The sequence below is a fragment of the Mitsuaria sp. MSU3D genome, assembly GCF_056867975.1.
Genome location: NZ_CP200314.1, coordinates 3,746,880 through 3,972,056, shown reverse-complemented (window position 1 = coordinate 3,972,056; position 225,177 = coordinate 3,746,880). Strand labels below are relative to the sequence as shown.

The following is a 225,177-nucleotide window of genomic DNA, read 5'->3' as shown; positions in this document are numbered from 1 at the left end:
GCGCGGGCGTGGCCGTGATGTCGCGCAGCGCGGCGGAACGCGGGAAGACGGACGGCGTCAGGATCGCCCGCCTCGACGAGCCGTGGGCGCGCCGCACGCTGATGCTCTGTCATTCGGGGCAGGCGTTGGAGCAGCCGGGGGTGATCGCGTTGGTGACGGCGTTGATGACTGCGCCTGACGCTTCGCAATGCTAGGTCAATTGCTGTCGATCAGAGCGTTCCGTCTGTTCGGAAGGCTGAGTCATTCAGGTCCACGAACTTCGGCTATTGGCAGTTCATGGTGCATGTCCGAAGCTTTGTCCTGAGTTCATTGACGACAGAAAGGAAGCACCATGGCGTTGATCGCATACCCGGTGCACTTGGCACCGGATCCGGACGGTGGCTTCGTGGTGACCTGCCGCGATCTGCCGGCGCTGATCACTCAAGGAGAGAACCTCGAGCATGCCTTAGGAGAAGCAAGCGACGCCATGGACGAAGTCTTTGCGTTTTACCTGTCAGAGGGGATTGCTTTACCGTTACCAACACGAGCGCGACAGCATGAACACCTTGCGTCGCCACCTGCAGAAACGGTGGCCAAGGCACGATTGCATGCGGCGTGCTCGGGCGTCGGCTCGTGATCGGGCTGGAGGATGTGGCCCTGCGGGACGGCCGCTAGCCCTTCCGTGCAATTGACGGATGGGTATGCGCTCCGGAAATATCCGCAGTTCACCGATTCAATTTCATGAATCGCCGTTCAGCCTCTAGATTGGGAACAAGCCACTCTTCCCGAAAGGACTTCCCATGGCTCTGAAAGACCTGCTTCCCGGCAAGCTGGGATTCGGCACCGCCCCGCTGGGCAACATGTTCCGCGACATCCCCGAGGCCGAAGCCCGCGCCACCGTCGACGCCGCCTGGAACGACGGCATCCGCTACTTCGACAACGCACCGTTCTACGGCGCCGGCCTCGCCGAGATCCGCATGGGCGACGCGCTGGCCGAGCGCCCGCGCGACGAGTACGTCATCAGCACCAAGGTCGGCCGCCTCATCCTCGACGAGGTCGAGGACGTCAGCGCCCGCGACAACGGCGAGAAGGGCGACGTCTTCAAGTACGGCCGCCCCAACAGGATCGTCAACGACTACTCCCAGGACGCGACGCTGCGCTCGATCGAGGACAGCCTCAAGCGCCTGAAGACCGACCGCATCGAGATCGTCTGGGTGCACGACGTCGCGCAGGACTTCTATGGCGACGAGTGGCTGGGCGTGTTCGAAGGCGCGCGCAAGGGCGCCTTCAAGGCGCTCGACCGGCTGCGCGACGAGGGCGTGATCAAGGCCTGGGGGCTGGGCGTCAACCGCGTCGAGCCGATCGAACTGGTCATGGCGCTCGACGGCGCGCGCCCCGACGGCTTCCTGCTCGCCGGCCGCTACACGCTGCTCGATCACGATCGCGCGTTGCAGCGCGTGATGCCGGAAGTCACCGCCCAGGGGCTGGGCATCGTCGTCGGCGGGCCGTACAGCTCGGGCGCGCTGGTCGGCGGTCCCAACTTCGAATACGCGCCAGCGACGCCGGCCATCCTCGACAAGGTCGCCCGCATCAAGGCGATCGCCGACCGTCACGGCATCAGCATGAAGGCGGCCGGGTTGCAGTTCTCGCTCGCGAATCCGGCCGTCGCCGCCGTCATCCCAGGGGCGAGCCAGCCGAGCCGCCTCGCCGAGGATCGCGCCGCGCTGAATGAGAAAGTGCCGGCCGACTTCTGGCGCGAACTGCGTCAGGCCAGGCTGGTGCATCCGGAAGCACCGCTGCCCGGCGGCGCATAAGAAACGCGGGGCATAGCACCCGTCACGGAGCGCGCACCGGGCAGCGAGGAGCAAGGAGCAAGGATCAGAGAGCAGGCGGGCGGGCAGGCAGGCGTCCGGCTTGCCGGGACGTTATCGTTCCAGCCTTCCGCCACGCCGCGCGTCTCCTTGCTCATGCCCATGCCCTTGCCGACCGATTCCCGTCTCCCGCCGCTCTTCGTCGTGTTCAACCGCGCCTCGGGCCGTGGCAACCGGGATGAAGTCGGCCCCGCCGTGGAAGCCGCCTGCCGCGCGGCCGGGCGCGAGGTGCACCTGCTGCCCATCGAGGCGCCCGGCAAGCTGGCTGAGACGGCGCGCGAAGCCGTGCGCCGTGCCCGCGAAGTCGACGGCGTCGTCGTCGCTGCCGGCGGTGATGGCACGATCAACGGCGTCGTCCAGGAAGTCCTCGGCAGCGGTTGCACCTTCGGCGTGCTGCCGCGCGGCACCTTCAACTACTTCGCCCGGACGCACGGGATCCCTGCCGACCTCGACGGCGCGCTGCGCGTGCTGCTCGAAGAGCAGGCTGCACCGGTGCAGGTGGGCCTGCTCAATGAGCGGGTCTTCAACGTGAACGCGAGCCTCGGGCTCTATTCGCAGTCGCTCGAGGACCGCGAGGTCTGGAAGCAGCAATTCGGCCGCAGCCGCCTGATCGCGGCCGGCGCGGTGCTGGCGACGATCCTGCGCGGCCATCGCAGCCTCGGCCTGACCATCGAGCTGCACGGGCAGCCCAGGCACGTGCGCACGCCGACGGTCTTTGTCGGCAACAACGCGCTCCAGATGGAGCAGGTCGGCCTGCCTGAAGCCCAGGCCATCGATCGCGGCGAACTGGCCGGCGTGATGCTCAAGCCCGTCGGACGCTGGGGCCTGCTGAAGCTGCTCGTGCGCGGCGCGATGGGAAAACTCGCCGAGGCGGACCAGATCGTCAACTTCCCCTTCAATCGCCTCACCGTCCGCAGCCGGCGCTTCGGCGCGCGCCGCGTGAAGGTCGCCACCGACGGCGAAGTGCTGTGGATGCGCCTGCCGGTGTGCTTCGAGGTGTCCCCGCATCCGCTGATGTTGATCCGCCCGGAGGGGCTGTCGGAAGAGCGGCGGCAAGCGCAGGCCGCCTTCGCTTCCGATGCCGCTTCCTCGCACGCCTCCGCCCCCGCCCCAACGTCAGCTCCCACGTCAACGCCGGTCTCCACGGAGCCGAGGGCATGACCGTCGTGCTGCAGATGTCCGATCCGCACTTCGGCACCGAGCGGCCGATGGCGGTGGGCGCGCTGGAGCGTCTCTGCGGCGAGCTGAAGCCCGACCTGCTGCTGATCACCGGCGACATCACGCAGCGCGCGCGCCCGATCGAGTTCTCGCGCGCGAAGGCCTTCGTCGAGAAACTGGGCGTGCCGGCGCGGCTGGTCATCCCGGGGAATCACGACATCCCGCTCTATGCGGTGACCACGCGGCTGCTGCATCCCTATCGGCGCTATGAGCGCGCGTTCGGGCCCGCCGAGGACGGCGAGTTCGAGAGCGACGACCTGCTCGTCATCGCGCTCAACACGACGCGCCGCTACCGCCACAAGAACGGCGAGGTGTCCGATCCGCAGATCGAGCGCACGGCGCAGCGGCTGGCGCGCGCCAGGCCCGGCCAGGTGCGGCTCGTGGCCGTGCATCAGCCGGTCGCGGTGACCAAGACGGCCGACCTCTCCAACCTGCTGCGCGGCCATGCGAAGGCGGTGCGGCGCTGGTCGGAGGCAGGGGTGGACGCCGTGGTCGGCGGCCACATCCACTTGCCCTATGTGCTGCCGTTGCATGAGCGCCGGACGGACCTGCCGCACCCGGTCTGGGCGGTGCAGGCGGGCACGGCGCTGAGCATCCGCGTGCGCGGCGGGATTCCGAATTCCGTGAACGTGATCCGGGCCGGTCCGGGGCGCGCGGCCGTCGTCGAACGGTGGGACGTCGACGAGACCGCCGGCCTCTTTCAGCGTGTGAGCTCGACGGCGCTGGCCTGACGCCCGACGCGTCTGCGGCGCGCCCAGCGCGCGAGTTCGATGCTGACGATGGAGACGGTCAGCCAGGCGGCGCCGGAAGCGAAGCCGGCCAGCACGTCGCTCGGGAAGTGCACGCGCAGGAAGATGCGGCTGGCGCCGACCGAGAACGCCAGCCCCGCCGCCGCGATCCAGGCCGCCACATGCCAGCGCCGCGGCAGCAGGCGCACGGCGAGGTAGGCGAGCATCCCCATCGCGATCACCGTGCCGGAGCTGTGGCCGCTGGGGAAGCTGAATCCCTCCTCGGTCAGCCAGCGGGTCGGATGCACGGGACGGGCGCGTTCGAAGATGTGCTTCAGCGTCGGATTGAGCGCGGCGTTGCCCAGCATCGCCAGCGCCCAGCCGAGCGCCAGCCCGCGGCGTCGCAGGAGCAGCAGCAGCACGGCCATCGCGATGCCGAGCGTGATCAGCGTCTCCCGGTTGCCGACGAACGTGATCAGGTAGAACGCCCGCAGCGCGAGATCGGGCACGTGATCGATCATCGCGACGATGAAGGCCTCGTCGAGCTGACCGAGCGTCTGCTCGGTGTGGAGCTCTTCCGCGATCTCGGCGAACAGCATCGCGCCGCCGACGATGAACGCGAAGCCCGCCGCGAAGCGCAGCAGCAGCGCGGCCGGGGAGAGCGGTTCAGGCGTCGCGGCCTGCCCACCGCGGTCCGGCAGCAGCGCGCGCGCGGCGAGCCAGGTCGTGCCGGTGACCAGCACCAGCAGCGCGCCGTAGATCGCCAGCGCATGGGCGCCGGCGAAGCCGGCGGCGTCGAGGAGAGAGACGTGGGACATGCGTCGATTGTTAGCTCAACATCCACGGATATTTCTGCATCGACCTTCGATACAGCCATTCGAAAAGATCGACGGCCACGGACACGTCGTTGCGCTCGTACACGCCGAGCATCGCCACCACGTAGTCGCTCGCCTCGACGCCGCCGAAGCTCAGCGGCGCGCAGTGCCCCGCCAACAGCGGCATGTTGGCCGATAACCGACCCGTGCGCTTGTTGCCGTCCGCGAACGCCTGCAGGTAGGCGACGTGGATCCAGAGGAAGAACGCGGCTTCGACCGGATTGAGGATCGCTGCTGCCTTGATGGCGATCTGTTGAAGCAGTTCTTCGAGGAGCGCGGGGATCCGTCCCGGCTGATAGCCGGTTCCGCTCACATGGACATGGATGTCGCGCACCCGCCCGCATCGTTCGGGCGGTATCAGACCTTCCATCAGTTGGCCTTGCAAACCGAGGAGCAGGTTGACACTCACCCGGTGCGGGTGGGTCTCGAAGACCATCAACTCCAGTGCCCGTTTGTGATTCACGACGATCCGGGCTTCTTCGCTTCGTTTCGCAGCATCGGTCTGCAGCGATTCTTCCAGGTGAAGGAGGCAGCCGGTCTCGGCAAGCGTGAATCGGCAGCCTTCCAGCTTCGATGACGACCAGCAGAACTCCGTCAGGAATTCGGTCATGAGGGTCAGTGCGCCGTCGAAGTGATGGGGCCCGTTGTCCCATCGCGCGGTGCGATGCAGTTCATCGGCGAGGCTGGGAGGCAGCAGCGAATGGACGTTCGGCGCATACGAGTCCAGGAACTCGCGCCGGTACGGCACCTTGTCCCGGAACTCGACGGGGATGTCCATGAAGTCGAACATCTGGCGGGACCGTTCGGACCAGGTCGGCGGTTTGGGCCGCGGGGCGAAATAGGTCGAATCCGGTTCCGCTACCGCAGGGGACGGCAGTTCAAGCACCTCAGGCATGTATCGCATCACTCACCTTGTTCTCTCAACAACAAGGCATCGATGCTGCTCGGCGACGGGCTTGACCCCGGTCAAAACGCCGCGGGCGGGCTCAGCGGCGTGGCGGGATTTGACGGATCACGACTCGCGTCCTCCCTCAAATCTGCAGGTCCGGCTGTCGCCCGACACCCGATGTGCGGCTTCCACGCGACAAAGAAAAAAGCCGGACCTCGCGGCCCGGCTCTTCCTTGCAGGAGGGACGCTGGTCAGGCGTCCTGAAGAACTCGGCTCAGTACATCATCCAGCCGTTGCGGGCGACGCGGCGCAGCGAGAAGGCCAGGTCCGGGCGCTCGGCCGACTGCTCGGCGGCGGCTTGCAGGACGGCTTCGCGGGGGCGCAGCTCGACGGCGGCGTGGACGAATTCGACGACGGCGTGGCCGGCGCGCAGGGCCAGGCTCACCAGACGCTCGCCGGCCACATTGGCGGTGCGAGCCCGGGCTGCGTCGGCAGCCATCACTTGGACATTCAGCGTGGCGGTGGTCATGGCGGTTCCCTTCTGAGGTGATGTTGGGTGGCGCTTGCTTGGCGGGTGGCCGTGCGCCATGGACGAGATATTGCGGTTTTCACGTACGGCACGCCAATTGCGCTTGGGAATCGCGTCATCACCGCCGGAAATGACCCGTGACGGAATTAGCATCCGACGCATGAGCACCCCCCGCCCCGTCAACTTCCGGACGCTGGACCTGAACCTGCTGCGCGTCTTCGACGTGGTGATGGAAGAACGCCACGTCACCCGCGCCGCGCATCGGCTGTCCATCACCCAGCCGGCGGTCAGCAATGCGCTGCGGCGCCTGCGCGAGGCCACGCACGAGGAACTCTTCATCCCCAGCTCCACTGGCGTCGAGCCGACGCCCCATGCCCAGTCGCTCTGGCCGGTGGTCCGCCGCGCGCTGGCCGCGCTGCAGCAGGCGCTGGAGCCGCAGGTCTTCGACCCGCGCGCCGCCGGCAACACGGTCAGCTTCACGCTGGCGATGGCGGACGCGACCGCGGCGCTGGTCGTGCCGCAACTGAGCCGGCGCTTCCTGGAGGAGGGCATCCACGTCGGCCTGCGCGTGGTGCCGCTGACCACCCGCGACCCGCGCGAGCTGCTGGAGCAGGGCTGGGCCGATCTGGCGATCGGCTTCTTCCCCGACCTGACCGAGCAGTTGATGATCGAGGACGACAGCACCGCCTTCCGGCGCGAGGCGCTCTACGCGAGCCGCTACGTCTGCGTCATGCGCGCCGACCATCCGCTGGCCGAGCACGGCGCGTTGACGCTGGATGCCTACTGCGCCGCGCAGCACCTGCGCGTGAGCTTCGCGGGCCGCGCGCATGGCTTCGTCGACGACGCGCTGGCGACGATCGGCCGCAAGCGGCGGGTGGCGATGACGGTCAACAGCTTCTTCACCGGCACGATGGCCGTGCAGCAGTCCGACCTGATCACGGTGCTGCCGGACAGCTTCGTCCCGGCCACCGGCTTCGCCGGCCAGCTCGCCTGCCGGAACCTGCCCTTCGCGCTGCGCGGCATCGACATCAGCCAGGTCTGGCACATCCGCGCCGAGCCCGATCCGGCGCAACGCTGGCTGCGGCAGATGATCGGGGATATCTCGGACGTCATCGCCGCCGGGGCGCGGGCGTTGCCGCAAGCCGCGGCGGCGGCCTGAAGACCGCCCGAAGCCGCGGTCCGGCTTCACCGCCGTCCGGGCCCCGGTTCTTCCTGTGGACCCTTGCAGCTTTTGTCTCCTTCCGCCGGGCGGACGGCGCGCCTACATTGCGCGTCTCTCCAGATGAGAGTCGTTCTCATCGACGGAGCTCGAAGTTTCCGGTCCGACCCCGTCCCCGGGGTCCCTCGTCCGTTCTGACGCCTGAGAAAGAGACAACACGATGCGCCGATCTGCCAAGTCCTTGCGTTCCAAGCTCCGCCCGATCGGCGCCACGGCGGCCATGGTGGTGTCTGCCATCGCGCTGGTGCCAGGTGTTGCGCAGGCCAACGTACCCGCCGGTGGTGAGCTGACGCTCTACACGACGCGCGAGGTCGCGCTCGTCCAGCCGCTGCTGTCCGCGTTCACCGCGAAGACGGGCACCAAGGTCAACACGGTGTTCGTGAAGGACGGGCTGCTGGAGCGCGTCAAGGCCGAGGGCGCCCGCTCGCCGGCCGACCTGCTGATGACGGTCGACGTCGGCAACCTGATCGACCTCGTCGAAGGCGGCGTGACGCAGCCGCTGAAGTCGCCCGAGATCGAGTCGGCCGTGCCGGCCAACCTCCGCGCGGCCGACGGCCAGTGGACCGCGCTGTCGCTGCGGGCCCGCGTGCTCTACGCGGATCCGTCCCTGAAGACCGGCGCGATCCGCTACGAGGACCTGGCCGATCCGAAGTGGAAGGGCAAGGTCTGCACGCGTTCGGGCCAGCACCCGTACAACACGGCCCTGGTCGCCGCCATGATCGCCCACGACGGCGAGGCGAAGACCGAGCAGTGGCTGCGCGGCCTGAAGGCCAACCTCGGTCGCAAGCCCACCGGCGGCGATCGCGACGTCGCACGCGACATCCTCGGCGGCATCTGCGACGTGGGGCTGGCCAACTCGTACTACGTCGGCCAGATGAAGTCGGCCAAGCCCGGCAGCGAAGCGCGCAAGTGGGGCGACGGCATCCAGGTGCTGAAGCCCGTCTTCGCGAAGGGCGCGGGCACGCACGTCAACATCAGCGGCGCCGCGGTGGCGAAACACGCGCCGAACAAGGCGGCCGCGCAGGCGCTGATGGAGTTCCTCGTGTCGGAGCCGGCGCAGCAGCTCTACGCGCAGACCAACTACGAGTACCCGGTGCGTGCCGGCGTCACGCTGGATCCGCTGATCCAGTCGGCGATCGGCCCGGTGAAGGCCGACGCGCTGCCGCTGACGGAGATCGCGCGCCACCGCAAGCAGGCCAGCCTGCTGGTCGACAAGGTTGCCTTCGACCAGTGACGGCGTGAGGCGTCTCTTCGGCCGGCCGCGCGCGGTCGACCCGTTGTGGCAGGCGACGGCCTCGGTCATCGCGCTCGTCGTGCTGGCGCCGCTGGGCGCGCTGGCGTGGACGGCGCTGGGCGCCGGGGCCGCGCATTGGACCCACCTGTTCGAGCACGTGCTGCCGCGCGCCGCCGCGCAGACGGTAACGCTGCTGATCGGCGTCGGCCTGCTGACGGCGATCGTCGGCACCGGCTGCGCGTGGCTGGTGACGCGTGTCGACTTCCCCGGCCGCGCGGTGCTGCGCTGGGCGCTGCTGCTGCCGCTGACGGTGCCGACCTACATCGCGGCCTACAGCTACGTCGACCTGCTGCATCCGATCGGACCGCTCCAAGGCGCCGTGCGGGCGCTGCTCGGGTTCGAGTCGCCGCGCCAGTTCCGCCTGCCCGATGCCCGCTCGATGGGCGGCGCGGTGCTGGTCCTGTCCGCCGTGCTCTATCCCTACGTCTACCTGAGCATGCGCGCGATGTTCTCGACGCAGCCCGCGCGCTTGATGGAGGCGGCGCGGCTGCTCGGCGAAGGGCCGTGGGGCGCGTTCCTGCGCGTCGCGCTGCCGATGGCGCGCCCGGCGCTCGCGGTGGGCGTCGGCCTGGTGCTGCTGGAAGTGCTGAACGACGTCGGCGCGTCCGAGTTCCTCGGCGTGACCACGCTGACCACGACGATCTACACGATCTGGGTGACGCGCTCCGACCTGGGCGCGGCCGCGCAGATCGCCTGCGCGATGCTGGCAATGGTGGCGTTGCTGGTCTGGCTGGAGCGGCAGGGACGCCGCCGTCAGCGCGCAGGCAGCGTGCGCGCGATGCGACCCGCCGCGCGGCGTCGGCTGCGCGGCGCCTCGGCGTGGCTGGCGACCGCGGCCGCGGCCTTGCCCGTGCTGATCGGCTTCGTGCTGCCGGCGGGGCATCTGGCGGTGCTGGCCTGGAAGCGGGCGGCGGAGGGGCACGGACTGTCCCCGGAGGTCCTGTCCGGCGCGATGCATTCGGCGGGGTTGGCGTTGAGCGTGACGGTGATCGCCGTGGCGGCGGGTCTGATCGTCGCCTGGGCGTCCCGGTCGACGGGCGGCGCCGGACGTCCGCGCGCGTGGTGGCTGGGCAGTGCCGCGCTCGGCTATGCGGTGCCCGGCACGGTGCTGGCGATCGGCCTGCTGCCGCCGGCCTTGGCCGTCGACGGCTGGATCGCCGATCTGCTGGGCCTGCCCGGCCTGCCGTTGATGAGCGTCGGCGCGGTGCTCATCGTGGCCGGCGCGATCCGCTTCCTGGCCTTGCCGATCGGCGGTGTCGAGGCGGGGCTGGCGCGCCTGCCGGCGCCGCTGGAGCAGGCCGCCCGCAGCCTCGGCGAAACGCCGCTCGGCACGCTGCGCCGCGTCCATCTGCCGCTGCTGCGGCCGGCGCTCATGGCGAGTGCGCTGCTGGTCTTCATCGACGTGATGAAGGAACTTCCCGCGTCGCTGCTGCTGCGGCCCGCTAACGTCGAGACACTGCCGACGCTGCTCTTCGCCGAGGCCGCGCGCGGCAGCTACGAGCACGGCGCGCTCGCCGCATTGCTGATCGTCGCTGTCGGCCTGCCGGCGGTGCTGCTGCTGAGCCGGGAAACCGCGGGGCGGACGCCTCCTGCGCCGCCCGTGCCGGACGCCAGGTCCGACGCGGAGACACCCGCCGCGTACGTGGCGATGAAGGGCACGACATGAAGGCATCGACATGAGCACGCTCACCCTTGAGAACCTCCACCTGCGCTACCCGGGCGCCGAATCCGCCGTCCTGAACGGGCTGTCGCTGACGCTGCCGCTGGGCGGCATCGCCTGCCTGCTCGGGCCGTCGGGTTGCGGCAAGAGCACGGCGCTGCGCGCGATCGCCGGCTTCGAGCCGCTGAGCGCGGGGCGCGTGCTGCTCGACGGCCGGGAACTGTCCGGCCCCGGTGCCCACGTCGAGCCGGAACATCGCGGCGTCGGCCTGCTGTTCCAGGAGATCGCCCTGTTCCCGCATCTGAATGCGGCGGCCAACGTCGGCTTCGGCCTGCGTCGCCGGGCTGCCGCCGAGCGCGACCGCCGCGTGCGCGAGCTGCTGTCGCTGGTGGGCCTCGACGACCTGGGCTCGCGCATGCCGCACGAGCTTTCCGGAGGCCAGCAGCAGCGGGTCGCGCTCGCACGGGCGCTGGCGCCTTCACCGCGACTGCTGCTGCTCGATGAGCCGTTCTCCAACCTCGACGCCGCGACGCGCGACCGGCTCGTCGTCGAAGTGCGCGACATCCTGCGCTCGGCGGGCCAGACCGCGTTGATGGTCACGCACGATGCCGATGAAGCCGAGGCGATGGCGGACTGGATCGGCGTGATGGCGGACGGGCGACTCGTCGAATGGCGACCGACTCGGGTAGCCGCCTAGCGCATTGCAGTCATTGAAAGTTCCGCAGGGAGGCGGAGCATGGCGGGCTTCTTCAAGACGGAGCCTGTATGCGACGCGGAATTGCTGGTTGCCATGAATATTCCATTGCCGGCGGCGAGGTGTGCCAGGCCTTTGTGCCGACGCCGCTGCCGCCGCGCCCCTCCCTGATCCTGGACACCGACCTGGAGATGCGTCTGGACCGCGCGAACCAGGCGTTGGGGCGACTGGATGGCCTGTCGCTGCTCATGCCGGATCCCTCCATCCTGCTGTACAGCTACATCCGCAAGGAAGCCGTCCTGTCGTCGCGGATCGAGGGCACGCAATCCTCGCTGGCGGATCTGCTGTTGTACGAGGCGGATGGCGCGCCCGGCGTGCCCGTGGACGATGTGCAGGAGGTGTCCTGCTACGTGTCGGCCCTGGAGCATGGGGTCGACCAGCTGCGCCGCGGGCTGCCGATCTGCACGCGACTGATGAACGAGATGCATCGGCGCCTGATGACACAGGGACGGGGCATGGGGAAGGCCCCGGGGGAGATCCGTCGCACGCAGAACTGGATCGGCGGGTCATCGGCGACGGACGCCAGCTTTGTGCCGCCCCCGCCGCATCGACTCGCCCAGTGCCTGGCCGATCTGGAGCGCTTCATCAATGACCAGCCGGAGCGCCATCCGGCGCTCAAGAAGGCGGCCTTGACGCACCTCCAGTTCGAGACCATCCACCCCTATCTGGACGGCAACGGCCGGCTCGGCCGATTGCTGATTCCACTGATGCTAATTGCCGACGGGGTCCTGCGCGAGCCCGTGCTGTTCCTGTCGCTCTACTTCAAGGCGCATCGGAGCGACTACTACGAGCTGCTGCAGCAGGTGCGCGAGCACGGCGATTGGGAAGAGTGGCTGTGGTTCTTCGCCGGCGGCGTGCAGGTCGCGTCGGCGCAGGCGGTGGAGCTGGCCCTGGCGATCACGCGGATGTACACGGCGGACGGCGTGCGCATCCGGCGTGAGGCCAGCCGCAACGAGGACGCCCTGCGCGTGCATCACGCGCTCTTCTGCCGGCCGGTGGCGCGCCGCGGCGACATCACCGCATTCAACGGCCTGGACGCGGCGTCCATCGACCGCGGTGTGGCGGTGCTGGTGGATCTCGGCCTGATCCATCGGGTATGCGGAACGGCCGGGGAGCCGATCTTCGTGTACACCGCCTATCTCGACCTGCTGAACCACGAAGAGACATGAGCTTCCTCCTCCGCCCCGCCGTTCCGTCCGACATCGCCGCCTGCATCGACCTGCGCGGCCGCACGCGCGAGAACGCCGTGCCGGCCGCCCGCCTGGCCGAGCTCGGCATCACGGAAGCGTCCTGGTCCGGCCAGGTCCGCGATGGCGCGCTGCCGGGCTTCGTTGCGGAGACGGGCGGCGTGATGGCCGGCTACTGCTTCGGCGATGCCGCCAGCGGCGAGATCGTCGTCCTCGCGCTGCTGCCCGAGCATGAGGGTCACGGCCTCGGCAGGGCGCTGCTGGACCGCACCGTCGCCCATCTGCGCGGGCTGGGGCATCAGCGCCTGTTCCTCGGCTGCTCGGCCAACCCGGCGCATCGCTCGCACGGCTTCTACCGCCGGCTCGGCTGGCGGCCCACCGGCGAGCGCGATGGCTACGGCGATGAAGTGCTGGAACTCCTGCCCCCGTGAACAGGGCGGATTCCCCTTGGTTTCTTTGATGCCGTCTTGATTCCGTTCGGGCTACGCTAGCGTCAAGCAAGAACATCGAGACAAGCCATGCTCATCAACTGTGTCGCCTACCGCGACGGCCGCCGGCTGGCCGATATCCAGCCTGAAGCGATCAGCGACTACCTCAAGCTGCCCGACTGTTTCGTCTGGGTCGCTCTGCGCGACGCGTCGACCGAAGAGGTCCTCGCGATGAAGGAGGAGTTCGACCTGCACGAGCTCGCGGTCGAGGATGCGCTGCACGGCCAGCAGCGGCCCAAGGTCGAGGAGTACGGCGACACGCTGTTCGCCGTGATGCAGACGGTGCAGTTCACGCCGACGGACGAGCTGTGCACGGGCGAGGTGTCGATCTTCGTCGGCAACAACTTCGTGCTGTCGATCCGCAACCGTGTCGCGCAGAGCCTGCTGGGCGTGCGCGCCCGCGCGGAGAGGGAGCCGCACATGCTCAAGCGCGGCCCCGGCTTCGTGATGTACGCGATCATGGATGCGGTCGTGGACCGCTACTTCCCGGTCATCGAGGCGCTGGAGACGGAACTCGAAGCGATCGAGTCGCAGATCTTCGAGCCCGGCGTCACGCGCGAGAACATCCGCCGGGTGTACGAGCTCAAGCAGCGCGTCACCGTCGTCAAGCACGCGGTCTCACCGCTGCTGGATGCCGTCGGCAAGCTGGTGCGCGGCCGCGTGCCGCCGGTCTGCGAGGACACCCGCGAGTACTTCCGCGATGTCTACGACCACCTGGAGCGCATGCAGTCGGCGCTCGACTCGCTGCGCGATACCGCGACGACGGTCATCCAGGTCCACCTGTCGATGGCTGCCATCGAGGACTCGGAGACCACCAAGCGCCTCGCGGCCTGGGCCGGCATCTTCGCGGCGGCCACGGCGTTCGCGGGCATCTGGGGGATGAACTTCGAGGTCATGCCGGAGCTCAAGTGGCGCTTCGGGTATCCCGTGGCGCTCGGTGTCATCACCGCGACCTGCGGCGTCCTCTTCTGGAGATTCCGAAAGGCCGGCTGGTTGTAGCGCGCGGTGTCCCGATTCTAAAATTCTGCCCGAATGAACACTCGCCACAATTTATTGAAGCTTCACAGCTAGTGCGAAATTCATTCCGTAGCTGGTGGCAGAGGAGTCGACTTCGTGTGCGAATATGGTTGTGAAGAGGACAAAGCCTGGACCGGCTCATCGCCAAGAGGACATGGTTGCGGACCTCTCTCAACACTCGCGATCACAGAGAATCGATGATAGGGAGGGGAATGAGCTTCAAGGTATTCTTCGCGGGCGACCGCGAATACGCGTTCAAACATGCGCCGGCGATGTCGATAGTGCTGTGGCCACACGAGGACCAATCAAGGGACCTCGGTTACTGCATTCAGGCCGGCATGCTCGTTCGGACACATGCGGCGCCTTTGGAAAGCCAAAGTCCTGTCGCCTTCATCGCCGAAAAATTCAAAGACTGCTCTGAAGCGATGGAGTTCGTCTTGAAGGGGCGACAGTTCGCGGAAGTGCGCATGGGACAGCTCATCGCAGACCGGGAGGACATGGACTCTAGGTCTGAGGAGCCACGCTGGTTTGCTACGCTTCAAGGAGGTGTCGACGAGTATCGGGAGCTAGTGAGGGGGCTCGGTGCAGAGAATGCCATTGAGGCACTCAAGGTCGCTCGCGACATAGTAGCCTTGAACATTGGCGAGCCGCCGGCCGAGCTTAAACAAGCTGTCGTTTCCGAGGCGTTTCGACTTGCCGTCCTCCGGTCGAACGAGCGCTACTTCGCTTATCGCAGAGGGGCAACGGTCCTGCTTGGCAACGAGGCAGAAAGCCTTCAGATGTCTGAAGCGTCCGCAACGGTTCGTTTCCACTTGGCGGGCTTCAAAGGGCGACACGAAGTCGGATTGCGCTTTCAGAGGTCGGACCTCTTCGACCGCCGAATCAATGTGCTGATTGGTGAGAACGGAGTTGGAAAATCGCAGACGCTCGCCCACATCGTTAGGAGCCTAGCCAAGCTCAAAAACAGTGGATACGTCGTGTCGACGGAACCATTTAGCAGAGTCGTCGCGTTTAGCGCAGTTCCTGCGAAGTCGTCGCTTCCAAACAAGCTGAAGAGCCAACGCGTTCTAAGGTATCGACATTTCTCGCTCTCGCCAAGGACTGAACGTCGTAGGGGCGACAACCCGCTTGCCGCTGCACTTGTCGATTTGGCTCGAGACGAGACCCGCGTCGGTGGTCAAAGTCGCGTTCAAATTTTCAAGAATGCTCTTGGTTCGTGGCTTCCGCTTTCGCGCATCTGCTTGCGGGTGAAAGAGGGCCGGCCCCATAACAACTGGCATTACGCGGGGGCAGATGGTCATCACTACCTTCCCTTGGCTCGCCTGCTAGAACCGATTGGTGACGGAGCAGTTCACCTCCTGGCGGACGTCGATCTCACGCGCGGGCCAGAATTCTTCGCGCCGCGGCGAACAGAGGACGGCGAATTCGAGGCGGAGCCCGACGATGAGTCCGGGCCAACTGGCGCCGCGTTTCAGCGTAGGACTTCAGATAGATCGAACTTGCCGGAACGACGGGGAATGCAACCGCTCAGCAGCGGTCAGGAGCTCTTCTTTCGGTTTGCGCTGAACCTGAGCACTTTCATTGAAGCTGGCACGCTCGTGCTACTTGATGAACCAGAGAACCATCTCCACCCTACATTCATAACTCGTCTGATGGCTTTGCTTCGTCATGTCCTCAGATCGACCGGCTCTTTCGCCGTCATCGCCACGCACTCCCCTTTTGTTGTCCGCGAAGTCACTCGGATGGACGTCTCAATCATGAGCCGTTCGGAGGATGGCTCACCGCTCGTGAGGCATCCTCGGCTGCAAACGCTCGGTGCAAGTGTGGTGGCCGTTTCCGGCTATGTCTTTGGCGATGAGACAGTGCCGACGCTAGCGCGCCTAACCGTTGAAGCGATGGTCAGCGTCCGCCAGGGAACTGACCCCAACAGCGAAGAGGGCCTGAAACTGTTGAGTCGGGAACTCAGTAACGAAGCGGTTGCGTACATCCGCGCTGAGCTTCTGCGTTCAGAGCGCGAAGGCGGAAGCAAAGCGTGAGGCGAATCAACCCACTGCAGGTAGATGACCTTGCAATTCTGGCGCAGTTGGCCCAGAGACCAGCGCTAAGTTCCCATCCTCTACTTGCTGCGCACCAGGCCGCTGTGGAGGGCGCATACACGGCGCATGCGCTCGCCGCTGGCTCGATTCCTGCCGTCCATCCGGTTCTACCAGTCGAGTTGCAGGAATCGATGCGGAAGCACTACGAGCACCAAGTGCAGTCACTTGAATTCATCGAGGAGATTCGACACCACCTATCGGCTGGCGTTTGCCCGACCTGTGGCTCGCAGTCAGCTTCGACGACTGACCATGTGCTGCCGAAGGCGGCCTGGCCTGTTTACTCGTTCTTCTCAAAGAACCTTGTCCCGGCCTGCGACCAATGCAATCGGAAAAAGAGCGACAAGTTCTTCGGTGACGCTGAGGGCGCACGACCGATTCATCCCTATTACGATGACTTCCTCCTCGGTCGGGTGGCGGTGGCGAAGTTGAGCCCGCCGTATGCGAACCCGCTCGTCGACATCGTCGCGGTTTCGGGCCTCCCGGCGCAGGTCGCGACGGTCGTCGACTGGCATCTAGCGGAGGTCGTCCGCAAGACAAGCGTCGCTGCGACGTTGCTTGAGCGTTGGTTGAACATTTGCCGGTCGCCAGAGCTTTCGTATGTAGGGCTGGCCTACGGCGCTTCGATGGAAGAAGCGGTTGAGAAGGAGCTGCAGGCTTGCGATGTTAGGCACCAGACTCCGAATAACTGGGAGTCGATGTTGCAGGCTGGAATCCATGGTGACCCGGATGCCATTGCGTATCTGAAGCGGTGCCACGCGGTGCCGAAGCCAAATCCGGCCTGACGTCGGATGACGAGGCGACTTTCGAATTGGCCGGTTCCCGGCATGCAACGGAAAGATGGGAGAAGCTAATGAACGACTTTGTGGAAAGAGTTCGATGGCTGCTAGAGGATGTTGTGACACTCCCCTCAGCCCAGGGGGAGCCTCCTGCGTTCACCGATCGGACCAGAAGCAAGCAGGCCGCACTCTTCTCCGGTTATGAACTTCAGAGGGTGCAGATTGACCTGTCCCACAGTGAGCCTGGTGCCGGGGACCCTCGATTGTTGTTGTACTGGGCCATCGCAAGAGCGTCAGGGACAGTGATGCCACTGGTCGGCAGGAAGCGTGAGGACCTCGTCACCTCAGATTTTCTGCACGCGCTGGAGCGTGAGCTGAATGTCGCGAATGAGATCTTCTCTACGCAGCTACACGTTTCCCACGATACGGTGTTCGCGAATGTCGGCGACGACGGTGTTGGTGAAGATGTCACTGGGGCCGATGTGCTTTTCGTCTTCAAGGGCGGAGCGTTGGTTCCCGGCAGAGGAGTTCGACTTGTCTGGGTCCAATTCAAGCACTCAACTCTCAAAGAAAGGAGATGGCAACTTGACGTGTTCCGTCCCCTCAATGAGACAAAGGTGCGTCAGTTCACAGCGTTGAATCAGATGAATGACGGAACAGGCAAGGCGGTGTCCATCTATGCCCTTGCCCATGGCGCGAGAAATTACTACGCAGCGGTACCGGCGGCTGACGTCTACGGTGTAGATGCGTCCGACAAGAGGACAAGTCGTTTTGACCTTGGAGAAGGCGGAGGTGTCCGCCTCCAGGAGTTGCTGACTGGACTTGTCAGCTCGACGGAGGCCCCGCCATTCAGGTCGGCGAAGGAGGTGGTTGACTATCTTCGGCCACGCTTGGAGAAGCAGACCTACCTGAGGCTCGAAGTCGTAGGTGTCTCCAACGGCCCAAGTGCTGAACTCGACGCGATGAAGCAGCTTGTGGCCGATATCAGTGAACTTGCGCGCGACAAATTGGATGAGGCGGTGGAGTCTGCGCGCAGCAAAGGGATTCCAGAGGCTCAAGATTGTGCAAACGGGGCATCCAATGCTCAGGCGAGTGAGCCTCAAAGTGATGAGAAGCTGCCCCGAGGCCCTCGACTCTAAAAGCAACCGTTGGCGGTTTGAATACTCAGAAGTTAAGACATTCCAGGCAGGTCTCATGCACATCGGATATGAAGAAGATACAGGGCATGTCTACGAGGGAGCTGGTCGTCCTGAATACGCGGTCGTCCCAGCGCCCTTGCTGACGCAGGCGAAGCTATTTGAGGGCAGCGAACAAGCACAGGAGTTGCCTCGTGGGCTTTCGATAGACGCGCTCCGTTGGCTATTCCGGGAGGACTCCTTCGACCCAGTCACGCGCGTGAGGCGCGGAAGACTCTATGAGCCGTTCCCGGGCGGTCAGCCGGCAGACTGCTTGACGCAAGGACATCCAGCCAACGTGGTTCGGCACAACCTTCAGACCATCTCGCTGAACAAGCGGCTGCACCATCATTGGCCGTGCCAGACCTTACTGGGCAAGCCGCGTGCGGGTCAGGGCATGACGCTGGCACTCGGACAGGACCGTGCTTGGTCCATCTGGCGCATTGTTCAGGTCGAACGGGTCGTGGGCGAAGATGTTGTCGTGACCCTCAAAGCGTTGTCTTCTTTCGGCGTCCTACCCGATGCTCGGTTGGAGGAACTGCCGGAAGAGCATCAGCAGCCAATTCAACGAGCGCTAGAGCGCGTTTTGGACTCGGCGTTCCGTGAGACAGCCATCTCGGTTATCGACCAGTGTCGAAATGCGCTTGTGGTGTTGCTTGGTCGCTGGATGGCGAGCCAGGGTTCCGATGCGAAGGTTGTTGAGCACGACCTAGGAAGGCTGGTGCGCCTCATTCGCGAAGCTCCGCATGAGAGGCATGCGGTAGCCGGTGTGGCCGAGACGGTAGCCAAACTACATCCTCGCGGTAAGGCCAATGAGCAGGAGCCGAGAAACTTGCGTCTCGTTCAAGAGGAAGATGCTGAGCTAGCTGTGCACGCCGTTGGCTTCGTGATGCGTGAGCTTGGCTTAGCTCGATGAGGTGTCGCCTTCAAGGAAGCGCCGAACCGCTAGCCTATGCCCCAGCGTCTGAGCGGCATCGGACGCCCATTTGGGAACGCTGGGATAGCAAAAATCCCGAGTGCTACCAGAGTCGGCAGCATGGAAGCTTTACGGATAGAGCGGCTCAGCAGGAGTGAGGCTCCCTAAGGATGGGGAGCCACGCACTCAGTGCATAGCGATCAGATCAACTCAGCGATCGCCTTGCCCATCTCCGTGGTGTTGGCCGTGCCACCCAGGTCGCCCGTTCGCGGGCCCGACGCGAGCGTCTGCTCGATCGCCTTCAGGATCGCGTCGTGCGCGGCCTGCTCGCCGAGGAACTGCAGCATCAGCGCGCCCGACCAGATCATCGCGACCGGGTTGGCGATGTTCTTGCCGTAGATGTCCGGCGCCGAGCCGTGCACCGGCTCGAACAGCGACGGGAAGTTGCGCTCCGGGTTCAGGTTGGCCGACGGCGCCAGGCCGATCGTGCCGGTCGTCGCGGGACCCAGGTCCGACAGGATGTCGCCGAACAGGTTGGACGCGACCACCACGTCGAAGCGGCCCGGCTGCAGCACGAAGCGCGCGCTCAGGATGTCGATGTGCTGCTTGTCCACGGTGACCGACGGATACCCGGCGCCGACCGCGTCCGCGCGGCCGTCCCACCACGGCATCGAGATCGCGATCCCGTTGCTCTTGGTCGCGACCGTCAGGTGCTTGCGCTCGCGGCTCTGCGCCAGATCGAACGCGTACTTCAGCACCCGGTCCGCGCCGAAGCGCGAATAGACCGACTCCTGGATCACGATCTCGCGGTCGGTGCCCGCGTACATGATGCCGCCGAGGTTGGTGTACTCGCCCTCGGTGTTCTCGCGAACCACGAAGTAGTCGATCTCGCCGGGCTTGCGGTTGGCCAGCGGGCAGGGCACGCCTTCGAAGAGCCGCACCGGGCGCAGGTTGATGTACTGGTCGAACTCGCGGCGGAACTTCAGCAGCGAGCCCCACAGCGACACGTGGTCCGGCACCGTCGCCGGCCAGCCCACCGCGCCGAAGAAGATCGCGTCCTGGCCTTCCAGCTGCGCCTTCCAGTCGTCCGGCATCATCTGGCCGGTCTCGCCGTAGTAGTCGCAGCTGGCCCACTCGATGTGGGTGAACTCGAACTGGATGCCGAAGCGCTTCGCGGCGGCTTCCAGCACGCGCAGCCCCTCGGGCATCACTTCCTTGCCGATGCCGTCGCCGGGGATGACGGCGATCTTGTACGTCTTGCTCATGGTCGTGCTTTCAACGGGTTCAGTAAGGCGAGCCGGTCGGGGCCGGCAGCGGCGGGGCCAGGTCGAAGTCTGCCGCAAGGCGCCGCGTGGCCTGTGCGAGCAGCGTGACGTCGATGCCGACGGCGACGAAGCTCGCGCCGAGCGACAGATAGTGGCGGGCGAGCGTCGCGTCGCCCGTCAGCGTGCCGGCGGCCTTGCCGCTGGCGACGATGGTGCGGATCGCGCCGTCGATCGCCGCCTGCACCTCCGGATGCGACGGCTGGCCGCGATGGCCCATCGAGGCCGCGAGGTCCGCCGGCCCGATGAACACGCCGTCGACGCCGTCCACGGCGCAGATCGCCTCGAGGTTGCTCAGCGCCGTGGCGGTCTCGGCCTGGACGAGCACGCAGGCCTCGCCATCGGCTTCGTCCAGGTACTGACGCCGCAGGCCCCAGCGCGACGCGCGCGCCACGGCGGCGCCGACGCCGCGCACGCCCAGCGGCGGATAACGCGTGGCCGCGACCACCGCCGCGGCCTGCTCCGCCGTGTCGATCATCGGCACCAGCAGCGTCTGCACGCCGATGTCGAGCAGCTGCTTGATGCCGTCCTTGTCCCCGTTGACCGCGCGCACGACCGGGTGGGCCGGGTAGGGCGCCACCGCCTGCAGCTGCTGCAGCGTGCTGGTCAGCTCGTTGGGCGCGTGCTCGCCGTCGATCAGCAGCCATTGGAAACCGGCGGTCGCGCAGACCTCCGCGCTGTAGGCCTGCGCCATCGACAGCCACAGGCCGACCTGCGGCCGGCGCTCGGCCAGGCCCTGCTTGAAGGTGTTGGAGAAGTTCATGGAAGCCTTCATGGATGGCGTCGCGGAAGACGTCGTGGATGCTGCATGCCTGGATGCCGCGTCGAGGGGCTCGGCGATGTTTTCGTCGATGTCCTCGTTGACGTCCTCGTCGAGGCGCTCACGACAGCCCGCCCTGGCAAACGTACTTGATGTGGAGGTAGTCGTCGAGCCCGTGCGTGGAACCCTCGCGGCCGTAGCCGGATTCCTTGACGCCGCCGAAGGGCGCGGACTCGGCCGCGATCGCGCCTTCGTTGAGGCCGACGATGCCGCTCTCCAGCGCGTCCGCGACGCGCCAGGCGCGGGCGATGTCGCGGGTGTAGAAGTAGGCCGCCAGGCCGAAGGGCGTGTCGTTCGCCGCGGCGACGACCTCGTCCTCGGTCTCGAAGCGGAACACCGGCACAACGGGCCCGAAGGTCTCCTCGTGCCAGAGCAGCATCTCCGTCGTCGCGCCGGTCAACACGGTCGGAGCGAAGTAGTTGGGGCCGGTCGCGACCGCGTTGCGCACGCGCTCGCCACCGGTGATGACCAGGGCGCCGTGCGCGACGGCGTCGTCGACGTGGCGCTCGATCTTCTCCAGCGCGCGGGCGTTGATCATTGGACCGATCTGCGAGTCGGCGCGGCTGGCCGGCCCGACCTTCAACGCGGCGACACGCGCCGCGAGTTTCTCGACGAACAGGTCGTGGATGCCCGCCTGCGCGAACACGCGGTTCGGGCACACGCAGGTCTGGCCGCCGTTGCGGAACTTGGCCGCCATCAGCCCTTCGACGGCCGCGTCGACATCGGCATCGTCGAAGACGATGAACGGCGCGTTGCCGCCCAGCTCCAGCGACAGCTTCTTCAGCGTCGACGCCGATTCGCGCGCCAGGTGCTTGCCGACGGGCGTCGAGCCGGTGAAGGTGATCTTGCGGACGCGCGCATCGGCCAGCCAGACGTCGACGACCTCCGGCGTGCGCTCACGCGACGCGCACACGATGTTGAGCACGCCCGGCGGCAGGCCGGCCTCCACCGCCAGTGCCACCAGCGCCAGCGAGGTCAGCGGCGTGTCCTCGGCCGGCTTGGCGACGACGGTGCAGCCGGCGGCCAGCGCCGGCGCGATCTTGCGCGCGATCATCGCGGCCGGGAAGTTCCACGGCGTGATCGCCGCGACGACGCCGACCGGCTCGCGCAGCGCGAGCATCCGACGACCTTGGACCGGCGCGGGGATGACCTCGCCGTTGGCACGCGTCGCTTCTTCGGCGAACCACTCGACGTAGCTCGCCGCGTAGGCGACCTCGGCGCGGCCTTCCGCCAGCGGCTTGCCCTGCTCCTGCGAGATCAGCGCGCCGAGCCGGTCCTGGTCGCGCAGGATCAGGTCGTTCCAGCGCTTGAGGATCGCCGCGCGCTGTTTGGCCGGCACCATGCGCCAGCCGTCGAAGGCCGCGTGTGCGGCGTCGACCGCGGCGCGCGCGTCGTCGGCGCGACTGTCGGGCACCTCGGTGATGAGGCTGTCATCGGCGGGATCGACGACCGGAAAGCGGTCGCCGGCGGCCGCGTCGCACCAGTGACCGGCGATGTGGTTCTTCGTCTGCATGGAGGACCTCGGATTCAGGAAATTCAGCTCACGATGCCCAGATGCCAAGGCACGAACTCGTGGTCGCCGAGGCCGAGCAGCTCGCTCTTGGTCGGCTCGCCCGAGGCCGAACGCAGGATGTGTTCGAAGATCCGCTGCCCCATCTGCTCGATGGTCAGCGCGCCGTCGATGACGAGGCCGCAGTTGATGTCCATGTCCTCTTCGAGGCGCGTGTACATCGGCGTGTTGCTGGCCAGCTTGATCGTCGGTGCCGGCTTGGAGCCGAACATCGAGCCGCGCCCCGTGGTGAAGCAGATCAGGTTGGCGCCGCTGGCGATCTGGCCGGTGACGGCGACCGGGTCGTAGCCCGGCGAGTCCATGAACACGAAGCCCGACTGCTCGATGGGCTCGGCGTATTCGTAGACCTGCTGCAGCGGCGTCGTGCCGCCCTTCATCGCGGAGCCCAGCGACTTCTCGAAGATGTTGGCGAGCCCGCCGGCCTGGTTGCCGGGGCCGACCACGCCGTTGAACTGGCCGTTCTGGCCGCGGGTGTACGCCTCCCACCAGGCCAGCCGGTCCAGCAGCTTCTGGCCGACCTCCGGGCTGACCGCGCGACGGGTGAGCATGTACTCGACGCCGTGGATCTCCGGCGTCTCCGACAGGATGGCGGTGCCGCCGTGGCGCACGAGGATGTCCATCGCCGCGCCCAGCGCCGGATTCGCGCCGATGCCCGAGAAACCGTCCGAGCCGCCGCATTCCAGGCCGATCTTCAAGTGGGCGGCGCTCACCGGCTGCCGCGTCACGCGGTTGGCGATCGGCAGCATGGCCTCGACGGCGCGGATGCCGGCCTCGATCGTGGCGCGCGTGCCGCCGGTGTCCTGCATCACCAGCGTCTTCAGCGTCTCGCCGGGCACCAGGTGTTGCGACTCCATCAGGCCGGCGACCTGGTTGCGCTCGCAACCGAGGCCGACGATCAGCGCACCGCCCAGGTTGGGGTGCTTGGCGTAGCCGGCGATCGTGCGGCGCAGCAGGTCGAAATGGGGACTGGGCGAGGACATGCCGCAGCCGGTGGTCTGCGCGAAGGCGACCACGCCGTCGACGTTCGGATAGTCCTTCAGCCGCTCCGGCGTGAAGTGCTCGGCGATGCGGTTGATGGCGGTCGACGAGCAGTTCACCGAGGCCAGGATGCCGATGAAGTTGCGCGTCGCCACGCGGCCGTCGGCGCGCACGATGCCCATGAAGCTCGCGCGCTCGGATTCGGGCAGGTAGTCGACGGGCTTCACGTCGGCGCCGAAGGCCGGATCGCGGTCGAACTCGACCAGCGCGATGTTGTGGGCGTGGACGTAGTCGCCGGCCTCGATGTCGCGCGCGGCGACGCCGATGACGGCGTTGTACTTGCGGATCGGCTCGCCCGCGGCGATGCGCCGCGCCGCGATCTTGTGGCCGGCGGGCACCTGCGCCTTCAGGCGAAGTCCGAATTCCGGCAGGTCCTGCCCCAGCGTCAGCACCTGGCGCGCGATCAGGACGTTGTCGTCGCGATGCAGGCGCAGCAGCGGCGAGGACGTCGCCATCGCGGCCGACGCGGCGGCCACCGCGTCGGAGGTGGTCGCGCCGGCCGAGCTCACGGCGCCCGGGGCCGTCCCCGTCGCGATTGCCGTTGCGCTTCCCGTCGCGGTTCCCGTCGCAGTGCCCGTGGCGGTGCCGATGGCGGTCATGGTCAGCCCTTCGCCAGCAGCTCGCGCAGCTTCAGGCGCTCGATCAGCTGCGTGTCCTTGCGGTAGGTGGCCTGGATGTACTTCTCGTACTCCGGCTGGTCGAGGTACATCACCGGCGAGTCGATGCGATCGCAGGTGGCGATGAAGTCCGCGTCCGCCGTGGCCTTGCGGAAGGCGTCGCGCAGCTTGGCGACGATCGCCGGGTCCATGCCCTTGGGCGCGCCGATGCCGTTGGGCGCATCGACGACCAGGTCATAGCCCGCTTCCTTCAGCGTCGGCACGTCGGCGAAGTCCTTGGTGCGCGTCGCGCCCCAGGTGACCAGCAGCCGCAGCTTGCCGGACTTGACGTGCGGTGCCCACGAGGTGGAGTCGGCCACCGCGTCCACCTGACCGCCGAGCAGATCCTGCAGCGCCGGCGCGCCGCCCTTGTACGGGATGTGATTCAGCTGGATGCCGGCGAGGAGATTGAACTCCTCCATGCCGACGTGCGTCGCCCCGCCGATGCCGGCGCTGCCGTAGGTGATCAGGCCGGGCTTGGCCTTCGCGGCGGCGACGAATTCCGCCAGCGTCTTCCACGGCGAATCCGCGCGCACGACCAGGCCGAAGGTCTGGCCGTTGACGCGGGCGAGGTAGGTGAAGTCCTTGAGCGGGTCCAGCTGCACGGTGCGCAGCTGCGCGAATCGGGTCACCGAGATCGGCACCTGGCCGATCGTGTAGCCATCGGGCTTGGACGTCGACAGCACCTTGGTGCCGAGCATGCCGGAGGCACCGGCGCGGTTCTCGATGATGATGGTCTGGCCCAGGACCTTGCCCGCGGCCATGCACAGCGAGCGCATCGTCACGTCGGCGGTGCCGCCGGCGGGCCAGGGGCAGATGAAGGTGATGGCGCGCTCGGACGGATAGGCGGCGGCCTGAGCGAGGCGCGGCAGCCCGAGGGCGCTGGCGCCGAGGCCGGCGGCGCCGGCGAGCAGGACGCGGCGGCGGTCCATGCGGATGGTCATGTCTTGTCTCCTGGCTCGGGGTCGATGCGGGCATCGATCGATGTCGTGGGCGGGGGCCTCGTCGGGCCATTGGGCAATGGTCGCGAGGTCTCTGTGCGATGCATTGTGGGCATCCGCTCCATGCAACTCAATTGAGGAACTGGACTGCCTTCATGTCATGAACGGCATGAAGGTCCGTCAAGCTCCTAAGATCGGCCCATGAGCCAGATCGACCGCGTCCTCCGTTCCAACCTGAAGCTGCGCCACCTGCAGATGCTGGTGGCGCTCGACCAGTTCCGCCATCTTGGCCGCGCGTCGGAGTTCCTCTCGCAGACGCAGCCGGCGGTGTCCAAGTCGCTGGCCGAGGTCGAACGCATGTTCGGGCTGGACCTGTTCACGCGCTCCACGCGCGGCACCGAACCCACGCCCTTCGGCGCGGCGGTGGTGCGTTTCGCGCGCTCGGTGCTGTCGGACTTCTCGCGCACCCGCGACGAGATCGCCGCCGTGGCCAGCGGCGCGGCGGGCCGCGTCAGCGTCGGCGCCATGGTGGTGGCGACGCCCGGGCTGGTGGCCGGCGCGGTCGAGCGGCTCAAGCGCCATTCGTCGCTGACGACGGTGCACATCGAGGAGGGCGACCTGACGCGCCTGCTGCCGCGGCTGCGCGTGGGCGAGCTCGACGTGATCGTCGCGCGGCTGGAGCCGGGCTACGCGTCGCCGGACCTGGCGACCGAGCCGCTGGTCGAGGAGGCGATGCGCATCGTCGTGCGGCCGGATCACCCGCTGGCGACGGCGCGCAAGCCCAGGCAGCCGCCGTGGCCCGAGCTCGCCCGCATGCCGTGGGTGATGCCGCCGCCGTGGGCCTCGTCGCGGATCAAGCTGAACCAGATGTTCTATTCACAGCAGCTGGACCCGCCGAGCGACATCGTCGAGAGCGCATCCTTCCTGGTCACGCTGACCTTCCTGCGTCAGCGCGGCGCGGCGGCCTTCGTGGCGGACAACGTCGCGCGCTACCTGGCCCGGGAAGGGCTGGCGAAGGCCTTGCCGATCGACGTGCCGATCGAACTGCCGCCGGTCGGCCTGCTGACGATGCGCGCCCGCCGGCAGTCGCCGGCCGCGGAGCAGTTCATGGCCTGCTGCCGCGAGGTGGCCGCCGCTCACCCGCCTGAGCGCCAACCTCAGCGCCAACCCAAGGCGGCATCGCGGAAGCTGTCCAGGGCGAGCTCGTAGTTCATCTCCCCGAGCAGGCCGACCAGCCGGTCGCGGTCCGCGTTCCACGCATCGACGACATGGCGCCAGGCGGGCGCGAGCGAGCGGGGCTCGGCTTCGTCCGGCGGGATCTCCGCGTCGATCGAGGCCGGCGGCAGATCCGACGGCAGCATCAGGCGCGACGGCACGGCGGGCCGGTCCGCATCCTCGTCGTACTGCGTGTCCGCGTCGCTGGCGTCCGTGCCGGGATCGATGCGCCATCGGCCGTCGTCCTGCACGGTGATGCGCGGGCGCAGCCACGGCTCATGGGCGCGCGGGTTCAGCAGGTGGCAGGTGCGATGGCGCGCATCGACGACCAGCAGGCTCAGCACCGAGCCCCGGCCGTTGGCGAGCTCCTCGACGTAGTCGGGGTGCTCCATCGGGCCGTCGACGTCGACGACGAAGTAGCGGTCGTCGATCCACTCGCCCGATCCGTTGACCGAGCAGCCGAAGGTCAGCTCCTGCGGATAGGGCAGCAGCCGGCCGTCGAGCCAGAGCGCGGCGCCGTAGGGCATCTCGAAGACGCGTCCGGCGTCGGGGTACTCGGGCAGGCGCCCGTCCTCCCACCAGACGACGGCCCGGTGCAGGCGGCCCGGTGCGTCGGCGATGCGGAAGCCGGCGGTCCGCCATTCGGGCCACGAACTCCACACGCGCGCCTCGATGCGCTCGTCGAGTCCCATCGCGCGCAGGTCGCGGGTGCTGGCGTGCTGCAACAGATGCTGTGCGAAGTGCCGCCACATGGCGGGGCCCAGCGCGCGGGCGATGGGCTCGGCGTCGCGCAGCCAGTCCAGCAGCAGCGGCACGATGGGCGCCTGCCGGGACCACAGCGCATGCGCGGCGATGGACCGCGCCCAGCGGCGCTCGAGCGCCCGCTCGCCCGGCACCTCGGGCGTCGGGGGCGGTGTGGCGGGATCGGGGATCTCGTCGGACAGGGACCGTCCGACGGGCGTGGCGGGCATCCCGACCGAGGAGGGAGGGATGGGCGAAGGCGGAAGGTGGTACAGCGGCATCAGAGGGGGTGCACCGGGGTGAGGGAGGCGGTGGCGCTCGACCGGGGGCAGATGGGAGTCCTGGGGGAGGGGGCGCCCGTCACCGTCGTCGGGGACGTTCGAGGAAAGCGGTGTGGGGCCGGGTCTTGCCCGGCGGCGCGCGGCATCGGAAAAAGCTGCCGTGCGGGCGCCTGTCCCCTCCACGGGGGATGACAGTGCCGGCACCGCGCACCATCCTGACGCCCTGGGAGGCAGATGCGATGACCGATCCAGGGCCGAACCCGCAGGACGTACGCCAGGAGACCGAGGCGCACGAGGCGCGCGAGGCGCACGATGGTCGCGGGGAGGCGGACGCGACGGCGGCGCGGGGCGCGCGCGTGGCGGTCGTCGCCGTGCACGGGGTCGCGGATCAGGCGCCCGGTGCCACGGTGCATCAGCTGGCGGCGCTCCTGACGGTGCGGCCTCCCCGGGACGTGCACTACCGTGACGGGACCTGCGACTGCCTGCTGCTGCAGGTCCCGGTCCTCGAGGGCTGCGTGCCGGCGGCTCACGACCCCGACGCCCGGCCGACCGCGATGAAGGCCTTGCGGCAGTCGCTGAGATCGGACTTTCAGCGGACCGGATGGATGGATGCCTCGGCCCGCGGCGTCGCGGAGGACCGGGTGAAGGCGCGGGACTACCAGTCGACCGTCCGGTCCGCGCACACGGCCAAGGGGGCGACGTCCCAGGCGCCGGGGGATCCGCTGAAGGGCGAGCCGGACCAGGGCATCGCCTTCACCGACTACCTGCTCTTCAAGGCGCAGCGCGGCAAGGCGGAAACCGAGTACGTCGAGGGCCACCGGATCCGCCTCACCCGCGAGGATGCGCGGGCGCGGACCACCCAGCAGGTGGACCTCCACGAGATGTACTGGGCCGACCTGTCGCGCTTGTCGAGCGCGCTGCCGACCATCCTGACGGAGCTGTTCACCATCCTGTTCCGGCTGTCCAAGCTCGCGCGCGACACGATCGACCAGGCGCGCCACGCGGCCGATGCCGCCGGAGCGCCCGCGGGGATCCGGCAGCGCTGGGCCCGGCTGTCCTGGCTGCAGACGGCGCTGGACTGGTCCTTCGCCCACCTGCTGTCCAACCTGTTCCTGCAGACGCTGCTGCTGGGGACCTTCATCGTGGTGATGTCGGCGCTGAACGGCGACCCCCGGGGCGGGATCGCGGAGAGTGTGCGGACCATGCTCGCCGTCGGGCTGCCGGCCCTGAGCTACTGGTGGCTGGTCTATCGCCATGTTCGCTCGGCGGTCGGGCGCGCGGTGCTGCTCCTGCTGGCGGTGGCCGCCGGGGTCGCGTTCAAGCTCTTCGCCGCGCCCTGGGTGCTGGGCATCGTGGTGCTGGCCGCGCTCGCGCTGCTGTGCGATGCCGGCCTGAAGCTCGCGGACCGGCGCTTCGTGTCGACGCGTCAGGTCGGCCTGGTCTTCCTGGCGCTGAGCCTGGGCACCATCGCGGTGGTGATGCTCTGGTTCTCCCCGCGGCAGGACCTCTGGACCTGGTGGACCGCCGCGGCGCTGCGCGCCTTCGAGCTGATGCTGATGGGCACCTACCTCTGGTGGATCATCGCCGCCGCGCTGCTGGTGCCGTGGACGTGGTACGGCGTCCGGCAGGCCGGGCTCGGCGACGCGGCGCGGGCCAGCGTGGCGACGGCGCGGCTGGGGCTGTTCGTGTCCGTGACCTCGTTCACCGCGGTGGGCATGGTGATCTGGGCCGCCGGCCACCAGGTCCTGGAGCGTGCGGGCGGCAAGTGGGGCTACCGGCCCTGGCTGTTCGACCTCCAGTTCGAGGTGAGCGCCGACGCCTGGGGCTTCCAGCACCGGGCCGCGGAGATGTACCGCGCGCTGCCGGCGGAGAGCTTCCTGACGCTGCGCTACGTCTACAGCACGGCGACCTTCTTCCTCGTGGCCATGCTGCTGCTGGCGCTGGTGGCCTACGTGCTGGTGTCGCTGCTGCCCAGCGTGCTGGCCGAGCTGCAGCGCGGCGTGGGGACGGCGGGCCACCTGGGCCGCTGGTTGACCGGCGGGTATGAGCGGCTGGAGGACTTCGTCGCGCTGCTCGCGATCGCGAGCGCGCTGGTCGCCACCTACATCGGCGGCGTCTACCTGCTGGACCTGCTCCGCCTGGTGTCCCCCTTCACGGCGGCGGACCTGAAGCAGGCCATCGCCGGCACCGGCTTCGGCTCCCAGCTGCTGCTGGCGCCCTTCGTGATCGGCTCGGTGTCGGCGATCGGCGCGTTGACGCTGTTCGGACGCGCCTTGTCCAAGTACGCGCCGTGGCTGCGGGCGCCGCTGGACGCGATGCTGGACGTCGACAACTATCTGCGCGAGTTCCCGCGCAAGGCCATTCCCCGCGCCCGCATCTTCGCGCGCTACGTGGCGCTGCTGGAGCATCTGAAGCGGGACGGCGCCACGCGCGTCGTGATCGTGTCGCACAGCCAGGGCACGGTCATCACCGCGGACCTGCTGCGATACCTCACCTACCGCGCGATGCGCGATCCCGGCAGCCGGGCCGGTCAGCTGGGGCAGTGGCTGCAGGACATCGAGGTCCACCTCTTCACCGCCGGCAGCCCGTTGCGCCAGTTGTACGCGGCGCGTTTCCCCGACCTCTACCACTGGGTCCGCACCGGGCCCTTGCTGGATCAACTGGGCGTGGACAAGTGGACCAACGCCTTCGCCGCCGGGGATTACGTCGGGCGCTGGATCTGGGCGCCGTCGTCACCCGAGGCGCCGCATCAATCCGCGTTCTATGCGCCGGGCGCGGCGGCGCTGGATGTGCCGCCGCGCAAGGACCTCTGCGTCGGCGCCGGCGCGCACACGCACTACTTCGATGCCGACAGCGAACTGGTCGCGCAATGCGTGGATGAGTTGATCCGGTCCTGAGTCTGCATCAGCAGGCGGCTCAACGCCGCCGGCGCCACCACAGCCACGTGCCGGTGACGCCCATGCCGAACAGCACCAGTCCGAGTGCGCCGGTGATCACGCGGTTGGCGAGGCCGAAGAGCTCGCCCGCATGCAGCGGGTAGATCCACGCGGTGGAGCGCACGGCGAGGTCGAGGTCCTCCAGGCGCTGCTGGCTGAGCACGCGACCATCCACCGGATGAGCCCAGATCGACGACAGCCCGTTCGGATGCGGATCGCCCGCCAGCTTGAAGCGCAAGCGCACCGGCCGCGTGTCCGCGGCGCCCAGCTGGATGAAGCCGAGCTGCGCGCCGGGCCAGTGCTTCCGCGCCTCGGCGACGACGAGGTCCAGCGGAACGCGCTCCCCGTGCGCCTTGTCGATCTTGGGCGGCTTCGGCGCGGTCTCGCCGACCAGCGTGTTGAGCCAGCCGCCGATGGGCCGGTAGGCCATCCATGCGCCGCTCGCGACGGCCACCGCGATCAGCAGGCCCAGCACCGCGCCGGCGAAGCGGTGCAGGTCGAACAGGCTGCGCGTCGTGCCCTTGTCCAGCTTCAGCTTGAACGCGTGCTTCCACTGCGCCGCGTTCATCGGCCACCACAAGATCAGCCCGGTGATCAGCAGCAGGAGATACGCCAATGCGGTGAAGGCGAGCGTCGCCTTGCCGGTGTCGCCGAGCAGCAGCTCGCTGTGCAGCTCGAAGACGAAGTTGGCGACACCTTCCGTCTCGCCGCGTCGACCGAGTTCGACGATGCTGACCGGGTCCAGGTACACGGTGCCCGCCCAGCTCGGCGAGCGGACCGCGACGCGCAGCGACTCGCCGTCCTCGCGCGGAGGACGGATCGTCATCGTCGCCTTGGGGCCGAATTCATCGGCCACGCGGCGTCGCAGCGTCTCGAACGGCGTACTCGATGCGACGACGGCCGTCGCCGCGTCGTGGGCGGGCGCGCGGAAGAGCCCCGGATGCATGGCCTCGTCCAGCGGGCGCAGCACCGTCATCAGCGAACCGAGCAGCGCCGCCGCGGCGAGCAGCATCCCCAGCGTCAGCCCCATCCAGCGGTGCAGCCACATCCAGACGCGGCGCGCGGTCATCAGAGCCATGGTTGGTTGCTCCCGCGGTTCTGCGATCGGGCGATCAGAAGTCGACCTTGGCGGTCAGGCGCACCGTGCGCGGCGCGCCGACGCCCAGCAGGTTGTTGCCGGCCGTGCTCCAGTAATCCTTGTCGGTCAGGTTGTCGACGTTGGCCTGCAGGTTCACCGCCTTGTCCATGACGCGGAGCTGGTAGCGCGCGCCGATCGACAGCGTCTCGTACGCACCGACCCAGCCCTGGTTGAGGTTGTTCACGGCGCGCTTGCCGAAGTGGTACACGCCGGCGTTCAGCGACAGGCCCGGCACCATCGGCACGCGGTATTCGCCGAACAGGCTCAGCGTGTTCTTCGGCGTGTTCTCCGGCGACTGGCCGAGCTCGCCCGCGTTGCTGGTGCCGACGCGGGTGATCTCGGCATCGAGCAGCAGTGCGGAGGCCACGATCGCGAAGTCGCGCCCGATCTCGCCGCTGGCGGAGAACTCCAGGCCGCGATAACGCGCCTCGCCGCCGACCTGGAAGACGCGGTTGATCGTCGTCGTCAGCGCGCGGTCCGTCTGGAACACCGCCGTCTGCAGCAGCACCTCGCCCACGCGCGCCTTCACGCCCAGCTCGCGCTGCTTGCTCACGGCCGGCGCCAGCACCTGGCCGGCGTTGTCGGCGGTCAGCGGCGCGGTACCGGTCTCCTCCAGGCCGCGCAGCAGGCTGCCGTAGACGCTCAGATTCTTCATCGGCTTCCACATCACCGAGAAGTTGGGCGTGACCTTGTCGGCGCGATAGACGCTGACCGGCGCGGTGGGACTGGTCGCCTCGCTGCGGTAGATCGTCTTGCGCAGGCCGGCCAGGAACTGCCACTGCTCGCCGACGGAGATGCGGTCGAAGGCGTACAGCCCGCGGTCGTTGATCTCGGACGGGAAGCCGGCCTGGCGCAGCGTGGGGGTCAGTTGCGCGATGTCGACCGGCGCGTACAGGTTCTGCGGCGCGGTCGCCGTGCCGCTCATCCAGCCGGCGGACTCGCGCCGGTTGTAGGTCGCGCCGAAGGTCAGCTCGTGGCCGATGCCGACCGTGTCGAAGCGGCCGATGGCCTCGACGCGGTGGTTCGTGTTGGTGTACTTCTGGCCCTTCAGCACGTTGACGCTGGCCGTGCCGGCGCCGGTCTGCGGGTTGTAGTTGATGAAGGTCGTGTTGTTGCGGTCGCGTTCGGTCTGGGCGCGGCCGGTCTCGATGCTCAGCACCCAGTCGTCGCTCAGCGCGAAGTCGCCGCGCAGCAGCACGTTGTCGGCCTGCGCGTCGTAGCGGGCCCATTCGGGCGCGAGGTTGGTCTTGTTGTCCGGCACGCGCGGCAGCGTGATCACGCCGTTCACCGCGGCGGGCAGCTGGATGGCGGCCTGCTCGCTGGTGTTCTTGCGGTAGTGCTCGACGTCGAGCTTGAAGTTGGCCCAGGACGTCGCGCGCCAGTCCGCGGCCAGGGTCAGCACGTCGCGATCGCCTTTGTAGCGGTCGATGCCGGTCTCTTCCTTGCTGGTCGCGGCGTTGACGCGGATGCCCACGCTGTCGTCCTCGCCGAAGCGCTGGCCGATGTCCATGTGGACCTTCGCGCCGCCGTGGTCGTTGACGGTGGTCGTGATCGACGTCACCGGTGTCGGGCCGGCGCGCTTGGTCACGAAGTTGACGATACCCGACGGCGGCACCATGCCGTAGTACATCGACGAGGCGCCCTTCAGCACCTCGACCTGCTCCTTGTTCTCGAGCGGGATGTCGATCAGGTTGACGACGGGCAGGTTGCCGTTGAGGCGGTAGTTGCTGCGGTTCTCGACAATGATCCCGCGGATGGACAGGTTGTCGTAGGTGGAGCCGCTGACCTGCGAGCGGGTCACGCCGGCGGTGTTCTTCAGCGCGTCGAACAGGCCCTGAGCGGCCTGCGCGTCCAGCAGGTCGCGCGACATGACGTTGTTGGTCAGCGGCACGTCCAGCGGATCCTGGTCGCGGAAGGCGCCGACGCGCACGGTGGTCGGTGCGAAGGTCTTCTTGCGCACGCCGGTGACGACGACCTCGTCCAGCAGCTTCTTCGCCGTGCCGTCGCCGGGGCTCGGGGATGCGGCCTCCACGGCCGATGCATCGGCTGGCGCGGCCTGCGCGTGGACCGCGAGCGGCGTCAGCAGCGCCATCACGGAGAGAGAGATGAGGGACAGGCGCGGCGCGGAGGCTTGGAGGGACATGGAGTGGGGACCGGGGGCGGGAACTGGGAAGCCGACATTCAGCGTAACGCGACACGTTATCAAATGCGAATGGTTCGCAACATTGTGGTTGGGGCTGAGGGTGCGCAGGCCGCGCGATCTGCCCCCGTTCGCAGGAGAAAGCCGGAAAACCGTGGCGTCGTCGCCACCCTTTTGGAGGTAAAGGGGGGACGGGGCGCCACGGGCGCGACGCAGGAACAGGTCCGATTGCTGCCAGACGGCGGCAGCAGCGCGGCCTAGCATCCGTCGTCTGTCCCACCGAGGAAGCCGCCATGAGCACCGTGTCGACCCCCGACGAACCCACCTCCGAGACCCAGGCCGCGAAGGCCGCCGCGCTGCGTGCCTTGCACGAAAGACCTGACCCCTTCGTGATCGCGAACGCGTGGGACATCGCCTCGGCGCGCATGTTGGAAGCGGCGGGCTTCGCCGCGCTGGCGACGTCGAGCGCCGCGGCGGCCGAGGCCGTCGGACGCCGCGACGGCCAACTCACGCGCGAGGAGACGCTCGCGCACATCCGGCTGCTCGCGGGCGCCACGCCCTTGCCGCTGAGCGCCGACCTGGGCAACGGCTTCGGACATCGCCCCGAGGATTGCGTGCTGACGATCCGCCTCGCCGCGGAGGCGGGCGCGGTCGGCGGTTCCATCGAGGATTCGTCCAGCGAGGGCGGGGCGCCTATCCTCGACTTCGATCTCGCCGTCGAGCGGGTGGCCGCCGCGGTCGAGGCGGCGCGCGCGTTGCCGTTCCGCTTCCTGGTCACGGCACGCTCGGAAAACTTCCTCCACGGCATCAACGACCTCGACGACACGATCCGCCGCCTGCAGGCTTTCGAACGTGCCGGCGCCGACGTGCTGTTCGCGCCGCTGCTGCCGGACCTCGACGCGGTGCGCCGGGTCTGCGCGTCGGTGACGAAGCCGGTCAACTTCATGGCCGGCATCCCGGGGCGATCGTTCACGGTGCGCGAGCTCGGCGAGGCCGGCGTGAAGCGCGTGAGCCTGGCGATGTCGCTCTTCCGGCATGCGATGAAGGCGGCGCGACTGGCCGCGGAGGAGATCCGGGATCACGGCAGCTTCGGCTATCTCGATCAGCGTTGAAGCCCCTGAGGGCTGCACGCGGGGAGAGAGGGAACGACACTTGCTCGCTTCGGCGCGCCGTTCCGTCGCCACTGGAGTTCCCCGTGATGAAGATGTTGTCCGCCGCCGCGCTCGCGGCATTCGCCCTCTGCACACTCAGCGCGCAGGCGCAGAGCGCCCCGCCCACGAAGACCGCGCCGTCGGCGCAGGACGCGCCCGCCTATGGCGCTCGCCTGGAGGGCTTCGACTACCCGCATCCGCAGCAGCGCTTCAAGCTGACCTCGCAGCGGCAGGCGCTGGAGATGGTCTACATGGACGTCGCCCCGACCGGCCAGCCCAACGGCCGGACCGCGGTGTTGCTGCACGGCAAGAACTTCTGCGGCGCGACCTGGGAGCAGACGATCACCGTGCTCACCGGCGCGGGCTATCGCGTCATCGTGCCGGACCAGATCGGTTTCTGCGCATCGAGCAAACCCGCCGGCTACCAGTTCAGCTTCAACCAATTGGCGGCCAACACGCAGGCGCTGCTGCAGTCGCTGGGCATCGCGAAGGCGACGGTGATCGGGCACTCGATGGGCGGGATGCTCGCGATGCGCTTCGCGCTCGCGTACCCGACGCAGGTCGAGCAACTGGTCGTCGTGAACCCGCTGGGTCTCGAGGACTGGCAAGCCGCGGGCGTGCCATACGCGACCATCGATCAGCTCTACGCGCAGGAGTTGAGGACGACCGCCGAGACCATCAAGGCCTACCAGTTGCGCTTCTATTACAACGGCCAGTGGAAACCGGAGTACGACCGCTGGGTGCGCATGTCCGCCGGCCAGTACGCGGGGCCGGGGCGCGAGCAGGTCGCGTGGAACCAGGCGCAGACGTCGGAGATGATCTTCACGCAGCCGGTGGTGCAGGAACTGCCGCGGCTGCAGGTGCGCACGCTGCTGATGATCGGCGGCAAGGACCGCACCGCGCCCGGCGCGGTCCGCGCGCCCAAGGAGATCGCGGAGAAGCTCGGCGACTACGCGACGCTCGGCCGCTCGACGGCGAAGATGATTCCGGGCGCGTCGCTGATCGAGTTTCCCGCGCTCGGGCACTCGCCGCAGGTCGAGTCGCCGAAGGAGTTCCATGAGGCGCTGCTGAAGGGGTTGAGCGCGCGGTGAGCGTGTTGATCAAGGTCAACACACTGGGCGGCTCTTGCTTTCAGCCGACCGCCAGATTGCTCGGCACCGTCTTCAACGCCGGCGCATGCGCCTTCTTCCGGAACAGCTGCGCGGGCCGGTGGCTCCCGCCGCTGGTGAACGCGCCGGGGATCTCCTCGATCACGTCGAGCTCCTCGATGCGGCGGCGGAAGCCGCGCTTGTCGAGCTCGGCACCCAGCACCTGCTCGTAGGTGCGCTGCAGCTCGCCGAGCGTGAACTCGGCCGGCATCAGGTGCACCGGCAGCGATGAGTACAGCGTCTTCGACCGCACGCGCTCGACCGCCGTGCGCAGGATCTGCGCGTGGTCGAAGGGCAGGGAACGCAGGCTGTCGACGGCGGCCCAGCGGAAGCGTTCGTCGGCGCTGGGGGCGGCGTCAACCGTTGCCCGTGTGTCGACATCCACCGGCACGACCGCGTAGTAGCTCACCGACAGCGACCACCCGCGCGAGTCGCGATGCATGCCCGAGAAGGTCCGGAGCTGCTCCAGATACGGAGACACGAGACCGGCTTTCTCGCGCAGGATGCGTGCCGCCGCATCATCGGCGTCCTGGTCCGTGTCCGTGTGCACCCAGCCGCCAGGCAGCGTCCAGGCGCCCAGCGCCGGCGCCTTGTCGCGCTGCGCGAGACCCGCATGCAGCGCACCGTCGCGCAGCGTCAGCAGGACGATGTCGACGGTGACGATGGGGCGTTCGAAGTCCACGGCGTTCTTCTTCTTAGTGCGGAAAAGCACGAATTATGGGCGGCAACGATTCAAGACGTCAAACCGCCGCCTTGCACGCATCCTGGAATCAATCGCACAGCACGCTACACCTCGTTGCACCGTGGGACGTTTCACGCCCATTCACTTAGTGCAAACAAGCACGAAGTGAGATATGCTGGCGCCACGACATGACAAAGACGGAATCGGAACTCTCATGACCCAGCGCCTCCAGCAACCCCTGCAACTGCTGATCGTCGACCCGCAGAACGACTTCTGCGACATCCCCGGCGCGACGCTGCCGGTGACCGGCGCCGACGCGGACATGAAGCGCCTGGCCGCGCTGGTGGACCAGGCCGGCGGCGCGATCGCGGATATCGTCGTGACGCTGGACTCGCACCCGGTCTATGCGATCGAGCGGCCGGCGTTCTGGCAACAACCCGGCGCCAATGGCACTGACGGCGCCGACGGCCCGGCCGGTGCGCCGCAGCCGGTCGCACCGTTCACGCAGATCAAGGCCGAGGACGTCCGCGCCGGCCGCTTTGCCCCGCGCGATCCCGCGTTGCGCGATCAGGTGCTGGCCTACCTCGATGCCCTCGAGGCCAGCCCGAAGAAGTACATCCTGATGGTCTGGCCGACGCACTGCGTCGTCGGCACCTGGGGCCACAACGTGCATGGCGAGCTCGCCGCCGCGCTGGGCCGATGGGAGGCCGCGCGGCTGCGCACCGTGGAGAAGGTCCTCAAGGGCCAGAACCCGATGACTGAGCAGTACAGCGCCGTGCGCGCCGAAGTGCCGATCGCCTCGGACCCACGCACGCAGACGAACCGCGCGCTGGTCGACCGCATCGTCGACTTCCCCGGCCTGACCTTCATCGCCGGGGAGGCCAGCAGCCACTGTGTCGCGGCGACGGCGGAAGACCTCTTCGCCGAGATGAGCGCCGAACGGCTTGCGCGCATCGTGCTGATCGAAGATGCGATGAGCCCCGTCGGCGGTTTCGAGGCCGGCGCGACGGCCTTCGTCGACCGCGCCCGCGCGATTGGCGTGCGGACGATGACTGCGGCACAGGCGCTCGGCCTGTTGTCGGCCTGATCGGAGCGATGTCATGAACGACGCCCCTGTCATCCGCTCGCTGCTGGAGACCGACCTCTACAAGTTCACGATGTGGCAGACGCTGCTGCACGCCTTCCCCGCCAACGACGCCGAGTACCGCTTCGTCTGCCGCAACACGCCGGTCTTCCCGCTGAGCGAGCTCAGCGATGCGGTGAACCGCGAGCTGGACCACCTCTGCACGCTGAGCTTCAGCGATGAGGAACTCGCATACCTCGGCGGCCTGCGCTTCATGAAGTCGGATTTCATCGACTTCCTGCGGATCTTCCGCTTCCAGCGTCGCTTCATCGACGCGCGACCGGGCGAGGGCGCCGAGGCGGGCCAGTTGGTGATCGTCGCCAAGGGACCGCAGGTCCACGTGATGGCGTTCGAGATCTTCGTGCTGGCCATCGTGAACGAGCTGTACTTCCGCCGCCTCTGCGCCGGGCGAGAGCAGGAGGTGCTGGCCGAAGGCCGCGCCCGGCTCGCGGCGAAGACGGTCCGCCTGCGCGACTACGCGGCGGCCGTGCCGGGCACGCTGGGCGACGACGCCTATCCCTTCGAGTTCTTCGACTTCGGCCTGCGCCGCCGCTTCTCCGGCGACTGGCACGACGAGGTGGTCTCGACGCTGAAGCGCGAAATCCCGTCGGTCTTCAAGGGCACGTCCAACGTCGAGCTGGCGCGTCGCCACGGTCTGATTCCCATCGGCACGATGGCGCATGAATACCTGCAGACCTACCAGGCGGTGGGCGTGCAGCTGAGGCTGTCGCAGAAGGCGGCGTTGGAAGGCTGGGTGCAGGAGTTCCGCGGCGACCTCGGCATCGCGTTGACCGACGTGATCGGCATGGACGCGTTCCTCGCCGACTTCGACCTGTACTTCGCGAAGCTCTTCGACGGCCTGCGGCATGACAGCGGCGATCCGGTCGTGTGGGGCGAGAAGGCGCTGGCGCATTACGCGAAGCTGCGCATCGATGCGCGCACCAAGCGGCTGGTCTTCAGCGACGGCCTGAACTGCGACGAGGCCTTCCGCCTGCACACGCACTTCGCGCGGCGCGTGCCGGTGGGCTTCGGCATCGGCACGCATCTGAGCAACGACCTCGGACCGAAGCCGCTGAACATCGTCATGAAGCTGGTCCGCTGCAACGGCCAGTCGGTTGCCAAGCTCTCGGACGCGCCCGGCAAGACGCTGTGCGACGACCAGACCTTCCTCGATTACCTGCGGCAGGTGTTCAAGGTGAAGCAGGTCGGATGACCGCAGTCCGCACCCCCACCCTCTCCCGCAAACGGGAGAGGGAGCAAGAGGAAGCTGCCGCACTGCCACCGCCGCTGGCCCTCACCCCCACCCTCTCCCGCAAACGGGAGAGGGAGTCCGACCGGCGCCCTGCTTACCCCCTCTCCCGCTTGCGGGAGAGGGCAGGGGTGAGGGCCAGCGGCGGATGAAGTACTGAAACCCTCAAGGAGCGAAGTCATGCTCAAGATCACCCTGGCCCAGATCAACCCGACGATCGGCGACCTCGACGGCAACCTCGCGCTGCACCTGGATGCGGCCCGGCAGGCGCGCCACGACGGCGCGGACCTGGTCGTCTTTCCCGAACTCTCGCTGACCGGCTACTACCCCGCCGACCTGCTCGACGACGAGGACTTCCGCCAGCGCCTCGACCGCGCGATGACCGCGCTGCTGGCGGCGACGCGCGAGGTCGGCTCGCTGCACTGGGTCGTCGGCGCGCCGACGCGCAATCCCGGCGCGGGCAAGGCCTTTCGCAACTCGCTGCTGGTGATCCGCGACGGCGAGGTGCTGCTCGAGTGCCACAAGCAGCTGCTGCCGACCTACAACGTCTTCGACGAACGCCGCCACTTCGAGCCGGGCCCGGACGTCGCGCGCGTGCTGCGGATCGGCGGCACGCAGGTCGGCTTCATGATCTGCGAGGACGGTTGGAACGACGATGGCAAGGACTATGCCGTCAACCCTTTCCAGCGTCTGGCCGATGCGGCGCCGGACCTGATCGTCTCGATCAACGCGAGCCCGAGCAACGTCGGCAAGCGCGAGCAGCGCCACGCGGTGTTCCGCGCCGCCTGCTGGCGGCATCGCCTGCCGCTGGTCTTCGTGAACCAGGTGGGCGGTCATGATCAGCTGGTCTACGACGGCGCGTCCTTCGCGATCGAACCGGAACCGGGCGTGGTCTTCGAGGCCGAGCGCTTCGAATCGCACATCGTCACGCTGCGCTTCGAGACGGACCGCGGTCTCTTCTCCTCGCGCGATGGCGGTGCGCTGCCACCAGCCAGCGCCGGGCTCGACACGATGGCGTTCTACCGCAGGCAGATCGTGCTCGGCCTGCGCGACTACGCGCGGCGCTGCGGCTTCGATCGCGTCGTCGTCGGTTCATCCGGCGGCATCGACTCGGCGCTGACGCTGGCGCTCGCGGTGGAGGCGCTCGGCGCGGACAAGGTCGCGGCGATCACGATGCCGTCGAGGTTCTCGTCGTCGGGCAGTGTCGACGACTCGAAGGCCTTGTGCGACGCGCTCGGCATCCCGCTGGACGTCTGCCCGATCGAGGACATCGTCCGGCAGGTCGGCGACACCATGGCGGGCAGCACGCTGGGACTTCGGCCCTCTGGACTCGCGCTGGAGAACCTGCAGGCGCGCGTGCGCGGCATGCTGCTGATGACCGTGTCCAACGCGCAGGGCCATCTGCTGCTGACGACCGGCAACAAGAGCGAGATCGCGGTCGGCTACTGCACGCTCTACGGCGACACCAACGGCGGGCTGGGGCTGATCGGCGATCTCTACAAGACGGAGGTCTTCGCGCTGAGCCGGCACCTCAACGAGACGGCCGGCCGGGAGATCATCCCGGCGGCGATCCTCGACAAGCCGCCCAGCGCCGAGCTGGCGCCGGACCAGCGCGACACCGACAGCCTGCCGCCCTACGAGGTGCTGGACGAGGTGCTGAAGGTGTTGATCGAAGGCGAGCGGCTGGCCGAGGACGAACGGACCGCCGCGGAGGCCGCGGTCGCCGCGCTGCGCGGCAGCGACGAAGGTCAGGCGCTGATCGCCCGGATCAAGGGCATGATCGCCCGCAACGAATACAAGCGCCGTCAGGCGCCGCCGATCGTGCGGCTGCGCGCGCGGGCCTTCGGCAGCGGCCGGCAATTGCCGATCGCGGCGAAGCACTATTGAGCACTGGAAGGACTTTCATGACCCGCAAGACCGTCGCTGTCGTCGTCGGCCGCTGGCAGCTGGTGCACCTCGGGCAGGAGGCGCTGTTCCAGGCGGCCTTCGGCCTCGCGGACGAGGTGATCGCGGTGCTGGGTTCCTCGTACAAGGCGCGCGATCCGCGCAACCCTTTCGTCCATGAGGAACGCCGGCAGATGCTGCTGGCCAACTTGGCGCCGGAACAGCAGCAGCGGCTGCACGTGCTGCCGGTGCGCGACTACTTCGACGACCAGCGCTGGAACGCCGCCGTGATGATGGGCGTGCGCGCCATCGCCGGAGAGGACGCGGACATCGTGCTGGTCGGCCACCAGAAGGACCACACGAGTTACTACCTCAACAACTTCCCGCGCTGGCGGCAGCAGCTGGTGGAGCGGCTCGCCGACGTCGACGCGACGGCGATGCGCCAGGTCTTCTTCGAGGCCGACGATCCCGACGCCGCGCTGACGGTGATGACGCCTTACGTCAGCGCGCCGGTGCGGGCGTGGCTGCAGGCCTGGAGCCGCCTGCCGGAGTACCGCAGGCGCAAGGCCGAGCATGCGGCCATCGCCAGCTATCGGAAGAAGTACACGGCGGTCGCCTACATGACCGGCGACGCGGTGGTGACGGTCGGCGACCACGTGCTGCTGGTGCGGCGCAAGGGGCCGTTCGGCGAGGACCTCTGGGCGGTGCCCGGCGGCCACCTCGACCGCGGCGAGAAGCTGGTCGCCTGCGCGATCCGCGAGCTGATCGAGGAGACGCGCTTCCCGCTGCTGCCGGCTTCGATCCTGGCGGCGCTGCACGGCGTCGAGACCTTCGAGGATCCGCTGCGCAGCGCGCGGGGCCGCCTGATCACGATGGCGCACCACTTCAAGTTCGGCGAGATGGGCACGCTGCCCGAAGTCGTCGGCAGCGACGACGTCAAGGAAGCGCGCTGGTTCCACCGCGACGAGCTGGCCGCGATGGAATCGCAGCTGTTCGAGGACCACTTCGTGATACTCGACCACTTCCTCAACATCATCGTCGGCTACAGCGGCAGGCCGACGTAGTTCTCGGCGAGCGCTCGCTGCGCGGCTTCGGATCCGAGTACGTAGTCCAACTCTGCGGCCTGCAATTTCGCCTGGAAGGCGGGCTCCTGGTCGAAGTTGTGCATCAGGCTGGTCAGCCACCAGGAGAAGCGCTCGGCCTTCCACACGCGGGCGAGGCAACGCGCGGAGTAGTGATCCAGGCCGGCATCGCTGCGCTCGCGGTAGTGCTCGATCAGCGCCTGCGACAGGTAGCGCACGTCGGACGCCGCGAGGTTGAGCCCCTTCGCGCCGGTCGGCGGCACGATGTGCGCCGCGTCGCCCGCGAGGAACATCCGGCCGAAGCGCATCGGCTCCGCCACGAAGCTGCGCAGCGGCGCGATGCTCTTCTCCAGCGAGGGGCCGGTGACCAGCGACTCCGCCGCTTCGGGATCGAGCCGGCCGCGCAGTTCGTCCCAGAAGCGGGCGTCGCTCCAATCCTCGACGCGCTCCGTGAGCGGCACCTGCAGGTAGTAGCGGCTGCGCGTCGCCGAGCGCATGCTGCACAGGCTGAAGCCGCGCGCGTGGCGGCTGTAGATCAGTTCCGCCGACACCGGCCGCGTGTCGCTCAGCAGGCCGAGCCAGCCGAAGGGGTAGACCTTCTCGTAGAGCTGGATCGCGCCCGTCGGGACACTCGCGCGGCAGACGCCATGGAAGCCGTCGCAGCCGGCGATGAAGTCGGCGGTGATCTCGACCGGCTCGCCGTGGATCGAGCAGAACGCGCGCGGTGTCGATGAGTCGAAACCTTCGATGCGGACCTCAGCGGCCTCGTACAGCGTGGTCAGACCCGCTTCGGCACGCGCTTCCATGAGATCGCGGGTGACCTCGGTCTGCCCGTAGACCAGCACGGTCCGTCCGCCGGTGAGCGCGCGCAGGTCGATGCGATGGCGCACGCCGTCGACGGCCAGCTCGAAACCGTCATGCACCAGCCCCTGCGCATGCATCCGCGCGCCGACGCCGGCCTCGTCCATCAGGTCGGCGGTGCCTTGTTCGAGCACCCCGGCGCGGATCCGCGACAGCACATGGTCGCCGCGCTGTCGTTCGACGATGACGGTGTCGATGCCGGCCCGGTGCAGCAACTGACCGAGCAATAGCCCGGAGGGCCCGGCGCCGACGATGAGCACCTGCGTGCGTAAGGTCTTCATGGGATCGAGGCGCTGAGCCGAAAGCCTTCTTGCGAGGCATTGCGGCGAGGCCGTGGTGTTGTCTCCGATGAGTCGGAGCCTACGGGGCGACCGTAGGACGGTGAATGGACGAGTCCGACCTCGGCTTGCACAATCCGAACCATGGTCATCGACAGAAAGCCGCGCCGGACTCCCCGTCGACAGGGGGCGACGCCCGTGTATTCCCTCTACGGCGAGGAAGGACGATCGTCGGCGCTGGACGGGTTGCACCTGGAATCGATCGCCGATCGCAGCCGCTTGCACAATTGGGAAATCCAGCCGCATCGCCATGGTGCGCTGGTGCAGCTGCTGCTGGTCGAACGCGGCCGCGTGACCGTCCGCATGGACGAGGAGGAACGCGTGCTGCGCGCGCCGGCGCTGGTGTGGGTGCCGGCGCTGGCCGTGCACGGCTTCCGCTTCGCGCCGGAGACGGAAGGGCTGGTGGTCACGCTGGACCAGAGCCGCCTGCGGGACCTGCTCGACCACCTGCCCGAACTGCTGGACAGCCTGTCCGAGCCGCGACTGGTCGCGCTTGATCGCGGCGCGACCGTGACGCGCGCGTTGTTCGCGGTCGGTCACGGTCTGCGCGAGGACTACGCTGGCGCCGGCGCCTGGCGCGGTCCGTCGCTGGACCATGCGGTCGCGCTGCTGGCAATCCAGGCGGCGCGCTTCGACGTTGCAGAAGGGATGCACCACGCAGCCGGTGAAGGACGCGCGTTGCAGCACCTGACCCGCTACCGCGACCAGGTCGAGCGCCACTACCGCCGTCAGCCCGCGGTGGCGGAACTGGCCGAACCGCTGGGCATCACGCCCACGCAGCTGAACCGGCTGTGCCGCCGGCACCTGCAGTGCTCGGCGCTCGCGGTGCTGCACCAGCGCGTGCTGCTCGAAGCCAAGCGCGAGCTCGGCTACACGAACCTGATGGTCCGGCAGATCGCCGATGGACTCGGCTTCGCCGACGCGGCCTACTTCACGCGCTTCTTCCTGCGGCACACGGGGCGCTCGCCCAGTGCGTGGCGGGAAGAGGTCGGCGGACGCTGACCGACCTCAAAGACCCAGTTCAGTCAGCCCGGGATGGTCGTCCGGACGCCGTCCCTGGGGCCAGAAGAACTTCCGGTCCTCGGCCTTGATCGGCTGGTCGTTGATGCTCGCGTGGCGATGCGTCATCAGGCCTTGCGCGTCGAACTCCCAGTTCTCATTGCCATGGCTGCGGAACCAGTTGCCGGCGTCGTCATGCCATTCGTAGACGAAGCGCACGGCGATGCGGTTGCCGTCGAAGGCCCACAGCTCCTTGATCAGGCGGTAGTCCAGCTCGCGCGCCCACTTGCGTTCCAGCAAGGCCTGCGCCTCGGCGCGGCCGCGCGGGAACTCCGCCCGGTTGCGCCATTGCGTGTCCGGGCTGTAAGCCAGCACGATGCGCGCCGGGTCGCGGCTGTTCCAGCCGTCCTCAGCCAGGCGGATCTTCTGGATCGCGGTCTCGCGGGTGAACGGGGGCAGGGGCGGGCGGGTGTCCATGGTCTAGGTCCTCTCGTCGATGGATGGAAAGTCTGTGCGACTCATGTAGACAGGTCTGTCTACTCTTCCCGATTCTGGCGGATGTAGACAGGTCTGTCTACAATGACCGGATGAACGACACCGAACGCAGCGTGGATATCGGCGAGCTGCCCGCCCGCGAGCGCATCCTGCGCACCGCGCACGACCTGTTCTATGCCGAGGGCATCCGCGCGACCGGCATCGACCGCGTGATCGCGGCGTCGGGCGTCACGAAGGTCACCTTCTATCGCCACTTCCCAAGCAAGAACGACCTGATCCTGGCCTACCTCGAGCTGCGACACGGGCGATGGATGGACTGGTTCACCGGCGCGCTGGAACGCCACGGCGGCGCGACCAAGGGCGCGGCGGCGCTGGTGCCGACGATGTCGGAATGGTTCGGCGGACAGGCCCTCGGCGACTTCCGCGGCTGCGCCTTCCTGAACGGCGTCGGCGAGATGGGACCGAGCCTGCCGGAGGTGGTCGACGTGACCCGTCGCCACAAGCAGGACATGACCGATGCGATCGCGGCGCTGCTGCCCGCGTCGCGGCAGCGGAAGAAGATCGCCGCGGCGCTGTCCATGGCGGTCGATGGCGCGATCGTGCAGGCGCAGTACGCGGAGGATCCCGCGCCGGTGCTGAAGAGCCTGCAGATGATCGTGGACTTCGCCGCCGGCAGCGCCGTCTGAGCTGGCGAACGGCGTCGCTCTGACGCCCGACCGGCGCCCGGGCGACAGCCGACGGCAGGCGTCGCGACAGCGGGTGACACCGGCGTGCGGGTCTCGCCCCCGGCGTCCGACTTCGAGGGGAAACGCGGAAGCGTCGACGGGGACCGGCGCCTACGCTCCATCGGCCGCGGCTGTCCGCCAGGGGCGGGCCGCGTCGGAGCACTCAACCTCGAAGGAGACCGCGATGGACCGACGTTCCCTGCTCAACACCTCGGCGGCGATGGCTGCCGGCGCCGTCGCTGGCTGCGCGCTGCCCGGCCAGGCCGATCCAGCGTCCGCGACGGCGAAGACGCCGTTCGACGTGCCGCAGACCACGATCCCCATCGTCGGCAGCGACCAGCGCTTCCCGGTGCGCCGCATCTACTGCATCGGCCGCAACTACGCGGCGCACGCGCGCGAGATGGGCAGCGACCCGACCCGCGAGCCGCCGTTCTTCTTCCAGAAACCCACCGATGCGATCCAGAACGTCGCACCCGGCACCGTCGCCGATCACCCGTATCCGACGCTGACGAAGAACTATCACTACGAATGCGAACTGGTCGCCGCGCTGAACAAGGGTGGCCGCGACATCACGACGGAGCAGGCGCTCGACTGCGTCTTCGGCTACGCCATCGGGCTCGACATGACGCGCCGCGACCTGCAGCGCGGCATGGGCGACCAGAAGAAGCCGTGGGAGATCGGCAAGAGCTTCGACCGCTCGGCGCCGATCGGTCCCATCCACCCGGTGGCCCGGCTCGGTGGTCACCCGTCCAAGGGCGCGATCTGGCTCAAGGTCAACGGCCAGACCAAGCAGGATGCGGATCTGAGCCAGATGATCTGGAGCGTCGCGGAACAGATCTCGCAGCTGTCGCGGGCCTTCGAGCTCAAGCCCGGCGACATCATCTACAGCGGCACCCCCGAGAACGTCGGCCCGGTCGTGAAGGGCGATGTCATCGACTGCCACATCGACGGCCTGCCGAACCTGGGCATCCGGATCGTGTAGCCACCCTCCAGCGCCAAGTTCCCCACGCCTCCCACGCACCTCCAGCGCATCCCAAGGCCCGCGACCAGCGAGCCTTGCTGGGGCCGGAATGAGGCTGGGGGTTCCCGGAGGGATGCCCCCTGCCTCGTGGAGTGCCCGCGCTTGGCCCCCCGCATGAACGAGCGCTGCCTCATTCCGCAGCATTGCAAGCAATTCCCTGCCACGACAAGCACTTGCAGCATCCTTGCCCGGGCAGCCAACAGACTTGTCCACAGAGGCCGTGGACAGTCTGGCGGCCCGGTGCACAACCGGTGGGCACTGTGAGCAACTGCGGCGAGGGAACGAAGTTTGCCCACCGCGTCGGCTGGTCGAGTCAAGCGCTGATGGTCACCAACCGCCCGCGCCTCCATGGTGCCTTGTTTTGGAGCACGGAAAGCTTTTGCCTTGTACAACAACAGCTTACCTCGCCCCTGCAGAGGCAGCCAACAGACTTGTCCACAGTTCGCAGGGACAGTCTGACGGCTGGCGAAGTGCGCGTCGGATGGCCCGTCCGGACCATTGCCTCATTTCGCGGCATTGCAATGAATTCCGTGACGAATCAACGGCTTGCAGCATCCCTGCCCGTTGAGCCAACAGAGTTGTCCACAGAAGCCGTGGACAGTGTTCAAGGCAGCGACGCCGGGAGGGTGAGGCGCGCTTCGAGCCCCCCGCCGGTCCGGTGATGGAGGGACAAGCTCCCTCCCATGGCGGTGGCGAGCTGCAGCGCGATCGCCAGGCCGAGGCCGGTGCCGCCGGTGTCGCGATTGCGTGAAGTCTCCAGCCGGTGGAAGGGTTTGAACACCGCCTGCAGCTGGTCTTCGGGAATGCCGGGGCCCCGGTCCAGCACCGCGATCGTCAGGCGAGGGGTCGGGTCTTGCGCGGCGCTGCGCGTGACCTGGATCTCGGCCTGTCCGCCGAAGGCCAGCGCGTTGTCCAGCAGGTTGACCAGGATGCGCTTGAGCGCCTGCGGCTGCGCCATGATCGGCGCCCCGGCCTCGCCGCTGAGCGTCACCGCTTCGCCGGCGTCCTCGTAGTCGCCGACGATGCTCGCGAGCAGCGCGTCTGCGTCCAGGCGCGCGGGCACTTCGGAGGTGCCGTGCAGCGTGCGCGCATAGGTCACGCCTTCGCGGACCAGCAGGTGCATCGCGTTCAGGTCATGGCGGAACTTGTCGCGCAGTTCCTCGTCGTTCATCAGGTCCGCGCGCAGCCGCATCCGCGTGATCGGCGTCTGCAGGTCATGCGAGATCGCGGCCAGGATCTCCACCCGTTCCGCCGTGTAGCCGGCGATGCGCTGCTGCATCGCGTTGAAGGCACGCGCGGCGTGCGCGACTTCGGCGGGGCCTTCCTCCGGGATCAGCCGCGGCGACAGGTCCGGACCGAGGTCGTCCGCCGCCGAAGCGAGCGTCTTGAGCGGACGCGTCACCAGCCGCACCACCATCCAGCTGCACACCGCCAGCACGATGAGCTGCGCGCCCAGCACCCACATCACCCACTCGGGAACGGGCATGTCGACGCGGCGCGCGTGCACGGTCACCGCCGATCCGTCGTTGAGTCGCACCAGCAGTTGGTAGCGTCTGGCGCCGAGCTGCACGACGCGCTCGATGCGGAAGGGTTGCATCGCCTGCGTCAACGCGTCGACGAAGGGCCCGTTGAAGTCGGTCCGCTCCACGGGGCCGGCTTGCGGGTCGATCTCGTCGGCGAGGGCGAAGCGGTAGTTCGGGCGCTCGAGCCGGTCCAGCCAGGCGCCGCGCTCGGCCGCGGGCAGGCGGTCCAGCACGGCGACGCCGGTGGCGATGTCGCGTTCGACGCCGGACATCATCAGCGCCCGCAACGCCATCGAACGCTCCTGGCGGATCGCGACGTAGGCCATGGCCTGCGCGATCGCGATGCCGAGCACCATCAGCCAGAAGACGCGCGCGAAGAGCGTGCGCGGGCCGAAGCGGCGCTTCGGGGCCGGCGTGGACGCCGGCTCGGGAGCGGGCGCGCGTGTCGAGGCGGGCACGGTGCTCATGCGCGGTCGGCCGCCAGCGCGCGCTCGACGAAGTCCAGACGGTCCTGGCCCCAGAACGGCTCGCCGTCGATGACGTAGCTCGGCGCGCCGAACAGGCTGGCGTCGATGGCGCGCTGCGTGTTGGCGTCGTACTGCGCGCCGATGTCGTCCTCGGCGGAGCGCGTCAACCGCTCGGCCGGCAGACCCTGCTCCGCGAGGATGGCCGTCAGCGTCGCGTCGTCGGCGATGTCGCGCTGCTGCTCCCAGACCGCGCGCAGCAGCGCGCCGGTCACGCGCATCGCGGCGTCCGCGCCGTCGGCCTGGTCGACCGCGATGATCAGCCGCGCGGCCTTGTGTGGCGCGACCGGGAAGCAGGCCGGCTCGACGTTCATCGGCATGCCCAGGTGCTGCGAGAAGCGTCGCAGCTCCAGCAGGCGATAGGCCTGGCGCTGTGCGGGGCGCTGCGGCAGCGGCAGTCCGCCGGAGACGGCGAACAGCTTGAGCAGGTCGATCGGTATCAGCCGCACGGTGGCGCCGGCGTCGCGCGCGATGGCCGAGAAACGCTCGTGGCCGAGGTAAGTCCAGGGGCTGATCGGGGCGAAGAAGTAATCGATGATGCGGCTCACGAGGATCTCCAAAGCGTTGGGCGGACGACGTTCACCAGGATCTCCGAAGCGTTGGAGAAACGGCGAAGGCAAGAGGCCCTTCTAGCTCCCTCTCCCGCTTGCGGGAGAGGGCGGGGGTGAGGGCCAGCGGCGGTGGAAGTGCTGAATCCCGCAGGCAGGGTTATAGGCGCGGGCGGCGCGCTTGTGGGCGCCTTTGTATTGGCGTGTATCCGTGTCCCGCACCGGAGACACAACATTGCCTGGCCGTACCACCGGCGGGGCCGGGACCGGTACATTGCGGCTCATCCCGTTCGATGCGTTCCACCGAATCCCCATGCAGACGTCCGCCCCCACCCAGGATCATGTGTTGATCGTCGACGACGACCGCGAGATCCGCGAGTTGCTCACCACCTACCTGACCCGCAACGGCCTGAAGGTGACGGCCGTGCCGACCGGCCGGCACATGCGCATCGCGATGGAGACCGGCACGCCGGTGGACCTGGTGATCCTGGACCTGATGCTGCCGGGCGAGGACGGTCTGTCGCTGTGCCGCGACCTGCGCGCGGGCAAGCACAAGGCGACGCCGGTCATCATGCTGACCGCGCGCGGCGACGAGGCGGACCGGATCCTCGGGCTGGAGATGGGCGCCGACGACTATCTCGCCAAGCCCTTCGCGGCGCGCGAGCTGCTGGCGCGGATCAAGTCGGTGCTGCGGCGCGCGCGGATGCTGCCGCCCAACATGCGCTCGACGGACGAGTCGCCGCGGCTGGCCTTCGGCGAGTGGGTGCTCGACACGATCGAGCGTCACCTGATCGACCAGCAGGGCACGGTGGTGCCGCTCAGCGGCGCGGAGTACCGGCTGCTGCGCGTCTTCCTCGACCATCCGCAGCGGGTGCTGAGCCGCGATCAGCTGTTGAGCCTCACGCAGGGGCGGGAGGCGGAACTCTTCGAACGCTCGATCGATCTGCTCGTGAGCCGCATCCGGCAGCGGCTGCGCGACGATGCGCGCGAGCCGAAGTACCTCAAGACCGTCCGCAGCGAAGGCTACGTCCTGTCCATGGCGGTTGAGGGTCGCGACTGAACGTCGCGCCCTCCCGATCATTCAAGCCTGCTCGCTCAACCCTGCTGCTTCAGCAAGGCCTGGATCTGTGCCTCGGTCTGCTGGTACTGGCCCTCGCCGAAGTGGGAGTAGACGATCTTCCCCTGCTTGTCGATGAGGTAGATCGCCGGCCAGTAGCGGTTGTTGTAGCTCTTCCACGTCTTGAAGTCGTTGTCCTGCGCAACGGCGTGGCGGATGCCCAGGCGCGCGATGGCGTCCTTGAGGCCGGCGGTGGAGCGCTCCTCGTCGTACTCCGGCGAATGCACGCCGACGACCACCAGGCCCTGGTCCTTGTACTTCTCGTGCCAGGCCTTCACGTAGGGCAGCTGGTTCAGGCAGTTGATGCAGGTGTAGGTCCAGAAGTCCACCAGCACGACCTTGCCGCGCAGTTCGTCGATCTTCAGCGGCGGGCTGTTGATCCAGTTGTCGATGCCGGTGAAGGCGGGCGCGGGTTTGCCGGCCATGCCGGTGCTGCCGAAGAGCGACGCTGCCGCCGCGTCGGAGGTCATCGGCGGCAGCGAGAACGCCACCGCCGCCACGGCGGAAGCGCCGGCGAGCAGCAGCGGGAACAGGGAACGACGAAGGGGGGAGCGTCGGGTGGTCGGTCGCATGGGGAATCCTTTCCAGGCTGGCAGCGGAATGCTGCGATGGAGCGGATTCTTCGGGGACCCGTCGATCCGCGATACGGCTTTCGTATGCCTGTGTATCCCGCCCGGGAAGGAAAGACGATCCGATGCTCAGCGCAACAAATGCAGCGTGATGCCCGTGAGCTCGCGCTTGAAACGCGCCGGGTCATCCGGCAGCGTCGACACGGCGCGCATCACATGCGCGTAGGCCACCGTCTTGCTGATGCCGTTCATCAGCACCGAGAACAGCAGCGCCGGCTCGCAGCGGTGCAGTTCACCGGCGTCCATCGCGTCGCTGAACAGCGGCAGGCAGACATCGTGGAAGGGCCGCACGATCGTGTCGACCAGCACGTTGAGGCGCTCGCCTTCCTCGGTCGCGGCGGTGGAGAAGAAGATGCCGATGTCGGGATGTTCGAACACGCGGTCGATGAACGACAGCATGCAGTGCTCGACGCGTTGCCGCGGCCCCAGCGCGACATCGCTGCGCAGGTCCGCGGCCGTCTGCAGCATCGGGTCCATCAGCACCCTGATCTGCTCGACGACCGCCAGCCACAGCGCCTCCTTCGACCCGAAGTGATGCGCGATCAGCGCCGGGTCCACATCGGCCTGGCGCGCGATCTCGCGCACGCTGGCGGCCTCGTACCCCCGCAGCGCGAAGATCCGCCGCGCCGTGCGCAGCAGGTTGTCCGCGCCTTGCGCACAGTCCGCGCTCGGCCGCCCGCGGCGCCGTGGCGCCCCGGCCGCCTTCGGGGTCTTGTTCATCGGGAGGGCCGCCTTTGTTATATTCATCACGCGTTGAATTATTTCAGGCTTTCACGCCGGATTGTCGGCGGATGAGAAAGGCGGTGTCGCATGTACAGGGATCTCGCGAGCGATCCGTCCCGGGACGGTTGGCTGCGCACAGTGGCGTGGCTCGGCAACGGCGGCGTGCCCCATGCGCCGCAACCCGCAGTCGCTCGACACGTGAAGGCAGCCCCCACCATCCACGTGCTCGATCGGCCGACACCACGCACCGCCGCCATCTCCTGGTCCGATCCAGGCGCCTGCCATTACGGCTATCAGATCTGGGACATGGTGCCGTCCAAGCGCGACGGCATCTGCGTGCTCACCGGCTCCACCATCCGCATCGGCGAAATGATCTACACGCCGCGCGTTGATGAGCCTTCACCCATCAACGCGGGCGAGATGATCGCGGCAGCGTACGTGGACGCTTGAGACCGCGGCGGACGAGCTTGGCCGGAGCCGGCGGCTCACGCCTCGCTTGGCGCGCCAACTCGCTCCGCTCGCCTTCGGCTCTCTTCGCTCAGGCAGACGGCGCTCAAGTCAGTTCTGGAACGCTCGGCTTCGCCGCCGGCTCCGGCCAAGCTCTTCGAAACATCACAGCACCACGAAGAGGAACCAGACCACCACCGGGGCAATGACCGTCACCGCGGCACCGTAGAGCAGCAGCAGGCGGAAGAAGCGGTCGCGGTCCATGCCCTTGGCATTGGCCAGCACCAGGGCACCGTTCGTGGAGAACGGGCTCACGTCCACGATCGTCGAGGACACCGCCATCGCGGCGATGAAACCGATCGCCATCGTCGAGTTGTCGCCCGTCAGGAAGGGCACACCCAACGGAATCAGCGAGCCCAGCACCGCCGTCGACGATGCGAAAGCCGAGACCACCGCGCCGACGAAACACAGCAGCAGCGCCGCCATCATCGGCGACGTCAGATTCGCGACGCTGTGGCCCACGTACTCGATCGTGCCCATCTTCTCCATCACGCCCACATACGTGCTCACGCCGACGATCAGCATGATCTCGGGCCACGACACCTGACCCAGCGCACTCTTCTGCAGGCGCGGCTGCATCAGGCTCAGGACCAGACCGATCGTGATCGACACGAAACCGATGTCCAGCTTGTAGCCCAGCGTCAGCACCGCCAGCAGCAGCAGGCCCAGCGCCGTGATCACCTGGTGCGGACCGGTCGTCTTGAAGGTCTGCGTCTGGACCTGGCCCAGCATCGAGGACTTGCTCGACGCGACGCGGCGGCCTTCGCCGTAGGACGCCGCCTCCGCATCGCCGAAGACCTGCGGGCCGCCTTGGGCGCGCGCGACCGGCGGGATCGGCGCGAGTTCCCCGTCGTCCGCGACCCGGCCGCGCCGGATCAGCTGCAGCCCGCCGAGCGCGATGAAGAGCCCCAGCGACACCGCGAAGTTGACGCCGAAGCTCGCCAGCATCGTCGTGATCTCGCTCAGCGGCAGACCGGCCTTGGCGACGATCTTGTTGGTGATGCCGCCGTAGATGCTCATCGGCGAGAAGCCGCCCGCCTGCGCGCCGTGGATCACCATCAGGCCCATCATCAGCGGATTGATGCCGTGGCGCGCGGCGAAGCCCAGGGCGATGGGCGCGATGATCGCGACCGCCGCCGGGCTCACCGCGCCGACCGAGGTCAGCAGCGCGGCGACCAGGAACATGATCCACGGGATCGCCGCGATGCGGCCCCGCACGGCCCGCACGGCAAGCCGCACCAGCCAGTCGATGGTGCCGTTGTTCTGCGCCAGCGCGAAGAGGTAGGTGATGCCCGCCAGCGTCAGGAACAGCTCCGCGGGGAAGCCGGCCATGATGGCCTTGGCGCTCATGCCGGCGACCAGCGTGCCGACGAGGAACGCGCCGACGAAGGCCAGCACCCCCATGTTGATGGGCAGGGCCGTGGCCACGATGAACATGGCCACGAGTGGAAGGATCGACATCCAGTGAATGCTCATCGCTGTCTCCTGTTGTGACGGTCCGGCAAGTCGGGCGCCGGCCGCATCGTTTCTCGATGAAGCGCACGGTATCGACCGTGCGACGGCGCTTCAATCAAGGTGGCGCGCGGACCGTTACGCGCGCCGCAACGATCGAGGGAGAACCCGCGCCGCGCGCCTCACGGCGCGGAACGCTCGATCCACGCGAGCACGCCGTCGAGCGTGCGGAACTCGTCGGCCGAGCGCGCGGGAATCAGCGGGTGCCGCTGCTGCCAGAGCCGCGCGAGCGCCTGGCCGCCGCCGATCTCCAGCACGCAGCACGGCCCGCGCGCGGCGAGCTGATCCATGACCTCGTCCCATTGCACCGTGTGGGCGATCTGGCGGGCGAGACCGGCGCGCGCCTGGTCGCCGGTCCAGACGCGGTTGGCGTCGCTGTCGAAGAGCGCGAGCGCGGGGGCGTGCATGGCGGCGCCGGAGAGTTCGGAGGAAAAGCCCTCCGCCGCGGCGCGCATCAGCGGCGTGTGCGAAGCAACGGCCACGGCGAGTCGCGTGCAGCGCGCGCCCCGCGATGCGAGCGAGGCTTCGACCGCATCAAGTGCCTCCGACTTGTCAAACATGTCGGACGCGTCGGACGCGTCGGATGCCTCGGGAGCCACGGCGCCAAGTGTCGGGCGGAGGGGCCCGCCGATCACGACGGAGTCCTCCCCATTGCGGATCGCGATGCTCACCGAGGTGCCGCGCAGGACGTCGTCGACGTCCGCGGACGCGAGACCGGTCACCCCGCAGAGGCCGCCGGCATGCGCGCGGCCCGCCTCGTCCATGAGGGCGGCCCGTCGCGCCGCAAGCGCGATCGCGTCCGCGTGATCGAGCACGCCGGCCGCCGCGCATGCGGCGAGCTCGCCGACGCTGTAGCCGGCGACGCCATCGATCTCGATCGAAGCGGACACCAGACGCGGCGCGATCTGTGACCACGCGGCCAACGCGGTCGTGGTGATCAGCACCTGGGCGTGCGCGTTCGTGCGCGCCCATGCGGGATCGGCGAGCGCCGCACGCCAATCCGCAACGTCCAAGGTCTCGCGCATGAGGGAAAGCAGTGCCGTGGTGGACGGCGATGCATCGTCGCCCAGCCACGGCAGCATCGCGGGATGCTGGTTGCCCTGTCCGCTGAAGACGATGGCGACGCTCACCCGATCCTCTCGATCCCTTCGATCGCACCGAGGCGCCGCATCCAGCACACGGCCGCCAGCATGTCGGCGGCACCGCCGGGGGAGAGCCGCCGGGCCTCGAAGTCGGTGGCGATCGCGTCGGCGCGGGCGAGCGCGTCCGGTGCCGAAGCGCCGCCCTGTTCGAGGAAACCGCGCGCGGCGCGCTGCGCGAAGCGCAGGCCTTCCAGCCCGCCGCGATGCGCGAGGTTGCTGTCGTCCAGCGTCGCCATCAGGTGGAAGAGCGTGTCGAGCTGTGCGCGCTCGCGCGGGAGGCCGCGCGCGACGGCGGACCGCATCGCGGGCACGGCGGTCTCGAAGACGGCGGGAAAGCCGAGCGCAGCCTCCTCGGATGCGCTGCGCAGACCGAGCCGCCGTGCCGCAGTGCCGCCCGGCAAGGTCGAAGGCCGCAGCGCGCGCTGTGCCAGCGCTGCTCCCCATCGCTCGATCAGCGTCGTGCGGATCGACTCAGGCGTCAGTCGCCGATGACCGGCGACCACGGCGCCAGCGGACGCGCACAGCAGCCCCAGCTGGAAGATCGCGCCGCGGTGGGTGTTGATGCCGCCCGTCGCCTCGAGCATCCGGGCTTCGGCCTCGATGCCGGCGCGCTCGAGCGCCGGGAAGTCCGCGTCCATCGCCCCCAGGTGGGCGATGCGGACAAAGTACCGTCGCAGCGATGAGATGCTGCGCATGAAGGTCCGTGCATCCATGTCGCGATGGCTGCCGTTGCTTGTCAGCGTGACCAGGCCCGGCTTGGGCGAGAGCGCCAGTTCGTCATGCAGCGCGACCGCGGCGGCGCGCCCGATGTCGCTGGCGGTCAGTCCGCGCCCGGCGGACACAGGGTGACGGTCCGAACGCCACGCGCTGTGCCACGCGGAGTCGTGGGCCAGGACAGGCCTGTTCATCGTGTCCTCCTGGACTGGGCGGCCTTCATGTCGCGCTGCCATGTCCGACCTCACGCGGCTGCCTTGACGTCGCGGACGATCTCGCCGAGCGCCGTCGCGAGCCGGCTGCCGCCGATGGATTTCACCAGGATCGAGCGCACGCCGCCGGCGCGCCACGTGAGCCATTCGCGCCAGGACACGGCGTTGTCGCCGTCGAAGACCAGCTCGCCGTCGAGCCGCAGGCCCGGAACCTCCGCGTCCGCCAGCAGCGCGGCGACCTGGTCGGCCTGTTCGGCGTCGGTCACGGCCACCCACAGGTCCGCGTCGGAGTCGGCCCGCACATGGCCCATCGCCGACAGCGCCTGCCAGCCGAAGCTGCCGTAGACGCGCGGCTGCACACCGCAGGCGTGCGTCGCGCGGCACAACCTGTCCCATGCGGCGCGCGCCGGCGCGGGCAGCAGCTTGGCGACGGCGCGGGCGGTGGGGAACTCGTCGAAGAACATCACCTCGCCGCGAGGGACGCTCACGCCGATGCGGCGCGATTCCCAGCGCAGCGGCGCCGACAGTCCCATGGCGATCCACGCCGGATCGGTCCCCGCGTCGCAGCGCTGCTGCGTCACCACCAGCGGCAGGCCGCGCGAGGCCCACAGCGTCAGGCATTCCCGCTCGGTGGCGTCGCGCGCGATCGCGCGCAGCCGCTCCCACGCGGCGGGCGTCAGGTGCACGAGTTGATGGCGGTGCAGGCGGGTCATGGCGGACTCAAGCGGGGTCAGGCGGCGTCAGGCGGCGTCGAGCACGCGTTGCATCACGCTGGCGGCCAGCCGTCGACCGCCGCGCTCGGCGCCGTCGACCGCGCGCCGGTCCTCGGTCGGCGCATCGGTCAGCGCCTGCCGCAGCGCGGCCCGCAGGTCGCCGGTCCACAAGCGGCGCACGCCGCCCATCGCCACGTAGTTGTCGACGCCCGGCGCGAAGACCGGGTTCGTCTCGGACAGCGCGGTGAGCATCTCTTCCGGCAGCTTCGTCACGCGCGACATCGCCGGGATGCGCATCACGCGGATCTCGGCCTCCGGCAGCGCGTCGCAGGCGTCGGCGATCAGGCCCGAGGTGATGAAGCCGCCCGACAGCGCCTGGTCGTAGACCAGCCCCAGCACGCGATGCCCGCGGCGGCGCGCCAGATCGATCGTCATGCCCAGGTGCGCCATCGCGCGGTTGATGCCGAGCAGCTCGTCGCGCCGCCGCAGCTGCTGGCCCTGCGTGTCGATCAGCAGCAGGATCGGCCGGCCGGGATGCCGGGTCAGCGTGTCCAGCACGACGCGCGTCTGCGCCAGCGCGAGCTTCACGCCGATCGCCGCATGCCCCGTCGTGCCCACGATGGTCAGCGGCTCGCCGTCGAGCTCGACGGTGCCGTGCAGGAAATCGCCGTCCAGGGTCAGGCCGCGGTCCGATCCGAACAGCGTCGTCGCCAAGGTGTTCCAGTCCATCTTCGAGTCTCCTACCGGGTTCGGTCGTTCAGCCGTTCATCCGTTCAGCCGCCCTGGTGTCCGGGCGTTCGCGCCGCGGCCGCACGACCATTTCAACGGGTCAACGGCCACGAGGCCGAGGGACGCAGCGGAATGACCTCGGCCACGTCCAGGTCCGGCACGCGCGCTGCCTCCTCGACACCGAGCCGTGTCCACAGCACCTGCGCGTCGTCGCCGTCGACGGCCTCGTCGAGCAGCGCCAGGCGGCGCGCCAGCAGTGCACGCTCCGCTTCCAACGCGTCGAGCGTGACCGGGCGCGATGTCGGCAGCCGGTCCATCGCCGCGATCGCCGCCCGGCGGAAGGCGGCGACGTCGTCCTCGACGAGGGCGTCGCAGTCGCCGCTCAGCCAGCGGTGCTTGCCGCCGGTGGTGCGCCAGACCAGCGCGCGGTCGCGGGCGTCGAATTCCTCCACGCCGTTGGACGCCTCGATGACCTCCGGGCCGGACATCGCGAGCCGGCCCAGGTCGCTCATGACGACGAAGTCCGTGCACCGCGCGACGATGCCCATGCCGCCGAAGCAGCCGTTGGCCGCGCCGATCAGCGTGATCACCGGGATGCCGGCGTCGCGCACGTCCAGCACCGCGCGCATGACCTCGGACACGGCGATCAGGCCGGCGTTGGCCTCGTGCAGCCGCACGCCGCCGGAATCGAGCAGCAGCAGCACGGCGGCGGGGCGGTCGCGCCGGGCGCGGCGCAGCAGGCCGACGAGCTTGGCGCCGTGGACCTCGCCGACGCCGCCGCCCATGAAGGCGCCTTCCTGCGCCGCCACGAAGATCGGCCGACCGTCGAGCACGGCCCGTCCGATCGCGACGCCGTCGTCGAAGGCCGAAGGCACGCCGAGCTGCGCGAGGTGCGGGCTCATCACCCGCTCCTGCGGCGGCAGCCATTCATGGAAGCTGCCCGGATCGAGCAGCAGCGCCAGTCGCTCGCGCGCCGAGCATTCGGCGTAGGAGAGGATCGTCATGGCTGCAACTCCTGGACCGCCTGATCGAGCCGCAGGCTGACGACCGCCGGCGTGGCGCCCATGTCGTTGATGGACACGCGCACGCCGGCCAGGTCGTGACGGCGGTGGAAGTCGTCCAGCACGGCCTGCCAGATCGGCGCGAAGCCACGCGCGGAGGTCTGGACGCGGACCGCGCAGTCGCCGCCGGGCTCCGGCTCGAGCATCACCTCGAGGTTGCCGGAGCCGACCACGCCGACCAGCACCGGCGCGAAGGCGCTCTGGGCCTGGGAGCCGGCGAAGCGGAAGTCCAGGGTCTCGAGACCAGGGGGGACAGGCGTCATGGCATTGCTCTCGTGTTGTCTCTCACCAGTTGCGGAAGCGCTTCGGCGGGCGGTACAGGCCGCCGGAGGCGCGCACCAGGTCGCGCATGCCGCGCGCGGCGAGCAGGTTGCGGGTGGCGTCGCGCGGATCGATGCCCAGGTCCTCGGGGCGCCTGATCACGCCGCGGTCGCGCAGGTTCTCCACGGCGCGGCGATCGCGCCCCAGGCCGACGGCCGTGTAGCCGGCGACGCCGCGGATCGCCTGCTCGCGTTCCTCGTCGCTGCGGCACAGCAGCAGGTTGGCGATGCCCTCTTCGGTGAGGACATGCGTGACGTCGTCGCCGTAGATCATGATCGGCGGCAGGTCCATGCCGGCCTGGCGCTGCAGCTCCCACGCGTCGAGGTGTTCGACGAAGGCGGGCTGCATGTGCTCGCGGAAGGTCTCGACCATCTGCACGACCAGCTTGCGTCCGCGCGGCGTCGCGGCGGCGCCGGTCAGATGGCCGCGCGCCTCCTCGCCGGCCTTCAGCCAGGCGGGGCTGGCGTGACGGCGGCCGCGCGCGTCGGCGCCCATGTTGGGCGCGCCGCCGAAGCCGGCGATGCGGCCGAGCGTCGCCGTCGAGCTGTTGCCCATCAGGTCCATCTGCAGCGTCGAGCCGATGAACAGGTCGCAGGCGTAGTGGCCCGCCGCCTGGCTGAACGCGCGGTTGCTGCGCAGGCTGCCGTCGGGGCCGGTGAAGAAGATGTCCGAGCGGGCGCGGATGTAGTCCTCCATGCCGAGCTCGGAGCCGAACGAGTGGATGGACTCGACCCACCCCGCCTCGATCGCCGGGATCAGCGCCGGATGCGGGTTCAGCGCCCAATGGCGGCAGATCTTTCCCTTCAGCCCCAGCGACTCGCCGTAGGTCGGCAGCAGCAGCTCGATCGCTGCCGTGTCGAAGCCGATGCCGTGGTTGAGGCGCTGCACGCCGTATTCCGCGTAGATGCCCTTGATGGCCATCATGGCCATCAGCACCTGGATCTCGCTGATCTGCGCCGGGTCGCGGGTGAACAGCGGCTCGATGAAGTTGGGCGTCGGCGCACGCACGACGAAGTCGACCCAGTCCGCGGGCACGTCGACGCGGGGCAGGGCGGTGCCCTCGGGCAGCAGCTCGTTGACCTGCGCGATGACGATGCCGCCGGAGAACGCGGTCGCCTCGACGATCGCGGGCGTGTCCTCGGTGTTGGGGCCGGTGTAGAGGTTGCCCTGCGCGTCCGCGGCTTGCGCGGCGATCAGCGAGACCTTGGGCGTCAGGTCGACGAAGTAGCGCGCGAACAGCTCCAGGTAGGTGTGGATCGCGCCGATCTTCAGGCGTCCTGCGGACAGCAGCTTCGCGAGCCGAGCGCCCTGCGGTCCGGAGAAGCTGAAGTCGAGCAGGCTGGCGATGCCGCGTTCGAAGACGTCCAGATGCTCCGGCAGCGCGAGCACGGACTGGACCATGTGCAGGTCGTGGATGCGCGTCGGATCGAGCCGCACCAGCGCCTTGGCCAGGAAGTCGGCCTGCTTCTGGTTGTTGCCCTCGAGGCAGGCGCGGTCGCCGGGCTTGAGCACGGCGTGGAGCAGGTCGACGATCGCGTCGGTGTCGGCGTGCCTGCCGGCCAGGCGCGAGCCGAGTGCTTCGCGGGCCGCGGCGAGCCGGGCGGCGCGGTCGCGGGCCTTGGTGTCCATGGGAGTGCGGTCCATGGAGACGGAAGTTACGGGCGCCGATCCACCCGATCAATCAACCGGGGCGCGGGACGATTACGGGGAGCGGAACGGTTGCCGGCCGGGCGCCCCCTGCTGGCGAGCCGGCGGCGAGGGGATACCCGGAGATGTCCGGAGATCTCTGGACATCGCCGGACGAGGCGGGCGTCCGGCTCAGTGGCCGCCGAGCTTCAGCGTCCGGCTGGCGGCCAGCAGGGCCAGCAGGTTGGGGTCGCGCTCCCGGGTCCGCAGGAAACACAGCGCGATGGTCTGGCGCACGGCGGCGTAGCTTTCCTGGAGCGGGATCAGCCGCACGCTGGGCGGCAGCACGCCGCGCACGCGCCCGGGCAGCAGGGTGCAGCCGATGCCGCCGCCGACGAGGTTCATCAGCGAGAAGATGTCGTTGGTCTTCATCACGATCTGCGGCTCGAACCCGGCGATGCGGAAGGCGTCGACGAAGCGGCTGTAGGTGACGAAGCCTTCCTGCAGGCTGACGAACCGTTCCTCGGCGCAGTCGCGCAGGTCGATGCGCTCGAGGTCGGCGTAGGGGGACTGGGCGGGGGCGGCGAAGAAGACGTCGTCCTCGAAGAGGGCGTGGGTCTCGAACTCCGGCGCGGCCTCGGGCAGGCCCATGACGGCGGCGTCGATGGTGCCGTCGCGCAGGCGCTGGGTGAGGTCGGAGTTGGACCCGAGGATGAGCTCGGCCTGCACATCGGGCTTGCGTGCCTTGAGCGCCATGATCATCGACGGCACGGTGCCGCTGGTCAGCGAGTACAACGAGCCGATGCGGATGCGCTCGGCGCCGTAGCCGGCGATGGCGCGGGTGGCGTTGATGCCTTCGTCCATGCGCTGGAGGATCTCGCGGGCGACGTCGGCGAGCACGTGGGCGGCGTCGGTGGGCTGCAGGTTGCGGCCCTCGAGCCGGAACAGCGCGCAGCGCGTGCCGGCCTCCAGCGAATGCAGCGCGCGGTGCACGCTGACGGCGCTCGTGCCCAGCCGCTCCGCGGCGCGCGCGAGGCTGCCGCTCTCCAGGAACGTGATCAGGATCTCGAGCTTGCGGAAGGTGATCTCTTCGCTGATGCGGGGGAGCATGGGCGCGACGTTGGGAGTCGGAGGAAGCGACCATTGTGCGGGCATCGAATGCGGGGCGCAGATTTGCGTGACGGCGGACGGCCCGCGATCGCCTGACGGCGATCAACAGTCTCGGCTGCGAACGCCGCAAAGGCCGTCATCGCCGACTGATTCCAGGGATCTGGCATCACTCAAATCACGCATCGATGCAGGCGTACCGACCTTCATCTGCCGTGGGTGTTGCACGCGCATCTACCAACGAATTGAGGATCGCGTTGCGCGGCAGAGCGCAGTGCAATGAGCCCATGCAACAACTCAATCTGAAGGGCCTGTCGACGCGGGTGGCCCTGGAGAGCTCGCTCAACCCGCCGCGCCTGTTGCTGAACCTGCACAAGCCGGAAGCTGGGTACCGGCACTGCTCCGCCTGGTCCCGTGCGATCCATCCTTTCGAGGTGCGTCAGGAGTGGTACCGCGACTACGTCCTTGAGCTGGGCGAGGACCCGCTTCCCTTCGTTGGAAGCATCACCGTGAATGGTGTGGAACGCATTGCAGCGTCCTCGATCGTGGCGTTCCTCGGTACGCGCGGAAGGACGACGTGCTGGCCCGAGCCTCGAAGCCATCTGTTCGATGTTGTCGTCGACATGGCGGAAGCGACCGGCATTCTTGTGATGACAAGTCCGTGGGTCGCCGATGCAGCGGTTGCCTCCCCTGATGGGAAGGAAGTACATGGCTTCACGCTCGCCGATGATCTGGCGCCGTTGATTGTCATCAACGAGCGGCAACCCAAGGACGAACAGCTTCTGACGCTCGCCAGGCACCTGGCCTTGTTGTGGCTCGGACAGTCGGGCATCAGCACCGCGGCTTCTCCAGTCAGCAGCGACGGCAGCCTGCCGAGCTTCTGTGACGTTGTCGCCAGGGAGGTGGTGGACAGGCTTCATCGGCATGTGGCCGCGAACAAGCTGGTCGTCCCATCGATGCCCGCCATCGATGGCTGGCTGGCCGTCGCCACCCGGTCGAGCCGCACCTTCACCCGGGCCCTGATCGGCAACACGGGGGGAACGTCGACGACCTTCCTCTCGGCATTCCGGATGCTCGGCATCCGATCCACCGACGTGTTCAACGCGATCGGCCGATCCCTTGATCTGGAGGTCTGAGATGGCTTATCTGCTGGATGCGAATGTGTTCCTGGAAGCCCGAAAAACGCATTACGGCATGGACTTCTGTCCCGCCTTCTGGCGATGGCTGACGGTCAGCCAAGCGGATGGCCAAGTGTTCAGCGTCACCCAGGTGCGCGATGAACTGACTGATGACGTCATCGTGCCCTGGGTTGCCGCGCAATCCCCAGGCTTCTTTCTTTCCGCGGATGACACTGTCGCCCTGGCGATTCACGCGGTCACGCAATGGGTCAACAGGCAGCCCCTGCTGGATCCCGTGATCCACGAGTTCATGGACTCCGCGGATATGTACCTCGTGGTGCATGGGCTCGCGCATGGTCACACGGTCGTGACATTGGAGAAGTCGGCCAAGGGGTCGAAGAAAAGGATCAAGATTCCGGACGTATGCGCCGCTCTCGGCGTGCGCTGCATCGAGCCGCACGTGATGCTGCGCGAGCTCCAGGCCCGCTTCGTGCTCGGCCCGATCCACGAGCCGTACGAAGGCGCGAATCTCGCGAAGATCTCGAAGGACGAACCGCCGAGACAAGCGGCTGCGGACGTTCAGGAAGCGCTGCTGCGCTCGGTGGCCACGGGCACGGATTGACTCGCGCAGGTCGCCAGCGCTTCATCCAGCCGCGCCTGCCAGACTGCGTTCCATGAACGCGGCGTGGCCTGGGAAAGCGCCTGCAGCGGCTCGACCAGACGCGGATCGGCAAGCGCCTCGGCCGCATCCAGTTCGTACATGTGGCACTCGGGCGTCAGCAGACCGATCAGCCGTTCGACGATCCCCTCGTCCCGCCGCCGCGCCAGCCCGACCAGCGCTTCGCCGCGCACATCGATGTCCGGATCGTCCAGGTTCCTGCGCAGCGCCGCGCGGATCGCGGGCGTGTCGTCCATGCGCAGCGAGCCCAGCCCGAACGTGGCCCAGTCGCGTACCTCGGCGGACGGATCCGTCGCGAGGCGGATCAGGCCCTCGATCGCCTCGGGCTCCTCGTAGGAACCGAGCGCCACCGCGACCTGCCATCGCATCTGGCTGTCCGGACTGGCCGAGAGTCGCAGCAGCGCCTCGACGCTCGCCGCATGCGGACGGTGCCCCAGACCGGCCACCGCCGCGCGCACCACGTCATGATGCGGATCGGACAGCCCGTGCAGCAGCAGCTGATGGGTCTCCGCCTCCGCGTACATCGCGAGCTGCCCCTGCACCTTGTGCATCAGCTGCCCGGCGATGGCCAGGCCGACCGCGCGCCGGCGAGCCCGCAGGCTCGTGCACAGCGCGGTGATCGTCGCCAGCAGCTGCGGCGACCCCCGCACGTGCAGTGCCTGCACCGCGCGCCAGCCATCGTCGGCATGCCAATGCCTCAGCGCATGACGCAGCAGGCGATCGACGCTGAAGGACTTCAACCGGTTGCGGGCAAGGCGTTTCATCGGCGCGAGTCTCGAAGACGCGATGTGCCGACTCTACTGGCAGTGCTGAAGCCTCTTTCACCGCGTCGCCGTTTCCTCATCCCCCGTCGGCAAGCGCAGCGCTCCGGTGTTGTAGTCGTACTCGAACACCTCGCCGTGCCGCGCCCAGGTCACCGCCGTCTGCAGCACCGCGTCCGCCTCGGTGTCGTCGAGGTGCTCGCTCAGCAGTCTCAGCACTGGCTTGTCCGGCATCACGCCGCTGGGCTCCTGCTCCAGGCTGTGCCGGATGTGCGCGATCAGCGGCACATGGGCGAGCAGCTGCTGACCGAAGAGATCGCGCCGCAGCCCATGCGCACCTTCCACGTACCGCCGCCCCAGCGGCGTCAGCTGCAAGTCGCCGCTGTCGAGCTGCGCCAGCCCCAGCAGCGCCAGCGCGTGCGCGACCGGCAGCAGCTCGGAGTCCGGCAGCCCCGCTTCCTCGCACAGCTGCGGCAGGTCCGCGCGGCCGTCGAAGGGCGGCTCGGCCAGCAGCTCCAGCAGGCCGTCCATCCGCGCCACGTCCGCCGCCGGCAGGCGCTCGGCCAGCGGCGCCGGCGCCGTGGCGGCGTCGACCGTGCCCGCCGCGCGCGACGGCCTCGCCGCGCCCGCGGTCATCAGCGCATAGACCTCGTCGATCAGCGCGCGCACGTCGGCGCTCTCCGGGTCGCGCGGCCGCGGCAGCTGCACCGACAGCTGGCAACGGATCCTTCCCGGATCGCTCGCGAAGATCAGCACGCGGTCGGCCATCATCACGGCCTCCTCGATGTTGTGCGACACGACCAGCATCGCCCGCGTCGGCATGTGACCGCCGTCCCATAGCTCGAGGATGTCCTCGCGCAGGCGCTCGCCGGTCAGCACGTCCAGTGCCGAGAACGCCTCGTCCATCAGCAGCACGTCCGGCTCGGTCACCAGCGCCCGCGCGATGCCGACCCGTTGCCGCATCCCGCCCGACAGCTCGCGCGGCAGCGCGCCCTCGAAGCCGCTCAGGCCGATCAGCGCGATCGCCGCCTCGGCCTTGGCCTCGCGCGCGGCCTTGGCCACGCCGCGCGCCTCCAGCCCGATCTCGACGTTCTGCTGCACCGTCAGCCACGGGAACAGCGCGAAGGACTGGAACACCATGCTGATGCCGCGCGCCGGTCCCGACAGCGGCTGCCCGCGATATCGCACCTGGCCCGCGTCGGCCGGCACCAGCCCGGCCATGATCCGCAGCAGCGTGCTCTTGCCCGAGCCCGACTGCCCGAGCAGCGCGACGATCTCGCCTTCGCGCAGGTTGAAATCGACGTCCGCCAGCACGGGACGCGGATGGCCGTCGGCCGAGCGGAAGCGCTTGCCCACGCCGTGGAGTTCGATGATGGATGCGGTCATGCCGTGCTCCTCACAGATCGCAGTTCAAAGATCACCGTTCACAGGTGCATGCGGTCTTCGGCCAGCCGGTACAGGCGGCGCCAGACGAAATGGTTCAGGCCCATCACGAAGATGCACATCACGCCGATGCCCAGCGCGATCCGCGGGAAGTCGCCCTTGGCGGTCATCTCCGCGATGTAGCTGCCCAGGCCGTGCGCCTTGAGCGTGGTGTCGCCCCAGGAGACGTACTCGGCCACGATGCTCGCGTTCCAGGAGCCGCCGCTGGCGGTGATCGCGCCGGTGACGAAGCTCGGGAACACCGCCGGCAGCAGGTAGCGGCGCCATTTCAACCAGCCGCTCAAGCCCAGGTTGCGCGCCGCGTGGCGCAACTCGGCGGGGATGTTGGACGCGCCGGCGATCACGTTGAACAGCAGGTACCACTGCGTGCCGAAGATCATCAGCGGCGAGAGCCAGACGTCCGGGTTGAGCTTCCAGCGCACGATCAGCACGACGGCCACGGGGAACAGCAGGTTGGCCGGGAACGCCGCCAGGAATTGGGCCACCGCCTGCAGTCGCCCCGACCAGCGCGGATTCATGCCGATCCAGATGCCGACCGGCACCCAGACCAGCGCCGCCAGCGCGATCAGCACCAGCACGCGCACCAGCGTCAGCATGCCGAGTCCGAAGACGTGGCCGGCCTCGGACCAGCCAACCTCGGTGTGGACGAAGCGGACCAGGTGGTACAGCGCCACCATCACCGCCGCGGCCACGACCGCGTCCCAGGCGCGCGTCCAGGTCGCGCTGGCGATGCGCGGCCGGGCGCGGATCGAGGTGCCGTCGTGATGACGGCGGAACCAGATCAGGCTGCCTTCGAGCCGGTCCACCAGCCAGGCCGCCGAACGGCGCGTGAACGAGGTGCGGCGCAGCCAGTTCAGCATCCATGAGTTCGGCGCGGCGTCGGTGCCGCTGTCCTCGAAGCGGAACTTGTCCGCCCACGCGACCAGCGGCCGGAACACGAGCTGGTCGTAGAGCACGATGCCCACGAGCATCGCGACGATCGCCCAGCCGATCGCGCCGAGGTCGCGGGCCTCGATCGCCATCGCGATGTAGGACCCGACGCCGGGCAGCTTGATGCTCTGGTCGGAGACCGAGATCGCTTCCGACGCGACGACGAAGAACCAGCCACCGGACATCGACATCATCATGTTCCACAGCAGGCCCGGCATCGCGTAGGGCAGCTCCAGCCGCCAGAAGCGCTGCCAGCCGGAGAGCTGGAACACGCGCGCCGCCTCGTCGAGTTCCGACGGCACCGTGCGCAGCGACTGGTACAGGCTGAAGGCCATGTTCCAGGCCTGCGAGGTGAAGATCGCGAAGATCGCCGCGCACTCGACGCCCAGCAGGTTGCCGGGGAAGAGGGCGATGAAGCCGGTCACCGTGATCGACAGGAAGCCCAGGATCGGGATCGACTGGAGGATGTCGAGCATCGGCACCAGCACCTTCTCGGCGGCACGGACCTTGGCCGCGAGCACCGCGAAGACCGCGCTGAAGAGCAGCGCCAGCACCATCGCCGCAAGCATCCGCAGGTTGGTGCGCAGCAGGTAGTAGGGCAGGTGAGACGGGTCCAGCGACAGCGGCAGCGGATCGCCCAGCGCGAACGGGCGCGCCATCTGCGCGGCCCCGTAGGCCAGCAGCACGAGCAGCGCCAGCACCAGCGGCAGCAGCGCCCAGTCCCAGCGGTTGGTGCCCGCCTCGACGACCGGGCGGGGGAAGAATTGGCGGCGGTCCATGAGCTTGCCTTTTTGTTCTGCATGGATTCCAGGGAACAGACGGCCTCCTGGGCCCCCCGCACGAAGGTGCGCAGGATGCCTGGGGTGGCCTTCAGAAACCTGTCCCGTTTCTGAGGGGAGTCTGTCTGGGGGAGTCCGCCCACCTGACTCGCGTGAGCGTTGGCCGCGAGGTCATGGGGCCCCCGCGGCAAGCGCGGGAACCCCACGACCTCCCGTCCCCCATCGTCGTCTCACTGCAGCGGATCTGCTACCGAGGACTCCGGGAGGTTCTTCAGGGCGGTGGCGGTGTCGAAGAATGAGTTCAGCAGGAGACTGTCCCGGCGTTCCTTGAGGCAGTAGATGTGCGTCTCGGTGAAGGCGGGATCGCCGTCGATGCGCACGGGGCGGAAACGGGCGTCGGGGATGAACTCGGCCTCGGAGACGACACCGATCCCGATGCCGCGCGCGGCCGCTTCCCGCAGCGCCTCGCGGCTGCCGATCTCCATCGCGACGCGCGGCGAGATGCCGGCCTGCCGCAATGCCGTTTCGAGGGCGCGGCGCGTGCTCGATCCGTCCTCGCGCTGCAGCAGCGGCTGGTTTTCCAAGGCTTGCAACGGAACGCTCTCGTGCTTCGCGAAAGGGTGATCGAGATGCACGAACAGGATGATCGCGTGCCGCGCGTACGCCATCGTCTCGAAGCCCGGCGCGTCATGGAAACGCGCCAGCACGCCGACGTCGATCACGTAGTTCTCCAGGTCCCCAAAGACCTGCGCCGAGTTGCCCAGCCGGATCGACACGTCCACCTTCGGGTAGCGCTGGCGGTAGGCGTCCACCATCTCGATCACGTGGAAAGGGCCTACCGCGCCGAGCTTGAGCTGACCCCGCGTGAGCTCGCCGCAGTCGTGCAGCAGGTTATAGGCCTCGACCTCCAGGGCGGCCAGCTGCCGTGCGATCGGCAGCAGCTGATGGCCGACGCTGGTCAGCTCGATCCGGTGGCCGCGCCGGTGGAAGAGCTCCACCTTGTGCTGCTGCTCCAGCCCCTGCACCTGCGTCGTCAAGGTGGGCTGCGACAGGCCCAGCGCCCGCGCCGCGGCGCTGAAGCTGCCATGGCGGGCGACGGCGAGGAAGGCGCGGAGCTTGGCGGCCGACATGGGTATAGAGACTCTCGATGATTTCGTGCGGTTCGCGATATTGATTCGATCGAGTGACGGTCACGTGACGTTCCTACGCTGCGGGGGCTTTATTCCTCAACCCGCTCGTTCGAGCCTGGAGCCTTCATGACCCTGATCCTTTCCCTGAAACGCCAGGCGGCCGCACTGCGCGCGCTGGGCGCCGCCCTGGCCCTGGCGGCGCTCGCGCCGGTCGCCGGCGCCCAGACCGCGCCGTCGCCGCTGGCGTCGTTCACGCGCACGATCAACGCCGCGATCTCGGGCTACAACCGGGAGCACCTGACCGCCGTCACCCCCGAAGCCTGCGCCGCCGCGTGCCTGAACGACTCGCGCAAGTCCTGGTGCGTCAGCTTCGACTTCTACAAGAACGCCCAGCAGTGCGACCTCAGCGACAAGCGCGCCGCCGATGTCGGCGGCCTGAAGACCGACTACGCCGGCAATCCGTATGACCATTACTCGCTGATTCCCGGCCCGGGCGTGCCCAATCCCATCGTGGGCCCGAACGGTCGCAAGCATGTGCTCGTGGTCGGCATCGACGGGTTGCGCGGCGACGCGCTGTTCTGCGCCGGCTGCGTCGCGACGCCGGCGCTCAGCGCGCTCGCCGGTAGCGGCGCATTCCACGGCAACGTGCTCGCGGGCGGCTCGCAGGCCACGCTCAGCGGCCCCGGCTGGGGCACGCTGTTCACCGGCTTCTGGGCCGACCAGCACGGCGTCACCAGCAACGACATCGCGTTGCCGCTGAAGAAGCCGCACCTGTTCGATCGCATCAAGACGGCCTATCCGACGGCCACCGTGGCGGTCGTCGGCGACTGGGCCAACATCACCGGCAACCTGAAGCCCGCGGGCGCCGACTTCGTGGTGGCGAATGCGGCCAAGAACTCGCAGCAGGCCACCAACGCCGTCAAGGGCTGGCTGTCCTGGACGAATCCGCCGACGGCGATCTTCTACTACCTGCACAACGTGGACATCCACGCCGCCAGCTACGACCCGTTCAACGCGTACTACCAGTCCAAGATCGCAGGTGAGGACGCGCAGATCCAGCAGGTGCTGGACGCGCTCGCGGCGCGGCCGACCTACGCCGCGGAGGAGTGGCTGATCGTCGTCGTCTCCGACCACGGCGGAACGGGCAGCGGCCACGGCGGACAGAGCGCCGGCGAACGCGATGCGACGCTGATCCTCACCAACAGCTACCGCAATCCGATGAAGCCGGCCTACTGCCAGGGCGACCTGACCGGCACGACGCTGCCGCAGACCGGCGCGCTGACGCCGCACGTGCTCGACTTCCTGGGCCTGGCCAACGACACGGCGGGAACGAAGCACCCGGCCTGCGGCCAGCACTGACCCTTCGCCAAGCCTCCGTCGCATCCATAGATCACCTCAATGGTTTGATCATGAATTCAACATGGCATCGATGGATGTCCTGTCATGTTGGATTCATAGAGTGGCGGCATCCGCTCACCACTCCCTGGATGCCGCCATGCGCCACGTCCCCCACGCCCCCCATGCCCGCTCGTCCGTTCTCCGACGCGCCCTCCTGGTCGCTGCCGTCGCCGTCGCGGCGGGGCTGCCGGCCGTCTCTTCCGCCCAGCAGCAGACGCTGACGATCGGCCTGATCCCGGCCGAGGACTCGCAGGCGATGATCGAATCCAGCCGCCAGGTGCTGGACGCGCTGCAGCAGCAGCTCGGCATGACGGTGAAGCCCTTCGTCGCCACCGACTACAACGGCGTCATCGAGGCGCTGCGCTCGAAGAAACTGGACGTGGCCTACCTCGGTCCGTTCTCTTACGTGCTGGCCAGCTCGGTCGCGAACGTCGAGGCCTTCTCGGTCGCGGTCACGAAGAAGACCGGCCAGAGCGCCTACAAGAGCGTGATCCTCGCCCGCAAGGACAGCGGCGTGCACACGGTCGCCGAGTTGAAGGGGAAGAACTTCGCCTTCGTCGATCCGAGCTCCGCCTCCGGCCATCTGTTCCCGAAGGCCGGCCTGCAGCAGGCGGGCTACGACCCGGACGCGCTGTTCGGCCGCGTGCTGTTCTCCGGCTCGCATGACGCCAGCATCCTGGCGGTCGCCAACAAGAAGGTTGACGCGGCCGCCGTCGCCGACCGCATCTTCGCCAGCGCCGTCGCCAAGGGCACGGTGAAGCAGGACGACTTCGTCGTGCTGTGGTCGTCCAAGCCCATCCCCGAATCGCCGATGGTCTGGCGCAAGGACCTCGATCCCGCGCTGAAGGACAAGCTCGCCAAGGCGCTGGCCAATCTGAAGGACGTGAAGTGGGGCGACCAGGGCGTGCTGAACGGCTTCCAGCCGACCAACGACGCCGCCTACGACGTCGTCCGCGACACGGCCAAGGTGCTCAAGCTCGACCTGCGGAGCATGAAGTGATCACGCTGCGCGGCGTCACCAAGCGCTTCGGCGACAACGCCGTGCTGCGCGGCGTGGACCTGGATGCGAAGGCCGGCGAGTTCCTCGTCGTGCTCGGCCCGTCGGGCGCGGGCAAGTCCACGCTGCTGCGCTGCATGAACCGGCTGGCGCAGCCGGACGCCGGGGCGATGACGATCGCGGGCCTGGACGCGATGTCCGGCTCGCGCGCGGCCGATCTGCGCGAACTGCGACGCCGCGTCGCGATGGTGTTCCAGCATCACCACGTGGTGCCGCGCCTGAGCGTGGTGAAGAACGTGCTGACGGGGCGGCTCGGCGCAGTGTCGACCTGGAGCTCGGTGCTGCAGCTGTTCCGCGCCGCGGACGTGACGCTGGCGTTGGAGTGCCTGGATCGCGTCGGCCTCGCGCACAAGGCGCAGGAACGCACCGACTCGCTGTCCGGCGGGCAGATGCAGCGTGTGGGCATCGCCCGCGCGCTGGCGCAGCGCCCGCAGGTGATCCTTGCCGACGAGCCCGTCGCCAGCCTGGATCCGCACACCGCGCGCCAGGCGCTCGGCTATCTGAAGCAGGCGTGCCGCGAGCTCGGCATCACCGTCGTCTGCAACCTTCACCAGGTCGATTACGCAAAGGAATTCGGCGACCGCATCGTCGGGCTGTCCCAGGGTCGGGTCTTGTTCGACCGGTTGCCGGGCGAGCTGTCCGATGCGGAGCTTCATGAGCTTTACGCCGGTCGCGCCGGCCGCGCTGGTCACACCGGCCTGCAGCTCATCGAGCCCGTGGCGGTCGAAGAGGAAAGGAAAACCGCATGACGACGATGAATGCCGTCGACCGTGCCGCCGCCGACCGATATCGCTGGCTGATCGGCCTGCCTACGACGCCGGGCGGGTGGTCGAAGCTGCTGGCCGCGATGGTGCTGGGCCTGTGGGCGCTGCAGTGGAGCGCCAGCGGCGCGCAGCTGAGTCCGTCGGAGCTCGCGAACGGCCTGCCGCAGATCGCCGACTTCCTGAGCCGCACGTGGCCGCCGGACTGGCGCATCCTCGACCGGCTCTGGGCGCCGGCGCTGGAGACGATCCAGATCGCGGTGTGGGGCACGCTGCTGGGCGCTGTCGCCGCAGTGCCGGTGTCCTTCCTCGCGGCGCGCAACCTGCAGGGGCCGCGCTGGCTGTACCAACTCACGCGGCAGGGCCTGAACGTGACGCGCAGCATCAACGAGCTGATCCTGGCGCTGGTGTTCGTGTCGGCGGTGGGACTGGGGCCGTTCCCCGGCGTGCTGGCTTTGGCGGTGCACGGCGCGGGGATGCTCGGCAAGTTCTTCGCCGAGGCGATCGAGGAGATCGACCAGGGGCCGCTCGAGGCGCTGCGCGCCACCGGCGCCCGGCCGCTGCAGGTGATCGTCTTCGGCGTGCTGCCGCAGGTGGTGACCGCGTGGATCGCCGTCGTGCTGTACCGCTTCGAGGTCAACCTGCGCTCGGCGACGGTGCTGGGCATGGTCGGCGCGGGCGGGCTGGGTTTCGAGCTCGTGGGCAGCCTCAAGCTGTTCAAGTACCCCGAGACCGCGACCTGCATCATCGTGATCACCGTGATGGTGGTCGCCGCGGACTTCGTGTCGAGCCAGCTGCGCCGCGCGATCCAGGACAGCGGCCGGCATTGAGAACGAGGACAACGACGTGAACGTGTGGAAGTTTCACAACCCGGTCGATGTGCGGGCCGGCATCGGCGCGCTGGAACTGTTGCCCGACCTGGTCGGCGAGCGAGATGCGCTGCTGATCGCCTTTCCGGAGGCGGAGCCGCTGGGGCTGGTCGGTCGGGTGAGGGCGATGCTCGGCGACCGCCTGGTGGCGGTGGAGACCGACATCTCCCCGAACCCCGATGTCCGCTGGCTCGCGCCGCTGTACGAGCGCCTGTGGCGCGACCACGGCGGCGCGCGTTGCGTGATTGCGCTGGGCGGCGGTAGCAGCATCGACGCGGCGAAGGCGATGCTCACCGCCACGCCGTCGGGCCGCTTCGACGAGCTGCTCGACCATCTGGTCGATCCGAAGGCGGCACCGCTGCCGGTGGACGGTCCGCATCGCGCGTTGATCGCGATCCCGACGACCGCGGGCACCGGCAGCGAGGTCACGCCCTGGGCCACGCTGTGGGACGCGGGGCGCTCGCGCAAGCATTCGCTGCACCTGCCGTGGACCTGGCCGGAAGCCGCCCTCGTCGACCCGTCGCTGATGGTCAGCCTGCCCGCGAGCGCCACGCTGGCCAGCGGCCTGGACGCGCTGTCGCATGCGCTGGAGTCGCTGTGGAACGTGCATCGCAACCCGGTGTCGTCCAGCCTCGCGGCGAGCGCCGCGCGCGCCATCGTCGCCACGCTGCCCGCGCTGCTGCGCGAGCCGCGCCGGCTCGACCTGCGCGAAGCGCTCGCGATCGCCGCGCTGCAGGCGGGCATGGCCTTCTCCAACACGAAAACGGCGCTGGCGCACTCCTTGTCCTACGACATCACCTTGACGCGCGGCACCGTGCACGGCATCGCGTGCTCGTTCAGCCTGCCGCGCGTGATGCGGCTGGCCTTCGGGCGCGACGCGGCGCTGGATGCGCAACTGCTGGCGATCTTCGACGCGGCCGATGCCGACGGCGCGGTCGCCGCGCTGGAGCATTTCCTCGACGCGCTCGGCGTCTCCACCGATCCCGCCGACTACGGCATCGCGCCCGCCGACTGGGACGCGCGCGTCGAACAGGCGCTGCGCGGCCCGCGCGGTCGCAACTTCATCAAGGCCTACGCATGAACACGCTCTATCCCCATCTCCAGGCGGTCATCTTCGACTGGGCCGGCACGCTGGTCGACCATGGCTCGTTGGCGCCGACGCAGATCTTCGTCGACGCGTTCGCGACCTTCGGCATCACGCTGACGCTCGACGAGGCCCGCGGCCCGATGGGCCTGTCCAAGCGCGATCACATCCGCACGCTGCTCGAGGACGCGTCGCTGCAGGCGCAATGGCAGGCGCGCTTCGGCCGCCCGTCGACCGCCGCCGACATCGACGCGATCTACGAGCGCTTCATGCCGATGCAGATCGAGAAGGTCGGGCGCTACTCGCAGCCGATTCCCGGCGCGGTCGAGATGTTGGCCGCGCTGCGTCGTGCGGGGTTGAAGATCGGCTCCTGCTCGGGCTATCCGCGCCAGGTGCTGGACGTGCTGCTGCCGCAGGCGAAGGCCGATGGCATCGCGGCGGACCACGTCGTCGCCGGCGACGAGCTGGCCGCCGGTGGCCGGCCGGGCCCCTTCATGGCGCTGGCGAACGTGCTGGCGCTGGGCATCGGCGACGTGCGCGCCTGCGTGAAGGTCGACGACACGACGCCGGGCATCGAGGAAGGTCGCCGCGCCGGCATGTGGACCGTCGGCCTCAGCCTGTCGGGCAATGAGACGGGCCTGACCTTGGCGCAACTGCAGGCGCTGCCGGATGCCGAAGTCGTGGCGAAGCGCGCCGCCGCCACACAGCGCCTCACGGCGGCGGGCGCGCATCTGGTGATCGACTCGGTTGCCGACTTGCCGAAGGCGCTGGCTGAGATCGATGCGAGGATGGCGCGCGGATTGACGCCCTGAGGCGCTTCCCCTCCAATGCCTGCTTCCTTCTTCGGGACGCAAGACATGGCTTGGACTCTCTTCGGATCGGCCGCCTCCGGATCGACCGCGGTGGAAGCGGCGCTGACGCTGCTCGGCATTGATTTCGACCTGATCGAGGGCGCGACCTGGGAGGCCGAGGCCGCCCGGGTGCGCGTGGGCGCGGCCAATCCGATGCGGCAGATCCCGACGCTGGTCGATGCCGACGGCCGCGTGATGACCGAGAGCGCCGCGATCCTGATCCACCTCGCCGACACGCATCCGCAGGCGCGGCTCGCGCCGGCGATCGACGATCCGCGGCGCGCGGAGTTCCTGCGCTGGATGGTGTTCGTGTCGTCGGCGATCTATTCGCTGCACTGGATCAAGCCGGACGTCACCCGCATCGGCGCGCGGCCCGATCAGCGCGACCAGGTGGTCGACGCGGTCCATGACCGCATCGCGTTCTGCTGGGGCGTCATGGACGCGCAGATGACGCCGGGACGCTACCTGCTCGGCGACGAGCTGTCGGTGCTGGACTTGTACGTGACGGTGGTGTCGCGCTTCGGGCCGTGGCGGGAGCGCTTCTACGAAGTCGCGCCGACGATGTCCCCGATCGTCCGCCGCGTCGACGCCGACCTGCGCCTGCAGGACTTCTGGGCGGCGCGTTTTCCGCTCGACGAGGATTGACCTTCACGGCGTGCGAAGCGCGTGCGCGCCCTGGCAGGCACGCGCGATGGCGCTCCTATCATCGACGGCGAACTCCCTGACTCCATGAGGTCGCCGTGTCCGTCAACCCTTCGTCCGCCAGTCCCTCGTCCGGTTCCCCCCGTCGATTGCTCGTCCTGATGCCGACGGCGGAAGAACATCTGGCGCAGTTCCGCGCGCGCTACGACGTGATCTACGCGCCGACGGCCGAAGCGCGCGCGAAGGCGGTCGCCGAGCACGGCGCCGACATCGAGATCGTCCTGACCATCGGCGCTGTCGGCCTGCGCGCCGACGAGATCGCGGCGATGCCCAAGCTCCGCGCCGCCGCGGCGCAGGGGGCCGGTTACGAGGCGATCGACCTGGCCGCCGCCAAGGCGCGCGGCCTCACGTTGTGGAACGGTGCGGGCACCAACGATTCATGCGTGGCCGATCACGCGATGGCGCTGCTGCTGGCCTCCGTGCGCGCGCTGCCGCAGCAGGAGCAGGCCCTGCGCGCCGGTCTCTGGCGCGATGCGCTGCCGCTGCGTCCGAGCGTCAACGGGCGCAAGCTCGGCATCCTCGGCATGGGCACGATCGGGCTGCGCATTGCCAGGCGCGCGCTGGCCTTCGACATGGAGGTCGGTTATCACAACCGTCGCGAGCGCAACGACTCGCTGGGCTGCCAGTACTTCGGCTCGGCGCTCCAGCTGGCGCAGTGGGCGGACTTCCTGATCGTCGCCGCGCCGGGCGGCCCGACCACGAAGCACATCGTCAACGCCGAGGTGCTGAAGGCGCTCGGCCCGCAGGGGCACGTCGTCAACATCGCCCGCGGCAGCCTGGTCGACACGGCCGCGTTGGCCGCGGCCTTGGCGGCCGGCGAACTCGGCGGCGCGGCGCTCGACGTCTACGAATCGGAGCCGAAGCCGCCGGAGGCGCTGCTCGGTTTCCCGAACGTGATCCTCACGCCGCACATCGCGGGCTGGTCGCCGGAGTCGGTGCAAGCCACGGTCGACCTGTTCCTCGAGAACGCCCGGCGCTGGGAAGCCGGCGAGCCGGTGCTCACCCCGCTGTAGTCGACATCGCGTCCAGCCGCGCCACGGCATCGGCGGGAAGCGTCAGCGAGGCCGCCTGCAGGTTCTGCCGCAGGTGATCGACCGACGAGGTGCCCGGGATGAGCACGAGGTTGGGCGAGCGCTGCAGCAGCCAGGCCAGCGCCACCTGCATCGGCGTCGCGCCGAGTTCGGCGGCGACGGCCGACAGCGTCTCCGACTGAAGCGGCGAGAAGCCCCCGAGCGGGAAGAACGGCACGAAGGCGATGCCTTGCCCCGCCAATTGATCGAGCAGCGCGTCGTCGTTGCGGTGCGCCAGGTTGTACTGGTTCTGGACGCAGACGATCTCGACGATCTTGCGGGCATCGGCGACCTGACGTGCCGTCGCGTTGCTCAGGCCGATGTGGCGGATCAGGCCTTGCCGCTGAAGCTCGGCCAGTGCGGTCAGCTGCGGCTCCAGCGAGCCTTCCGCCGGGCCGTGCACGTCGATCATGCTGCGCAGGTTGACGACGTCGAGCACGTCCAGGCCCAGGTTCCGGAGGTTGTCGTGGACCTGCTGCGTCAGCGCCTCGGCCGACTGCGCGGGTTGCCAGGAGGCGTCCTCGCCGCGCCGGGCGCCGACCTTGGTGACGATCGTCAGGCTGTCGCGATAGGGGTGGAGCGCCTCGCGAATGATCTGGTTGGTGACATGCGGGCCGTAGAAATCGCTGGTGTCGATGTGATCGACGCCGAGCTCGACGGCTTCTCGCAGCACTGCGACGGCGGCGGCGCGGTCCTTCGGCGGCCCGAAGACGCCAGGCCCGGCCAGTTGCATCGCGCCGTAGCCGATGCGCGTCACCGTGCGGGTGCCCAGCTTGAACGTGCCGGCCTGGTCGAGGAGGCGGGAAGGGGTGTTGCTCATGGGGGAATCCTTCAATGCTTCGGAGGGAGTTCGGGAGAACGTCGAATGAACTTCGGGGGAGATCGGCGACGTCGTGGAAGGACTGTAGGCAGCGCGCAGTCGTACGATAAGGGGATCGAATCCGCACGAGCTGTGCGAAATCAAGGACAGTGAGATGGAACTGGGCGATCTGTCGGCCTTCCTCGCCGTGGCGCGATCGGGCGGCTTCCGGGAGGCTTCGCGGCAGTCGGGCATGAGTCCGTCAGGACTGAGCGAGGCGGTGCGTCGGCTGGAGACCAGGCTCGGCGTCCGGCTGCTGCATCGGAGCACCCGCAGCGTCGCGCCGACCGAAGCCGGTGCACGCCTGCTGGACCGACTCGGACCCGCACTGGGCGAGGTCGAGGCGGCACTCGACGTCGTCAACGGTTTCCGCGAGCGGCCGGCCGGCACGCTGCGGCTCAATGTGCCGGCGAGCGCCGCGCGGCTCGTGCTGCCCAAGATCGTCCCGGCATTCCTGAAGGCGTACCCGGACATCAAGCTCGACATCACCGTCGAGGAGAGTTTTGTCGACGTCCTCGCCGCCGGCTGCGATGCCGGCATCCGCTATGAGGAGCGGCTGGAGCAGGACATGATCGCAGTGCCTATCGGCCCGCGGACGCAACGCATGGTCACGGCGGCATCGCCGGCCTACCTCGCCGAGCACGGCCAGCCGGCACATCCGCGTGACTTGCTCGCCCACCGCTGCCTGCGAGGCCGCTTCCCCAGCGGAACGATGCCCGCCTACGAGTTCCAGCGCGAAGGCGAAGTCGTCACCGTCGATCCCGACGGTCCGATGATCGTGCGCCTGGGCGGCGGCCTGGACCTGGCGATCGACGTGGCGGTCGCGGGTGGCGGCGTCATCCAGACCTTCGAGGATTGGGTGCGACCACACCTGGACAGCGGCGCGCTCGTGCCGGTACTCGAGGACTGGTGGGTGTCCTTCAGCGGTCCGTTCCTCTACTACCCGGGCCGGCGCTATCTGCCCGCGCCGTTGCGTGCCTTCGTCGACTTCGTGAAGGACGGACAGGCTGCACCGGATGGATGGGGCGGACAAAAAAGTCCGCCGCTTGAGCAACGTCCAGGACCGGGGTCAGGCGTTGCTCAAGTCGAGCGGACGAAAGGTGTGAGAACTGAAAATGGCCCCTCGAAGCAGGGACCGTGGCTCCGCGAACGGAACGCTGGAGGCGAAGGGCTCGCCAGGCTGAGCTAGGATCTCAACCCAGCAGGCCCGTCGCCAGTCCGAGGCAGGACATGACGCCGATGCAGACCACCCAGGCATCCGCGTTGTTCAACGAAGACCAGACCGTTTGCTTGAGCATCTGCATGACCATCTCCTGCTGCAGCCGGGTTGGCTGCGATGGATGGAAATATACTGTATGCCCATACAGTATTCAACAGGGAAGCGCCGGATTGTGCGCGCCTTGCGACAGACGCCTCGGATTCAGCCGGCCCTTCAACGGTGGCGCTTCGCCCGGCACTCCGGGTTCGAGCACAGCCCGTACAGCGCGAGCGCATGCTCGACCAGCTCGTAGCCCCGCTCTTCGGCGATCTCGCGCTGACGCTGCTCGATGCCGGCGTCGTAGAACTCCTCCACCCGGCCGCAGGCCAGGCACACCATGTGGTCATGGTGCTGGGCGGAGTTGAGCTCGAACACCGCCTTGCCCGATTCGAAGTGCTGCCGCGCCAGCAGCCCCGCCTCGACGAACTGCATCAGCACCCGGTAGACGGTCGCCAGGCCGATGTCCGCGCCGTCGAGCAGCAGCGCGCGGTAGACGTCCTCGGCGCTGAGGTGGCGCTGGTCCGATTGCTCGAAGATCTGCAGCACCTTGATGCGCGGCAGGGTGGCCTTCAGGCCGCTGGATTGCAGGCTCTCGATCTGGTGCTTGGGGGAATCGGGCTTGTGCGAGTCAGGCATGTGCGGTGAGTGTGATCGTGCGGACTGGCGATCAGGCGGCCGCGGTTTCGGGATTCTTGGCGTCGTCCAGGTCGTCGGCGGTCGAGGCCGACGCGCCCTTCGCGCCCTTCTTGTCTTTCCTGGCGCCCTGCGGCTTGCGCACCCACAGGTAGAGGCCGCTGCCGAGCACGACGATGGTCGCCACGTCCAGCAGCGCCCACAGGATCTTCATCGGCATGCCGCCGTAGTCGCCGAAGTGCAGCGGCTGCGACACCAGCAGCGCCGTCAGGTACCACGGCAGCTCCGGTGCCGCCGTGAGCTGCGAGGTCTTCGCGTCGATCAGCAGCGGCTGCAGCAGCTTCGACGTCAACGGCGTCGTGCCCTTCAGGAAGAAGGTGTTGTGGTGCGGGCTCGAGAAGGCGGTGCCGGGGAACGCGATGAACGAGACCTTGCGCTGGGCGCCGACCTGCATCGCCGTGTCCATCGACCCCTGCAGCGGCGCGCGCTCGGCAGCGATGAGCAGCGGCTGGTCCTTGTACGGCGCCAGCAGCGCGGTGACCTTGTCGTACTGCCAGTACTGCACCAGCAGCTCCGCCCAGGTGTTGATCATCCCGGTCGCGCCGACGACGAAGCACCACACCAGCGTCACGATGCCGACCAGGTTGTGCAGGTCCAGCCACTTCACGCGTGTCGAGCGGTCCTTGCGCACGGCGCCGAAGTCGAGCTTGCGCATGAACGGCGCGTAGAGCACCACGCCGCTGACCAGCGCGATCAGCAGCAGCAGGCCCATCAGGCCGAGGAAGAGCTTGCCCGGCAGACCCGCGAACAGGTCGACGTGCAGCCGGAACATCAGGTCCATGAAACCTTCGCCGATGCGGTACTCGCGCACCGCCAGGCCCGTGCGGGCATCGACGGCGACCGACTTGAACTGATCGGTCGGCGCCGGCGTCGGGGCCAGCGTGAACCACCACAGGCGCGGGTCGTCCTCGTTCTCGCCGGCGTACTGGATCACCATCGTCGGATGGACCGCGTTGGCCGCCTTGGCCATCACGTCCAGCGACACGCGCTGCTTGTCCATCGCGGCGGGCAGTTCGGGCGCCTCGATCTCGTCGCCGAGCAGGTGACCGATCTCGTGATGGAAGATCAGCGGCAGGCCGGTCAGGCACAGCAGCAGCATGAACACCGTGCAGACCAGGCTCGTCCACTTGTGAAGCCAGGTCCAGACGCGGATGGCGCGCGAGCTCAGCATCGTCGTGTCCTCAGGCCTTGCGTTGGGAGCGCTGCGGCCGCCACGCGTACCAGGCGATGACCGCCACCGGCACGCCCAGACCGACCCAGGACCAGGCGTCGCCCCAGTCGTCCGACACCAGCGCGGTGAGCAGGCCGGAGGTGCTCAGCAGGCCCAGCGCGATCGGCCAGGCCCAGAGACGGCGGGATTCGGGAGACAGCATCGGACGGCGCCTAGTTTGCAAATAACAATTATTCGCATTCTATGGCGAAGCGCCGCTCCGGAAAGGGGGCGTCAGCGGGAATCGGCGGGGGGCCCGCCTGCCTCAGGCCGTCACGCGGGCCACGGCGGCAGGGCTGAGGCGCTCGGCGCGCGCCGCGTCCTGGCGGGCCAGGTACTGGTGGATGCTGGCGACGACCTGTGCGCCTTCGCCGATCGCGCCGCCGACGCGCTTCACCGAACCCGAACGCACGTCGCCGACCGCGAACACGCCGGGGATGCTGGATTCCAGCGGCTCCGGCTTGTACTCGGACAGCGGGCAGGCGCAGGCGCGGCCGGTGATGATGAAGCCGGCCTGGTCGAGCTCCAGGCCGCATTCGGCGATCAGGCCGGTCTCCGGCTCGGCGCCGATGAACATGAAGAGGTGCTGCAGCGCCAGTCTGCGTTCCTGGCCGTTGCGGCGGTCGCGCCAGCTCACGGCTTCCAGCGCGTCCCCGCCTTCGAGCTGGCAGAGCTCCTGGTGCGGCAGCAGTTCGATGTTGGCCGTGCCCTGGATGCGGTCGATCAGGTAGCGCGACATCGTCGCTGCCAGCCCCGGACCGCGGATCAGCATGATGACCTTCGCCGCGTGGTTGGCGAGGAACACCGCCGCCTGTCCCGCCGAGTTCCCGCCGCCGACGATGACCACCGTCTGCCGGCTGCAGATGCGGGCCTCGATCGGCGAGGCCCAGTACCAGACGCCGCGGCCCTCGAAGCGGGTCAACTCCTCGATATTGGGCCGCCGGTAGCGCGCGCCGGTGGCGATCACCGCGGTGCGGGCGCGCACCTTGCGGCCGTCCTCGAGCGACAGGTGGAGTTCGTCCTCCATGCCTTGCCGCTCGCAGCTCATCTGGGTGACCTTGGCGGGGATCAGCATGTCCGCGCCGAACTTCTGGGCCTGGACGAAGGCCCGGCCCGCCAGCGCCTGGCCGGAGATGCCGGTCGGGAAGCCGAGGTAGTTCTCGATCCGCGAACTCGCGCCCGCCTGGCCGCCGAACGAGCGGCAGTCCAGCACCAGCACCGACAGCCCCTCGGACGCCGCGTACACGGCCGACGAGAGGCCCGCCGGGCCGGCGCCGATGATGGCGACGTCGTATAGCTCGGTCCGCTCGCGCATGTCGACGATGCCCATGCAGCGCGCGACTTCATCGTCCGTCGGATCGACCAGGACCTCGCCGCCGGGGCAGATGACCAGCATCTGCACGCCCTCGGTCATGTACTGGTCGGCAAGGGCCTTGGCGTCCTCGTTCTGGTCGGGCTCCAGCTGCTGGTGCGGGTAGCCGTTGCGGCCCAGGAAGCTGCGCAGCCGCATCACCGGCGCGGACTTGCCCCGGCCGATCAGCGTCGCGCCGCTGGCGCCGGCCTCGATCAGCCCGACGCGGCGCAGGATGAAGGCGCGGGTCAGGCGCTCGCCCAGATCGGCCTCGCCGATCAGCAGCGCGCGCAGTTGCGGCGGGCTGACGTCGACGGCCTCGACCTCGGTCTCTGCGATCGCATCGATGAAGGAGGGCCGGCCGCTGAGCTGGCCGACCTCGCCGAGGAAACCGCCGGGCCCGTGCCGGTGGATCGGCGTCACGTGGCCGAGGCTGTCGCGCTGCGACACGGTGATCTCGCCGCTGAGGATCAGGATCATGCCCATGCCGGTGTCGCCGGCGCGCACGACCCACTCGCCTTGGGAATAACGCCGGAACCGGCCGAAACGCGCGACGCGCGCGATGTCGGCGACGCCGAGCGCGGGGAACATCTGGGCACCGCGCGTGTCGACGATGCTGGGCTGCTGGACCTGGACCATGGAACCTCCTGGCATCCACCCTAACCGACGCGCGTGTCAGCGGCAAGCGCCATAAGAGGGAACCTCGGGGCCCCAGGAGTCTGGCACCATGGCGGCCACTCCCTCACTCCCTGATCCGATGCCGGATCCCGCGCCATGGACCTGCCTTCCCATCAACTCACGATGACGGTGCTGATGACGCCGGACATGGCCAACTTCTCCGGCAACGTGCACGGCGGCACCATCCTGAAGCTGCTCGACCAGGTCGCGTACGCCTGCGCCAGCCGCTATGCGGGCCGCTACACGGTGACGCTGTCGGTGGACCAGGTGATGTTCCGCCAGCCGATCCATGTCGGCGAGCTGGTCAGCTTCCTGGCGACGGTGAACTACGCCGGCACCTCGTCGATGGAGATCGGCATCAAGGTCGTCACCGAGAACATCCGCGACCAGGTCGTGCGCCACGCCAACAGCTGCTTCTTCACGATGGTGGCGGTCGGCGAGGACGGGCGCCCCGTGCCGGTGCCCACGCGCACGCCGACGACCCCGGACGAGCAGCGCCGCTGGGACGCGGCGCTGGAGCGCAAGAAGCTGCGTCAGGAATTGCAGAAGCGCCACGACGAGCTGCGCAGCTCGTCGCTGCCGGGCTGAGCACCGGACCCGTCGCCTTTCGCGGGAACTTCAGTCCACGATGAAGAAGCGCCGGCCCAACTGGCGGTTCCGCTTCTCCATCGCCTTGAGCAAGGCGTCCCGCCGTGACTCGGGCTGCAACTGCTCAAGCTCCGACCGACAGATGTGGATCTCCTTCACATCGCGGTCCAGCTTCAGCCGGCCATGGATCTGCGCCTCGATGTAGCCGTGTTTCTTGCCTTTGCCGTAGCGGGCCGGCACCTTGCCGACGATACCGGCGGCGGCGTCTTTCAATGTGGTCAGGCAGTTGTAGCCGACCTCGTTGTTCTGGGCGTGGACGATCAGGCGGGGAAAATGGTGCCAGGTGCAGACACGCTCCGGCTTCACCATTCTGCTCCTCGATGGCGACAGGTCGCGAGCGAATGAATCGACCGACGAAAACGTGCTGACGTGCTTCATGTGCTCGGCCAGAACGAGGTAGGACTTCCCGTAAGCCTGAGCCCCTCCGCGCGGTGACTTCAGGAAATCCACCGCGCAATAGAGTGGGCGGCTGGTCCACTGGAACGAAGGATTGCCGCCGTCCCCGCCGTTGGCGGAGCGGTATTGTCCAAAGTCGCGGTAGGCGCTTTTGGCCAGCGTCTCGTGCATGCCCAGGGCCTGCTCCTCGAGCTTCGCGCGTTGCGGAACGTAGTCGGGGCGCTTTTGTATCTGGCCTGAGCGAGCGAAGCAGTTGAGGTACTCGCCACCGGAGCCGGGCGCCATGAACTCGAGCAGCCGCTCGAGCGGCATGTTGATGGTGAGCCGCGCGTCTTGCAGCACCGCGGTCATCTTGTCCAGCAGCACCTGGGCCTGCGCTGGCGCCACGCCGGTCTGGCGAAGCCGGCGCAGCGCCGCATCCCGGTCCTGTTCAAGCGTGTGCTCGCAGTCGTCGAATACTTGCCGCAGGAAGTCCGCCCTGAAGAACTGTCCGAGGATCTCGCGATGCTCGTGGCCCAGTGTCTCCAGTAACCGTCGCTCGAACGGCGGTTCGCCCGGAGTCTGTTCGGGCTGCTGGATATCGCTGTCGTTGGAAGGGAAGCCGGAGCCTGATGCGCCAGGGAATTTGACCGGAGGCATGCGCTCTCCCGATGGGGGAAAGCGATGTCAGTTGACAGACGCGTCGATCAGTTCGCCTGTCGATCTGAATTCAGGAACGCCCCGCGGCGTGTGGCTCAACCGCGCAACTGCGCGGGATCGAGATACTGCTGACGGAAGGTCTCGAAGTCGACGGTGTCCGCCGCTTCGATCGCGGCCTGCGCCTCCAGCGAGGCGCGCGCCGACTGGTCGAAGCGCGCCATCAGGCCGTCGGGCAGCGGCGCCTCCAGCATCTGGCGGCGCGACGCCTCCGACTGCGCGGCGACGAAGGCCAGGTGTGAGGACTCGTACTTCGCGCGCATCGCCGCCAGCACGCGGGCCGACGGCAGTTGATCGGGATCGTCCCAGCGCTCGAGCGCCTGCGCGAGCGCCTCGCGGTACAGCGAGCCGCCCAGGGTCGCGTCCACCTTGGCCGCGATCGGCGCGAACTCGCCCAGGAGTTCGCGGCCCCAGTCGCGCAGCGACACCTCGCCGCCGCGGCGCTCCAGCTTCAGGCCGGGTTCACGGCCGGCCGAGGCGGTGCGGTGCTGGTTGCGTGCCAGCGCGCCGAGTTCCTCCGGCGTGTCGTTCGGGCTGTCCGTCAGCCAGCAGTGCAGCAGGAAGAGGTCCAGGAAACGCATCGTGCTCGCGGCGATGCCGACCGGCTCGAATGGGTCCAGGTCCATGCAGCGGACCTCGATGTATTCGACGCCGCGCTCGCGCAGCGCGTGCAGCGGGCGCTCGCCCGAGCGGATCGTGCGCTTGGGGCGGATCGTGCCGTAGAACTCGTTCTCGATCTGCAGCAGCGTCGTCGACAGCTGGTTGTACTCGCCGCCCGGATTGACGACGCCGACCTTCTCGTAGGCCGCATACGGGCGCGTCAGCGCGTCCTGCAGCGAGGCGGCATAACCGTCGATGCTGTTGTAGCTCACCGCCAGCGAGGCCTGCGCGTCGCTCTGGTAGCCGAGGCGACCCATGCGCAGCGAGGTGCCGTAGGGCATGTGCAGCGTGCCGTCGACCAGCGGCTGCAGGCCGTGCTCGCGGCCGGCGACGAAGCTCGCGCACAGGGCCGGCGACGCGCCGAACAGCGTCAGCAGCAGGAAGGAGTGGCGGCGGAAGTTGCGGATCAGCGCGAAGTGGTCCGCGTTGTCCAGGCCCGGCATCGACCAGTTGTAGTGGATGCCGGAGATGGTCTGCATGCGCCGCCCGTAGCGGTGCCCCAGTCCCATGCGGTAGACGCTCTTGGCACGCCCGATGTTGGAGGCGCCGTAGCGGCCGATGGGGATGGTCTCGTCGGCCGGGAGCTGGCAGGGCATGCTCGACGCCCACATCAGTTCGTTCCCGAGACAGCGGTAGACGGCCTGGTGGATTTCGGTCAGCTGGCGTTCGCAGTCCTCGGCGGACGCGTGCACCCCGGTGATCAGCTCGAGCTGCGATTCGCTGAAGTCGGTGGTGACGGTCTCGTGCGTCAACGCGGAGCCGAGCGCCGTCGGGTGCGGCGTCAGTGCCAGGGAGGCGCCGCTCGGTTGCGCGCGCAGGCTTTCCTTCTCCACGCCGCGGCGCATGCCCGCCAGACGGGCCGGATCCAGGGCCTCCAGTCGCTTCAACCAATCGTTCAAATGCCGCTCCTCGTTCACTGTGGGCGCGCAAGTTACCAGAAGTGCACGAATCCCGCTTGACTTGGATTTATGTGAATTGTGCTAGCCCGGCGCAGGGCAAAAGACGGGCCAGCAAGGGTTCACCAGGATCCGGCCCCGAGGAAGTGATGCTAAGCCGGAGCGTCCATCCGGCGGCGGGTGCGACGGAGTTGCTGGTCCGAGCTGAAGCCGGCCGCGAGCGCCGCCTGCGCCGGTCGTACCCCGCGCTGGAGTTCGCGCCGGGCCAGTTCCAGCCGGATCGCGCGCAGGTAATCGAGCGGCGTCGTGCCGCCGTGCTGCGCGAACAGCCGGGTGAGGTGCCGGGGCGTGACGTGCGCCACCTCCGCCATGCGGGCGAGGCTCCAGTCGGCGCGCGGATCGCCGCAGACGGCGTCCTGCACGCGGTGCAGCGCCGGATGCAGATGGTGCCGGTGCGCGAGCATCGGCGACAGCTCCGGATCTTGCGCGCCGCGGCGCAGGTAGACGACCATCACCTGCGCCACCGACGCGGCGATCGCCTCGCCGCAGTGCTCGGCGATCAGTGCCAGCACCAGATCGATGCCGGCCGTGATGCCCGCGCTGCTGGCCAGCGGACCATCGAGCACGAACACCCGGTTCGCCTGCACGTCGGCACGGGGCGCGGCGTCGCGCAGCGCGTCCAACGCCTCGTGGTGGGTCGTGCAGCGGCGGCCGTCCAGCAGCCCGGCCCGCGCCGCCAGCAGCGCACCGGCGCAGATGCTCAGCAGCCGGCCCTGTCCGCCCGCCAGCAATGCGCTGCCTTCGCGATGCAGCCAGCGCTCGATGCGCAAGGCGTCTTCCCGGTCGGTGGTGTCGGGCGGCGGATCGTCCGGATGCGGATGTCGCCGGCCGCTCAGGATCAGCCAATCCCGTTCGCCGAGCGCCGGCAGCGGTTCCAGCGCGGCGAGCGTCAGGCCGACCGACGTGGACGCCGATTCGCTCGCGGCGCAGTACCGCAGCCGGAACGCCTCCGGCTCGCCGCGACGGCGCAGGGCCTGGTTGGCGAGCCGCAGCGCCTCGGCGGCGCCGGCCAGGTCGAGCAGCAGCGTGTGGCGCTCGACCAGGATCCAGACGTCGACGAGGGCGGCGTCCCGAGTGGCGCCGGAAGCCGGATCAGGCGCCGAAACGGAATCTAAAAAGGACATCGCCGCAGTATGCGCTCAGACCGCGCGAGCCAACGCCTGCTCGACGCTCACGATCTCGGCGAAGCGGCCCTGCAGGGCGACCTCGGTGCGCAGCTTGAGGTCGGCGACGCCGACCACGGCACCGCTGGCGTGCGGGATCGGGAAGGTGTGCGTCGCCTCGGTCACGTAGTCGACGGTCCAGCCCTCGTCGCTGGCGTGGCGGGTGGTGGTCTCGCAGCACTGCTCGGTGCGGATGCCCGCGACGATCAGCCGGCGGATGCCATGCTCGGTCAGCCACACCGACAGCCCCGTGCCGACCAGCGCGCTGTGGCGGCGCTTGAGGAACTCGGCGGCGATGGGCACCTGGGCCAGCCCGTCCAGCGGGCGGACGTGGCCGCTGACCAGCGAGAAGGGGTTGTCCGCCGTCTCGGGGCCGTCGCTGTGGAGGATGCGGATGATCGGCAGGCCGCGAGCCGCCGCGCCGTCGAGCAGGGCGTTGGTGCGTTCGAGATACGCGGGCCAGGTGGTCTCGTCCCAGTACGGGCGGTGGCGGAACGACTCCTGCACGTCGATCAGCAGGACGGCGGTCGTGGGGGTGGCGTGGGCGGCGGTGTTCGAGGCGGTGGTCATCGAGGACTCCATCGGGTGGTTGATGGGAGTCATCGTGCCGGCGACGGGTCGATCCGTCGCGCCGCCGGCGGACCAGTCGCGGTCAAATCAGGACATCAGGTCTGCCACGACCGCAGCCCTCGCCCGAGCCCTTCTTGCTCCCTCTCCCGCTTGCGGGAGAGGGGAGGGGTGAGGGCCAGCGGCCTCTCGGCGGGCTCAATCCTCGCGCGTGATGCGCTGGGCCAACGGCAGCTTCGCCTCGACGTCCAGCGCCTCCCAGCCCTTGCGGCCGATCCGGCGCAGCGTGTCGATGTTGGTCTCGTAGATCGCGTCGGTGTCGGGCATGGTCTCGACGGCGCGCTCGATGCTCTCCTCGCGCAGCAGGTGCAGCGTGGGGTAGGGCGAGCGGTTGCTGAGGTTGTCGACGTCGTCCGCGTCGGTGCCGTCGAACTGGTAGTCCGGGTGGAAGCTTGCGACCTGGAGCACGCCGTCCAGGTCCAGGTCCTCGACCAGCGCATCGGCGGCGCCGAGGAAGTCGTTGAAGTCCAGGAACTCGTTCAGCACCCAGGGGTGGACCAGCAAGGTGGTCTCGGTCTCGTCCGGATCGGCGCGATTGAGCGCGAGCAGCTCGTGGGCCAGTTCCTTGAGCAGGTCCTCGGGCGTGCGGGCCGCGCTGACCACGGTGCGCAGCCGCTGGTTGACCTCCACGCTCTTGGCGAAGGGGCACAGGTTCAAGCCGATCACCGCCCGCTGCAGCCAGCGGTGGGTGTCGTCGAGGACGGTCTTTTCCTGGTCGTCGGTCATCGGTCGGAACCCGTCATCGGGCCTGCTTGAACCAGGCGTCCACCAGCCGGACCCACATCGAGCCGCCCAGCGGGATCAGCTCGTCGTTGAAGTCGTAGCTCGGGTTGTGCAGCATGCAGGGCCCCAGGCCATGACCGCCTTCGCGGTGGCTGCCGTCGCCGTTGCCGATCAGGAAGTAGCAGCCCGGCACTTCCTGGAGGTAGTAGCTGAAGTCCTCGGCGCCCATGGTGGGCTCGAAGGCCTGCACGTTGGACGCGCCCAGCATCTCGGTCAGCACGCCGCGGACGAACTCGGTCTCGGCGGCGTGGTTGATCGTCGGCGGATAGTTGCGGTGGAACGAGAACTCGCACTGGACCTCGAAGGCGTCCCCCGTGGCCTCGGTGATCTGCTTCATGCGGCGCTCGATCAGGTCCAGCGTCTCCAGCGTGAAGGTGCGGACGGTGCCCTGCAGTTCGCAGCTCTCGGGGATGACGTTGGTGGCCTCGCCGGCGTGGATCATCGTCACCGAGATCACGCCCGCGTCGATCGGCCGCTTGTTGCGGGTGATGATGGTCTGGTAGGCCTGCACCAGCTGCGCGGCCACGACCACGGGATCGGTCCCCAGGTGCGGCATCGCGCCGTGCGCGCCCTTGCCCTTGATGGTGACCTTGAACTCGTTGCTCGAGGCGAAGACCGGGCCGCTCTTCAACGCGAACTGGCCGGCGGCCATGCCCGGCCAGTTGTGGATGCCGAACATGGCTTCCATCGGGAACTTCGTGAACAGCCCGTCCTTGATCATCTCGCGGGCGCCGCCGCCGCCTTCCTCGGCCGGCTGGAACACGACGTAGACGGTGCCGTCGAAGTCGCGCTGCGCCGCCAGGTGCTTTGCGCCGGCCAGCAGCATCGCGGTGTGGCCGTCGTGGCCGCACGCGTGCATCTTGCCGGGGTGCCTGCTGGCGTGGGCGAAGGTGTTGTGCTCGGTGATGGGGAGCGCGTCGATGTCGGCGCGCAGGCCCAGCGTGCGGCCGCTGGCGCCGCCGTCGCGGCCCTTGATGATGCCGACCACGCCGGTCTTGCCCAGGCCGCGGTGGATCTCGATGCCCCAGTCGGTCAGCGCCTGCGCGACCACGTCGGCGGTGCGTTCCTCGTGGAAGCAGAGTTCGGGATGCGCGTGCAGATCACGTCGCAGCTTGGCGATGGCCGGGGCGTCGGCCAGGATGGGTTCGATCAGCTTCATGGGCGGGCACTCCGATGTCGTCGCGACAGCGCGTCGGGCTTGCCGCGGGCCAGAAAGGCCGCGGCGCCGCTCAGGGCGGCGCCGCTGTGGTCGGACCAGTGTACCCGCGGGTCCGGATCGTCGCCGCCAGCGGCGTGCGATCCGGCGTCCGGGTCTGCCCGGGGAGGGCAGGTCAGCGCTTGACGCGCCCGTCGTTGGTCAGCATCGTCATCTCGACGAAGCTCGAGCCGACATGCTTGTTGGGCTTGAAGTTCACGTTGAAGCCGCCGACGTTGTAGTTCGCCAGGGTGTCGAGCGCCGCGACCAGGCCTTCGCGGGTCGGGCGGGTCATGCGGCGGATGCCTTCGCTGATGACCTTGGCGCCGATGTAGCCCTCGATGGCGGTGTAGTTGAACTTCTGGCCGGCCTTGGTGGCGGCCTGCTGGTACTCGTGGACCACGCCGACCTGCGAGCCGAACGGATAGGGCATGACCTGGCTGACGACCACGCCCATCGCGTCCTTGCCGAGCTCGTCCAGCAGCGACTGCGTGCCGACGAAGGACACGTTGTAGAACACGCCGCCGTAGCCGGCCTTGCGGGCGGCGCGGATGAAGGCGGCGCAGCTCTTGTAGGCGCTGATCATGACGATGGCCTCGGGCGGCGCGCCGTTCTGGATCAGGTCCTTGACGGCCTTGGTCACCTCGACGCTGTTGCGCTCGACGGTGGAGGTGGCCTGCGGCTGCAGCGCCAGCGGCTTCATCGCGCGCAGCACGCCGTCCAGGCCGGCCTTGCCGTAGGCGTCGTTCTGATGGAAGACCGAGATGCGCATCAGGCCCAGATGGGTCAGCTGCTTCACGATCAGCGCGGTCTCGTCGTAGTACGAGGCCCGCACGTGGTAGACCCACGGGCTGAACGGGTCGCGCAGCGCCTCGGCGCCGGTGAAGGGGGCGACGAAGGGGATCTTGGCCTGGTTGACCAGCGGCAGCGCGGCCAGCGAGGTCGGCGTGCCGACGTAGCCGAACAGCGCGAACACGTCGTCGGCGATCAGCTTCTCGGTGTTGGCCTTGCAGCGGTCGGGCTCATAGCCGTCGTCCAGCGTGCGCAGCTCGATGGTCGTGCCGTTGATGCCGCCGGCGGCGTTCTGGGCGTCGAAGAACAGCTTCGCACCGGCCTGCATCTGGATGCCCAGCTGGGCGGCGGCGCCCGTCAGCGGCACCGACTGACCCAGCACCAGGCGTTTGCCTTGTGCGCGGACGGCCGTCGGGATGGGCAGGGTGGCGAGCGCGCCCAGGGCGCTGGCGGAGGCGAGAAGTTGGCGGCGATCCAAGGGGGACTCCCAGAGGGGTGCGAATTGATATTGTGGCGTCCGCCGGAGGGCAAGCGCGCCAGGAGGCTCGACACGACCTATTTCGGCCTCCTGGCGCGCGAGCTTAGCGGCTCGTGCGTCCAGCGTTGTCGCCGACTCCGGTAAGAAAACGCAAGGGTGTGGCGCCTGTGCAATAGTTGACGCATGTCGTCCGTCCTCTCTGAATCCGCCGTGAACCTCCCGCCACAGGCCGCCGATCGCGGCACGCGCATCGTCAAGGGAGCCTGCCCGCACGACTGTCCGGACACCTGCGCGTTGCGCATCACGGTCGAGGACGGCAAGGTCGTGAAGGTGCAGGGTCAACCCGAGCATCCGAGCACCCACGGCGCGCTGTGCACGAAGGTGTCGCGATATCCCGAGCGGACCTATCACGAGGAAAGGGTGCTGCATCCGCTCAAGCGCGTCAGCGCGAAGCACGAGGCGCCGCGTTTCGAGCGCATCGGCTGGGACCAGGCGATCACCGAAATCGCCGGCCGGCTGAAGGCCGTCGCGGCGCGCGATCCGCAGGCGATCCTGCCCTACAGCTATGCCGGCACGATGGGGATGCTGCAGGGCGAGGCGATGGCGGGGCGTTTCTTCAACCGGCTGGGCGCGTCCTGCCTGGACCGCACGATCTGCGCGTCGGCGGGCGGCGCGGGGCTGGCGGCGACCTATGGACACAAGGTCGGCATGCACCTGCCGCACTTCGCGGAATCGAAGCTGATCGTCATCTGGGGCAGCAACTCGATCGCGTCCAACCTGCATTTCTGGACCTTCGCGAACCAGGCCAAGCGCAACGGCGCGAAGCTGGTGTGCATCGATCCGCGCAAGACCGAGACCGCCGACAAGTGCCATCAACACCTGGCCCTGCTGCCGGGCACGGACGGCGCGCTGGCGCTGGGGCTGATGCACGAACTGATCGCCCACGACTGGCTCGATCACGACTACCTCGTCCGGTACGTTGACGGCTGGGACGAGTTGCGCGAGCGGGCGCTCGCGTGGCCGCCCGAACGCACCGCGGCCGAATGCGGGCTCACGCCGGACGAGGTCCGCGGCCTGGCCCGGGACTACGCGACGCTGACGCCGGCGGCCATCCGGCTGAACTACGGCATGCAGCGCGTGCGCGGCGGCGGGAACGCGGTGCGGCTGATCGCGCTGCTCCCCTGCCTGACCGGCGCGTGGCGCCATCGCGCGGGCGGGCTCCTGCTGTCGAGTTCCGGCTGGTTCGCGCCGTTCAAGAACCCGGCGCTGGAGCGTCCGGACCTGCGTGCCGGCCGCCCCTCGCGGACGATCAACATGAGCACGATCGGCGACGACCTGCTGCGCGAGGCGTCCCCCACGTTCGGCCCGAAGGTGGAGGCGCTGATCGTCTACAACAGCAACCCGGTCGCGGTCGCGCCGGAGTCGCCGAAGGTTGTGGCGGGCTTCCAGCGCGAGGACCTGTTGACGGTGGTGCTGGAGCACTTCATGACGGACACCGCCGATCTGGCCGACTACGTGCTGCCGGCCACGACGCAGATGGAGCACCTGGACATCCACACCAGCTACGGCCACACCGACGTGCTGGTGAACGAGGCCGCGATCGCGCCGCTGGGCGAGGCCCGGCCGAACACCGCGATCTTCCGCGCACTGGCGGCGGCGATGGGCTTCGACGAGCCGGCCTTCCACGAAGACGACGAAACGCTGTTGCGCCAGGCGTTCCGCGACGACGTCGATCTGGCGCAGCTGCGCGAGCGAGGCTGGTTCAAGCTGCCGCTGGCGGAGGCGCCGTTCGCGCAAGGCGGCTTCCCGTCGGCGAACGGGAAGGCCGATGCGCGTGGCGCGGACTACGTGCCCAACTACGAGAGCCGGGCGAGCGACCCGGCACTCGCGGCGCGCTATCCGCTGGCGATGATCTCGCCGCCGGCGCGCAATCACCTGAACAGCACCTTCGTGAACGTGAAGAGCCTGCGCGACATCGAAGGCGAGCAGGTGCTGGAGATGAGCGCCGGCGACGCCGCGGCGCGCGGACTTGCCGATGGCCAGCTGGTGCGCGTGTTCAACGACCGCGGCAGCTATGCGTGCCGGCTGGACGTGAGCGCACGGGCCCGCGAGGGCGTCGTGCACGGGTTGGGCATCTGGTGGCGCAAGCTGGGCGCGGACGGCCGCAACGTCAACGAGGTCACGCACCAGCGGCTGACCGACCTCGGACGCGCGCCGTGCTTCTACGACTGCCTGGTCGAAGTGGCCGCGGCCTGAGCCGGGTGCAAGGCGCACCGAACGATGCCCGCAACGATGACGAAACGCGCGCGACGACTGCTGCTGCTCCTGCTGGCCGCGCCTGTGCTGCTGGCGATGACGGCGCTCGGCGGCTGCGCGCAGCTGTCGTACTACGGCCAGTCGTTGTCGGGGCACCTGTCGCTGGTGCGCTCGGCCAGGCCGGTCGACGAATGGCTGGGTCAGCAAGACCTGGACCCGGAGATCCGCCAGCAGCTCGAGCTGTCGAAATCGCTGCGCGATTACGCGTCCTCGGAACTCAAGCTGCCGGACAACGACAGCTACCGCCGCTACACCGATCTCAAGCGCGGCGCGGCGGTGTGGAACGTCGTCGCGACCCCGGAGCTGAGCCTGCAGCTCAAGACCTGGTGCTACCCGATCATGGGCTGCGCCGGGTACCGCGGCTACTTCGATCCGCACGATGCGCGCGAGCTGGCGCAGGAGCTCCGCAAGGACGGCTTCGAACCCTACGTGTACGGCGTGCCGGCGTACTCGTCGCTGGGCTGGAGCAATTGGCTGGGCGGCGATCCGCTGCTGAACACCTTCATCCGCTATCCCGAGGCCCAGCTGGCGCGGATGATCTTCCACGAGCTGGCCCACCAGGTCGCGTATGCGGGCGACGACACCGCATTCAACGAGAGCTTCGCGACGGCGGTCGAGCAGATCGGCGTGGCGCGCTGGCTGAAGGATCGGCCCGAGGCGCTGCGCGACGACGAGCAGTCGAGACGCCGTCAGGACGAGATCCAGGCCTTGCTCAAGTCGACGCGGGAGCAACTGCAGGACGTGTTCCGCAGCACGGCCAGCGACGATGAGAAACGCGCCGGCAAGGCCGCGGCCTTCGCGAAGCTGCGCGCGGACTACGAGGCGATCAAGCGCGACCGGTGGAACGGCGACACGCGTTTCGACCGCTGGGTGCTGGGCCTGAACACGCCGGCGCTGGCGATCCAGGGCAGCTACACGGACCTGGTGCCGGACTTCGTCCGGCTGTTCGAGCGGCAGGGCGCGGACTGGCCGCGCTTCTATGCCGAAGTGCAGCGGCTGGCGAAACTGCCGAAGGATGAGCGCAGGGCGGAGTTGGCGCGCTGAACCGCAGGCAGCGGAGCTTCCCCGACTTGCCGCCAGAAACGACGAAGCCGCCCTTGCGAGGCGGCTTCCTCTGAGCGGCGGCGCGAGCGCCGGCACTTGAGGGCTTACTTCAGGCCTTCGACCAGGTCGATGTAGTCCTGCATCGCCTCGTCGTTGGTCTTGCCTTCGAGGGTCTTCCAGGCGTCCCACTTGGCGCGGTTGACGAAGTCGGTCATGCCGGGGCGGTCGCCCTCGACATCGCCGGTGGTCGCCTGCTTGAACAGCGCGTACAGCTTCAGCAGCGTCTGGTTGTCCGGGCGCTCGGGCAGATTCTTGGAATCGGCGACGGCGGCGTCGAATTGGTCCTTCAGGCTCATGGTGTGTCTCCCGTGGCGGTGAGCAGGGCGTCCCGTTGGCGACAATCGGGACGGGCGGCCGCGATGTTACCCACCCCACCCCCACGTCCGGACTGGGGCCGCCTCTCTAGATGACGGATGATCCGGGCGTCAGCGCCTCGTCCCTCGCCCCGTACTTCGCCCCGTCCGTCCAGGAGACCGCATTGCCCACCCCCGCCGCGTCGAGCCCGTCCCCCCGTCGAAGCGCCAAGTCCACCCCGTCGACGACCGCTCCCTCGAAGCGCGGCACCGCCGGCAAGACGCCGCTCAAGGCCTCCGGGAACGGGCGCGCCAGTCGCCCCGACGGCCTGCCGAAGGGCGCCGAGCCGATGTCCAAGGTCGACACCGCCTGGCTGCGCCTGGACACCGAAGCCAATCGGATGATCATCCACGGCGTGCTGCTGCTGAAGCCCGCCATCGCGCTTGAGGACCTGCGGGCGCGCGTCGCCGAACGGCTGCTGCGCTTCCCGCGCTTCCGGCAGCGCGTCGTGGAGGCGGGCGACCGCGCCTGGTGGGTCGAGGACGCCGAGGTCGACATCGCCCGGCACGTCGTTCCTGAGACCTTGAACCGCCGCCGGGGGCGTCCGCTCGAAGGCGCGCTGCAGGACCGTCTCGCCGACCTCGCCGCCGAGCCGCTCGATCCCGCGCGTCCGCTCTGGCAACTGCACCTGATCGAACATTACGACGGCAGCAGCGCGCTCATCGCGCGCGTGCATCACTGCATCGCCGACGGCATCGCGCTGATCGCGGTACTGCTGTCGATCACCGACGGCGGTGCCGTGCCGCCGGCGCTGCCGACTGCGAAGACAGGCAAGGCCGCCAAGGGAACGAAGGCCATCCCCGACGAGGCCGCCGAGCCCGAATGGCTCGCCGACGCGATGGTCAAGCCGATCAACGCCTGGACCGTCCGCGAGATCCAGGCGCACGCCGGGTTGGGGACGCCGGATGTCTCCCCGGCCGAGCGCCTGGGCAAGCAGGTCCTCAAGGACGCCGCCGCGCTCACCGAAGCGCCCGACGACGCGAAGACCCGCCTCAAGGGCAAGGCCGGACGAGCCAAGCGCGTCGCCTGGGGCGCGCCGCTGCCGCTGGACGCCGTCAAGGCGGTCGGCAAGTCGATGAACGTCTCGGTGAACGACGTGCTGCTGAACTGCGTCGCCGGGGCGATCGGGCTGTATCTGCGCGAACACGGCGACAACACGGACGGCCAGGAGATCCGCGCGCTGGTGCCGGTGAACCTGCGTCCGCTGGAGACGGCGTGGCAGTTGGGCAACCGCTTCGGCATGGTGCCGCTGCCGCTGCCCGTGGGCATCACGAATCCGGTCAAGCGCCTCTACGCGGTGCATGCGCAGACGCAGGCGCTCAAGAACAGCCTGCAGCCGGCCTTGTCGATGGGCCTGATGGCGACGTCGGGCTCGGTCGAGAAGGCCGCCCAGCGCGCGATGCTGAAGACGCTCTCGCGCAAGGCGACGGCGTTGATGACCAACGTGCCGGGGCCGGCGAAGGCCTTGCAGCTGTGCGGCTCGGCCGTCGAGCGGGTGATGTTCTGGGCCCCGCAGGCCGGCGACATGAGCCTGGGCATCAGCATCCTGACCTATGCCGGCCAGGTGCAGTTCGGCTTGATCGCCGACGCCGGCCTGTGCCCCGATCCGGAGCGCATCGTGGCTCACTTCGAGCCCGAGTTCCAGCAACTGCTCACGCTGGCGCTGATGCTGCCGTGGGAGGTCAAGGCCTGACCCCGGGCGCCGGGTTCAGGCCCCGCCGCCATGAAAAACGCCGCCCGAGGGCGGCGTTCGTCGTTCCGGGACCCGTCGTTCCGGACCCCGGCGTATCGAAGCCCGGGTTTCGATGTCCGGGTTCGAGGCCCGGTGTCGAAGACGGGACCGATTACTTGGCGGTCTTCTTGGCCGGCTGCGGGCGGCCCGCGGCGGTCGGGTAGGCGGACATCACGCGGACCGGATCGGCGCTGGCCAGGTATTCGGCGTACTGCGTCTGGCCGCAGGCGACCGATTGACCGGCGGTGGCTTCGCCGCGGTATTCGCCGCGGTTGTAGACGAAGCGGTACTCGTTGGCGGCGGCGGCCTGCTCGAACTTCACCGCGTGCTGGCTGGCGCACTCGGCGCGCAGCGCCTTGGCATCGGCGTTCTCGGCGGTGGCGGCGTGGGCCATCGGGGCGATCAGGGCCAGCAGGGCGGCGGTGGTCAGGATGCGCTTCATGGAATCGGTCCCTTGATGTCGGTGAATGCGATATCCCTAATTTATAGGGTGTCGTTTTTCGCCGCCAACCGCGACCAGGGGGTCCGGCTTCGCACGAATCCAGGGTTTGTGCGGAGGACCGGCCCCGAGCTTGCTGCTAGCCGGGAGGCTCGTCATTCCCACGCGAAAGGGTCCATCGAGACTCGCAGGTCCGCCAGGTGAGCGCCCCCCAGATCACGCCGATGACGAGGTAGGTGGTCCCCAACGCGATCCATCGCACCAGGGAGACCGACACGCCCGAGAGGATCATCATGCCGACGATCGGCGCGGCCAGCCATGGCGCGATGCGAAGCAGGCCGAATCGGACGACGAAGCCGAGCGGCCCAGTCCGCCTCCACCGCTCCCAGTCATTCAACAAGGACGACGGGCCCCAGGGCGTAATCCCGAACATGCTCGATGCTCCAGACAAGTCCGCGGCAATGTCGCCGCCCTTGCACCGTATTCATCAAGCTGCGGGCGCGCATGACTCAAGCCAGTCAATCCGACTGCCAGAGATGAGTCAAACGAAGAGGGGTTTGACAAGCATCAAGCCGACGTCGAGTCCCGATGGCGGGACTCGATCGTTCATGCTTGGGAGGCGCCGCCCGCTGGCGGCTGGTACTTCCCCACCAGCTGGAACAGGTGGTCGCGCGAGGCCGGTTCCAGGTACGGCAGCAGCAGTCCCAGCACATGGAAGGCGCCGCGCATCAGCGCCTCGCCGGCGCGCTCGGGCTCGAGCGCATTGCGCGGATCGCGCACGTATTCGTAGCTCAGCCAGTAGCTCAGCAGCACGACCATCGCGTTGGCCGTCGGCACCGCCTCGCGGACCTGCATCGTCAGCGCGCCGCTGGCCTGCAGGCCGCCCAGCAGGCCGACCATCGCCTGCGTCTTCTGCTCCAGCACGTGCTGGAAATGGGTCTCCAGCTTGCGGTTCTTCGACAGCAGGTCGTTGAGGTCGCGGTACAGGAAGCGGTGCTGCCAGATCAGCTCGAACAGCATGTGGAAGAACAGCCAGGCGTCCTCCACGTTGCGTACGTTGCCCACCGCCCCCAGCAGCTCCGACAAGGCCTTGTCGTAGCGGTTGAAGAGCGCGTTGATCAGCTCGTCCTTGGCCGGGTAGTGGTAATACAGGTTGCCGGGCGAGATGCCGAGCTCCGCCGAAATCAGCGTGGTGGAGACGTTCGGCTCGCCGAAGCGGTTGAACAGGTCCAGCGTGACTTCGAGGATGCGTTCGGCGGTGCGGCGCGGCTTCTTGGTGGCCATGGGCCCGGGGGCGTTGAGGGGTGGGGGAGGTGGGCGCATTCTGTCATGACCCCAGGCCGGCGCGGGACGGACCCCCTGCCTACAATCGCCGCCCATGCCCGCAAGCCCCCCACAACAGTCGGCCGCCATGTCCGTGCCGGCCGGCGGTCCGCCCGCCCTGCGTTTCACCAATGTCAGCAAGACCTACCGCGACGGCCAGTTCCGTGCGCTGGACGGTGTCAGCTTCGACATCCAGCCCGGCGAGTTCTTCGGCCTGCTGGGCCCGAACGGCGCCGGCAAGACCAGCCTGATCAGCATCCTCGCCGGCCTGTCCCGCGCCAGCGGGGGGCAGGTCTCGGTGCTCGGCCATGACGTGGTCGACGACTACGCCGAAGCCCGCAAGAAGCTCGGCATCGTGCCGCAGGAGCTGGTCTTCGACCCGTTCTTCAGCGTGCGCGAGACGCTGCGCATCCAGTCCGGCTACTTCGGCGTGCGCAACAACGACGACTGGATCGACGAGCTGCTGCTCAACCTCGGTCTGGCGGACAAGGCCCACAACAACATGCGGCAGCTCTCGGGCGGCATGAAGCGCCGCGTGCTGGTCGCGCAGGCGCTGGTGCACCGCCCGCCGGTCATCGTGCTGGACGAGCCGACCGCCGGCGTCGACGTCGAACTGCGCCAGACGCTGTGGCAGTTCATCGCGCGACTGAACCGCGAAGGCCACACCGTCCTGCTGACCACGCATTACCTGGAAGAGGCCGAGGCGCTCTGCCATCGCATCGCGATGCTGAAGCAGGGCAGGGTCGTCGCGCTCAACCGCACGTCCGAACTGCTCGCGGGCACCGCGTCCACGATGCTGCAGTTCAAGACCGATTCGGCGCTGCCGCTGTCCTTGTCCGAACGCGCCCGCAGCACCGGCCGCATCGTCCAGATCACCGCGCACGACGCGGCCGAGGTCGAGCAGATCCTCGCCACGCTGCGCGAAGCCGCCGTGCCCATCGAAGACCTGGAGATCGGCCGCGCCGACCTCGAGGACGTCTTCCTCGAAATCATGCAAGGGGGCCGGGCATGAGCGCCAGCCATTTCCCGATCCGCCTCGAAGGCGCCCGCACGCTCTTCTACAAGGAAGTGCTGCGCTTCTGGAAGGTCGGCTTCCAGACCGTCGGCGCGCCGGTGCTGACCGCGGTGCTGTACCTGCTGGTCTTCGGCCATGTGCTGGAGGACCACGTCAAGGTCTACGGCACCGTCGGCTACACCAGCTTCCTCATCCCGGGCCTGGTGATGATGAGCGTGCTGCAGAACGCCTTCGCCAACAGCAGCTCCTCGCTGATCCAGAGCAAGATCACCGGCAACCTGGTGTTCCTGCTGGTCACGCCGCTGTCGCACTGGGCCTGGTTCCTGGCCTATGCCGGCGCGTCCATCCTGCGCGGCCTGATGGTGGGCGCGGGCGTGTTCATCGCCACCGTGTGGTTCGCGCCGCCGGGCATGGCCAATCCGCTGTGGGTGCTGGCCTTTGCCATCCTGGGCGCCGGACTGATGGGGTCGCTGGGCCTGATCGCCGGCCTGTGGGCGGAAAAGTTCGACCAGATGGCCGCCTTCCAGAACTTCATCGTCATGCCGATGACCTTCCTGTCGGGCGTCTTCTACTCGGTGCACTCGCTGCCGCCGTTCTGGCAGGGCGTCAGCCACCTGAACCCGTTCTTCTACATGATCGACGGCTTCCGCCATGGCTTCTTCGGCGTCAGCGACGTCTCGCCGTGGGTCAGCCTGGGCGTCGTCGCCATCGCGTTCGCGGCGGTCGCCGCCATCGCGCTGGAACTGCTGCGCCGCGGCTACAAGATCCGTCACTGAGCCCAGGTAGAATCCCGCTCCATCATGGCCGATCCGACCCCCGCAGAAGTCCAGAGCTACATCGCCCAGGGACTCGCTTGCAGCGAGCTCCAGGTCGAGGGCGACGGACGCCATTTCTTCGCGACGATCGTGTCGGCCGAGTTCGAGGGCCTGAGCCGGATCAAGCGCCACCAGCGCGTGTACCAGGCCCTGGGCGATCGCATGCGCGAGCAGATCCACGCGCTGTCGATGAAGACGCTGACCCCCGACGAGTTCGCGCAGCAAGGCACCGCGCACCACCATCACTGACAGCCACCCGGCCTGCAGGCGGGTGGCGGTGTGTCCCCGTCCGGTGAACCCGCTGCCGTCCCCCTGAACACCCGAGGCCACAGCCCGAGGCGCTTTCCCGAGACACTCGAGAGGCGCGCGTTCACCGAGGACACCGCATGATCACCCTGGCACTTTCCAAGGGCCGCATCTTCGAAGAGACCCTGCCGCTGCTGGCCGCCGCCGGCATCCAGGTGCTGGAAGACCCGGACAGCTCCCGCAAGCTGATCCTCCCGACCAATCAGCGCGAGGTTCGCGTCGTGCTCGTGCGCGCGACCGACGTGCCGACCTACGTCGAGTACGGCGGCGCCGACATCGGCGTGGCCGGTCGCGACGTGCTGATCGAGCACGGCGGCGCGGGCCTGTACCAGCCGCTGGACCTGCGCATCGCGCAGTGCCGCATGAGCGTCGCGGTGCGCGACGACTTCGACTACGACAACGCCGTCCGCCAGGGTTCGCGGCTGCGCGTGGCGACCAAGTACACGACGATCGCGCGCCAGCATTTCGCCGACAAGGGCGTGCACGTGGACCTGATCAAGCTCTATGGCTCGATGGAACTGGCGCCGCTGACCGGCCTGGCCGATGCGATCGTCGACCTGGTCTCCACCGGCAGCACGCTGAAGGCGAACCGCCTGGTCGAGGTCGAACGGATCATGGACATCTCCTCGCGGCTGGTCGTGAACCAGGCGGCGCTCAAGCTCAAGCGCGAGGCGCTCAAGCCGCTGATCGACGCGATCGCTTCCGCCATTCCTGCCGCCTGATCCGCTGCCTGGAGCTTCGCCATGACGACGACCCTTCGCACCCTCATCACCGCCGATGCCGATTTCGAGACCCAGTTCCAGCGCGTGCTGCACTGGTCGGCGGAGACCGATGCCGCGATCGAGACGCGCGTCGCCGAGATCCTGGCCGATGTGCGCGCCCGCGGCGACGCGGCGGTGCTCGACTACACCGCGCGCTTCGACGGATTGCAGGCGGCGTCGCTGGCGTCGCTCGAGCTGACCCGCGAGGAACTGAAGGCGGCCTTCGACGGCCTGCCCGCCGACCAGGCGAAGGCGCTGACGCAGGCGGCCGAGCGCGTGCGCAGCTACCACGTGCGCCAGAAGCAGGCCTGCGGCGAGAGCTGGAGCTATCGCGACGAGGACGGCACGCTGCTGGGCCAGAAGGTCACGCCGCTGGACCGCGTCGGCATCTACGTGCCGGGCGGCAAGGCCGCCTACCCGTCGAGCGTGCTGATGAACGCGATCCCCGCGCAGGTCGCGGGCGTGCCGGAGATCGTGATGGTCGTGCCGACGCCGCGCGGCGAGAAGAACCCGCTGGTGCTGGCCGCGGCCTACGTCGCCGGCGTGCACCGGGCGTTCACCATCGGCGGCGCGCAGGCGGTGGCCGCGCTGGCCTACGGCACCGCGACGGTGCCGCGCGTCGACAAGATCACCGGCCCGGGCAACGCCTATGTCGCCAGCGCCAAGAAGAACGTCTTCGGCCAGGTCGGCATCGACATGATCGCGGGCCCGAGCGAGATCCTCGTGCTGGCCGACGGCACCACGCCCCCGGACTGGGTCGCGATGGACCTGTTCAGCCAGGCCGAGCACGACGAAATGGCGCAGAGCATCCTGCTGTGCCCCGACGCCGGCTACATCGCCCAGGTCAGCGAGGCCATCGAACGCCTGTTGCCCGGCATGCCGCGCAAGGACGTCATCCGGGCCTCGCTGGAAGGGCGGGGCGCGCTGATCCAGACGCGCTCGATGGAAGAGGCCTGCGAGATCAGCAACCGCATCGCGCCGGAGCACCTGGAAGTCTCCAGCGCCGACCCGCACCGCTGGGAGCCGCTGCTGCGCCACGCGGGCGCGATCTTCCTGGGGGCCTACACCAGCGAGTCGCTCGGCGACTACTGCGCCGGGCCGAACCACGTGCTGCCCACCTCGGGCACGGCGCGCTTCTCCTCGCCGCTGGGCGTCTACGACTTCCAGAAGCGCTCCAGCCTGATCGAGGTCAGCGAGGCCGGCGCCCAGGTGCTCGGACCGATCGCCGCGACGCTGGCCTATGGCGAGGGCCTGCAGGCGCACGCGCAGGCGGCGGAGTTCCGCCTCAAGCGCTGAGCGCGTCGGCGCGAGCCGACAACGCGGGCAGCCCGGCCATCGGCGGGGTCGCGCAGATTTCACGCGGCCACGCCGGGCAAACCCTGGATCGCGGATAAACCGCCACATTTCCTGGTGTTTCGCGGTTCGCCCTTTCGTGCGAAACGCCTAGCATGCTTCGACATCTTCATAACAGGACGTCGAAGCATGAAGGTCTCAGATCTGCGCGTCGGGGTACGCATCTCCCTGGGTTTCGCGGCCGTGCTGCTGGCCACCGTGCTGGTCGGCGTGGTGGCGATCAGCCGCATGCAGGTGATCCAGGGCAACGTGGAGGAAATGGGGGGCGACTGGATCCCCTCGATCAACGCCATCAACGCCTTGCGCGGCGACCTCAACGAGTTGCGCCGGGCCGAGATGGGGATGTGCCTGAAGGACGTCATCCTCGAGGTCGAGCAGGAGCAGGAGCGCATCAAGAACCTGCGCGAGAAGTCCCTGCCCGCGCTGGCCAAGGCCTACGAGGCCATGGTGTCCACCCCGGAGGAAGCCGAGCAGTGGAAGGATGCGAAGGCGAAATACGCCACCTTCATCGCCGTGCAGGACAAGCTGATCGCCGCGCGCAAGGCCGGCAACCGCGGCGAGTACCAGTCCACGGTCAACGGCGAATCCCAGCAGGCCTTCGTTGCCCTCATCGGCGCGGTGCAGAAGCTGGTCGACATCAACACGCAGGGCGCGGACGCCAGCGTCGAGGAATCGCGCAAGGCCTACAAGGCGGTGCTCACGACGATGGCGGTGTTGATCGTCGCCGCGCTGGCCGCCGGTGGCGTGCTCGCGTTCTACCTGACCCGCAGCACCGTCAGGCCGCTGAACGACATGGTGAGCGTCGCCAGCCGTGTCGCCGAAGGTGACCTGACCGTCGAGATCGACACCTCGCGTCGCGATGAACTGGGCCAGTTGGCCCAGGCGCTGTCGGCGATGCAGGGCGCGCTGAACCGCTCGCTGTCGGCGGTGCGCACCAGCGCCGAGAGCATCGCGATGTCCAGCGCCGAGGTCGCCGCCGGGAGCAGCGACCTGTCGGCGCGGACCGAGCAGATGGCCTCCAGCCTGGAGGAGACCTCCGCCACCATGCACGCGCTGACCGACACGGTCCGCCTGAATGCCGATTCCACGCGTCAGGCCAGCCAGTTGGCGCTCAATGCCAGCCAGGTCGCGGATCGCGGCGGCGTGGTGGTGTCCGAGGTGGTCAGCACCATGGACCAGATCAATGCGTCCTCGCGCAAGATCTCCGACATCATCGGCACGATCGACGGGATCGCTTTCCAGACCAACATCCTGGCGCTGAACGCCGCGGTCGAAGCGGCCCGAGCGGGCGAGCAGGGTCGCGGTTTCGCGGTGGTGGCGAGCGAGGTCCGTTCGCTGGCCCAGCGCAGCGCCGAGGCGGCCAAGGAGATCAAGACCTTGATCGGTGCCAGCGTCGAGCGCGTCGACGTGGGATCGAAGCTGGTCAGCGATGCCGGCGAGACGATGCGGGAGATCGTTGCCGCGGTGCAGCGGGTGACGGACATCATCCAGGAGATCTCCTCGGCCACGCAGGAGCAGAGCACCAGCCTGATGGAAGTGGGCCAGGCGGTGCACCGCCTGGACGAGGTCACCCAGCAGAACGCCGCGCTGGTCGAAGAGTCTTCGGCTGCTTCCGAGTCGCTGCGCGAGCAGGCTGGCAGCCTGCAGCACGTCGTCGCTCAGTTCCGCCTGCATCCCTGACCGAACGCAGTCAAAGAACCGAACGCCGTCAAAGAACTGGAGGCAGCGAGTCTCCGTGGGGCCGGAATGACTCTGGGGGTTCCCGGAGGGATGCCCCCTGAGTCGTGGAGTGCCCGCGCCCGGCCTCCCAAAGTCGGCCTTTACAGAACACGAAGTTCGTGCGCCACGAACTTCGTGTTACTCTGAAGCCCTGATGAAGAACGTCACCGTGACCATGGAAGACAGCGTCGCCGAATGGGCGAGGCTGGAGGCGGCGCGACGCAACACCAGCGTCTCGCGGCTGGTCGGCGAGCTGCTGGCCGAGAAGATGCGCCACGACGACGCCTATGAGCGCGCCCTGCAGGACTGGCTGCACCGCGAGCGCACCTGGTCTTCCGACGGTCAGCCCTACCCGGGACGGGAGTTGCTGTGAGCGCCCCCGTCGAACTGACCGCGCCGGTCTTCGTCGACACCTCCGTGCTGATCCTCAGCGAGGATGGCGCCGATCCTGCCTGCCGCGCGCAGGCGATGGCCTGGCTGCGCTGCCTGTGGCAGCAGCGCCTGGGCCGGACGTCGAGCCAGGTGCTCAATGACTTCTACCGTTCGGTGACGACGCGCATCTCGCCCGCGATGCCGAACGGCGATGCGCGGGCCGAGGTCCGCCGCTACCAACGCTGGGCGCCGTGGTCGACCGACCACGCGACCGTCGAATCGGCCTGGTCGATCGAGAGCCGCTTCTCACTGCCGTACGCTGACGCGTTGATCGTCGCGGCCGCGAAGGCGCAGGGCTGCGAGATCGTGCTGAGCCGGGCGCTGCCGCACGGGCAGCTCTACGACAGCGTCCTGATCGTCGATCCGCTGCGCGCGCTGCCGGCGGGTGTTTCCCCTTCCGACTTGCTGCCCGCCGCGGCGCTTGCCCCATGAACGCTGCCCTCGATCGAGCCCTCGGTGTCCTGCGCGAGGACGTCCGCGCGATGCATGCCTACCAGGTGCATCCGTCCGCCGGCCTGATCAAGCTGGACGCGATGGAGAACCCCTTCCGGCTGCCGCCCGACCTCCAGCGCGCGCTGGGCGAGCGCCTCGGCGCCGTCGCGATCAACCGGTACCCGGGCGAGCGCACCCAGGAGTTGGCGCAGGCGCTGGCCGTGCACGCCAAGCTGCCGGAGGGTCAGGCGCTGATGCTGGGCAACGGCTCGGATGAATTGATCTCGCTGCTGGCGATGGCCGTCTGTCAGCCGGGCGAGCGCGTCGTCGTGCTGGCGCCGGTGCCGGGCTTCGTCATGTACGAGCTGTCGTCGAGGTACCAGCACCTGGACTTCGTGGGCGTGCCGCTGACGGCGGATTTCGAGCTTGACGAGGCCGCGATGCTCGCCGCGATCGCCGAGCATCGTCCCGCGATCGTCTACCTGGCCTATCCGAACAATCCGACGGCCAACCTCTGGGACGACGCCGTCATCGAACGCATCGCCCAGGCCGCGCCGGGGCTGGTCGTCATGGACGAGGCCTACCAGCCCTTCGCCGCGCGCGACTCGATGGCGCTGATGGCGCGGCATCCGCAGGTGCTGGTCATGCGCACGATGAGCAAGTTCGGCCTGGCCGGCGTGCGCATCGGCTACATGATGGGCAACGCCGAGCTGATCGGCCACATCGACAAGCTGCGTCCGCCGTACAACGTCAGCGTGCTGAATGCGGAAGCGGGGCTCTTCGCGCTGGACCACGCCGATGTCGATGAGCGACAGGCCGCCGAGCTGCGTGCCGAGCGCGAGAAGCTGCAGACCGCGCTCGCCGCCCTGGCAAAAACCGCGGACGTGCATGCCTATCCGAGCGAAGGCAACATGATCCTCGTGCGTGTCCCCGACGCCAACCGCCTGCATGCGGACCTGAAGGCCCGCGGCGTGCTGGTCAAGAACGTCTCCGGCATGCATCCGCTGCTGGCGCGCTGCCTGCGCCTGACGGTCGGCACGCCGGACGAGAACGCGGCGATGCTGGCGGCGATCGAAGCCGGTTTGAAGCAGACCTGAACGTCCACCGTCCCTCCTTGATCCTTCCTGATCTCCCTGGAATCCCCATGAGCTCCGAACGCATCGCCGAAGTCCGCCGCGACACCAAGGAAACGCAGATCCGCGTGCGCGTGAATCTCGACGGCACCGGGCAGTCGACGCTGAACACCGGCATCGGCTTCTTCGACCACATGCTCGACCAGATCGCCCGCCACGGGCTGATCGACCTGGACATCGAGGCCAAGGGCGACCTGCACATCGACGGCCACCACACCGTCGAGGACGTCGGTATCACGCTGGGCATGGCCGTCGCGCAGGCGATCGGCGACAAGAAGGGCATCACCCGCTACGGCCACAGCTACGTGCCGCTGGACGAGGCGCTGTCGCGCGTGGTCGTGGATTTCTCCGGCCGCCCGGGCCTGGCGATGGAGGTCAAGTTCACCGCCGGATCCGTCGGCGCCTTCGACACGCAGCTGACCTACGAGTTCTTCCAGGGCTTCGTCAATCATGCGCTGGTGTCGCTGCACGTGGACAACCTCAAGGGCCACAACGCGCACCACCAGTGCGAGACGATGTTCAAGGCCTTCGGCCGCGCGTTGCGGATGGCGATGACGCTGGATCCGCGTTCGGCCGGTGTCATCCCATCGACGAAGGGCACGCTGTGAGCACCCCCGGAGCCAGCCAGCCGCGCACTGTCGCGGTCGTCGACTACGGCATGGGCAACCTGCGTTCGGTGTCGCAGGCGGTGCTGGCGGCGGCGCAGGACCAGGGCGTGCGCGTGGTCATCACGTCCAAGCCCGACGAGGTCTACGCCGCCGAGCGCATCGTGCTGCCCGGCCAGGGCGCGATGCGCGACTGCATGCGCGAACTCGCCGACAGCGGCCTGAAGGAGGCGGTGCTCGACGCCGCCGCGCGCAAGCCGCTGATGGGCGTATGCGTTGGCATGCAGATGCTGCTTGATCACAGCGAGGAGCAGGACACGCCGGGGCTGGGGCTGATCCCGGGCCGCGTGAAGCGCTTCCGGCTGGAGGGTCAGGTGCAGCCCGACGGCAGCCGCTACAAGGTGCCGCAGATGGGCTGGAACCGCGTGCACCAGACGCGGGCGCATCCGGTCTGGGGCGAAGTGCCGGACGAGAGCTGGTTCTACTTCGTCCACAGCTTCTACGCCGAGACGTCGGACCCGCGCGACAGCGCCGGCGAGAGCGAGTACGGCCCGCGCTTTACCTGTGCGGTGGCGCGGGATAACATTTTTGCCACTCAATTCCACCCCGAGAAAAGTGCCGCGTCCGGGCTCGCCCTGTATCGCAACTTCCTGCACTGGACGCCCTGAGCGCATGACGCGCGGCTTGGCGTCCGGTGCCGGATGCGCCGCACGCGCCGTTCTCGAGTCCCGCCGAACCCTTCCCCTTCCTTCACCCCCACTGCCTCGGCCATGCTGCTGATTCCCGCGATCGACCTGAAAGACGGCAAATGCGTCCGCCTCAAGCAAGGCGACATGAACGACTCCACGACCTTCGGCGAGGATCCCGCCGAAATGGCTCGCCGATGGGTCGATGCCGGCGCCCGGCGTCTGCACCTCGTGGACCTGAACGGCGCCTTCGCGGGCAAGCCGGTCAACGAGGCGGCGATCAAGGCGATCCTGCGCGAGGTCGGCGACGACATCCCCGTGCAGCTGGGCGGCGGCATCCGCGACCTCGACACGATCGAGCGCTACCTGGACGACGGCCTGTCGTACGTGATCATCGGGACGGCCGCGGTGAAGAACCCGGGCTTCCTGAAGGATGCGGCATCGGCCTTCGGCGGCCACATCATCGTGGGCCTGGACGCGAAGGACGGCAAGGTCGCCACCGACGGCTGGAGCAAGCTGACCGGTCATGAGGTCATCGACCTGGCGAAGAAGTTCGAGGACTACGGCATCGAGGGCGTGATCTACACCGACATCGGCCGCGACGGCATGCTCACCGGCATCAACATCGACGCGACGGTGAAGCTGGCGCAGGCGCTGTCCATCCCGGTGATCGCGTCGGGCGGGCTGTCCAACATCGCCGACATCGAGGCGCTCTGCGCGGTCGAGTCCGAGGGCGTGGGCGGCGTGATCTGCGGCCGCGCGATCTACACCGGCGACCTCGACTTCGCCGCGGCGCAGCGTCGCGCCGACGAGCTGAACGGGGACTGACCGGTGCTGGCCAAGCGCATCATCCCGTGCCTGGACGTGACCGGCGGTCGCGTCGTCAAGGGCGTCAATTTCCTCGAGCTGCGCGACGCCGGTGATCCGGTGGAGATCGCGGCCCGCTACAACGAGCAGGGCGCCGACGAACTGACCTTCCTCGACATCACGGCGACCAGCGATGGCCGCGACCTGATCCTGCCGATCATCGAACGGGTGGCCTCGCAGGTCTTCATTCCGCTGACGGTCGGCGGGGGCGTGCGCGCGGTCGCCGATGTGCGGCGGCTGCTGAATGCGGGGGCGGACAAGGTCAGCTTCAACTCGGCGGCGGTGGCGGATCCGGAACTGATCCGCGCGGCTTCGGACAAGTACGGCGCGCAGTGCATCGTGGTCGCCATCGACGCCAAGCGGCGTCAGGGCGGCGACGGCCAGCAAGGCTGGGACGTGTACACGCATGGCGGCCGCAAGAACACGGGCCTGGACGTCGTCGAATGGGCGACCCGCATGGCCGCGTTCGGCGCGGGCGAGATCCTGCTGACCAGCATGGACCGCGACGGCACGAAAAGCGGCTTCGACCTGGCGCTGACGCGTGCGGTGTCGGACGCCGTGGGCGTGCCGGTGATCGCGTCGGGCGGCGTGGGATCGCTGCAGGACCTGGCCGACGGCATCACCCATGGCGGCGCCGATGCGGTGCTGGCCGCGAGCATCTTCCATGACGGCGATCACACCGTCGGCGAAGCCAAGGCGCTCATGGCGTCGCAGGGCATCCCGGTGCGCCAATGAGCACGTCCGGTGGTCGAGGCAAGGGTCGCGAGGGCCGCGATGGCCGTGATGGTCGTGAGCGCGAGCAGGCGCCAGACATCGACGGCCTGCGCCGGCCGGGCCGTCCCGGTCCACGCGTGACGGTCGGCGAGGGCGCGGTCAAGCCGCGTCCGCGCGAAGCGGGGCCGGGCGAGGTCCGCATCGTCGGCGGTGTCTGGAAGCGATCCAAGCTGCCGGTGCCATACGTTCCCGGTCTGCGTCCCACTCCCGACCGCGTGCGGGAAACGCTGTTCAACTGGCTGGGCCAGGACCTGGGCGGCTGGCGCGTGCTGGATGCGTTCGCCGGCAGCGGTGCGCTCGGCTTCGAGGCCGCGTCGCGCGGCGCGGCCGGCGTGACCTTGCTGGAACGCGACGCGCAGCTCGCGAATGCGCTGCGCGCCAACCTGAAGCGGCTCGACAAGGACGGCACGGTGCCGATGACGATCGCGAACGCCGACGCGCTCGCCTGGATGCGTCGGGGTGCCGCTGGATCGTTCGACCTCGTGTTCCTGGACCCGCCGTTCGCGGAGGGGCTGTTCGTCGACGCCCTGACGGCCGCGGCCCCGCTGCTGGCCGAGAACGGGCTGATCTACCTGGAGTCGCCGGAGGCGATCGAGGCGCCGGCGGCGCTGGGCTTGTCCGTGTGGAAGGAAGGGCGGGCCGGGGCGGTGCATTACCGCCTGCTGCGGCGCGGCGGATAATCTCCGCCCATGACCTCCCAGATCCTGCTGACGGCCGTCTATCCCGGCACCTTCGACCCGATGACCCTCGGCCACGAGGATCTGGTCCGTCGTGCCAGCCGGCTGTTCGAGCGCCTAGTGCTGGCGGTCGCGGCGGGACATCACAAGAAGACGATGTTCAGCATCGACGAGCGGTTGGACATGGCGCGCCAGCTGGTGGCGCCCTATCCCAATGTCGAGGTGGTCGCGCTCGAGGGCCTGCTGAGCCACTTCGTGATCGCGAACGGCGGCAAGGTCGTGGTGCGCGGGCTGCGGGCGGTCTCGGACTTCGAATACGAGTTCCAGATGGCCGGCATGAACCGGCAGCTGATGCCCGAGGTCGAGACGGTCTTCCTGCCGCCGTCGGACCATTACCAGTTCGTATCCTCGACCTTCGTGCGGGAGATCGCCACCCTGGGCGGCGACGTCTCCAAGTTCGTCTCGCCGCTGGTCCGCGAGCGTCTGGAAGAGCGGATCGCCAAGAACCGCGTGGAGCAGTAAGCCATGGCTCTGATGATTACCGACACGAGAGGCGGAAACAGGCAAGGCATGCCTTGCCCCGCCGAGCGCGGCAAGCGCCTACGAGCGCTTGCCGTATTCGTCGGTTGCTGGGAGGGCGCAGTATGGCGCTGATGATTACCGACGAATGCATCAACTGCGACGTCTGCGAGCCGGAGTGCCCCAACCATGCGATCTCGATGGGCGAGGAGTACTACCAGATCGAGCCCAGCAAGTGCACCGAGTGTGTCGGGCATTTCGACGAGCCGCAGTGCGCGATGCTGTGCCCGGTGGCCTGCATTCCGGTCAATCCGGAGCACGTCGAATCGCGCGAGACGCTGATGCAGAAGTACGTGCGACTGACCCAGCAGAGCGCATGAGGCATTCGCCTACTTGAATGGGCAATTGAAGCGCCGACCGCCTCGGCGCAAGATCACCGCCTTCTGATTCCGGAACCCTTGTGAGCGTCGTGCCGATGCCGATCGCTGCGCCGGGATCGCTTCAACGGAAGGACGGTGGTGATGGCGGACATCCATGATGTGGCGGACTACTTGATCGTGAAGCTCTGGGAGGCTGGAGAGCGTCCCAGCGTGCATCGGCTGCACAAGCTGCTCTATTACGTGCAGGGCTGGCATCTGGTCATGCACGAACGACCGCTGTTCCCGGAGCGGTTCCAGGCCTGGATTCATGGGCCGATCAGCAAACCGCTGTTTGATCGCTTCGCGTTCGATCGCTCGCTGTACGCGATGGTGGAGCGCCGAGATATCCGGGAAGGATTCACCTTCGATGCGCTTTCCCCGATGGAACGCGATCATGTCGATCGGATCCTGGACGAGTACGCGATCTATCCGACCTTTCAGTTGATGCGCATGTCGCGGGAGGAGCTGCCTTGGCTCAAGGCCAGGGGAGGAATCCCCTTGGACGAGCGCAGCGAGCAGGAATTGGATGAGTCGGTCATGCGGGACTTCTTCCGAAGCCAGATGGAGGATGAGCATGAGCCCGACGGCATGCAAGCGCACGCCTGAGCGCCATCGAATCCGATACGCCGGCAATGCCGCCGCGCCGGACCGACGACCTCGTGCTGCCGAAGTCTCAACCCGCCCGGCAAATCCCCAATGGTCCTTCGGACTCAAATTTTTCCGGGAGACCAAATTCTTCGGTTTCGACGCGCCGGACATTGACCGACGTTGGATGGTCTCGATGCTTTACCGGCTCGGCGAACTCTCTGGCCTCCGGGTGCTCGATGTCATGGACGATGCCGGGGTCCGCGAGGGCACCCTGCGCATTCACGACATTGATTGGGCGGCGCGCAATGTGCCAATCAAGCCCGAACAGTTCGACTGGTTGCCCCCGGCATGTCGAGCGGCGGGCGATGAACTCGTGCTGATTCAGATCGCGGTGTCGAAGGCGGAGGGACGGCTGATCGGCTTCTTCGACGAAGAAGCGATCTTCCAGATCGTGCTTTTCGATCCGCTGCACAACGCCCAGCCCAGCAAGTACAACGACTACAAGGTCCGGCTGTCCAAGCCTTTGGGCTGCGAGGTGACGGCGCTGCGGCATGAAGTGACGCAGGTGATGGCGAAGAGCCGGGATCGCGCCTGCGGATGCGAGTCCGACCTTGCCGCGGCGCTGCAATGGCGCCGCGATCAGCGTGGCAGCGCGATCGTGATGCCAGTCATCGACGGCACCGAGATCGAGGACGCCGACCAACTCATTGCCGAAGGTCGCATTGGCAGCTATCGAGACATCTTTGCAGCCGGCCTCGTGGCTGTGTTGGAGAGACGTCTCGATAGCTGAGGCTGATGCCGGGACTCAGAGCTCCCAGCGCTCTGAGTAGGCTGGCGGTCGCGGCCATTGGTCGGCTTGAGGCGGCGCAGCGGGATGCTTCTGCACCCACCGCCTCGCCAGCATCCACCCGCCATGGCTGACGACCAGCGCGCCGCTCGACCACGTCGAGGCGCGCTCCAGCAATGCCGTGAGCGACTCGCCGCCCGCCGGTGCAAAGCGAGCGAGGTCGGCGACCCATGCATCGATCTCGTCTTTTGGGATCTCCGCCCAGGGCCGGCCATCCCACACGCCAAAGTCGATCTCCGCGAGCGCCGCATCGACGCGATGCCGCCATCCCCAGCGTTTCAGCCATCGCCCCACGTCGGCACAACGCCGCAGCGGTGAGGTCCACACCTCATGCGGCAGCCGGAGTCGTCGCGCGTGGGCCTGGATGCGTCGCGCAAGCCGCTTGGCACGGCGGCGTTCCACCGGCAGGTCGCAACGTGCGCCGACGCACAATCCCGTCGCCCCTTCGGGCCGCGGATGCCGCCAGACAGTGATATCGGCGCTGCCGTCCGTGCTCATGCTCATGCTCAGGCTGACGCTCAGTCCGCCGGGAACAGCGGCGCCATCGCCAGGAACGCCAGTAGCGCGCCCAGCTCCACCACCTGCTGCGTCGCGCCGAGCGTGTCGCCGGTATAGCCTTGCAGCCGACGCTCCAGCATCGACTGCATGTAGAAGGTCAGCCCCGCGGACACCACCACGGCGGCCAGCATCTCCGGCACGTTTTCCGGCGTGATCCAGGCGCCGGCGATCGTCGCGAGGACCACCAGCGCCAGCGCGATGATCAGGCCGGGGCCGGTGATCTGTGTCGCCAGCGGCTTGGCCTTGGCGTGCTCGGCGTCGCCGGCGTAGGGCAGGGCATGCAGCAGCCAAACGGGCGCCGCACGCGAGGCCACATGCGCCCACACGATCGCGAGCATCGCGAGCGTCGGATCGAGGTCCGCGAGTCCCAGCAGCACCGTCGCCTTCAGGCCCAGCACAAGGATCAGGCCGAGCGCGCCGTAGCTGCCGATGCGCGAGTCCTTCATGATCGTCAGCGCCTTCTCGCGCGAGACCGAGCCGCCGAGCGCGTCGCAGCTGTCGGCCAGTCCGTCCTCATGGAATCCGCCGGTCAGCCAGACGCTGGCGGCCATCGCGAGACCCACGGCGACCGTGGCCGGGAAGAGCTGCAACGCGCCCCACAGCACCAGCGCCGAGACGCCGCCCACCACTGCGCCGACGAGCGGGAAGTAGCGCGCGCACTGCTGGAGCCAGGCGGATTCGAACCCGACCCAGCGCGGCACGGGCACACGCGTGAAGAACTGCAGGGCGATGAAGAAAAGGCGGAGTTGATGCATGGACGCGGACCGGGGAACCGGCCGCGATGATAGGGCGCTTCAGCGCGGCCGATCCCGCTCCAGCAGCCCCTCGTACGCGATCGCGACATTGGCGCAGAAGATGTCGAGCATCTCCCGCCCGTCGTCGTCGAGCGGATCCGACAGCACCATGTACAGCAGGCTCTCGTTGCCCGAGTGCGTCCGGTAGTACCCGATGAAGCGCCCGTCCTCGAAACTGCTCTGCCGGGTCGCCAGCGCGCGGTCCAGCGCCTCGCGCACGTCGGCGGGCAGGTCCGAGACCTGGGCGTCGGCGAGCAGCCCCTGGTACTCCGACGTCGCGGCCAGCACCTGCAGCCGGCCCTCCACGTGCGAGGCGGCGTACATGCGGCTCGCGCACAGCCCTTGCGCCTGGTAGCCGAGCATGTGCCCGACCTGTTCCAGCAACGCCGACGCGAAGTGGCGCAGGTTGCTCGAGTCGTGGATCTGCGTGATCGCATCGATCGAGCGCCGCAGCGCCGCGCGCGACTGCGACAGGATCACGATGTCGCGGTACGACCGCAGCGCCGAGTAGAAGACCGTGATCAGCTTGCGCTTGGTCAGCTCGGTCTTCTCCTTGTAGTCATTGATGTCGTAGGTCTTGATGACGTGTTCCTCGGGCGCCTGACCCGGCTGCCCGGTGCGCAGCACGATGCGCACCTGGGTGTTGCGCAGCTCCTCGCGGATGAAACGCGCCACGTCGAGCCCGGCGTGCTCGGACTCCATCACCACGTCGAGCAGGATCAGCGCGATGTCCTGGCGGTCGCGCAGCAGGTCGCGCGCTTCGGCGCCGTTGTAGGCGTTGAGGAACTGCAGCTTCCGCCCCGCGAACTCGAAATCCGCCATGACCAGCTGGGTCACCTGATGCACCGCCGGATCGTCGTCGACGATCATCACCAGCCACGGATCGAGCGTGCGCGTCCGGGTGTCCTCTCCGGGATCCGGCAGCTCGTCGGCGAACACCATGTCGGTCATCGGTTCCTCCCTGGCTGATTTTGTTGCGAGCCATTATCAACAGCGGAGGTGACATGGGAAGACCGAGCCGCGTGCCGTGGCGGCCGCCGGTGTGACCCTCGCACGACATGGCGGGAATCCGTCGGGATCTCAGCAGGAAGGCTCGAGCGGCATCGGACCCGTGCGGTCCCTGCCTTGCCGCGTACGCTTGGCCTCGTACATGCGCATGTCGGCGCATTCCATCAGCGCCGTCGCGTCGCGCCAGTCCTCCGGACAGCGTGACGCGCCCATGCTGGCGCGCAGCTGCAGCACGCGATCGGCGTAGGCGAAGGACCCCTCGATCGCCGCGTGGATGCGCAGCAGCGTCGCCTCCAGCGTCGTCGGGGATCCCGCATGGGTCAGCAGGATCGCGAACTCGTCGCCGCCCAGCCGGGCGACCGTGTCCGTTTCGCGCGTGGTGCTCGCGAGCCGGCGGCTGAACTCGATCAGCGCCGCGTCGCCGGCCGCGTGGCCCAGCGTGTCGTTGATGTGCTTGAGGCCGTCCATGTCCAGCAGCACGATGGCGATCGGCGGGTCGCCGCGCTCGACCTCCGCGGTGGCGTGGCGCAGCCGGTCCATGAAGAGCGAGCGGTTGGCCAGCCCGGTCATGTCGTCGTGGGTGGCGCGGTGGAACAGGTCGTCGCGACCGTAGCGCGTGGCCCAGTACATCGCGGCGCCCAGCACCTTGGACATCAGGGACAGCACCTCCACCTCGTGGTTGCCGAAGTTGCGCACGCGGGACGAGAAGGCCTTGAGCACGCCGACCGGCGTGCCCTGGTGCGTCAGCGGCAGCACGACCATCGAGCGCAGCCCGACGCGCCGGCAGGCCTCGATGTCGACGCGGCTGTCGGAGTCGACGTCGTCGCAGATCAGCGGGATGCCCTGGCGCAGGCAGGTGCCGGAGAGGCTGCCGTCGCGGCGCACGCGCACGCCGAGCTGATGGCCCGCGGCGCCGGCGACGGCGCGGTAGACGAGGTCATCGCCCTCGGCCAGTTCGATGGCGGCGCCGTCGGCGTCGACGAGCTCCAGCGTGCCGTGGACCGACAGCGACATCACGCCCGCGAGGTCCAGCCCGAGCTGGGCGACCTGGCTGTGGATATCGATGATGCGGAGTAGTGCTTCCCGGCTCGGCATCGACCGCCCCGAAAGAACTCGCTCCCTGGCCCACGCCGGCCTCCTCCGCGCGCGCACTGCGTGCATCGATGCGCGGGACCACCTGCCGTCGTGCCGCCAGTCTAGACCTGGCGCCCCCGCGATTCATCCCCTGTTTCCGGTGACGTTGCGGCGCGGCACCGGTGGCCTCGGGGAATCTCCCGATGGAGGCCATGTCTTTACGCTGCGGATACGAGGGATGCGCAGAATCGCGCCCCATGTCAGAAAACAAATCCTCCGCAGCCGATGGGCTCCCCCCGGCGTGGCCGCCGCGGACACGGCCGGCGCCCAGCCCGGCGCGCCCGCCCCGATGCTGGCCTTCACGCCCTATCAGAAGCTCGCCGCCGGGCTGATGGCGCTGCTGCAGTTCTCCGTCGTGCTGGACTTCATGATCATGTCGCCGCTGGGCGTGATGATCATGCCGGCGCTGAGCATGAGCTCCGGCCAGTTCGGCCTGGCCGTGTCCGCCTATGCCTTCAGCGCCGGCATCGCCGGGCTGCTGACGGCGGGCTTCGCCGACCGCTTCGACCGCAAGCGGCTGCTGCTGTTCTTCTTCTGCGGCTTCCTGCTGGGCACGCTGTGGTGCGGCCTGGCGACGAGCTTCCCCTCGCTGCTGGCGGCGCGCATCGTCACCGGGCTGTTCGGCGGCGTCATCGGCTCGATCGTGATGGCGATCGCCGCGGACCTGTTCCCGCCGGCGCAGCGCGGCCGGGTGATGGGCCTGCTGCAGGGCGGTTTCGCGGCCAGCCAGGTGCTGGGGCTGCCGTTCTCCATCTTCCTGGCGTCGCGCTTCGACTGGCATGCGCCGTTCATCGCCATCGTCCTGTTCGGGCTGCTGGCGGCGCTGGTGATCGCCTTCAAGCTGCAGCCAGTGAACGCGCACCTGGGCGCGGGCGGCACCGGACAGCACAGCGCGGCGCGGCATCTGCTGCAGACGGTGCGCATTCCGCGCCAGCAGCTGGCCTTCGCGCTGACCGCGCTGCTGACCACCGGCGGCTTCATGCTGATGCCCTTCGCCAGCGCCTTCGTCGTGCACAACGTCGGCATCCCGCTGGACCACCTGCCGATCATCTACCTGATCACCGGCATCTGCACGCTGGTGTTCTCGCCGCTGATCGGCCGCCTGTCCGACCGCATCGGCGCCATGCCCGTCTTCTACGCGGGCTGCGCCATCACGATCGCCACGGTGGCCTTCTACACGCACCTCGGCACCTCGCCGCTGTGGGTGCTGATCGTGGTCAACGTGGTGATGTTCGTGGGCATCTTCTCGCGGATGATTCCGGCGCAGGTGACGCTGGCCGGCGTGCCTGCGCCGGAGCAGCGCGGCTCGTTCAACGCGATCAACTCGGCGCTGCAGCAGCTGGCCGGTGGACTGGCCTCGCTGGTGGCCGGGCACATCGTGCACATCGGCCCGGACGGCCACGTCAACGACTTCCCGTACGTGGGCTATGTCGTCATCGCGTCGACGTTGGTCGCGGCGCTGCTGATGCGCCAGCTTGTGCGCGGCCGGGCGGCAGGCGGCGTGCCAGCCACGGTCAAGCCGGGCTGAGTTCGGACATCGATCCGTGATGGATGTCACGGATCGGTCTTCCTTCCGGTCAAACCGTCTAGAGGCAACACTCGAGCGTGGGGCGTTGGTGACAACTTGGGAACGTCGTCTCCCTAGAATTCAGGGTTTTCACCGACCCGGAATTCGAGCATGTCCTTCGCGATCCGGCGCCTGAGCGGCGCTTTCGTCCTGTCCGCCGCTGCGCTGACGTCGCTGTCGGCCGCCGCCGCCGGCCCCGCCGTCGACACGATGGCCCGCATCAAGGACACCCGCGCGATCACGCTGGGCGTGCGCGAATCGTCGCGGCCGTTCTCCTTCGTCAATGAGCAGAAGCAGGGTCAGGGCTACTCGGTCGACCTGTGCCTGGCGGCCGTCGAGGAGATCAAGAAGGAACTGAAGCTGCCCGAGCTGAAGGTCAACTACGTGGTCGTGTCCGGCGCGGACCGCATCCCGAAGCTGCAGAAGGGCGACATCGACCTGGAATGCGGCTCGACGACCAACACCAAGGCGCGTCAGGAGCAGGTCGACTTCAGCTACACGATCTTCGTCGCGGGCATGCGCGTGATGATCCCGAGCGGCGCCAAGGTCGACACGATCAAGGACCTGGACGGCATGACGATCGCGCTGACCAAGGGCACGACCTCGGAGAAGCTGTTCACGCAGCTGAACACCTCCGGCGAGGCCAAGATGCAGCTGGTCCAGTTCCCCAACAACACCGATGCGTTCAAGGCGCTGCGCGAGGGCAAGGCCCGCGCGTTCGCGCAGGACGATGCGCTGCTGCTGGGCCTGGCGTCGAAGGACAAGGCGCTGGACAGCCTGAGCCTGGGCCAGATGGCGTTCTCGGTGGAACCCTACGGGATCATGATGCGCAAGGGCGACGCCAAGCTGGCCGCGGCCGTGGACCGCGCGCTGAGCCGCGTGTACGGCAGCGGCGAGATCGAGCAGCTCTACAACAAGTGGTTCCAGACCGCGGCGCTGTCGATCCCGATGAACCGCCTGACGCGCGACGGTTTCAAGCGTCCGAACCGGGAAGCCGGCGTGGCGATGCTGCTGGGATATTCGATCTGATCCTCGATCGGATCGATCCCTCCGGATCCTGGTGAACGAGCGGGCCTGCGGGCCCGCTTTGCATTTGAGCGCCACAAGACGTCGGCCTGCGGCGAGCAAGACCTGGACCCGCGAGGTCCGGACGCACTCCCTAGCCCTTGGGGGACGCATTCGCGCGCATCGCCGGGACACTGCGCCCTTCCCGTTGCTGCAGGAAGATCATGCGTTGTCTCGAAGTCGTCCGTCGTTGTTCATCAATCCTTGGCCATGCGGCCTCCGTCGCTGCACTGGCCGCAGCGGCCGCCGCACTGTCGGCGCCGCTAGCGCCCGCGCTCGCGTTCGACGCTCCGCCCGGCTGGACGCAGCGCGTGCACGAAGACGGCCTGCTGCTGCAGCCCGCGGACCTGCCGCCGGGCAAGGTGATGCAGCTCTGGGTCGCGCCGCCGTTGGAGGTCGGGCGCGATGACGGACTCGCCGCGTTCGCGCGCATCAAGGAGCCGATGCGCGGCCTCGGCGCCGCGGGTCAGCCGGCGTGCAAGCCGCCGCAGATGCTGCAGGCCGGCGTGGTGCTCCAGAACTGCGTGGCGACCGTGAACGCCGCGCCGATCGAGACGCAGATCTACATGCGACCGTCGCGCAACGGCCAGCTCGAATGGATGCGCATCGCGATGTCGCAGGACGAGGCGCTGCTGCAGCGCTACGGCGGCGGATTGAAGACGCTCTCGGCGAAGTCGAACGAGTTGTGGCCTGCGTTGAAGGCCCTGGCCGGGGACGAGCGTCGCCAACGGGAAGCCGCCGAACGGGCGGCCACGCTGGAACGCCGCGCCGCCGCCGATCGCGCGATCCACGTCGCGCCGGGCAAAGGCGTCGCGGAGCGCGACATCGCCTTCATGCTCTGGACCTGGTACCAGCCCAGCGGCGAGAGCCTGGTCGAGAACCTGCACCTGCTGCTGAAGGACGGCACCGGTTATCGCAACCTCGATCTTCCGCCGGACGAGTTCGACATGGCGGCGGCGCGTCGCTTCAAGCCGGAGCGCGTGATCCAGTGGCGCCGCAGCGGCGGCGACTGGCAGATCAAGGACCACGACGACAAGGACTGGCGCACGATCAGCGGCACGCCCGCGACGCCAGCCGCGGCGGGGCAGCGGATCGACGGCACGTTCACGCACTCCTGGTACTCGATCCTGGGCGGCGGCAGCTCGCAGAACCGCTTCCACTTCGAATCGGACGGCAGCTTCGAGCAGACCGGCAAGTCGGTCTTCGGCACTGGCGCCATGGCCGCGGCGAACGGCGTGGCGGGGATGGCGACGAACACCTACTCGCGCGGCGGCAGCACGACGACGTCGTCGGTCAGCGCCGTTGGCGCCGGTGCCGGCGGCGCGCAGCGGCAGCGGCGCAACGGATCCGACTTCGTCGGCCGCTACCGGCTCGACCGCTGGGCCATGGTCGTCGAGCGCGAGAACGGCGAGCAGGAACGGGTGCTCTTCGCGTTCAACGGGGAGAAGCAGCGGGCGGTGTTCATCAAGGACATGGGCTATTCGAAGTAGCGGTCACCGGCCAGGCCGTGCGGGGATCCCGGCTTCGCGGGCTATCGTGCAGCGACGTTTGCTGCGCAATCCCTGACCAACAGATCGACCAGCAGACTCCCCTGCGTCGCATAGGTCCACTTGTCGGTCTTGAGCAAGGTCGCGATGGGTTGGGCTGTTGCGCCTGACCGGTCGATCAGCGCGACGTCATAGGTCTTCGCCTCGCTGTCGAAGACCACCTCCGCGTCCATCGACCGCTTCAGCGTCACCACCACGCGCCGCTTGTCCTTCTCGCTCCCTTGCTCGACCTCCAGCGCGCAACCGTCGCCCAGCGCGTAGCGCCAGCGCGGTCCGGGCGCGTCACGGCCGACGACGTTGAGCTCGGCGACGCGCTCCGCGTTGCTCATGTCGAAGGGACTGACCAGCGGCCGGTCCTCGCCGGGATAACCCTCCGAGCACGACCCGAGCAGCGCCGCGAACGCGAGCACGGTCTGCACCCGCGCGCCGTCATGCCACGACATCGCCGGCCTCCACCACGCGCGACGCCAGCACCTTGTCGATCGTCTTGCCGTCCATGTCGACGATCTCGAAGCGCCAGCCTTCCCACTCCACCGTGTCCGCCTCACGCGGCAGTCGTCCGGAGAGCAGCATCATCATCCCGCTCAGCGTGTGATACCGGCCGCGTTCCTCCTCCGGCACTTCGTCGAGGCCCAGGCTGTCCTTCAGCTCCGGCACCGGGATGTGACCGTCGAGCAGCCACGAGCCGTCCTCGCGCTTCACCGCCCAGGCGGACGCCGGATCCTGCGGCTGGAACTCGCCGGTGATCGCCTCGATCAGGTCGTGCAGCGTGACCAGGCCCTGCACCTCGCCGTACTCGTCGATGACGAAGGCCATGTGCACCGCGGACAGCCGGAAGTTGGCGAGCAGCTCCATCCCCGTCAACGTCTCCGGCACATAGAGCGCCGGGGCGAGGTGCGCATCCAGACGCGGCTGGCGCTGGCGCAGCATCTCCGACAGCAGCTGGCGCGCGTTCACCACGCCGACGATGTCGTGCAGTCCGCCGCGCACCACCGGGAACAGCGCGTGATCCGAGGCCTCGATGCGCGCGAGCGTCGTCTCCATCGGATCGTTCATGTCCAGGCAGACCACGTCGCGGCGCGACACCATCAGCGAGCCGATCTGGCGGTCGTCCAGGCGGAAGACGTTGCGCACCATCGCGTGCTCGTGCGACTCGATGACCCCGGCGCTGGTGCCTTCGGCGAGCACGGCGTGGATTTCTTCCTCGGTGACGTTGAACGCCGCCGATGGCTTCACGCCGAGCAGGCGCAGCAGCGCGTTCGTCGAGCCCGACAGCAGACGCACGAAGGGCTTGGTCGCGACGGCGAGCGCCGCGATCGGGCGCGCGACCAGGCGCGCGACGGCCTCGGGATTGGACTGGCCCAGGCGCTTGGGCACCAGCTCGCCCAGCACGATCGAGAAGTAGGTGATCAGCACGACAACCAGGCCGGTCGCGGCGCCGCTGGCGTACTCCGCCGGCACGCCGTGGGAGGTGATCCACAGCGCGAGCGGGCCGGCGAGGGCGGCCTCGCCGACGATGCCGTTGAGCACGCCGATCGAGGTGATGCCGATCTGGATGGTCGACAGGAAGCGGGTCGGATCCTCACCCAGCTTGACGGCTGCCGCGGCGGCGCTGTCGCCCTCGTCGATGAGCTTCTGCAGGCGCGCGCGGCGCGCGGTCACCAGTCCGATCTCGGACATGGCGAACAGGCCGTTGAGCAGGATGAGGAAGAAAAGTAAGGCGATTTCCATGATGGATGAGGAAGGCGCACCGGCCTGCCGGACCTCATTGACGAGGCGCGGCGACGGCGGCGCAGACGCACGCGAGCACGGAAGGCGCGGCGCGTGCTGAAAGGGACGAACGGGGAGGTGGAGGCGGCGAGGCGCCTCGGCGCGGGCTACACGGGGCGCGTCAGGCGCGTGGCGGCCGCAGCAGCGGCTGCGGGCAGCGCTGAGGCTCGTGCAGCTGGGGCGTGGGGAGCGGGCTCGACTGCGGCGGCGCGACGCGCAGCGGGCGCGCGTCGGGCTTGCAGTGGTCGGACATGTCGTCCGAGGTGTCGCCGAGCTCGAAGAGCAGGGCGGCGATGTCGGCGGCCTGGTCGTCGTCGGTGCCTGACTGCACCGCGGCGATTGCAGTGGCCGAGGGATCCGCGGGCTGCCCGTCGACCAGCAGATGCTGGGCATGCGCGACCCCCGCGGCGAACATCGTCACGCCGGCGGCGGCGATGCCGTACGCGGGGACGAGGATCGTCAGGACAAGGATGCGGAGCCAGCGGGTCACGGGCGTGATTCTATCGAGCCGCCTCGTGACGCGCCGCGGCGCGGACTCAGTTGTCCGGGCCCTGGACGAAGTAGACCGACGGGACGAAGCCCCATGCGGGCAGGCTGCCGCAGGTGTAGCCGTTCTCGTCGTAATAGATCGCCACGGTCTTGCCGGTCGTGCGGGCAGCCAGCAAGGTGGCATAGATGGACTTGCAGGTGGCGGCCGAGGCGCGCCCGGATCCGCCGTTGAAGTTGCAGATCTTGTGGATGGGTGTGCCGGTGACGCTGACGGTGACGTCGCCGCCCATGTCGATGCCGAGGTAGGTGACCGCGCCGCCACACGAGTAGTTGGCGTGGGCGGTCGACGCGACCAGTGCCAGGGATGCGACGGCAGCCGTCGCGATGCGTTTCAGGTTCATGATGAGTTCCTCCCTCTCAATGCCGTTGGGCGACCGCAGCAACCCCATGTCCCTGGGTGCGACTGCAACGGCGGGTTCGGATGTTAGTGGCTCATGGGCCGGATACCACTTTCAGATATCCCGGCGGCACGGCGTCGGTCAACCAGACCCCGTTCTCCGTCCTGAAGAACTGATGACCGTCCCGGTGCATCCGGCCGGCGTCGACTTTCAGCAGCACGACTTTGCCGTAGCGCGAGCCGACCTGGCGCGCCGTGTCCGCGTTCTCGCTGAGGTGCACATGGTGGCGTTGCCGCTTGTCGAGCCCCTCGGCGAGGATGGCGTCGAGGAAGCGCGTCGCCGTCCCGTGCAGCAGCGTCTCGGGCGGCGTCACCGGGGACAGGTCGAGGGCCACCTCGACCGAGTGCCCCTGGTTCGCGCGGATGCGCAGGCCATCCTCGCTGAAGGCGAAGCGCTGCTTGTTGTTGGTCTCGACGATCTCGCGCAACAGCGCGAGATCCATCCGCTTGCCCGCGGCTCGGGCGCCGGCGATCAGCGCATCGACCGCCACCCAGCCGTTCTCATCGAGCGTGAGGCCCAGTGTCTCCGGCTTGTGCCGCAGCGTCAGGCTGAGCAGCTTGCTCAGCGAGGTCAGTGTCTTGTCGTTGATGGTGTTCATCCCATCTCTCCCTTCCATCGGATTGTTGTTGTTGTTGTCGTTGTTGTTGTTGTTGTCGTTGTCGTTGTCGTTGTCGTGATGTCCGCTTGTTCGTCGAACGAGTTGTATAGTGCAACTCATTGAAGGTTGCACAATACAACTCTCCGCCGATCCGATCAAGTGAGAACGACGATGACGACCGATGCTTCGCGCCGGAAACCACAGCCCGCGGCGGCGATCCCTCCCTTCCCACTGCCGTTCACGACGGTCGACGTGGTGATCTTCTCGGTGCTCGAGGACCAGTTGCGCGTCCTGCTGGTGCAGCGGCCCTCGAAGGACGAGGAGCCGTTCCCCGGCCGCTGGGCGCTGCCGGGCGGTTTCGTGGACGTTGATCGCGACCGCGATCTGGAGGCCTGCGCACGGCGCAAGCTGTCGGAGAAGACCGGCGTCGCCAGTCCGTATCTGGAGCAGCTCGGCAGCTGGGGCGGCAGGGACCGCGATCCGCGCGGATGGTCGGCGACCCATGTGTACTTCGCGCTGATGCCCGCCGACGGCGTGACGTTGGCCAAGGGCGCGAACGCCGCCGACGTCGGCTGGTTCGAGGTGGAGACGCTGCTCAAGCGCCCCCGTCTCGCCTTCGATCACGCGGCGATCCTGAAGACCGCCGTCGAACGCTTGCGCGGCAAGGTGGAGTACACGTCGCTGCCGGCGTTCCTGCTGCCGCAGGTCTTCACGTTGCCGCAGCTGCAGCGGATGTACGAGGTCGTGCTGGGCCGGCCGGTCGACAAGAGCGGTTTCCGGACGCGGATGCTCGCGGCCGGGTTCCTGGAGGAGGCCGGACCGATGGCCGGCGACGCCAAGCGCGCCGCGATGGGTTATCGCCTGCGGGACCGCAAGAGCGCGGTGGTGTTCCCGCGGACCTTCAGTCCGCGACAGGGAGAGTGAGATGACGACATCGACACAAGCGCTTCGCCGCGATCGGGCGCTCGGGGCCTTGCTGGGGCTGGCCTGCGGCGACGCTGTCGGCACCACCGTGGAGTTCGAGACGCGCGGCAGCTTCGCGCCGGTCACCGACATGGTGGGCGGCGGCCCCTTCTCGCTCGCCGCCGGGCAATGGACGGACGACACGTCGATGGCGCTGTGCCTTGCGACCAGCCTGGTCCATCGCGACGGATTCGATCCGGTCGATCAGATGAACCGTTACGTCAACTGGTGGCAATGGGGTTACCTGAGCAGCACCGGTGAATGCTTCGACATCGGCCTCACCACCGCCAAGGCCTTGCAGCGCTACCAGCTCTCGGGCGACCCGTACGCGGGCGACACCGATCCACGCAGCGCCGGCAACGGCTCGTTGATGCGGCTGGCGCCGGTGGCGCTGCATTTCCTGTCGGACCGCGCGGCGCTCCGACGGAACGCCCGTTTGAGCTCGATGACCACCCATGCCGCCATCGAGGCGGTCGACGCCTGCGAGCTGTTCGCGGACCTGCTGGCCCGCGCCATCGACGGCGACGCGAAGGCCTCGTTGTGGGCCACCTCACGCGATGCGCACCTGAGCGCGACGGTCCTCAGTGCTGCCGATCCGTCGCTGCGCGACAAGAGCGTCGACCAGATCAGAAGTTCCGGCTACTGCATCGACTCGCTCGAAGCGGCGATGTGGTGCTTCGCGCGATCGTCCTCCTTCGAGGCAACGATCCTGACCGCTGCCAATCTTGGGGGCGATGCCGACACGGTCGCTGCGATCGCGGGGCAACTGGCAGGCGCACATTACGGCGCATCGGCGATTCCCCCGCGGTGGCTGGAACGGCTCGCGATGCGCGGCGAGATAGAACGCCTGGCCGAGGCACTGCTGACGACGGTTCCGGGCTGAACGCACACCGCCGCGCGCGGCCTCATCCTTGCAGGAACGGCTGGAGCCACCGTTCGAATTCGTCCTGCCACGCGCGCTGAGCGGCCTCGAGGATTGCCTCCGGATCGTCGACCGGCGCCAGCTGCAGCTGCGCCCGCAGCCAGTCGATGTAGGCGTCGAGCCCCTCGCTCTTGCGGTAGTGATGCTCGCTGCGGAAGTAGTGGATGCGGTCGAAGTCGATGCGCGGCTCTACATCGCAGCTGCTGACGCGCAGCAGTTCGCGCACGTCGCGCGCGACGATCCATTCGCCGCCTTCATCGCCGAAGGCCACCACCGGCCAGCGGTCCGGCATCGGCGCCTGCGACGGGTCCGGATTCCACAGCGCGTAGAACGATCCCGACGCGGTCGCCCGCGCGAACGGGATCAGCCGGGACAGGAGGGCGGGATCCTCCGACCAGCCGTATCGCAGGCCGTCGTGGTCGTCGTCGGTGAGCGTCAGCGCGGCGGAGTAGTTGCCATAGCCGACGTCATTCTGGAAACGCAGCAGCGCGAGCAGGGACTCGGGAACGGGCAGGTCGCCGAAGGGCGCCGCGAAGTCGGTGGGATCGATCATGGGAGGAGCGGGGAGTCGGTACAACGACCGGCTGGACCCGGCCAACCCCGCCGCTCTGGACAGCAGCGGAGCCGCCGCGAATCTAGCGCCCATCGGCCTTCCCGGGACGTGACCTTCGGCCACTTCCGCGCCCATGTCCCCTGACCCGGCGTCGCACGCGGATCGTGCGCGCGTGCACCACGACGTGCGCCGTGATCGTGCGCCTTACCAGGCTTGTGCCGCCGGCGTCCCCTGGTGATATCGCATCTGCCACCCCTCCGCCGTCTTCAGCCAGAGCGAGGACCGCAGCGTGTGATGAACCAGCGAACCGTCTTCCTGCCGATGCGCCGAACGGTAGGTCAGCAAGGCCGCGTCGGGGGCGAGCGGCGCGATGCGGAATTCGTCCGGCACGACCTTCGGCGGCTCGTGGTCGTCGGCAAGCCAGCGGATGATGGTCTCGCGGTCGTACTGGCGGCCGGAGCGGCCGACCTCGTGGAAGTCCGGGTGCAGCAGCTGCGACAGCCGCTCGGCGCTGCAGCGCACGCCGGGGTGGTGGAGCTCGACTTCCAACGCGCGCAGCGTGTCGAGCAACGAGCGCTCGGTGTTGGACATGGCGGTTCGAATCCTTGTGGAGCCGCGAGCATAGCGTCGGCTGCCCGCCTGACCGCTCGCGGAAGCGGCGTCAGGTCTTGTCGCTCACGCCCGCCGAATCGAAGCTCGCCATCTCGCCCAGCACGCGGCAGGCCGATTCCAGCAGCGGCCAGGCCAGCGCCGCGCCGGAGCCTTCGCCCAGGCGCAGGCCCAGGTCCAGCAGCGGCTGCGCCTGCAGCGTGTCCAGCATCAGGCGGTGGCCCTGCTCGTTGGAGCGGTGCGCGAAGATGCAGCGCTCCAGCACCGCCGGCTGCAGCTTGGCGGCCACCAGCACCGCCGCGCCGGTGATGAAGCCGTCGACGACGATCACCCGGCGTTCCAGCGCCGCCTGCAGCACCGCGCCGACCATCATCGCGATCTCCAGCCCGCCCAGCGCGGCCAACGCCGCCAGCGGCTCGATCGCGCGCGGATGCTTCTCCAGCACGCGCGCCAGCACGCCCAGCTTGTGACGCAACTGCGCGTCGTCCAGGCCGGTGCCGCGGCCCACGCAATCGGCCAGCGCAAATCCGCCCAGGCGCGACAGCAGCAGCGCCGCCGACGAGGTGTTGCCGATGCCCATCTCGCCCAGCAGCAGCGCATTGCCCGGTCGCTTCTGCAGCAGCGTCTTGCCGGCGGCGATGGCGGTCGCGCACTCGTCGACCGTCATCGCCGGGCCCTCCAGCATGTCGCGGCTGCCCATCGCGATCTTCGCAATCAGCAGGCCCGGGCGCGGCTCGAAGCTGTGGCGCACACCGGCGTCGACGACGCTCAACTGCAGCCCGTGCTGGCGCGCCAGCACGGAGACCGCCGCGCCGCCGGCCAGGAAGTTCTCCACCATCTGCCAGGTCACGTCCGACGGGAAGGCCGACACGCCGTGCGCCGCCAGCCCATGGTCGGCCGCGAAGACCATCATCTGCGGGTCCACCAGCTTGGGCTGCTCCGTGCCCTGGATCATCCCCAGACGCAGCATCAGGCCCTCCAGCCGGCCCAGCGAACCCAGCGGCTTGGTCTTGCGATCGATGCGGTGCTGCAGCGCCGATGCCAGCGCCGCATCGTGCAACGAGGGGATCGAGGGAATCAGGTCTTGCTTGGTCATGGGACTTCTCGGGACATCAAGGGGAAGGAAGAGGGGGCGGCGACGGCGACAGCAGGTCCAGCAGCACGCCGGGCGCGAAATGGCGGTCGATGTAGTCGGCCAGTTCGTCGAAGACCTGGTCGAGCGGACGCGCCGGCCGGTCGAACAGCGCGGCCAGCACACGGTCGTCCTCGAACAGGCCGTGCAGGTAGTGGCCGAGCACCGGCCCGTGCTGCCAGCCGACCGGCTCGCCGAGGCCGTCGAACAGCACCGGCCGCGCCGCGGGCAGGCCGGGGTGCTGCGCCGTGCGGCCATGGTGGATCTCGTAGCCGCGGGCCACTTCGCCGTTCAGCGACGACCACGGCGCGTCCAGCGACGGCGCGAAGCGGCATTCGGCCTCGCGCAACAGCTTCTCGCGCTCGAACAGCGTCACCAGCGGCAGCAGGCCCAGGCCCGGCGCGTTGCCATCGAGCCCGTGCGGATCGACCAGCGCCTCGCCCAGCATCTGCAGGCCGCCGCAGATGCCCAGCACCCGCCGGCCGGCGGCCGCGTGCGCCGCGACCGCGACGTCCAGCCGCTGTGCGCGCAGCCAGGCGAGGTCGGACGCCACCGCCTTCGACCCCGGCAGGATGATCCAGTCCACGCCGTCGAGCTCGGCCGGCGTGCGGACCCAGCTCAGGCGCACGTCCGGCAGGTTGCGCAACGGCTGGAACTCGTCGAGGTTGGACAGCCGCGGATAGGCGATCACGGCGACGCGGATCACGTCACGTCCGCCGCCGCTGACGCCACCCGCGCCAAGCCCACCGGTCGTGCGGTCGTCGAAGACGCCGTCCTCTTCGGGCAGCCCGTGGCCGCGCCACATCGGCAGCGTCGCGAGCGTGGGCACGCCGGTCATCTGCTGCAGCATCTCCGGTCCCGGCGACAGCAGCGCGGCGTCGCCGCGGAAGCGGTTCAGCACGAAGCCGCGGATCAGCGCGCGCTCGTCCGCCGGCAGCAGCGCGTGTGTGCCGTACAGATGGGCGAAGGCGCCGCCGCGGTCGATGTCGGTGACCAGCAGGCAGGCGGCGCCGGCCTCGCGCGCGGTGCGCATGTTCACGTAGTCGCTGCTGTGCAGGTTGATCTCGGCGGGCGAGCCGGCGCCCTCGATGACGACGACGTCGTTCTCGTCGAGCAACTCGTGCAGCGCGCCGCGTGCGCGCGTCCACAGCGCCTCGCTGCGTTCGCGCCACGGCGCGCGGCTGAGCGCCTCGTCGACCTCGCCCATCACGACGACCTGCGAGGCGGTGTCCTTCTCCGGCTTCAACAGCACCGGGTTCATGCGCACGTCGGGCCGTGCGCGGGCGGCCAGCGCCTGGAAGTACTGGGCCGAGCCGATCTCGCCCTGCCGACCATCAAGACCTGGCACCACGCGCGCGTTGTTGCTCATGTTCTGCGCCTTGTACGGCGCGACGCGCAGGCCCTGCCGCGCATACCAGCGGCACAGCGCCGTGGTGAGGAAGCTCTTGCCCGCGCCGCTCGTGGTGCCGAGCACCATGACGGCCCGCCCCCGCCCCCGACCCCGCCCGGCCACCCCCTCCGGGGTCAACGAGTCACCCTGGGGCCGGAATGGGGCTTGGGGGTCCTGGAGGGATCCCCCATGCCCCGTGGAGAGCCCGCGCTTGGCGGTCCGGCTGACATCATCCGACGCAGGACCGCTCACAGCGTTTCTCCAAACGGATGCGTCGTGTCGAACGCCCCATGGCGCGACGGCGGCGCCGGCAGCGGCGTGTGGCCGCCGAAGGTGAGCATCGCGGCGGCCAGCGCGTCGACGGCCTCCGGCGCCTGCACCGACACGCGCACGAGCCCCGGCAGGCCGAAGGACGTCGCATCGCGCAGCTTGATGCCCATCGCGCGCAGCCCTTCGAGCAGCGGCTCCGGCATGCCGTGCCACGGCGACGGCAGGGCGGCCAGCCAGAAGTTGGCGGTGCCGCCGTCGATCTGGTCGAAGCCCATCGCTGCCATGCGCGCCCACTGCGCTTCACGCCACTCGCGCAGCAGCGGCAGCGAGGCTTCGAGTTCGTTGCGGATGGACGGCGTGGTCCAGGCTTCGAGCAAGGCCTGACCCTCGGACGACAGCACCCAGCTCGGCGCGAGCTCCTCGACGCGATCGATCCAGAGGCCGTCGCGCGGGCCGATCAGGTAGGCGCCGCGCACGCCGGTCAGCCCGAAGGCCTTGTTGGGACAGACCAGCCGCCAGGCCCCGTCGGCGATGGGCTGTGGGAGCGCGCAGCCGCCGGCCAGGCGCAGCGCGTCGTAGGCCTGGTCGACGACGAGCTGAGAGCCGCTCTGCCCGAGCGCCAGCGCCACGGCCGTCCACTCGGCGGGGCCGAAGCTCGCGCCGGTGGGATTGTTGGGATCGCAGACCCACACCAGCGAGGGCAAGGTCAGCGTATCGGCGAGCTCGAACGCGTCGTCGTAGCCGGTCACCTGCAGGCCGAGCGCGTGGGCCGCCGCCGCGTAGTCGCCGAAGCCGGGCTGCGGCACGCAGACGCGCGTGACCCCCGACAGCATCGCGGCGAGCGTCAGGCGGCGGATGGCTTCCGAGCCGCCGGAGGCGGGCAGCACGCGTTCGGGCTCCACGCCGTGCCAGTCGCCCAGGCGGGCGCGCAGCGCGGCGTAGGTCGGGTCGGGGTAACGCAGCCGGTCGGCGCGCAGCACCGCGTCGAGCGCCGCCGGCGGCGGGCCGAGCGGGTGGGCGTTGGTCGAGAAGTCGTGACGCACCGGCGGCCCGGCATCGGTGCCGCCGTGCGTGAGCGATGGGAAGCGAGTCATCGTGCGAATCCGCCGCGCAGTGCGGCGGTACCGAGCGCCAGCAGCGCGGCGAGGCCCAGCATCGCGCGGGCGGCGAGCCGTTGGGCGGTGAGCATGTCCTCGGCGACGACGTCGCTGCCGGACGGATTGAGCCGATAGTGGCCGGGCTTGCTCAGCGCGCGGCCGAGCCGCAACGCCATCGCGCCCATCGGCCAGCCGCCGTTGGGCGAGGGCGTGCGCGTGGCCTCGCGCAACAACGGCGCGAGCAGCGCGGGACGCAGCGCGACGATCGCCAGTCCGGTCAAGCGCGCCGGGATCCAGGACAACACGTCGTCGGCGCGCGCGGCCCACTTGCCGGCCCATTCCCAGCGGCCGCGATAGCCCCACATCGCGTCGGCCGTGTTGGCGAAGCGGTAGACCGCCGCGCCCGGCAGGCCGGCGACCATGAACCAGAACAGCGGCGCGATGACGGAGTCGTTGAGGTTCTCGGCGAGTGTCTCGATCGCGGTCTCGCGGACCTCGAGCGCGGAGAGCTGCCGCGTGTCGCGGCTGACCAGGCGCGACAGCTGCGCGCGGCCTTCGTCGAGCGATCGTGACAGTGCGCTCTCCACGGCGCCCACCTCGTCGCGCAGCATGCGCCACGCGAGCATCGGCTTCAGCGCGAGTCCCAGCAGCAGCGCCGCGACCGCGAGCCGCCAGCCGCCGAACCACGGTTCGAGCCCGACGATGACCGCATGCTCGATCGCCCACGCGGTGACGGCCGAGAGCGCGATCCCTGCGGTCCACGCGAGCGCACCGCCGATGAACGCTGCCTTCGGCGACATCGCGCAGAGCCGGTCGCCGAAGAGCCCCAGGAAACGGCCCATGCCGACGACCGGATGCACGGCGGCGGGCGGCTCGCCGAAGCAGCGGTCGAGCAGCAGTGCGATGGGGATCGCGAGGGCGAGCAGCCAGGACATGGAGTTCAGAATAAGGATGTCAGCAAGCGCGCTGACGAGGGCGAGCAGGGCGGCGGAATCCGTCCAATCTAGGCGCAAAGCGGAGCAGTAGCGGCGCTACTGCGAGCATTTGCAACGACGAGTGGGCGGATTCTGCCGTCATGAGCGTCCTCGTCAGTCTTCGATTCCTCGCTGGGCCGGCACTCCTGCCTTGAAGTGATGTTTCACCATTGTCATTTCCGTCACCGTGTCTGCCAGATCCATCAATTCCTGAGGCGCGTTGCGCCCGGTCAGACAGACGTGCACCTGCGACGGCCGCTCGCGCAGCGTCTCCAGCACCGGCTCCAGCGGCAGCCACCCGTAGCGCAGCGGATACATGATCTCGTCCAGCACGACGAGGAAGTGTTCGCCGGCCAGGATCGTGGCCTTCGCCCGTTCCCAGCCGTCGCGCGCGAGCTGCGCCGAATGGTCCAGGTCCTTGCTCTTCCACGAGAACCCGTCGCCCAGACCCTCGATGGGCACGCCGATCTGCTCGAACAGCCGGTGCTCGCCGAAGCGCGCGCTCGGCACCTTCATGAACTGGTAGATGTGGACCGGCTTGCCGCGCCCATGCGCGCGCAGCGCCAGCCCGAAGGCCGCCGTGCTCTTGCCCTTGCCGTTGCCGGTGTGGACGATCACCAGCCCGCGGCGTTCGCCGTCCGGAATGATGCGCACCCGGTCGACGGGCGGTTTTTCGATTTCCATGTCGATGCTCCGATGAATGCGTTCAGATCCGCGCGCGCAGGCTGAGACGGAAGGTGCGCGGCTCCATCGGATGCACGAGGCGCCCGTTGATGCCTTCGCCGTTGTTGCAGCCCGCGCCCTCGGCGCGCGTGCAGGCGGCGCCCCAGTACTCGATGTCATTGGCCTTGGTGTCGAAGAGGTTCAGCACGTCCAGGCCGAGCTGCCAGCGGTCGCTGAGCTGGTAGCCCAGACGCCAGTTGGCGGTGAACACGGCCTTGGACTTCTGCGTGCCGGTCTCCTCGAGCGCATAGGCGCCCAGGTACCGCAGCTTGAAGCCGCTGGACCACGGACCCGCCGGCGCCCAGTTGGCCGACATCGACGCCGACCACGGCACCGCATTGGGAACGCGCTTGCCGCTGCCGAACTCGGTCTCGGTCGCCTCGACGAAACGGGCGCGGGACCAGGCCACGTCCGCGTCGATCAGCCAATCGCGGCCGACCTGCACGTCGTTGGACCATTCCAGCCCCACGCGCTTGGACGCACCGCGCGCTTCGGTCACGCCCTCGTCGCCGACGAAGACCAGCTCCGAGGCCAGGTTGGCCTGCCACAGCGCCAGACTGGTGGTCCACCCCTTGACGGGCTTGGTGCGCAGCCCCAGCTCCGTGCTTTTGGTGCGCGCCAGCAGCGGCAGGCGGTCGACCTCGCTGCCGTCGGCGGGATTCGTCGTCGAGGTCGCGCCGCGCGCATCGTTCGAGCGGAAGGCCCGTGCCCAATGCAGGTAGACCTCGGTGTCCGCCGCGACGCGCGCGATCAGGCCCAGCTTCGGGCTGAACTGCGACTGGCTCGCCTTGCCGCCGTTGTCCATGTTGAACTCGCCCGCGGTCGGCGAGACCGTCGCGCGCATCGTGTCCCAGCGCGCGCCCACGGTGCTGCGCAGCCAGTCGGTCCAGCGGCTGCCGAGCTCGACGAAGACGCCCGCGTTGTCCTGGCTGACGCGGTCCTCGCGCACGGTGTGCGTGCGCACGCGGTCGACGGTGTCGTACAGGCCGAGCGTGCCGATCTTGTCGTGGCGCCATTGCAGGCCCCAGGTCAGTTGCTGATCGGCGGGCAGCCACGCGGCGGGCAACTGGTGCTTCAGCGAGCCGCCCCAGAGCTTGCGGTGATCGGCCTGCTCGTGCTGGTCACCGTCGGGGCCGTTGATGAAGCCGGACGGCGCGGAGAACAGGTTCAGCGCGTAGTCCACCACCCAGGCGTCGGCGGTCCACTGGCCGCTGCCCTGGTTGTAGGCGAATCCGCCGCTCAGACTGTGGCGGTGCGTGCGGCCGCCATCGTTGGCCAGCAGCGTGCCGTAGCGGCCGATCTCGCCGCTGTCGATGGCGCGCTCGGGCACGTGCTCGCTGGCGCGCCAGGCGGCGCTGTAGCTCAGCAGGTCGAGGTGAGCGCCGTTGCGCTCGTCGCCGCGCGTCAGGCGCAGCACCGCGTTGCGGCGATGCAGGTCCTCGGCCTGGTCCCACGGGCCGTCGTAGACGCTGCCCTCGACCGCGCCCAGCAACGACCAGCCGCCGCCGACCTTCGCGCTGCCGGCGCTCAGCGCGCGCCGGTAGCCGTAGGGGCCGGCCGTCACCTGCGCGAAGGGGCGCTCGATCTCGCTCAGGTAGCCGATGCGCGCGGCGCCGGTCGTCGCGAAGTCGCCGTCCTCCGCGTTGAACGCGCCCTTGCGGTAGCGCAGGCTGTCGACCAGCTCCGGGATCAGGAAGTTCAGGTCCATGTAGCCCTGGCCGTGAGCATGGCTCGCCATGTTCACCGGCATGCCGAGCACGAAGGTCGCGAAGTCGCTGCCGTGGTCGAGGTTGTAGCCGCGCAGGAAATACTGGTTGGCCTTGCCGTCGCCGCTGTGCTGCGTGACGGTCATGCCGGGCATCGCTTCCAGCAGCTCGGCCGGGCGCAGCAGCGGACGCAGCGCCAGGCGCTCGACGCCGACTTCGCCCTCGGAGGCGCTCTCGGCCTCGCCGAGCTGCGCGCGGCTGCTGATGCGGACGGTGTCGAGCCTGTTGGCGTCTTGCGCGTGGGCGGCGCCCGCGAGCAGTGCGATCGCGCTCGCGATCACGGTGATCCTGTTGTTCGAGTTCAAGCGGCTCCCCGTGGGATCAGGTGGTTGTCGTTGTGGAAATGCAGGCCCGCTCGATGCGGCGGATTCGATCGGCGCGATTGCCAGATGGCGCCGGCGCACATGAGCAGCGCCATCGCGATCCAGGCGAGCGCCTGTTCGAGGCGCTCTGCCGTCGGCGTGGCCGGCGTCGGCTTCGGAGGCTCGGGCACGCGCTGCAGCGCGAGACCACGCACGGTCGGAACCGGCGGCACGGCGGGAGTCGCGCGCCGTTCCGCAGGCTTCTGCGCCTTGTTGGCCGGCTGAGGCGCGGCGGGTGACGCCGGCTGGAAGGCCGGCACGTCCTGCGGCAGCTGATCCGCCGTCCAGCGGCGCACCGAAGCCAGCTCGTTGTTCAGCGGCGCCGCCTTCGTCAGGTCGCGGTACAGCGAGGCGATCTCCTGCTTCGTCCGCGCATCCGGCTTCCAGTACCCCATGCGGTCGGCCTGCACCAGGCGCTCCAGCGCCTGCGCATAGGCCTGCGGGTTCTGCTTCAGCCACTCGGGCACGCCGAGCTGGTGCCTGTCCTTGACCAGCACGTCGTAGAAGCTCTGCCAGTGGTCCGCCCGCACGGTGCCCGGCGCGATGCTCTGCCAGCCGAAGCTGTACTGCACCGCCTTGAGCACCTGCAGCGCGCCGGACCAGCCCTCGGCCTGCTGCGCCTTCAGCCAGCCGGGGTGCAGGTAGCGGCTCTGCATCTCCAGCGCGATCGCCTGCGCGGCGGTCTCGGTGTGCTGCTCGGCGGCGTCCTGCAACTGGCTCACGTGGAGGGCGATGCCATTCGTGTTGCCCGCGACCTTCGCCGCCGCGGCCAGGCCGCCGAGGTACTGGAACGGATCGTCGCTGCTGACCATGGCGTACAGGTGGCTGCTGCGCGACATCAGCGCCGCGTCGGTGTGGCGCAGGTGCGCGCCGAGCGCCTGCTGCGCCTGCGCCGGCGGCACGCTGAGCGGCTCGCCGTCGACGTAGGGCTGGCTCATGGTCGACAGGAAGAGCTGACCCAGACGCGGATCGGTTTGGCCGTCCTTGCCCTTCAGGCCGTTGTCCTGCACCGCGTCCGCGATGCCGGTGCCGTAGTCGCCGGCCGGGTTGCCGAACACGCGCGCCTGCGCCAGCGCTTGCGCCTGCGCGGGCTTCAAACCCGCCTTGCGGAGCTCACCGGCGATCGCGCGGTTGTTGCTGGCGATGGCGTTGTCGGACTCAGCCTCGCCGGCCGCGGCGACCGCCTGGTCGATCAGCTTCATCAACGCCGGGAACTGGTCGCGGTAGGAGCCGGTGATCGACAGCAGCACGTCCACGCGCGGACGGCCGAGCTCTTTCGGGCTCAGCAGCTTGATCGAGGTCGGCCGGCCGGTCGCGTCCCACACCGGCGTGGCGCCGAGCGCCACCAGCGCCTGCGCTTCCATGATCCCTTGATGGCGGAGCGTCTCGCCCGCCCACAGCGACAGTGCGAGCCGCCGAGGCGCGGTGCCGGCCTTGGCCTGCTCCTCGTACCAGCGCTTGAACAGCGCCTGCGCGGCCTCGAAGGCCTGGCGCGTGGGCAGCCGATTCGGATCGAGACCCGTCAGGTTGCGGCCCGTCGGCAGGCTCTCCGGATTGCGCAGCAGATCGCCGCCGTAGGCCGCGGGAATGAAGCGCCCATCGAGCGCACGCAGCAGCCCGGGCATCTCGCCTTCGGTCGAGAGCCGCGTCGACATCTCCTGCGCGCGCAGCGCGAGCTGGTACAGCGCGGCCTGGTCGATCGGCTTGCGCGCGGCGCGGTTGGGGACGAAGCCGTCGCCGCAGGTGACCAGAGGAGCGCTCGCGGCGGTGCCGGGTGCGGACGCTGCGTGCTTGAGCTCCGCCGCGACTGCGGAAGCGGCCGATGCCGCCGCTGCCGTGCCGGCCGCGATGCAGGCGGAAGGACGTAGATCGAGGTGGCTCGCTGCTTCCGCGTCCTTCAGCGCGAGGTCCAGCCAGCGCGCCGGCCGTGCCTTTGCCACGCCCTCATGGTTGATGAGGAAGGCCTCGTCGATGTCTTCGCCGAGCGCCTCGATCAGCGGCACGCGCAACAGCTGCAGGATGGAGCCGCGACGCTGGCCTTCATCAGGCACGACGCCGAACACCGCCAGCCCCTGGGGTTGCGAGCTCTGCGCGAGCCGATCCAGATACGGATGCAGCAACTCCAGATAGCCGCTGAAGTTGGCGGCGATCTGCTCGGCGCTCCAGCCCAGGTCGCGATGCAGGTTGTGCTCGACGAACTGCTGGATCATCTGCCGTTCCAACCCTTGCCGCGTCGGACCGGGATCGACGGTTTCCCACTCGTGCATCAGCTCATGCATGTGGGCCATCTGCGCGTTGAACCCGGCCGGCGCGAAGCTCGGTGTGCGGTGGCTCACCATCAGCGCGCGGCCGCGGCGCTTGGCGGTGAGCGCCTCGCCGAGGTTGTCGACGATGTAGGGATAGACCACCGGTGTGTCGCCGAGCGGCAGCCACACCGGATCCATCACGTCAGGCCCGCGGATCTTGCCCGGCGCCCACTCCTGCGTGCCGTGCGTGCCGAAGTGGATGATGGCGTCGGCCTGCCGCGCCCACAGGTAGGTGGCGAGGTAGTGGTGCGACAGCGGCGTCTTGCTGCGATGCATGAACGGGTCCTGCCCGTTGCGCAGCGTTTCCTCGCGGGGCGGCTGCGGCAGCACGGTGAGCGCGCCGAGCTTCAGGCGCGGGATCACGAAGACCGGCTCGCCGCGCACGCGCAGGACGTAGCGGCTGCTGGCCGGCGTGCCCCAGCGCGCGACGATGGGATCGCGCACGGCCTTGGGCAGCGCGTCGAACCACGCGGTGTAGCGCGCGAGCGGCAGCGCCTCGGCCTGGTCCGCGTCGAGCAGCGCCTGCAGGTCGGTGCCCGGGTAGTACGCGGACAGCAGCGGCTTGAGGCCGGAGATCCAGTCGGCCTCCGCCATCGGCGTGACGCCGTAGCCCGCGTCCTTCAAGCCGGTGCTCACACGCGCCAGGCTGCGCGGCACGTTGAGGAAGGAGGCGCCGAAGTTGCTGCCGCCCGGCGGGTAGTTGTAGACGAAGGCGACCAGGCGCTTGTCGGCGTTCGCCTTGGTCTGCAGCGCAACCCAGCGCGCGGCCTTGCCGGCGACGCTGGCGGCCTGACGCTCGATGAGCTCGGGCTCGCCGCGCTTCGGATGCGCGACGACGACGACCGGATCGATGAGCCCGGCCGCCTCCGGCTGCGCGAAGTAGAACGGGATGTCGGCCTGCGCGAGGCCGGTCTCGCTGCCTTCCCACACCGCGGCTTCATCCTGGCGATACGGCTGCGTCTGCAGCACCGGCACGCCCCAGCGCTCGAAGGTGGGTTGCAGCGTCGCGCCTTGCGGCAGCAGGCTGTGGTTGACGATCACGCGCGCCTGCACCTGGCCGTCGCGCTCGAGCAGCTCCGACAAGGGCTTGTCGCTGAGCTGGCCGCTGAAGGCGGCGTAGGCGAGCAGGCCCTGCTTGCGGAACATCGCGAGCCAGCGGTCCAGCCACTCGGTGTTGCCCTGCACGAAGTGATAGCGATGCAGCAGGATGGCGACGGGCTCGCCGCGCAGCCCTTGCTGCGCGGCCCAGGCGCGGAACTCGGCCGCGTCGGCGAAGAGCTTCGGAGCGCCGGGATAGTGGATGCCGCGCTGCGGGATCAACTGCGGCGGGCCGAGGTCGGGTGCGCGCTTGCCATCGAGCTGCGCCCGCGCGATCGCGAAGGCCGCGCGCGTGTTGGCCGGACCGCCGGCCTGCAGATAAGCGCGCAGGCTGCGATCGCTCGCGGCAGGCTCGCCCGCGGGAATCCACAGCACGCGCGGAGCGGGCAGGGCGGCGCGCTGCAGCGCGGCGTCGAGGATCTGATGCAGCCGCGCTTCCGCGGTGGCATGCGGGATGTCGATCCAGACGAGGTCCGCTTCGCGCAACGCGCGATCGAGCGCCGGATCCTTGTCGACCGGCGCGCCGCGCAGCGGGTACTCGATCTGGCGCACCTCGAAGCCGAGGGCCTTGCCCTCGCGCTCCAGCAGCGCATGCTTGGCGGCGGGCGTGATGTCGACGCTGAGGAACAGCACGCGGGACGACGTGTTCGCGGCGCTCGCGACGAGCGGCACGCACAGCGACAGGACCGTGACCGCGAGGCCGCGCGCCAGCAGGGACGCGATCCTCATGGCTTGGGCGCTTCCCCGGCCTCGGGCACGTAGATGATCGAGCCGTCCTTCAACTTGTATGCGACGCCGGCGCGCTCACCCTGGCCTTCGGCGCTGCCGCCGTTGCCGCGGTACTTGATCTCCTGGCCGTCCTTGCGCACGACGATCTCCATGCCCGGCTGGCCGGGGTTGCGGATCACCGTTTCGTCCGCGTGCGACTGCTGCTGCAGCGCGACGGCGGTCAGCAGCGCGACGACCAGCACCAGGAACACGTCCACCAGGTTCACCGCGGACAGCATCGGGTCGTCATCCTCTTCGGCAAGGATGGAGAGGCGGCGGCCGGCGCTCATGCCCAGCCCTGCTCGGTCTTGATGGCGAGCAGTTCGGCCAGCAGCCAGCGGCGACGGATCGAGTACACGACGAGCGCGATGGCGGCCGCCGCCAGCGCGAGCACGACGCCCGAGAACGCGGAGCTGAACACCGCCAGCGCGGCCTGACCCTGGCCGGCGGCGACGCTCTGCAGCGCCGGGCCGAGCGGGACCATCGTGGCGATCAGGCCCAGCAGCGGCGCGACGCGGCCCAGCAGGCGCGGCGCCTCGAGGCTGCGGACGATCTGGAGCTCCAGCGTCTCCAGGTTGCTCGTCGCATGCACCTTCAACTGACGGTAGCCGGGCTGGCGGCGCTGCACGGCCTCCATCACCGTGGCGCCCGCCGTCCACAGCGCGTAGACAAAGCCGAGGGCAACAAGGATCAGCACCGGCCACAGCAGGGCCTGCGCGATGTGGGCGAATCCGGATTCGAGGAACATGGTCGGTGGGCTCAGCGCTTGGAGAATGAATCGGTGCCGCCGAAGAACGCCGCGATGGCGCCCGGGTTCGACGGGAAGTAGTGGTGGACGTAGCTCGCGCGCAGCGAGCCGACGGCATACAGGCGCTCGGTGGCGCGGCCGGCGTTGGGGTTGGTCGCCGTGGCGATGGGGGAGAGCGGCGTCTCCATCGCGGAGTAATGGAAGGTGTGGCCCCGCAGCTCGCCCTCAGGCCAGGCGATCGTCTGCAGCCCCAGCGCGGCCAGCCGCTTCTGCATCGACGCGCGGCCCGGCATCAGCGCCGCCATCGCCTGTGCACCGCCGTCGGCATCGCTCAACTCGTCAAGCAGCACCAGCATCCCGCCGCATTCGGCAAGCAGCGGCTTCTCAGCTTCCAGGTGCGACGCAAGATCGCCGAAGAAGCGCGGATGCTCGCGGAGCGTCCGCGTATGCAGCTCGGGGTAACCGCCGGGCAGCCACAAGGCGTCGCATTCGGGAAGGGCTTCGCCCGCGATCGGACTGAACTCCCGGACATCCGCGCCCAACTCGCGCAGCACATCAAGATTCGCCGGGTAGATGAAGGAGAAACACGCGTCGGTAGCGACGGCAATGCGCCGGCCCTCCAACGGACAATCGAGCGCAAGACCGACGGGCGGTGGCCCCTTTTCTCCGTGTCCCTCCTTCAGTTGCCTGCCGGCAACTGAATTCCCTCCTTGACCTCCGAAAAGGGGCCACCGCCCGTCGGTCTTCGATCCGCTCTGGAAAATGTCCCGCAGCGCGCCAACCTCCCACGCGTCCGCCCACGCCTCCAACTGCTTGTCGATGTCCGGAAGCTCCAAGGCCTGCACCAGTCCCAGATGCCGCTCGGGAAGGGACAGCGTTGCATCGCGCTTCAATGCGGCAATCAGCGGGAGGTCGTGGGGCAGACCTTCGCCCACCATGCGCGCGTGCGCATCACTGCCGACACGGTTGGCGATCACGCCGGCAACTTGGATGTCATCGCGGAAGCGCGCCAGTCCCGTCGCCAAGGCGGCGAAGGTCTGCGCCATCGCCGATGCGTCCAGCACCACGATCACCGGCAACCCGAACGTCGCCGCCAGATCCGCGCTGCTCGGCTTGCCGTCGAAGAGACCCATCACACCCTCGACGAGGATCAGGTCGGCGCTCTCCGCCGCGCGAGCGAGCAGCTGCCTGCAATGCGCCTCGCCCCCCATGAACAGGTCGAGCTGGTAGACCGTGTGACCGCTCGCGCGCTCCAGCACCATCGGATCCAGGTAGTCCGGCCCCGTCTTGAAGACACGCACGCGCAGTCCGCGCCGGCGCGCCGCACGCGCCATCGCCGCAGTCACGCTCGTCTTGCCCTGGCCGGAAGCCGGCGCACTGATCAGGAAGGCTGGGCAGGCAGTCATCGGGAGTTTATTCATTGAGCGCGACCCAGCGACCCTGCACTTGAAGGATCAGCAGTCGGTTGTGGAAGACGCGCTGCAGCGCGTCGTGCGTCGTCGCGTCGTGCGGGGCACCCTCATGGACGATGCGACCACCATCCATCACCACCAGCGTGTCGGCCTGCAGGGCGACGTTGAGCTCATGAAGGACGCTGACGACGGCGCCACCCGCCGCGACGCGCTCGCGCACGATGCGCGCCCAGTCGCTCTGATGCGGCGGATCCAGGTGAGCCAGCGGCTCGTCCATCAGCAGCACGCCCGCGCGTACCGCCAGCGCGCGCGCCAGCAAGACGCGCTGCCGCTCGCCGCCGGACAGGCTGCCCAGCGCGCGGTCCTTCCAGTCCCAGCTTTGCGTCTGGCGCATCGCGTGCTCGACGGCCTGGTGATCGGCGGCACTGGCCGGCGCCAGCCAGGGCTGATGAGGCAGCCGACCCAGCATCGCAATGTCGTAGGCCGTGAGATCTTCCGAGGCCGCTTCGTTCTGGCCGAGCCACGCGACCTGCCGCGCGCGCTGTTTTGCCGGCCAGGCCGTCCAGGGCTTGTCGTCGAGGGTCAAGGTGCCGTCGAAAGGCAACAGGCCCGCGATCGCGCGCAAGAGCGTCGACTTGCCTGCGCCGTTCGGGCCGACGATCGCCGTCCATGCACGTGGCGCAAGTGCCAGCTTCAGTGCGTGAAGCACGGGGCGATGGCTGAGGGACAGCGACTTCAGGTCGATGCGCAGCGACGGCACGTGGCCGAGATCCACGGCGTCCGCGCTCATCGCGAACCTCCGGTGCCGCCGAAATGCGCCTTGCGCCGATGCATCAGCCACAGCAGATAGCTGCCGCCGAGCAGGGCGGTGATGATGCCCACCGGCAGTTCCTGCGGCGCGATGACCCAGCGCGCGGCGATGTCGGCGGCGAGGAGCAGCGCGCCCCCCGTCAGCGCCGAGAGCAGCAGCAGCGCGCCGTGCGTGGTCGGTCCCCAGCTGCGCACGAGGTGAGGCGCGACAAGGCCGACGAAAGCGATCAGTCCGCATTGCGCGACTGCCGCGCCGGTCGCCAGCGAGAGCGCGGCGATCAGGAGCAGTCGGATCAGCGTGAGCTGCTGTCCGAGCGAGCGCGCGGTGTCCTCGCCCAAGGTCAGCGCATCGAGCGTGCGGCTGCAGCCGAGCGCGACCAGCAGGCACAGCCCCATCGCGACGACCATGACCTGCACCGCGCTCCAGCCGACATAGCCGGTGCTGCCGAGCATGAAGGCCTGCATGGCGCGCAGGATGTCGGGATTCATCAGCGTCAGCAGCGCGGAGCCGGAGCCCAGCACCACGCCGACGACCACGCCCGCCAGCAGCAGTCGCAGGCTCTGCGTGACGCCGCGGGCGAGCACGAGCGTGAGCAGCACGGCGCCGATGGCGCCGGCGAAGGCTGCGCCGGTCATGCCGACGCGCAGCGCCAGCGCGGCCGCGGCGGGCGAGACGCCCATGACGAAGAGCAGCGCCGCGACGCCCAGCGACGCGCCCGCGGAGCAGCCCAGCAGGTACGGATCAGCGAGCGGGTTGCGGAACAGGCCCTGTGCGATCGCGCCGGCCAGTGCCAGCAGCGCGCCGGCGAGCCACGCGCCGATGGAGCGCGGCGCGCGGATGTCCCACAGGATCATGCGCATGGTGTCGCTGCTCTCCGTCCACGGACTCCATCCCATGCTGCCGATGGCCAGGCCCAGCGCCAGCAGGGCGGCGCCGAGCAGCAGCAGCGCCGTCAGTTGCGCCGCCGTCTTGGGGGAGAGCAGGGAGGAGGGCCGCATCAGCGCATGCCCCCGGGCGGCGCGTTGAAGGGCACCGTCGGCAGCGGCACGGGGCCGGCCGCCGCCTCACGCAGGCAACGCGCCATCAGCGCCGCGGCCTCCGACATGCGCGGGCCGGGGCGGACGAGCACGTCGGACTCCGACGGGATCCAGACGCAGATCCGCTGGTTCTTGACCGCGCGGATCGCGGGCCAGCCGGGTCGTTGCGGCAGTCCCGCCGCGTTGCGCTGGCCGACCATGATGACCTGCGGATCGGCGCGGACGATGAATTCGGGGTTGAGCTTGGGGAAGGGACCGAGCTCGGCCGGGATGATGTTCTTCGCGCCGAGCCGCGTCAGGATCTCGCCCATGAAGGACGCCGTGCCCGCGCCGTAGGGGCCGGCGTCGACCTCGTAGTAGACGCTGAGGCCACGCGCGCCCGGGGGCAGCGTCGCGGCGCTCTGCGCGATGTGGCCGTCGACGCGGTTCCACAGCCGGCGCGCGTCGTCCTCCTTGCCGAGGATCTGCCCCATCTTGCCCAGCACGCGCTGGACGTCGTTCATGCTCTTGGGCTCCAGCGCGACGACCTTCAGGCCGAGGCCCTCCAGCCGGTCGATGACGCGCGCGGAGACGCCCAGCACCACGACGTCCGGCTTCAGCGCCACCAGCGCCTCGATGCTGGTGTCGTCGAGACCGCCCAGGCGCGGCAGCTTCTGCACGCTCACCGGGAAGTTGGAGAAGCGATCCACGCCGACGACTTTCGCGCAGTCGCCGAGCTCGCAGATGGTCTCGGTCAGGGAGGGCAGCAGGCTGACGATGCGTCGCGGCACATCGGGCAGCGTGACCGTGTGGCCGCGGTCGTCCTTCAGTGTGATCGGCGCGGCGATCGCGGTCGTCGCGAAGGTCGAGAAGGTCGCGAGCATTCCCAGCATCGCGCCACCCGCCGCGATCCTGATCGCGCCTCGCATCCAGCGTTCCATCGACGTCATCCGTTGTGCTCCTCGTTCGCTTCGTTCGCCTTGTTCGCCGTGTCGGTGGTCTGGTCGGCGCCGTCCGGGTCCTCGACGGGCCGTGTCCATGGCTGTCCCGCGACCATCAAGGTGAGCTCGGCGCACTGCCGCGCGACGAGCTGGTTGAGCCAGCCCAGCTCGTCCGCATAGGCGCGCACCTCGCGACCCATCGGCATCACGCCCCAACCGACCTCGTTGGAAACGAAGACGACGGGCGACGCCAGTTGCGGCAGCAGTCGCTGCAGGTCGGCGCATTCGGTGCGCCAGTCGTCGAGACGCGGCGCGCCGTCCATCGGCATCAGCCAGTTCGTCAGCCAGAGCGTCAGGCAGTCGACGACGATCAATCGCTGCGGCGAGGCCGCGGCGCGCAGCGCCTCGCACAGGCGCAGCGGCGCTTCGAGGGTGTCGAAGCCCGCCGGTCGGTCCGCGCGGTGGCGCGCGATGCGCTCGCGCATTTCGTCGTCATGGGCCTCGGCGGTTGCGATGACGGTGACCCGGTGCGTCGGCGTGCGCGCCCAGCGCAGCGCGAGGCGCTCCGCGTGGCGCGACTTGCCGCTGCGCTGGCCGCCGATGATCAGGTGATGAGCGGACATCCGGAATCTCCAGTGAAAGCCAGGCATTGACGCCGAGAGACAGACCTTACCGCCTGGTCCCGCCGCGTCGGATTACAGCGACGGTGAATAACGCAGCGTGACGAACCAGGTGCGCGGTGCCTGCTGGTAGAAGTTCGCCGTCTGGTAGTCGCGGTTGAAGGCGTTGTCGACGTTCAGCTGCAGGCGCCAGTCTTTCGCGAAGGCGTATTGCGCGTCCAGGTTGAGCAGGCCGTAGCCGCCCAGGGTCTTGTTGGCGGCGTCGTCGAAGCGCTGCCCCGAGCCGACGACGTTCGCGCCCAGCGTCCAGGCGCGCAAGGTGGTCTCGGCGCGCAGCGTGCCGAAGCGCTTGGCGCGGCGTTGCAACCGGCGGCCGGTGTTGGCGTCGGTGGGGTCGAGGAAGTCCGCCGTGGCGCTCAAGTTCACCGGACCCAGCTGCGCACCGCCCTTGAGGCTGGTGCCCTTGAGCAGCGCGCGCGCGACGTTGCTGTAGCAGCCGGTCGTCGAGCGGCAGGTCCCCGCCGCGCCGAAGGCGATCAGGTCGGTGACGCGGTTGTGGAAGGTCGTGACCGAGAAGTCGACGTTCCCTTGCGCCCACGCCAGCCCGGCTTCGCGGTTCTGCGCGCGCTCGGGGCGGAGTGCCTCGACGCCGGCCTTGGTCGTGTCGGGACCGTAGACGCTGCCGCGCTGATAGAGCGTGGGCGCCCGGAACGCATTGCCGGCCGACGCCGTCACGCGCCAGCCGCCGCCGATCTTGAAGCCCGCCGCCAGGCTGCCGGTGTCGATGCCGCCGAATTCGCTGTCGTCGTCATGCCGGCCGTGCGCCTGCAGGCTGAAGGCGCCCAGCGTGCCGAGGTAGCTCAGGCCGAGCGCGTTCTGGTCGCGGTCGCCCTTGCCGCCGCCGACGAGGTCGGTGTTGACCAGGCGATCCTCGCGACGCTCCAGCAAGGCGTTGAGCTGATGCTGCTCGTTGATCCGGTAGAAGCCCTGCAGCGAGGCGCTGCGGATGCGCGTCTTCGTCAGGTAGGGCGAGCTCGGCTTGGTCTCGTAGTTCTCTTCGGACTGACCCGCTGACAGCTGGGTCGACAGCGCTGGGGACCAGGTGGAGTTCAGGCTCAGCTTGCCCGCCAGCGTCTCGGTGATGCCGCGGTCGTCGGCGTTCTTGCCGGCGTCGTAGCCCGCGTTGCTGCGGCTCTTCAAGCCGATGAACTCGAGGCGCTGGCCTTCGGCCACGCGACCGCCCAGGCGCAGGCTGCCGCTGTAGTTGCGCCAGCCGTCGGCGTCGGGGTTGTAGCTCCGGGCGGCCGTGTTCAGGTAGGCGTTGAAGCCGGTGCCGCGATCCAGCGCGAGCGAGCCGGCGTAGTCGAAGTCCGCCGTGCCGCCGCTGATGCCGATGTCGGCCTTCACCTGGCCGAGGTTGCCGCCGCCGAGGCCGAGGTCCAGCTGCGTGCGGCCCGCTCCCCGGCGCGTGAAGATCTGCACCACGCCGCCGATGGCGTCGGAGCCGTACAGCGCGCTGGCCGGGCCCTTGAGGACCTCGATGCGCTCAATCTGCGAGACCGGCAGGTTCTGCCAGCTGGCGCCGCCGGAGGACTGGCCGTCCACGCGCACGCCGTCGATCAGGACCACGGTGTGCCGGGTCTCGGCGCCGCGCACGAAGACCGAGGTCGAATTGCCCGGCCCGCCGTTGCTGGTCATCTGCAGGCCGGCGACGTTGCGCAGCAGCGCGGCGATGTTGCCGAAGCCCTGGCGCTCGATGGTGTCGCGGTTGATGACGGTCAGGTCGGCCGCGACGTCGGACAGCTTCATCGGGCTGCGCGTGCCGGTGACGGTGACGTCGTCGAGCCGGCTCGAAGGGCTGACGGTGGGGGCGGCCGCGGGGGAAGCGGAGGTGGGGGCGGACTGCGCGGCCGCGGCCGTGGAGAACGCCGCGAGCGCCGGGAGCGCCGGGAACGCCAGGAGCGTCGACAGGGCGAGCGCCATCGGGGTGAGGGCAGGCAGCGAGCGGGCACCAGCGCGCGCGCGCGAAACGAACGGAAGCATGAGGAACGGACCAACGACGGAGTTCAGACGCCTGCTCACCCGCAGGGCCTCTGAGAAACGGCGTCGCCGGCTCGTCGTCGGGTCGTCCTTGTGAAAGCTCACGAAGGACGCGTCGCGCGATCGGCTGGAGACGCCACCTGTTGGCCGGTATCCGGGCTGGTGGCCGCTGCCTGTGTCCTTCCCAGCGCAGACGCGCCAGTGGACGTGGGGACAGGCAGTGCCGGCTGCCGCCCGGTGTTCCCTCTTCAGGATCCCGGGCGCGCGACCGGCGGCCACTTACCGTTGCGGGGACAGCTCAGGTTGGTTCGCGCATCGGGGATGCGACCGCTTCCTGATTCCCGTTTAACTGCACGGACGCAATGTCCGCGCGAGCACCAACGGCGCGCATTCTAGCGAGCTGCGGGCGTCGTGGTGCTGTCGCTCGTCGTGGGCTTGGGCTGCAGCGCGCCATCCGGTGACTTCGGCACCTTGGGCTTCTTCTTCGGCGGCTTCTTCGGATCCTTGGGCTTGGGCTTCTTCGGATCCGCGGGTTTCGCCGGCTTCGCGGCGCGCTGTCCCGGCAGGCGGCCGTCGATGCCGGCGGCCTTGGGCGGCGTCTTCGCCGACTGGCGTTCGCGCTCACGCTCGCGCGCGGCCAGGTCGCGCGTCTCGGCGGCCGTGCGCTTGCGCGCGGCGTCGGCCTCCTTGGGATCGACCGGGTCCTTCGGGACCTCGGCCTTGCGGCCCTGTCCTTCGGGGCAGGGACTGTCGCGCAAGTCCTGACCCTCCGGGCCGCAGCGGTAGAAGCCGAAGGTTCGCTCCTGCTGCGGGGGCGCCTTGGGCACGTCCTGCGCGTTCGCCGCGCCAAGCATGAGGACCAGAACAGCAGTCGTCAGGATCAAGGCGGCGCGCGCGGGCATGTCAGTCTCCGGGGATAGGGGGTGGGGCAGGGGGAACTGCCGGGGAAGGCACAGGACCAGGGGCAGGGATTGCAGCGGCTGCCGTGGCGGCGGCCGTCGAGGCCGCGGTCACCACCGTGCCGGCAACCGGGGCGCCAGCCGTCGGCGCGGCGCCTGCGGCACCGGGCTTGGGCGGCAGGGGCGTCGGCAGATTGGCAGGTCTGGGCGGCTTGGGCCGGGGCGGCTTGGCATGCAGCAGCGCCACGGCCTTGGCCATGTCGCCGCCCGTCATCAGCTTGAAGGCCTCGAGCGACTTGCCGATGCAGTCCTCGACCGCCTGGCGCTCGGCCACCGGCGGCTTGCGCAGCACGTAGCCGGCGACTTCGCCCTTGTGGCCCGGATGGCCGATGCCCAGGCGCAGGCGCCAGAAGTCGCCGCTGCCCAGCTGGGCCTGCATGTCCTTCAGCCCGTTGTGGCCAGCGTTGCCGCCGCCCTGCTTGAGCTTGAGCTCGCCGGGCGCGATCTCGAGCTCGTCGTGGATCGCCAGGATCTCCTCCGGCGCGATCTTGAAGAAGCGCGCCAGCGCCGCCACCGACTTGCCCGAGAGATTCATGTAGGTCATCGGCTGCAGCAGCCAGATCGGACCGGACGCGCCCGGTGCGTCGTTCACGCGCGCGACCAGGCCGAAGTACTTGGTGTCCAGCTGCGGCGTGACCTTCAGGCCGCGCGCCAGCGCATCGATCCACCAGAACCCGGCGTTGTGGCGGGTGTCCTCGTATTCAGGGCCGGGATTGCCCAGGCCGACAAAGAGACGAATCATGGGGCGCGATTATCAGTGTCGAGCTCAAAAGCAGAAGGCCCCGCGAGCGGGGCCTTCTTTGGAGGGAAGCCACCCTGAAGGGGGCCTCCCGGCAACGAACGCAGACCTCGTCAGGCCAGCGTCCGGAGAGGAAGAAATTACTTCTTCTTCTTTTTCTTGTCGTCGGCCGGGGCAGCTGCCACGACGATGACTTCTTCCGCCGCGGCCGGGACCGGGGTCGCGACCACCGGGTTCGGCTTGCCGTGCGTGACGATCTTGATGTGATCGGCCAGCTTCAGGTCGTTCACGTGGATCGAGTGACCCATCGTCAGACCGCTCAGGTCGACTTCGATGAACTCGGGCAGCTGTTGCGCCAGGCAGGTGATTTCCAGCTGGGTCAGCACGTGGTTCACGGTGCCCTTGTCGGTCTTGACGGCCGGCGACTCGGCTTCACCGACGAAGTGCAGCGGCACCTTCTTGGTGATCTTGGTCGTGGCGTCGACGCGCTGGAAGTCGACGTGCAGCACTTGCTGCTTGTACGGGTGCATCTGGAAGTCACGCAGCAGCACTTGCGTGGTCTTGCCTTCCACTTCCATGTCGAGGATGGAGCTGTGGAAAGCTTCCTTCTTCATGGCGTGGAACAGCGCGTTGTGATCCAGCTCGATGACGGCCGGCTCGCCAGCACCGTAAACGATGCCCGGAACCTTGCCAGCGTGGCGCAGGCGGCGGCTCGCTCCGGTCCCCTGCAGCTTGCGCTCAAAAGCGACGAATTTCATATCAATCTCCAAGAATGGACGGAGCGCCAGGATTGACGCTCCGGATGAAGGCCCCGCGACCAGGCGCCTTCGCGAAACGGCCGCGGTCCTTGCGAACAGCGGCCGGAACTCAGGATGCGATCAGAAGTTGTTGTTCTGCTCGCTGAAGAGGGAGGTCACCGATTCACCGTCCGAAATGCGGCGGATGGTCTCGGCGAACAGGAAGGCCACCGACAGCTGGCGGATCTTGCCGCAGGCCTTGGCGGTCTCCGACAGCGGAATCGTGTTGGTGATGACGACTTCGTCCAGCAGCGAACCCGCGATGCGCTCGATGGCCGGACCCGACAGGATCGGGTGCGTGCAGTAGGCGAAGACGCTCTTGGCGCCGCGTTCCTTCAGCACTTCCGCGGCCTTCACCAGCGTGCCGGCCGTGTCGATCATGTCGTCCATGATCACGCAGTTGCGGCCGTCGATCTCGCCGATGACGTGCATCACCTCGGAGACGTTGGCCGACGGACGGCGCTTGTCGATGATCGCCAGGTCGCAGCCCAGCTGCTTGGCCAGCGCACGGGCGCGGACCACGCCGCCCACGTCGGGGCTGACCACCACCAGGTCCGCGTAGTTGCGGGCCTTCAGGTCCGACAGCAGCACCGGCGAGGCGTAGATGTTGTCGACCGGGATGTCGAAGAAGCCCTGGATCTGGTCCGCGTGCAGGTCCATCGTCAGGACGCGCTCGACGCCGACGGTCTCCAGCAGGTTGGCCACGACCTTGGCCGAGATCGGCACCCGCGTCGAACGCGGACGGCGATCCTGGCGCGCATAACCGAAGTAGGGGATCACGGCGGTGATGCGGCGCGCGCTGGCGCGCTTCATCGCATCGACCATGATCAGCAGCTCCATCAGGTTCTCGTTCGTCGGCGCGCAGGTGGGCTGGACGATGAACACGTCGCGGGCGCGCACGTTCTGCTGGATTTCAACAGCCACCTCGCCATCGGAAAATCGACCGACCACGGCTTTTCCGAGCTCGAGGCCCAGATGCGTGGCGATTTCTTTGGAGAGGGTCGGGTTTGCGTTACCCGTGAAGAGGACGGTATTGAGCAGCACAGCGGGCCATCCTTAGACTTATGGCCCGGTGGCCAACCCAGCGGGTCCCGGATTGAAACTGAAAATTTGGCAGGGGAGGAAGGACTCGAACCCTCGCATGTCGGAATCAAAATCCGATGCCTTGACCAACTTGGCGACTCCCCTACACCGGACACTGTTCGTGGAACAGCACCCTACAACCTTCAATCTTCGGCCCAGCCCCGCAAAGGGTGAACCGACAGACTGCGACACATTTTTCCGACCCAACCGTCCGGGAGTTTTTCGAACTCACCTTCCGGTGTCGCCTTGAGATTGCTCTCCAGGCCGGAAACTGCATCTATCTTTTCCGCTGCTGTCTGCATTGCATTCAGCGAGGGTCGAACTATAGCAAAAACTGCACTGCCTGAACCCGTCATACGAGAATTTTCGTAGCGGGTCTGCAACCATTCAAGCGCCTTCGATACTTCGTTGCTTGCAGCTTCCGCGGGAGGTTGCAGATCATTTCTGCCCCATCCTTCAAACAACTGCTGAACGAGTATTTCCGACGTTTGGTGATCGCGGCGAATATTGCCTTTGCGTTCACCCCAGCTATTGACTTCGTTACTCTGGGAATCCGTTTCGGGAACCCCTTCGCTGCGTCTGTCGTTCGCTGCAGGAAAGCCCGCTACTATAGCCACGCTTTCAGACCTTTGCAACAGCGGGCTGGAAAAAATGTCCTTGGTGGCGATGCTCGCCCCGGGCTTGACCACCGCGAGCCGCAGCTCCGGTACCTCCAGCGGGGTGAGCACCTCGCCGATGCCTTCGACGAAGGCATTGCGACCGCCGACGAAGAAGGGCACGTCCGCGCCGAGCGCCAGCGCGATCGGCAGCAGCCGCTCACGCGACCAGTTCAGTCCCCACAGCCGGTTCAGCGCCAGCAGCGTGCTGGCCGCGTCCGACGAGCCCCCGCCCATGCCCGCGCCCGAAGGCAGGCGCTTCTCGATGTGGATGTCCGCGCCGAAGGTGCAGCCGCTGGCTTGCCGCAGCGCGCGTGCGGCGCGCAGGCACAGGTCGTCCGGCGGCAGAGAGTCGCCCTGGTCGTGGCGATGCAGCGCGCCGTCGTCGCGGCGCTCGAAGTGCAGCGTGTCGGCCCAGTCGATCAGCACGAACAGCGATTGCAGCAGGTGATAGCCGTCCGGCCGCTTGCCCACCACGTGCAGGAAGAGGTTGAGCTTGGCCGGCGCCGGCACGTCGTAGAGCGCCTTGAGCGGCGCCGCGGAGGGGGAGGAGATCATGGACGTCGTGGACGTGGGGACGGGGTGGCCAGCGGGAGTCAGGGCGACGCCGGCGCGTCGAGTTTCAGGCGCAGCGTGGCCAGCGGTTCAGGCCCGTTCGGATTGAGGCGTTGGGCGGAGATCAATTGATTGTCGAAGCGCCGCAGGTCGACCTGCCAGCCGAGCTGCTGGAAGCCCGACTCGCCGGCGGCCCGCGACGGCGCCTGCGGCCACGGCCGTCCGCGCAGCCAGTCGAACAGTGCCTGCAGCGGCAGTGTCTCGCCGAGCAGCTCCTGCGTCAGCGCGTCGATGTCGTCATAGGCGCGGTCGCCATCGGGGGTCTTGACCCAGGCCGAGCCCGGCTGCCACGACACGCGCGCCACCAGGCTGCCCATGGGGGTGCTCATCTCGAGCTGGCCACGGCGCGGATCGCCGAGCAACTCGAAGTTGGCGTTGACGTTCTGTCCGCGCTGGCCGGCGGCACCGGCCGGGACGATCAGTCCGAACTTGCCGGTCAGGCGCGGCGCATCGGCGAGCGCCGCGGCGTCCGTGCCCGATGCCTTGGGCACCGAGCTGCAACCGGCGAGCGCGACCCCGGCGAGCGCCGCCATCGCGCCCGCGCTGAACTGCCGCCGCCGCATCAAGGACGGACCTGCAGTCGCTGCATCGCCGACTGCAGCGCTTCATTGCGCGGATCGCGGCGGGCGGCGTCGGCGAAGACACGGCGCGCCTCGTCCTGCTGACCGGCGGCCCAGAGCACCTCGCCCAGATGGGCGGCGATCTCCGCATCCGGACGCGAGCCGTAGGCCTGGCGCAGCAGCCGCTCGGCCTCGCCGAGCCGGCCCAGTCTGAACTCCACCCAGCCCATGCTGTCGACGATGAAGGGCTCGCCCGGCGCGAAGCTCAGCGCCTTCGAGATCAGGTCGCGCGCCTCCTGCAGCCGCTCGTTGCGATCGGCCAGCGAGTAGCCCAGCGCGTTGTACGCGTGGTAGTGCTGGGGCTTGAGCTGGATCACCTTCTGCAGCAGCGCTTCCATCTCCTGCGCGCGGCCGAGCTTCTCGGCCATCATCGACTGCTCGTAGAGCAGGTCGGCGTCCTCGGGGGCGTCCTTGATCGCGGTGCCGAGCAGGTCATAGGCGGCCTGCCACTGCTTGTTGTCGCGCAGCAGCTGCGACTCGGCCAGCGTGCGGGCACGGCGGTCCTGCTCGCGGTCGGCGGGCAGTTGATGCAGCAGCTTGCGGCCTTCCTCGAGCTTGCCCTGGCGCGCCAGCAGCGAGGCCCGGCGATAGGCGATGTCGAGGTTGCCCGGCGCCGCCTCGATCGCGGCCAGCCGCTTCTCGGCGGTCTTGAAGTCGCCGCGCATCTCGGCGGCTTGCGCGAGCAACAACTGACCCTGCTGCTTCGCTTCACGGTCCGCCTTGTCCAGGCCGGCGGCGGCGATCGCGCGCTCGGCCAGCGACGAGACGTCCGGCTTGTCGACCAGCTTCATGTAGCGCTGCAGCGCGTCCTCGGCGGCGTCGGGATGCTGCAGGTCCAGCTCCAGCGAGCCCAGCGCCAGCCAATGGCCGGGCTCGTCGGGCGACTGCTGCGTGAGCGTGCGGAACTCGCGGGCCGCGTCGCCGGGGCGCTGCGCGCGGGCCAGCGCGCGGGCGTAGGCCAGGCGCAGCGACTGCTTGTCCGGCTTGGCCTGGAGCTCGGCGGTGATCAGCGCCTCGGCCTCGGGGCGGCGGGGCAGCAGCTCCAGCGCCATCAGCAGCGGTTCCTCGCGGTCCGGGAAGTCCTTGGCGGCGGCGCGGACGTGGATCAGCGCGGTCTCGTAGCGGTCGGCCTTCTTGGCGAATTCCGCCAGCACCAGCAGCGAGGCGAAACGGGTCTCCGGCCTCGCGGCGGTCTCGCGCAGCATCGGCTCGAAGGCTTCCTGGATGCGCACCGGTTCCGGGTTGCGCTGGAACAGCGCGGGCAGCGCGGCGATCAACGGGCCGCGACCGTCGGCCGGCGTCATCGCGAGCAGGGAGCGCAGCACCGGCGGGATCTCGGCCGGGCGGTTCAGCAGCGCGAGCAGCTGGATCTGCGTGCGGTGCGCCTCGACCGAGGTCGGGATCGCCTCGCGCCAGGCGCGGGCGGCGATGACGGCCTGGTCGCCGGCGCGCGACTGCAGCGCGATCTGGACGACGCGGCGGAAGAGTTCCTCGTCGCCGCTGCGCCGGGCGGCGTCGAGCAGCACCTGGAAGGCGACGCCGGGTTCGCCGCCCTGGAGTTCCATCTCGCCGATCAGCAGCTGATAGAACATCGGCGCGTCGAGGTCGGAATTGACCACGGGCGCGGAGGCGGCGGAGGCGGGCGCGTCCGCGGCCGCCGGGGCGGGAGACGGATCGGACTGGGGCGACGGCGAGATCTGGGCGTGGGCGGCGCAGCTCAGGGCGAGGGCGGCGGAGAGCCACCAGCGGTGGCGCACAAGGGCGGGCATGACGTGACTCCTGAACTGGGCGGGAAGGCTCGCGGGGCAAACCGGGGGCCGCGGACCATTCTAGGGACCCCGGAACCAGGTCGCGCCTATGATCCCGGGATGCCCGAGTTACCGGAAGTTGAAGTTACACGACGAAGTTTTGCGCCGGCCATCGCCGGGGCGCGCGTGCTGGATGTCCGGCTGGGAAAACCGCTGCGCTGGCCGCTGGGTGTCGCGGCCGAACGGCTGGTCGGACGGCGCGTCGGGGAGACGACGCGGCGCGGCAAGTACCTGTGGCTGCCGCTGGTGCCGACCGCCGAGCAGCCGGGCCATCCGGAGGAGGACGGCGGCGGGCTGCTGATGCACCTGGGCATGTCGGGCTCGCTGGCGTTCCGCGAGCAGCCGCCCCCGGCGGGGCCGCACGATCATTTCGAACTGGTCACCGACCGCGGCGTGCTGCGGCTGACCGATCCGCGGCGTTTCGGCGCCGTCGTGTGGTCGGACGGGCTGGATGTGGAACCGGCCGCGAAGCTGCTGTCCCGCATCGGGCTGGAGCCCTTCGACATCGAATTCCACGGTCCCTATCTGCATGCAGGCTTCCGCGGCCGCCGCGTCGCGGTGAAGCAGGCGATCCTGGCGGGCGACGTGGTCGTCGGCGCGGGCAACATCTATGCGTGCGAGGCGCTGTTCATGGCCGGCGTCGATCCGCGCGCGCCGGCGGGCAAGCTCAGCAAGCCGCGCGCGGAGAAGCTGGCGGGCGCGCTGCGGCAGGTGCTCGGCGAGGCGCTCGAAGCCGGCGGCAGCACGCTGCGCGACTTCAAGGACGCGCACGGCGTGGCGGGCAGCTTCCAGATGCAGGCGCGCGTCTACGGACGCGAGGGCGAAACTTGCCGCGTCTGCGGCACGCCGATCCGGCGCATCGTGCAGGGGCAGCGGTCGACGTTCTTCTGTCCAAGTTGCCAGAAGCGATGAGCCCCAAACCGCGAGCCGAGCCGCCAGCCTTGAGAGACCTGACCCCTGCGCCGACCTCCCCGATGACCGACGACGAACTGGACGCCCGCGTCGAGGCGGTGCGCGGCGATTTCGCGCCGCGGCTGCTGGCCTGGCAGCGCCGCGACGGCCGCCATGACCTGCCCTGGCAGAACACGCGCGATCCGTACCGCGTGTGGCTGTCGGAGATCATGCTGCAGCAGACGCAGGTGACGACGGTGCTGGGCTACTACCGGCGCTTCCTGGAGCGCTTCCCCGACGTGGCCGCGCTGGCCGCCGCGCCCAACGACGAGGTGATGGCCGCCTGGGCCGGACTCGGCTACTACAGCCGCGCGCGCAACCTGCACAAGTGCGCGCAGGCGGTGGTGGCGCTGCACGGCGGCGCGTTCCCGCGCAGCGCGGCGGTGCTGGCGGAGCTGCCCGGCATCGGCCGGTCGACGGCGGCGGCGATCTCGTCGTTCTGCTTCGACGAGCGGGTCGCCATCCTGGACGGCAACGTGAAGCGCGTGCTCGGCCGTCTGCTGGCCTTCGACGGCGACCTGGCCTCGGCGGCGCAGGAGAAGCGGCTGTGGCGCCAGGCGGAGGCGCTGCTGCCGGCGTCGCCCGCGGACATGCCGGCCTACACGCAAGGGATGATGGACCTGGGCGCGAGCCTGTGCGCGACGCGCAGCCCGCAATGCCTGCTGTGCCCGGTGGCCTCGCTGTGCGCGGGGCTGGCGGAGGGCGATCCCACGCGGTACCCGATCAAGACGAAGAAGCTCAAGCGCGGCCAGCGGGAGAACTGGTGGCTGTGGGTCGAACACGAGGGCCGCATCTGGCTGCAGCAGCGGCCGGCCGAGGGCGTCTGGGGCGGCCTGTGGACGCTGCCCCTCTTCGATGACGAAGCCGCGTTGACCGCGCAGAGCGCGGCATTGGGCGTCGCGGCGCCGGAGACGCTGCCGCGGGTGAAGCATGTGCTGACGCACTTCGACTGGCTGCTGCACCCGCGCCGCGCGCTGCTCACGCGCGAGACGCGGCCCGCCGGCGACGGCGTGTGGGTCGCGCGCGAGCGGCTGGCGGAGTACGCGCTGCCGGCGCCGCTGAAGAAGCTGCTGGACTAGGGCAGCGCCGCGGGACTCACGCGGCGCGTCCCCCGCGGTCCGGACCGGCGACGGGCGGCCAGGGGCGCTGCTGGAACTTGAAGTTCCGCATGTCTTCGCCGCGCTCGTCGAGGGCGGCATTGAAAGCCGTCAGCTGCGAGCGGATCTTGGCGATCGCCTGTTGAGCGACGGCCTCGGGCTTGCTGCTCCTGGCCAGGGCGCGCAGCGCGGCCGCCTCGGTCCGTCGCGCTGCCTTCAGGATCGGGTTCAGGGTGCGACTGACCCACGCCGTGCGGTCCTCCCACTGCGCCACCGACTGCGGATCAGGCACGCCGGGCTTGAAACCGAAGAGGCTCACGCGGAGCTCCGCCCCCGAGAGGTCATCGTCCAGCAGCGACAGCTCCTCGCGCAGCGGCGCCTGGGCCTCCTTGCGCCGCGCCATCTCGGCGAGCTTCGCCTCTTTCATCCGCTGGGGCGACAGGTGCTGGACCAAGGCGTTCCGCGCCGACTGCGCGGTATGGGCCACACGCGATAGTGCGCCGCGCAGCAGCGTGGCGGGGGAGACCGTGCGCCGTGCGGCGCTCGGGATCGGTTCGGGATGCGGCGTCTCGGGGAGTGCGTCGTCCGGGTGGATGACCTTCTTGAGTTGGAGGATGCCGCGCAGACTGGCGGTCTGCCCCGTGATCGTCGTCACGTCGTCGTGCAGGGCCTGCGCGCGGCCGGCCATGAGGTTGTCGCGACCCGCATCGATCGCCGAAGCAATGCGCTTGGCGGTCGCGCGAAACTCCGCGAAGCGGGGTTCGGAAATGCCATACCGGTGGCCGCCCCCGGCGATGCGATCCAGCGCCGTGCTCAGCCGGGAGAGTTCCCGCTGGTCGTACGCGAAGGCGTCGAGGTGGGCGGCGACGTGATGCAGTCCTTGCGGCAACTGGTTGATGTCGCAGTCGAGCTCGTACAACTGGGTGGCGCTCGCCGGGGAATTGCCAAGGAACTCGTTCGCCCGCCGCGACAGCGTCTGCGTTTGCGCGCGCAGCGAGTTGTCCGCGCCCGGCCACTGTCGCGCGACCGTGTTGAGCCACACCGCCCGATGCTTCACCCTGTCCTCGATGCCGGGATTGTTCTTCGGGCTGAAATTCGTCTCGATGTCGAGCGCCGCCAGCGCTTCGTCGATGGCATCGTCGGTGTGGAGGTCGGTGCGGGCGCTGGGGTGTTCGGAAATGGTCGTCATGCTGATCTTCCTGCGGACATTGCGTGCAAGGAGAGTCAGTCGTCTGATAACCGATCAGGTTCCCGGGTGGCACCTGCCGCTGTCGCGCGACGTCCGGCCGGTGCCCGCGGAGACGCCGGTGGTCAGGCGTCTCCGGCTCGGTGGCCGCGGGCGCCTCCGGGGTTCCGCGCGTTACCGGCGGGCGCTGCTCCGTTATGCTCGCGCGGATCACGGACGGGGGGCCAGGGCGGCTCCGCATCCGCTTCCACCGCATCCAGGGACACCATGTCGAACGACGTCAAGCCGGGCCGGGCCGCGGCCATCAAGAGCGCATTGGAATCGGCCTTCATCGCGCTGCTCGCCAGCGGGGTGTGCCTGTGGTTCCTGATCAGCGAGACCCAGGTGGCCGGCGAGGGCGATCCGGCCAAGCTGACCATGCTCGGCATGGGGCTCTTCGCGGGCTTGTGCGCGCACTTCGCGTACATGGGCATCGCGGTCAAGCGCGCGGAGCGCGGCGTGGTGCTCTGGATGATCCTGATGCTGGTGCTGATGCCCTTCGCGTCGGTCGTGCTGGGCATCCTGCTGTTCAACCAGGTGCAGGAGATCGAGCACCAGGCGGTCGAGCAAAGCTGAACGCCGCGCGGGCGACCCCGTCCGCGCTTGCCGCGCTTGCCGCGCGCAAGCCCGCGTCGGCTCAGCGCGCGTCGAGTTCGCGATGCCGCTTCAACACCTGCCCGTGGAAGGCGAACTGCTTGGCCAGCGTTTCGACGAGGTAGACCGAGCGGTGCTGCCCGCCGGTGCAGCCGATGGCGACGGTCAGGTAGCTGCGCTGGTCCTGCGCGAAGTTCGGCAGCCACTGCGCGATGAAGGCGCCGATCTGGCTGAGCATCAGCCGGACCTCGGGCTGGCTCTCCAGGTAGGCCGCGACCGGTTCGTCGCGGCCGGTGAGCGGACGCAGTTCGCGGTCGTAATACGGGTTGGGCAGCACGCGGACGTCGAAGACGAAGTCCGCGTCGCTGGGCACACCGTGCTTGAACGCGAAGGACTCGAACACCAGCGTCAGCGACGAGCCGCTCACATGCACCAGGTCGCGCAGCCAGCCACGCAGCTGCGCGGGACGGAGCTGGCTGCTGTCGATGACGGTGGACTCCATGCGCAGCGGCGTCAGCAGCTCGCGCTCGAGCGCGATCGCTTCCTGCAGCGCGCGGTGCGTGTCGCCGTCGTCGCGCGCGTCGTAACGGGCGCGCAGCGGGTGCGGGCGGCGCGTCTCGGAGAACCGGCGCAGCAGCGTGTCGTCGTCGGCGTCCAGGAAGATCGCGCGCAGCGAGACGCCTTCCTGGCGCATTTCCTTGATGTGCAGCAGCAGCTGCGGCAGCGAGCCGGCGCTGCGCACGTCCACCGCGATCGCGACGCGGCGCCAGCCGCGCTGGCGTTCCAGGTCGAGGAACTGCGGCAGCAGCTCGGGCGGCAGGTTGTCGACGCAGAAGAAGCCGGCGTCCTCGAGCGCGTGCATCGCGATCGACTTGCCGCCGCCGGACATGCCGGTGACGAGCACGACCTCGCCGCGGGGCGAGGTGGCGGTGGGGGTGGCGAGGGCCGGGGGCACCGGAGCGGTGTGGGGCGCGCTCACGGCTTCACCTTTCTGTTGGAGGGCTTGCCGGCCGGGTCGGCGGGACTGCCCTTGGCGGACAGCTCCAGCATTTCCTGCGCATGGGCGAGCGAGGTCGACGACAGCCGTTCGCCGCCGAGCATGCGGGCGATCTCGGCGGTGCGGGCCTCGCCGGCGATGGGTCGGACGTCGGAGTTGGTCTTGCCGTCCTTGAGCGCCTTGGCCACGAGGAAGTGGTGATCCGCGCAGGCGGCGACCTGCGGCAGGTGGGTGACGGCGAGGACCTGCGCGCGCTGGCCGAGCTGCTTCATCAGCCGGCCGACGGTCTCCGCGACCGCGCCGCCGACGCCGGCGTCGATCTCATCGAAGATCAGCGTGCCGGCGCCGCTGTTCTGCTGGCTGGTCGTGACGGCGATGGCCAGCGCGATGCGCGACAGCTCGCCGCCGGAGGCGACCTTCGCCAGCGGGCGCGGCGTGCTGCCGGCATGGCCGGCGACGAGGAACTCGGCGGACTCCAGCCCGAAGCTCTGCGGCTCGTCCTGCGGCAGCAGCGCGACCTCGAAGCGGCCGCCGGACATGCCCAGCTGCTGCATCGCCTGCGAGACGGCGTCGGACAGCGTCGGCGCCGCCTTGGCGCGCGCGGTGCTGACGGTCCTGGCTTCCTTCTGATACCGCTTCAACGCGGCGGCCTGCTTGGCCTGCAGCGCGTCGAGGTCGGTGGCGGCGTCGAGCTGCGCGAGCTCGGCCTTCCATTCGTCGAGCAGCGCGGCCAGTTCAGCCGGCTGACGGCGGTAGCGGCGCGCGAGCGTGACCCAGGCGGACACGCGCTCGTCGAGCTGCTGCAGCCGGTCGGGGTCGAGGTCGGCGGCGTTCAGATAAGAGCTGAGGCTGTGCGCGGCGTCCTGCAGCTGCGCCTGCGCGCCGAGCAGCGCGCTGACGGTGTCCTGCAGGCCGGCGTCGTAGACGAGCACGTCCTGCAGCGCGGAGAGCGCCTCGTCGGTCAGCGACTCGGCGTTGATCTCGGCCTCGGCGATGCGTTCGAGCGCGCCGCGGGCGGCGTCCATCAGCGACTGCGCATGCGACAGGCGCTGGTGTTCCGCGTTCAGCTCGTCCCACTCGTCCGCGCCGGGCGCGAGGCGACCGAGCTCGCCGATCTGCCAGCTCAGGCGCTCGTGCTCGCGGGCGAGGTCGGCCTGTTTCGACTGCGCGGCGGACAGCGCCTCGGTGGCCTGGCGCCACTCGGTGAAGGCGGCGGCCATCGGCTTGGTCTCGATCTGGGCGAAGCTGTCCAGCAGCTCGCGCACGCTCACGGGGCGGGTCAGGCCTTGCCAGGCGTGCTGGCCGTGGATGTCGAGCAGGTGTTCGGCGAGTTCGCGCAGCTGGGCGACGGTGGCGGTGCCGCCGTTGATCCATGCGCGGCTCTTGCCTTGGGCGTCGATCACGCGACGCAGGAGCAGCGTGTCGTCGGCGCCGTCGACGGCGGAGTCGAAGCCGGCTTCCTCGAGCCAGGGGGCGAGGACGGCGGGGCGGTCGAACTCGGCGGAGATTTCGGCGCGGGTGGCGCCTTCGCGGACGACGGCGGCGTCGCCGCGGGAGCCGAGGGCCAACTGCAGGGCGTCGATGAGGATGGACTTGCCGGCGCCGGTTTCACCGGTGAGGGCGGAGAAGCCGGCGGCGAAGTCGAGTTCGAGCGCCGGGACGATCACGAAGTCCTTGAGGGCGAGGCGGCGCAGCATCAGGTGGTGCCTTCGTTCCAGCGGAGTTTGCGGCGCAGGGTGGCGTAGTAGGACCAGCCGCTGGGGTGGAGGAAGGGGGCGCGGTGCTGGGAGCGGCGCACGGTGATGCAGTCGCCGTGGAGCAGGGAGGCGAGGGATTGCATGTCGAAGTTCACCGACGCGTCGCGGCCGGCGACGATGGTGAGGCGGACCTCGCCGTTGTCGGGCAGCACGATGGGGCGGTTGGAGAGGGCGTGGGAGGCGATGGGCAGGAGGACCCAGCCGGCGATGCCGGGGTGGAGGATGGGTCCGCCGGCGGAGAGGGCGTAGGCGGTGGAGCCGGTGGGCGTGCCGACGATGACGCCGTCGGCGCGCATGTTGGCGACGAACTCGTCGCCGACGTCCACGCGCAGTTCGACCATGGCGGCGGTGGCGCCGCGGGAGACGACGACGTCGTTCAGCGCCACGCCGGAGAAGATCTGTTCGCCGTCGCGGATCACGGCGCCTTCGAGGAGGGAGCGGTGTTCGATCTCGAAGTCGCCGGCGAGGATGGGGGCGAGGGCGTCCTTGAACTGGTCGGCGGAGATGTCGGTGATGAAGCCGAGGCGTCCCTGGTTGATGCCGACGAGGGGGAGGTTGTAGCGGGCGACCTGGCGGGCGAAGCCGAGCATGGTGCCGTCGCCGCCGACGACGATGGCCAGGTCGCACTGGGCGCCGAGTTCGGCGTGGGACAGGCCGGGGAGGGCGGTGATGCCGGTGCTGTCGGCGGTGGCCTGTTCGAGGGAAACATCCAATCCCTGGGAGGCGACAAAATCGGCAATCTCTTCCAGGATGGGCCGGATGCCCCGCGACTGGGGTTTTCCGACGATGGCCACATGGCGGAAGCGCTTGGACATGGCGGGAATTACACCACAGCGAATTGCTGGGACCGGGGGTATGCGGGGGGTGGCGCCGCCGGCTTCTTTAGAATGAAAAACATGCTCGACGATCGCGCGAAGACACTGCTGAAGGCTCTGGTGGAGCGGTACATCGCCGACGGTTCGCCGGTGGGGTCGCGCACCTTGTCGAAGGCGTCGGGGCTGGAGCTGAGCCCGGCGACGATCCGCAACGTGATGGCGGACCTGGAGGAGCTGGGGCTGATCGCGAGCCCGCACACCAGCGCGGGGCGGATTCCGACGGCGCGGGGGTACCGGCTGTTCGTGGACACCTTGCTGACGGCCAAGCCGGGCATGCCGCGCGAGGGGGTGGGGTCGTTCGAGAGCCAGTTGTTGCCTGATCAACCGCAGAAGGTGATCGCGAGCGCGGCGCATCTGCTGAGCAGCCTGTCGAGTTTCGTGGGGGTGGTGACGTCGCCGCGGAAGACGGCGGTGTTCCACCACATCGAGTTCCTGCGTCTGGGGGATCGACGGGTGCTGGTGATCATGGTGTCGCCGGACGGGGATGTGCAGAACCGGCTGGTGTTCACGGCGCAAGACCTGACCCAGTCCGACCTGACGGAGGCGAGCAACCGGCTGAACGCGCACTACGCGGGGCTGAGCCTGGACGTGGTGCGGGACCGCCTGAGGTCGGAGGTGGACCAACTGCGCGGGGAGATCGCCAAGCTGATGAGCGCGGCGGTGGATGTCGGGCAGCAGGGGGTGACGGAGCACGAGCCGATGATCATCTCGGGGGAGAGGAACCTGCTGACGGTGCAGGACTTCAGCCACGACATGGGGAGCCTGCGGCGGATGTTCGACATGTTCGAGCAGAAGACGCAGCTGATGCGGCTGCTGGATGTGTCCAGCCGCGCGGAAGGCGTGCGGATCTACATCGGCGGGGAGAGCCAGGTCGTGCCTGTTGAAGAGCTGTCGATCGTTTCCGCGCCGTACGAGGTGGACGGCGAGGTGGTCGGCACGCTCGGCGTCATCGGCCCGACGCGCATGGCCTACGACCGCATGATCGAGATCGTCGACATCACGTCGAGGATGGTGAGCAACGCGCTGTCGCAGAAGTAGCCGCGCTGCGCGGCTCGTCAGGCCGGCGCCCAAGCATGCTTACAATCCGCCGCTCCGGTGCAACGCCGGAACCAACGAATCCGCCAGGGTTCGTATATGCGATTACCCCCGGGGGCCGTTAGCTCAGTTGGTTAGAGCAGAGGACTCATAATCCTTTGGTCACAGGTTCAAGTCCTGTACGGCCTACCAATCACATCTATACGAAGTGAAGAGTTAGTGGTGACTTGCTGTCTTCGACTCCGCTGCGCGAAGCATGATGTCAATTCGGCGACGGCTTTGTCCTGTCGACCATTGAAGTGGTCAGCTTGATGGTGAGCACGCGCTCAAGTGCATCCGATACCGAATTAGGCAATGCAATGTGACGCCCGGTGTGCTAATGAGTCCAGAGCCTATGTGCGGGCTACAAGCCAGCGCAGATCACGTGGGTGGTGTAGCTCCATATTGTTCATGACAGCCTACAGCGGCTTCGTCCAAGTGCTGGCTGTCGCCCCGCTGCGAAACCTCACTTAGCGCATCCTCACGGCGTATGCATCTTGTCGGCTAAGGTGACGTTCTGACAAGGCGGTCAGCCTTGCACCGTGGTTCGCAGTTGATCCAATACAAGCGGTGGTTGTGTCTACAAAAACCAATGAGGTATTCGCGCCTAGCGCGATCGCTGTGCGCGCGACCTAAGGGATTTGCTGGGCAGAATGCAACGGAAAGTGCCACGATACTGATGCGGTACGCACAGGGATGAATTCAATGAACCAAGTCGAACAGCACTTCTTCAACGACCTCGAAAAGAAACTCTGGACATCTGCTGACAAACTGCGTTCCAACCTCGACGCGGCTGTCTACAAGCACATCGCATTGGGCCTGCTGTTCCTCAAGTACGTGTCTGATGCCTTCGAGGAGAGGCAGGAGGAGCTTGACTCTCAGTTCCGCGATCCGGCCCATGACTACTACATGGACCCGGCGGACTACCCCGAGGACTATGAGGGCAATGTCGCGGCCGAGCGGGAGGTGCGCGACTACTACACCGAGAAGAACGTGTTCTGGGTGCCTGTGGAAGCCCGCTGGCAGACCCTGGTGGACTGCGCCCAACTGCCGCCCAAGGCATCGCTGCCGTGGAAAAAGCCCGGCAAGGACGAGCCTGAAGAGATGCGCAGCGTGGGCTGGCTGATCGACAACGCCATGGAGGCCATAGAGCGTGAGAACGTCAAGCTCAAGAACGTGCTGAACAAGAGCTTTGCCAGCACAGAGCTAGCCTCGGCAAAGCTGGCCGACCTGATCGCGCTGTTCTCGGACACAAACTTCCACGCTACCGAGTACAAAGGCCAGCCGCTGAATCTGCAGGCCAAAGACATCCTGGGCCACATCTATGAATACTTCTTGGGCGAGTTCGCGCTAGCTGAGGGCAAGAAGGGCGGCCAGTACTACACACCCAAAAGCATAGTCAGCCTGATCGTGAACATGCTGCAGCCCTTCAAGGGCCGGGTGTATGACCCGGCCATGGGCTCTGGAGGCTTCTTCGTCCAGAGTGAAGACTTCATCGAGCAGCACGCGGGCAAGAGCGCCAAGGGCCATGGCAATAAGGCCAGCGGCCAGATCAGCGTGTACGGCCAGGAGAGTAACCCAACCACCTGGAAGCTGGCGGCCATGAACATGGCCATTCGCGGCATCGATTTCAACTTTGGTGGCGGACCGGGCGACACGCTGCAAAACGACCTGCATCCCGACCTGCGCGCCGACTTCGTGATGGCTAACCCCCCATTCAACATGAAGGAGTGGTGGAGCGAGAGGCTGGCCAACGACCCACGCTGGCTGGCAGGCACTCCGCCACAGGGCAATGCCAACTTCGCTTGGTTGCAGCACATGCTGTATCACTTGGCGCCCACCGGCAGCATGGCTCTGTTGCTGGCCAATGGCTCGATGAGCAGCAATACCAATGGCGAAGGCGAAATCCGTAAGCAGCTGGTGGAAGACGACTATGTGGAATGCATGGTGGCACTGCCCGGCCAATTGTTCACCAACACGCAGATCCCCGCCTGCATCTGGTTCCTCACGCGCGACAAGGCCAACGGCTATAACCTCAGCAAGAAGAAGCGCGATCGGCGCCGGCAGTTCCTGTTCATCGACGCACGCCGCATGGGCTACATGAAGGACCGCGTGCTGCGCGACTTCACCGAACAGGACATCCGGAAGCTCGCTGACACCTTTCACGCTTGGCAACAGGGTGAAGGCTACGAAGACGTCAAGGGCTTCTGCTACTCAGCCAGCCTAGACGACGTGCGCCAACACGAGCATGTGCTAACGCCGGGGCGCTACGTGGGCGCTGAAGACCAGGCGGATGATGGCGAAGCCTTCGCCGACAAGATGGCGCGCCTAACGGCACAACTGGCCGATCAGTTTGCAGAGAGCGCGGAGCTAGAGGATGAGATCAAGAAGAACCTGGCAGGGTTGGGACATGGCTTCTGAGATCGAATGGTTTGAGAGACCTCTAGGCGACCTCACGAACAACCATGATGGAAAGCGACGACCTGTAAAGGAGTCTGATCGGAAGAAGGGCCCGTTCCCCTACTACGGGGCATCTGGCATCGTCGACTATGTTGACGGCTACCTCTTCGACGGGACCTACCTGCTCATTGCTGAAGACGGCGAGAACCTCAAGACTCGACAGACACCCATTGCGTTCATTGCAGGCGGGCGGTTCTGGGTAAACAACCACGCGCACATCGTTACCGGCAAGGGCGAGGTGTGCACGGAGTACCTTCACTACTTCCTGCAAGTTGCGGACATCCAGCCATTCCTAACGGGCGCGGTGATGCCCAAGCTGACCCAAGGAAATCTCAACCGCATTCCGGTTCGTTACCCTTCACTGCATGTCCAGCGCAGGATCGTTAAAGTCCTCAAAGACCTGGACGACAAGAGTGCGGTTAACCGCCGCATTAATCAAACTCTCGAAGGTATGGCGCAAGCCATCTTTAAGTCTTGGTTCGTGGACTTCGATCCCGTCAGAGCCAAGATCGCCGCTAAAGTTGAAGGACGCGACCCTCTACGTGCGGCGATGAGTGCCATCAGCGGCAAGTCCGACACTGAACTCGACGCCCTACCACCCGAGAGACGCGAACAACTTGCCGCCACCGCCGCGCTATTTCCGGATGAGCTGACGCAATTGCCATTCGGTGATGCGCCTGCCGGTTGGTCCGTAAAGCCATTTGCGCTGTTGACCGACAAGATCGGCAGTGGAGCGACCCCGCGCGGTGGACGAGAGGTGTATCAAAACGAAGGCGTCGCACTCATTCGGAGCCAGAACGTATACGACAGTCTGTTCGTCTGGGAAGGCTTGGCACGGATCACAAATGAGGCGGCCGATCAACTCAAAGGTGTCACCGTGCACAAAGGTGATGTCCTGCTGAACATAACCGGTGCGTCCATTCTGCGTACCTGCGTAGTGCTGCCTGATGTTCTGCCCGCACGCGTGAATCAACATGTAGCCATCATTCGGGCTAAGACAGGCGTGCCGCCAAGATTTCTGCACCAGCATCTGCTTCTGCCTGAGACTAAGAGTTTCCTCCTGGGATTGAATGCCGGTGCATCGCGCGAGGCCATCACCAAAGGCCACATCGAGTCGCTTGCAGTGCTTGTACCGGCCCCCGAGCTGCTGGCGTCTTTTGAGGCATTTACAGACCCGCTGTTCCGGCAAGTCGAATGCAGTGCTCGACAGATGAGGGCGCTAGCTGAAATGCGTGATGCGCTGCTGCCCCAACTGCTATCGGGCGACCTTTCGGTCAATTCGGCTGCGGCTGCGGTTGAAGGCTTGGGAGCTAACTGATGGACATCCAGAAGCTCCGGGACAGCAAGCTTATTGTCGATAAGGTCGAGGAAGCTTTGCAGGCGGCCTACAACTCCAAGGCCGATTTCAATCAGCAGCTGGATCAAGCCGACCCGGTTGTGCTCAAGAGCTTGAGAGACCCTGAACACGAATACGTGGTCAAGGTCAGCGACGTGCTGTACTGGGCAGAGCGGGACGCCTACCTGGATGAGCTGGATCATTGGGAAGGTAAGCGGCAGGCCGATGAGCACGAGGACGCGGTCGCTTTCATTCGTGATTCGGACCAACGCTCCGTCTTTCTGGACTTAGTTGATGCTGTCCGCGGCGGGCGGGTCGCGCCGTTTGTCGGCGCTGGTCTGTCAAGCGCCTGTGGCTATCCCATGTGGCGCGAGGCACTGCGCAAGATGGCGCAGAAACTCCATGGCATCGGTGTGCAGGACATCGAGCCCTTGATGGCGCAGTACGACTATCTGCAAGCCGCTCAGGTGTTGCACGATGCGGCGGCCGATCAGGTGCGGCACTTCATCAAGACCGAGTTCCGCCAGCGCGGCGCCATCGTCGGGCCGGTCGGGCTACTCCCGGATCTCGCCAAGGGGTGCATCGTCACTACCAATTTCGACACCGTTATCGAAGACTTGTTTCGTGACCGCGGCCAGCCGCTGGATGGCTACATGCACGGCACCCAGGCTGGCAACAACTTCGTGCAGCGGCTGTTGCGTGGCGAGCGTTGCATTCTCAAGCTGCATGGGGATGCCGGGCAGGACAACACCCATGTGTTCACCCGATCGCAGTACGACGCGGCCTACGGTGAACCGCTCGCGTTCCAGAACCAGCTTCCTCGCGCACTGCGGCAGATCTTCATCAGCCATTCGCTCCTGTTCATTGGCTGCAGCCTGGAACAGGATAAGACGTTGGAGTTGTTCCAACGGATAGTGGACGAGGCCGCCTTCGAGATCCCTGACCACTTTGCAGTGTTGAACGAGCCCAACGACGCTGCGTCAAAGGCGCAGAAGGAGGCCCGTCTCCTGCACCTCAAGGTGCGTCCGATCTGGTATCCCACGCCGATGTCCAGAGATGGCAAGCCTGACCACGGTATGTTGGAGCGCATTCTTCGCCTGGCGCTTGCGGTGTCGCGTCGGCAGGTTGTGTTCGATTGACGCGATGCTGAGTCTCCCCAAATGCTGAACGAACATCAACTCGAAGAGCAGTGCATCCGCTGGTTTGAAGAGTCCGGCTGGCGGTATGCACACGGCCCGGATATAGCGCCGGAAGGGGTGAGCGCCGAGCGAGCCGACTATCGGCAGTTGGTGTTGCGTAGTCGTCTGCTGGCTGCCTTGGCCCGCATAAACCCGCACATTCCCGCGCAGGCGCTGGATGAGGCCGCTGATGCCGTCGTCAGGATAAGCGAGCCGTTGCTGGTGGTTCGCAACCGCGCTGTACATCGTCTCTTGCTAGGCGGTGTTGAAGTTGCTTTCCCCAAGCCCGACCGCGAAGGCAAGACCGACGATCTAGTCAGCCTGATCGATTTCGCCACCCCGTCTAACAACGAGTTTCTGGTGGTGAACCAATTTACCGTGCAGGGCAGCAAGCAGCCACTGCGGCCAGATCTCGTTGCGTTTATTAACGGCCTGCCGGTCGCGGTGATTGAGTTGAAAAACCCGGCCAACGAACAGGTTGGCATCTGGGATGCGTTTAATCAGCTGCAGACCTACAAGACTGAAGCCGCCGACCTCTTCAACTGCAACGCCGTGTTAGTGATCAGCGATGGCTTCACGGCTCGCGTCGGCTCGCTGACGGCTGATGCCGAGCGCATGCTGCCCTGGCGCACCATTGCCAATGAGGATGACCGGCCCCAGCTGCAAATGGAGTTGGAGACGATGGTTCGCGGGTTCTTTAAGCCTGAGCTGCTGCTGGACTACCTGCGGCACTTCGTTCTGTTTGAGCAAGACGGTGATGTACTCATCAAGAAGGTGGCCGGCTACCACCAGTTCCACGCAGTGCGCGAAGCGGTGGCCGCCACGGTGATCGCCGCGCAGGAAGCCGACAAGGGTCTGCTGGAGGTGCGGGAAGAGCGCGCCATCTATGGCAAGCAAGTACAGCCTGGCTCGCGTAAGGCGGGCGTGGTGTGGCACACGCAGGGGTCGGGCAAGAGCATCACCATGGCCTGTTATGCAGGCAAGCTGTTGCAGCAGCCGGCAATGAAGAACCCCACGCTGGTGGTGGTAACGGATCGGAACGACTTGGATGGTCAGCTGTTCGGCACGTTCTCCGCTGCTAGAGACTTGTTGAAGACTGAGCCGCTGCGGGCCACGGGCCGCGATGAACTGCGCGACATGCTCGCCTCGCGCCAGGCCGGCGGAGTCATATTCACCACGGTGCAGAAGTTTGCGCTGCTGGAAGGTGAGGAAGTGCACCCCGAGCTGTCGGCCCGCACCAACGTCGTGGTGATCTCGGACGAAGCCCACCGCAGTCAGTACGGCATGAATGGGCGGCTGGACACCAAGACCGGCAAGTACGTGTTCGGCTTCGCCAAGCACATGCGCGATGCCCTGAAGAACGCCACCTTTATTGGCTTTACCGGTACGCCCATCGCCCTGGAAGACAAGGATACCCGCGCGGTATTCGGTGACTACGTCAGCATCTACGACATCCAGGATGCGGTGGACGACGGCTCCACGGTGCCCATCTACTACGAGAGTCGGCTGGCCAAGCTGGACGTGAATCAAGCTGAGATCGATACGCTGAACGCTCAGGTCGATGAGGTGGTGGAAGACGAGGAAGACATCGTCAGTCGAGAGAGAACCAAGAGCGAATGGGCAGCACTTGAGAAGCTTGTGGGCGCGGACCCGCGACTGAAGCAGGTGACACGTGACCTCGTGCAGCACTTCGAGGCGCGCATCAGCTCCATCGACGGCAAGGCCATGATCGTGTGCATGAGTCGCGAGATCTGCGTGCGAATGTACGACGCCATCACGGCACTGCGTCCGGACTGGCATAGCGATGACCCGGCTGCCGGCGCCATCAAGGTCGTAATGACCGCATCATCAGCTGATAAATCAGTCTTGCAGCCACACCGATACACCCCAGCGGTGAAGAAGTCATTAGAGAAGCGATTCAAGAACCCGGCCGACGCGCTGAAGTTGGTGATCGTGAGGGACATGTGGTTGACCGGTTTTGATGCTCCCTGCTGCCACACGATGTACGTGGATAAGCCGATGAGGGGTCATAACCTGATGCAGGCCATCGCCCGGGTGAATCGCGTTTTCAAGGACAAACCCGGCGGTTTGGTGGTGGACTACATTGGCATTGCCAACGAGCTGAAGGCCGCGCTCAGGACCTACACCGAAGCGAAGGGCAAAGGCGATCCGACGCACAACGCGGGAGAAGCACTGGCGGTCTTGGTTGAGAACATGCACGTGCTGCGTGGCCTGATGCACGGCTTCGACTACAGCGCTTATGAGACGGACGCAATTTCGCTGATCGTGCCGGTGGCAAATCATCTGCTGGGTTTGAACGATGGCAAGCAGCGCTTCCTTGATGTAATGACGGCAGTGAGCAAGTCATTCTCATTGTGCGGCACGCTGGATGAGGCCGTTCAGTTGCGCAAGGAGATCGCATTCTTCGCTGCCGTAAAGGCGGCCATCACGAAGTTCACCACGGTGGACAAGAAGCGGACCGCCGAAGATAAGAACAGTGCGCTCAAGCAGATCCTGGACAACGCGATAGTGTCCGATGGGGTGTCGGACATATTCGCGCTGGCGGGCCTCGACAAGCCAAACATCGGTCTGCTGTCAGATGAGTTCCTGGAAGACGTGCGGAAGATGAAGAGCCGGAATCTTGCGGTTGAGCTGCTGGAGAAGCTGCTTCGTGACGAGATCAAGTCCCGTGCCCGCAATAACGTAGTGCAGGAGAAAAAGTACGGCGATCGCCTGCTTGAAACGCTAAGGCAATATCACAACCGAGCGATTGAGACGGCCCAGGTCATCGAAGAATTGATCGCCATGGCGAAAGAGTTTCAGGCCGCGCTGGCCCGGGAGACCGAACTAGGTCTGACCCATGACGAGATCGCCTTCTACGACGCGCTGGCTAACAATGAAAGTGCGGTGCGTGAGTTGGGAGACGATACGCTCAAGAAGATCGCGATCGAGATCACAGAGAGGCTGCGATCCAGCACAACGGTGGATTGGCAGGTGCGCGACAGCGTAAGGGCCAAACTACGCATTCTGGTCCGGCGTACGCTGCAGCGATGGAAGTACCCGCCCGATCAGCAAACTGACGCGGTGGAGCTGGTGCTGAAACAGGCAGAAACGCTGTCGAACGATTGGTCCAAGTGATTGAACGGACAACTCGCTCGCTTGTTGCCAAACAAGCCAGCCGTGCTAGTGCGATGCTTCTTCTGCCGCTAAGGAATCAGAACATTGCCACGGTGGTATTCGATGTAGCGCAAGTGCTGTGCTAGCGAGATCCTTGAGCGCAGGACGAGGTGGAGCCCCATTGCGTCAAGGTCAACATCAGCCAATGTGCTTGACACGATTAGTGAACCATCGTCGTTGAAGGAGATCAGTCCTCTGTCAAACATCTGATCCAAGTTGGGCGCTAGCAGCAGACCGTTTCGCGGATCCAACCGCTCTGTGGACGTTTCGCAGAGTCGCCAAGGCTTGATATGGCTTGCGCGAAGCAGGCGCGGATCACGTACTCCGCTCACGATGCAGCTCCCATGCAAGGCTAGCACCTGTTCCCGAAAGACCCCTTGACCTTTGCGAGCGAGCACAAGAGTCTCGCGTTCCGACTGGGAGAGATCAGGGTCTCGATCGATCTCGTCGCATTCCTTCTCTTCGATCAACTCCAGGAGCGCTGCGCTGTCGCAAGATGGCTGTATCGCATCCCGAGTTCCGTGCGTCCAGCTTTCGACCAGCGACATGAGTGTCGAATCAATCTCTGACAGGTAGGCGTTCTGGTTGCCCTTTCCTGTTGAGGTGTTCAACGGCGAGTACTTCTCAGGGAGGACGGGAAGGAGCTCGGCGAGATGATCAGCGGGGCGTGCCTCGGCGTTCACGCGCTGCCATTGAACCGGGAGAAGCCATCCCCACTCCGCCCAATTGGATCCAACAGTCCGAAATGTTGCGGGCTTTGGAGCTGTGGTGGCTGTGTCGGTGACCTCGCCCAAAGCACGAATGCGGCCATCGGCATATGAGACTACCAAGTCGCCTGGCTTGGCGCGACGCATGTTGTCGTAGAACCGATTCGTAGCTCCCGTGGCGGACTTCTTGGGACTCCATAGATAGCCGCCATCGAACTCCTGCTGGAAGGTTTGCTTGTGGTTGACCCACCAGTACGCCTGTTTGATCTCTGACATTCCTTTGCTCCCTTTTGGAGCGGAATGTAGCGCTCAAATGACTTCAATAAGTCAGTCGCATCCTGCTACCGCACGAACTGCTCAAGCCGGCCTCGTCCCCTTGCACATCGGATAAGTCGAGCACGCGTAGACCTGCTGCCCGGCGGTCGGCCCGCGCTTGAGCGTCCTCAGCACCATCGGCTGCGAGCAAGCCGGGCAGACCACCATCGTGACGTCCGCCGCTGACCGTTGCGGCTCGGGCTGCGGAGCAGAGGAGGTCGCCAGTAGCGCCGCCAACTTAGGCCCATCGATGAGCCGAATATTCCGCCCCTCCGCAAACGCCTGCGTCTCCTTGGTGAAGCTCCCCGCCGTCACCACGAACCCACCCGCTGCCCCGCGCGCCGCCATCACGTCGTAGAGCTCCCTTGCCGCGCCCACGCCCACCTTGCGGGCTTTCCAGTGCTTGCACTGAACGAGGAAGGTCTCGTTCCCGGTCTTCGACGGCTTGCGCAGCACGAGGTCCACGCCGCCATCGGGGCCGCTGCCGCCGATCTCGACCACGGTGAAGCCCTTCTGCCGGAACGCATCGCCAATCAGCAGCTCGAACTGGTGCCAGGTCATGCCATCGGTCACGGCGGCGCCATCGGCGAGTGCGGACTGCTCGTGCAACTTCCCCGTCGCGCGCGGTCGGAGAACCGACATCACCGCCGCTCCTACTGAAGCGAACAGACCCAGCAGACCCTCTCCCGAGGGTCTCTTCTTCGTTCTGGCCATTTCGGCTCTCTCCCTGAAGACGTCAACCGAGTATCGCCTTCGCCATGTCCGCGAGGCATCGGACCTTCAGACAACTTGTTCGGCAACTTCCTGGCCTTGCTGGGACGGGTCAAGACCTTCTACGACGTGCTCATCGATGGCGACTGATCAGAACCCCATCGTCCAGCGTTGGTTCGCGATCGCCTTGGTCTTGCTCGGCGCGATCGGCAACGCCGCCGCGGGCTCGCCGGAGGCGAGCCGCAGTCAGTGCGAGATCGGCGCCTTCGTCCAGGAAACCGATCCTGCCGGCCTGAACGTCCGTGCCGCCCCCAATGCCAAGGCGAAGGTGCTCGGCAAGCTCGTGCCCGTCTACGTGGATCCAGAGCAGGGCTATCGCACGCGCGCCGAAGTCGAAGTCGTCGCGTCGGAAGGGGGCTGGTTCCTCATCCGCAATGCGCGCGACAACCCGGACATGACCGGCCAGGCCGAACGGCCGATGTATCGCGGCAAGGGCTTCCCGCGGGACGCTTCCGCGTCTGGGTGGACAAGATCTGCGATCTTCAGGAGACCAGCTGCAGCGGACTCGGCGGCGACGAGCCCTGAATTGCGGAGCGCTCAGTCCTCCGCCGTTACCTAATCGAAAGCCGCCCCACTGCGCCGGCCAGCAGTTCTCGCGTCGCGTCCAGATCGGCGCCGACATGCCGGTCGATACGTCGGATGAAGGGACAGGTCAACACCGCCAGCGCATGGTCACCTGGGCCCACCACGGGCATCGACATGTCGACGACACCGTAAGCCTGCAGGCTGTCACCTTGCCAATACCCAAGGTCGCGGACCTGCTGCAGGATCGGCGACAGGTCCTCCTCGGACAGCGGCACCTCCCCATCGAGACGCTCATGTTCGGCCAGCATGTCCGCGCGACCTTGGGCGGACTGGAAGGCGAGCATGACGTGACCTGACCCCGTCCCCACCAGACTGATCCTCGCGCCGAGGCGCACCGACATGCCCCAGTTCCCCGGGCCGTTCACCTGGGCCACCACGATGATGTTGCCCCGGTCGTAGATGCCGAGGTGGCAGGACTGTTCGGCGGCCTTGGCGAACGCGTCCATCGCCGGCAGCGCCTGGGCCACAAGCCGTTCAATCGGCGGGTGACGATGCCCCAGCGCGAACAGCTTCAGGCTGAGGGCGTAGCGGTCGCCCTGCGCTGACCTGGAGACGTAGTGGCGCGCGACAAGCCGCTCCAGCATGCGATAGATCTCGCTGGGGCTGCGGCCCATCTCCTTGACGATCTCGGCACGCGTCAGCCCGTGGGGCTGCTCCGCCAACAGTTCCAGGATGTCCAGCCCCTTGTCCAGTGCGGGGGCGCGGTAGCGGTCTTCTTCTGACATGGGCGGGGAGGGTAATGCGCAGCGTCGGGACGGATTCGAAGCACCAGGGGGAATCACTGTTGCCTTGCGCTCATCGGAGTTCTAGATTATCCATCAATGAACTTTAAGTTCATTGGTGAACAGCGAGAACGCCATGAGACTCCGAGACAAGACCATCCTGATCACGGCCGCCGGGCAGGGCATTGGCCGCGCCAGCGCGCTGGCCTGCGCCCGAGAAGGCGCCAAGGTCATCGCCACGGATTTGAATGGCAGCTTGCTGGAGTCTCTGGCCACTGAATCCGGAAACCTGGTGACCCACGTGCTCGACGTGCGAGATGGCGCCCAGGTCAAGCAGCTGGCCGCTTCCGTGCCAGTCCTTGACGGGCTCTTCAACTGCGCCGGCTACGTCCACCACGGCTCGGTGCTGGACTGCGATGAAGCGGACTGGGACTTCAGCTTCGACGTGAACGTCAAGGGCGCGTACAGGCTGATCCGGTCGTTCCTGCCCGGCATGCTGGACAGGATCGCCACGACCGGCGGTAGTGCGTCCATCGTCAACATGGCCTCGATGGCGTCGTCGATCAAGGGCTTTCCCAACCGCTTCGCCTATGGCGCCAGCAAAGCGGCCGTCATCGGCATGTCGAAGGCCATCGCGGCAGACTATGCGAAGCTGGGACTGCGCTGCAACGCACTGTGTCCGGGGACCGTCGATACGCCGTCGCTTCGCCAACGCATCGCCGCGGCTGCGGATCCCCTGCAAGCGGAGAAGGACTTCATCGCCCGGCAGCCCGTGGGCCGCCTGGCCACGGTGGACGACATCGCGCCGCAGGTGGTCTACCTGTTGAGCGACGAGTCCCGCTTCGTGACCGGACAGGCCGTCCTGGTGGATGGCGGCGTGACGATCTGAACCGCAAGGAAAAAGCACCTCCATGAAGCGGATCGACGCACACCCACACTTCTGGGTCGAAGGCAACGGTGGACACCATCCATGAAACTGCTGCGCTACGGCCCGACGGGCCAGGAAAAACCAGGCCTCCTCGATGCACAGGGCCGTGTCCGCGACCTGTCGGCCCTCATTGCCGACATCGCGGGTGATGTCCTGACGCCCGCAGGACTGGATCGCTTGGGCGCCATCGACCCGACCACGCTGCCCTTGGTGGCAGGGACGCCCCAGCGGGACCTGCGCGTGGGTCCCTGCGTCGGCCGCGTCGGCAAGTTCATCTGCATCGGCCTGAACTACGCCGACCACGCCGCCGAATCCGGCCTGCCCGTGCCGACCGAACCGGTCGTGTTCGCCAAATGGACCAGCGCGATCACCGGCCCGGACGACGACGTGAAGATCCCGCGCGGCTCGGTCAAGACCGACTGGGAAGTGGAGCTGGGCGTCGTCATCGGCCAGGGTGGCAGCTACATCGAGGAAGCCGACGCGCTCAAGCATGTGGCCGGCTACTGCGTCGTCAACGACGTGTCCGAGCGCGAATGGCAGCTGGAGCGCGGCACGCAGTGGGACAAGGGCAAGGGCTGCGACACCTTCGGTCCCATCGGCCCGTGGCTCGTCACGGCCGACGAGGTGCCGAATCCGCAGGCGCTGCACCTCTGGCTGGAGGTCGACGGCAAGCGCTACCAGAACGGCAACACGCGCACGATGGTCTTCAACGTGGCGCAGATCGTCAGCTACCTCAGCCGGTTCATGAGCCTGCAGCCGGGCGATGTCATCTCCACCGGCACGCCGCCGGGCGTTGGCCTGGGCCAGAAGCCGCCTGTCTACCTGAAGCCGGGCCAGACGATGCGCCTGGGCATCGAAGGGCTGGGCGTGCAGACGCAGAAGACCGTCGCAGCGTGAGCCGCGTCACTGGCCTTTGCATGGGTGGCTGCCGAAACGCCTCGCCGATCTGCAGTTCGAACTGGTGCCAGGTCATGCCATTCATGACCGCGGGTTCCTCGCCTCTCGGCGGCGGCGAAGGCCTACGTCGCCGACAAGCTCTACCAGCGAGCCTACGGCGCCTGGACCCCACCGAGCGGAGCGTCGTCGACGACATCCGTGCATCCTCCAGCGAAGCGCCGCGTCCGGGTCTGGAGCAGGGCATGATCAGCGGGGCGTAGCGCTCACGGTGTGACGCAGGATCCTCACTCCTCCGCCGCCAGCAACTGCCCGATCTCGCGCCGATTGCTCCTCACCGCTTGATCCAGCGCCGGAATCAGCGCCGCCAGGCTGCTCCCCCGCGCCGTCACGAAGCGCTCGCCCAGCGTCCCCAGCGGCGACGGGCCGACCTTCAGCCGTTCCAGGTTGCCGCCCGAGTCGGCGATGCGCTGCCTCAGCGCGCGCACATCCGTGTTGAAGTGATTCGCCAGCAGCACGTCGCAACGGCCGGCCATGAGCTGTCGGACCCTCGTCCGGAAATCCCCGGACACGTACTCCGCGGCGTAGATCGACCCCTTCGCCGCTTCCAGCGCGCGGCCGTAGTCGAGCCCCCGCACCACGCACACCCGCAGGCCCTTGAGGTCCTCCACGGCGCGCAGTTCCCGATCCACCTCGCTCCGCGCGATCGGCCACACCCCGCTGACGAAGACGTCCTCCGAGAACAGCAGCCGCGACGACAGGTTCGACGACTTCCCGGCCCCGAACCCCATCGTCCAGCCGTTCTCCACCATCGCCAGCATGCGCGGCACCGGCACCAGCTGGCAGTCCCACGCCAGCTCGGCGCTCCGGCCGATGAGCTCGAGCACCGGCTTGATCCGCGCGATGTTGATCCCCTCCGGCAGCGCGAGCGGCACGACCGGCATCACGGGCATCACCGGCGCACCCGCCGCCTTCCCGCCCGCGACCAGCGCGAGCAGCGGCGCCAGCGCCACGGCGCGGCGGCGCACACCCATCCCCGGCGCGAAGGCGGTCACGCCCTCCGCCACCCGCGGGGCCTCCCCGACGCTCACGCCCTTGACGCGCTGCATGGCCACGATCGCTCTCTTCCGCACCGGTGTGTCCGGCTTTGGTGGGGAGACTAGCCGCGATGGTTGAAGGCTTGGTGAAGGAAGCGTTGGGAGGCCGCGAGCGGCATGAAAAAGGGCGCCGAAGCGCCCTTCAAAGAGGATGGGTCAGTACATCCTGATCCATTCATAGAGCTTCTGCGTCCCGCAGGAAATCACTGCAGAACTCTCGCTGACGCCTGGCCAACTGGATTCCTGTCGCACGCAGTCAATGAAGTCGGTCGGCGGCATCGGGACCGGCTCGCGTCCAGCGGGCGTTCCAGCCCAGCTGTCGCCGCCGGACACCATATCGATCTCTTGGTCTGTCAGGACTTGCATGTTCGCTTTCGAATCTCCGAGATTCGCTCGGTTCGAGTGGATGCGAAAACATCCACGACGCGAAAGCTACCTGTTGAAGGCGAGCCTGGATATTCCTCAGAAACAGCAGCAAAAAGCTGCGCAAGTCTGCACCTCATTTCGATGCCTAGCATGCACGGCTCCAATTGCTCCGCTCAGAGTCATGCTCGGAAATATCGCGCGCGTTCCTCATCTCCCATTCCTCTATCGAAAGCTGCGCCGCATCGCCAAGTGGACACCACTCCTTGTCCTGGCCTTGGCGCTCAGAAACTGGCCCGAGTTCATCGAGGGGCCGCACCTGTGGACAGTATTCGACTTCGGATATCGGGGGGAGTTTCGTCTCTATCTCAACATTGAGCTCACGCTGTCCGGATTGGCGCTCCTGGGCGCATTTGTCTCCCTGAAGGCCAGCCCCGCGTGGCACAAGCTGTTGAGACCGGTCCCCCGGATCAGCATCACGATGGCGATCGCCACGCTGATGCTCTTTGCCGCAGCGACATTGGCGATCACTCCAGCCGCCGTCCATTCGCAGTTCCGACCGATCAACCCGAGTGATCATTTCCCGACTTGGACGATCTCCGTCCTGTCGCTCCTGCTGGGCGCGTTCCAGCAGGAGATCTGGAATCGCGCGATCCTGCAGTCCACGCTCACCCGGATGTTTGGCAACCGGTGGATGGGACTTGGGCTCACCGCCGTCCTCTGCTGCGCCAGTCAGCCGCATGGTCAGCAGGCAATGGCCTTCTGCTCCGCGATGCTCTTGGGCGTTGTGTTCATCCGCACCCAGTCGCTGGTGTGCATCGCTGCGATTCGCGTCGCCCTCGATCTGTCGTCGGGCATCCTGCAGGGCGGCACCTTCATGGAGGCTAGCTTCCTGGCGCCCAAAGAGTTCCTGGTCACCAAACCGCTCCTGCTCCTGGGCGTTCTACTCCTCGCCTTCACCGTCGAGCTCTGGTATCGGCGCTCGCCGCGCCAGACGCAATTGATCAGGGCCTTCGCGAAGAACCTGCTGCTGATCGCGTTGGCGATTGCGCTTTGCACACTGACTGGCGAATTGCTTCGCCCCTTGTGGATCGCGCTGATCGATCACAACGAATGGCTGACCCGATCGCTGCTGTGGCGCATGAACCTTCTCGTGCAAGCCGGCGTCGCAGTGACCGTGCTGGCCCTCCTCCGACGGGGGCCAAGCCTGCGCGAACTGCTGGCAATCCGTCCGGGAGTGACGGTGAGCCTGGCCGTCGCGGCTGCGTTGATGCCGGCCTTGGCCGCAGTCATCGTGCTCCCGCATGACTTCAGCGCCGGCCTCTTCGCGCCCATGAGCCCTTTGACTGCCGACCCGCATTACTGGCTCGGCACCGTCCTGCCACTGGTGGTGGGCGTGATCGAGGAAGAAGTGTTTCACCGAGCGCTCATCCAGTCGCTGCTGAGCAGGCTCTTCCGCAGTGAATGGGCCGGCGCCATCGTCGGGGCTCTGCTGTTCGCAGGCGTCCACCCTTTCGAGAACGCAACATTCATCCTGCCGGGCGCCTTGCTCCTCGCCCTCGTTTTCATGCGAACGCGATCCATCGTCTGCACCACAGTCCTGCACCTGACGCTCAACATCGCCGGCCAGATGATCGCGGGAACGCATTTCACAAACGAGCTATTCATTTCTCCGGACGCTTTCATCTCCGCATGGCCGCTCTATGGGGCGTTGTTGCTGGCGCTCGCTGTGGCGTTCGAATGGTGGTGGCGCATGGCAGCCGAGGCGAACGCACGGCGACTTGGTTCTCCCCCGAACGAGAGAGCCGCGATCTGCGGCATCGCGCCAACATCGGCGTGACGCCACCTCGCCCGCTCCGATGCAGTACCGCTCCTTCCCATCGCTCATGCTCGGCGGTCTCGCGCTCGCCGCGACCGCCGCCCACGCCCAATCCACCGTCACGGTCTACGGTCGGCTCAACGTGTCGCTCGAGCACGCCGACGCCAGCCATGCCCCCCGTGACCGCGCCGTCTACCGCGAGTCCAACAACCGCTCCGTCATCGGCTTCCGCGGCGTCGAGGACCTGGGCGACGGCGTCCAGGCGCTGTTCCAGATCGAGGGCTCGCTCGCCCTCGACACCGGCGTCGGGCCGTCCCTCGCCAACCGCGACACCCGCGTCGGGCTGCAGACCCCCTACGGCCTGCTGTTCGCCGGCCACTGGGGCACGCCGTACCTGCTGTCCACCAGCACCCTCGACCCCTGGTATCCCACCACCGCCGGCTACATGGCCCTGATGGCCAACGGCTCCGCGCCCACCACCAACCACCTGGGCAACACCGCGTCCTTCGACCGGCGGCAGCAGAACATCGTCCAGTACTGGACCCCCGCGTGGAACGGCCTCACAGGCCGCGTCGCCTACGCCTTCAACGACGGCGAGATCGGCCCCAACGGCGCCCGCCCGCAGCTCCTCTCCGCCTCCATCACCTGGGACGACGGCCCTTGGAACCTCGCGCTCGCCCACGAGCAGCACCGCGACTACCAAGGCCCGCACCTCACCGACTCCGCCACCAAGCTCGGCGCCGCGTATCGTTTCGGCCCGGGCCGCCTCGCCGCCGCGGTCGAGCGCCTGCGCTACGAGACGCCGCTCGGCGCATTGACGCGCGACAGCGCCTTTGTCGCCGCCACTTGGCAGATCGGCCCGACCAACCTGCGCGCCAGCTTCACCCATGCCGGCGAGGGCAAGGGCCCCGCCGGCACGCGCATCGGCTTCATCTCGGCGGGCGAGGACACCGGCTCGCGGCAATGGACGCTCGGCGCGGACTACACGCTGTCCAAGCGCACCGGCTTCTACGCCTACGTCTCGCGCATCGACAACCAGGCGCGCGCCGCCTACGACTTCGCGATCAATCCGCTGGGCGTCGGCGTCGGGGAAAAGCCCACCGTGTTCGCGCTGGGGATGCGGCACGCGTTCTGACTTTTCGTCGTCAACCTTTTCGTCGCCAACCGCTCAAGGAGACCCGCCATGGGTGAACGCATCACCATCACGACGCCCGCCGGCTCGTTCGGCGCCTACCTCGCCCGACCGAAGGCGTCTTCCGCGCCGGCCGTCGCGGTGATGCAGGAGATCTTCGGCATCAACAAGGACATGCGCGAGACCTGCGACTGGCTCGCCGACCAGGGTTTCATCGCCGCCTGCCCCGACCTGTTCTGGCGCCTCGAACCCGGCGTCGAGATGTCCGACGGCTCCGAAGCGGAATGGAAGAAGGGTTTCGCGCTCTACCAGGCCTTCAACGTCGACACCGGCGTCGAGGACGCCGCCGCCACGATGCAGCACCTGCGCGGCCTGCCCGGCTGCAACGGCAAGGTCGGCATCACCGGCTTCTGCCTCGGCGGCCTGCTCACCTTCCGCACCACCGCCCGCGAGCGCACGGACGCGTCCGTCGCCTATTACGGCGGCGCCACCGAGCGTTACGTCGAGGAAGGGCGCGCCATCGCCACCCCGCTGCTGATGCACCTCGCCGGCAGCGACGAGTACATGCCCGCCGAGGCCCAGCAACTGATCCGCGACACGCTCGCCGGCAATCCGAACATCACCATCCACACCTATCCCGGCCGCTCGCACGCCTTCGCGCGCCGCGGCGGCCAGCACTACGAGGCCGAGGCCGCCACCCTCGCCAACGACCGCACGATCGCGTTCTTCCGCGAGCACCTCGGCAGCGCCTGACCGCCATCGTCCCACAGCCTGCGCCGCGGGCTCAGCCCGTGTCGCACGCTCGGCCTGTGCGGACGCTCAGCCCGTGTCGCACGCTCGGCCCGTGCGGACGCTCAGCCCGTGCGGACGCTCAGCCCGTGCGTCGGGTTCCCAGCGGACCTGGGATGCGACCGCCTGTCCCTCATGCTGTCCCTCATGTCTTGCACGGCATATCCATATGCCCGTTGACGTGGGCGACTGGTGGCAACATCGGCCCTTCCTACGAACAACGAGGGGCCCCATGAAAGCACTCCGCACTTCCCTGATCGCAGCCGCGCTGCTCGCCGGCGCCTCCATTGCGGCCCAGGCCGCTGATCTGCTCGACGACGTGAAGTCGCGCGGCACGCTGCGCGTCGCCGTCGAAGGCACCTATCCGCCGTTCAACTTCAAGGACGCCAAGGGTCAGCTCGACGGCTTCGACGTCGACATCGCCAAGGCCCTCGCCGCCAAGCTCGGCGTCAAGCCGGAATTCACCACCACCGAGTGGAGCGGCATCCTCGCCGGCCTGCAGGCCGGCAAGTACGACGTCATCGTCAACCAGGTCGCCGCCACCGACGAGCGCCGCAAGACCTTCGACTTCAGCGCCCCCTACGTCACCTCGTATCCCCAGCTGATCATCCGCGCCAACGAGACCCGCCCGCTCAACACCGCCGCAGACCTCAAGGGCAAGAAGATCGGCGTCGGCCAGGGCAGCAACTTCGCCGAACTCGCCAAGTCCTGGGAAGGCACCGACGTGCGCACCTATCCCGGCGCCACCGAGTACCTGCAGGACCTCGCCACCGGCCGCATCGACGCCGCCCTCAACGACAGCCTGCTGATCCCTTACCTCAAGGACAAGACCAAGCTGCCCATCAAGGCCGGTGCCGCCATCGGCAAACCCGCCACCAACGCGATCCCGTTCCGCAAGGGCAGCCCCAAGTTCCAGGCCGCCATCGACAAGGCCCTCGCCGACCTCCAGGCCGATGGCACCTACGCCAAGATCTCGACCAAATGGTTCGAGCGCGACGTCAGCAAGCCGATCGAGAACAAGTGATCGCTGAACGTCCGGTGGATCGCCGCCGGATGCCTGATCGAACTTGCGGATCGATCCCATGATCTGCCGGTGATCGATGGATCACCCCAACGGGCCGACGCGATGCCTCGCGCCGGCCCTTTTCTCTTGGACGTCTGCAAGCCTCTCGCAGACGTCCCGGCCCGAGGGCCACGATCAGCGGCTCTTGTTCTGCGTCTTCGTCAGCGCGTACGCGCCCGCCACCTCTCCCTGGCCTTGCGCACTGCTCGCCGTGCCCGTCAGGAACTCCGCCGTGGCCTGGCACAGTGCGCGGCCTTCGGGCGTTCCGGCCCAGCTATCACCGCCGCTCACCAGCGCGATCTCCTGCGTCGTCAGCTCTTCAAACATCATCGACCTTTCAAGTCATGTCAGTCATGAGGATCCACTCATCCGCAGCCCCATGCCGCGGATGAACACGCATCGGCGAGGTCGCCTTGGAAGGCCCGGTCCGTCGTCGATGTGCGATCAACTCTAGGTCGACGAGCCCGGGAAGAAACTCCCCCGCGAGAGGGCAGCGATGGGGGCCACCGGAAGGGGGAGAGGCGTCGCCTCCCGCAACGCGCCGCGCTCCAGCACCACCACGCGCTGCGCGCCCGCGATCGTGTCTGGCCGGTGCGCGATCATCAGCCGCGTCAGCGGCAGGCCGGCGAGGTTCGCCGCCACCGCGCGCTCGCGTTCGACGTCCAGATGACTCGTCGCCTCGTCCAGCGCGAGGATCGTCGGCCCGCGGTACAGCGCGCGCGCCAGCAGCAGCCGCTGCTTCTGGCCGCCCGACAGGCCGCTGCCGAGGTCACCGACCAGCGTCTGGTACCCCATCGGCATCTCGCGGATGTCCTCGTCGATCTGCGCCATCAACGCGCAGGCCCGCACGCGCTCGAGGTCCGGCCGGGCGTCGAAGAAGGCGATGTTGTCCGCCAGCGAACCCGTCAGCAGCACGTCCTCCTGCATGACCGTGCCGATCCGGCTGCGCACGTTCTTCAGACCCAGTTGCCGCATCGGCATGCCGCCGTAGCGCACCTCGCCCTCGACCGGCTCCAGCAGGCCCAGCAGCAGCTTCAGCAGCGTCGTCTTGCCCGCGCCGCTCGGTCCGGTGATCGCGACGCTCTGGCCCGCCGGCACGGTCAGGCTCACATGGCGCAGGATCCACGGCTCGCGCTCGCCGTAGCGGAAGCTGACGTCGCGCAGCTCCAGGCTCGCGTCCAGGTGCGCGAGGTCGCTGACCGGTGCCTCGTCGGACTCGGGCGGTTCCAGCGCGATGTCGGCCAGGCGCTCGGCATGCAGGCCGAGCATGCGGAACTCGACCACGAAGTCGATCAGCGCCGACACGCGTCCGGTGAACTGCGTCCGGTAGCTGAGGAACGCGAACAGCATGCCCACCGTCATCGTCACGGCGCCGGCCTGCTGCCCGTCGAGGATCAGGCCGGCGCCGAGGAACAGCACCAGCAGGTTCTCCACGCCGGAAAGGAAGGTGTTGGCCGCGCTCATCGCCATCGACAGTCTGGCGGTGCGGACGTCGCGGTTCTGGACCTCGACGATCAGGTTCTGCCACTGAGCGCGGCGTTCCTGCTCGCGGCCGAACAGCTTCAGCGGCGTCATCGCGCGCAGTGTCTCGAGGAAGTGCGTGCTCTCGCGCGCGGCGACGACGAGGCGCTCGGCCGAGGCCTCCTTCAGCGGCCGGTAGGCGGCCCAGCGCAGCAGCCCGTACAGCGCCACGGAACCGAGCACCACCAGCGCCAGCGGCCACGCGTACAGCGCCATCATCACCAGCGCCGCCACGGCCATCAGCCCGTCGAGCACGGCCTCGATCGCGGAGGTGGTCAGCGTCTTCTGGATCGCCTCGACGGCGCCGAAGCGCGAGGTGATGTCGCCGAGGTGGCGACGTTCGAAGAAGCCGACCGGCAGCCGGAGCAGGTGCGCGAAGGCGTTGCCGCGCCACTGCAGCGACAGCGTCTGCGTGAGCAGGATCAGCATCCACGAGCGCGCCAGGCCGAGCGCCGTCTGCGTGACGAGCAGCAGGCCGAAGCCGATGACGAGCACCTTCAGCAGGTCGCGGTCGCCGGCGCTGAGCACGTCGTCGACGATGAGCTGGTTGCACAGCGGCGCGACGATCGCGAAGAGCTCCAGCACCAGCGCGACCAGCAGGATCTGCGTCAGCGAGCGGCGCAGCCCCAGCACCTTGCCGGTGAGCGCGCCCAGCGACACGCGCGGCGCGGGCGCGGCGGGCTGGAACGAGGCCGTGGGGCTGAGCTCGACGGCGACGCCGGTGAAATGCGCGGAGACCTCGGCGAGCGTCAGCCGCCGCTCGCCGACGGCGGGATCGAGCACGGTGACGACCCGGCCGCGCACCTTCGTCAGCACGACGAAGTGGCTCAGGTCCCAGTGCAGGATGCAGGGCATGGCGAGCTTGCCCAGGAGCGTCAGGTCCAGCTTCAGCGGCCGGGCCGCGAGGCCGAGGCCGGCGGCCGCGTCGATCAGGTCGCGCAGTTGCATCCCCTTGAGCGCGACGGGGAAGCGGCGGCGCAGCTCGTGCAGGGTCACGGCGGTCCCGTGCGCCGTCGCGATCATGGCCAGGCAGGCCAGGCCGCATTCGGCGATCTCGGACTGGAGGAGGGGCTGGGCGCGGACAGTCAAGGCTGGACCCGTTTGGCCGTTGCGAGCAGCGGTTCCAGCACCCATTCCCAGATGCGGCGATGTTCGAGCGTCACGTCGGCGTCCAGCGCCATGCCCGCCCGCAGGGGGAGCGCGCGGCCGTAGGCGGCGATGTCCTCGCGGTCCAGCCGCACGTCGATCCGGTAGAGCGGCTCGTTGGCCTGCGCCGCGCTGACGAGCGCCTGTGCCTGGCCCGCTGGGAGGTCCTGCGGCGCGATGGGGGTCGGGCTCACGTGGGCGACCTCGCCCCGGGCCATGCCGAACTTCTGGTACGGATAGGCGGCGTAGCGCAGCCACACCGGCTGACCGGGTTGGACGAAGCCGACGGTGCGGCTCGGCGCGTAGAGCTCGGCGAGCAGGCGTGGTGCTGCGCCCGCGGTCGACGAGATCGATGTGCGCGAGCTGGTCGGTGAGGCCAATGCGCTCGAAGCATTCGATGTGCCGGATGTGTTCGACGTGTTCGGCGTGATCGACGTATTCAGTGCATCTGGCGTCGGAACGAGGGTGACCAGGGTCTGACCAGCCTGGACCGCCTGTCCGGCGTGAAGCGGCAACGCGCTCACGCGTCCGTCGCGCGGCGCGGTGACGGCGACGCCGGCCCGGGCCTGCAGCTCGGCGCGTTCCTGCTCCAGTTGGGCGACGACGCGGTCGAGCTGCGTCAATGAGGTGGCCAGGCCCGTCGGGATCGAGGCGAGCTCCGCCTCCAGCGCCTGGGCGTCGCGCGACAGCGTCTCGATGGCCCGTTGCGCGCCGCGCTCCCGCGCCCGGAGGTCCAGCAGTTCCTCGTCCTTCTGCTGGGCCTGGATCTCGGACACGTAGCCGTTCGCCGCCAGCGCGGCGTAGCGTGTGCGGCTCCGCTGCGCGAGCGCGACGCGCTGGCGGACCATGTCCAGTTCCTCGCTCGCCTGGTCCGTCTCGACGCGCAGGCTGCGCAGTCGGCCGGTGATCGTCTCGCGATGCTCCTCCGCCTGACGCCGTTGCAGTCGACGCTCAGTGTCGAGACTCTCCCGACGCGCCTCGACCGCGCGCAGGTTGAGCGCGGTCATGTCGCCACCGTCGACCAGGCGCTCGCTGCGCACGCGCACCAGCGGCTGCCCGCGTCGCACCTCGTCGCCTTCGTCGACGAGCAGTTCCTCCACCTGACCCGCCAGGGGCGCGGCGACCTGCAGCAGTCCGCCGACCGGCATCAGCAGCCCGGGCACCCGCGCCTTGCGCGAGACCTGTCCGATCAGCGCGAAGCCGATCAACGCCAGCGCCAACACCACCGCGATCGCCGCGACGAGCGCGGACTCCGGTCGCTGCGCGACGCGGATGCTCCCCATCCATGAGGCCTGCCGTGCCTCCCTGACCGCTGCCCGAAACATGAGATGTGTGTTCGCCCGTGACGCCGCGCTGCGGCAACAGGTCGGATTCTTGGACGCTTCCACGCCGTCGGATCGTCGGCGGGGAGGGGGCTCCGAAAGAGGATTGATTTCCTCCCGGAGACATGCTCGTGTCGAGGCGTCCGGGCTGTCGACGCCGTGGATATGGCGCGGATGTGTGGATGCACCACACGTCGATGTCGTCGGGCTATCCAGATGGGTGGTTGTCGACTGGTCGGACTCCCCTGGAAGAGGGCGAGGCTTCCGCAGATCCCACAAACTGGCTGCTCAGGATCGGGGAGGGGCGGTCGGTGTCCGCCAACGGATTTGTGGCCCGGATGTGGCGCGGCGCCCACGCCGGGGAAGGCGGGGCGCCGCGAAGGGGGCCAGTCGTTGCCTGTCGTCCGCCCTGCGCCGTCGGGAGCGTGCGGCGCATGCGGGCGGAGGCCTTACTTCTTGCGGTCCTTCATCTGGGCGGCGGCGTACTGCTTGACCTGGTCGAGCGTGACGGCGCCGCTCTTCTGCGTATCGACCTCGTCGAAGTGCTTGGCCAGGCGCGGCATGCCGGCCTCGGCTTCGGCCTTGGTGAGCTTGCCGTCGTGGTCCTTGTCCGCGGCGGCGAACCGGTCCTCGAGCTTCTGGGCGGCCTTGCCGTTCTGCGCATGCGCGGCCAGGGCGGTGAGGGCCAGGGTCGCGATCACGGCGCCGGCCATGGCGGTCAGAACTGCTTTCATGTGAACTCCGCTGAAGTGGAGTCCGTAGCTTCGCCGCCGCATGCGCTGCCGTTGATGCGCCGCCGGTAAAGCTTCGTCAACGGGTGTAGCCTGGGGTGTCGTTGGCGTCGTCGGGCGCAACAACACGACATGCCGCTGATAGCGACACGTCGACAGAACGTGTCGCAAGAATCGAGTTCCGACGACATGGGAAAAGGCTCATGTCGCAGAAATCGCGTTTTGACGACATGAGTCCGATGTCATGTCGTCGCCGACGACATATCGCTGGAACGTGTCGCAGAAATCGCGTTCTGGCGACATGAGACCGTTCCCACGGCCTGGCGCTCACTTGCAGAACAAGCGGATGTCGCTCTGCGCGACCTGGCGATCGTGGTCGTCGGTCCGGGCCCCATTCGAGTGCCGGACCGCGCCGGCCAGGATGTCCTTGGCCAGCGCGCATCGATAGGCGTCGGTCTCCCGGTTCAGGCCTTCCGACAGCGAGGGCGGCACGGACGGGGTCTGCCGCGGTGCCGGGGTGGCTGCCGGCTGCTTCTTCCGGAACTCCAGTGCCGACGGAGCGACGGGGGGAGGCACCGGTACCGGCTGGGGCGGCGGTGGCGGCTTGACCTCGGTGTGGGGCGTGGCGGCGTCGGTCGGCTTCTGCTGCGAGTACTGCACCCGCCCATTGGCGTCGACCCATTTGTAGACCTGCTGCGCCTGCGCGGCGAGGGCCGGCAACGTCAGCGCGGCCGCGATCGCCGTTGTCCTCAGGCAGTCCTTGAAGTCGGACCGCTGTATGTTCTTCTGCGCCTGAAATGCCATGGCGCCCTCCCTGGAATCGCTTGTTCTTGTGGAAGGCAGGACTGTAGCGAAGGGGGCTCGAGGACTGCATCACCCCTTGAGGGGATCGCATACCGGCCAGACGATCGTCCTCTACGCCTCGAAGCCCCACAGTCCAGCGAGCGTGGATGCAGTGCGGCGACAGCCGGAGCCGGCCAGGAGCGCCAAGAACACCTGCTTGGACACCGGAGGGCGACGAAACCTGGCACATAGCTTGGACAACACGCCGGAAGCCACTGCGGGAAAGCGTGCAATCAGACGACGCAGAAAGTGGTCGGGAGTCGCCACCAGCACGTCTCGCGCATCGAACGCACCCTGTGGAAGATCTCGGATGTTGTGACTCACCAGGACGACGGTGGTCCGCGGTGCTGTCATCAGGCTGGCCCGTAACGCACCCGCGGCGACATGCCGGTCCTTGACGTCGGTCTTTCCGTCGAAGAGCGACATGAGTGGATCGGCGCCACCGACCATGGCATCGGGAAAGGAGCGTTCCATGTCCTTGAACAACTTTTCCACTGCGGCAGGATGAAGTCGATATCGCCCTTCCACGTCAAGCAGGTTGCGGCGAGTCTCTTCGAGGACAAGTGAGGTCCAGCGAGGATGAAAGAGTCTTGCTTGAGCGAGGTCGAGAAAGGTCGACCTCAGGTATTGCGGCACGAGGATGTTGGCATCCAGAAAAGCGATTGCATGAGTCGATTCCAACAGCGCGTCCAACGAGGCGCTGGTGCATTCCATCTGACGTTTCATCGAGCGACCTTCCCCCGCTTCGACAGCGCGATGGTCTTCGACGTCTCCGCGCGCCCTGACTTCTTTTGGCCCTGTTCGGAGATCTTTGTCCACCGGATACCGGATGCAGCGGCCGCCGCCAGCAGTTCCTTGTGCTCGCGTGCGCGCAGTTCCTGCGTCAGCACTTCGATGTCATCGAGCGCCGCCCGTTCACGCAAGTGCTTTTCCCTGAAGGCCATGACACCGGGGCGTGACACCCGGCGGTGACCGCCATCCGTGTTCTCAGTCGGCCCGAACTCGCCCCGATCGCACAGCATCGCCACATGCGGCCGGCTCAAGCCGAGCAGCTTCGCCGCCTCCGATGTCCGGATCAGATCCGACGCGGGCTCGACCACGCCCGGTGCCGTCGACGGCACCAGCCTGAGCAGTACCGATCCCGGCTGGGTCGGGTCCATCAGATAGTCGACTTTCACTCGTCGATCCCCAAATGTCTGATCTCTCACCCGCATCACCGAACTCGCCAGCACTTCCAGATCGGTCAGCGCCTGCTCCAGGGTGCGATGCACGTCGGCCAGGGCCTCCGGTGCCGGGTAGGGATCGTCTTCGCTCAAATGTGCGCAGATCGCGAGCGCCCGCTGGATGGCGGCGCTGACGGACTCCGGCGCGCTGTTGCTCGCGCCCGGCGCGAGACGCATCGGCTTCGATCTGCGTCGCGGCTTCTCGATCTCCGCCGTCGGCGCGGGCGGCGGCGTCGCCCGGCGGCTGCGAGACGGACGGGCGGAGGTGGAAGGCTTCGAGGTGCTCATGCGGCTTATCCTAGCGCCGTCACCATGAACTCGAAAATAACGAAAGGAAGCTAACCAGTCGAAGTCAGCGCCGCCTGTCTACACTGACGCCCCTTCCCCGAACCCTCCCATGCAAGCGCTCCTCGACGCCATCGCCACGCTCCAGCGGCCCACCGACGCCTGCCGCGTCTTCCACGGCCGCGGCGGCCGGTTCCCCGGTTGCGAGCAGTGGGCGCTCGACGCCTATCCGCCGGTGTTCCTGCTGACCAGCTTCGCGCCGGTCGCGGACGAGGAACTCGCCCGCATCGGCGACGCGCTCGCCGCGCGCTGGGCCGAGATCGCGCCCGGCGAGCCGCTGAACTGGCTCTTCCAGCATCGCGACGAGAACCGCCCCACCAACCGCCTGATGGCCGGCGCGCTGCCCGACGAGCACGTCGTCGAGGAAGACGGCGTCCGTTTCCACGTCAACCTGCCGCACGGCCAGAACCACGGCTTCTTCCTCGACATGGCCGAAGGCCGCCGCTGGGTGCGGCGTTGGGCGCAGGCGCATCCGGGCGGCACGGTGCTCAACCTGTTCGCCTACACCTGCGCCTTCTCCGTCGTCGCGCTGCACGCCGGCGCCGGCGCCGTGGAGAACTACGACATGGCGCGCGGCCCGCTCTCCACCGGCCGGCGCAACCACCAGCTCAACGGCGTGCAGGACCGCGCCGCGTTCCACGCGCACGACATCTTCAACTCCTGGGGAAAGATCCGGCGCGGCGCGCCCTACGACCTCGTCGTGCTCGACCCGCCGAGCTACCAGAAGGGCAGCTTCGTCGCGACCAAGGACTACGCGCGGCTCGCCCGCAAGCTGCCCGAATTGCTCGCGCCCGGCGGCCATGCGCTCGTGTGCCTGAACACGCCCAAGCTCGGCACCGATTTCCTGCGCGGCACGATCGCTGCGGAAGCGCCTGAGCTCGAGTTCATCGAACGCGTCGCCAATCCCGAGGCCTTCGCCGACCTGTCGGACGAACGTTCGCTCAAGGTGCTGGTGTACCGGAACCCCTCGCCATAACGTCCTTGTCATCGGCTCGCAGAACTGCCTGCGCAGCCCGACGACCGAAGCAGTCATTCGCCACCATGTCCGACCCAGTCCTCTCTTTCGAGCGCGATCTGCGCGCCGATCCCGACGTCGCGCGCTTGATGCGCACGCTGACACTGGGCCATGCGCAGGCCCATGCGCAGCTGGAACAGGAGATCGGCCAGTTCACCCGTTCCGGGCAGCGTCTTCACCTGGCCTATGCGCTGGCGCTGCTGGCGCGCGTCCAGGCGCTGCAGAGCGATCTGGACGCCGCCGACGCGACGGCCCTGCGGGCCCGGCAACTCTTCAAGGAAGAAGGCGCCCTCAGCGGCGAGGCCCTGGTGCTGCATTCGCTGGCGATCCGCAATCTCGTCGGCGGTCGTCAGGCGCTGGCGCTGGAGGACCTGAACCGCGCGCTGCCGCTGGCCCGCGGCAGCGGCTGGCCCGATGTCCAGGCCTGCGTCCACAACGTGCTGGGCGTTGTGCTCAACGACATGGGCCGCCACGACGAGGCCGCGCGCGTGCTCCGCGAGGCGCTCGAGCTGCCCGCCCCCAGCGTGTCCAGCCCGTTGAGGCTGCGGCTGCGCAGCAACGTCGCGCTGGCGCTCGCACGCGGCGCGCAGCGCGCCAAGAGCCGTCGGGAGGACGACTGGCGGGCGCGGTCCGACGAGGCCGTCGCGGAGGCTTGCCAGGTGTGGCGACATGGCGAGGAACTGCTGCCGGGGGACCGGGCCGCCTTCCTGGACACGCTCGCCACCGCGCTGGTCGCCCAGGGCGCCCTGGATGACGCGCATCGCGCGCTGGACGAGGCGGAAGCGTCGTTCACCGCGCACGGCAACGACCTGGGCCTGCTCTATGCGTCGTTGACGCGGGCGCGCGCCTGGCTGGAAGCCGGCGAGCCCGCCAAGGCGCTCGACGCGCTGGCGCGCGGCAAGGAGGCGGCCACCCGCAGCGGCGCCACGGTCCTGCTGGACGAACTCGAGCTCCAGACGTCGCTGGCCCACGAACAGCTGGGGGACTATCGCAGCGCGCTCGCGGCGCACCGGGAGTTCTATCGCTGGCGCGAGACGCAGGTGCTGGCGCTGGCGGAGGAGCGGGCCCGTTCGCTCGCGGTCACGCTGGACTTCGACCGCGCCCACCGGGAGTCGCGGCATGATGCGCTGACCGGATTGATGAACCGGCGCGGTTTCGACGAACTGTTCGCGCGGGTCCTGAACCGCGCCGGGCTCGGCGCCGGGGTCGGGTTGGCGCTGATCGACCTCGATCACTTCAAGCAGGTCAACGATCGCTTCGGCCATGCCGCGGGCGACGAGGCCTTGCGCATCGTCGCGAAGCTGCTGGTCTCGGAATGCCGGCCGACGGACTTCGCCGCGCGGCTCGGCGGGGACGAGTTCGTGGTGGTGGTCCAGGGCGACCGCGGCACGGCGGCGACCGTCTGTCGCCGCGTGCGGGAGCGCCTCCACGCCCACGGCCCCACCCATTGGCCAGACGGTCCGGCACTGACGATCAGCGCGGGCGTGGCGGAGACCCTGCAGCCGGTCGATCCGTCGGTCATGCTCGCCCGAGCCGATGAGGCGCTGTATCGCGTCAAGGCTGCCGGGCGAAACGGCGTCCAGACCGGTTGAACCGCGCCCGTTGAGCGCCCATTGAGCGCCCGCGCCGACGCCAGCAGGCGCAAGTTTTGCCCGTCACCGCCGCCGCTGGATCGGGCAAGTTTCGCGTCGCATCAGGCAAGCCGTGACCCCTTGTGCCTTTCTAGACTGCCAGGGGCGCTCCGAGGGGACGCCTGCAGGGCTTCTTCCGGGGTCACGCCGCAGCAATCAGGAGGTCGAGATGGGTGCTCGCTTCGCTTGGGAATCCTCGTGGGGTTCCTCTTGGCATTCCTTGTGGGGTTCCTTGCGGGATTCCTTGTGGTCCGGGCCGCTGACCTCATCCTGCGCTGTGGCGTGCACGGCGGTGCTGGGGCTGGCGGCCGCCGCGCCGCTCGTCCACGCGGCCGACGGCCCCGCCAACTTTCAACCGACGCCGATCTCGGCCACGCCGAACCGGCAGGAAGGGCTCGCCGCCTTCGCGCAGCTGGAGCGGGTGCTGAAGCATCCGCGATGTCTGAACTGTCACGTGCCGGACTCCCCGCTGCAGGGTGACTTCAGCCGCCTGCACTACCCACCGGTGCAGCGCGGCGCCGATGGCAAGGGCGTCGCGCCGCTGCAATGCGCGACCTGCCACTCGACGCAGAACAGCCCGCTGCAGCATGCGCCGCCCGGTCTTGAGACCGACGGCAAGCCCGGCTGGCACATGCCGCCGGCGAACATGAAGATGAACTGGGTCGGCCTGCAAGGCGCGGCGCTGTGCAAGGTCTTCCGCGAGCCCAGGACCAACGGCAACCGCTCGTTGGCGATGCTCGAGCAGCACATGGTCACGGACCACCTCGTCGCCTGGGGCTGGAAGCCGGGACCCGGCCGCGCGTTGCCGCCGCTGGACAAGGCCACCTTCGACGAGCAGGTCCGAGCCTGGATCCGCAACGGCGCGCCCTGCGACGCCACCGAGCCGCTGCGCAAGTCCGTCGGCACGACGAAGGCGGATGCGACACGCGGCGTCGTCGATCACCTGCGTGCCCTCGCCACCGATGACGCCCCGGCCAGCAACGCCGCCAACCGTGGCGGCGCCGGCGGCAACAGCGCCAACAACGCCAACAGCAACAACGCCGCCCGGGCCGGCGTGACCAGGAGCCAGCCATGATCTCGTTCCGCCTCAACGGGCAAGCGCAACAAGTCGACGTGCCGGGCGACACGCCGGTGCTGTGGGTCCTGCGGGACACGCTGGGCATGACGGGCACGAAGTTCGGCTGCGGCATCGCGGTCTGCGGCGCCTGCACCGTGCACATCGACGGCGAGCAGCGCCGCGCCTGCGTCACGCCGATCGAATCGGTGGCCGGCCAGCAGATCACCACGATCGAGGCCATCGGCGGCGACCGCATCGGGCTGGCCGTGCAGGACGCGTGGGTGAAGCACGACGTCGTGCAGTGCGGCTATTGCCAGAGCGGCCAGATCATGGCCGCCGTCGCGCTGCTCAAGACCAACCCCAAGCCCAGCGACGCCGACATCGACGCCGCCATGAGCGCCAACCTCTGCCGCTGCGGCACCTACGTGCGGATCCATGCCGCCGTCAAGGACGCCGCGCTCGCGCTGGCCTGAAGGAGATCGACATGCGACCCATGTTCCAGTACCTGAGCGGCGAGTTGCCCGATGGCATCGAGGATTCCTCGGTCTCTACTGCCGCCTCGGCCATCGCCGATGCGGGAGGCCTCGGCCGCCGCGTGTTCCTGAAGATGAGCCTCGCGTCGGGCTTCGCGCTGTACGCGACCGGAGCCGGTGCGCAGGAGGCCGCGGTGAGCGGCGCTTCCGCGGCGAGCGCGCCGGAAGGCCTCAAGCCGTTCCAGCAGCCGTCGGCCTTCGTGGCGATCGACGGCGACGGCATCGTCACCGTGACGATCGGCAAGATCGATTTCGGCCAGGGCGTGCAGACCGCGTTGCCGATGCTGGTGGCCGAGGAGCTGGATGCCGACTGGAGCAAGGTCCGCTGCGAGCTCGCGCCGGCGGGCGAGGCCTACAAGGATCCGTTCTTCCACATCCAGATGGTGGGCGGCTCGACCAGCATGAAGGCGTCGTGGCAGCAGTACCGCGAGATCGGCGCCCGCCTGCGCGCGATGCTGGTCGCCGCGGCGTCCAAGCAGCTGAACACACCGGCGGCGCAGCTGCGGACCGAGTCGGGCAGCGTCGTCGCGCCGGACGGCCGGCGGCTGGGCTACGGCGTGCTGGCGCAGGCGGCTTTCGCCGAGCCGGTGCCGGCGACGGTCAAGCTCAAGGAGCCGTCGCAGTTCAAGCTGATTGGCAAGCCGATGAACCGGCTCGACGCACGCGCGAAGTCGACGGGGCGCCAGGACTTCGGCATCGACGTCAAGCTGCCGGATCTGCGCACGGTGGTGATGGTCCACCCGCCGGTCTTCGGCGGGAAAGTGTCGAAGTTCGATGCGGCGGCGGCGCTCGCCGTTCCCGGCGTCGAGGAGGTGATCCAGGTCCCGCTGAGCAGCGGCGCGAGCGGGCTGGCGATCATCGCGAACGGCTTCTGGCCCGCACGCAAGGCACGCGAGCTGGTGAAGGTCGACTGGGACCTGAGCGGCCTGGAGCGCGTCGACAGCGCGGCGCAGCTGGAGCAGTTCCGCGCGTTGGCGAAGCAGCCGGGCGCGTCGGTGCAGAAGGCGGACACCTCCGCGCTGGACGCGACGAGCGCGGGCAAGGGCGCTCCGAGCCGCATCACGGCGGAGTACACCTTCCCGTACCTGGCGCACACGCCGATGGAGCCGCTCAACTGCACGATCGACTTCCGAGGCGATCGCTGCACGGTGTGGGTGGGCTCGCAGTTCCAGACGGTGGACCAGGCGCAGGTGGCGGGGGTGCTCGGCCTGAAGCCGGAGCAGGTCACGCTGAACACGATGACGGCGGGCGGCGGCTTCGGCCGGCGCGCGACGCCGACCTCGGACTACCTCGTCGAAGCCGCGCAGGTGGCGAAGGCGCGCCACGCCGCGGGCAAGCGCGGCCCGATCAAGATGATCTGGACGCGCGAGGACGACGTGCGCGGCGGCTTCTACCGCCCGACGCACCTGCACCGCGTCGAGATCGCGCATGACGGCAAGGGCAAGGTGCTCGCGTGGAAGCATGTGATCGTCGGCCAGTCGATCACGATGGGCACGCCGTTCGCGGACTTCATGGTGAAGAACGGCGCGGACGCGACGATGACCGAAGGCGTCGCCGAAAGCGCCTATCCGTTCCCCATCGCGCTGGACGTCCACCACCCGAAGGTCAACGTGCCGGTGCTGTGGTGGCGCTCGGTCGGCCACACGCACACCGCCTTCGTGATGGAGACGCTGGTCGACGAGCTGGCGCGCGCCGGCAAGATCGATCCGGTGGCGTACCGGCGGCAGCTGCTCGCCAAGCATGCGCGGCACATCGCGGCGCTGGATCTGGCGGTCGAGAAGTCAGGCTACGGAAAGACCAAGCTCGCCAAGGGCCACGCCTGGGGCGTGGCGGTGCACGAGTCCTTCAACACGGTGGTCGCGTACGTGGTCGAGGTGTCGATCAAGGACGGCCGGCCGGTGCTGCACAAGGTCACGGCGGGGGTGCACTGCAACCTCGCGGTGAACCCGCGCACGATCGAGGCGCAGGTGCAGGGCGCGCTGGTGATGGGCGTCGGCATGACGCTGCCGGGCGCGCAGATCACGTTGAAGAACGGTGAGGTCGAGCAGGGCAACTGGAACGACTACCGCGTGCCCATCCATGTGGATGCGCCGAAGGTGGACCTGCACGTCGTGCCGTCGGCCGACCCGCCGACGGGCATGGGCGAATGCGGCGTCCCACCGATTGCGCCAGCGATGGCGAATGCGATGGCGGCGCTGACGGGAAAGAGGATCAGGAGTCTGCCGTTTCCGGTGTGACGTTGCCAGTCATTCCGGCGAACGCTCTCTCCGTCTGCTCGTCACCCTGCTCGCGCGCGGGCATGTCGCTGATCTCGCCAGGCAAGCTCCACGTCTTGAACAGCATGGAGGTGCCGAACAAACCGGTCAGGCGTTCGTGTTCCTCTTCCTTCCAGATCTTCTGCCGCTTCTCCACCATCACCCTTGCAGGGGCTGCCTGATCGGGACGGGCTTCCGAGGCAGCGGAGTACATCAGACGACAGAATTCATTCGTCGACGCGGCGGCCACTGCTTCCGGGCCGAGGCCGCGTTCAAAGTCAAGTGGATTCATGAAAACGAACCAGGCACGGGCTCCCGTGCCTTCGCCTGCTCAGAGGGTTGCTCAGATATCCGTGAACTTCCGCGACAGGTAGAACGGGCCCTTCGCAGCTAAACGGGCAAGCAACTCGGAAGATGAACTGCTCTCGATCGTGTCCGATGGAACGCCCCCGCGCCTGGCGAGAATTCGCTCTCGGCATTGCTGGTGAGCCATCGCCAGCGACTCGCACAGCTCCTTCGATTCAGACAGCATCCTCGCCACCTCAAGCGCCATGGCTTCGAGCTGTTTGAAATTGGGCAGATCGGTCACCTTGGTGATCTTGGTGATGTCGGACATTCGCTCACTCCTTTCAGGAGAAACCGGAATCGATGCAGCAAATGCTAGTTCCGGCGAACGCGCCCGTCGATGACCTATCTCAGTAGGGACCTCCTCCGATGTCAGATCACGGAGCCAGTCGTTGCCTGGCCACATCCTTCACCCAAGGCTGCGCTTCCCAGTGCGCCTTGGCGAAGGCATCGATCTGCGCGCGGTAGGTCATCGACAGCCCGATCGCGTCGAGCCCTTCCAGCAGCATCCGCTGATGCCGCGGCAGCATGTCGAAGCGCGCCTCGACGCCGCCGGCGCTGCGCAGCGTGAGCGTCTCGACGTCGATGGTGACGGCGTTGTCGGGCACGTGGTCCGCCTCGGCCATCAGCCGGAGCACCTCCGCCTCCGGCAGCGCCACGAGCAGCAAGCCGTTCCCCATCGCATTCGAATAGAAGATCTCGCCGAAGCCCGGCGCGACCACCGCGCGGATGCCCGCCTGCTGCAGGCCCCACACCGCGTGCTCGCGGCTGGAGCCGCAGCCGAAGTTGTTGCCGCCGAGCAGCACCGAGACGCCAGCGTACTCGGGCTTGTTGAGGACGAAGTCCTCGCGCTCACGCCCTTCGGCGTCGAAACGCAGGTCGTAGAGCAGCCCGTCGCGCAGGCCGCTCTTGTCGATGCCGCGCAGGAACTGCTTGGGCATGATCTGGTCAGTGTCGAGGTTCTCGAGGCGCAGCGCCGCGGTGCGGCCCTGGACTTGGCGGACGGGGTTCATCGCGGGATCTCCTGCGGAGCAACGGCACTGGGCGCGGGGGCCAGTCGGCGGACATCGGTGAGGCGACCCGTCACCGCGGCGGCGGCGGCCATCGCGGGACTCATCAGGTGCGTGATCGCGCCGCGGCCCTGGCGGCCTTCGAAGTTGCGGTTCGTCGTCGACGCGCAGCGGATGCCGTCGGCGAGCACGTCGTCGTTCATCGCCAGGCACATCGAGCACCCCGGCTGGCGCCATTCGAGCCCCGCATCGAGGAACACGCGGTCGAGGCCTTCCGCCTCCGCCATCGCGCGCACCGCGCCGGAACCCGGCACGACCATCGCGCGCACGCCCGGCGCCACCTGCCGGCCGCGCAGCACGGCCGCCGCGGCGCGCAGGTCCTCGATGCGCCCGTTCGTGCAGGAGCCGATGAACACGTGCTGGATCGGCGTGCCTTCCAAGGCCACGCCACCGTGCAGGCGGGCGTAGCGCAGCGCGCGCTCCGCGCTCGCTCGGGTCGGGCCTTCGTCCATGCGCGCCGGATCGGGAATCGGCGCATCGATCGCGGCCACCTGGTCCGGGCTCGTGCCCCAGGTCACCTGCGGCGCCACCTCGGCGGCGTCGAAGCGGTATTCGATGTCGAACGCCGCGCCCTCATCGCTGTGCAGCGTCGCCCAGTGGGCGAGGGCGGGCTCGCGCCATTCGCCAGCGAGGTCGGGGCAGCGGGCGAGCACGTAGTCGATCGCCGTCGCATCCGGCGCGATCAGCGCGCCGCGGGCACCGGCCTCGACCGCCATGTTGCACAGCGTGAAGCGGGCTTCGACGGACAACGCGGTGATCGCTTCGCCGCAGAACTCGACGACGTAGCCGCGCGCACCCTGGGCGCCGATGCGGCCGATGATTGCGAGGATCAGGTCCTTGGACGTCGTCCCGATCGGCAGCGCGCCGTCGACGCGGATCCGCATGTCCTTCGCGACGCGGTAGACCAGCGTCTGCGTGGCCAGCACGTGTTCGACCTCGGTGGTCCCGATGCCGAAACCCAAGGCCCCCAGTGCGCCGTAGGTCGTGGTGTGGCTGTCGCCGCAGATCACCACCATGCCGGGGCGGATCATTCCGTGCTCCGGCGCGACGACGTGCTCGATGCCTTGCAGCGCGTCGGTCGTGTCGAACAGCCGGATGCCATGCCGGTCGCAGTTCGCCTTGAGGTTGGTCGCCTGCAGCGCCGACGGCGGATCGGCGATCACGCGCAGCTTCGGTGCCACCGGGTGCGTCGGGATGATGTGGCTCACCACCGCCACGTTCTGGCCCGGCATCGGCACGCCGCGACCCTGCTCGTGCAGGCCGGTGAAGGCCTGCGGGCTGGTGTACTCGTTCATCAGGTGCAGGTCGCAGAACAGCAGCACGTTCTGTTCGTCGAGGGCCGCCACCGTGTGGCTCTCGACGAGCTTGCGATAGAGCGTGCGCGGTCCGGCGTGTGTGAGCGTGGCGAGCGTGGCGGTCATGGCTGGCTCTCCTGGCCATCGATGGCGATGGCGTCGGCGGTGAAGAAGGGCAGGACGCGATCGAGCAACTGCTCCGGAGCCTCCTCCGGGATGTAGTGGCCGCAGGGCAGGGCCTCGCCGCGCACGTCGTCGGCGACGCCGCGCCACAGCGTCAGCGGCTCGAAGCAGCGGTGCACGACGCCTTCCCGGCCCCACAGCGCGAGCAGCGGCATCTGCAGCCGCCGGCCGGCGGCGCGGTCCTCGCGGTCGTGGTCCAGGTCGATGCCGGCGCTGGCGCGGTAGTCCTCGCACAGGCCGTGCGCGGTGCCGGGCAGCGCGAGGCAGCGCTTGTACTCGGCGAGCGCGCGCGGGTCGAAAGGCGCGAGGCCCGCGCTGCGGCGGCCCATCACGTCGCGGATGTAGGCGCCGGGGTCGGACTCGATGAGGCGCTCCGGCAGCGGCGCCGGCTGGATCAGGAAGAACCAGTGCCAGTAGGCGCGCGCGAAGGCGACGTTGGTGCCTTCGTACATGTCCAGCGTCGGCGCGATGTCCAGCAGGGCGAGCCGCCGCACCGCGTCCGGCGCGTCCAGTGCGAGGCGATGCGCGACGCGCCCGCCGCGGTCGTGCGCCAGCACGTCGAAGCGCTCATGCCCGAGCTGGCGCATCACGCTCAGCATGTCGGCGGCCATCGTGCGCTTGCTGTAGGCGGCATGGTCGTTCGGCGCCGGCGGCGTGGGCGGTGTTGACGGCGACTGCAGCGCCTGCAAGGCCTCCGGCACCTCCGGCTTCGACGAGTCGCCATAGCCGCGCAGGTCGGCGGCGACGATGGTGAAGTGCTCGGCCAGCGTCGGCGCGACCTTGTGCCAGATCGCGCGCGTCTGCGGATGGCCGTGGAGCAGCAGCAGCGCGGGGCCGGTGCCGCCCATCGTCAGATGGATGCGGACGCCGTCGGCGGTGGGCAGGCTCAGATGCTGGAAGCCGGGGTACAGCGCATCGAGCGCATGGCCGCCTGGGGAAGCTTGCATGGGGTCTCCTGATCGGGCGTGCCGCCCGGAAAGGACGGATGGATGCGGCGGCACGGTCGGCGGTGGCCGACTCCTCGTTGGCCCCGATTCTGGAAGTGAATGCAGGGCACATAATTTCCGCTTCGGCAGTTCTTTCGTTCCGGAGGTTCATCAATGGACGGCTTCTCCGACCTGGCCTTCTTCGCACTGCTGGTGAAGCAGGGCAGCCTGGCCGCCGCGGCGCAGCAGCTCGGCGTGACGCCGCCGGCGGTGAGCAAGCGGCTCGCAGCGATCGAGCGCCGGCTCGGCGTGCGGCTGCTGCAACGGACCACGCGCCGCATCGGCCTGACGCCCGAGGGCGAGACCTACCTCGTCGACGGCGCGCGCGTGCTGGAGGACATGGAGGCGCTCGAGCGCACCGTGGCCGGCAGCCGTGCGGCGCCGAAAGGCCTGCTGCGCGTGGCGGCGAGCTTCGGCTTCGGGCGCAAGCATGTGGCGCCGGCGTTGTCGAAGTTCGCGCGACAGTTCCCCGATGTCGAGGTGCAGCTCGAGTTGACGGATCGTCCGGTCAATCTGATCGAGCAGGGACTGGACCTGGAGGTCCACGTCGGCGAGCCGCCCGACGCGCGGCTCACGGCGCGGCTGCTGGCGCGCAACCGGCGCGTGCTCTGCGCCTTGCCCGCGTACCTGAAGCGTGCCGGCGAGCCCGCCACGCCGCGCGAGCTTGCGCGCCACGCCTGCCTGTTCATCCGCGAAAGCGACGAGACCTTCGGCACCTGGCACTTCCAGCAGGGCGCGCGCAAGGAGACGGTGAAGGTGCGCGGGCCGCTGGCCGCCAACGACGGGGAGAGCGTGCTCGCCTGGGGACTCGATGGGCACGGCGTGCTGATGCGCTCGTTCTGGGAAGCGGCGCCGATGCTGCGATCGGGGCGCTTGCGACCCGTGCTGGCGGATTGGTCGCTGCCACCGGCGGACATCCACCTGATCTATCCGCCGCGCGCGCAGCTGTCGGCGAAGACGCGAGCGCTGGTCGATTTCCTGCTCGAACGCTTTGAGCCCCAGCGCGAGGGAGATGACGGCGGGTGGTGATCGACGGCCGCTGGCCCTGACCCTCCACCGCTGCGCAAGCCCCTACGTCGTGGGATGCCGGGCTGTTCGGCGCGCGGACAGAATCGCCGCTTGCATGCCGGAGACAGGCGCGAAAAAGGCGCGGCCGGCGTGCGCGGAAGCAGTCGAGGCGGTGCTCCGCATCGCGTCGCCAAGGGAGGATCCCCCATGAAGGCCATCATTGCTGAACTGATCGGCACGTTCTGGCTCGTGCTCGGTGGCTGCGGCAGCGCCGTGCTCGCCGCGGCGTTCCCGCAACTGGGCATCGGACTGCTGGGCGTGTCGCTCGCGTTCGGGCTGACCGTGCTGACGATGGCCTTCGCCATCGGACACATCAGCGGCTGCCACCTCAACCCGGCGGTATCCGTCGGCCTGTGGGCCGGCGGCCGCTTCGAGACGAAACGGCTGCTGCCCTACATCGTGGCGCAGGTTGTCGGCGGCGCGCTGGCGGGCGGCGTGCTCTACCTGATCGCGAGCGGCAAGCCGGGCTTCACCGTCGGCGGCTTCGCGTCGAACGGCTTCGGCGAGCATTCCCCCGGCGGCTACGCGATGGGCGCGGCGCTGCTGTGCGAGGTGGTGATGACGGCGATGTTCCTGTTCATCATCATGGGCGCCACGGACAAGCGCGCGCCGCAGGGGTTCGCGCCGATCGCGATCGGCCTGGCGCTGACGCTGATCCACCTGATCAGCATCCCCGTCACCAACACCTCGGTGAACCCGGCGCGCAGCACGGGCGTGGCGCTCTTCGCGGAGCCGTGGGCCCTGCAGCAGCTCTGGGCCTTCTGGGTCGCGCCGCTCGTCGGCGGCTTGATCGGCGGCGCGGCGTACCGCGCGCTGTCGAGCGACTGAGCAAGCATCGCCCGGTCCCGCAGAGGGCGTCGCGCGCCGCCGCCGCGCGCACGCCCGGCCGGGGCGATTTGTCCTAGGGCAATCCGTCCTAGGGCAGCTTGTCCTAGGACGATCTGTCCCTTCCGCGAACTGTCCGACTTCGGAACACTTCAGGGCCATGGACACCCTGATCCTGGCGCGCATGCAGTTCGCGCTCAACATCACCTTCCACATCCTGTTCCCGACGATCACGATCGCGCTGGGCTGGGTCGTGCTCTTCATGCTCTGGCGCTGGCGGCGCAGCGGCGAGTCCGCGTGGCTCGCGGCCTACCAGTTCTGGACCAAGGTCTTCGCGCTCAGCTTCGCGCTGGGGGTGGTCAGCGGCGTGACGATGAGCTTCCAGTTCGGCACCAACTGGCCGGGCTTCATGGAGCGCGCCGGCAACATCGCCGGACCGCTGCTCGGCTACGAGGTGCTCACGGCCTTCTTCCTGGAGGCCGGCTTCCTCGGGATCATGCTGTTCGGGCGGGAGCGCGTCAGCCCGCGCGTGCACCTCATCGCGACGGCGACGGTGGCCTTCGGCACGACGCTCAGCGCGTTCTGGATCCTCAGCCTCAACTCGTGGATGCAGACGCCCACAGGCTACGAGATCCGCGACGGCGTCATGCATGCCGTCGACTGGTGGGCGATCGTCTTCAATCCGTCCTTCCCGTACCGGCTCGCCCACAAGCTGCTCGCCTCGGGGCTGACGGTGGCCTTCCTGCTGGCCGGTGTCAGCGCATGGCAAATGCTCAAGGGCCGCGAGAAGGCGGAGACGCGCCGCGTGCTGCGACTCGGGCTGACGCTGGGCGCGGTGCTGATCCCGCTGCAGATCGCCGCGGGCGACCTGCACGGGCTCAACACGCTGAAGCATCAGCCGGCCAAGATCGCGGCGATGGAGGGCGTGTGGACCACCGAGCGCGGCGCGCCGCTGCTGCTGTTCGCGCTGCCCGACGAGCAGGCGAAGGAGAACCGCTTCGCCATCGGCGTCCCGCGCCTGGCCAGCCTGATCCTCAAGCACGATGCCGAGGGAGAGATCCGCGGGCTCGATGAATTCGCGGGCGCGCACCCGCCGGTCAGGCCGCTGTTCTTCGGCTTCCGCGTGATGGTGGGTGTCGGGTTGCTGATGCTGGTCTTCGCGTGGGGCGGGTGGTGGCTGTACCGGCGCTCGGGTTGGCAGCGTCTGCCGCGCGTCTGGTTGTGGGGGCTCTCGTTCATGAGCTTCTCCGGCTGGGTCGCGACGGTGGCCGGCTGGTATGTCACCGAGATCGGCCGGCAGCCCTTCATCGTCTACGGCGTGCTGCGGACGCAGGAGGTCGCGGCGCACAACCCGGGGTCGTTGATCGCGGCCTCGCTGGCCGGCTACGCGACGGTCTACCTGGCGCTGCTGATCGCGTACATCGCCGCGATCAAGCGGATGGCGGAGAAGGCCGCGCCGGGCGCCGTTCCTGTCGATCCCATCCACTCGCCGGGCAGCGTGCCGGTCGGTGCCGTCATCTCAAGGAGCTTCACATGAACGCGTTGGCGGCCGTGCCGGCAGGGGAGGGGAGCATGCTCCCGGTGATCTTCATGGCCCTGATGGGGCTCTCGCTGCTGATCTACGTCGTGCTGGACGGCTACGACCTCGGCGTGGGCATGCTCTGCGCGACGGCGAAGGACCTCGATCGCGACCGGATGGTCGCGTCGATCGGGCCGTTCTGGGATGCCAACGAGACCTGGCTGGTGCTGGCCGTCGGTCTGCTGCTGATCGCCTTCCCGAAGGCGCAGGGCGTGGTGCTGACGGCGCTCTACGGGCCGGTGGTGCTGATGCTGCTGGGGCTGATCCTGCGCGGCGCGGCCTTCGACTTCCGCGCCAAGGGCGACCCGGCGCACAAGCGGTGGTGGGATGCCGCCTTCGCGGGCGGCTCCTTGCTCGCTTCGCTGGCGCAGGGCTGGATGCTCGGGCGCTACGTGACGGGCTTCGAGGACAGCATCGCCGCGCAGGTTTTCGCCGCGGGCATCGCGATCGCGCTGACGGCCTGCTATGCGCTGCTGGGCGCCGCATGGCTGCTGATCAAGACGGAGGGCGAGCTGCAGCGGCGGGCGATCGAATGGGCGAAGCACGCCTGGCCGGTGGTCGTGGCGGGATTGCTGGTCGTGTCGATCGCATCGCCGTGGCTGAGCCCCACCGTGCGGGCGCGCTGGTTCGACATGCCGGGCCTGATCGCGCTGGCGCCGCTGCCGCTGGTCGCGTTGCTGGCGCTGGCGGCACTGCGTGGATTGCTCAACTCGCACCGCGTGCTGGGCAAGCTGAGCTGGGCGCCGTTGGCGCTGATGGTGGTCGTGCTGACGCTGAGCTTCTTCGGACTGTCCTACAGCCTCTATCCGTTCGTCGTCATCGACCGGATCACGATCTGGGACGCGGCGGCGGCGGACGAGTCGCTGCGTTTCCTGCTCGTCGGCGCGGCGCTGACGATGCCGGTGATCCTGGCGTATTCGCTGTTCTCTTATCGCGTGTTCCGGGGGAAGGTGCGTGCGCTCGCGTATTGACTGCAACGGCCAAGCGCGGGCTCTCCGCACAGCAGGGGGCATCCCTCCGGGAACCCCCAGCAGTACTCCGGCCCCACTGAGATTGCTCATGCAACGGGCGGAGCGGGTCTCGCATTGATGCGTGCCACGGTCCCACTGGGGCCGGAGTGATGCTGGGGGTCCCTGGAGGGGTGCCCCCTGCGTCGCGGAGAGCCCGCGCTTGGCAATGGCAGTCCTGGAGAGCCCGCGCTTGACCAAGGCAGTCCCGGAGAGCCAGCGCTTGGCGCGACGGAAGTCCCGGAGAGCCCGCGCCCGGAGATTGCAGTCCAGGAGATGGCAACATGCCGCCTTCCGCTGAGAAGCGAGCAATTCCAAGAACTCCATGGACTTCCCCTCCCTGCTCTCCCTGGCCGAGCTGGCCTGGCCGGTGCTGTTGAAGGGCACCGGCTACACGCTGCTCTTCGCGGTGATGGCGATGATCTTCGGCCTGCCGCTGGCGGCCGTGATCACGCTGGTGCGGGTGCTGAAGCTGCCGGTGCTGGACCGCGTGATGGCGGTCTATGTGAGCGCGATGCGCGGCACGCCGCTGCTGGTGCAGGTGTTCATCGTCTACTACGGGCTGCCAAGCATCGGCATCGAGTTCTCCCCGCTGGTGGCCGGCGTGCTGACGCTGACGCTCAACGTCGCCGCCTACATGAGCGAGACCCTGCGCGGTTCGATCGGCGCGATCGAGCAGGGCCAGTGGCTGGCGGGCACCTCGCTGGGACTGAGCCGTCACCAGACACTGCGTTTCGTGATCGGCCCGCAGGCGCTGCGCGCCGCCGTGCCGAGCCTGTCCAACAGCCTGATCTCGCTGATCAAGGACACCTCGCTGGTGTCCGTGATTGCCGTGACCGAGCTGATGCTCGCCACCAAGGAGGTCATCTCCACGACCTTCCAACCGTTCCCGCTCTACATGGCCGCGGCGCTGATCTACTGGGTGCTGAGCTTCGCCTTCGAGCAGGTGCAGAAGTGGATGGAGAAGCGCCTGGCCTATCCGCATTGATCCGGCCGCACGGATCCAGCCGCATTGAATCAGCCGCATCGATCCGGCTGAACCCCTCCCGCCCGCACTGAAGTCCCGCCCTGATGTCCACCTCCGTCGCCGTTTCCCCCTCGCTCCTTTCCGTCCATCTGCGACTGGTCGGCATGGCCGTGCTCTGGGGCGCCTCCTGGCCCATGGGCCGCGTGCTGGCGCAGACGATGCCTCCGCTGGCCGCGGCGGCTTGCCGCTTCCTCTTCGCGGGCGCGATCCTGATGCTGTGGCTCGCGCGCTCCGGCCGGCTCGCGGCGCTGCGGGACTGGAGCGTCCAGCGCTGGGCCGGCATGGTGCTGGCCGCGAGCTTCGGCGTCTTCGGCTACGCGACGTTTTTCATGAGCGGGCTGCGGCACGTGCCCGCCGGCAAGGGCGCGCTGGTGATCACGCTGAACCCGGTGATCACGCTGCTGCTGGCGGCGTGGATCTTCCACGAGCGCCTGAACGCGCGGATCGGTCTGGGCATGGCGATGGCCGCGGTCGGCGCCGCCATCGTGATCACGAAGGGCGAACCCTGGCACGTGTTCGATGGCCGCGTCGGTATCGGTGAAGTGCTGCTGCTGGGCTGCGTCGCGTGCTGGGTCGCCTACACGCTGATCGGTCGCAAGGTGATGGTCGGCGTCGATGCGCTGACGACCACCGCCGTCACGGCGGCGATCGGCGCGTTGATGCTGCTGGCGTTGACGCTCGTGGTTGACGGCACGGCCGGCGTGGCTGGCGTGCTGGACGCGCCGCGCAACGCGTGGCTGTGCATGGCCGGGATCGTCGTCGGCTCGACGGCGCTGGCCTACGCCTGGTACTTCGACGGCGTGAAGGCGCTGGGCGCCGGCGCGGCGGCCGGCTACATCACGCTGGTGCCGGTGTTCGGCGTCGTGTTCGCGGCGCTGGGGCTGGGCGAGGTCATCGACGCGTCGCTGCTCGTCGGCGGCACGATGGCCATCGCGGGCACGGCGTTGATGAACCTCGGCCGGCGCTGAGGCTTACTTCCGGCCCGCCCCCACCAGCACGATGCCGCCCACCGCGATGGCGGCGATGCCGGCCCACAGCGGCACGTTGACGCGCTTGGTCTCCTCGACCTTGAGCTCGAGCGGGCCGAGCTTGGCGGCGGTGTTTTCCTTGGTGTACGAGAACCCGCCGTAGACCAGGCCCAGCACGCCCGCGACGATCAGGATCACGGCGATCAATCGAATGCCACCCATGACGTCCTCCAGTGTTTGCGATGTGATGTTGAGATGAACGCGCCCCGGCCGTCGCCTCGCATGTCGTACGGCGTCGGGGTGGCTCATTGAAGCGCTTCGCGATGCGGACGCACGTAGGACGGCGCCGCATCCGCGTGTCGGGCGGCTCCGTCGACGCGGCTGGACCGCCGATGCCTTCGCGGACCGGCCGGCGGCGGTGAGAATGCGCCGATGCGTGTCCTTCGAGTCCTCGCCGTCACGCGGCGTCATCCGTCCGCGATCCTGCTGATCGTGCAACTGCTCGGGCTGGTGCTGTATCCCCTGCTGGAGGCCAGCCGATCGGCGCCGCTGGCGCTGGGCGCCTTCGGCATCGTCGTCCTGATCTTCACGACGCGCATGGTGCGCAGCACGCCGGGGCTGACCTGGCTGAGCGTGACGATCGCGCTGCCGGCGATCGCGCTGTTGCTGCTGCAGGCGTTCTGGCACATGGAGCAGCTGCTGCCGTGGTCCTCGGGGCTGGAGGCGCTGTTCTACTTCTACGCCGCCGGGAGCCTGATCTCCTACATGATGAGCGACTGGCACGCGACGACCGACGAGCTCTTCGCCGCCGGCGCGACCTTCACGCTGCTGGCCTGGGGCTTCGCACATGTGTTCGTCGTCGTGCAGGCGCTGCATCCGGGCAGCTTCGCGGCGGCGGTGGATCCGCAGCTGCCGCGCACCTGGACCGAGCTGATGTTCCTCAGCTTCGCGCTGCTGTCGAGCACCGGCATCGGCGACGTGATCCCGGTGAAGCCGCTGGCGCGCGCCGTCACGACGGTCGAGATGTTCGTCGGCGTCATGTACCTGGCGGCCGTCGTGTCGCGGTTGATCGGACTGACCTTGATCCAGCACCGGAAGCTGTCGGATCTGGATTGAGACCCCGCCGTGCCGCGGCACGGCGCGCCGCTGGTCGGCGACGCGACGCGCTGAACGCGTCGCCTACGGCTTCTTCGGCGGATCGTCGCGCTGCAGCAGCTTGTCGACGCCGGTGGTGTCGGCGGCGCGCGTGGTCAGGTCCTTCGCCCAGGCGAAGCCCTTCTTCGCCGCGCCCATCGCCTGGTTGGCGGCCTCGGCGGTGGTGTTGCGGACCTGCTCGGCGGACGGCAGACGCTCCTGCGTCCAGGTGGCCGCCTTCTTCGCGACATCGGCGGCCTGGGCCACGGTGCTCTCCGCCTGCGCGCGGACCTGGTCGACCGAGGGCAGCTGCTGCTGCGTCCAGTCCGCCGTCTTGCGCGCGGCGTCCCAGGCCTGCGTGGCGGCGGTGGCCGTCGTGACGAGGACCTGATCGGCGCTCGGCAGACGCTGCTGCGTCCAGTCGGCGGTATCGACCAGCACCGTGCGCACCTGTCCGGCGGCGGCGCCGGCCAGCGTCACCGTCTGGTTCCAGCGCTTGGAGAGCTCGCCCGGCGGCGCGGTCGCGAGCAGGCGCACGACGGTGTCGAGCGACTGGGTCTCCTCCGGTGTCAGCGGCCCGCCGGCTTCGAGCATCCCGCGCATGAAGACGCCGAGGTCCTTGGCGATCGCGGCGTGGTTGCAGTCGGGGTTGAGGTGGAGGAAGCCGGCGCCTTCGACGGCCATCGCCTCGAGCTCGCTGCCGCCGAGTCGTGCTTCGACCGCGGCGACGGACTGCTCGACGAAGGCGCGATTCAAGCCCCAGTCGGCGATCAGGTGGTCGATGAGGTACTGGCGCTCGGCGGGCTCGACGGCGCCGTCGACGGCGGCCAGGCGCAGCGACAGCGGCGCGATGAGGTCGAACAGCGCGAGGCCCAGCGTGTCCAGCGGCGTGTTGAGGTACTTGGGGATCTCGATGACGCGCTCGCCCTTGGTCGAGCTGAGCAGGCGGTACATACCGTAGCAGGCGCCGCCCGACGCGAGTGCGGCGAAGGCGACCCAGCCGATCGGCGTGGCCGACGCGCCGAGCAGCGACGCGACCATGCCCGTCTTCGCGACCGCCGCGCCCGCGCCTGCGGCGCCCAGGACGTCCCACACCTCGCGACCGCGGTTGATCATGCGCAGCGAGGCGTAGGCCGCCTCGCCGATGGCGAGCTTGGCCTTGAAGCGCAAGGGATCGGCGACGACCTGGTCGACACCCTTGAGCTCGGGCGGGGGCAGCAGCAGAGGCGCGGGGGCAGGCATCGTGGAAGACTCCGGTCGGATGGGGGGAGTCTAGCGAAGTGGCATGACTCCCTTGCGCCGGCGCCCCTCGAGCCTACTTCTTCACGTAGGCGTCGATCGCCTTGCGCGCCAGGAACGACTGGTCGCTGAACAGGCCGTCCATGCCGATCTTCAGGAACGCCTCGATCTGGCCGGCGAGGTTGCCGATCGCCGTCGGATCGGCGCTGCTGTCGAAGTCGTCGGGCAGGAAGACGTTCTCCGCGCGGAAGGTCCAGCCGTGCACGATCAGGCCGGCCGCATGCGCGTCCTTCACCAGCGTCGTCGGCGTGCCCAGGCGGCCGGCGACCAGCGGGATCATCAGGTTCGTGTTCGCGCCGATGCCTTGGGCGTAGCTCGCGATCTCTGCCAGGCCGGCCGGCTGGGCGAGGTCCGCGTAGGTGCGCGTGTCGCCGCTCAGCGTGAAGTCGTAGGGCCGGCCCGAGCCGTTGAGCAGCTGCACCAGCGGCACGCGCGTCATGCGGTTGAGCTTGCGCAGGTTGCCGACCTCGAAGGACTGGATGAAGACCGCCGAGTCCGGGCTGCGGTAGCCATACTTGTTGAGCAGGCGCACCAGCGGCTCCTCCAGCGGCTTGCCGATGCCGGCGAAGTAGGTCGGGTGCTTGGTCTCCGGATACACGCCGATCGGCTTGACCTTCTGGCCGTGACCGTGGCCATGGCGGCCGGCCTTGCCGTCCTCTTCCCTGCGGCGCTCGTTGGCCTGCTGGACCAGCTGCAGCACCTCCTCGAAGGTGGGCACCTCGAACATGTCGTTGAAGCGCGTGTTGGCCGGGCGGATCTGCGGGATGCGCTCGCGGGCGCGCAGCGTCTTGAGCTCGGCCAGCGTGAAGTCCTCGGTGAACCAGCCGGTGATCGCGACGCCGTCGATGGACTTCGTCGCCTTGCGGGACGCGAACTCGGGACGCTCGGCGACGTCGGTCGTCGCTTCGCGCACCGAGCCGTCGGGATTCAGGATCGCGATGGCGTTCTCGTGGCGGGCGACCAGCACACCATCCTTCGTCAGCACGAGGTCGGGCTCGACGTAGTCGGCGCCTTGCTCGATCGCCAGCCAGTAGGCGGCGAGCGTGTGTTCGGGCACGTAGCCGCTGGCGCCGCGGTGCGCGATCAGCAGCGGCTCCTTGGCGCGCGGGGGTTGTTGGCCGCCGTGGGCGCAGGCGGCCGTCGCCAGCGAGGCGGCGACGAGGGTGGCGAGGACAGCAGTGCGAAGCAACTTCATCGGATGTCTCCTTCGGTCGATCGTCGAATGGACGGGGCGCCGGCAGCGTAGGTCCCCGCCGATGAAGTTTTGATGATCCGCCCTGGGGCGCGAGTCCCTTGAAACAGGTCTTACACACCGCCGAAAGGGCGATGAGGACGACGGACTCAGGACGCGAGGGGCAGGACCTCGTCGCCCTCGCCGGCACGGCAATCGGCCGGCAGCGGGTCCCAGCCGCGGCGGACGACCATGGTCGAACCCGTCGCGCAGAACTCGACGCGTTGCGCGTCGGGAACGAGCCGGTGCGCGAAGGCTTCGAGCGCCGCCGGTGTCGAGACTTTCAGCCGCATCGCGTAGAGGTCGTCGATCGGGTGGTCGTCGCTGTGGATCAGCGGCACGAACTGGGCCGCGAACATGATGGCGTGAGACGGCACGACGACCGGCAAGGGGTCGTAGCCGAGCCCCTTCAACCAGCGCTGTGCCTGCTGACGTGTCGGCGCGCCGCCCTCGACAGGCGGAGCGCCGTCGAGGCGCGCGGGCGCTTCGTCGTCGCGGGGCGCCCACGCGAAGCCCATGAGCTCCGCCACCCATTGGTTGCAGTTCTGGTACTGCGTGCTGAAGGCGTAGGCGCTGGCGCTGTAGCGCGGCGACAGCAGTGCGAGCGCGAGCCGGTTGTCCAGCGCGCGGGCGGCGAGGCGGGCGCCGTCGCGCTCGGGCAGCGTCACGATGGAGAGCCGGATCGGCTCGGTGCGTCCGGCGCTCAGCAGGAAGCCGGCAAGGCCCTGGTCGTAGAGCTTCGCCTGGGACTCGTCGCAGGCGTAGTAGAGCTGCCGCACCGACCACGGGCTGTTGCGGCTGTCCCTCAGCGCGATGCCGCTGTGCGAGTACTGCAGGTGGAAGCGGCTCAGGTCCGTGCCGGAGCGCGAGACCAGCGCGGCGGAGGCGCCGCTCGCCTCCAGCGCCCGCCGCGCGATCGCGACGACCTGGAGCTGGCGGTCCTGCTCGGTGGCGCTGACTTCGCCGCCGCGGTCGCAGAAGGTGGCAGCTTGCGACGCCGACGCCGCATCGAGCGCAGTCATCGCGATCACCGTTGACGCGAGGCCGCGAAGCACCGGGACGATGCCGGTGCCGCTCAGCGTGCGACGACTTGCCGCGCGGGCCCGCGTACCGGGCCCGGCGGGAATCACAGCGTCACCGGATGCGATTCGAGCTCGCGGTGCCAGTCGTCGTGCAGCGCGAGCAGGAAGGCCTGCTTGTTTTCGGCGCGGGCGAACTCGTAGCCGTAGTCGCGCTTGTGCGCCAGCACGTGGTCGCCGACGCGCAGCGGCTGGCCGGCGATCGCCTGCTTGGGGACGTAGAGGAAGAACTCGGTGCCGCCCTCGGCGCGGACCGGCTGCAGGCGCAGGCGCTGCGTGTCGGCGCGGCCGGCGGCGTCCTCGATGGCGAGGACCTTGTACTCACCCTCCGCGACCTTGCGGTCCTTGCTGGAGCTGTCGCTGGACTGGCCGATCGAGTCGGACAGCTGGCGCGAGGACACCGAGCCCGCGCTCGAGGCGGAGGTGACGATGCTGTCGGCGTGGGCCGGCAGGGCCGCAAGGCCCGCAAGCGCGGCAATGGCCGCAGCGACAGCGGAAACGAAGGAGAAGGGGGAAGAACTGTGGCGCATAAAACCGTCCATGTGCAGGTCAGTCCGGCCGCGGAACGGCGGCCGGACGGCGCAAGCATAGGGGATGCAATGACACGTTCAGGTGTCGGTGTGTGCGCAGGTCGCGAAGGTCTCGCGAACGCCCTTGATCTGTTCGTTCATCACTTTTTGATCGACCGGCTTCTGCAACTCGTAATCGGCGTGAACTCGCCGGTCGCGTTGCGCCCTCATCAGAAGGGCGAGCGCCCGAGAGCGTTTGGCGATCCTTGCATCGCACAGGGGGTCAGGATCCCTGAGACAGTTGATCAACCACACATGAACGCTCCCGGATTTCGGCGGTTCTGGACGGTTCGGAAGAAGACTGACCCATGCCAGGCACCGGTGGTATGCAGCGTAGTACGCGCGGGACACTGCGGATCGGCGCCGAGCCTCCGACGTGAATCCGTTGGCAAGCGCCTCTGCGTCCTTGAGGAGTTCTTTGGCAGCGATGGACTTCATGGTGAGTTACTCCTCGTCTCCATCGTCGTTGTCCCCGTCGAGATCTGGATGAGGACAAGCGCTCCAGTCCTTGGGTTGACAAGGATGGATGGACCTGAAGCCCACCAGGAATCCGCCGCTGCGACGGTGACAATGCACGAGGTTCATCCGTAGTTCGTCCTCGAGTTCGTAGGTGCGATCGTCGTCCGTGTCGACGCTCAGTGTCACGCGCGCAAATTGGAAACCGTCCTCCGCCAGGCAATGGCTGATGTCCACAGGCCCCCGGCACAAGCGCACCGAGTTGTTCGCCAGCACGCCGAGGGCCAGCCTGACCTCGAGGTAGGCATCGACGCATGTTTCCCTGTTCTCCTCGAACAGCCGGCAGAGCACCTCCCGGACCTCCTCCCAGTCGATGTGCCTGAAAACCGGGGCGGGGATCTGGCCAATCACATAGGGATTGGTCTTCTCCGGATACCGCAGCAGGTGGAGCAGCGCATCCACACCTTCAGTCCAAGCGGGCGCCGATATTTCCTTCTGCAACGCCATCGGTACTTCGATCGGAGCCTGTTCTGGCGTTTCCAATTCCTTCAACACTGCACTCATCTCGCTCATCCTTTCGATCTGCGAAGCATCGCGAATGACCAGCAGTTTCGGCAGGCGGCGCGATGAAATCACTCCCTCGGAAGAGCGCTTCGGCGGGGGATACACCTGTGAGTAGGTCGTTCCCCCGACGCTTACAGATAGTGGGGATTGGCGTTCGCGGGGTCAGGCGTTGCCTGCCCCGCTTGTCTCACGACAACTCGTAGAGGGACGGGTTCAGTTCAGTTCCCCCGCCGGCACCACCGGCAGCACGAGGCTCGACGGCCGCAGCGGTCCGGCATGGATCGTCGTCACGTTGCCGTTGGCCTGCTGCTGCAGCGGCGTCGGCCAGATGCCCTGCGCCTGGTTGCTCGCGCTGACCGCGATGCGCAGCCGGTGCCCCGCGCGGACCAATGCCGCGACCGGGAAGACCTCCACCGGCACCAGCATCGGCTCGTTGGCCACCACCGGCAGCGCCGCGCCCGCCGTGAACGGATGCCACGGCTGGATCATCGTGCCGTTGACGAAGCGCGAGCGGCTGGTGTCCACCGCGCGGTGCGCCGCGGACATCAACCCGTGCGTCAGCGGCTTGACCGCGCCGGTCGCCGGATCGACATCGTCGATGCGCACCGACAGCGCCGCCTGCGGCCGCGACGCCGAGATCCACAGGTCCGCCTGGATCGGTCCGTTCAGGTAGAGGTCCTGCGCCAGCGGCGCGGTCTCGTAGATGGCCGCGCCTTGCAGGGACTCGACACGCGCGCTGTCCGAGTAGCAGGGCTTGGGCAGCAGCCCCGCCAGCCCCAACGTCCATTGCACCTGGCTCGCCGAGCAGTCGCTGTGATCGCGGATCTGCACGCTCGCGGTGAAGATCGTGCCCAGCACCGTCCCGCGCGTGGCCGTCGGCGCCGGCGGCTCCGAGACCGTCCACCCGGCCGCGCCCGCCGGGATGCGCGCGGCCAGGCTGCCGTCCGGCTGCAGGTACCAGCGCTGAGGCGCCATCTTCGGATGTGGCCAGTCGCTCGCCGTCGCGAACCGCGGCGTGCCGCCGCTGCCGTATCCATCGACGAACTGCGTCACCGTCGGCAGCGTGTCGGCCCCGGCCGCGCGTCCCTTCAGGTACTGGTCGAACCACTGCAGCAGCAGCGAGGTCGTGCTCGGCGGTCCGTATGACGGCGCGCCGCCGAAGCCGCTGATCCCTCCCTGCACCGACTGCAGGTGCGATCCCGGCAGGATCGCGAGCTTGGCCGTCACGTTGCGCTTGAGCTGCTCGTACAGCAGCGGCTGGTCGCGCTGGAAGATGTCCAGCGACGCGCCGACGATGAAGGTCGGCACGCGGATCCGTCCGGCGCTCTCCACCGGCGAGCGGCCCGCCCAGAACGACCCGTCGTCGGTCGCGATGCCGCTCGCGTTGCCGACGAAGCCGTCGAAGGTCGGCGCATACCAGGTGTCGATGGCCGCGACGTGATCGCCGGTCGCGGCGTTGATCTGGCTCGCGTACCAGGGATTGAGCAGCAGCTCCGGCGCGTTGGCCACGCTCAGCGACTGCGTCAGCGGCAGCCAGGTGCTCAGGAACTGCGCGTTGAACAGCCCGCCCGTCGCTGCGACGCCGCGGTACGCGTCGCCCATCGGCACCGTCGCGAACGCGGCCTTGATCGCCGGATGCTGCTGCCCGGCGGTCAGCAACGAGCTGATGCCGAGGTAGGACGTTCCCGCCACGCCGATGCTGCCGTTGAAGAACGGCTGACGCGTCACCCACTCGACCGCCTCGCGGTAGGCCTGCTGCTCGTCGGGACCGATCAGTTGCGTGACGCCGCCGCTCATGCCGGTGCCGTGGGCGTCGATCGCGACCGTGACGTAGCCGCGGCGCACCATGAACTGGTCCAGACCGCCGATCAGCAGCGTGTTGCCGCCGGCCGGCGTGAACACGCCGAGGAACTGGCCGACGTCGATCCGATAGGCCGTCTGCGTCAGCACCACGGGATAGCGCCCGGACTTGGGGAAGCCGAGGAAGTCCGCCGGCATCGAGACCAGCACCGCCAACTGCTTGCCCGACGAGAGCCGGATGAATTGCAGCGGCAGCGTCACCGCGCGGGGATGGTCGGGACCGCGCGTGTAAGCCGCGGAGGGCCAGGCCGCGCCCGCGTTGGCAGTCACGGCGGGATTCGGCGCGGCGAGCGTGCCGCGCGTGCCCAGCGTGGTCGTCTGCGCCAGGGCGCCGAGCGCCGTGCCGGCGGCCAGCGCCACGATCCATGCGCGGCAGCGGGCGCGGCGCGCGCGCCAGGGGCGGACCGTGCCGCGCTGCGTCGGAAAAGCCAGGGTCATGTCTTGTCTCCAGGTCCCGAGGGTCGGGTGGTCGCTGCGGCGACTCTGTGGGGCTGTTGTCGCAATGCCCCGGCGACTATGCCGGGCCGCGGCGCGCGCGGCACGGGGGAAATCAGGAGGCCGATGGGTATGCGGCTTGCCGTCGCCGGCGCCGGACCGGCGCGGCCGCCGTCCGATTCCAGATCATGGGGAGGCGCCGCACCATGCGGACATGACGCCCGGGAGCGCGCAGGATGTCACGCCCGGACCGTCCGGCGATGGCGGGTTCCGCCGTCCCGGCGGCGCTGTAGGTCAAGTCCCTACAGCAGCTGCGGGAGGCGGCGCTCATCGCGAGTGGCAGCCGCTCGCTGGCGGCGACGCCGTCCGGCGACGACGATGAGACCCATGAACATCGCCGTCATCGAAGACAACGTCCCCGTCCGCCAACTCCTGGTCCGTCGCGCCCAGAAGCTCGGCGGCATCACCGTCGTCGCGCAGGCCTCCGGCGAGGACGAGGCCGTGGCTGCCGTCATGGCCACCACGCCCGACGTCGTGCTGCTGGACCTGAACCTGTCGCAGGGCAGCGGCCTGTCGGTGCTGTCCCGCCTGCGCGACCGCGACTACGCGGGCCGCGTCTTCGTGCTCACCGCCGAGGACGCCCGCACCCACGCCGCACCGTGCCGCCGCGGCGGCGCCGATGCCTTCTATGACAAGGCCTTCGATTTCGAGAAGCTGCTCGCCGACCTGAACGACCTGTGCCGGCGCGGCGCCGCCACTGTTCCGCTGAGCGCGGGCCCGCGTGCCGCCGCCAACGGTTGAGTTCCCGATCCACGAACCGGCACGAACAGCCCGGACCATCCGCATCCAGCGCCCTGGGAGGACCCGCCATGAAGCTCACGATGACACTGCCCCGGCTGCCGTTCCCGCTGCCGACGCTGTCCTGGGCGCCGCGCGGTCCCATGGCCTCCTGGCTGCTGGTCGGCAACCTGCTGCTGATCGTGGCGCTGGCCGCGATGACCGCGCTCAGCCTCTGGAACCACCGCGAGACCGAAACCGACCGCGCCCGCGACGTGGTCGAGAACCTCGCGCAGAACCTCGCCGTCGAAGTCGGCGCCGAACTGCGCAACACCGACAACGCGCTGGCCACCATCGCGCTGCGTTACCGCAGCACGCGCCAGTCGCCGGACCAGACGGCGATGGTGGCCCGGCTGATCGACGAACAGCGCGGCCTGCTGCCGCAGGTCGTCGCGCTGCGCGTGGCCGACATCCACGGCACCGTCACCACCGGCCTGATGCCCGGCGAGCGTCCCTTCAACGTCGGTGACCGGACCTACTTCTCCCAGGCGCGGCTGACCGACGCGATGGTCGTCTCCGAGCCGCTGAACAGCCGCGCGCAGAACCACTGGTGCGTCATCCTGGCCCGCCGGCTGATCGACCACGACGGCCAATTCGCCGGCATCGTCTACGCCGTGGTCACGGCCCAGCACTTCGTCGACCGCTTCAGCGGTGTCGCGCTCGGTCCCTCGGGCGCGGTGTCGCTGCGCTCCGACGGCTTGAACCTCGTGGCGCGCTACTCGGCCGGTGAGCCCAGCTCGACCAAGGGATTCGGCGCGAAGCTGCTGTCCGAAGAGGCGCTGCGCTCGCTGGCGCACAACCGCGAGCGCGGCGTCTACGTCACCCCCACGGCGCTCGACCGCGTGGAGCGCATCACCGCCTACCGCAAGGTCCCCGGGTATTCGATGACGCTGTTCACCGGCATGAGCAGCAACTACTTCCTGGCCGGCTGGCGCGGGCAGGTCGTGCAGCAGTCGCTGCTGGCGGCGCTGGTCGCGCTGGCCGTGGCCGCCGCGTCGGCGCTGATCCACCGCATCCATCGCCGCGAACGCCGCGCCAAGGACGCGCTGCAGCATCTGGCGCGTGAACAGGACGCGATGCTGCAGAACGACCTGATCGGCATGGTCCGCATCCGCGACGGCCACGCCCTGTGGGGCAACCCGGCGATGGAGCGCATGTTCGGCTGCCTGCCCGGCGGCATGGTCGGCCACGCGGCGCAGACGCTCTTCCTCAGCCCGCAGGAACACGCGCGCGTCCGCGACGCCAGCCTGGCGACGATGCGCTCGGGCGGCCGCTTCCACACGCAGCTGCGCATGCGCCGGTTGGACGGCGCGGAGTTCTGGGTCGACCTGCACGGCACGGTGCTGTCGGAGAACGAATCGATGTGGATGCTGGTCGACATCGACGGCCTCAAGCGCAGCGAGGAGCAGGCGCAGCACCTGGCGCTGCGCGACGTGCTGACCGGACTGCCCAACCGCCGCCTGTTCGAGGAGAAGGTCGGCGACGCGATCAACGGCGCGCGTCGCACCGGACGCGGCTTCGCGGTCTGCTACCTGGACCTGGACGGCTTCAAGCCCATCAACGACCAGCACGGGCACGAGGCCGGCGACGAGGTCCTCACCGAGGTCGCGCAACGCCTGCAGGGCCTGGTGCGCGGCGACGACGTCGTCGCGCGCCTGGGCGGCGACGAGTTCGCGATCCTGCTCTCGGGCCTCAACCGGCCGGAGGACGTCGAGCAGACGCTGCAGCGTTGCCTGTTCTCGATCCAGCGCCGCATCACGCTGGACAGCGGCGACAAGGTCTCGGTCGCGGCCAGCATCGGCGCGGTGATCGGCGGCGGCGGCGACGCGTGCCGCGAGCTGCTGCACGCGGCCGACGAAGCGATGTACGCGGTCAAGCGCAGCGGCAAGGGCCAGATCCGGATCGCCGGGCAGGTGCATTCCGAATGGGCGGTGGCGGCATGAACCGCCGGGTCGCCTGCGCTGGCCACTCTGCGCGTGCCAACTCGGCGCCGCTGCGACCCTGTCACGCGGGGGCCGCGGGCGCGGCGCCGTCGGGCCTGCTGCGCCTGATGCGCAGGACCGGAGGGCGGTCCCCGCAACGGGTGACAGCGGGGACGGTGCGGGCGACTGCCGTATCGCTCCGTTCAACTTCGGTGCACGATGCGCCGATGTATGGGGAAGCGCCCCGGCGGGACGTCGGCTAGATCCGCCCGCACGCCGGGGATGTCATTCAAGTCTGTCCAGTGGGAGGAGAGATCAATGAACATCGGCACCTGGCGTCTGTCCACGCAGTTGACCGTGTCCTTCGTGATGCTGGTGGCGCTATGCGCGCTGGTCGGCGGCATGGGCCTGCTGCAGTTGAACCGCGTGCATGAGAGCACGACCGAGATCGCCGAGGACTGGTTGCCCAGCATCCAGAACATGGCGGCGATCCGCGTGAAGGCGAACCAGATCCGGCGCATGGAGCCGGACCATCTGCTGTCCGAGGACCCGCAGGAGCGGGCGCAGATTGAGCGCAACATCGTGCAGGCCCGCAAGGAACTGGCCGACGCGGAGAAGGCCTACCTGCCCTTCATCACCAACGACGAGGAGCGCCGGCTCTACGCCGAGGTCGCCGCCGCGCGCGACGCCTACTTCGCGGCGCAGGAGAAGCTGCTGCACCTGTCGCGCAGCGACGGCACGGACTCCGAGGCGCGCGCCTTCTTCCGCGCCGACTCGCGCAACAGCTTCAACAACTGGGTGAAGGCGATCGAACGGAGCGCCGACTACAACGCCGCCGGCAGCGATCAGTCGCGCCAGGATGCGGCGAAGAGCTATGCCGCCGGGCACGGCTGGAGCCTGTCGCTGACGCTGGTGTCGGTGGTCGTGGCCATCGGGCTGGCGGTGCTGTTGCTGGGGCATGTGCGGCGCCAGCTCGGCGGTGATCCGGCCGAGGCGGCCCGCCTGGTGCGGCAGGTCGCGGAGGGCGACCTCAGCGGCGAGATCCGCGTGCGGCCCGGCGACGACCGCAGCCTGATCGCGGCGCTCAAGGCGATGCAGACCGGCCTGCGGCAGGTGGTCGGCGATGTGCGCGAGGGCAGCGAGTCGGTGGCCAGCGCCAGCGGCCAGATCGCGATGGGCAACCACGACCTGAGCCAGCGCACCGAGGAGCAGGCCAGCGCGCTGGAGGAAACCGCGGCGACGATGACCGAGCTCGGCGAGACGGTGCTCCAGACCTCCGAGAACGCGCAGCAGGCCGACCGCCTGGCGCGTTCCGCCAGCGAGGTGGCGCAGCGCGGCGGCGCGGTGGTGACCCAGTTCGTCGAGACGATGCGCGGCATCGACGAGAGCAGCCGGCGCATCGCCGACATCATCGGCACCATCGACGGCATCGCCTTCCAGACCAACATCCTGGCGCTGAACGCCGCCGTCGAGGCCGCACGGGCCGGCGAACACGGCAAGGGCTTCGCGGTGGTGGCCTCCGAGGTCCGCTCGCTGGCGGGGCGCAGCGCCGAGGCGGCCAAGGAGATCAAGTCCCTGATCGCGGCCAGCGTCGAACGCGTCGACCAGGGCACGGGACTGGTCGAGCAGGCCGGCGCGACGATGGCGGAGATCGTCGCGGCGATCGGCCGCGTGACGGACGTGGTCGGCGAGATCAGCAGCGCGACGCGCGAGCAGTCGCAGGGCGTGAACCAGGTCGGCGAGGCGGTGAACCAGATGGACCAGGTCACGCAGCAGAACGCCGCGCTGGTCGAGGAGTCCGCCGCCGCCGCGGAAAGCCTGCGCCAGCAGGCGCAGGCGCTGGTCGCGTCGGTGGCGAAGTTCCGGCTTGGGTGAGACCGCCTGACCGCGCTTCGCCAAGCGCGGGCACGCCACGAGGCAGGGGGCATCGCGTCCGCGAACCCCCAGCCTCATTCCGGCCCAGTGAGATCGATGCGTGCGGGCCTGACGCTTCTGTCACGGCGCGGCGACTGCGACGACCGCCTTTCCCAGATTGCGTCCCTCAAGCAGGTCGATCAAGCCCCTCGGCGCGAGCTCGAGTCCGTCGACGACATGCTCCAGCGCCTTGATCTCGCCCGCGGCGATCGCCGCGTTCATCTCGCGCTGGAACGCCTTGAAGCGCGCCATGCCCTCGCCGTAATGGTCCAACACGATGAAGCCCTCCATGCGGACGCGCTTCTGCAACACCGTTGCCAGCAATCGCGCCAGCCGATCCGGCGCCATGTCGCCGCCGTTTCCGCGCGGTGAAGCGCCGACCTCGTTGTAATGCGCGATGAAGCCGCACACCGGCACGCGTGCGCCGATGTTCAGCAACGGCAGCACCGTGTCCAGGACCTCGCCGCCAACGCTCTCGAAGTAGACGTCGATGCCGTCCGGCGCCGCGGCGCGCAGGCGCTCGGCGAACCGCGGGTCGCGCCGGTCGACCGCCGCATCGAAGCCGAAGGTGTCGATCAGGTGCCGGGTCTTGTCCGGACCGCCCGCAATGCCCACGACCCGTGCGCCGGCCCGCTTCGCGAGCTGCCCCACCATCGCGCCGACCGCACCCGTCGCGGCGCCGACCACCACCGTCTCGCCCGCGCGCGGGCGGCCGATCTCTTCGAGACCGATATGGGCGGTGAAGCCCGGCATGCCCGCCGCGCCCAGCGCCAGCGACGGGCGCGTCATGTCGCCCAGCGGCACGAGATCGGCGCCGTCGCTCAGCGCGTAGTCCTGCCAGCCGGCGTTCGACAACACGAGCTCGCCGGCACGGAAGTCCGGGTGGCGTGACTCGACGACGCGGCTCACCGTGCCGCCGACGATGACGTCGCCGATCGCGATCGGCGGCGCGTAGCCCGGACCGACTTCCTCCATCAGGTTGCGCATGTACGGGTCGAGCGAGAGGTAGAGCGTGCGGAGCAAGACCTGACCCTGGGCGGGCGAGGGGACGGCCACCGATTCGAGGCGGAAGTCCTCCGGCGCTGGCCTGCCGGCGGGGCGGGCGGCGAGGACGATGCGCCGGTTGAGGGACGGCGCCGAAGCGGACACGGAGGGTGAAGCCGAGGTCGTCGTCGTGGTCGGGATCGAAGCGGCGGTCATGCGCAAGCCTTTCCAGTGATCGAAGGTCGCCAGGGCGCCAGGGCCCCGGGGGCTCGAAGGACGTGCGCCTCAGGCCTTCGCGGCGCGCGGTCCGTGGCGCAGTGTCAGCAGCGTGCCCAGCGTGATCGCCGCGGCCGCGAAGGTCGGCCCGCCGAGCGCGCCGATGTGGTCCACCAGCATCCCGCCGCCGATGGCGCCGCTGGCGATGGCGATCTGGAAGGCGGCGACGAGCAGGCCGCCCGCGCCTTCGGCCTGGTCCGGCGCGGCCCGCACGATCCAGGTCTGGAAGCCGACCGGGAAGGCGCCGAAGGCGAAGCCCCACAGCACGACCGCGACCGCGGTGACCCAGACCGAGCTGCCCGCCATCAGCAGCGCCGCGGCGAGGACCACGATCAGCGAGCCGCCGGCAACGATGGCGCGCCGCTCGCTGCGCTCGGCGAGGAAACCGCCGACGAGGTTGCCGAAGAAGCCGCCGATGCCGTAACCCAGCAGCACTGCCGAGATCATCGACACCGGCAGGTGGGTGATGTTCTCCATCAGCGGGCGGATGTAGGTGAAGCCGGCGAAGTGACCGGAGATGACGAGCAGCACGGCCAGCAGCGCGACGCGCACGCCGGGGCGGGTCAGCAGTTCGCCGAGGACGCGCAGGTTCGGGTTGTCCTTGGGCGGCAGCTTGGGCAGGGTCAGGAGTTGCGCCGCCAGCGTCACCAGGCTGAGCACGCCCGCCGCGACGAAGGCACTGCGCCAGCCCCACATCTCGCCCATCCAGGCGCCGATCGGCGCCGCGCACACGGTGGCGACGGAGACGCCGGCCAGGATGACCGACATGGCGCGCGCGAACAGGTGCATCGGCACGAGCCGCATCGCCAGCGCCGCCGCCATCGACCAGAAGCCGCCCAGCGCGACGCCCAGGATCACGCGCGCCGCGAGCAGCACGCCCAGGCTGGAGGCGGTGACGGCCATGACGTTGGAGAGCACGAGCAGCAGGGTCAGCGCGATCAGGACCAGGCGCCGGTCGAAACGCCGCGTCAGCAGCGGGATCGAGGGCGCCGCCACGGCGCCGACCAGCGCGGTCGCCGTGACGGTCTGGCCGGCGGCACCGGCGCTGATGTTCAGGTCGGCGGCCATCGCGGTGAGCAGGCTCGCGGGCAGGAACTCCGCCGTCACCAGACCGAAGACCCCGATCGTCAGCGAGGCGATCGCCGCCCAGTGGGCGGTCTCCTCGGCAGCGGGAGCGGGAGCGGCAGTGGCAGGCGGGGCGGCAGCCGCCGCCACCGACGCGAGCGCGGCGGAGACGGACTCTCCGCGTGAGGGGTGAGGGGATGCGGACCCGGGTGGCGAGCCCACCGGGGTGTGGGGGGCGTCGAGGCAGTCGGTGCAGGTGGAAGACACGGCGGAGAAGAGGGACAGTGGGTATGGCCTTCAGCTTATGGGTAGGATCCTGGCGTTTCCATGCCGGAAGAGCCGAAATGCATGACGATTCCTCCAGAGCTCCCGTGGAGCCGCTGCCCCCGACGCCCTTGAAGCCCGCCGACCTGCTGACGCAGATCCTGCTGGGGCTGCGGCTGGAGGGCGTCGAGTATGGTCGCTGCCTGCTGCGCGCGCCGTGGGCGGTCGCCTTCCCGGCGCGCAAGGAGGCGCGCTTCCACTTCGTCGCGCGCGGCACCTGCTGGCTGATGACGCCGGGCAGCGACTGGGTCCAGCTGAACGCCGGCGATGCCGTGCTGCTGCCGCGCGGCAGTGCGCATGTGCTGGCGAGCGCGCCGGACCTGCCGGCCGTGGAGATCGACTCGATCGCGCGCCGCGCCGTCGCGGAGGACATCTATCTGGTCGGCGCGGAGGCGGTGGCCATGGCCGGCGCTGGGGCTGGCACGGATGCGGAGACTGCCTCCGGAGAGGACCCGCCCGACGTCATGTTCTGCGGCGCGATGCGCTTCAACCTGGATCCGTTGCATCCGCTGCTGGCGATGATGCCGGACGCGATGCGTGCCAACGACCTGGCGCGCCGAGACCCGACCGTGCCGACGCTGCTGGAGGCGATGGAGCGCGAGGTGGCGCTGGACCGCATCGGCGCCTGCGGCATCCTCGCGCGGCTGGCCGACGTGCTGGCCGCCAGCATCATCCGGGCCTGGGTGGAATGCGCCTGCAACGATGCCAGCGGCTGGATCGCCGCCGTGCAGTGCCCCGGCATCGGCAAGGTGATCGCCGCGATCCATGCCGAGCCGGAGCGCGACTGGAGCGTGCCCGAGCTGGCCGGCCTGATGGGCGCCTCGCGCTCGCGCTTCGCCGAGGCGTTCACGAAGGTCGTCGGCGACAGCCCGGCGAAATACGTCGCCAAGGTCAAGATGTTCCAGGCCCGCCGCTGGATCGCGCATGAAGGCATGCGGGTCGCCGTCGCGGCGGACCGGCTCGGCTACGACTCCGAGGCCTCGTTCAGCCGCGCGTTCAAGCGCATCGTGGGCCAGCCGCCCGGCGCGCTGCGGCGCTCCGCCGCGCGGCCGCCTGCCGGCTGACATCGCACGGGTGGAGCAAGGACGAAGCTGGGACTGGGCAGGGCCCAGGCCGGACGGGCGGGTCGTCGTATGACGCGGGCTAACCCGGAGTCGACGGCCTTTACACCCCCGCGTCGCGGGGATCCCCCGTGGATCGGGGTGTACGCCGCACGGCACCCGCAAGTGCCGATGCCATCGGGGTTTCCTGCGGGGTACCTCGAAAGTTCGTGACACTTGGCACAGCTTGTGCATCGTCCCCTCTGTTCAGCACCGCACCGAGCGTGGTTGTGCCGCGCGGGGTGTCCACACCTTTTCAGGGGAACGTCCGATGTTCACGCGAATCAAGAGCTTCAAGAGCCTCAAGAACACCTGGCTGCCGATCGCAGCCCTGGCCTTCGGCGCGGCGACGTCCGCGCAGGCGGCCGCAGTCTTCGTCGAAGGCGGCGGCGATGCCGGCGAAACCATCGTCACGGCCAAGACCTTCCTGGGCAGCGGCCCGATCGACGCGATCCAGGGCTCGATCGACGGCGACGCGGACCTGTTCGCGATCTACCTGACCGCGGGCACGGCGTTCTCCGCCACGACCACCGCGTCGGGCATCGACTACAACTTCTTCGACACGGTGCTGTACCTGTTCGATGCCGCCGGCAAGGGCCTGATCGGCAACGACGACGACGGCAACGTGGGCGGCTCGCAATCGACGCTGAGCAACTACATCCCGACCGTGAGCGGCCTGTATTACCTGGCCATCACCGGCGCGAGCTACACGCCGGTGAGCGGCGGTTCGGCGATCTTCCCGTCGCTGCTGGGCCAGGGCGGCAACGTCGCCGCCAATCCCGGCGCCGGCGCGCTGACCGGCTGGAGCAGCCTGACCAGCGAGTTCGGCGAATACGAGATCCAACTGGTCGGCGCGAGCGCCTCCGCCGCCTCCGACGTGCCCGAGCCCGGCAGCCTGCTGCTGGCCGGCGCCGCCCTCGGCGTGGCCGGCCTGATCCGCCGCCGCAAGCCCGTCACCACCGCACAAGCCTGAGGAGCCGCCCCATGACGACTTCGAACCACACCAAGAACAGCACTGCCCCCCGTCTGCGCGTCCTGAGCGCGCTGCTGGCCCTGGCCGCCTGCGGCGGCGCCTATGCGCAGCACGCCAAGCTCGACGGCGCGCTGTCCGACATCGTCGACCAGCAGTCGCGCCGCCAGTTGCGCTCGCTGGCCGTCGAGACCGATGAGATCAAGCCCTACGTCAAGTCGATGTCCGACGCGCAAGGCCGCGTGCTGGTCGACATCTACCTCGAGGCCGGCACCTCGATCGACGACTTCAAGGCCCAGCTCGAGGCGTCCGGCGCGCAGGTGACCGGCGTCAACCGCGCGTTCAACCACGGCGCGATCTCGGCCTACGTGCCGACGTCCGCGCTGGCCGCGCTGTCCGGCACCAGCGGCCTGCACCTGGCCAAGCTGACGCGCCGTCCGCACAAGAACGTCGGGCTCACCACCTCGCAGGGCGCGCCGGTGCTGCGCAGCAACGTCGCCAACGCCGCCGGCTGGACCGGCGCGGGCATCACGGTGGGCGTGCTGTCGGACTCCTATGACGGATCGCCGCTGAGCTTCACGACGGTGCGTGCCGCCAACGACATCGCCTCCGGCGATCTGCGTCCGCCGAAGTGGGTCCTCGACATCGGTGCCGACCCGAGCAACACCGACGAAGGCCGCGCGATGATGCAGATCGTGCAAGACGTGGCCCCGGGCGCGGACCAGTGCTTCGCCACCGCCTTCGCCGGCGAGGCCGCCTTCGCCGACAACATCCGCCGGCTGCGCACGGAACCCGCGTGCCGCGCCGACGTGATCGTCGACGACGTCTTCTACTACGACGAGCCCTTCTTCTCCGACGGCCAGGTCGCGCAGGCGGTCAACGACGTCGTCAACAGCACGACGCTGGCGGGCCGTCCGGTCTCGTACTTCTCGTCGGCGGGCAACCAGGGCTCGGCCGGCGGCGGCGGCGCGATCGACGTGCCGGTCGCGACCTTCTCGACCACGCCGTCCAACCTGGGCAACGTCAACCTGGCGTCGCTGAACACCTGCACCAGCTCGCCGGCCTCCGGCAGCACCAAGGCCAACCAGGGCGGCGGCTTCCTGGACTTCGGCGGCGGCACCTACGCGCTGCCGGTGACCTACAGCGGTTCGGGCTCGACGCTGCTGCTGCAGTGGGACGACCTGTTCTACCAAGGCAAGGTCACGACCGACCTGAACTTCTACCTGATCAACGCCGCGGGCAACTGCGTCTTCACCTTCGCGACCAACAACATCGCGGCGGACTTCGGCGAGGAGATCGTCGGCCTGTCGGGCGGCGCCAGCGGCACCTACCGCATCATGGTCGGCCGCACGAGCGCCGGCACCAAGCTGGCCTCGCGCGTGCGCCTGGTCAATCTCGACGGCTGGGGCGGCGCGCCCTTCCAGGTGCGCAGCGGCCCGACGACCTTCGGCCACAGCGCGGCGGCCGGCGCCAACAGCGTGGCGGCCTACCGCTACACCTTCCCGGCGACGCAGCAGAGCCCGTTCATCCCCGCGTTCGAGAGCTTCAGCAGCCCCGGCCCGGTGACGATCGCGTTCGACGCCGCCGGCAACCGCCTGGCGGTGCCCGAGACCCGCAAGAAGCCTGACATTGCCGCGCCGGATGGCGGCAACACGACCTTCTTCTATCCGAGCTCGGATTACGAAGGCGACGGCTTCAACAACTTCTTCGGCACCAGCGCGGCCGCGCCGCACGCGGCGGCAGTCGCGGCGCTGATGCTGCAGAAGGCCGGCGGCCCCGGCTCGCTGACGCCCAAGCAGGTCAAGAGCATCCTGCAGACGACGCCGGCGGCGCGGGTGATCCCGTTCTCCGGCGGCGCCGCGGTCAAGGGCTGGAGCCTGTACGACGGCTTCGGCCTGATCGACGCGGTGAATGCGTTGAACAAGCTGCCCTGAGCGCGCGTCTCGTCGTCCCGGTCTGACCGGGGCGTCTGAAGGCCTCCGAGGCCGCCGTCCGAAAGGTCGGCGGCCTTGTTCTTTTGGGGGCGTTCCTGTCGCGCCCTTCTTTGGGGTGTCCCGGCGTGCCCGAGACGGCGTTTCACGCTCGCCTGCTGACGGCTTTTTCACGTCGTTGCAATGACGTTCCGGAGGGGTTTTCAGACACCGGCTTTACAGGGTGGATCCCCCTTGTTCACGGGGGCTGCCACAGCCTGGAGGCCGGACCCAGGACCCATTCTTGCTATGGACCCCTGCGAACCCGGGATGGGGGCTTTGAAGCCTGCCGGAACGGGTAAGTTCAGTCATGGTGCAGGGCTACACTCGCCGCTCGCGTACGCGTAGAGCACCCCTCAAGGGGCCGCCGGACAGATACAACATCAAGGTCGACACCATGCATGCGATGAGGAATCGGGATCACGGAAATCAAGCGCGACGGGCCACGCCGGCGGTCGCCTCCCTTGCAGCCGTCTCCGCCGCCGTACTGGCCGCGGTCGTGCTCGCCGCGTGCGGCGGCGGCAGCGGTGCCAAGGCCTCGCAGACCGCGGCCAAGGTGAACAAGGAAGAGATCACCGTCCACCAGATCAACTTCGTGCTGCAGCGCCAGCCCAACGTGAAGCCCGAGCAGGTCGACGCCGCGTCGCGCCAGATCCTCGAGCGCCTCATCGACCAGGAACTGGCCGTGCAGAAGGCCCAGGACCTCAAGGTCGATCGCGATCCGCGGGTGGTGCAACAGATCGAAACCGCCAAGCGGGAGATCATCGCCAGGGCCTATGCTGACCGCATCGGCGAGACGGCCACCAAGCCGACGGACCAGGAAATCAAGCAGTACTACAACGACAAACCGGCACTTTTTGCCGAGCGTCGCATCTACAACTTGCAGGAAATCAACATCGAGGCGAAGCCGGATCAGTTCGAAGCGATCCGCGCCAAGCTGCAGGGTGCCAAGACCCTCCCCGAATTCCTCGAAGCGCTCAAGGCCGACAACTTCAAGTTCGTCGGCTCGCAGATGGTGCGCTCGGCCGAGCAGATCCCGCTCAACAACCTCGACGCGATCTCGCGCCTGAAGGACGGCCAGTTCATCATGAACGGCCAGACCAACGGGCTCACCGTGCTGTTCCTCGCCGGCTCGCAACGCCAGCCCGCGACCGAGGCGCAGGCGCGCCCGTCCATCGAGATGTTCCTGCTGAACCAGCGCCGCGCGGAACTGGTCGCCAAGGACATCAAGGCGATGCGCGACAACGCCAAGATCGAATACGTCGGCAAGTTCGCCGATCTGGCCGCCTCCGCGC

The 225,177-nt window shown here is 68.5% G+C and carries 209 protein-coding genes, 2 tRNA genes, 2 pseudogenes and 1 riboswitch (2 of these 214 running past the window's edge); of the genes and pseudogenes, 102 read left to right on the top strand and 111 right to left on the bottom strand.

From position 1 onward, the window contains the following. From AC1VNM_RS17460 to AC1VNM_RS17440, 5 genes are all read left to right on the top strand, one after another. Positions 1-194, top strand: partial view of a LysR substrate-binding domain-containing protein gene (locus tag AC1VNM_RS17460; RefSeq protein ID WP_483107753.1) — the 3' portion only. Its footprint begins 742 nt before the window's first position; the window shows 194 of its 936 coding nt (coding positions 743-936); its start codon lies beyond the left edge, outside the window; the stop codon is at positions 192-194. 137 nt (positions 195-331) lie between these two features. Then, positions 332-616, top strand: coding sequence for a type II toxin-antitoxin system HicB family antitoxin (locus AC1VNM_RS17455; RefSeq protein WP_483107752.1), 285 nt, complete (start codon positions 332-334; stop codon positions 614-616). A 163-nt stretch (positions 617-779) separates the two neighbouring features. Then, complete coding sequence (locus tag AC1VNM_RS17450; protein WP_483107751.1) at positions 780-1,793, top strand: aldo/keto reductase; 1,014 nt, start codon at positions 780-782, stop codon at positions 1,791-1,793. A gap of 159 nt (positions 1,794-1,952) precedes the next feature. Further along, complete coding sequence (locus AC1VNM_RS17445; RefSeq protein ID WP_483107750.1) at positions 1,953-3,011, top strand: diacylglycerol/lipid kinase family protein; 1,059 nt, start codon at positions 1,953-1,955, stop codon at positions 3,009-3,011. Further along, the gene (locus tag AC1VNM_RS17440) at positions 3,008-3,799 is read left to right on the top strand and encodes a metallophosphoesterase family protein (RefSeq protein ID WP_483107749.1); all 792 of its coding nucleotides are present in this window, start codon (positions 3,008-3,010) and stop codon (positions 3,797-3,799) included. The genes AC1VNM_RS17445 and AC1VNM_RS17440 overlap by 4 nt, the downstream gene beginning before the upstream one ends. Here AC1VNM_RS17440 and AC1VNM_RS17435 read toward each other — a convergent pair. The 3 genes from AC1VNM_RS17435 to AC1VNM_RS17425 form a co-directional block, all read right to left on the bottom strand. Beyond that, on the bottom strand, positions 3,769-4,614 hold the full coding sequence (locus AC1VNM_RS17435) for a phosphatase PAP2 family protein (RefSeq protein ID WP_483107748.1): 846 nt from the start codon (positions 4,612-4,614) through the stop codon (positions 3,769-3,771). The two genes, AC1VNM_RS17440 and AC1VNM_RS17435, sit on opposite strands and share 31 nt — an antisense overlap. A 10-nt stretch (positions 4,615-4,624) precedes the next feature. Further along, positions 4,625-5,575, bottom strand: coding sequence for a Fic family protein (locus AC1VNM_RS17430; protein WP_483107747.1), 951 nt, complete (start codon positions 5,573-5,575; stop codon positions 4,625-4,627). 259 nt (positions 5,576-5,834) lie between these two features. Further along, positions 5,835-6,089 carry a hypothetical protein gene (locus AC1VNM_RS17425; protein ID WP_431100086.1) on the bottom strand — a complete coding sequence of 85 codons (255 nt, stop codon included), beginning with the start codon at positions 6,087-6,089 and terminating at the stop codon, positions 5,835-5,837. Positions 6,090-6,249: 160 nt separating this feature from the next. Between AC1VNM_RS17425 and AC1VNM_RS17420 the strand changes: the two genes are divergently transcribed. The 11 genes from AC1VNM_RS17420 to AC1VNM_RS17370 all read left to right on the top strand — a co-directional run bounded on the left by AC1VNM_RS17420 (position 6,250) and on the right by AC1VNM_RS17370 (position 18,671). Next, positions 6,250-7,248 carry a LysR family transcriptional regulator gene (locus AC1VNM_RS17420; RefSeq protein ID WP_483107746.1) on the top strand — a complete coding sequence of 333 codons (999 nt, stop codon included), beginning with the start codon at positions 6,250-6,252 and terminating at the stop codon, positions 7,246-7,248. A 220-nt stretch (positions 7,249-7,468) separates the two neighbouring features. Further along, positions 7,469-8,542, top strand: a complete 1,074-nt coding sequence (locus tag AC1VNM_RS17415; RefSeq protein ID WP_483107745.1) for an extracellular solute-binding protein — start codon at positions 7,469-7,471, stop codon at positions 8,540-8,542. A gap of 4 nt (positions 8,543-8,546) precedes the next feature. Further along, complete coding sequence (locus AC1VNM_RS17410; protein ID WP_483107744.1) at positions 8,547-10,268, top strand: ABC transporter permease; 1,722 nt, start codon at positions 8,547-8,549, stop codon at positions 10,266-10,268. A 10-nt stretch (positions 10,269-10,278) separates the two neighbouring features. Beyond that, positions 10,279-10,959, top strand: a complete 681-nt coding sequence (locus AC1VNM_RS17405; RefSeq protein WP_483107743.1) for an ABC transporter ATP-binding protein — start codon at positions 10,279-10,281, stop codon at positions 10,957-10,959. A gap of 68 nt (positions 10,960-11,027) precedes the next feature. After that, positions 11,028-12,185, top strand: a complete 1,158-nt coding sequence (locus AC1VNM_RS17400) for a Fic family protein (RefSeq protein ID WP_483107742.1) — start codon at positions 11,028-11,030, stop codon at positions 12,183-12,185. Beyond that, positions 12,182-12,634 carry a GNAT family N-acetyltransferase gene (locus AC1VNM_RS17395; protein WP_483107741.1) on the top strand — a complete coding sequence of 151 codons (453 nt, stop codon included), beginning with the start codon at positions 12,182-12,184 and terminating at the stop codon, positions 12,632-12,634. Before AC1VNM_RS17400 ends, AC1VNM_RS17395 begins: the two co-directional genes overlap by 4 nt. A gap of 87 nt (positions 12,635-12,721) precedes the next feature. Then, a complete protein-coding gene (corA, locus tag AC1VNM_RS17390) occupies positions 12,722-13,690 on the top strand; it encodes a magnesium/cobalt transporter CorA (RefSeq protein WP_483107740.1) in 969 nt (322 codons plus the stop codon). A 230-nt stretch (positions 13,691-13,920) separates the two neighbouring features. Beyond that, positions 13,921-15,744 (top strand): AAA family ATPase, encoded by a 1,824-nt coding sequence (locus AC1VNM_RS17385; protein WP_483107739.1) that lies wholly within the window; start codon positions 13,921-13,923, stop codon positions 15,742-15,744. 191 nt (positions 15,745-15,935) lie between these two features. Continuing rightward, positions 15,936-16,586, top strand: coding sequence for an HNH endonuclease (locus AC1VNM_RS17380; RefSeq protein ID WP_483107738.1), 651 nt, complete (start codon positions 15,936-15,938; stop codon positions 16,584-16,586). A 68-nt stretch (positions 16,587-16,654) separates the two neighbouring features. Further along, entirely contained in the window at positions 16,655-17,719 is a 1,065-nt protein-coding gene (locus AC1VNM_RS17375; RefSeq protein WP_483107737.1) for a hypothetical protein, read from the top strand. 55 nt (positions 17,720-17,774) lie between these two features. Next, positions 17,775-18,671, top strand: coding sequence for a hypothetical protein (locus tag AC1VNM_RS17370; RefSeq protein ID WP_483107736.1), 897 nt, complete (start codon positions 17,775-17,777; stop codon positions 18,669-18,671). Positions 18,672-18,871: 200 nt separating this feature from the next. On the opposite strand, the gene AC1VNM_RS17365 is transcribed toward AC1VNM_RS17370, so the two are convergent. The 5 genes from AC1VNM_RS17365 to AC1VNM_RS17345 form a co-directional block, all read right to left on the bottom strand. Beyond that, positions 18,872-19,936: a tartrate dehydrogenase gene (locus tag AC1VNM_RS17365; RefSeq protein WP_483107735.1), complete on the bottom strand. Its 1,065-nt coding sequence runs from the start codon at positions 19,934-19,936 to the stop codon at positions 18,872-18,874. A 19-nt stretch (positions 19,937-19,955) separates the two neighbouring features. Further along, positions 19,956-20,756: a 4-hydroxy-2-oxoheptanedioate aldolase gene (gene hpaI / locus AC1VNM_RS17360; protein ID WP_483107734.1), complete on the bottom strand. Its 801-nt coding sequence runs from the start codon at positions 20,754-20,756 to the stop codon at positions 19,956-19,958. Positions 20,757-20,874: 118 nt separating this feature from the next. Next, positions 20,875-22,326 carry an NAD-dependent succinate-semialdehyde dehydrogenase gene (locus AC1VNM_RS17355; RefSeq protein WP_483107733.1) on the bottom strand — a complete coding sequence of 484 codons (1,452 nt, stop codon included), beginning with the start codon at positions 22,324-22,326 and terminating at the stop codon, positions 20,875-20,877. Positions 22,327-22,349: 23 nt separating this feature from the next. Continuing rightward, the gene (locus tag AC1VNM_RS17350; protein ID WP_483109296.1) at positions 22,350-23,876 is read right to left on the bottom strand and encodes a UxaA family hydrolase; all 1,527 of its coding nucleotides are present in this window, start codon (positions 23,874-23,876) and stop codon (positions 22,350-22,352) included. A gap of 146 nt (positions 23,877-24,022) precedes the next feature. Then, entirely contained in the window at positions 24,023-25,021 is a 999-nt protein-coding gene (locus tag AC1VNM_RS17345) for a tripartite tricarboxylate transporter substrate binding protein (protein ID WP_483107732.1), read from the bottom strand. Positions 25,022-25,219: 198 nt separating this feature from the next. Here AC1VNM_RS17345 and AC1VNM_RS17340 point away from each other — a divergent pair, with 198 nt between their 5' ends. After that, the gene (locus tag AC1VNM_RS17340; RefSeq protein ID WP_483107731.1) at positions 25,220-26,227 is read left to right on the top strand and encodes a LysR substrate-binding domain-containing protein; all 1,008 of its coding nucleotides are present in this window, start codon (positions 25,220-25,222) and stop codon (positions 26,225-26,227) included. On the opposite strand, the gene AC1VNM_RS17335 is transcribed toward AC1VNM_RS17340, so the two are convergent. After that, the gene (locus AC1VNM_RS17335; RefSeq protein WP_483107730.1) at positions 26,176-27,204 is read right to left on the bottom strand and encodes a hypothetical protein; all 1,029 of its coding nucleotides are present in this window, start codon (positions 27,202-27,204) and stop codon (positions 26,176-26,178) included. The genes AC1VNM_RS17340 and AC1VNM_RS17335 overlap by 52 nt on opposite strands. Positions 27,205-27,494: 290 nt before the next feature. On the opposite strand from AC1VNM_RS17335, the gene AC1VNM_RS17330 reads away from it, so the two are divergent. Continuing rightward, positions 27,495-30,152 carry a hypothetical protein gene (locus tag AC1VNM_RS17330; RefSeq protein WP_483107729.1) on the top strand — a complete coding sequence of 886 codons (2,658 nt, stop codon included), beginning with the start codon at positions 27,495-27,497 and terminating at the stop codon, positions 30,150-30,152. Between the two features lie 19 nt (positions 30,153-30,171). Here AC1VNM_RS17330 and AC1VNM_RS17325 read toward each other — a convergent pair whose 3' ends face one another. Beyond that, positions 30,172-31,269, bottom strand: a complete 1,098-nt coding sequence (locus AC1VNM_RS17325; RefSeq protein WP_483107728.1) for a PepSY-associated TM helix domain-containing protein — start codon at positions 31,267-31,269, stop codon at positions 30,172-30,174. 34 nt (positions 31,270-31,303) lie between these two features. Next, complete coding sequence (locus AC1VNM_RS17320) at positions 31,304-33,472, bottom strand: TonB-dependent siderophore receptor (RefSeq protein ID WP_483107727.1); 2,169 nt, start codon at positions 33,470-33,472, stop codon at positions 31,304-31,306. Positions 33,473-33,762: 290 nt separating this feature from the next. Here AC1VNM_RS17320 and AC1VNM_RS17315 point away from each other — a divergent pair, with 290 nt between their 5' ends. Beyond that, a complete protein-coding gene (locus tag AC1VNM_RS17315) occupies positions 33,763-34,581 on the top strand; it encodes an isocitrate lyase/PEP mutase family protein (protein ID WP_483107726.1) in 819 nt (272 codons plus the stop codon). A 92-nt stretch (positions 34,582-34,673) separates the two neighbouring features. Continuing rightward, on the top strand, positions 34,674-35,711 hold the full coding sequence (locus AC1VNM_RS17310; RefSeq protein ID WP_483109295.1) for an alpha/beta fold hydrolase: 1,038 nt from the start codon (positions 34,674-34,676) through the stop codon (positions 35,709-35,711). A gap of 40 nt (positions 35,712-35,751) precedes the next feature. Here AC1VNM_RS17310 and AC1VNM_RS17305 read toward each other — a convergent pair whose 3' ends face one another. Next, positions 35,752-36,450 (bottom strand): NUDIX hydrolase, encoded by a 699-nt coding sequence (locus tag AC1VNM_RS17305; RefSeq protein WP_483107725.1) that lies wholly within the window; start codon positions 36,448-36,450, stop codon positions 35,752-35,754. A 214-nt stretch (positions 36,451-36,664) separates the two neighbouring features. Between AC1VNM_RS17305 and AC1VNM_RS17300 the strand changes: the two genes are divergently transcribed. From AC1VNM_RS17300 to AC1VNM_RS17285, 4 genes are all read left to right on the top strand, one after another. Next, the gene (locus tag AC1VNM_RS17300; RefSeq protein ID WP_483107724.1) at positions 36,665-37,537 is read left to right on the top strand and encodes a cysteine hydrolase family protein; all 873 of its coding nucleotides are present in this window, start codon (positions 36,665-36,667) and stop codon (positions 37,535-37,537) included. Positions 37,538-37,550: 13 nt separating this feature from the next. After that, on the top strand, positions 37,551-38,786 hold the full coding sequence (gene pncB / locus AC1VNM_RS17295) for a nicotinate phosphoribosyltransferase (RefSeq protein WP_483107723.1): 1,236 nt from the start codon (positions 37,551-37,553) through the stop codon (positions 38,784-38,786). Positions 38,787-39,002: 216 nt separating this feature from the next. After that, positions 39,003-40,709: an NAD+ synthase gene (locus AC1VNM_RS17290; protein ID WP_483107722.1), complete on the top strand. Its 1,707-nt coding sequence runs from the start codon at positions 39,003-39,005 to the stop codon at positions 40,707-40,709. Between the two features lie 17 nt (positions 40,710-40,726). Further along, positions 40,727-41,770: an NUDIX domain-containing protein gene (locus AC1VNM_RS17285; protein WP_483107721.1), complete on the top strand. Its 1,044-nt coding sequence runs from the start codon at positions 40,727-40,729 to the stop codon at positions 41,768-41,770. Here the strand turns inward: AC1VNM_RS17285 and pobA are convergent. Next, positions 41,749-42,930, bottom strand: a complete 1,182-nt coding sequence (gene pobA / locus AC1VNM_RS17280; protein ID WP_483107720.1) for a 4-hydroxybenzoate 3-monooxygenase — start codon at positions 42,928-42,930, stop codon at positions 41,749-41,751. The genes AC1VNM_RS17285 and pobA overlap by 22 nt on opposite strands. A gap of 195 nt (positions 42,931-43,125) precedes the next feature. Between pobA and AC1VNM_RS17275 the strand changes: the two genes are divergently transcribed. Next, complete coding sequence (locus tag AC1VNM_RS17275; RefSeq protein ID WP_483107719.1) at positions 43,126-43,989, top strand: helix-turn-helix domain-containing protein; 864 nt, start codon at positions 43,126-43,128, stop codon at positions 43,987-43,989. 6 nt (positions 43,990-43,995) lie between these two features. On the opposite strand, the gene AC1VNM_RS17270 is transcribed toward AC1VNM_RS17275, so the two are convergent. Further along, positions 43,996-44,463: a nuclear transport factor 2 family protein gene (locus AC1VNM_RS17270; protein WP_377160502.1), complete on the bottom strand. Its 468-nt coding sequence runs from the start codon at positions 44,461-44,463 to the stop codon at positions 43,996-43,998. Positions 44,464-44,573: 110 nt separating this feature from the next. On the opposite strand from AC1VNM_RS17270, the gene AC1VNM_RS17265 reads away from it, so the two are divergent. Both AC1VNM_RS17265 and AC1VNM_RS17260 read left to right on the top strand, forming a co-directional pair. Beyond that, a complete protein-coding gene (locus AC1VNM_RS17265; protein ID WP_483107718.1) occupies positions 44,574-45,167 on the top strand; it encodes a TetR/AcrR family transcriptional regulator in 594 nt (197 codons plus the stop codon). 223 nt (positions 45,168-45,390) lie between these two features. Further along, positions 45,391-46,188 (top strand): fumarylacetoacetate hydrolase family protein, encoded by a 798-nt coding sequence (locus AC1VNM_RS17260; protein ID WP_377160506.1) that lies wholly within the window; start codon positions 45,391-45,393, stop codon positions 46,186-46,188. A 643-nt stretch (positions 46,189-46,831) separates the two neighbouring features. On the opposite strand, the gene AC1VNM_RS17255 is transcribed toward AC1VNM_RS17260, so the two are convergent. Next, a complete protein-coding gene (locus AC1VNM_RS17255) occupies positions 46,832-48,217 on the bottom strand; it encodes an ATP-binding protein (protein WP_483107717.1) in 1,386 nt (461 codons plus the stop codon). Beyond that, positions 48,214-48,822, bottom strand: coding sequence for a DsbA family protein (locus AC1VNM_RS17250; RefSeq protein WP_483107716.1), 609 nt, complete (start codon positions 48,820-48,822; stop codon positions 48,214-48,216). Before AC1VNM_RS17250 ends, AC1VNM_RS17255 begins: the two co-directional genes overlap by 4 nt. A gap of 313 nt (positions 48,823-49,135) precedes the next feature. Between AC1VNM_RS17250 and AC1VNM_RS17245 the strand changes: the two genes are divergently transcribed. Beyond that, the gene (locus AC1VNM_RS17245; protein ID WP_377160512.1) at positions 49,136-49,882 is read left to right on the top strand and encodes a response regulator; all 747 of its coding nucleotides are present in this window, start codon (positions 49,136-49,138) and stop codon (positions 49,880-49,882) included. A 35-nt stretch (positions 49,883-49,917) separates the two neighbouring features. Here the strand turns inward: AC1VNM_RS17245 and AC1VNM_RS17240 are convergent, their stop codons facing one another. Further along, positions 49,918-50,409, bottom strand: a complete 492-nt coding sequence (locus AC1VNM_RS17240) for a thioredoxin family protein (RefSeq protein ID WP_377161752.1) — start codon at positions 50,407-50,409, stop codon at positions 49,918-49,920. A 228-nt stretch (positions 50,410-50,637) separates the two neighbouring features. Then, complete coding sequence (locus tag AC1VNM_RS17235; RefSeq protein WP_483107715.1) at positions 50,638-51,288, bottom strand: TetR/AcrR family transcriptional regulator; 651 nt, start codon at positions 51,286-51,288, stop codon at positions 50,638-50,640. A gap of 90 nt (positions 51,289-51,378) precedes the next feature. Between AC1VNM_RS17235 and AC1VNM_RS17230 the strand changes: the two genes are divergently transcribed. Then, positions 51,379-51,741: a DUF3331 domain-containing protein gene (locus AC1VNM_RS17230; RefSeq protein ID WP_431100052.1), complete on the top strand. Its 363-nt coding sequence runs from the start codon at positions 51,379-51,381 to the stop codon at positions 51,739-51,741. A gap of 162 nt (positions 51,742-51,903) precedes the next feature. Here AC1VNM_RS17230 and AC1VNM_RS17225 read toward each other — a convergent pair whose 3' ends face one another. The 9 genes from AC1VNM_RS17225 to AC1VNM_RS17185 all read right to left on the bottom strand — a co-directional run bounded on the left by AC1VNM_RS17225 (position 51,904) and on the right by AC1VNM_RS17185 (position 60,938). Further along, positions 51,904-53,274 (bottom strand): SLC13 family permease, encoded by a 1,371-nt coding sequence (locus tag AC1VNM_RS17225; protein WP_431100051.1) that lies wholly within the window; start codon positions 53,272-53,274, stop codon positions 51,904-51,906. A gap of 158 nt (positions 53,275-53,432) precedes the next feature. Further along, positions 53,433-54,440, bottom strand: a complete 1,008-nt coding sequence (locus tag AC1VNM_RS17220; protein ID WP_483109294.1) for an ACP S-malonyltransferase — start codon at positions 54,438-54,440, stop codon at positions 53,433-53,435. Further along, a complete protein-coding gene (gene mdcB, locus AC1VNM_RS17215) occupies positions 54,437-55,360 on the bottom strand; it encodes a triphosphoribosyl-dephospho-CoA synthase MdcB (protein ID WP_483107714.1) in 924 nt (307 codons plus the stop codon). Before mdcB ends, AC1VNM_RS17220 begins: the two co-directional genes overlap by 4 nt. Before the next feature lie 50 nt (positions 55,361-55,410). After that, complete coding sequence (gene mdcG, locus AC1VNM_RS17210; protein WP_483107713.1) at positions 55,411-56,091, bottom strand: malonate decarboxylase holo-[acyl-carrier-protein] synthase; 681 nt, start codon at positions 56,089-56,091, stop codon at positions 55,411-55,413. Between the two features lie 27 nt (positions 56,092-56,118). Next, entirely contained in the window at positions 56,119-56,820 is a 702-nt protein-coding gene (locus AC1VNM_RS17205) for a biotin-independent malonate decarboxylase subunit gamma (protein ID WP_377160526.1), read from the bottom strand. A gap of 92 nt (positions 56,821-56,912) precedes the next feature. Continuing rightward, positions 56,913-57,818, bottom strand: a complete 906-nt coding sequence (locus AC1VNM_RS17200; RefSeq protein WP_483109293.1) for a biotin-independent malonate decarboxylase subunit beta — start codon at positions 57,816-57,818, stop codon at positions 56,913-56,915. A gap of 2 nt (positions 57,819-57,820) precedes the next feature. After that, positions 57,821-58,144 carry a malonate decarboxylase acyl carrier protein gene (gene mdcC, locus AC1VNM_RS17195; protein ID WP_483107712.1) on the bottom strand — a complete coding sequence of 108 codons (324 nt, stop codon included), beginning with the start codon at positions 58,142-58,144 and terminating at the stop codon, positions 57,821-57,823. Between the two features lie 22 nt (positions 58,145-58,166). Next, positions 58,167-59,846, bottom strand: coding sequence for a malonate decarboxylase subunit alpha (gene mdcA, locus AC1VNM_RS17190; RefSeq protein WP_483107711.1), 1,680 nt, complete (start codon positions 59,844-59,846; stop codon positions 58,167-58,169). A gap of 174 nt (positions 59,847-60,020) precedes the next feature. Next, on the bottom strand, positions 60,021-60,938 hold the full coding sequence (locus AC1VNM_RS17185) for a LysR substrate-binding domain-containing protein (protein ID WP_483107710.1): 918 nt from the start codon (positions 60,936-60,938) through the stop codon (positions 60,021-60,023). Between the two features lie 284 nt (positions 60,939-61,222). Here AC1VNM_RS17185 and AC1VNM_RS17180 point away from each other — a divergent pair, with 284 nt between their 5' ends. Continuing rightward, positions 61,223-62,071, top strand: coding sequence for a M78 family metallopeptidase domain-containing protein (locus tag AC1VNM_RS17180; protein ID WP_483107709.1), 849 nt, complete (start codon positions 61,223-61,225; stop codon positions 62,069-62,071). A gap of 1 nt (position 62,072) precedes the next feature. Further along, positions 62,073-62,675: a DUF4411 family protein gene (locus AC1VNM_RS17175; protein WP_377160538.1), complete on the top strand. Its 603-nt coding sequence runs from the start codon at positions 62,073-62,075 to the stop codon at positions 62,673-62,675. Here the strand turns inward: AC1VNM_RS17175 and AC1VNM_RS17170 are convergent. The 4 genes from AC1VNM_RS17170 to AC1VNM_RS17155 all read right to left on the bottom strand — a co-directional run bounded on the left by AC1VNM_RS17170 (position 62,633) and on the right by AC1VNM_RS17155 (position 67,775). Beyond that, positions 62,633-63,496 carry a HEAT repeat domain-containing protein gene (locus AC1VNM_RS17170; RefSeq protein WP_377160540.1) on the bottom strand — a complete coding sequence of 288 codons (864 nt, stop codon included), beginning with the start codon at positions 63,494-63,496 and terminating at the stop codon, positions 62,633-62,635. The two genes, AC1VNM_RS17175 and AC1VNM_RS17170, sit on opposite strands and share 43 nt — an antisense overlap. Positions 63,497-63,553: 57 nt before the next feature. After that, positions 63,554-64,879: an ABC transporter ATP-binding protein gene (locus AC1VNM_RS17165; RefSeq protein WP_377160542.1), complete on the bottom strand. Its 1,326-nt coding sequence runs from the start codon at positions 64,877-64,879 to the stop codon at positions 63,554-63,556. 38 nt (positions 64,880-64,917) lie between these two features. After that, the gene (locus tag AC1VNM_RS17160) at positions 64,918-66,645 is read right to left on the bottom strand and encodes an ABC transporter permease (RefSeq protein ID WP_483107708.1); all 1,728 of its coding nucleotides are present in this window, start codon (positions 66,643-66,645) and stop codon (positions 64,918-64,920) included. A gap of 230 nt (positions 66,646-66,875) precedes the next feature. Beyond that, complete coding sequence (locus AC1VNM_RS17155; RefSeq protein ID WP_483107707.1) at positions 66,876-67,775, bottom strand: LysR substrate-binding domain-containing protein; 900 nt, start codon at positions 67,773-67,775, stop codon at positions 66,876-66,878. A gap of 126 nt (positions 67,776-67,901) precedes the next feature. Between AC1VNM_RS17155 and AC1VNM_RS17150 the strand changes: the two genes are divergently transcribed. The 8 genes from AC1VNM_RS17150 to AC1VNM_RS17115 all read left to right on the top strand — a co-directional run bounded on the left by AC1VNM_RS17150 (position 67,902) and on the right by AC1VNM_RS17115 (position 75,510). After that, entirely contained in the window at positions 67,902-69,134 is a 1,233-nt protein-coding gene (locus tag AC1VNM_RS17150) for an alkaline phosphatase family protein (RefSeq protein ID WP_483107706.1), read from the top strand. 136 nt (positions 69,135-69,270) lie between these two features. Beyond that, a complete protein-coding gene (phnD, locus tag AC1VNM_RS17145) occupies positions 69,271-70,173 on the top strand; it encodes a phosphonate ABC transporter substrate-binding protein (protein ID WP_483107705.1) in 903 nt (300 codons plus the stop codon). After that, the gene (gene phnC / locus AC1VNM_RS17140; RefSeq protein WP_483107704.1) at positions 70,170-70,979 is read left to right on the top strand and encodes a phosphonate ABC transporter ATP-binding protein; all 810 of its coding nucleotides are present in this window, start codon (positions 70,170-70,172) and stop codon (positions 70,977-70,979) included. Before phnD ends, phnC begins: the two co-directional genes overlap by 4 nt. Before the next feature lie 5 nt (positions 70,980-70,984). After that, positions 70,985-71,821 carry a phosphonate ABC transporter, permease protein PhnE gene (gene phnE, locus AC1VNM_RS17135; RefSeq protein WP_483109292.1) on the top strand — a complete coding sequence of 279 codons (837 nt, stop codon included), beginning with the start codon at positions 70,985-70,987 and terminating at the stop codon, positions 71,819-71,821. A 22-nt stretch (positions 71,822-71,843) separates the two neighbouring features. Further along, on the top strand, positions 71,844-72,941 hold the full coding sequence (gene psrA / locus AC1VNM_RS17130) for an iron-containing alcohol dehydrogenase PsrA (RefSeq protein ID WP_483107703.1): 1,098 nt from the start codon (positions 71,844-71,846) through the stop codon (positions 72,939-72,941). Then, positions 72,938-73,756 (top strand): phosphonoacetaldehyde hydrolase, encoded by an 819-nt coding sequence (phnX, locus tag AC1VNM_RS17125; protein WP_483107702.1) that lies wholly within the window; start codon positions 72,938-72,940, stop codon positions 73,754-73,756. The genes psrA and phnX overlap by 4 nt, the downstream gene beginning before the upstream one ends. Before the next feature lie 45 nt (positions 73,757-73,801). Continuing rightward, entirely contained in the window at positions 73,802-74,440 is a 639-nt protein-coding gene (locus AC1VNM_RS17120; RefSeq protein ID WP_483107701.1) for a glutathione S-transferase family protein, read from the top strand. A 158-nt stretch (positions 74,441-74,598) separates the two neighbouring features. Then, positions 74,599-75,510 (top strand): NAD(P)-dependent oxidoreductase, encoded by a 912-nt coding sequence (locus tag AC1VNM_RS17115; RefSeq protein ID WP_483109291.1) that lies wholly within the window; start codon positions 74,599-74,601, stop codon positions 75,508-75,510. On the opposite strand, the gene AC1VNM_RS17110 is transcribed toward AC1VNM_RS17115, so the two are convergent. Further along, positions 75,497-76,387 (bottom strand): aldo/keto reductase family oxidoreductase, encoded by an 891-nt coding sequence (locus tag AC1VNM_RS17110; protein ID WP_483107700.1) that lies wholly within the window; start codon positions 76,385-76,387, stop codon positions 75,497-75,499. The genes AC1VNM_RS17115 and AC1VNM_RS17110 overlap by 14 nt on opposite strands. 154 nt (positions 76,388-76,541) lie before the next feature. On the opposite strand from AC1VNM_RS17110, the pseudogene AC1VNM_RS17105 reads away from it, so the two are divergent. Continuing rightward, positions 76,542-77,429 (top strand): annotated as a pseudogene (locus tag AC1VNM_RS17105) (LysR family transcriptional regulator); the annotation flags it as partial. A 429-nt stretch (positions 77,430-77,858) separates the two neighbouring features. Here AC1VNM_RS17105 and fur read toward each other — a convergent pair. The 4 genes from fur to AC1VNM_RS17085 form a co-directional block, all read right to left on the bottom strand. After that, positions 77,859-78,320: a ferric iron uptake transcriptional regulator gene (gene fur, locus AC1VNM_RS17100; protein WP_377160562.1), complete on the bottom strand. Its 462-nt coding sequence runs from the start codon at positions 78,318-78,320 to the stop codon at positions 77,859-77,861. Positions 78,321-78,351: 31 nt separating this feature from the next. Beyond that, a complete protein-coding gene (locus AC1VNM_RS17095) occupies positions 78,352-79,545 on the bottom strand; it encodes a PepSY-associated TM helix domain-containing protein (protein WP_483109290.1) in 1,194 nt (397 codons plus the stop codon). A gap of 13 nt (positions 79,546-79,558) precedes the next feature. Beyond that, positions 79,559-79,750 (bottom strand): hypothetical protein, encoded by a 192-nt coding sequence (locus AC1VNM_RS17090; protein ID WP_377160564.1) that lies wholly within the window; start codon positions 79,748-79,750, stop codon positions 79,559-79,561. Positions 79,751-79,852: 102 nt separating this feature from the next. Beyond that, a complete protein-coding gene (locus AC1VNM_RS17085; RefSeq protein ID WP_483107699.1) occupies positions 79,853-81,577 on the bottom strand; it encodes an FAD-dependent oxidoreductase in 1,725 nt (574 codons plus the stop codon). Positions 81,578-81,712: 135 nt separating this feature from the next. Here AC1VNM_RS17085 and AC1VNM_RS17080 point away from each other — a divergent pair, with 135 nt between their 5' ends. Then, the gene (locus AC1VNM_RS17080) at positions 81,713-82,204 is read left to right on the top strand and encodes an acyl-CoA thioesterase (protein ID WP_377160568.1); all 492 of its coding nucleotides are present in this window, start codon (positions 81,713-81,715) and stop codon (positions 82,202-82,204) included. Positions 82,205-82,234: 30 nt separating this feature from the next. On the opposite strand, the gene AC1VNM_RS17075 is transcribed toward AC1VNM_RS17080, so the two are convergent. The 7 genes from AC1VNM_RS17075 to AC1VNM_RS17045 form a co-directional block, all read right to left on the bottom strand. After that, the gene (locus AC1VNM_RS17075; protein ID WP_483107698.1) at positions 82,235-83,299 is read right to left on the bottom strand and encodes a DUF3626 domain-containing protein; all 1,065 of its coding nucleotides are present in this window, start codon (positions 83,297-83,299) and stop codon (positions 82,235-82,237) included. Between the two features lie 95 nt (positions 83,300-83,394). After that, positions 83,395-84,861, bottom strand: a complete 1,467-nt coding sequence (gene gshA, locus AC1VNM_RS17070; protein WP_483109289.1) for a glutamate--cysteine ligase — start codon at positions 84,859-84,861, stop codon at positions 83,395-83,397. Between the two features lie 203 nt (positions 84,862-85,064). Beyond that, positions 85,065-86,096 (bottom strand): GlxA family transcriptional regulator, encoded by a 1,032-nt coding sequence (locus AC1VNM_RS17065; protein WP_483107697.1) that lies wholly within the window; start codon positions 86,094-86,096, stop codon positions 85,065-85,067. 15 nt (positions 86,097-86,111) lie between these two features. Beyond that, positions 86,112-86,705 carry a cysteine hydrolase family protein gene (locus AC1VNM_RS17060; protein ID WP_483107696.1) on the bottom strand — a complete coding sequence of 198 codons (594 nt, stop codon included), beginning with the start codon at positions 86,703-86,705 and terminating at the stop codon, positions 86,112-86,114. Positions 86,706-86,900: 195 nt separating this feature from the next. After that, the gene (locus AC1VNM_RS17055) at positions 86,901-87,488 is read right to left on the bottom strand and encodes a DUF1415 domain-containing protein (protein WP_483107695.1); all 588 of its coding nucleotides are present in this window, start codon (positions 87,486-87,488) and stop codon (positions 86,901-86,903) included. 13 nt (positions 87,489-87,501) lie between these two features. Next, positions 87,502-88,704 carry a M20 aminoacylase family protein gene (locus AC1VNM_RS17050; RefSeq protein WP_483107694.1) on the bottom strand — a complete coding sequence of 401 codons (1,203 nt, stop codon included), beginning with the start codon at positions 88,702-88,704 and terminating at the stop codon, positions 87,502-87,504. Between the two features lie 172 nt (positions 88,705-88,876). Next, positions 88,877-90,010, bottom strand: a complete 1,134-nt coding sequence (locus AC1VNM_RS17045) for an ABC transporter substrate-binding protein (protein WP_377160580.1) — start codon at positions 90,008-90,010, stop codon at positions 88,877-88,879. A 183-nt stretch (positions 90,011-90,193) separates the two neighbouring features. Here AC1VNM_RS17045 and AC1VNM_RS17040 point away from each other — a divergent pair, with 183 nt between their 5' ends. Together AC1VNM_RS17040 and AC1VNM_RS17035 are read left to right on the top strand one after the other, a co-directional pair. Further along, positions 90,194-92,266 (top strand): molybdopterin-containing oxidoreductase family protein, encoded by a 2,073-nt coding sequence (locus AC1VNM_RS17040; protein WP_483107693.1) that lies wholly within the window; start codon positions 90,194-90,196, stop codon positions 92,264-92,266. Positions 92,267-92,290: 24 nt separating this feature from the next. Then, complete coding sequence (locus tag AC1VNM_RS17035; RefSeq protein ID WP_483107692.1) at positions 92,291-93,370, top strand: aminopeptidase; 1,080 nt, start codon at positions 92,291-92,293, stop codon at positions 93,368-93,370. Between the two features lie 104 nt (positions 93,371-93,474). Here AC1VNM_RS17035 and AC1VNM_RS17030 read toward each other — a convergent pair whose 3' ends face one another. Then, complete coding sequence (locus AC1VNM_RS17030; protein ID WP_377160588.1) at positions 93,475-93,726, bottom strand: acyl-CoA-binding protein; 252 nt, start codon at positions 93,724-93,726, stop codon at positions 93,475-93,477. Positions 93,727-93,836: 110 nt separating this feature from the next. Between AC1VNM_RS17030 and AC1VNM_RS17025 the strand changes: the two genes are divergently transcribed. Continuing rightward, positions 93,837-95,477, top strand: a complete 1,641-nt coding sequence (locus AC1VNM_RS17025) for a wax ester/triacylglycerol synthase family O-acyltransferase (protein ID WP_483107691.1) — start codon at positions 93,837-93,839, stop codon at positions 95,475-95,477. A gap of 151 nt (positions 95,478-95,628) precedes the next feature. Here the strand turns inward: AC1VNM_RS17025 and AC1VNM_RS17020 are convergent, their stop codons facing one another. From AC1VNM_RS17020 to AC1VNM_RS17010, 3 genes are all read right to left on the bottom strand, one after another. Next, the gene (locus AC1VNM_RS17020) at positions 95,629-95,958 is read right to left on the bottom strand and encodes a hypothetical protein (protein WP_377160592.1); all 330 of its coding nucleotides are present in this window, start codon (positions 95,956-95,958) and stop codon (positions 95,629-95,631) included. Between the two features lie 136 nt (positions 95,959-96,094). After that, entirely contained in the window at positions 96,095-96,388 is a 294-nt protein-coding gene (locus AC1VNM_RS17015) for a hypothetical protein (protein ID WP_483107690.1), read from the bottom strand. A gap of 173 nt (positions 96,389-96,561) precedes the next feature. Then, positions 96,562-97,239 carry a TetR/AcrR family transcriptional regulator gene (locus AC1VNM_RS17010; RefSeq protein ID WP_377160594.1) on the bottom strand — a complete coding sequence of 226 codons (678 nt, stop codon included), beginning with the start codon at positions 97,237-97,239 and terminating at the stop codon, positions 96,562-96,564. Positions 97,240-97,366: 127 nt separating this feature from the next. On the opposite strand from AC1VNM_RS17010, the gene AC1VNM_RS17005 reads away from it, so the two are divergent. From AC1VNM_RS17005 to AC1VNM_RS16920, 18 genes are all read left to right on the top strand, one after another. Next, entirely contained in the window at positions 97,367-98,290 is a 924-nt protein-coding gene (locus AC1VNM_RS17005; protein WP_483107689.1) for an ABC transporter ATP-binding protein, read from the top strand. Beyond that, complete coding sequence (locus tag AC1VNM_RS17000) at positions 98,287-99,069, top strand: ABC transporter permease (protein ID WP_331616653.1); 783 nt, start codon at positions 98,287-98,289, stop codon at positions 99,067-99,069. The genes AC1VNM_RS17005 and AC1VNM_RS17000 overlap by 4 nt, the downstream gene beginning before the upstream one ends. 24 nt (positions 99,070-99,093) lie before the next feature. After that, entirely contained in the window at positions 99,094-99,357 is a 264-nt protein-coding gene (locus AC1VNM_RS16995) for a BolA family protein (protein ID WP_088408428.1), read from the top strand. Positions 99,358-99,494: 137 nt separating this feature from the next. Next, positions 99,495-100,136 (top strand): ATP phosphoribosyltransferase, encoded by a 642-nt coding sequence (gene hisG / locus AC1VNM_RS16990; protein WP_377160597.1) that lies wholly within the window; start codon positions 99,495-99,497, stop codon positions 100,134-100,136. Between the two features lie 21 nt (positions 100,137-100,157). Continuing rightward, entirely contained in the window at positions 100,158-101,471 is a 1,314-nt protein-coding gene (hisD, locus tag AC1VNM_RS16985) for a histidinol dehydrogenase (RefSeq protein ID WP_483107688.1), read from the top strand. 186 nt (positions 101,472-101,657) lie between these two features. Next, positions 101,658-103,208 (top strand): methyl-accepting chemotaxis protein, encoded by a 1,551-nt coding sequence (locus AC1VNM_RS16980; RefSeq protein WP_377160601.1) that lies wholly within the window; start codon positions 101,658-101,660, stop codon positions 103,206-103,208. 193 nt (positions 103,209-103,401) lie between these two features. Next, the gene (locus AC1VNM_RS16975; RefSeq protein ID WP_088408424.1) at positions 103,402-103,620 is read left to right on the top strand and encodes a CopG family transcriptional regulator; all 219 of its coding nucleotides are present in this window, start codon (positions 103,402-103,404) and stop codon (positions 103,618-103,620) included. Beyond that, complete coding sequence (locus AC1VNM_RS16970) at positions 103,617-104,111, top strand: PIN domain-containing protein (protein ID WP_431100004.1); 495 nt, start codon at positions 103,617-103,619, stop codon at positions 104,109-104,111. Before AC1VNM_RS16975 ends, AC1VNM_RS16970 begins: the two co-directional genes overlap by 4 nt. Further along, the gene (gene hisC / locus AC1VNM_RS16965) at positions 104,108-105,208 is read left to right on the top strand and encodes a histidinol-phosphate transaminase (protein ID WP_483107687.1); all 1,101 of its coding nucleotides are present in this window, start codon (positions 104,108-104,110) and stop codon (positions 105,206-105,208) included. Before AC1VNM_RS16970 ends, hisC begins: the two co-directional genes overlap by 4 nt. A 47-nt stretch (positions 105,209-105,255) precedes the next feature. Then, complete coding sequence (gene hisB, locus AC1VNM_RS16960; protein ID WP_377160605.1) at positions 105,256-105,852, top strand: imidazoleglycerol-phosphate dehydratase HisB; 597 nt, start codon at positions 105,256-105,258, stop codon at positions 105,850-105,852. After that, positions 105,849-106,517: an imidazole glycerol phosphate synthase subunit HisH gene (gene hisH, locus AC1VNM_RS16955; protein ID WP_483107686.1), complete on the top strand. Its 669-nt coding sequence runs from the start codon at positions 105,849-105,851 to the stop codon at positions 106,515-106,517. Before hisB ends, hisH begins: the two co-directional genes overlap by 4 nt. 102 nt (positions 106,518-106,619) lie before the next feature. Further along, positions 106,620-107,363 carry a 1-(5-phosphoribosyl)-5-[(5-phosphoribosylamino)methylideneamino]imidazole-4-carboxamide isomerase gene (gene hisA / locus AC1VNM_RS16950; protein WP_377160609.1) on the top strand — a complete coding sequence of 248 codons (744 nt, stop codon included), beginning with the start codon at positions 106,620-106,622 and terminating at the stop codon, positions 107,361-107,363. Between the two features lie 3 nt (positions 107,364-107,366). Continuing rightward, a complete protein-coding gene (gene hisF / locus AC1VNM_RS16945; protein ID WP_483107685.1) occupies positions 107,367-108,137 on the top strand; it encodes an imidazole glycerol phosphate synthase subunit HisF in 771 nt (256 codons plus the stop codon). After that, entirely contained in the window at positions 108,134-108,856 is a 723-nt protein-coding gene (gene rsmD, locus AC1VNM_RS16940) for a 16S rRNA (guanine(966)-N(2))-methyltransferase RsmD (protein ID WP_483107684.1), read from the top strand. The genes hisF and rsmD overlap by 4 nt, the downstream gene beginning before the upstream one ends. 9 nt (positions 108,857-108,865) lie before the next feature. Beyond that, positions 108,866-109,375: a pantetheine-phosphate adenylyltransferase gene (gene coaD / locus AC1VNM_RS16935; RefSeq protein WP_377160615.1), complete on the top strand. Its 510-nt coding sequence runs from the start codon at positions 108,866-108,868 to the stop codon at positions 109,373-109,375. A 122-nt stretch (positions 109,376-109,497) separates the two neighbouring features. Beyond that, entirely contained in the window at positions 109,498-109,752 is a 255-nt protein-coding gene (locus tag AC1VNM_RS16930) for a YfhL family 4Fe-4S dicluster ferredoxin (RefSeq protein WP_377160617.1), read from the top strand. A 141-nt stretch (positions 109,753-109,893) separates the two neighbouring features. Next, complete coding sequence (locus tag AC1VNM_RS16925) at positions 109,894-110,397, top strand: Panacea domain-containing protein (RefSeq protein WP_483107683.1); 504 nt, start codon at positions 109,894-109,896, stop codon at positions 110,395-110,397. Beyond that, positions 110,366-111,169: a hypothetical protein gene (locus AC1VNM_RS16920; RefSeq protein ID WP_483107682.1), complete on the top strand. Its 804-nt coding sequence runs from the start codon at positions 110,366-110,368 to the stop codon at positions 111,167-111,169. The genes AC1VNM_RS16925 and AC1VNM_RS16920 overlap by 32 nt, the downstream gene beginning before the upstream one ends. 15 nt (positions 111,170-111,184) lie before the next feature. Here AC1VNM_RS16920 and AC1VNM_RS16915 read toward each other — a convergent pair whose 3' ends face one another. The 4 genes from AC1VNM_RS16915 to AC1VNM_RS16900 all read right to left on the bottom strand — a co-directional run bounded on the left by AC1VNM_RS16915 (position 111,185) and on the right by AC1VNM_RS16900 (position 114,681). After that, complete coding sequence (locus AC1VNM_RS16915; RefSeq protein ID WP_483107681.1) at positions 111,185-111,724, bottom strand: histidine phosphatase family protein; 540 nt, start codon at positions 111,722-111,724, stop codon at positions 111,185-111,187. 20 nt (positions 111,725-111,744) lie between these two features. Next, on the bottom strand, positions 111,745-112,539 hold the full coding sequence (locus AC1VNM_RS16910; protein WP_483107680.1) for an adenosylcobinamide-GDP ribazoletransferase: 795 nt from the start codon (positions 112,537-112,539) through the stop codon (positions 111,745-111,747). Positions 112,540-112,578: 39 nt separating this feature from the next. Continuing rightward, a complete protein-coding gene (locus AC1VNM_RS16905; protein WP_377160627.1) occupies positions 112,579-113,529 on the bottom strand; it encodes a DUF3369 domain-containing protein in 951 nt (316 codons plus the stop codon). A gap of 129 nt (positions 113,530-113,658) precedes the next feature. Beyond that, positions 113,659-114,681 carry a diguanylate cyclase domain-containing protein gene (locus AC1VNM_RS16900; protein WP_483107679.1) on the bottom strand — a complete coding sequence of 341 codons (1,023 nt, stop codon included), beginning with the start codon at positions 114,679-114,681 and terminating at the stop codon, positions 113,659-113,661. 280 nt (positions 114,682-114,961) lie between these two features. Between AC1VNM_RS16900 and AC1VNM_RS16895 the strand changes: the two genes are divergently transcribed. The 3 genes from AC1VNM_RS16895 (at position 114,962) to AC1VNM_RS16885 (ending at position 118,842) form a co-directional block, all read left to right on the top strand. Further along, complete coding sequence (locus AC1VNM_RS16895; RefSeq protein WP_483107678.1) at positions 114,962-116,248, top strand: MFS transporter; 1,287 nt, start codon at positions 114,962-114,964, stop codon at positions 116,246-116,248. Positions 116,249-116,398: 150 nt separating this feature from the next. Then, positions 116,399-117,316 carry an amino acid ABC transporter substrate-binding protein gene (locus AC1VNM_RS16890; RefSeq protein ID WP_377160633.1) on the top strand — a complete coding sequence of 306 codons (918 nt, stop codon included), beginning with the start codon at positions 116,399-116,401 and terminating at the stop codon, positions 117,314-117,316. A 347-nt stretch (positions 117,317-117,663) separates the two neighbouring features. Continuing rightward, positions 117,664-118,842: a hypothetical protein gene (locus tag AC1VNM_RS16885; RefSeq protein ID WP_483107677.1), complete on the top strand. Its 1,179-nt coding sequence runs from the start codon at positions 117,664-117,666 to the stop codon at positions 118,840-118,842. Between the two features lie 41 nt (positions 118,843-118,883). On the opposite strand, the gene AC1VNM_RS16880 is transcribed toward AC1VNM_RS16885, so the two are convergent. From AC1VNM_RS16880 to AC1VNM_RS16860, 5 genes are all read right to left on the bottom strand, one after another. Continuing rightward, positions 118,884-119,342 carry a hypothetical protein gene (locus AC1VNM_RS16880; RefSeq protein WP_483107676.1) on the bottom strand — a complete coding sequence of 153 codons (459 nt, stop codon included), beginning with the start codon at positions 119,340-119,342 and terminating at the stop codon, positions 118,884-118,886. After that, positions 119,329-120,630, bottom strand: coding sequence for a hemolysin family protein (locus AC1VNM_RS16875; RefSeq protein ID WP_483107675.1), 1,302 nt, complete (start codon positions 120,628-120,630; stop codon positions 119,329-119,331). Before AC1VNM_RS16875 ends, AC1VNM_RS16880 begins: the two co-directional genes overlap by 14 nt. Before the next feature lie 160 nt (positions 120,631-120,790). Further along, on the bottom strand, positions 120,791-121,159 hold the full coding sequence (locus AC1VNM_RS16870) for a hypothetical protein (protein WP_377160651.1): 369 nt from the start codon (positions 121,157-121,159) through the stop codon (positions 120,791-120,793). Positions 121,160-121,205: 46 nt separating this feature from the next. After that, the gene (locus AC1VNM_RS16865; protein ID WP_483107674.1) at positions 121,206-121,559 is read right to left on the bottom strand and encodes a hypothetical protein; all 354 of its coding nucleotides are present in this window, start codon (positions 121,557-121,559) and stop codon (positions 121,206-121,208) included. A 91-nt stretch (positions 121,560-121,650) separates the two neighbouring features. Beyond that, entirely contained in the window at positions 121,651-122,214 is a 564-nt protein-coding gene (locus tag AC1VNM_RS16860; protein WP_483107673.1) for an RNA 2'-phosphotransferase, read from the bottom strand. A gap of 171 nt (positions 122,215-122,385) precedes the next feature. Between AC1VNM_RS16860 and AC1VNM_RS16855 the strand changes: the two genes are divergently transcribed. Both AC1VNM_RS16855 and AC1VNM_RS16850 read left to right on the top strand, forming a co-directional pair. Beyond that, positions 122,386-123,138: an NUDIX hydrolase gene (locus AC1VNM_RS16855; protein WP_483107672.1), complete on the top strand. Its 753-nt coding sequence runs from the start codon at positions 122,386-122,388 to the stop codon at positions 123,136-123,138. A gap of 1 nt (position 123,139) precedes the next feature. Next, positions 123,140-124,060: an ADP-ribosylglycohydrolase family protein gene (locus AC1VNM_RS16850; protein ID WP_483107671.1), complete on the top strand. Its 921-nt coding sequence runs from the start codon at positions 123,140-123,142 to the stop codon at positions 124,058-124,060. A gap of 22 nt (positions 124,061-124,082) precedes the next feature. Here AC1VNM_RS16850 and AC1VNM_RS16845 read toward each other — a convergent pair whose 3' ends face one another. The 25 genes and pseudogenes from AC1VNM_RS16845 to AC1VNM_RS16725 form a co-directional block, all read right to left on the bottom strand. Next, the gene (locus tag AC1VNM_RS16845; RefSeq protein WP_483107670.1) at positions 124,083-124,652 is read right to left on the bottom strand and encodes a hypothetical protein; all 570 of its coding nucleotides are present in this window, start codon (positions 124,650-124,652) and stop codon (positions 124,083-124,085) included. Positions 124,653-124,856: 204 nt separating this feature from the next. Beyond that, the gene (locus tag AC1VNM_RS16840; protein WP_431099978.1) at positions 124,857-125,243 is read right to left on the bottom strand and encodes a nuclear transport factor 2 family protein; all 387 of its coding nucleotides are present in this window, start codon (positions 125,241-125,243) and stop codon (positions 124,857-124,859) included. A 70-nt stretch (positions 125,244-125,313) separates the two neighbouring features. Continuing rightward, the gene (cobT, locus tag AC1VNM_RS16835) at positions 125,314-126,357 is read right to left on the bottom strand and encodes a nicotinate-nucleotide--dimethylbenzimidazole phosphoribosyltransferase (RefSeq protein WP_483107669.1); all 1,044 of its coding nucleotides are present in this window, start codon (positions 126,355-126,357) and stop codon (positions 125,314-125,316) included. A gap of 16 nt (positions 126,358-126,373) precedes the next feature. Continuing rightward, positions 126,374-127,870: a cobyric acid synthase gene (locus AC1VNM_RS16830; RefSeq protein WP_483107668.1), complete on the bottom strand. Its 1,497-nt coding sequence runs from the start codon at positions 127,868-127,870 to the stop codon at positions 126,374-126,376. Between the two features lie 161 nt (positions 127,871-128,031). After that, positions 128,032-129,147, bottom strand: coding sequence for a pyridoxal phosphate-dependent aminotransferase (locus tag AC1VNM_RS16825; protein ID WP_483107667.1), 1,116 nt, complete (start codon positions 129,145-129,147; stop codon positions 128,032-128,034). After that, positions 129,144-130,085, bottom strand: a complete 942-nt coding sequence (gene cbiB / locus AC1VNM_RS16820) for an adenosylcobinamide-phosphate synthase CbiB (RefSeq protein ID WP_483107666.1) — start codon at positions 130,083-130,085, stop codon at positions 129,144-129,146. The genes AC1VNM_RS16825 and cbiB overlap by 4 nt, the downstream gene beginning before the upstream one ends. A 153-nt stretch (positions 130,086-130,238) precedes the next feature. Next, positions 130,239-130,808, bottom strand: a complete 570-nt coding sequence (gene cobO / locus AC1VNM_RS16815) for a cob(I)yrinic acid a,c-diamide adenosyltransferase (protein ID WP_377160677.1) — start codon at positions 130,806-130,808, stop codon at positions 130,239-130,241. A 22-nt stretch (positions 130,809-130,830) separates the two neighbouring features. Next, complete coding sequence (locus AC1VNM_RS16810; RefSeq protein WP_483107665.1) at positions 130,831-132,918, bottom strand: TonB-dependent receptor; 2,088 nt, start codon at positions 132,916-132,918, stop codon at positions 130,831-130,833. Beyond that, the gene (gene cobN, locus AC1VNM_RS16805) at positions 132,915-137,108 is read right to left on the bottom strand and encodes a cobaltochelatase subunit CobN (protein WP_483107664.1); all 4,194 of its coding nucleotides are present in this window, start codon (positions 137,106-137,108) and stop codon (positions 132,915-132,917) included. The genes AC1VNM_RS16810 and cobN overlap by 4 nt, the downstream gene beginning before the upstream one ends. Beyond that, positions 137,105-137,437, bottom strand: a complete 333-nt coding sequence (locus AC1VNM_RS16800; RefSeq protein WP_377160685.1) for a DUF2149 domain-containing protein — start codon at positions 137,435-137,437, stop codon at positions 137,105-137,107. Before AC1VNM_RS16800 ends, cobN begins: the two co-directional genes overlap by 4 nt. Beyond that, the gene (locus AC1VNM_RS16795; RefSeq protein ID WP_483107663.1) at positions 137,434-137,895 is read right to left on the bottom strand and encodes a hypothetical protein; all 462 of its coding nucleotides are present in this window, start codon (positions 137,893-137,895) and stop codon (positions 137,434-137,436) included. Before AC1VNM_RS16795 ends, AC1VNM_RS16800 begins: the two co-directional genes overlap by 4 nt. Before the next feature lie 11 nt (positions 137,896-137,906). After that, complete coding sequence (locus AC1VNM_RS16790; protein WP_483107662.1) at positions 137,907-139,301, bottom strand: cobyrinic acid a,c-diamide synthase CobB; 1,395 nt, start codon at positions 139,299-139,301, stop codon at positions 137,907-137,909. Between the two features lie 7 nt (positions 139,302-139,308). Beyond that, positions 139,309-140,097, bottom strand: a complete 789-nt coding sequence (locus tag AC1VNM_RS16785; RefSeq protein WP_377160691.1) for an ABC transporter ATP-binding protein — start codon at positions 140,095-140,097, stop codon at positions 139,309-139,311. Continuing rightward, a complete protein-coding gene (locus tag AC1VNM_RS16780; protein WP_483107661.1) occupies positions 140,094-141,116 on the bottom strand; it encodes a FecCD family ABC transporter permease in 1,023 nt (340 codons plus the stop codon). Before AC1VNM_RS16780 ends, AC1VNM_RS16785 begins: the two co-directional genes overlap by 4 nt. Further along, entirely contained in the window at positions 141,116-142,075 is a 960-nt protein-coding gene (locus AC1VNM_RS16775; RefSeq protein ID WP_483109288.1) for an ABC transporter substrate-binding protein, read from the bottom strand. Before AC1VNM_RS16775 ends, AC1VNM_RS16780 begins: the two co-directional genes overlap by 1 nt. 5 nt (positions 142,076-142,080) lie before the next feature. Further along, a complete protein-coding gene (gene cobU, locus AC1VNM_RS16770) occupies positions 142,081-142,698 on the bottom strand; it encodes a bifunctional adenosylcobinamide kinase/adenosylcobinamide-phosphate guanylyltransferase (protein WP_483107660.1) in 618 nt (205 codons plus the stop codon). 72 nt (positions 142,699-142,770) lie between these two features. Further along, complete coding sequence (locus AC1VNM_RS16765; RefSeq protein WP_483107659.1) at positions 142,771-144,738, bottom strand: TonB-dependent receptor domain-containing protein; 1,968 nt, start codon at positions 144,736-144,738, stop codon at positions 142,771-142,773. 125 nt (positions 144,739-144,863) lie between these two features. After that, positions 144,864-145,132: riboswitch (cobalamin riboswitch) on the bottom strand. After that, positions 145,128-145,637 carry a hypothetical protein gene (locus tag AC1VNM_RS16760; RefSeq protein WP_483107658.1) on the bottom strand — a complete coding sequence of 170 codons (510 nt, stop codon included), beginning with the start codon at positions 145,635-145,637 and terminating at the stop codon, positions 145,128-145,130. It overlaps the preceding riboswitch by 5 nt. Positions 145,638-145,830: 193 nt before the next feature. After that, a pseudogene (gene pth, locus AC1VNM_RS16755) lies at positions 145,831-146,436 on the bottom strand (aminoacyl-tRNA hydrolase); the annotation flags it as partial. Between the two features lie 137 nt (positions 146,437-146,573). Beyond that, the gene (locus AC1VNM_RS16750) at positions 146,574-147,191 is read right to left on the bottom strand and encodes a 50S ribosomal protein L25/general stress protein Ctc (RefSeq protein WP_377160706.1); all 618 of its coding nucleotides are present in this window, start codon (positions 147,189-147,191) and stop codon (positions 146,574-146,576) included. Positions 147,192-147,311: 120 nt separating this feature from the next. Next, positions 147,312-148,274, bottom strand: a complete 963-nt coding sequence (locus AC1VNM_RS16745) for a ribose-phosphate pyrophosphokinase (protein ID WP_377160709.1) — start codon at positions 148,272-148,274, stop codon at positions 147,312-147,314. A gap of 67 nt (positions 148,275-148,341) precedes the next feature. Next, positions 148,342-148,418: transfer RNA gene (locus AC1VNM_RS16740), tRNA-Gln, on the bottom strand. A 38-nt stretch (positions 148,419-148,456) separates the two neighbouring features. Continuing rightward, positions 148,457-149,527 carry a 4-(cytidine 5'-diphospho)-2-C-methyl-D-erythritol kinase gene (gene ispE, locus AC1VNM_RS16735; protein WP_483107657.1) on the bottom strand — a complete coding sequence of 357 codons (1,071 nt, stop codon included), beginning with the start codon at positions 149,525-149,527 and terminating at the stop codon, positions 148,457-148,459. A gap of 38 nt (positions 149,528-149,565) precedes the next feature. Further along, a complete protein-coding gene (locus tag AC1VNM_RS16730; protein ID WP_483107656.1) occupies positions 149,566-150,147 on the bottom strand; it encodes an outer membrane lipoprotein LolB in 582 nt (193 codons plus the stop codon). Then, positions 150,147-151,973: a tetratricopeptide repeat protein gene (locus tag AC1VNM_RS16725; protein ID WP_483107655.1), complete on the bottom strand. Its 1,827-nt coding sequence runs from the start codon at positions 151,971-151,973 to the stop codon at positions 150,147-150,149. Before AC1VNM_RS16725 ends, AC1VNM_RS16730 begins: the two co-directional genes overlap by 1 nt. Positions 151,974-152,072: 99 nt before the next feature. Between AC1VNM_RS16725 and mutM the strand changes: the two genes are divergently transcribed. Next, the gene (gene mutM / locus AC1VNM_RS16720) at positions 152,073-152,924 is read left to right on the top strand and encodes a bifunctional DNA-formamidopyrimidine glycosylase/DNA-(apurinic or apyrimidinic site) lyase (RefSeq protein WP_483107654.1); all 852 of its coding nucleotides are present in this window, start codon (positions 152,073-152,075) and stop codon (positions 152,922-152,924) included. A gap of 62 nt (positions 152,925-152,986) precedes the next feature. Beyond that, positions 152,987-154,042: an A/G-specific adenine glycosylase gene (gene mutY, locus AC1VNM_RS16715; RefSeq protein ID WP_483107653.1), complete on the top strand. Its 1,056-nt coding sequence runs from the start codon at positions 152,987-152,989 to the stop codon at positions 154,040-154,042. 16 nt (positions 154,043-154,058) lie between these two features. On the opposite strand, the gene AC1VNM_RS16710 is transcribed toward mutY, so the two are convergent. Then, complete coding sequence (locus AC1VNM_RS16710) at positions 154,059-155,249, bottom strand: hypothetical protein (protein ID WP_483107652.1); 1,191 nt, start codon at positions 155,247-155,249, stop codon at positions 154,059-154,061. 264 nt (positions 155,250-155,513) lie between these two features. On the opposite strand from AC1VNM_RS16710, the gene AC1VNM_RS16705 reads away from it, so the two are divergent. Continuing rightward, the gene (locus tag AC1VNM_RS16705) at positions 155,514-155,861 is read left to right on the top strand and encodes a hypothetical protein (RefSeq protein ID WP_377160724.1); all 348 of its coding nucleotides are present in this window, start codon (positions 155,514-155,516) and stop codon (positions 155,859-155,861) included. Positions 155,862-155,922: 61 nt separating this feature from the next. On the opposite strand, the gene rapZ is transcribed toward AC1VNM_RS16705, so the two are convergent. The 3 genes from rapZ to AC1VNM_RS16690 are packed head-to-tail and all read right to left on the bottom strand — an operon-like array spanning position 155,923 to position 159,448. After that, complete coding sequence (gene rapZ, locus AC1VNM_RS16700) at positions 155,923-156,834, bottom strand: RNase adapter RapZ (protein ID WP_483109287.1); 912 nt, start codon at positions 156,832-156,834, stop codon at positions 155,923-155,925. 20 nt (positions 156,835-156,854) lie between these two features. Continuing rightward, entirely contained in the window at positions 156,855-158,573 is a 1,719-nt protein-coding gene (gene recN / locus AC1VNM_RS16695) for a DNA repair protein RecN (RefSeq protein WP_483107651.1), read from the bottom strand. Further along, a complete protein-coding gene (locus AC1VNM_RS16690; RefSeq protein ID WP_483107650.1) occupies positions 158,573-159,448 on the bottom strand; it encodes an NAD kinase in 876 nt (291 codons plus the stop codon). The genes recN and AC1VNM_RS16690 overlap by 1 nt, the downstream gene beginning before the upstream one ends. Positions 159,449-159,529: 81 nt before the next feature. On the opposite strand from AC1VNM_RS16690, the gene hrcA reads away from it, so the two are divergent. The 6 genes from hrcA to AC1VNM_RS16660 all read left to right on the top strand — a co-directional run bounded on the left by hrcA (position 159,530) and on the right by AC1VNM_RS16660 (position 168,694). Further along, on the top strand, positions 159,530-160,546 hold the full coding sequence (gene hrcA, locus AC1VNM_RS16685; RefSeq protein WP_377161764.1) for a heat-inducible transcriptional repressor HrcA: 1,017 nt from the start codon (positions 159,530-159,532) through the stop codon (positions 160,544-160,546). A 112-nt stretch (positions 160,547-160,658) separates the two neighbouring features. After that, positions 160,659-160,735 (top strand) — tRNA-Ile (locus AC1VNM_RS16680). Between the two features lie 552 nt (positions 160,736-161,287). Further along, entirely contained in the window at positions 161,288-163,003 is a 1,716-nt protein-coding gene (locus AC1VNM_RS16675) for a class I SAM-dependent DNA methyltransferase (RefSeq protein ID WP_483107649.1), read from the top strand. After that, complete coding sequence (locus tag AC1VNM_RS16670; protein ID WP_483107648.1) at positions 162,993-164,360, top strand: restriction endonuclease subunit S; 1,368 nt, start codon at positions 162,993-162,995, stop codon at positions 164,358-164,360. Before AC1VNM_RS16675 ends, AC1VNM_RS16670 begins: the two co-directional genes overlap by 11 nt. Further along, entirely contained in the window at positions 164,360-165,517 is a 1,158-nt protein-coding gene (locus AC1VNM_RS16665; protein WP_483107647.1) for an SIR2 family protein, read from the top strand. Before AC1VNM_RS16670 ends, AC1VNM_RS16665 begins: the two co-directional genes overlap by 1 nt. A gap of 21 nt (positions 165,518-165,538) precedes the next feature. Further along, on the top strand, positions 165,539-168,694 hold the full coding sequence (locus AC1VNM_RS16660; RefSeq protein WP_483107646.1) for a type I restriction endonuclease subunit R: 3,156 nt from the start codon (positions 165,539-165,541) through the stop codon (positions 168,692-168,694). 68 nt (positions 168,695-168,762) lie between these two features. Here AC1VNM_RS16660 and AC1VNM_RS16655 read toward each other — a convergent pair whose 3' ends face one another. Then, the gene (locus AC1VNM_RS16655; protein WP_483107645.1) at positions 168,763-169,716 is read right to left on the bottom strand and encodes an HNH endonuclease; all 954 of its coding nucleotides are present in this window, start codon (positions 169,714-169,716) and stop codon (positions 168,763-168,765) included. An 81-nt stretch (positions 169,717-169,797) separates the two neighbouring features. Beyond that, a complete protein-coding gene (locus tag AC1VNM_RS16650) occupies positions 169,798-170,397 on the bottom strand; it encodes a restriction endonuclease (RefSeq protein ID WP_483107644.1) in 600 nt (199 codons plus the stop codon). A gap of 208 nt (positions 170,398-170,605) precedes the next feature. On the opposite strand from AC1VNM_RS16650, the gene AC1VNM_RS16645 reads away from it, so the two are divergent. Next, entirely contained in the window at positions 170,606-171,085 is a 480-nt protein-coding gene (locus AC1VNM_RS16645; RefSeq protein ID WP_483107643.1) for an SH3 domain-containing protein, read from the top strand. On the opposite strand, the gene AC1VNM_RS16640 is transcribed toward AC1VNM_RS16645, so the two are convergent. After that, positions 171,078-171,836: an IclR family transcriptional regulator gene (locus AC1VNM_RS16640; protein WP_483107642.1), complete on the bottom strand. Its 759-nt coding sequence runs from the start codon at positions 171,834-171,836 to the stop codon at positions 171,078-171,080. The two genes, AC1VNM_RS16645 and AC1VNM_RS16640, sit on opposite strands and share 8 nt — an antisense overlap. 133 nt (positions 171,837-171,969) lie before the next feature. Between AC1VNM_RS16640 and AC1VNM_RS16635 the strand changes: the two genes are divergently transcribed. Further along, positions 171,970-172,722, top strand: a complete 753-nt coding sequence (locus AC1VNM_RS16635) for an SDR family oxidoreductase (protein ID WP_483109286.1) — start codon at positions 171,970-171,972, stop codon at positions 172,720-172,722. A gap of 81 nt (positions 172,723-172,803) precedes the next feature. Then, positions 172,804-173,658, top strand: coding sequence for an ureidoglycolate lyase (locus tag AC1VNM_RS16630; protein ID WP_483107641.1), 855 nt, complete (start codon positions 172,804-172,806; stop codon positions 173,656-173,658). A gap of 284 nt (positions 173,659-173,942) precedes the next feature. Here AC1VNM_RS16630 and AC1VNM_RS16625 read toward each other — a convergent pair whose 3' ends face one another. Beyond that, the gene (locus AC1VNM_RS16625; protein WP_483107640.1) at positions 173,943-174,764 is read right to left on the bottom strand and encodes a substrate-binding periplasmic protein; all 822 of its coding nucleotides are present in this window, start codon (positions 174,762-174,764) and stop codon (positions 173,943-173,945) included. 352 nt (positions 174,765-175,116) lie between these two features. Here AC1VNM_RS16625 and AC1VNM_RS16620 point away from each other — a divergent pair, with 352 nt between their 5' ends. The 4 genes from AC1VNM_RS16620 (at position 175,117) to AC1VNM_RS16605 (ending at position 179,879) form a co-directional block, all read left to right on the top strand. Further along, positions 175,117-176,955 carry a CPBP family intramembrane glutamic endopeptidase gene (locus AC1VNM_RS16620; RefSeq protein WP_483107639.1) on the top strand — a complete coding sequence of 613 codons (1,839 nt, stop codon included), beginning with the start codon at positions 175,117-175,119 and terminating at the stop codon, positions 176,953-176,955. Positions 176,956-176,974: 19 nt separating this feature from the next. Continuing rightward, complete coding sequence (locus tag AC1VNM_RS16615) at positions 176,975-178,069, top strand: porin (RefSeq protein ID WP_483107638.1); 1,095 nt, start codon at positions 176,975-176,977, stop codon at positions 178,067-178,069. Between the two features lie 48 nt (positions 178,070-178,117). Further along, positions 178,118-178,819, top strand: coding sequence for a dienelactone hydrolase family protein (locus AC1VNM_RS16610; RefSeq protein WP_483107637.1), 702 nt, complete (start codon positions 178,118-178,120; stop codon positions 178,817-178,819). A gap of 268 nt (positions 178,820-179,087) precedes the next feature. After that, positions 179,088-179,879 (top strand): transporter substrate-binding domain-containing protein, encoded by a 792-nt coding sequence (locus AC1VNM_RS16605; protein WP_483107636.1) that lies wholly within the window; start codon positions 179,088-179,090, stop codon positions 179,877-179,879. Between the two features lie 174 nt (positions 179,880-180,053). Here AC1VNM_RS16605 and AC1VNM_RS16600 read toward each other — a convergent pair whose 3' ends face one another. From AC1VNM_RS16600 to AC1VNM_RS16570, 7 genes are all read right to left on the bottom strand, one after another. Next, positions 180,054-180,248, bottom strand: a complete 195-nt coding sequence (locus tag AC1VNM_RS16600; protein WP_483107635.1) for a hypothetical protein — start codon at positions 180,246-180,248, stop codon at positions 180,054-180,056. Positions 180,249-180,368: 120 nt separating this feature from the next. After that, complete coding sequence (locus AC1VNM_RS16595) at positions 180,369-182,528, bottom strand: peptidase domain-containing ABC transporter (protein WP_483107634.1); 2,160 nt, start codon at positions 182,526-182,528, stop codon at positions 180,369-180,371. Then, entirely contained in the window at positions 182,525-183,868 is a 1,344-nt protein-coding gene (locus AC1VNM_RS16590) for an HlyD family secretion protein (protein WP_483107633.1), read from the bottom strand. The genes AC1VNM_RS16595 and AC1VNM_RS16590 overlap by 4 nt, the downstream gene beginning before the upstream one ends. 488 nt (positions 183,869-184,356) lie before the next feature. Beyond that, entirely contained in the window at positions 184,357-184,641 is a 285-nt protein-coding gene (locus tag AC1VNM_RS16585; protein ID WP_483107632.1) for an EF-hand domain-containing protein, read from the bottom strand. A 324-nt stretch (positions 184,642-184,965) separates the two neighbouring features. After that, on the bottom strand, positions 184,966-185,442 hold the full coding sequence (locus AC1VNM_RS16580) for a DUF4124 domain-containing protein (RefSeq protein ID WP_483107631.1): 477 nt from the start codon (positions 185,440-185,442) through the stop codon (positions 184,966-184,968). 111 nt (positions 185,443-185,553) lie between these two features. Further along, positions 185,554-186,207: a VapC50 family PIN domain-containing toxin gene (locus AC1VNM_RS16575; protein WP_483107630.1), complete on the bottom strand. Its 654-nt coding sequence runs from the start codon at positions 186,205-186,207 to the stop codon at positions 185,554-185,556. Then, complete coding sequence (locus tag AC1VNM_RS16570; RefSeq protein ID WP_431099938.1) at positions 186,204-186,992, bottom strand: helix-turn-helix domain-containing protein; 789 nt, start codon at positions 186,990-186,992, stop codon at positions 186,204-186,206. Before AC1VNM_RS16570 ends, AC1VNM_RS16575 begins: the two co-directional genes overlap by 4 nt. Positions 186,993-187,101: 109 nt before the next feature. Here AC1VNM_RS16570 and AC1VNM_RS16565 point away from each other — a divergent pair, with 109 nt between their 5' ends. The 5 genes from AC1VNM_RS16565 (at position 187,102) to AC1VNM_RS16545 (ending at position 193,522) form a co-directional block, all read left to right on the top strand. Beyond that, positions 187,102-188,025 (top strand): class I SAM-dependent methyltransferase, encoded by a 924-nt coding sequence (locus tag AC1VNM_RS16565; RefSeq protein WP_483107629.1) that lies wholly within the window; start codon positions 187,102-187,104, stop codon positions 188,023-188,025. A gap of 65 nt (positions 188,026-188,090) precedes the next feature. Further along, positions 188,091-189,656: a GGDEF domain-containing protein gene (locus tag AC1VNM_RS16560; protein ID WP_483107628.1), complete on the top strand. Its 1,566-nt coding sequence runs from the start codon at positions 188,091-188,093 to the stop codon at positions 189,654-189,656. A gap of 316 nt (positions 189,657-189,972) precedes the next feature. Further along, complete coding sequence (locus AC1VNM_RS16555) at positions 189,973-190,770, top strand: hypothetical protein (protein WP_483107627.1); 798 nt, start codon at positions 189,973-189,975, stop codon at positions 190,768-190,770. After that, the gene (locus AC1VNM_RS16550) at positions 190,767-191,225 is read left to right on the top strand and encodes a (2Fe-2S)-binding protein (protein ID WP_377160787.1); all 459 of its coding nucleotides are present in this window, start codon (positions 190,767-190,769) and stop codon (positions 191,223-191,225) included. The genes AC1VNM_RS16555 and AC1VNM_RS16550 overlap by 4 nt, the downstream gene beginning before the upstream one ends. A gap of 20 nt (positions 191,226-191,245) precedes the next feature. Next, positions 191,246-193,522, top strand: a complete 2,277-nt coding sequence (locus AC1VNM_RS16545) for a xanthine dehydrogenase family protein molybdopterin-binding subunit (RefSeq protein ID WP_483109285.1) — start codon at positions 191,246-191,248, stop codon at positions 193,520-193,522. Here AC1VNM_RS16545 and AC1VNM_RS16540 read toward each other — a convergent pair. The 5 genes from AC1VNM_RS16540 to AC1VNM_RS16520 form a co-directional block, all read right to left on the bottom strand. After that, on the bottom strand, positions 193,497-193,832 hold the full coding sequence (locus AC1VNM_RS16540; protein ID WP_483107626.1) for a hypothetical protein: 336 nt from the start codon (positions 193,830-193,832) through the stop codon (positions 193,497-193,499). The genes AC1VNM_RS16545 and AC1VNM_RS16540 overlap by 26 nt on opposite strands. A 51-nt stretch (positions 193,833-193,883) precedes the next feature. Next, positions 193,884-194,156, bottom strand: a complete 273-nt coding sequence (locus AC1VNM_RS16535) for a hypothetical protein (protein ID WP_431099934.1) — start codon at positions 194,154-194,156, stop codon at positions 193,884-193,886. A 106-nt stretch (positions 194,157-194,262) separates the two neighbouring features. Continuing rightward, positions 194,263-194,898 carry a 3-isopropylmalate dehydratase small subunit gene (leuD, locus tag AC1VNM_RS16530; RefSeq protein ID WP_483107625.1) on the bottom strand — a complete coding sequence of 212 codons (636 nt, stop codon included), beginning with the start codon at positions 194,896-194,898 and terminating at the stop codon, positions 194,263-194,265. Continuing rightward, positions 194,895-196,376, bottom strand: coding sequence for a 3-isopropylmalate dehydratase large subunit (gene leuC, locus AC1VNM_RS16525; protein ID WP_483107624.1), 1,482 nt, complete (start codon positions 196,374-196,376; stop codon positions 194,895-194,897). Before leuC ends, leuD begins: the two co-directional genes overlap by 4 nt. Beyond that, on the bottom strand, positions 196,373-197,380 hold the full coding sequence (locus AC1VNM_RS16520) for an alpha/beta fold hydrolase (RefSeq protein WP_483107623.1): 1,008 nt from the start codon (positions 197,378-197,380) through the stop codon (positions 196,373-196,375). Before AC1VNM_RS16520 ends, leuC begins: the two co-directional genes overlap by 4 nt. A 153-nt stretch (positions 197,381-197,533) precedes the next feature. Here AC1VNM_RS16520 and AC1VNM_RS16515 point away from each other — a divergent pair, with 153 nt between their 5' ends. The 6 genes from AC1VNM_RS16515 to AC1VNM_RS16490 all read left to right on the top strand — a co-directional run bounded on the left by AC1VNM_RS16515 (position 197,534) and on the right by AC1VNM_RS16490 (position 203,893). Then, on the top strand, positions 197,534-198,448 hold the full coding sequence (locus tag AC1VNM_RS16515) for a LysR family transcriptional regulator (RefSeq protein WP_483107622.1): 915 nt from the start codon (positions 197,534-197,536) through the stop codon (positions 198,446-198,448). Positions 198,449-198,634: 186 nt separating this feature from the next. Next, positions 198,635-199,315 carry an aquaporin Z gene (gene aqpZ / locus AC1VNM_RS16510; protein ID WP_377160812.1) on the top strand — a complete coding sequence of 227 codons (681 nt, stop codon included), beginning with the start codon at positions 198,635-198,637 and terminating at the stop codon, positions 199,313-199,315. A gap of 157 nt (positions 199,316-199,472) precedes the next feature. Then, entirely contained in the window at positions 199,473-200,849 is a 1,377-nt protein-coding gene (locus tag AC1VNM_RS16505; RefSeq protein WP_483107621.1) for a cytochrome ubiquinol oxidase subunit I, read from the top strand. Next, positions 200,846-201,862, top strand: a complete 1,017-nt coding sequence (locus AC1VNM_RS16500; protein WP_483107620.1) for a cytochrome d ubiquinol oxidase subunit II — start codon at positions 200,846-200,848, stop codon at positions 201,860-201,862. The genes AC1VNM_RS16505 and AC1VNM_RS16500 overlap by 4 nt, the downstream gene beginning before the upstream one ends. Positions 201,863-202,223: 361 nt before the next feature. After that, complete coding sequence (locus tag AC1VNM_RS16495) at positions 202,224-202,886, top strand: amino acid ABC transporter permease (RefSeq protein WP_483107619.1); 663 nt, start codon at positions 202,224-202,226, stop codon at positions 202,884-202,886. Positions 202,887-202,969: 83 nt separating this feature from the next. After that, positions 202,970-203,893 carry a DMT family transporter gene (locus tag AC1VNM_RS16490; protein ID WP_483107618.1) on the top strand — a complete coding sequence of 308 codons (924 nt, stop codon included), beginning with the start codon at positions 202,970-202,972 and terminating at the stop codon, positions 203,891-203,893. A gap of 3 nt (positions 203,894-203,896) precedes the next feature. Here AC1VNM_RS16490 and AC1VNM_RS16485 read toward each other — a convergent pair whose 3' ends face one another. Next, entirely contained in the window at positions 203,897-204,115 is a 219-nt protein-coding gene (locus AC1VNM_RS16485) for a hypothetical protein (RefSeq protein ID WP_377160823.1), read from the bottom strand. A 210-nt stretch (positions 204,116-204,325) separates the two neighbouring features. Between AC1VNM_RS16485 and AC1VNM_RS16480 the strand changes: the two genes are divergently transcribed. Continuing rightward, positions 204,326-205,009, top strand: coding sequence for an ion channel (locus tag AC1VNM_RS16480; protein WP_483107617.1), 684 nt, complete (start codon positions 204,326-204,328; stop codon positions 205,007-205,009). Positions 205,010-205,072: 63 nt separating this feature from the next. On the opposite strand, the gene AC1VNM_RS16475 is transcribed toward AC1VNM_RS16480, so the two are convergent. From AC1VNM_RS16475 to AC1VNM_RS16445, 7 genes are all read right to left on the bottom strand, one after another. Next, positions 205,073-206,269: a hypothetical protein gene (locus AC1VNM_RS16475; protein WP_483107616.1), complete on the bottom strand. Its 1,197-nt coding sequence runs from the start codon at positions 206,267-206,269 to the stop codon at positions 205,073-205,075. A 73-nt stretch (positions 206,270-206,342) separates the two neighbouring features. Further along, entirely contained in the window at positions 206,343-207,521 is a 1,179-nt protein-coding gene (locus AC1VNM_RS16470; RefSeq protein WP_483107615.1) for a glycerophosphodiester phosphodiesterase, read from the bottom strand. Between the two features lie 146 nt (positions 207,522-207,667). Next, a complete protein-coding gene (locus tag AC1VNM_RS16465) occupies positions 207,668-208,579 on the bottom strand; it encodes a DUF2145 domain-containing protein (protein WP_483107614.1) in 912 nt (303 codons plus the stop codon). Positions 208,580-208,683: 104 nt separating this feature from the next. Continuing rightward, positions 208,684-209,166, bottom strand: coding sequence for a hypothetical protein (locus tag AC1VNM_RS16460; RefSeq protein ID WP_483107613.1), 483 nt, complete (start codon positions 209,164-209,166; stop codon positions 208,684-208,686). A 78-nt stretch (positions 209,167-209,244) separates the two neighbouring features. After that, positions 209,245-209,643: a hypothetical protein gene (locus AC1VNM_RS16455; protein ID WP_431099916.1), complete on the bottom strand. Its 399-nt coding sequence runs from the start codon at positions 209,641-209,643 to the stop codon at positions 209,245-209,247. 6 nt (positions 209,644-209,649) lie between these two features. Further along, a complete protein-coding gene (locus tag AC1VNM_RS16450) occupies positions 209,650-210,225 on the bottom strand; it encodes a hypothetical protein (RefSeq protein ID WP_483107612.1) in 576 nt (191 codons plus the stop codon). A 213-nt stretch (positions 210,226-210,438) separates the two neighbouring features. Then, on the bottom strand, positions 210,439-212,523 hold the full coding sequence (locus tag AC1VNM_RS16445) for a CocE/NonD family hydrolase (protein WP_483107611.1): 2,085 nt from the start codon (positions 212,521-212,523) through the stop codon (positions 210,439-210,441). Between the two features lie 384 nt (positions 212,524-212,907). On the opposite strand from AC1VNM_RS16445, the gene AC1VNM_RS16440 reads away from it, so the two are divergent. The 3 genes from AC1VNM_RS16440 to AC1VNM_RS16430 all read left to right on the top strand — a co-directional run bounded on the left by AC1VNM_RS16440 (position 212,908) and on the right by AC1VNM_RS16430 (position 217,154). Further along, positions 212,908-213,321 (top strand): response regulator transcription factor, encoded by a 414-nt coding sequence (locus tag AC1VNM_RS16440; RefSeq protein WP_483107610.1) that lies wholly within the window; start codon positions 212,908-212,910, stop codon positions 213,319-213,321. A gap of 68 nt (positions 213,322-213,389) precedes the next feature. Further along, positions 213,390-215,300: a sensor domain-containing diguanylate cyclase gene (locus tag AC1VNM_RS16435; protein WP_483107609.1), complete on the top strand. Its 1,911-nt coding sequence runs from the start codon at positions 213,390-213,392 to the stop codon at positions 215,298-215,300. A 297-nt stretch (positions 215,301-215,597) separates the two neighbouring features. Next, the gene (locus AC1VNM_RS16430) at positions 215,598-217,154 is read left to right on the top strand and encodes a methyl-accepting chemotaxis protein (protein WP_483107608.1); all 1,557 of its coding nucleotides are present in this window, start codon (positions 215,598-215,600) and stop codon (positions 217,152-217,154) included. Between the two features lie 120 nt (positions 217,155-217,274). Here AC1VNM_RS16430 and AC1VNM_RS16425 read toward each other — a convergent pair whose 3' ends face one another. Further along, positions 217,275-218,393, bottom strand: a complete 1,119-nt coding sequence (locus tag AC1VNM_RS16425; RefSeq protein WP_483107607.1) for an NADP-dependent oxidoreductase — start codon at positions 218,391-218,393, stop codon at positions 217,275-217,277. 69 nt (positions 218,394-218,462) lie between these two features. Further along, positions 218,463-219,668, bottom strand: coding sequence for an MFS transporter (locus tag AC1VNM_RS16420; protein ID WP_483107606.1), 1,206 nt, complete (start codon positions 219,666-219,668; stop codon positions 218,463-218,465). Positions 219,669-219,862: 194 nt separating this feature from the next. On the opposite strand from AC1VNM_RS16420, the gene AC1VNM_RS16415 reads away from it, so the two are divergent. The 4 genes from AC1VNM_RS16415 to AC1VNM_RS16400 all read left to right on the top strand — a co-directional run. Continuing rightward, positions 219,863-220,906 (top strand): AraC family transcriptional regulator, encoded by a 1,044-nt coding sequence (locus AC1VNM_RS16415; RefSeq protein ID WP_377160861.1) that lies wholly within the window; start codon positions 219,863-219,865, stop codon positions 220,904-220,906. A 307-nt stretch (positions 220,907-221,213) separates the two neighbouring features. Continuing rightward, on the top strand, positions 221,214-221,915 hold the full coding sequence (locus AC1VNM_RS16410; RefSeq protein ID WP_377160863.1) for a DVUA0089 family protein: 702 nt from the start codon (positions 221,214-221,216) through the stop codon (positions 221,913-221,915). A gap of 11 nt (positions 221,916-221,926) precedes the next feature. Then, positions 221,927-223,846: a S8 family peptidase gene (locus AC1VNM_RS16405; protein ID WP_483107605.1), complete on the top strand. Its 1,920-nt coding sequence runs from the start codon at positions 221,927-221,929 to the stop codon at positions 223,844-223,846. A gap of 442 nt (positions 223,847-224,288) precedes the next feature. Beyond that, on the top strand, positions 224,289-225,177 hold the 5' portion of the coding sequence (locus AC1VNM_RS16400; protein WP_483107604.1) for an EpsD family peptidyl-prolyl cis-trans isomerase. The gene runs 128 nt beyond the window's last position; only the first 889 of its 1,017 coding nucleotides appear in the window; the start codon lies at positions 224,289-224,291; its stop codon lies beyond the right edge, outside the window.

Coding starts and splice junctions, on each gene's coding strand:
- pobA (WP_483107720.1), bottom strand. CDS start 42,930: ATGAAGACCTTACGCACGCAGGTGCTCATCGTCGGCGCCGGGCCCTCC.
- AC1VNM_RS16915 (WP_483107681.1), bottom strand. CDS start 111,724: ATGAGCACGGACGGCAGCGCCGATATCACTGTCTGGCGGCATCCGCGG.
- AC1VNM_RS16795 (WP_483107663.1), bottom strand. CDS start 137,895: ATGTTCCTCGAATCCGGATTCGCCCACATCGCGCAGGCCCTGCTGTGG.
- leuD (WP_483107625.1), bottom strand. CDS start 194,898: ATGAACCCCGTCCGCCAAGTCCAGGGCCGCACCGCGGCGCTGCGCCTC.
- AC1VNM_RS17245 (WP_377160512.1), top strand. CDS start 49,136: ATGCAGACGTCCGCCCCCACCCAGGATCATGTGTTGATCGTCGACGAC.
- AC1VNM_RS16580 (WP_483107631.1), bottom strand. CDS start 185,442: ATGGCATTTCAGGCGCAGAAGAACATACAGCGGTCCGACTTCAAGGAC.
- cobN (WP_483107664.1), bottom strand. CDS start 137,108: ATGAGGATCGCGTCCCTGCTGGCGCGCGGCCTCGCGGTCACGGTCCTG.
- AC1VNM_RS16930 (WP_377160617.1), top strand. CDS start 109,498: ATGGCGCTGATGATTACCGACGAATGCATCAACTGCGACGTCTGCGAG.
- AC1VNM_RS16410 (WP_377160863.1), top strand. CDS start 221,214: ATGTTCACGCGAATCAAGAGCTTCAAGAGCCTCAAGAACACCTGGCTG.
- AC1VNM_RS16650 (WP_483107644.1), bottom strand. CDS start 170,397: ATGTCGGTTCTCCGACCGCGCGCGACGGGGAAGTTGCACGAGCAGTCC.
- AC1VNM_RS16535 (WP_431099934.1), bottom strand. CDS start 194,156: ATGTCCGACATCACCAAGATCACCAAGGTGACCGATCTGCCCAATTTC.
- AC1VNM_RS16785 (WP_377160691.1), bottom strand. CDS start 140,097: ATGAGCGCGGACGCCGTGGATCTCGGCCACGTGCCGTCGCTGCGCATC.
- AC1VNM_RS16765 (WP_483107659.1), bottom strand. CDS start 144,738: ATGCTTCCGTTCGTTTCGCGCGCGCGCGCTGGTGCCCGCTCGCTGCCT.
- mdcA (WP_483107711.1), bottom strand. CDS start 59,846: ATGGACCGCACTCCCATGGACACCAAGGCCCGCGACCGCGCCGCCCGG.
- AC1VNM_RS16705 (WP_377160724.1), top strand. CDS start 155,514: ATGTCGAACGACGTCAAGCCGGGCCGGGCCGCGGCCATCAAGAGCGCA.
- hrcA (WP_377161764.1), top strand. CDS start 159,530: ATGCTCGACGATCGCGCGAAGACACTGCTGAAGGCTCTGGTGGAGCGG.
- AC1VNM_RS16980 (WP_377160601.1), top strand. CDS start 101,658: ATGAAGGTCTCAGATCTGCGCGTCGGGGTACGCATCTCCCTGGGTTTC.
- AC1VNM_RS16660 (WP_483107646.1), top strand. CDS start 165,539: ATGCTGAACGAACATCAACTCGAAGAGCAGTGCATCCGCTGGTTTGAA.
- AC1VNM_RS17405 (WP_483107743.1), top strand. CDS start 10,279: ATGAGCACGCTCACCCTTGAGAACCTCCACCTGCGCTACCCGGGCGCC.
- AC1VNM_RS17320 (WP_483107727.1), bottom strand. CDS start 33,472: ATGTCCCTCCAAGCCTCCGCGCCGCGCCTGTCCCTCATCTCTCTCTCC.
- AC1VNM_RS16640 (WP_483107642.1), bottom strand. CDS start 171,836: ATGTCAGAAGAAGACCGCTACCGCGCCCCCGCACTGGACAAGGGGCTG.
- AC1VNM_RS16490 (WP_483107618.1), top strand. CDS start 202,970: ATGTCCACCTCCGTCGCCGTTTCCCCCTCGCTCCTTTCCGTCCATCTG.
- AC1VNM_RS17440 (WP_483107749.1), top strand. CDS start 3,008: ATGACCGTCGTGCTGCAGATGTCCGATCCGCACTTCGGCACCGAGCGG.
- AC1VNM_RS17325 (WP_483107728.1), bottom strand. CDS start 31,269: ATGGCTCTGATGACCGCGCGCCGCGTCTGGATGTGGCTGCACCGCTGG.
- AC1VNM_RS16655 (WP_483107645.1), bottom strand. CDS start 169,716: ATGTCAGAGATCAAACAGGCGTACTGGTGGGTCAACCACAAGCAAACC.
- AC1VNM_RS16620 (WP_483107639.1), top strand. CDS start 175,117: ATGTTCGCTTTCGAATCTCCGAGATTCGCTCGGTTCGAGTGGATGCGA.
- corA (WP_483107740.1), top strand. CDS start 12,722: ATGCTCATCAACTGTGTCGCCTACCGCGACGGCCGCCGGCTGGCCGAT.
- AC1VNM_RS16440 (WP_483107610.1), top strand. CDS start 212,908: ATGAACATCGCCGTCATCGAAGACAACGTCCCCGTCCGCCAACTCCTG.
- AC1VNM_RS16760 (WP_483107658.1), bottom strand. CDS start 145,637: ATGCCCGCGCGCGCCGCCTTGATCCTGACGACTGCTGTTCTGGTCCTC.
- AC1VNM_RS16435 (WP_483107609.1), top strand. CDS start 213,390: ATGAAGCTCACGATGACACTGCCCCGGCTGCCGTTCCCGCTGCCGACG.
- mdcG (WP_483107713.1), bottom strand. CDS start 56,091: ATGACCCGCCTGCACCGCCATCAACTCGTGCACCTGACGCCCGCCGCG.
- AC1VNM_RS17445 (WP_483107750.1), top strand. CDS start 1,953: ATGCCCTTGCCGACCGATTCCCGTCTCCCGCCGCTCTTCGTCGTGTTC.
- AC1VNM_RS16710 (WP_483107652.1), bottom strand. CDS start 155,249: ATGACGACCATTTCCGAACACCCCAGCGCCCGCACCGACCTCCACACC.
- AC1VNM_RS16780 (WP_483107661.1), bottom strand. CDS start 141,116: ATGCGGCCCTCCTCCCTGCTCTCCCCCAAGACGGCGGCGCAACTGACG.
- AC1VNM_RS17035 (WP_483107692.1), top strand. CDS start 92,291: ATGCCCGCAACGATGACGAAACGCGCGCGACGACTGCTGCTGCTCCTG.
- AC1VNM_RS17120 (WP_483107701.1), top strand. CDS start 73,802: ATGGCTTGGACTCTCTTCGGATCGGCCGCCTCCGGATCGACCGCGGTG.
- AC1VNM_RS16465 (WP_483107614.1), bottom strand. CDS start 208,579: ATGACTGCGCTCGATGCGGCGTCGGCGTCGCAAGCTGCCACCTTCTGC.
- AC1VNM_RS16470 (WP_483107615.1), bottom strand. CDS start 207,521: ATGAAGTTGCTTCGCACTGCTGTCCTCGCCACCCTCGTCGCCGCCTCG.
- AC1VNM_RS17380 (WP_483107738.1), top strand. CDS start 15,936: ATGCGGAAGCACTACGAGCACCAAGTGCAGTCACTTGAATTCATCGAG.
- AC1VNM_RS16995 (WP_088408428.1), top strand. CDS start 99,094: ATGGCCGATCCGACCCCCGCAGAAGTCCAGAGCTACATCGCCCAGGGA.
- AC1VNM_RS16890 (WP_377160633.1), top strand. CDS start 116,399: ATGTCCTTCGCGATCCGGCGCCTGAGCGGCGCTTTCGTCCTGTCCGCC.
- hisC (WP_483107687.1), top strand. CDS start 104,108: ATGAACGCTGCCCTCGATCGAGCCCTCGGTGTCCTGCGCGAGGACGTC.
- AC1VNM_RS16850 (WP_483107671.1), top strand. CDS start 123,140: ATGACGACATCGACACAAGCGCTTCGCCGCGATCGGGCGCTCGGGGCC.
- AC1VNM_RS17040 (WP_483107693.1), top strand. CDS start 90,194: ATGTCGTCCGTCCTCTCTGAATCCGCCGTGAACCTCCCGCCACAGGCC.
- AC1VNM_RS17110 (WP_483107700.1), bottom strand. CDS start 76,387: ATGAGCAACACCCCTTCCCGCCTCCTCGACCAGGCCGGCACGTTCAAG.
- cobO (WP_377160677.1), bottom strand. CDS start 130,808: ATGGAAATCGAAAAACCGCCCGTCGACCGGGTGCGCATCATTCCGGAC.
- AC1VNM_RS17345 (WP_483107732.1), bottom strand. CDS start 25,021: ATGACCATCCGCATGGACCGCCGCCGCGTCCTGCTCGCCGGCGCCGCC.
- AC1VNM_RS16485 (WP_377160823.1), bottom strand. CDS start 204,115: ATGGGTGGCATTCGATTGATCGCCGTGATCCTGATCGTCGCGGGCGTG.
- AC1VNM_RS16505 (WP_483107621.1), top strand. CDS start 199,473: ATGGACACCCTGATCCTGGCGCGCATGCAGTTCGCGCTCAACATCACC.
- AC1VNM_RS16455 (WP_431099916.1), bottom strand. CDS start 209,643: ATGAAGTCCATCGCTGCCAAAGAACTCCTCAAGGACGCAGAGGCGCTT.
- AC1VNM_RS17385 (WP_483107739.1), top strand. CDS start 13,921: ATGAGCTTCAAGGTATTCTTCGCGGGCGACCGCGAATACGCGTTCAAA.
- AC1VNM_RS16690 (WP_483107650.1), bottom strand. CDS start 159,448: ATGTCCAAGCGCTTCCGCCATGTGGCCATCGTCGGAAAACCCCAGTCG.
- AC1VNM_RS17450 (WP_483107751.1), top strand. CDS start 780: ATGGCTCTGAAAGACCTGCTTCCCGGCAAGCTGGGATTCGGCACCGCC.
- cbiB (WP_483107666.1), bottom strand. CDS start 130,085: ATGTCCTGGCTGCTCGCCCTCGCGATCCCCATCGCACTGCTGCTCGAC.
- phnE (WP_483109292.1), top strand. CDS start 70,985: ATGAATGCCGTCGACCGTGCCGCCGCCGACCGATATCGCTGGCTGATC.
- AC1VNM_RS16550 (WP_377160787.1), top strand. CDS start 190,767: ATGATCTCGTTCCGCCTCAACGGGCAAGCGCAACAAGTCGACGTGCCG.
- AC1VNM_RS16480 (WP_483107617.1), top strand. CDS start 204,326: ATGCGTGTCCTTCGAGTCCTCGCCGTCACGCGGCGTCATCCGTCCGCG.
- AC1VNM_RS16825 (WP_483107667.1), bottom strand. CDS start 129,147: ATGACTCGCTTCCCATCGCTCACGCACGGCGGCACCGATGCCGGGCCG.
- hisB (WP_377160605.1), top strand. CDS start 105,256: ATGAGCTCCGAACGCATCGCCGAAGTCCGCCGCGACACCAAGGAAACG.
- AC1VNM_RS17395 (WP_483107741.1), top strand. CDS start 12,182: ATGAGCTTCCTCCTCCGCCCCGCCGTTCCGTCCGACATCGCCGCCTGC.
- AC1VNM_RS16750 (WP_377160706.1), bottom strand. CDS start 147,191: ATGAAATTCGTCGCTTTTGAGCGCAAGCTGCAGGGGACCGGAGCGAGC.
- AC1VNM_RS16575 (WP_483107630.1), bottom strand. CDS start 186,207: ATGAAACGTCAGATGGAATGCACCAGCGCCTCGTTGGACGCGCTGTTG.
- AC1VNM_RS16845 (WP_483107670.1), bottom strand. CDS start 124,652: ATGATCGATCCCACCGACTTCGCGGCGCCCTTCGGCGACCTGCCCGTT.
- AC1VNM_RS17115 (WP_483109291.1), top strand. CDS start 74,599: ATGCCGACGGCGGAAGAACATCTGGCGCAGTTCCGCGCGCGCTACGAC.
- AC1VNM_RS17315 (WP_483107726.1), top strand. CDS start 33,763: ATGAGCACCGTGTCGACCCCCGACGAACCCACCTCCGAGACCCAGGCC.
- AC1VNM_RS17090 (WP_377160564.1), bottom strand. CDS start 79,750: ATGCTGTCTCCCGAATCCCGCCGTCTCTGGGCCTGGCCGATCGCGCTG.
- AC1VNM_RS17170 (WP_377160540.1), bottom strand. CDS start 63,496: ATGAAACGCCTTGCCCGCAACCGGTTGAAGTCCTTCAGCGTCGATCGC.
- AC1VNM_RS17340 (WP_483107731.1), top strand. CDS start 25,220: ATGAGCCAGATCGACCGCGTCCTCCGTTCCAACCTGAAGCTGCGCCAC.
- AC1VNM_RS17455 (WP_483107752.1), top strand. CDS start 332: ATGGCGTTGATCGCATACCCGGTGCACTTGGCACCGGATCCGGACGGT.
- AC1VNM_RS17010 (WP_377160594.1), bottom strand. CDS start 97,239: ATGGCCACCAAGAAGCCGCGCCGCACCGCCGAACGCATCCTCGAAGTC.
- AC1VNM_RS16570 (WP_431099938.1), bottom strand. CDS start 186,992: ATGAGCACCTCGAAGCCTTCCACCTCCGCCCGTCCGTCTCGCAGCCGC.
- AC1VNM_RS16840 (WP_431099978.1), bottom strand. CDS start 125,243: ATGTCCAACACCGAGCGCTCGTTGCTCGACACGCTGCGCGCGTTGGAA.
- coaD (WP_377160615.1), top strand. CDS start 108,866: ATGACCTCCCAGATCCTGCTGACGGCCGTCTATCCCGGCACCTTCGAC.
- AC1VNM_RS17085 (WP_483107699.1), bottom strand. CDS start 81,577: ATGGTCCAGGTCCAGCAGCCCAGCATCGTCGACACGCGCGGTGCCCAG.
- AC1VNM_RS16415 (WP_377160861.1), top strand. CDS start 219,863: ATGCATGACGATTCCTCCAGAGCTCCCGTGGAGCCGCTGCCCCCGACG.
- AC1VNM_RS16860 (WP_483107673.1), bottom strand. CDS start 122,214: ATGAACACCATCAACGACAAGACACTGACCTCGCTGAGCAAGCTGCTC.
- AC1VNM_RS17020 (WP_377160592.1), bottom strand. CDS start 95,958: ATGAAGCGCATCCTGACCACCGCCGCCCTGCTGGCCCTGATCGCCCCG.
- AC1VNM_RS16600 (WP_483107635.1), bottom strand. CDS start 180,248: ATGATGTTTGAAGAGCTGACGACGCAGGAGATCGCGCTGGTGAGCGGC.
- AC1VNM_RS17355 (WP_483107733.1), bottom strand. CDS start 22,326: ATGCAGACGAAGAACCACATCGCCGGTCACTGGTGCGACGCGGCCGCC.
- AC1VNM_RS17030 (WP_377160588.1), bottom strand. CDS start 93,726: ATGAGCCTGAAGGACCAATTCGACGCCGCCGTCGCCGATTCCAAGAAT.
- AC1VNM_RS17435 (WP_483107748.1), bottom strand. CDS start 4,614: ATGTCCCACGTCTCTCTCCTCGACGCCGCCGGCTTCGCCGGCGCCCAT.
- AC1VNM_RS16545 (WP_483109285.1), top strand. CDS start 191,246: ATGTTCCAGTACCTGAGCGGCGAGTTGCCCGATGGCATCGAGGATTCC.
- AC1VNM_RS17180 (WP_483107709.1), top strand. CDS start 61,223: ATGCAACAACTCAATCTGAAGGGCCTGTCGACGCGGGTGGCCCTGGAG.
- cobU (WP_483107660.1), bottom strand. CDS start 142,698: ATGTCCGCTCATCACCTGATCATCGGCGGCCAGCGCAGCGGCAAGTCG.
- AC1VNM_RS16725 (WP_483107655.1), bottom strand. CDS start 151,973: ATGCCCGCCCTTGTGCGCCACCGCTGGTGGCTCTCCGCCGCCCTCGCC.
- AC1VNM_RS17015 (WP_483107690.1), bottom strand. CDS start 96,388: ATGTTCGGGATTACGCCCTGGGGCCCGTCGTCCTTGTTGAATGACTGG.
- AC1VNM_RS17420 (WP_483107746.1), top strand. CDS start 6,250: ATGAGCACCCCCCGCCCCGTCAACTTCCGGACGCTGGACCTGAACCTG.
- cobT (WP_483107669.1), bottom strand. CDS start 126,357: ATGACCAAGCAAGACCTGATTCCCTCGATCCCCTCGTTGCACGATGCG.
- AC1VNM_RS16430 (WP_483107608.1), top strand. CDS start 215,598: ATGAACATCGGCACCTGGCGTCTGTCCACGCAGTTGACCGTGTCCTTC.
- AC1VNM_RS16610 (WP_483107637.1), top strand. CDS start 178,118: ATGGGTGAACGCATCACCATCACGACGCCCGCCGGCTCGTTCGGCGCC.
- AC1VNM_RS17310 (WP_483109295.1), top strand. CDS start 34,674: ATGTTGTCCGCCGCCGCGCTCGCGGCATTCGCCCTCTGCACACTCAGC.
- AC1VNM_RS17255 (WP_483107717.1), bottom strand. CDS start 48,217: ATGAGCACCGTGCCCGCCTCGACACGCGCGCCCGCTCCCGAGCCGGCG.
- AC1VNM_RS16625 (WP_483107640.1), bottom strand. CDS start 174,764: ATGCAGCGCGTCAAGGGCGTGAGCGTCGGGGAGGCCCCGCGGGTGGCG.
- AC1VNM_RS16540 (WP_483107626.1), bottom strand. CDS start 193,832: ATGAATCCACTTGACTTTGAACGCGGCCTCGGCCCGGAAGCAGTGGCC.
- AC1VNM_RS16905 (WP_377160627.1), bottom strand. CDS start 113,529: ATGACCGACATGGTGTTCGCCGACGAGCTGCCGGATCCCGGAGAGGAC.
- AC1VNM_RS17425 (WP_431100086.1), bottom strand. CDS start 6,089: ATGACCACCGCCACGCTGAATGTCCAAGTGATGGCTGCCGACGCAGCC.
- AC1VNM_RS16515 (WP_483107622.1), top strand. CDS start 197,534: ATGGACGGCTTCTCCGACCTGGCCTTCTTCGCACTGCTGGTGAAGCAG.
- hpaI (WP_483107734.1), bottom strand. CDS start 20,756: ATGAACTTCTCCAACACCTTCAAGCAGGGCCTGGCCGAGCGCCGGCCG.
- AC1VNM_RS16730 (WP_483107656.1), bottom strand. CDS start 150,147: ATGCGGCGGCGGCAGTTCAGCGCGGGCGCGATGGCGGCGCTCGCCGGG.
- AC1VNM_RS17175 (WP_377160538.1), top strand. CDS start 62,073: ATGGCTTATCTGCTGGATGCGAATGTGTTCCTGGAAGCCCGAAAAACG.
- AC1VNM_RS16590 (WP_483107633.1), bottom strand. CDS start 183,868: ATGGGGAGCATCCGCGTCGCGCAGCGACCGGAGTCCGCGCTCGTCGCG.
- AC1VNM_RS16880 (WP_483107676.1), bottom strand. CDS start 119,342: ATGTCGTGGCATGACGGCGCGCGGGTGCAGACCGTGCTCGCGTTCGCG.
- fur (WP_377160562.1), bottom strand. CDS start 78,320: ATGCCTGACTCGCACAAGCCCGATTCCCCCAAGCACCAGATCGAGAGC.
- leuC (WP_483107624.1), bottom strand. CDS start 196,376: ATGACCGCCACGCTCGCCACGCTCACACACGCCGGACCGCGCACGCTC.
- AC1VNM_RS17270 (WP_377160502.1), bottom strand. CDS start 44,463: ATGGACACCCGCCCGCCCCTGCCCCCGTTCACCCGCGAGACCGCGATC.
- AC1VNM_RS16855 (WP_483107672.1), top strand. CDS start 122,386: ATGACGACCGATGCTTCGCGCCGGAAACCACAGCCCGCGGCGGCGATC.
- AC1VNM_RS17160 (WP_483107708.1), bottom strand. CDS start 66,645: ATGGACCGCCGCCAATTCTTCCCCCGCCCGGTCGTCGAGGCGGGCACC.
- AC1VNM_RS16675 (WP_483107649.1), top strand. CDS start 161,288: ATGAACCAAGTCGAACAGCACTTCTTCAACGACCTCGAAAAGAAACTC.
- AC1VNM_RS17290 (WP_483107722.1), top strand. CDS start 39,003: ATGCTCAAGATCACCCTGGCCCAGATCAACCCGACGATCGGCGACCTC.
- AC1VNM_RS16920 (WP_483107682.1), top strand. CDS start 110,366: ATGAGCCCGACGGCATGCAAGCGCACGCCTGAGCGCCATCGAATCCGA.
- AC1VNM_RS17185 (WP_483107710.1), bottom strand. CDS start 60,938: ATGCTCCCCCGCATCAGCGAAGAGATCACCTTCCGCAAGCTCGAGATC.
- AC1VNM_RS16790 (WP_483107662.1), bottom strand. CDS start 139,301: ATGACTGCCTGCCCAGCCTTCCTGATCAGTGCGCCGGCTTCCGGCCAG.
- AC1VNM_RS16500 (WP_483107620.1), top strand. CDS start 200,846: ATGAACGCGTTGGCGGCCGTGCCGGCAGGGGAGGGGAGCATGCTCCCG.
- AC1VNM_RS16775 (WP_483109288.1), bottom strand. CDS start 142,075: ATGGAACGCTGGATGCGAGGCGCGATCAGGATCGCGGCGGGTGGCGCG.
- AC1VNM_RS17050 (WP_483107694.1), bottom strand. CDS start 88,704: ATGAAGCTGATCGAACCCATCCTGGCCGACGCCCCGGCCATCGCCAAG.
- AC1VNM_RS16630 (WP_483107641.1), top strand. CDS start 172,804: ATGAAACTGCTGCGCTACGGCCCGACGGGCCAGGAAAAACCAGGCCTC.
- AC1VNM_RS16585 (WP_483107632.1), bottom strand. CDS start 184,641: ATGAAAGCAGTTCTGACCGCCATGGCCGGCGCCGTGATCGCGACCCTG.
- AC1VNM_RS17155 (WP_483107707.1), bottom strand. CDS start 67,775: ATGTCGGCCGCCAAGCTCCGCGCCTTCCTCGCCGTCGCCCGCCATGGC.
- AC1VNM_RS17235 (WP_483107715.1), bottom strand. CDS start 51,288: ATGAACAAGACCCCGAAGGCGGCCGGGGCGCCACGGCGCCGCGGGCGG.
- AC1VNM_RS17060 (WP_483107696.1), bottom strand. CDS start 86,705: ATGACCACCGCCTCGAACACCGCCGCCCACGCCACCCCCACGACCGCC.
- AC1VNM_RS16925 (WP_483107683.1), top strand. CDS start 109,894: ATGGCGGACATCCATGATGTGGCGGACTACTTGATCGTGAAGCTCTGG.
- AC1VNM_RS16605 (WP_483107636.1), top strand. CDS start 179,088: ATGAAAGCACTCCGCACTTCCCTGATCGCAGCCGCGCTGCTCGCCGGC.
- AC1VNM_RS17240 (WP_377161752.1), bottom strand. CDS start 50,409: ATGACCTCCGACGCGGCGGCAGCGTCGCTCTTCGGCAGCACCGGCATG.
- AC1VNM_RS16445 (WP_483107611.1), bottom strand. CDS start 212,523: ATGACCCTGGCTTTTCCGACGCAGCGCGGCACGGTCCGCCCCTGGCGC.
- AC1VNM_RS16495 (WP_483107619.1), top strand. CDS start 202,224: ATGGACTTCCCCTCCCTGCTCTCCCTGGCCGAGCTGGCCTGGCCGGTG.
- AC1VNM_RS16670 (WP_483107648.1), top strand. CDS start 162,993: ATGGCTTCTGAGATCGAATGGTTTGAGAGACCTCTAGGCGACCTCACG.
- AC1VNM_RS16565 (WP_483107629.1), top strand. CDS start 187,102: ATGCAAGCGCTCCTCGACGCCATCGCCACGCTCCAGCGGCCCACCGAC.
- mdcB (WP_483107714.1), bottom strand. CDS start 55,360: ATGAACAGGCCTGTCCTGGCCCACGACTCCGCGTGGCACAGCGCGTGG.
- AC1VNM_RS17000 (WP_331616653.1), top strand. CDS start 98,287: ATGAGCGCCAGCCATTTCCCGATCCGCCTCGAAGGCGCCCGCACGCTC.
- mdcC (WP_483107712.1), bottom strand. CDS start 58,144: ATGACGCCTGTCCCCCCTGGTCTCGAGACCCTGGACTTCCGCTTCGCC.
- AC1VNM_RS17080 (WP_377160568.1), top strand. CDS start 81,713: ATGGACCTGCCTTCCCATCAACTCACGATGACGGTGCTGATGACGCCG.
- AC1VNM_RS16405 (WP_483107605.1), top strand. CDS start 221,927: ATGACGACTTCGAACCACACCAAGAACAGCACTGCCCCCCGTCTGCGC.
- AC1VNM_RS17300 (WP_483107724.1), top strand. CDS start 36,665: ATGACCCAGCGCCTCCAGCAACCCCTGCAACTGCTGATCGTCGACCCG.
- AC1VNM_RS16910 (WP_483107680.1), bottom strand. CDS start 112,539: ATGCATCAACTCCGCCTTTTCTTCATCGCCCTGCAGTTCTTCACGCGT.
- AC1VNM_RS17005 (WP_483107689.1), top strand. CDS start 97,367: ATGTCCGTGCCGGCCGGCGGTCCGCCCGCCCTGCGTTTCACCAATGTC.
- hisA (WP_377160609.1), top strand. CDS start 106,620: ATGCTGCTGATTCCCGCGATCGACCTGAAAGACGGCAAATGCGTCCGC.
- AC1VNM_RS17230 (WP_431100052.1), top strand. CDS start 51,379: ATGTACAGGGATCTCGCGAGCGATCCGTCCCGGGACGGTTGGCTGCGC.
- AC1VNM_RS16520 (WP_483107623.1), bottom strand. CDS start 197,380: ATGCAAGCTTCCCCAGGCGGCCATGCGCTCGATGCGCTGTACCCCGGC.
- pncB (WP_483107723.1), top strand. CDS start 37,551: ATGAACGACGCCCCTGTCATCCGCTCGCTGCTGGAGACCGACCTCTAC.
- AC1VNM_RS17365 (WP_483107735.1), bottom strand. CDS start 19,936: ATGAGCAAGACGTACAAGATCGCCGTCATCCCCGGCGACGGCATCGGC.
- AC1VNM_RS17400 (WP_483107742.1), top strand. CDS start 11,028: ATGCGACGCGGAATTGCTGGTTGCCATGAATATTCCATTGCCGGCGGC.
- hisD (WP_483107688.1), top strand. CDS start 100,158: ATGACGACGACCCTTCGCACCCTCATCACCGCCGATGCCGATTTCGAG.
- AC1VNM_RS17415 (WP_483107745.1), top strand. CDS start 7,469: ATGCGCCGATCTGCCAAGTCCTTGCGTTCCAAGCTCCGCCCGATCGGC.
- AC1VNM_RS16875 (WP_483107675.1), bottom strand. CDS start 120,630: ATGGAAATCGCCTTACTTTTCTTCCTCATCCTGCTCAACGGCCTGTTC.
- phnX (WP_483107702.1), top strand. CDS start 72,938: ATGAACACGCTCTATCCCCATCTCCAGGCGGTCATCTTCGACTGGGCC.
- AC1VNM_RS17165 (WP_377160542.1), bottom strand. CDS start 64,879: ATGACCGCATCCATCATCGAACTCCACGGCGTGGGCAAGCGCTTCCGC.
- recN (WP_483107651.1), bottom strand. CDS start 158,573: ATGCTGCGCCGCCTCGCCCTCAAGGACTTCGTGATCGTCCCGGCGCTC.
- AC1VNM_RS16635 (WP_483109286.1), top strand. CDS start 171,970: ATGAGACTCCGAGACAAGACCATCCTGATCACGGCCGCCGGGCAGGGC.
- AC1VNM_RS16615 (WP_483107638.1), top strand. CDS start 176,975: ATGCAGTACCGCTCCTTCCCATCGCTCATGCTCGGCGGTCTCGCGCTC.
- rsmD (WP_483107684.1), top strand. CDS start 108,134: ATGAGCACGTCCGGTGGTCGAGGCAAGGGTCGCGAGGGCCGCGATGGC.
- AC1VNM_RS17330 (WP_483107729.1), top strand. CDS start 27,495: ATGACCGATCCAGGGCCGAACCCGCAGGACGTACGCCAGGAGACCGAG.
- AC1VNM_RS17065 (WP_483107697.1), bottom strand. CDS start 86,096: ATGTCCTTTTTAGATTCCGTTTCGGCGCCTGATCCGGCTTCCGGCGCC.
- mutY (WP_483107653.1), top strand. CDS start 152,987: ATGACCGACGACGAACTGGACGCCCGCGTCGAGGCGGTGCGCGGCGAT.
- AC1VNM_RS17075 (WP_483107698.1), bottom strand. CDS start 83,299: ATGCCTCCGGTCAAATTCCCTGGCGCATCAGGCTCCGGCTTCCCTTCC.
- mutM (WP_483107654.1), top strand. CDS start 152,073: ATGCCCGAGTTACCGGAAGTTGAAGTTACACGACGAAGTTTTGCGCCG.
- gshA (WP_483109289.1), bottom strand. CDS start 84,861: ATGCGCCGCGGCGTGGAGAAGGAAAGCCTGCGCGCGCAACCGAGCGGC.
- AC1VNM_RS16665 (WP_483107647.1), top strand. CDS start 164,360: ATGGACATCCAGAAGCTCCGGGACAGCAAGCTTATTGTCGATAAGGTC.
- AC1VNM_RS16645 (WP_483107643.1), top strand. CDS start 170,606: ATGGCGACTGATCAGAACCCCATCGTCCAGCGTTGGTTCGCGATCGCC.
- AC1VNM_RS17205 (WP_377160526.1), bottom strand. CDS start 56,820: ATGGACTGGAACACCTTGGCGACGACGCTGTTCGGATCGGACCGCGGC.
- AC1VNM_RS16865 (WP_483107674.1), bottom strand. CDS start 121,559: ATGAACCTGAAACGCATCGCGACGGCTGCCGTCGCATCCCTGGCACTG.
- aqpZ (WP_377160812.1), top strand. CDS start 198,635: ATGAAGGCCATCATTGCTGAACTGATCGGCACGTTCTGGCTCGTGCTC.
- AC1VNM_RS17150 (WP_483107706.1), top strand. CDS start 67,902: ATGACCCTGATCCTTTCCCTGAAACGCCAGGCGGCCGCACTGCGCGCG.
- AC1VNM_RS17260 (WP_377160506.1), top strand. CDS start 45,391: ATGGACCGACGTTCCCTGCTCAACACCTCGGCGGCGATGGCTGCCGGC.
- AC1VNM_RS16975 (WP_088408424.1), top strand. CDS start 103,402: ATGAAGAACGTCACCGTGACCATGGAAGACAGCGTCGCCGAATGGGCG.
- hisG (WP_377160597.1), top strand. CDS start 99,495: ATGATCACCCTGGCACTTTCCAAGGGCCGCATCTTCGAAGAGACCCTG.
- AC1VNM_RS17335 (WP_483107730.1), bottom strand. CDS start 27,204: ATGCCCGCCACGCCCGTCGGACGGTCCCTGTCCGACGAGATCCCCGAT.
- AC1VNM_RS17375 (WP_483107737.1), top strand. CDS start 16,655: ATGAACGACTTTGTGGAAAGAGTTCGATGGCTGCTAGAGGATGTTGTG.
- AC1VNM_RS17350 (WP_483109296.1), bottom strand. CDS start 23,876: ATGGCGACGTCCTCGCCGCTGCTGCGCCTGCATCGCGACGACAACGTC.
- AC1VNM_RS17285 (WP_483107721.1), top strand. CDS start 40,727: ATGACCCGCAAGACCGTCGCTGTCGTCGTCGGCCGCTGGCAGCTGGTG.
- AC1VNM_RS17025 (WP_483107691.1), top strand. CDS start 93,837: ATGACGGATGATCCGGGCGTCAGCGCCTCGTCCCTCGCCCCGTACTTC.
- AC1VNM_RS16460 (WP_483107613.1), bottom strand. CDS start 209,166: ATGCGCCACAGTTCTTCCCCCTTCTCCTTCGTTTCCGCTGTCGCTGCG.
- AC1VNM_RS17225 (WP_431100051.1), bottom strand. CDS start 53,274: ATGAGCATTCACTGGATGTCGATCCTTCCACTCGTGGCCATGTTCATC.
- AC1VNM_RS16425 (WP_483107607.1), bottom strand. CDS start 218,393: ATGACCGCCGCTTCGATCCCGACCACGACGACGACCTCGGCTTCACCC.
- AC1VNM_RS16900 (WP_483107679.1), bottom strand. CDS start 114,681: ATGCCGAGCCGGGAAGCACTACTCCGCATCATCGATATCCACAGCCAG.
- AC1VNM_RS17265 (WP_483107718.1), top strand. CDS start 44,574: ATGAACGACACCGAACGCAGCGTGGATATCGGCGAGCTGCCCGCCCGC.
- AC1VNM_RS16560 (WP_483107628.1), top strand. CDS start 188,091: ATGTCCGACCCAGTCCTCTCTTTCGAGCGCGATCTGCGCGCCGATCCC.
- AC1VNM_RS17370 (WP_483107736.1), top strand. CDS start 17,775: ATGCACATCGGATATGAAGAAGATACAGGGCATGTCTACGAGGGAGCT.
- AC1VNM_RS16450 (WP_483107612.1), bottom strand. CDS start 210,225: ATGAGTGCAGTGTTGAAGGAATTGGAAACGCCAGAACAGGCTCCGATC.
- phnD (WP_483107705.1), top strand. CDS start 69,271: ATGCGCCACGTCCCCCACGCCCCCCATGCCCGCTCGTCCGTTCTCCGA.
- AC1VNM_RS16830 (WP_483107668.1), bottom strand. CDS start 127,870: ATGGTGCTCGGCACCACGAGCGGCGCGGGCAAGAGCTTCCTCACCACG.
- AC1VNM_RS17055 (WP_483107695.1), bottom strand. CDS start 87,488: ATGACCGACGACCAGGAAAAGACCGTCCTCGACGACACCCACCGCTGG.
- AC1VNM_RS17430 (WP_483107747.1), bottom strand. CDS start 5,575: ATGCGATACATGCCTGAGGTGCTTGAACTGCCGTCCCCTGCGGTAGCG.
- ispE (WP_483107657.1), bottom strand. CDS start 149,527: ATGATCTCCTCCCCCTCCGCGGCGCCGCTCAAGGCGCTCTACGACGTG.
- AC1VNM_RS16800 (WP_377160685.1), bottom strand. CDS start 137,437: ATGAGCGCCGGCCGCCGCCTCTCCATCCTTGCCGAAGAGGATGACGAC.
- AC1VNM_RS16475 (WP_483107616.1), bottom strand. CDS start 206,269: ATGCCTGCCCCCGCGCCTCTGCTGCTGCCCCCGCCCGAGCTCAAGGGT.